A 230,686-nucleotide genomic window follows, 5' to 3' on the forward strand; every position below is an offset into this window, starting at 1 on the left:
AATTAAAAGCTCTTGACGTAACTGATTTAGCTCTCTCAAGCTATCGCCAACTCCAGGGGAATTTATCTGAGCAATTAGTTTAGTGTCTTTTTTGATGCGAGTATTTTGACGTTGCTTCGCTTTTGCTATCCATTTTTTTAATGCAGAGCTTTCTTTTCTAACATTGACAGCAGAAGCACGGTTGACTGAAATAGTTGTGGTTAAGAAAAAGGTTGCTGCCAGGGTGCTTAATAAACCCAAGCATACACTGCGCATATAATTTACTCTAGAATTACGGGAACTAGCAGTAGCATTAAGTTTTTTTTCTTTGTTCATTAGAAATATAAAAAGTATCAAAACCTTCAAAATTGACCCATTACATTAAAAACTCGTTAATAGATATATATTGAACGGCGTGTGCAAAATCTTACCATTGCCGTACATATAGATTATCTGTATTCTTAATTACTTAAAAGCTATAGAGATATTTTCTAATCATTAAGATTAATGGCTCAAAAGCTTTTAGAGTAAAAACCTTGCCTTTACAACATCAGCAAGTAAGATAAAGATAATTAACGAATTATACTGAAAATAAGCTATATACAAGCTAAATTAGCCACAATTTCTACTCTGTGGATATAAGGTAGGTAATAAACTTTTAAAACTATTTTTAATGCTTGTCTTCCGTATTTATACGTAAGAATTATAAAAATAAATTTAGTTTCCGATAGATTCTGAAAATTTTGTATAATAAAATACTAAAAAACAACTTGCCACAGTTTACCGATTCATTAAAATGACTGTGGTTACTGTATTGCAGAGATTATGTAGCATAGGCGATCGCTTACTGCCCTATTTGTATTGGTAAGTGGCATTGAAATATTGAAAACAAGTCTTTAAAAAAGTTGATAAATCTTAAGAAAATGTAATAATTTCCTATATATAATGGATAACAAATTCCATAAAACCAGGTCAAACTTCAGTCACAGTCAAGCTAATAGTAAACGAGATATAACTATGGGTAACATTAAATTCGTTAAAGAGAATAAAGAAGTTGTAGCTGCTGATGGTGCCAATTTGAGACTCAAAGCTTTAGAAAATGGGATTGACATCTATAAAATCTGGGGAAAGATGATGAATTGTGGTGGCTACGGTCAATGTGGCACTTGCATTGTCGAAATAATTGAAGGTAGAGAAAATCTTTCGCCCCCCACAGAGGTAGAAAACCGTTTATTGAAAAAAAAGCCCGCTAATTATCGCCTTGCTTGCCAAACCTTAGTCAATGGTACTATAAGCGTAGTTACAAAGCCTTAGAGTTGATGATTTTGATATTTCCAATTCCTCTACTTACAACTTTCAACTTTATACTCATTACAAATGATTCAGTCAGAGCGCAATGATGCTATCCTAAGATTGTTGACTGGTATTTAAGAGAGGCTTTTCTGCTATGCAGGTTAATGACCTGGGGTTTGTAGCCAGCATCTTATTCGTGCTGGTTCCCGCTGTTTTTTTAATCATCCTTTACATCCAGACAGCTAGCCGCGAAGGTAAAAAAGATACTTAGGATTTTTTTGATAAAATAAAACCCTTACACTTAGTAGTAAGGGTTTTTATTTTTCAAACTACTTTTGTTTTGCGCTGAAAGATTATCGTTTAAGCAAGATAATTTGGCAGTTGGCAGTCAGACTTAAAAGATTTTAACCGTTACAGTGCCGAATCATTGAAAATTGGTTAAGGCAACAATACTATTTACGTCAGTTCAAAACTTACCCGAAAACCAAATGCTGGAAACTAAACTGTTTCTAAAATGGGTAGAGGCACTGCGCGATCGCACAAGTATTTTGTGAAACTTTGTACCTGAATCAATTTCTACGCTCGTGGCTATACCCTTTACGAATCGCCATTATTATAGAAATTCAGCTTTTGTTGTAAAATTAACCAGAAAAAAGGTAGGTCTTCTATCAAGTATCTTTTCCATAGTCTCTTTGGTTCAGATACCATTCTGTACAACCATTCTAAACCCAAATCGCTAATAAACTTAGGAGATCTCTTAATGTTACCTGCTTCAAAATCGATAGTAGCACCTATCGCCAAAAAGATTTTAACATTAGGCAGCAAATCTTTGTACTTATAGATCCACTTTTCTTGTTTGGGCGCACCTAAACCAACTGCCAATACTGTTGCTCCTGATCGCCTAATGATATCAATGATTTCCTGACACTCTTTTTCGTTTTTTTCAAATCCAAATGAAGGTGAGTGCGAGCCTACAACAATATTTCTACCTACTTTAGCATTAATTCTCTGTTGAGCTTTGTAAGCAACACCTTTACCTGCTCCTAGTAAGAAAATTTTGATTTGCTCGTTCTTTTTATGAAAGTTATAAAAAGCAGGGAAAAAATCTGAACCGGAAATTTTCTCTTTAATGGGCTTACCTAAGAATCGAGATGCATAAAGCAGAATTTGACTATCACACAGTTTGTATTCAGCACGATTATAAACGTGGAGAAAATCCACATCGTTCTGTAATTTCATCAAATGATCGACGTTAGGCGTAAACACAACGCCGCTTTTAAGGTTCTCTAAGACTTCCGCCTTAGATAAGTTGTCTATCTCTACATTTAAGAGCTTCACTTTTTCTTTGTCATTTAAATCCTGATAGACGGAACCAGTTTGGCGATCAAATAACTGTGTTCGTAATGTCTTGCTTACTTTGTCCGAGGACGCACGATCAAAAAAGGTGTTGAGAAACCTAACTCGGTCTGCCATATAATTTGAACCTCATCATCCAAAATTCGGCGATAGCAGAATTCAGAACACAGGTAGCGCCAAGCTACCGCCGAATCATACATACAGTCCTGTGCTTGACTAGAGATATCAAGCCAGTTCAATTGCTTGTACAACAATCATTAGTCTGCAACCGGAATGAAATTCTTAATATATGGGGACTTTTGACATACTCGCATTACATCCTCACATTTAACCACATATAAAAAACTTGGACTTTGATTTACAAAATCCTCTTACAGTCTCTACCTTAGGGGGTCATGAAAAATACTATCTGATGGTTATTTAGAGCCTAAGGTGTACAGTATCCTTATGGAGAGACAAAATTATCCATCTAACTATCCGCTTGGCTCTAGTGTGGAGAAAATTCAAGCTTCATACTAGACTGTATTCAATTCAAAGATTAATGCTTGGTTATGATTCAGTTTAACGCGACAGTATGGTAGTACTGCATCTACTACCTAACGTTGTTAACAGACTCTTGAGTATAACGAGGCTACTTATGTTAGACAATTCCGAGAGAAATTGCACCATTTGTTAGCACTCATTATTTCTTTTTGTTATCAAGATATTCTTGTCTTTTGAAATTTAAGAAGTTGTATTTCAAAATCTCTGGCTTGAACAAGAGTTCAAGGTTGAAAAACTTGTCAAGTAACAGAGCCATATTATTCTTGAAATTCTTTTGTGTATCTTACGAAAATCTTGCACGCACGTTATGTCCAATTAATTTGTAGTTGCGATGGAAAAGCTGCCATGGAGAGGCATCGAATTATGGTGATTGGTAGCAACGTTAGCACCGTGCAGCGCGTCAGCAGCTACTGTTTGAAAAAGAGTTTAGAAGTGTTCCCCTATTACGGTATTCCAAACAATGAAGAGGTTACTCTATTCGCCCCTCACGTTTTTGTTTTATGTCTACCAATACTCGGAGATTTCCAGATATTTCAGCCCTATATTTTGTGGTCAGAGCAACCTATGGATGAGGGTTTATCATCAGTTACCACACCTACAGAACTATATACCCGTCTAGAGGAATTTCTTTCTTACTAGTCTAAATGAACTTAAATTAAACCTTCACGCACAGCCAATGCTGCTGCTTGTACGCGATCATCAACACTAAGTTTGTTGAGAACCATACGCACATAAGATTTGATTGTCCCTAGTGAAAGGTAGAGTTCCTCAGCGATTTCCTGATTTGAGTATCCTTTGGCAATTAATTTAAGAATCTCACGCTCGCGGTTGCTGAGAATAGATTGTTGCAGTGTCTCAGAAGTAGGAGCTTGATGGTTAGAGTTCATGGCAGGCTTGAGCATCCGGGCAACTTTCTGAGCGATATGAGGATCTAGATAAGCGCCACCCTGGAGGATTAATTGAATCACAGCAACAAGCTGTTCCCATTCAATCGTCTTGAGGCAGTAACCATCTGCTCCCGCCGCAAGCATCCCAATCACCTGCGTGTCGTCATCAAAAGCACTCAAGGCAAGAATACGGGTGGCAGTGCGATCGCTTTTAATCCGCTGTGTAGCTGTAATTCCATTCATGGCTGGCAGATCGATATCCATCAAAACTACATCCGGCTGAAGCTCGGTAGCCAATTCAATAGCTTGTGGCCCGTCACCAGCCTCACCAACTACACTAAAGCCAGGCTCCAAGGCAAATTGTCCTTTCATACCCCGGCGTATCAAAGTGTGATCATCAACAAGTAGAATCCGCACTGTTTTCTGTTCTTGCTTCTCAAGCATCACTCCTCCTCCCGTATCTGCTTTTCGTACTTAGATGCAGCCTGAATTTTAGCGATTGGTAGGGTAAACCAGAAGGTACTACCTTCTTTGAGGGTACTTTCGACACCAATCTTACCTCCGTGAGCTTCCACGATTTGACGACATAAGTACAAACCAAGTCCAGATTTGCCACGCCGCCCTCGTCCCTGAATGAAGCGGTGAAATAGGCGTTCTTTATCTTGTGGTGCAATTCCTGAACCATAATCTCGTACAGAAATCTTGACTTGGGTTTTTCCGAAAGATGCTACTTGAAGAAAAATTTCCTTACTCGGTTCACTCACTCTGACAGCATTATCTAGTAGATTTTGTACAACCCTTCTAATTTCTAATTCATCACCATAGACAATCGGCAATGACTGAGAAATTTTATAAACAAGGGTGGGTTCCCGTTTAGAAGTGGCTTGTATCTGGGCAATTGCTTTGACAAAAATCCTTTCCCAATTTAGAGGTTCATAGTTCAAGCGAGCGCCGTAACCAGCTTCATATCGAGAAACATCCAACAGAGCTTCCACAAGCTTGAGCAAATCCTCGTTAGCCTGGCGAAATTCTTGAAACACTTCTTTCCAAACACAACTGACAGGGCCAAAAGCTCCTTTAAGCATACCGTCTAAGGTAGCGCGGGTAGCAAGTAAGGGAGTGCGCAAATCATGGGAAAGGGCAGAGATCATGTCCTCAAGCTGTTGATTACGAACCTCAATGCGTTGTTGGCGCTCTCTAGCCTGAGCTACCATTTCGTTGAGAACTTCTGTCAGTTGACCGATTTCATCCGGAGAGGAATAGTCAAACCGAATATCCATTTGTCCTTTGCGCCAAACTTCTCCCACTTTTATCAACTGTCGTAAAGGAACCTCAACTCGTTGGTGTAAAAGCCGAATATTTAAAGTAATTCCTGCCACAATCACTACTGTGCAAACAATGTTCACAGCTGTATTGATGTAATAAAGTTGCTGCAAACGATGTTTGCGTTCGCCCATCAGTAGCTCTTCGTGCATAAGCAAAATCCGAATCTGAGCGCGCAGAGAATCAAATAAATTCTTTTCTATCAAACTATTAGTGCTGGTAGAGTCAGAGAGTGTTCCTTGAGTGAGCTGGCTTTGCCAGCGATTATAAATATTTTTAATCCTGTCGAGTTGTTTAATTTGGGTTGAGTTATTTTGCAGGAGCCAATGTAGACGATTGAGACTGCCACGGACGGCTATTTCTTCTTTTTTGTAGGTACCTTGTGAGGCTCTTTGCTCATCTATGACGGCGTTAAGCAGACGTTCTGCCTCACGCTCAACCAATAGGGTACGAGTTACTCGGTCGGCTGCATCTTGACTGAGCAATGCTATCCATAAATTTAAACATTGTTGTCCCACTATTAAAGATACCAGTATCAAAAAGCTGGTACATAATGGCGCGAATAAATGTTTTTTTGGAGTTGATGAAGCCAGGCAACGCAGTAACTTAATAGTGAACACTATCTGACAGGTTTCTGAGCTTAATTAAATGAATAACAGATAGCTTACTGACGTATTGATTGTTACAAATACCTCAGCAAATATCAGGTTTTTCACAGCAGTCATCATATTTACTAATTGATCATCCAGGGTTGCGCATTGGTACATAATACTACACGCAGCCATGTTTCTGCTCCAATCATAGCCTCATTTATAAGAAGGCTGCTTGAGATGAGAATCTACAAGCAAAATTTATGAAAAAATTCATAGTGCTAATCATGTAAACAATAGGGAACATTATTACAAAGCTACGTATTTAAGTAAACGTTTACATGACTAAATATTTTTTGGCTATATATCTAAAGTAATAAACTCTAGGCTTTGTTTATACATTTTCGATAACTGAATTCAAGTAAAATCTAACACTTAAATTATTAAGTTGATTTTTGTAAGTTATTTTGTAAATTCCTATCATAATTACAATTGATTCAGTTATCTAGAGCAATTATTTCAGTACTTATAACAGTAATGATGGTAAATAAAATTATAATAATTGAAATAAATAATATCCACTTATGTATTAATAATACATGGTTTGAATAAGTAAATTTTCAATATTTATTTGGCTCTCTGCGATCCTACGTAATTACTTTTGTAAAGATTTGATTTTGCTACCTCAAAACTATAGTGATTTTGTAAAGATTTGATGTTGTTAATACAGCCCGATTAGCTTCACAATTAAATAAAAATCACTATTTATTAAAAGTACAAAGGTTCAAAATCAACGCGATCGCACTAAGGTTTAGAAAGAGGATCTACTGAGCTAGCCACGAATCGTACATTAGTACTGTTTACAAATTTGTTTTTGATGTGCAAAGGCTGTGGCAGTTAGTGAAGCAATTACATCAATGAGAAATAGACACGGCAGTCGCTATTTAGTTTGCTAAAAGTGTAGCGATCGCAAACGAAGCAAAACTATAAGCATTTTTAAGAGCAAAGCCTCTCAACCATAAACTACCGTTCTAGGAAAGGAGCAACAGTTTCCACATTGCACTGTTACTTTTGCCCAAATTAATTAGTTCGGATGTAAATGTCGCCATAGGAATATTCCTCATGTCCCTGGAAACCGTTGGGGAAAAATCTTAAAAATTTTTCCAAAGACATCCACTTTTGATACGTAAATGAGTTTAATCGAGATGATGGCGTTATGTTTATGCTTAGGTCTCCAAATTGTGACAGATAATCCAGGCAAGCAAGAGCATTGTCAATATCATGCTTCTGATTAAGATGATATTCAAAGGACAATAAGGGGATTGGCTGCGTCAGCCCTTTCAAAACTTCAAGTTCCCATCCCTCAACATCTATCTTGCAATAGCTTGGTTTTCCAAACTCAGTGATAGCATGATCAAGAGTTATGACAGGGACTTGAAGACTTTGTGTGAGCGTGCCTTCCCCCCAATTCTCATGCAAGCTTGCTTGTCCACGAAATTCATGGACATTCAATACCGCTTCTCCAGCTTCTGCACCAAGAGCCTTCTTACATACATACAATTTGTTGCGGTCATTGTAGCATCGAGCTTCAAGTTTTCTCATACAGTCAAGCTGTGGTTCAAACGCAACTACCCTTGCACCAGATCTAAAAAGTACTTCCGTTTTTTCACCAATATTTGCACCAACATCAAAGCAAAGACAGTCAGGCTCTAATAGCTTTGAGAAGAAGGCCACTTCCTGACGGTAATGCATTAGCTGTGATCGATTTAACAAACGATACGGAGATCTAGCCGGTCTGTAAATCCCAGCTGATAGTCAAAACTGTTTTACAACGGTAAATTTTGACATCTAGACTATCTTCCTTCAAATCTAGCCATATTCCACAACTTTATTAAAACTGCACTAATTTGTTGAAACTGCACTAGACTGATCTTGTAAAATTCGACGCTTTTGATTTGCCCCCGTACTTTTTAAAGCAATAGACTCAATGGAGTGATAAAAAGACTCAGGCAATAGTACAAGAAGATATGCCGCAGCTAAAGTTAAAAGAGTACGGCGTGGCTCCTCAATTAAAATACGCCAATTAGTTGCCAGAGCTTGGTTCATCATTTTTACAGCCATAGAACCATCTTGCAAACGCACTGCTCTGCGAGCCAAATAACGCAGTATATAAGCTCTAGCTAGTGGTTCCCATTTATCAACTATTTCTGGGGCATAAGAGCGTGTCTTTTCCATGACTTTTTCCCAAAAATCGAACTGCTTGAGCATATTCGATGATAGTCCGCCCGAATTTACCCGATATAAAGTTAAAGCTTCAGGAATACCCTCCATCTGCCAATTTGTCTGAATTCCGATGCGAATCCAACATTCGATATCTTCACATTGGCGAAAGCTTTCATCAAAATAAAAATCTTCTAAACTACCATAGATATTATCCTGGTATTTTATATCTTCAAAAACTTCCTTTCTAATCACCGGAGCAGAGCCATTACCAATAGGATTGCGGCAAAGTAAGTGGGGTACGGTAATGCCTTTAAGCTTAGGCATTTGATATGTTCCCAGAGGTTCTCCTGCCTCATTGACAAAGGCAGAACGGCTAAAGCTAATACCGACATTTGGCAGTTTTTCTAAGTGAGCAACGTGTTTTTCTAGCTTTTCTGGCACCCACAAATCATCTCCGTCCAAAAAGGCTAAATATTCCCCTTGAGCGTGACGAATCCCAGTATTTCTAGCTCCGGCTAGTCCTCGATTTTCCTGACGAATAATTTTAATTCTCGGATCTGTAAATTGCTCACAAATCTCTACACTTCTGTCAGGAGAGGCGTCATCAATAATGAGAAGCTCGAAATTTTTATAGGTCTGATCGAGAACAGATTGGACTGTAGCTGCTATGTACTTCTCGACTCCATAAACTGGAACAATTACAGAAACTTTTTTCATTAGTTTAACGACTAAGCTTTAATTGAGGCTGACTTTAATTTTTAGTCACAACTTTAGCTGTACTATAAGTAGGGTAATTATTAATATATTGATGGAGATACTACCTGTAGGCTATGATCGCAACTTTTACTGATAGCATCCAAGAGAGTAGAAAATTATCCACCTGGCTATCCGCTAAGTAGTGGTGTACAGAGAGCGCCAACAATGCGAAGCAGTTACAAAAACGGCCTCTACTGGCAAACTGTACAAAAAGTTTTGCAGTAGATATTTGGCAGCAATAAAATTTCAAACTCTAAAATAACCGAAGACTGACTGCTCAATCAATTGTTTAAAGCCGCCACATCAAAACTGTTTTACCAGCAGATTTTGGAGCGCAATTTTTTGTAACACAGCTTACTAAGTTAAGTAGGATTATCGCTATGCTCAAAAAACAACTAAAAAAAATTAAAGTGCTCAGAGAGTTAAATCGCGTACTTTACAGAATGGGTATTAAAGCTAAACTTCGTAAACCTTTAATAGATATTTTATTAAAATCAAAAAAACTAAAAGAATTGAATCGTAGAGATTTAATAACAAGAGCAGATAATTGTTATGAGTATCATTCTCCAGAAGATTTAAACTTAGTGAAGGCGTATTACTTAGAAGATACACCTTCTGATGTCAAAGAAGAGTTAAAACCTCAAAAAGATAAGATATCAAATTCTTATGTTTTTGAAGTTAGTAACATTTATTTGATAGGAAAATATGCTGTTGGTCTAACAGATGAAGGAGAGTTTATCAGAGAAACTAGTGTTCCTTATTATAGTAACAATATATACTGGCATACAGCAGATAGTCTTTCTTTAAGAGCATTAACATCATTTTATCTATCAAGATCATCTAAAGAATTACCCATTGCTTGTTCTTTAATAAACAGTTGGAATCATAATAACTACTATCAGTGGATTATAAATACACTAACTAAATTAGAAGGAGTAAAATACTATGAAAATAAGACAGGTTTTAAGGTTCCTCTAATTATTCATAATCAACCAAATAAATGGCAGATAGAATCACTTAAATATTTGGGATATCGAGAAGAAGATTTTATATTTTGGAGAAATCGAAAGACATTGGTAAGAAATCTCATCGTACCTAGCTTCCGAAACCTATATCAAGATGAGAATATATACAGTGGATATACTTCTCCTCAAGGTTTGACATGGTTAGCAGAAGAACTAAAACAATATGTTCGTAAAAATTGTACTTCAATTAAAGATGTACATCCCTATGTTTATGTTTCTCGAAGAAAAGCAGTAGGCAGACGGATATTAAATGAATCTGAAGTATACGAGTGTCTAAAATTCTATAATTTTAGAAGTTATATACTGGAAGAGTTAAATTTAGCTGAACAAATAAATTTATTTTCTCAGGCAAAATTTATCATTGCGCCACACGGAGCAGGATTAAGCAATATTATATTTAGTACAAATGCTAAAGTAATCGAGATATGTGGTGAAACTCCACCAACTCTTAACTTTGCAGGAATAGCTAGAACTTTAGGATTTCAGTACGGCTGTTTAACAAATCCTAATAATAGTAATTTGAGTAAAAACGACGGAAACATCCAAGTTGATATCAAAAGGTTGAGCGCTATGATAGATATGTTAATTTAAAAGTTGATATAGGAGATAGATTTACAATTATCCTTATCTAGAAAATAATTTTCTATTATTACAGAAAATTATTTTCTAGATATAGAATTATATAGTAAATTTCTTGATCACAATTACCTATGACTTTACTCTTGTTAATGAAAGGCTAGAATTTTTTCTGAAGATATTTCTAATAGCCCAGACACTAAAAATAGAATTAACTAATAACTGACAAATTAGTACAGATGCAGCTACCCATATTATTCCAAATTTAACCGCTATTAACAAAGCTATAGTAAATAATTCCGTATAAATAAAGCTGTAGTAAAGATTTACTTGTGTTTTACCCACAGCATTTAGTAACTGACTGGCAGTATTGTAAAGGGGAAGTGCCAGAGCAGAAAGACAAATGAGTATCAAAATCGGCACAGCCGATACCCATTTTTGACCGAAAACAATTGGTACATAAAAGGGAGCTAAACTTGACTGCAAAAGAATTAATGGAACTACAACACTAGCAGTGGATTTAAGACTACTAAAATATCTCTGTTTGAGCTGCTCAAAGTTTCCACGAACTTCGCAAAGATGAGGGAACAAAGCAGCAGTGCATGCGTTTACCACATTTTGACTAATTCCTAATCCAGCATTGAAAGCAAAATAATAAATTCCTAGTGCATCAAGTCCTAGAAAACGACCAATGATTAAGTAGTCTATATTAGATCTGAGTCTACCTAGTAATTCAACACCAAGTATATCTTTACCGAAATCAATAATTTCACGCCACTTATCAAGCTTAAAATACTTTGGAGGCCGCCAAGAATTATTTTTAAGCATAACTACTATCCATACTGGAGTGCTTAAAACAATTGGTATAACTACAGCCCACATTCCTAATCCCATTACAGCTAGAGCAATTGTCAAAATGTTACCAATTAACGACTGAATGACATTGCATAATGCTGCTATCTTGAGTCGATTCTCTCGTTCAATTAGTGCGCTTTGAACCAGAAAAACTGGTAACATCAAGTAAAATAAAGCGCTAAAACAAATAGGCAAAATAATTTGTTGATCATTATAAAACCAAGCAACTGGAAAGGCAGCAATACATTGAATAACAAAAAGAGAACCGCACAAAATCCAATTCAGCCAATATGATGTATCACAAATTGCTGGTAAATCTTTTTGATTAGCTTGAATTATCTTAGGCCCAATTCCAGAACGAAGAGCAAAAACTTTTGCAAATTCATTGGAAGTCATGATGATGGCTACTAATCCATAATCATGGGGGCTAAATGTACGAGCTAAAGTAAAAGTTGTCCCCAAGCGAAAAATACGGTTGGCTAGCTCTGCTCCACCCAACCAACCAACGTTGCGAATAAATTGATTACTTAATTTTTGCCTTAACTTATTGATTAGCATTCGATTACCTGATAAAAGATAAATCTAACAATTACTCCAGTTACTCAAATATGAATAATTTTAATGAACGAAAAAAATTGTAAAATACATTTAGTTCATTAAGCCTTTAATAATGAAATATTTTGAATTGGAAATAATTATTAAGTTCGACATATAAAATCAAAATAATCAATATATTTAACTTGATAAGATTACGTTTTTTTTAAAGATAAACACACCTTGTACAGTCTATCATTAAAATTGCTTGATTTAACTAAAATATTTTTTGAAACTACAAAGATGCGTTAAAGACATTTTAAATTTAATCAAAATAGTTCAAATTAATTAATATGGCTTTTCCTAATTACCCTGCCTATGACAAAGGTTTTGTGAGACTTGACTGAAAAACAATTACTAGTAGATTTATCCGAATTTTAGGAACGAATTAAAGGTTTAAGACCAAGAGCATGCATAATTTCTTGATCGCGCAAATTTAAGCGAAACCATTGATTCCAACCAATATTATAAGATTCTAATATCTGTCTAACGTCTTTTAAATAGCGAAGCATCGAATCTCTGGGAACATTTGCCGACTGTATTACTCCAAATTCATTACATATAACAGGAACACCATTAGATTTTGCCCATTTTGCCACTAATGACAATTCATTGACTAACTTAAATTTATTCCATTGCTCTTTACCATAATTTTCTACTCCCCATCTAGCTTGAGGATCTCGAATCTTATTTAATAAAGGTGCAACTGCTTGTGGATTAGAAGGGTAAGGCACTCCCTTCATATATTTTAAAGCTTCCCATCCCCAGGTAGCTCCTTGATGTGTAAAAACAAACGGATCATAAAAGTGAAAGTTATATACTACATTTCTATCTTTTACAATTTCAGTTTTTAGAAGAGCTCGAAGGTTATTCCAATGACTTTTAGTCACTCTTAAGTTAGAACTTGCAATAATTGTGTGGTTTGGTGCGTATGAACGGATTGTTGAAATCAGCCGAGGTTGAATTTGATTCCAAACATGAGGTGTTTCTGCTGAAGGTTCGTTTAAGACTTCCAGAAATACTTTTTCTGGATTGGTGTGATTAAAGTGAGTAGCAAAAGCTTTGAAGAAGGCTAAATACTTTGTAACAGCAGCAGGATTTGAATACAATTCTTCTGGAGCGTCAAAAGGACATATAGTAATTCCTAGTCCTATTCTCATGTGCATTTGAACAATCGTATCCAAAGCCGCAAGATAGTCTTGCTTTAATACATTAGGATTTTTATCATTAAAAAAATTAGACAAAACAATCGGTAGCCTAGTGTAAGTCAAACCTAAACGTTTGTATTGCAATAAAGTTGCATATAGATTATCTTGTTTCTGTGCAAATTCAATCACCCGTCGGCGTCCAAGATTGAAACCTTTAGATAGCGTCCTTAGGCGGTTAGGTTGAACTATAGATTTAGGATGATTCGTTGCTTTTACAAGCGTGCACTTGGGAGCTGTAAGTCCACAACAGAGGGATAGAAGTCCCAATCGCAGAAACTTAGAGCGCGATAAAGTACTCATAGAAGTATTTTTATGATTTCAGTATACAAGTCATGTACTTATTTTTTTGAGAAAAGTTAAAAGCCTATTGTAATTATTAACTTATTTCTTTATTTCTTAAATGTGTTAAATTTACCACTTAATAATATGCAATTTAGTTAAAATAATAATAAATCAAACTCTTTCTTTCAACGCAATACCTATTAAAACTAAACCAGGCCAATAAATATATGATAAACCTTCTATCTTTTCACCAAACGTAAATATAAATATAACTAATAATATACTTAATCCTGTTTTAGCAACATCATTTTTATAGGTTTTGCTGAGTAAATCAAAAAAGCTCCATAATAATGGAAATGCTAGAGCAATCAAACCTACTAGACCTTTTTCAAAAAGAATACCGAACCAGGTATGGTGAGTCCCTATAGGCATGAATGCTACAACTCTCGGCCCTCTCGGCTCTATAATTCCATGACCCCAAACAGGTGCCTCACTCCAGCGATCAAGGGCTATACGAGCCAATGTTTCCCTCACTCTTGAAGAACTGGCTCTAGCTTTAGAAAATTGCTCTCTAAAAGTATCAAGAACACTTATTATTAAAGGAGCAAATATACCTGCACATAAACTTAATATCCCTGCTGTAAATTGTACGCCAGGTTTGGCAAGGTTCACAAGTAACCAAGTAACTAATGGAACGATAACTATAGAAAGTAAAGATAATCGTGAAAAAGAGCCTAAAATCATAGCAATTGAGGCAACCATGCCAATCAACCGCCATTTCTTATGAGATTCTTGACAAGCAAGTAAAAAATAAATATTGGCTACCATCCCCAAGCCAGGAGCCCAAGGCGCAAATAATGATAAACGAACTTGATTGGTTTCTTGCTCAAAACCGTAAAGCCTTACTTGGTAGAAGAGTTCGCCATTACCTCCGATCAAGCGTAAAGGAGAATCATACAAAAGATCCGGCAGACGCAACATGTATGCCAAATAGCAAATGGGAATGAGTATCAGACTTTGTAGGCAGATGATACAGACAGCCCGATAAATCAATTTTGGTCGGATATTAAGGCATCCTATCAAAGGATATAAAGCCATTAAAGCCCACGATCTTGCCCAATTAATAGATGACGTAATTATTTTTGCTAATCCTAAATTAAAATCTATATGACCAATAATTAAGGCCACTTCCATAACGAGCATAGAAACGATCCACACCCATACTGTAAAAGGAATTGTTACTTTCTCGTCAGGTGGTGTATTTTCCGTTTGACTCCAAAGCTTTTTGCCAAGATAGAATACGAGGAACCAGGCAATTAAAGGCATGAAAACATACTGTCCTCCCAGGAAATAAAAAACGTAAATTCCTACAAGGGAGTACCAAACTACTTTTTCTTCTAAGTTTTGAGGTTTCATCCGAATCAGGATTTAGAAGTTTTCAGTCTTGCTAAAAACAATAATGTTTTCTAAGCCTTGCTCAAATCAAGCTAATCATTTATTGGTTGCAGTCACAATCATGTCATTTTTCAACACGGGTGTAATATAACTCATCATGGAAGGTTCTGCGTTTGCGATCGCGTAACCAGAGCAATACTATACCTGTGGTTACAAAGAGGGAACCCATAGCCGCACCCAGAAAAGTATATGATTTCTTTGGCTGACTAGGGCTATCAGGTAAGCTTGGTTCTTGCAGTATTTGAATAAGTGGATAAGAACCAAAAGCATTCGACTTACCAATATCGAGTCTGGTTAAAGTTGAAGAAAAAACGGCTTCGGCTACTTGCAGATCTCGTTTTAGAGCATCCAAAGTAGTTTGTTGCTGTGCCAGATTTTTAAGCCTATTCTCAAGTTCAGCAATCTGCTGATCTATTGTCTGAGCTTGTGCTATGAGTCCTTTTTGCTCTGACTGAACTGTAACCAACTCTTGATAGAGAGCTTCGCGAGGCGTACCATTGGAACTGTTACTACTTACATTTAATTGCTTGATTAAATTTTCCAAGTTAACAGGACGTCCTACAAGAGTTTGACCTCTAGCCAGTAACGCTTGCTCAGCTGCATCTCGTTTGGCTCGCTCTGCAACAACTGTAGGATGATCAGGCAGAAATTTGGACTCTAGAACAACTAAAGCAGCACTAGCATCACTATAATTTTTTAGATTCTGCTGAAATATCTGATCTGTCTGAAGACTAAAAGCATCTGACGCTTGTTCAGAAGAAACTTTCAAATTAGCCGATAATTGTCTAAAGCGAGCAGTGGTTTGTTGCTGTTGAGCTACTATTTCAGCTCGTTGTCTCCTGAGCTGCTCTATGTTGCTTGTTAAATCGCTAATTTGGGCCTCAGAATTTAAACCTGAGCGTGCTTTATAGTTAGAAAGACGCTGCTGTGATACTTGCAGTTTCTGCTGTGCTGAATTTAGAGCTCTTTGAAAACCTACCTCTTTTTTCAAAACTTCTTGTTGTCTAAATTCATTTAGCCTATCTTCAAAGGCTTTGTAAAAAGCTACGGATTTCTGTTGAGCTTCCTGAGGACTTGCACCTCTAAACTCAATAGTCATAACAGTAGTGTTATCTACTACTTTGACACGTGGTTCTCCAAACTCTTGTGCGGACATATTGAGTTGAGCAGCCGCAGACTTTAGCACAGGCTCACTCAGAGCAATGAATTTATAGTTTTCTCTGGGATCTTGAGTCGCACTAAATGTGTACGGAGACGAGTTTTCATAGGAAGCTTGACCAATACCTGGTAGGTTAACACTGGCATTAGAGCCTCCTCCAGGGAGGTTAATAGTCGAAGAACTACTGTAAGTTGGAGGAGTAAGCTTGATATACAGTAAAGCTAGTACCCAAAGGGCTAGATTTGTTGCTATGCCTAGAAGTAAGTAGTTTTGCCAACGCCCTTGGTTCGCTGTTGATTTGCCAGGGTATGCAGAGACCTCTATATACTTAGTCATTCAAAATCCTTCTAATTTCGGGAACTGGCGGAGTTCTAGAGCCTAAGTGCTGTTGTGCTATTGCCTCTATATACTATACTTCCAAACTTACGCTTTGGTAGTTTAAGACGTTGATTCAGCAAGTCTTCATGAAATTATTAAGCTTCAACAACAACAGAAAATACTATCTGATGGTCACGATCACGTCAGTGCAGACATCATCCTTTGGATAGGTAAAACTATCCACCAGGCTATCCATATGGATATACTTTATCCCTAGTTTTTACTTCCTGGTAGTTATCAAATTTATTTCATACCCTTAACAAGGCAAAATACTTAAGCATAAATACTCTATCTATAGAGCAAAGCTTATAAAGACTGAAATTAATTGGTTATTAAAATGGTAATAAAAGATACTTACATAGCTAAATAATTGGGCATTGAGAACTGAGTTCTCAGCTTCACAGTTATTGGAACAGGGATCAAAAACTATCTCATTTGTCAAGTGTATTAATTTGTTTACTTGGTTTAGTTTCTGAATGATTAACGATCACAAGTTTTCAGTGCAGTGTCAGAGAAACTACATTGAGTGCTTATTCTTATAATTAAAGGACAGACTTTACCTTATCTTTATAAAATATTTATTAAGAAAAAGCTTAAGCCAAAGTGGCAGTTTGTTTGAAAAGACCTTTCACCCGCTTGATTAACAAAATCCAAGTTTCTCAAATATGGACTCTGATAGATTCAAAATTAGTTAAATTAGCTCATTGATATTAAAGATTAATTAAAGTACTTTTCACGAAATAGCCAATTATGACAGGATTTACTGTTATATGTTTATTTGGATATACCTTAATCGATTAATTTTTATTGTTTTACTTTATGTTTTACGAAATTCGTACTAAAATACAAAACCTGCTTTCTGAGTGTATTTACAGATTTTCTCTACTTGTACACAGTAGAACATTGCCTCCGGTTTGTTCAAGCGATCGCCTCATTATCAATGAACTGAAAAAAGAAGGTGCGCACATTACATCATTGCAACAATTGGGTTTGTCCTCCACACCCAGTATGCTAAAAGCTTCCAAGAAGTATCTAGAAATGATGTCAGCGTCCATGAGTGAATCTTCAGAAAAAGCTGAACCACAGATCTGCACAGTCACAAATCTGGTAGAATTCTCTCAATGGGCTGTCGAAAAGAGACTGCTTCAAATTGCAGAAAACTATATCGGGTTGCCGACAAAATTTCAAGGTGTTCATCTGCGTAGGGACTTTCCTAGCATTGAACTGTGTGGCATCCAAAGATGGCATTGGGATATAGAAGATCGTCGTGTAGTAAAGATTATTGTCTACTTAAATGATGTAGACGAGAAAAAAGGTCCATTTGAGTACATTTCTAAGTCTTTAACTTCTCGTTGGTCTAGGCAGAGATGGAAAATCAACCGTACTGCAAAAAGATCCAGCGTATTTGGAATTGGAGATGAGGAATTGACATCAATAATTCCAAAATCAGCCTGGCGAAAGTGTTTAGGGGCAGCAGGCACAGTCATATTTGTAGATGCAGCCAATGTTCTCCATCACGGCACGCTGCGCTCAGAAGAACGTTCAGCTTTGTTCTTCGTATACACAGCCGCATCCCCCAAGCGACCAGCAGAGTGTACACAATACAGTGACAAGACCTACCCTAGTCCAGAAGAATTGGTTGCTAATTATATACCCAAACCTGTTTACGCAGATTTGTAAATGACAAGATTACTGACTTTAGTCTTAGTTTTACTTTAGGTATACAAGTCTAGAAGCCAATTCAGAAGTGCTAGCTGTAGACAAACCACCTGGTAAAAGATGCTTAAGCGCAACTTACTACAGGTGACGACTTTTCATGTTCCCATTCATCTAGCGCACAAGTAATCAGGAGAAGTGTATCCTATGCCTAAAGTTTCTGTGGTAATGACAGCCTATAATGCAATGGCCTATCTGCCACAAACAATGGAAACTTTGCTGTGGCAAAGTTTTACGGATTTTGAGTTAGTATTAGTTAACAATGGAAGTACAGATAATATTGTAGAGTGGGTAACCCAATTAAGCGAACCACGAATAAAACTGATTTCTCAAGAAAATCGAGGTATTCCTGGAGGGTTGAATAGGGGCATTGCTCATGCACAAGGCGAGTACATCACCTTTCTAGATGCTGATGATTTGTGGGATCCTACCAAATTGGAAAAACAAGTAAAAATTTTGGATGAAAATCCAGAGGTAGGTCTGGTTTATAACTGGGTGACTTTGATTGATGAGCACTCTCAGGATATGGGAGGATTGATCCACAGACACAGTATCGTCAAGTTTAACGTGGAAGGCGATGTGCGTAAAAAACTGCTAGAGCAAGATATTATTGGCTGCGGTAGTTCGGCAATGGTTCGTCGTGTGTGTTTTGAAGAAGTAGGAGTATTCGATCCAAGTTTCACGATCGCCGCAGACTGGGATATGTGGGTTCGGATTGGTTTACACTACCCCTTTAAGGTAATTAAAGAACCACTTACCTACTACCGCAAGCATTCTAGAAGTATGACTTCAAACTGGCAGGCTGCAATGCTAGATTGTGGTGTCGCGATCGAAAAAATTTTTTCCTATGTCTCGCCAGAATTACAATACTTGAAAAATCACAGCTATGGCCGACTCTATTTCTACCATGCTCAACAGCGAGTCAGAAGTGTACAAAGGGACTATTATGAGGCAAGTCGTTTATATAAGAAGGCAGTTAGTTACTATCCTCGACTAGCTTATTGTTGGTCGTCTGTGCGGTTAAACCTTACTATCAACTTACTGAAGTTACTTGGCGCACAGCGGTATGACAGATTAATTAAACTATTGCGTTTATTAGTATCCCATACCAAGAAAAAATTAATGAGAATAACTGTTTCGCTGAATGCGAATGGAGAAGCTTTGACCAATGAAATCGTCAATTAATTTCTCTGAGCGATCGCTGTTCTAAATTTCAGTGAGGTAAAATCAGTCCAATCAGTTCGCTGTTTGAACAGGTATTAGGTATAAATTTGTGTGCGCTCCATTCATCACTAGAAAGGCACCAGGACACTCTAAGCACGATTTATTACATTTGACAGGGTGTGATTCAAAATTCTCAATATTGATCGGGATCAATAAGGGTTGTTTGATCAGACCAAGCAATTATAAATACAAATATCAGACAATTTGTGATTTCAACCGTCTTATTCTCCTAAATTGAAGGAGAATGTAGTAGTAATAAAATTTTTCAACCTGGTCAAAAAACTGTAGAGATAAGTTCGCCCCTCTACACAAAGATGAATAGCTATTTATGCCTAGTACTAATTGGACTCGTCACCATATTCTTTCTTTAGCTGATTTCACCCCAGCGGAATATGATACTGTGTTGCAAACTGCCGGTAGTTTTCAGGAGGTACTATCACGGCGGACTAAAAAGGTGCCAACTTTACAGGGACAGGTAGTGGCGAACTTATTTTTTGAGCCATCAACTCGTACTCGCAGCAGCTTTGAACTTGCTGCCAAACGCCTGTCAGCAGATACGCTCAACTTTGCCAGCGCCACTTCTTCAATGACTAAAGGAGAAACGATCCTCGATACAGCCAAGACCTATTTAGCTATGGGAACTGATATCATGGTGGTTCGCCATAAGGAGGCAGGAGTACCTCATGTGATCGCTCAAGAAATGGATCGTCTTGGTGTAAAAGTCAGCGTCCTCAATGCTGGCGATGGTCAACACGAGCATCCTTCCCAAGCGCTGTTAGACTTATTTACTATTTGTACTCTTCTCGATCCAGATCATCCTCACCTTGAGCTTCTCAAAGATAAAAAAATTGCTATTGTCGGTGATATTCTACATTCGCGAGTAGCCAGGTCAAATATTTGGAGTTTCACTGCAACTGGTGCCGAATTACATTTAGCAGCACCACCTACATTACTACCCAAATTATTTGCAGATTACGGCAAAGATAGACCGGGTAAGCTATTTCTCCATTGGCAATTGGAGCCTGCTTTACAAGATGCTGACTTTGTTATGACTCTGCGTCTACAAAAAGAACGCATGAGCGCAAATTTACTGCCTTCTTTGCGAGAATACCATCAAATATTTGGAATTACACGTTCAAAACTACAACTTTGTAAGCCTAACGTTAAAGTTTTGCATCCAGGCCCTGTCAACCGTGGTGTCGAAATTAGCTCAGATTTAATGGATGATCCCGAATTTAGTCTCATTCAAACACAAGTTACTAGCGGTGTTGCAGTACGTATGGCACTGCTGTATTTAATTGGTAGCGGCAAGGTAACTTGAAACAAATAAAGACAACAGGGAATCTTCTCCCTTTCCTCTCCTAAGTTGGACACCCAGAAATGTGAGTGTTGACATTTCTATTATTTCTATTATTCTAGAAATATGGAAAATACAGAGACAGCTCGTTATGCAGACATTTTTGCTGCATTAGGATCGGAGCCAAGACTAGAAATTATGCGGTTGCTGTTTGCAGCTTATCCAGATGGGATGACTGTAGGCGAGATTCAGGAAAAGCTAAAAATTCCGAATTCAACTTTATCGCATCATTTGGAGAAGTTGCGAATTGAGAGGTTAGTTAATAGTCGAAAAGATAAGCAATTTCTGTGGTATTCAGCCAATACTAAGACGATGGAGGACTTGCTGTCCTTTCTTTACACTGGGAAATCTCGAAGCGATCGCGCCCCCACAGCAGTCAACAATATATCGACGCAGGAAGGGTTTATGTTTGAAAGATTTTTTGAGTCTATTTTTGAAAGAATATTTGGATTTGTCTCAGACAGGTTCCACCTGAAGGGATTTGAAAGATTTACCCAAAAAGCTGTTACTGTCATCGATATTGCCCAAGACGAATCCCGGCGCTTGGGACATGGGTATGTTGGCACTGAACAACTTTTGGTAGGACTACTTGGTGAAGGGAGTGGATTTGCATCACAGTTTCTCTCTTCTACAGGGTTGAACTTGGAAACAGTCAAGATAGAGGAAGAAAAAATTGTTGGCAGAGGAAGAGGATTAACGCCTGTGGATATGCCCTTCACACCCAGAGCCAAACGGGTGTTAGAGCTAGCAGTAGAAGAGTCACAACAACTAGGCGTCAATTATGTTGCCACAGAACATCTGCTGTTGGGAATTCTTAAAGAAGGAGCTAAAGGTACAGCAGGGGGAGCAGCAATTAAGATTTTGCAAAATTTAGGCGTAGATTTGGTTGCATTTGAACAACGTCTGCGAAGAGCATTAACTTGACTAAAAAAAAGTAGCAGTCTTAACCCACCGTTATTTTCACATATAGCAATCCTGTTTGAGTCGTGAAAATGAAGAAGCTCAGATCCCTAACTTCTCAATAAAGTCAGGGATCTCGTTGTTCGCGTGCTCTGATTATTTATCAAAAACGACTCTAAAGAAAGATTTTTAATAATTACTTCAGACAGATATTAATTTTAACGTTTTAATCTAAATATTATCTTTGAGCTAAGAGTTTTATTGAGGAACTGATAAATATTATTTACATCATCTAACTAAAGTAAGAATCAATAACTTAATCTCAGCTTCTAATTCTTACTATTTAATTCCTTCAATTGTTAGATGTCTGTTTTCTAAAAGTTGGACAATAATATTAAAGAATTTAAATCACAAAACTTACGTTTAGCTGATTGGGTTTAATTACAAACTTTAAAATCCATAAGTTAATGAGTAAAAGCTAAATCTAATTATAATCGCTTGATTCAAGAGCTTATAGATATGAGAGGAAAAACTATGAAAATTAGAATTTTGATTACAACGGCTTTATTAAGTACAATATCTCTCTTTGCCTCTACTCCTGTAAAAGCAGAAAATTCCGTTAATAATGTTCGGCGCTTGCTAGAAACTAGAGCATGTTACGGATGTAATTTAAAAGGTGCGAATCTCAGGGGTGCTCACTTAATTGGTGCAGACTTGCGAAATGCTAATTTAAAGGGTGCAAATTTGGAAGGTGCAAACCTAGAAGGTGCGGATTTAACTGGTGCCAATCTGGAATCTGCTAATTTATCACAAACTTTTGCCAGCGATACTACATTTGATAACGCTAATCTCAGTCATGCTGATTTAAGTAATGCTCACTTATATAATGCTCAAGTAGATGGAGCTGTTATGATTGACACAAATATCAGTGGTGCGAATGGTTTTAACATTATTCTTGGTGTGGGGGGTGAAGAATAAATTTTACAGGAGAATAGTTAGAAGTTATAAGATAAAATTTTAAATATTCTAATTTCTAACTTTTAATTTTCCTTTATTTATTAAACTAGATATTTAGACAGACTATTGCAGACATTTACTCAATCTCTTTTTTATGATTATAAAGGGTTTGAGTACTTTGAAGAGAATGGCAAGCAGATTTTGTTATTTATAAGATTAGATGTAATACTTTTGTGATTATACTACTAATATTTTTGGGTATTCTCATTGAAAAATCTTAGATTAAAATTAATGTGATTAGTATATTACGTAAGTAATAATACAGGAAGCATGAAATATTGAAGAGAGGAAAAATCAAAAGTACGCCTCAATTAAATGTGCTTAATGAAATTTAATATTTTTCAAAGGATGAAGGGACTTATCGGTTATCTGTTAATAAATAACCTTTAATAGCAGTGCGATCGCATAGATGTTTATATCTCTACAGAACTTATCATAAGTACTTTTTAGCGATCATCTGAGATAATTTAATTTGTATAATTGCCCATTCCCATCAGTCACTAGACTTTGTTGATGCGATCGCAATATCTCTTTGTTGCATTTAAGCTAATTAAAAAATACAGTGTGATTTACTGTTGACATCACTATCAGCCTGACTTAACTTGTAGTGGCATATGTATGTCCAGTTCATGAATCAAAAGTGTTATTTTCTAGTCATATTCTGTTGGCAATACTGTCAGCATTGGCTTAACTTATAGTTGACATATGTATGCTCATTTAGTGCATTAAAAAATTTATTTGTCGGTTAACTAATTTTTTGTACATTATTTTATGCACGTTATAAAATAGGTTTTTAGAGATAGGCGTAACTAATCAAAACTGCATTACGCTTGCAAGTGAGCTTAAATTCTATTATCAAAACTTCAATTAAGTGTGCAAAAAATAAAAATCTTCAGAAATCATTGTTTGATAACTGAAGTCACAATAAAGGATAACAAAAAATTAGGTTAATGATTTGATGAGTGCAAACACTACAAATAAGCAACCTATTAACTTTTGGCTCTATAGCTCATTCAATAAAAATTTCAGTGCTTTGATTTCTGTGATTACAATCTTAAGCACGAAAAATAGGTGCGATTAAGTTTTGAACGAGAACGTAAAAAATACCGTGAACATGAATTATTAGGTATCTAGAGGACAAACGTTGTGAGTCATTTTCAACAAAATAGATCAAAATTTATTACTACCAACCGCTATTGTCTCTTAAGCTTGTGCTTATTCATAGCGACTATATGCACTCCAATAATTGTCCCACATCTGTTTCCACCAAGTGCTACCGCGTCTGAAGCCACTTACTCTACGCCTTTGTTTTATGGCCCGTTTTCAAGTTGGACTAATGTGAAGACTGCATATGGAGCCAAAGGTGATGGCACTACCGATGACACTGCCGCATTACAGCAAGCACTTGACGATTTAGGGCAGACAGATAAAGGAAAGGGAAGTGTATTGTATCTTCCGGCAGGTACTTATCGTATTACTAAACAACTGAGACTCTACAAGGTACGCAATGTTGCAATTATCGGAGAATCTCCAGAAAGTGTGACGCTGCGTTGGGGTGGAACAAATCAAGGAGTAATGCTCCTATTTGAGAATGTTGCCTACAGTCGGCTTAGTCGCCTTACTTTTGATGGAGCAGGTAAAGCGGGTAAAGGACTTTGGATTCGTTGGGGTGGCTATGCTACAGGCGAGCATTTCCCGACAACTTTTGATATCTCTGATAATGTCTTTAAAGATTTAGAGGTAGGTATCCAAGGTGGTGAAGACCCCAATGTAGCAGGACACCAAGACACGGCAGCAGAAGTGGCAATTATGCGATGCAAATTCTTACGTCACTCCTATGCAGGCATAGTATTGCAAGATTGGAACACGGTTGACTGGTGGATTCGCAGTTCTCTGTTTGAAGATAATAATTACGGTGTTGCCGGTTTAATTGGAGTTTTTCACGTCACAAATTCGGTTTTTCGTCGCTCCACCGAGGCTGATGTGTACGCGCAAAATAATTCTTTTATCGGACTTCGGAATAATTATTCAACAGCATCTAAACGTTTTTATTCAACTCATGGTCCGACAGGAGACGGACTAAACGCCATACTACAAGGCAATACTATTTTGGATACCACTGACGTTCCAGTAAGCCTTAAAAATGCTGGTCCAGTTACTCTGTTGGACAATATTATTCGTAGTTCTGCGGGTGTGACGACTCCAGCAGTAGTTATGGGAGCAGGATCGCCAGGAAACCTAATCGCTATAGGCAATAATTTTACAGTTTCTAATCCGATTGATATTGACCGAGACTATAATCGTTTTTACTCGCAAGATAACAAAGTAGTAAATCGAAACACGATTAATGTTGAGGTACCAAAATTACCAGACACTCCAGAGCGATCAACAGCTCCAGTAATTGAAGTTACTCAAAAGACTGGAGCAGCAATTCAGACCGCAGTCAAAAAAGCCTCCTCTATCTATGCTGGTCAACGTTCTGTGGTACATCTACCCGCTGGTGACTACTCTACCAATACCACTATTACAATTCCAGCAGAAAGCGATGTGCGAATCGTAGGAGATATGGGATATTTATGCTTTAAGGGCTGCTCCCGTATAGTTTGGAATTCATCTGGTTCTGGTCCGGTGTTGCGTGTAAAAGGGCCAAGCAAAGCACTTATCCAAGATATTGACATTCTTGGTAACCGTAGTGCCGATGGGATTGTAGTTGAAGGAGTTGATCAACAACAGGGACATATCCTTCTTGACCAGACCATAACGAATATGCTTACCACTACTGGTACAGCCATGACAGTTGATGGGCTTGATTATACGGTAATTAACGGTATCAATCACCGTTTCTTTGGTATTTTAAAAGGAGTAACAGTGATTGGTGGTGCTCTAACTGCAGACGGTGAATCGACTACTGCACGAGTAAATTTGTTTGGGGGTTCTAGTGGTGCATTTAAAGAAGGACCAAGTTTTCATGTAGACAATGGTGGGCGTCTGATGATTCAGGACTCTTGGTACGAGAACGGTTCCAATAGATCTCCTATGCTACACCTCACTGGGTCAGGAACAATAACTTTAGATAATATGAAGCAACAGTTTTACGGGAGTGCTGCTGGAAGCTCCCCAACCATCATAGTAGATGAATTTTCAGGGAAAGTAACGCTAGGAAACATTCACTTTATGGGTGGTACCGTATCTATACAAGGCAATAATACCAACACTAACTTTCTACTATTTGGATCTGCATTGCGCGCACAAGACAATATTGTTGCTAGTTTCTCGAATAGCTCAACCGCTGGTCGGATAGTAACGTTGAATAATAATGTTGGTCCAAACTCTGGTACTGGAAGCGTTCGACATATGTCAAATACAGGTACTATTAATGCCGAATGGATGCGGTCTATGCTTTCCCAATTGCGTCAAGACAAACTTGCTGACCCTAAAGAATCCATACCCTCAGACGTCACTGATTTGATATTGCTACGGGTTGGAGTTGAAAATGTTACTAACGGAATTACAGTGAAGCGGTAACTTATTACACAGATAGTTGAATAAAAAGTTCAATTAGAGACAGTAAATTATACTGTATAGTTGGTACTAATTTAAATTATGGCAATAGTTTTAATATTTACTCTTGATGTTAAGGAGGAGAATTAAATTAACAGACTAAGAGTTAGGAATTACAAACTAAATGTGACATTTCCTAACTCCTAGCTCCCAATTATTAAATTTTACTCTCCAGTAATCGACAGTTCATTAACCCAGATTTTTGGACATACTCCAGCAGGAGTTAACTCAGCTTCTTTATCCACCAAAATAATTGACTTTAAAAGTTGTAGGAAATCACCGGCAACTGTTGCTGACTCAATACTTGTCTTAACACCTTTGTTGATAATCCAACCATCAAAGGGCAAAGAAAAAGAACCTTGTAAGGATTTCACTCCAGCATGGAGAGCCTGTAAATCATCGATAAAAACTACATTTTCAGCTGTTTCCAGACTTAGTTCTTGTTCAGCAGGTGTGCTTGCAAAAACATGATAAAAATTTGGGCTGACGGTGACTTTTGCACCTATATTAGCATTTCCAGTTGGTTGAGCATTCAGTCTTTTCGCAGTGCCTGCACTATGGAGAAAGCCTGTTAAAATACCACTTTCAATGAGCGATACTCGACGAGTGGGAGTTCCTTCTCCATCAAAAGTTTCTGCACCCACATTAGCTGAATGCAATGCATCATCGCACACTGAAAGTAGAGGAGAAGCGATTTGCTTTCCTAAATCATCAGGGGTAGATAGGCTTTGTTTATCCAAAATATTTTGAGCATTGAACAAGTTTGAAAAAGCACCCAATAGACTTAAGAAAGCATCTGGTGAGAAAACAACTGTATATTTACCAGACTTGATTTTTTCATAATTTAAGTGACTAATAGTTTTCTCAGCAGTTTCTTGAATGCAACCATTTATATCCAGAGAGTCTAAACTGTGATTAATTCTAAAAGCGCCAGCACTACGAGGTTTTTTCCCTTCGTCTTCTGTTTTGCTGTAAAGATAAATTGATGCTAAAGAGTGAGACTCAATTCTCATCGCACCCTCACTGTTGAGATAGAACCTATCAATATCTCTTTGCGCCAAGTTGTTGTAAGGCACTCCTTTGATAGCCGGATGAATTGAAAGTATTTCTTTCTCCGCTGCCAGCAAATTCTCTATGAGTTGAGCAACAGGAGCCTGTGGATATTTTTGATCCGATTGATAAGTAATAGGGATAGTTGCTTCTGGGCTAAAATCTGGTACATTTTCTTTCACACCAAAGAAACTAGCTTCGTAGGCAGTCTCTAAAGCTAATTTTAGTCCTCTAGGGTCTACATCTGTCGTACTGGTGACACCCATTGTCCGATCTTCATTCCAAACACGTACGGTAACACCAGAAAGATTTGAGGATTTAACTTGCTTAGGTTCACCTTGATCTACTTGGACACTTGTTGAATCTACTATTGATCCATAGATATCGAATTTTTTAATGCCAAGTTTATTAGCACTATCCTTGGCATAATTCGCAATTTCGTTAATATTCGGCATAAAAATCTAAAATCCAAATTATTTAGCGTCCACCAACAGTAATCGAATCAACTTTGATATGTGGTTGTCCTACAGTGGTGTAAATACTGCCACTAATAGAGCCACAGAAACCTGGCGCTAAAGATAAATCTTGAGAGCACATGGAAATTTTATTCATTATTTCCTTGGCTTCACCGATGAGAATTGCCCCTTTGAGTGGTTTGGTAATTTTACCGTTTTCAATCAAATAAGCTTCGTCTACACCAAAATTAAATTGTCCAGTAGCGCCAACACTACCGCCCCCCATTTTTTTGCAATAAATACCTTTATCCACAGAGGCAAATAAATCTTCTATTGTGTATTCTCCAGGAGCAATGTAAGTGTTACGCATCCGGCTTGCAGCCGCAAATGTAAAACTCTGACGCCGCCCACTACCGGTTCTGGGGTGTCCGGTGCGCCAAGAACCAGCTCTATCTGCCAAAAAGTTCTTGAGAACGCCTTTTTCAATCAACAAAGTTCTCTGGGCAGGCATACCTTCGTCGTCCATATCAATTGTACCGAAGGCATTTTCTGTCCGTCCTTCATCCCAAGCAGTTAGGCTTTCGTGAGCAATTTTTTCACCTTTTTTGTCAGCAAAAGGAGTAGTTTTGCGTTCAATTTGTGTGGTTTCCAGCAAGTGTCCGCAGGCTTCGTGGAAAATTACTCCACCAAAGTGATTTGCCATGATGATCGGGTAAGTGCCTGATTCCACATAATCTGCGTAGAGCATTTTACCTGTTGATTCGGCAAGTTGCTCCGCTGCTTCTTGGTAATCCCAAGTTTTTAGGAAATTTGGATCGCTAGTGTTACCACCCCGTTCACCCATAGAAGCGCGATCGCTACCGTCAGCGCACAGCAAGCTTAATCCTACTGACTGGGTAAGGCGAATGTCACGGGCAAAAGTACCATCACTAGCGGCGACTAAAACTTCTTGCCAGTCACGGAAATAGGTACCACGACGTGATTGGATGTGGTTGGCTTTTTGCTGTAATTGGGCAGTACTTTCAAGGAGAATTTCTCCCATTTCGCGGATAGAGCTACACAGAGGTAACCAGCTATCTTTGCCTCTTTTGGCAGCATAATCTCTGAGCAATTCCAAGTTAATTTCTGGAATAAAAGCGTTTGGTGCAGGTAGCTGTAAACCCAGAATAGAAAGACCTTTTTCTAGGGCTGCTTTCAAACCAGCAAACGAAAGGTCATTTGTACTAACATAGCAGTCGCCGTGTCCTTTAAATACTCTTACTCCTGCACCAGTGGAAAGACGCGGTGTAATACTGGTGATTGTGTCTTCTTCTGCAAGGCAGCTAATGTAATTGACACGCTCTAAAAAAAATTCGATGAAGTCAGCGCCAGCGGCACGCCCTAATCCTAAAAGGGTTGCCAAAGGAGCTTCCCAGGTTTCATCAAATCTTTCTGGAGTGGAAGAGTATTGCAAGGTGGGGAGTTGTTTGGACAGAAGTAGGGTATTTTTGAGCATGAGTGGCCTCTTGGTGCTGGCGTTTCCGGAAACTTTGACTGAAATATCCTGGTGTGATCAGTCTAACAAATCCGTGGAAGCCGCAGATAGAAGCAAGGCGATCGCCTTTTGAGAACTCATCAGGATTGATACCCAATTCTCACAGTTTTGCTGCTAGGCATTCAGCACGTTCTTGTAATCGTTGTTTGCAAGAAAAATTTAGTAAATAAATACTATTTTTTTATTCTTAAGTACTGTAACAAAGATAATCTGTATCTTGCTATTAAACGAATTGGGCGAGTTAGATAATATAGAAAATAGAGAAATTTAGGTAAACGAAGAAATTCTAAATCGTGTTCTGTGGGTGTAAACCAGCCATGAGTATTCAACAAACTAACCAAGATTTGCAATCTGTCCTTGAAACGTTCTCTTGTACTCATGTGAAATAAATCTTTTGGCACCCCTTCAATTTTCTCTTCAGTAGTCTCACAAAAAAGTTGTTTGCTCACCTGCTCGACTACTAACTTAACTGCTGGATCAGACTCTACTTCTTTTAAGACTTCTTCTGGAAGAGACGCTTCTAGTAGATTTTTGGTTAACAAAAGTGTGACAGATAGTATCCGTTTGCATCCGCATCTGTTCGCTTGATCCATAATCTGCATCCAGTCCATTTCTGGATAGGTGCGAATTACTTCCGCAACATCGCAAATCCGATGTAACATATGCCAACAGTCTTTAGTCCCTTGGAGGCAGAGCATGAAAAAACAGGCTTCTGGTGATAAATTAAGCACCTTTTCTCCGGATAGCTCAAAATGCTCCAAGTTTTGCCACCAGTAATTGTCACTAATAGAACGTGAGTAATCCTTTGGTACGATTTCACAATGAAGGTCAATACAAAGCGTGCGATCGCAAAGTAGAAAATGGCACTCTGAGGGCAAGTCAAGACAGATTTCACCTCCAGCGGCAATCAGTAAATCTACAGCTTTTTGATAGTGATGTTTGGGAACGAGGATATCCAGATCTCGTGTTTGGCGCAGGGAAAAGTTACCATAGGCTGAAGCCCCTAGAATAGATCCTTTGAATGGAAGCGCAGGAATTTGATTGCTTTCAAATAAGCTTAAAAACTTCAATAAATTTTGAGTAATAAAAATGCTACGAAAAAGATTTGCTTGAAAATCCTGACGGAGCTGATTTAACTTGGTAGGGGGAATAGATTCTGGAGAAATACTTTGGAGGCTGTGATACAAAAGCGGCATAACTCTATGCCTTTGTGCTATTTGCATTAAATACTCCCAGTCAATATCTTCTAGCAGCAGCTTTTGAATGCGTGCCGCTGTTGTGGGAGTAATGTGAGTTCTGGCACAGCATAACAGCAACTCTACTTCTTTACCAGTAGATTGTGGTAGCTGTTGAGTAGATATTTTGGGTATGACAATCATCAAACTGCTACCTATAATTTTGAGCTTGGGTTTCAAATAAATGGGCGTAGGTACCCTCTAGCTGCATTAACTCCTCGTGAGTACCACTTTCTAAAATGGAGCCATTTGCCATTACATAGATGCGATCGGCCATTTTAACAGTGGATAAGCGATGACTGATGAGAATGGCAGCTTGATTTTTGATCAGTTGGCGGAACTTTTCAAACACTTCATACTCAGCTTTAGGATCCATTGCGCTAGTAGGCTCATCAAGGACAATTACCTGGGAATCCCGCAAAAATGCCCGCGCTAGTGCAATTTTCTGCCACTGTCCGATACTGAGTTCTTCTCCTTGTTCAAATAACTTACCCAAAATAGTGTCATAACCTTGAGGTAATTTTGTGATGACATCATCAGCACCAGAACGGCGAGCAGCAGCAATTATACTTTCCTGATGAGGTGGCAGTTCTATGTTGGCTAACCAAATATTTTCCTGTGCTGTCAGGTGGTATTTGGCATAGTCCTGAAAAATTACGCTGATTTCGCGCCGTAATTCGGCGGTTTTAAATTCCCGTAGATCAATCCCATCGATAGTAATGTTGCCTGCTGTGGGATCGTACAATCGACATAAAAGCTTAATTAAAGTTGTTTTCCCGGAGCCGTTTTCTCCAACTAATGCTACTACTTCCCCTGGTCGAATAGTAAGATTGATATCTCGAAGTGCCTGACGGGTAGTGGTAGTGTATTGAAAACTAACATTATTAAATACAATTCCACTTTGCATCGGTCGCGGAATCGTTACCGGATATAAAGGATCGACTAGCTTGGGTTTCAAGTCAAGGAATTCGTAGAGGTTAGCAAGAAATAAATTGTCCTCATACAGAGCAGATAAACTACTCAATAAACCTTTAATATCATTCTGTCCGCGCTGTAATGCTTGATGATAGAGAACCAGATCCCCCAAACGCAAAATGCCGTAGATAGCTTGATAAACAATGAAAGCATAGATAACAAATATTAAAACTCCAGCAATAGCTTCTGCTGCAAAATTAGCCAGAGAGCGTTTAGTAAAAATTTTTAAGCTTTCCCTATATATCTGCCGTCGGATACGGAGGTACCATTGACTAAAAAAGTTACCTAAATCAAACAAACGAATTTCTTTGGCAAACTGATCTGATGTCAGCATCCAACTTAAATACATCGCTTTTCGATGCGGTGGAGTCCATTTTCGCTGCCAATCATACATGACTCGACTGAATTTTATCCGCACTAACATAGCGGGAAGAGCAGCAACAAATAAAATACCGATAATTCCCCAATGCAATGATAGCAACAAGCCAATCATTGCCAGTAAAGAAACACTATTTTGAGCAACTTGTGCCAAACGATTTAAGATTTGGGGAGGTCGGTGAGGAGCTTCTTGTTGAGCACGTTGTAGGGCATCGTAGTATTTAGCATTCTCGTAATACTCTAGATCGGCTGCAATAGATTTAGCATTAATAATGCCCTGCATATGGTCAGTCACTCGCTGAGAATGAGCAGTAGTGACTAGTTCCGTTAAAGAACTGCAAAGAGCAGTTACAAGAGTTACTGCACCAGCTATAGCAATTAAAAGTATTGCACGATGAAAAGCAGCAGTTTTATCAGCATTAGAGAGGTTAACAGCTACTGTATCTATGATCAATTTGGTAATATAAATTGATACTACGGGCAGTATTCCTTGGATAACTAGCAGCACTACACGAGCGCTCGTCCAACCAGGACTACTTTGCCAAACTAAGCGTAATGCAGGCACAAGACGTAAAGTTTGCTGGAGTTTTTGTTTAATGATTTTGCCTGCTTGCATATTTATAATTTTTAAAGAATTTTTAGTAAGTTTAAAATATTTTATAAATGACCTAATATAAATCTAGTTAAAATCTAACTAATCGTCAGCGTTAATACTTTCAATTTTCAAAAATCCTTCTTGGATAAATTTAGTAACTAACTTAATTTTGCCTTCATTATTTATTAAGCCACCAATATCTTTCACAGCAAAGCGATCGCTATATAATATAGTACTTAATGAAGGAGCAAAAAAAATAGGAAAAGTTAAAGTTTTGTTGTAAAAATTTATATATATATTGCTTTTATCCTTATCTATTGAAAAAAGAATACTTTTTCTTCGTGATAGAATAGAGTTTAAATTAATTTGACTAATGAGTAACCAGTCCTTAAATCTGCTTTCATCTTGGGAACGTTTGTTGACAATAAACTGGTGAGATTTTGTTTCAAGTAAAGTATCTACATCTAAATTAGTAACTAAATCTTGGCAGATTTGGCGAAAATTTTCTTTAAAAAAGCTTTTCTGATCATCATTCATGAATTCGTTAGGAATGGCTCTTCTAAAAGCCGGGTTCTCCTTAGCGAGTTCAACTAAGTCTTGTAGTAGTTCAAACCAATAGGTGGGATATAACCCCAATGCAATATGTATAGAATTTGTATCTGTTGTGAAAGCTTGATGAATGAGACCCCTGGGAATATATAGTAAATCTCCCGGCTTTAATTCAACTTCAAACTCCGGTTTTTCTAATGAGTGTAGTCCTATACCCTGGTCTTTTTGTTGAGAAGGTAGTTGTATTGGTGAGTGATATAAATTCCAAATTTTAGTACCATGTATTTGTAAAATACAAACATCATGCTCGTCATAATGTGGCAATAATCCTTGTGCTGTAGGAGGTGTTATATAAATATTGGCTCTGATTCTAAACTTGAGTTCGCTTTCTAGTAGATTACAAAAATTTATAAGTTTAGGAATTGATTTATGTACACCGTTGATAACTAGTGTAAAGCCTTGATGTAAAAATTCAAATAGCTTATTATTGTCAACAATATATTGATGAGATTTGGATTCTTGTTTAGACCAATTCTTGAAATCTAAACTATTACCATCCTTGACTAAGAAAAAATTATCACATTCTGCTTGTAATTTTTGATTTTGCAAAAAATTATCAATATCGTTATTATCTAAAATATTGTTATAAAAGGAGTTATTGTTACGATTAATATAAAGATACTTTTTCTCCCAATAGGATTGAAAAAAATCTGTAATTTTATATGGATAAACAAGTTGAGAAAAGTTAGGTTCAGTATTCATGAATTGATAAATTATCTCTAATTAAAAAATTAGATAATTAATTTTAAACAAAATTAGCTGTACTAATTTGACGTTCAAGATGTTGTTCTACTAACTGGCAAACGTTAGGTAAAAGTTGCAGAGAGCTAGGTCGTAAAAGGCGAGATATAGAAACTAAGTTGGCAAGTTTGGTAAGTTTAAGGAAGTGAGACGCTCCATTAGGTTGCAGCAGTTCATTCCCAAATCTCGTTATGTAAGAGTTGCGGAATAAATATGTTAAAATTTTCTGGGGCTGGAGAGGTTGAATTTCTACATTCGCATCTATACCTAGAACATAAATTTGCTGGAGTGGAATAGTTTTTTCTGTAAAACCGTGAGTAATTCTGCGATCGCGTTTTTCTAAGTGAGAAACTAGTCGTGGCAATTCTTCAGGATTACCTCCCAAACCAGCAACTGCATCTGGCCAAAGTTTCAGTTGTGGAAAAGCTGGTATCACCAATACTTGGTTGCTATTGTTCAAGTCTACAGCGATAACGTCATCACCAATTAGACTATGTCCCCGTGCGTGGAGAGCAGCAACCATCGTAGATTTACCCCATCCTTTATCTCCGATGAAGGCAACACCATTATCATGTATGGTCACAGCACTTGCATGCAGTACCAAGTATCCTCGTTGATGTAGCAGCACACCTATAGCTGCCCCCAATATAAATAAGCGTAGTCTGTCCTCATCAGCCTCTGGAACTGGGTCGATAATAATTCTTTTTCCATCTTGGATCAGAAAAGTTCCCACTCCTTGCCAATATAAGTACATACCCTCAGAAGTTAACTGGAAACAATGTGCAGCAGAATTAGTTTTTAAGGGAGAATGCTCTAGTTTTTGCAATTGGATAATCACATCTGCATCTACTTCACAAGAGGTGATTAACTCTGGCAGTGGGAATGGGGAGTAGACAACTAAACCATAAGCTCTGTAGGAATACATATTTTTTATTCTTTACTGAACACTTTAGTTAAGTAAAGGCTGATTACTTAGAATTCAGCCTCGACTAGTGATGTCAAACGCTCAAGAGAAATTGAGCAGACAATCATTATTATCAAAATTTGTTCATAAATAACTTCGGTTTTCTTGCTGAGCTCAAGCAAAAAAACACAAAGTTATTTTGAATTATTTCGGTGGCTGTTAACGATTAGCTAGCAACATCACCAATTCCGTTTGGACCTACAGAAGTACCCTGAGGAACGTCAGTACTGCTAGCTCCACCTTGTTGGGTTAGAGTTTCGATGTCACCATAAACGGTTACTTCGGGTTTGGTGTAGGTTTTCTTTTGCAAGTTCATGGATTTGTCCCTTGTTGTTAGTTTATTAAAGTGAACCTAATAAAGGCTCGAAAATACAGCTTTCTAGAGGTTTCTCTGTAAATAGAGTTGACCACCAAAATAGCTGTGTTGTTGGATGTATTAATATCAACCAACAAGACAACCATTTGATATGCAACACTTAGATTACTTTTAGTCGCGTACTTGTGGGGCATCAGATGGTGAAAATTCACTACACTTCAGCCATAGAGCTAAGTTCAAAGCTTTCCAGAGATTGAAAGAATCATCTTCTTCGTATTCTTGAGAAATAAATCTGTGATATGCCTCATGCAAACTAATTGTGTTTGTGTACTCCTTAATGAGTTCAGAGTTCTTGACAAGAACCTCTTTTAGGCGCTCTTGCTCAAAAGTTAATAGTCCATGGTTAAAGCCAGGAGTCAGATTAGATTTGCCACCACGCCATTGCACTTCTTGAGGCAGAATCCCAGCCATTCCCCGACGCATCACCATCCGCGTCCAGCCTTGGTGTATCTTTTGCTCACCAGGAACAGATAGGCAAAATTCCACTAACCGCTTATCCCAAAATGGAAAACGTAGTTCAATGCCAAACTCGGTAGCAGCTTTGTCTAATACCTCTAAAGTATAAGGCATAACACCCCTCGCCAAACTGTAGTAGTGTTGTGCTCTTTGGTTCTCTTGTGAGTCTAAGAAAAGTTTGTTTAAAGATTTACGCCGTTCTTTTAAGCCAATGCGTTCAACAAAATCAGGGTTAAGGATTGTACTCCATGTAGGTTGATTACCAGAGTCAGTTGTTCGCATTACTCGCCTTTGCAATGCTTGCCAAACTCGTTGTCCTATTCTCAAAAGCTTATATTTGCGTACTGTTGGCTCAAATTCATACTTCCACAAATATTGCCAGAGTAGCTGCCAGAAAGAATAATTGAAGTTTTTAGCAAATCCTTTCAGCTGTTGAATTAAGCTGAACCATCGTTTGTTAATTGCCAATTCATTTAAATAGCTTACGCCATGTGAAACAGTACTATCTCCATCAAATCCATCAAGAATTATGCGCACCCCCTGCTGTTGAGCAACCTTGTAAATACTCCTGTTTAAATACAAGTTGAAGGCAAACAGAGGTTCATCCAGATGCTTGAAGAGACTATCTATGAGGGGACTGATTTGATCCGCACAAACGTAGTGTGGCTCCATGCCACCTTGAGCAAGAACAGGGTTGATATAAGCACGTTCATCACACTCACTCACTTTGTCAAAAATTGCTGAAAATGTCGGTAATACAGATCCTCCTTCTTCTTCTAGTATTTTCCTTGCTGTGCAAGTAATTGAGGAAGAGTCTAGCCCACCACTGAGCATTGTACCGAGAGAGTAAGCACTACGCATACGGCATCGCACAGCTTCGGTAAAAATTTCACGAAACTTATCTGCATATTCCTCATCAGAACCTAAACGCAATTCACAGTTAGGATTTAAAGACCAATATGACTCTAACTTCATTCCTTCACAGCTTACTATCATCCGATGAGCAGGAGGGAGTCGGAGGATATCTTGGTAAAAAGTAATGGTAGTATCCTCAAACATCGATACCAGATAATCACCAATCCTCACTTCATTTATCTGGCGTGGCACATCTGGCAAGCAAAAGATAGCTTTAATCTCGCTGGCAAAAACAAAAGCTTGTGCAGACGAATAGTAATAGAAAGGTTTTACACCAAAATGATCTCTGGCACAGAATAATATTTGCTTTCGCCGATCCCAAATAGCAAAGGCAAAATCACCCAATAAATGCTCTGGGCATTGCTCACCCCATTTTTCGTAAGCAGCTAATATCAGTTGACTATCAGTGACTTTCTCTGCCGGATAGTCATTTAATTCTAATGCACAGATCAGCTCCTCTCGATTATCAATTCGAGCATCTGCCGTAATTGTCAAATTACCAGTATGGTGAGGCAACTTCTCCAAAAGAGATTCGGGTGTTGTCCACAGCATTCGATGCCCCAAGCCAACATACCCATCAATCCAGATGTCTGCATTATCTGGCCCCCTGTGGGCAATAATATCTACCATCTGTCCAAGCCTTTGATGATCAACTGATTGACCATCAAGATAGTAAACACCGACAATGCCGCTCATAGTTGTCTAATTGTATAAAGATGGCAGTGGGGTAAACCGTGAAAGATCTGTAAGATTGCCAATGACAATTTGTCCTTGATTCTCAATCCACGCATGAGCTTCTAGTTTCCCTTTTTCACTCTTGGTGACTCCTATACGCAGTTGCGGTGAGTAACCGTATCGATTCATCAGTGTCTGGCAAGTCAAAGCACGGGCTAGACACTTCGCACCACCAGGCATATAGCGAGTACTTGCATTAACAGCCCAGATAATTTGGTTGAGAGAGATTTGATCTCGTTGAGGACTTTGCTGACTGATGATTGCTAGTCGTTGCTGTAATTTTTGAAATGGCAGCAAACATAATCCTAATCTGACTAATCCTAACAAAATAAATGTATTAATTAAAAGATTACGTTCTCTATCATTAAGACGTAATAGTTTGCATACTTGCTTCATCTCTAATTTCTATCATTCCTTTCTCTGCTAAATCTTCTATTAATGCTAATAAGTCTTTTTTGCACTCTTCTGGCTCTGCTTCATACTCATCCAACAGTACACCCAAAATGTACTCCACAGTTTTTGGTTCTTGAATTAAATTCCAGATGAAAGTACCTGTTTCATTTAAACCGTAGTAAATTCCTGAGGTTATATTAAGAATAACAGTCTCGCCTAAAACTTCAGAAGAAACTTGATTTTTATTTGCTACTATCCAGTTATTAAAGCTATTTATCATCGTGTTTAGTACATTAAAGCAGACTTTCTAATAGATTTACTATAAATGTTGAATAAAAAACTAACTTTATATTCCCTTGTTTGAGAGTTCACCATATCTTTACAATTATAAAACTATAAAATAAGCAATTATTAAAAATTAATTGATTTAAGTTTTAATTTGAACCTTAATGCATTAAGATAGTATATAATATATTAGTGACATAAGTGATTAAAATTCTTATACTAGTATGGTTTTAATAATTGTAAGTTAATAAATAACCTATAAGCAAAGTTAAATTATTAAAACTATAGAAATAAATTTTTAATGTTTTGATACTAAAGTTTAGATGCATATTAAATTGTTAAGAGCTTGATGTTTAATTAATGCCGATGCGATCGCAAAGCCGACAAAATATAATTATTAATCTTGACATTTGCCTAAAACAGTTTTCTTTGCTTAATAGGTTGAGCTGGATTACCCGCATAAATTGTCATTGGTTCTAAAGAGCGTCCAGTGACTCCACCCAAGGTTAGCACTGCTCCCTGCCCGACGATAACTCCAGGGCCAATTACAGCTTTGCTAGCAATCCAACTACTCTGTTGAATGTGGATTGGGGCAGTAATTAGTTTAAAATCGGGATGGCTCCAGTCGTGATTGCCAGTGCAGAGATAGACACCTTGAGATAGGCAAACATGACTTTCAATAATGACAGGAGCCAGGTTATCAATCCAAGCATCTTCTCCAATCCATACATGATCGCCGACTGTCAACCGCCAGGGAAACTTGACCCGCACTCCTGGTTTAATACGGACATTTTTACCAATTTGCGCCCCGAAAGTGCGAAGTAGCCAAACCTTAAAGGCGGAAAATACAAGTATATGGCTTTGTAGCAAAGATGATCCTAGAAAGTACCACAAAAGTTGTTTCCAGTAGGGTGCGCCAGGCGTATAGGTGCCAAGAGTATAATTGTCTAAATGCATAGTATGGCAAGCAGGATAATTTTTGAATTTGTTCCCGTATTGTAATAGTTAAAAATTTTTATTATTCAGATATTAAAAGTTTGCAACTAGAAGGCGACTTTAGGTCGTTTTGCATATTATAGTCAGCTGTAGCAAATTCTATTTGCAGTATTAAACGGTCTTGAGCAGTGGGAGTGGTACCTTTATGAAAACATGATGTATCTTCAACAAAACCAAATCCAGCTTTCCCGCAAATAATCACTAATTTTTCTCTGCCATAGTAGTCTATAATATCTTGATCTGTTTCCTTTTTATGAAATAACAGATGTGTAAATTTCTTTTTCTTATGACTTCCACGAATACAGACATGAGCTCCACTAGTTTCATCTACATCAGTCAAATAAAAGAAAAATTTTAAAAATTTATAATCATCTATATCGTAGTGAAACATTTGAAACGCTCTCTTTTTTTCGCTATTGCTTATCTCACCAGCAAAGCTCCACCACAGCTCATTTCCTTGAATCACTGGCTGTGTATTCAAATATTTTGTAGATATTGCTAATAAAATGGGATCATTTCTTAATTTTTGAATTGCAGGGCAATGCAAATATGTATTAAAGTAACTAGCCAGTGCAAATCTTTTTTCTAGCTTGATATTTATTTGTTCCTTCTGATAATAATAGAATCCAAGCCACGGTTTTCTATTACCATGGCAAGGATGAGAATAGGCAAATTCAATTATTTCTGTGACTATATCTTGAGGCAAGTTTATACCCAAGTAAAAACCATTTTCTTTTAGCTGTTTAACTACTTCATCTATATCAAGCTCTTTAAATAAAGAATCACTTTGATCACTTACTGGCTCTTTAGAATTTTTAAATTTGTGTTTTGAAAAATAATTATTGATATTTCTTACCAAATTAAATCTAGCGAGTTTACGCATCAACAACCATCTAGGATTTTTGAGTAAACCTCTAATATTCTCATATAAAATCTCGTATATGTATGAAGAATTCAATAGCTTATGTACGTATATGATAAATTTATTTAAATTAATTAATATGCTTTGAATAAAAAATATCATTTTCAGCCCTATTTTACAGATTAAAAACAATTCTATATCTTAGAATCACATAGAAAAATTTATAAATCTGTTTCCAATACAGGATATTATCTACTGCCGCAAATATTCTTGTTTCTATTAAAATTAATTTATTCATATAAAAAACAAAATACCTGAATTTATGAAAATAAGTTTTTGTAAAACACAGATTTTCCTCTTAACCTTTTAATTACTCTTGAAAGTTTAAATTTAATATAATTATGTACAAAAAGTATAAAATTAGTATAATTTAAACTAATAAATAATTTAATTTTTTCGTAATTCATATATTTTAGCATCTATTAGAAATCTATACCAAAAACCTTGTAAAACATGAAAAATTAACCCTTCCTTACCATCTAAAAAACCTAAACCAACAATATAGCGTAAAAGAAAGTAGAGAAAAGCACGTAAAAAAAGAGGCGAGCGTGCATAAAGGTTTTTCTTCACCCATCTTCGCTGACTAGCTTGAGAAAACTGACCTTTTTTTAAAAGAAAATCATCTTGTTCGACACTAATATTGAGTATGTCTTTCACCTCTCGTTCCGCATAGCGATTATGTTTATCAGTCCAAAAACTTAAACCTTTTTGATTTTCATCTATAATATCGTGCTGAAGATTAGCAATTTTGCCTTTAGAAAGAATCATATGCTCATCCATCCACCTCTGTTCGCAAGTACCCGTTCCATTACGCCAAATTCGTAATAGCCAGGTAGGATAGTAGCCACCATGACGCATCCAACGTCCCATAAAAAACACGCGGCGTTTAACTTGATATCCTGTAATACCGTTTGATGTCTTAGGTAAGATTGATTCTAACTCTTCAACCAATTCAGGAGTAAGCCGTTCATCAGCATCAAGGCGCATAATCCAGTTTGTAGTGATTGGTAAGTTCTCAATAGCCCAGTTAAGTTGTTTTGCTTGGTTCTCAAAAGGATGATTAAACACTTGACAACCAGCTTTTTGAGCTATTTCCACTGTTCGATCCGTACTACCAGAATCGACAATAAAAATTTTTGCATTTAGCTTTTGTAAACTACCTAAACACGTTGGGAGATTGAGTTCTTCATTTTTAGTTAAGATGATTACCGATAGTAAATCTATTTTCATAATCAATTCAGAAAATCAGTAAAAAACAGTGATTTATAAAGATTGGGAGTTTTTTTAGGAAATTTAAAGGTGAGATTTGTAAACCTTTTTGAGTAGTTTGATAAATAATCTATTATTGCCAACTAAACTTTTATATAAGACTAGTATTTGATTTTTAAATACATACGTAAGGTTATGTTAGCGTAGCATAACGCACCAAGACCTGGAGATGGTGCGTTACGGACTTCGTCCTAACACATCCTACAAATACTCAAATACTTTAGATTTTTTCAATAATCAAATCGGAGTTATATAGATAAACTAATATTTAACCAGGATATTAATTATAATTTTTTTAATTGTTTTAAATAAAATTAATCAAAGTGAGGAAGATTTTTTCTTTCGATAATTGCTGTATATATTTCTATAAGATTTGAGGCAATATGGTTCCAAGTGTATTTATCATGAATTATTTGACGAGCACGATCGCCCATTTGTTTAGCTAATTGAGGAGAGTTGAGACAATCATCAAGGGCATTCGCGATCGCTGAGATATTTTGTGGGATGACGTAGCCAAGTTTGTGTTGCTCAACCACAGAAGCGAGTGCAACACCAGGAGTAATGATCACAGGAAGACCTGCTGCTAAGGCTTCTAAAACTGCCAGGCCAAAGTTTTCAGAGTGAGATGTCAGAGCAAATAAATCTGAGCCTTGCATCAATAAATTTTTGCTCTCGCCTTCAACAAATCCAGCAAAATTGGTGTGATCGCGAATGCCAATTGAATCCACAAGAGACTGAAGTTCATTTGTGTATTCTGGAGAGCCATTACCTGCTAAAACGAAGGTAAAACGATGGTGCTTAAGTTTGCCTAACGCTGGAATTAGATACTCTAACCCTTTTTTGGGATGTAAGCGGGATAAAAATAGGATCACAGTTTCATCTGGAGGAACGTTGAGTTGTTGCCGGAGACGACAACGAGCATCTGGGATAACAGGAGGAATGGAGAGTGCATGAGGTAGGACAAAGCTAGGAACCCGAAGATTTAAGCGAGAAACTTCTTGCTGTTCTTGTTTAGAGGTGAGGTGAAGCACCCGACTGTGGTTAAGGTTAGCCCTTTCAATCAAATCGAGGTAAATTTGTTTTTTACGGGCCCTTTGTTGGAGTGACCATTCACAAAGTTGACCTAAAGGGCGAACAATATAGGGAATGTTTTGCAGACGAGCGATCGCCATTGCTGCTGTAGAAGCATAGGAAAAAATAGCGTGGACGTGCAGCAAGTCATATTTGTGAGCGTTTTGCCACAACCATGCAGTGAGTTGGCTAGAAAAGGCGAATTCTCGGATAGAGTTAATTTTAGGGGAAAAGCGCGGAAAAAACTGAATCGGGACTTGTTTGTACTCTACAAGCTTGGATAGAGGCACATCTAATACATCATCACCATTATCATTTGTTGTGATAATTTCGGCATCAACACCTAAACTTTGCAGTGCTTTAACAGTTTGCAGTATTGCTTGACTAGGCCCACCCCGTACAGAGGCAACTGATGGTATCACATGAAGAATTTTCATGTTGTTATTTGTATCCATTCATACTCGTAAAAAGAACTGGGGACTGGTGATTAGGTATTGGGGATTGGGTAAGAAAAGGAAAAATTATGGAAGTAGCTGTAAGTTATTAAATCTTAAATTTTTATTGATTAATTTGCTCCCACCAGTGATCTAGAATTGCCAAACTCCAATGACGGTACCAGAGTTGAAGATTAATTTTTTTATCTAATTTATGAATCGGAAAATACGCTTTCCATTCTTTGTCTATCCATTTCTGAAAAGGAAAAAGGAATCCTCGCTTGGGAAGATTTACTAACCAATTTGGTAACTCAGGAATTGATTGAATTAACAACTGTTTCTTTGGTGCTAGGCGTATATTGCTAGGAATAGCAGCGATTGTTTCTAATAAAACTTGATCAACAAAAGGAACTCTTAATTCTAATCCCCACGCCATACTCATAACATCACTATCTCGCAATAACTGGTTACGCATATAGCAGCTTAGTTCTAACCAGCTTACTTCATCTTCTAAAGAAGGAAGATTTGTCGGTAGGCCTATATTCTGGAAAACATCGCTTTTATGATCTACAGGAGGAATTGAGGAGTAAGCCAAAGAATCTTTTAAGTAATGTTGAAGAATTTTAATAGCTTCGCTATGAGAGAAAATTCCTCTATAACTACTATAAGCTGATGCCGTTGTCGGTTTTTGCTGCAAAAAGTCTCCTAAACGTTTTAATTGTGGCGAACCTCCCCAAAATGCTAATTCTTTACCTAAGATGCTAGTGATGAATTTAATTTTCTGGAATTGCTGTCCCCAATGAACCATTTTTGGTACTTGTTGAAATGTTTTATAGCCACCGAACAGTTCATCTCCTCCTAATCCAGATAAGACTACTTTTGTCTGATCTTGGTGTGCTACATGAGAAACACAAAAAGTATTGAAACCGTCTATACTGGGTTGATCAATACTTAATAAAAATTGAGGTAATAAATCTCGTCCCAAAGAAGCTGTAATTTTGTATTCTGTATGCTCTGTGTTATATAAATCAGCAACTTTTTGGGCAACTTCTCCTTCACTCCATTCGTTTTCTTCAAAAGCTATTGAGTAAGTTCTTAATTTGCCTTTTTGAGTTTGACGTGATAAGGCAACTATGGAGGCTGAATCAATACCACCACTGAGAAATATACCTACAGGAACATCACTGACAAAGTGATGTTCAATTGAGTCATTTAGAGCCTTAAGGACTTTTTCTGTTGCTTCTGGTAAAGAAATGGCTTCGGCAGCAAATTTAATCTGCCAATACTGCTGTTTGGAGATTTTGCCTGCTTGCCAATATAAGTAATGACCAGCTTCTAAACAGTTAATACCTTTAATCAAAGTGTAAGGCTCTGGTACACTTCCACCTGTAAGATAGCCATATAAACCTTCTGGACTTAAGCAAATGCTAGGTAGTCCAGAAGCAACAATAGCTCTAATTTCTGAGGCAAATACTAAAGTTGAGCCAGAATGCCAATAATATAGTGGTTTGATTCCCAAAGGATCGCGAGCAATAAAGCAGGTATTTTCTTGATTGTCCCAAATCGCAAAGGCAAACATCCCTCGCAATTGTTTGACACAATCTGCTCCCATGCGTTGATAGAGCTTGAGAATAACTTCAGTATCACTGCGAGAATAAAATTGTTCACCTTGAGTCTCTAGTTGCGATCGCAAATACTGAAAGTTGTAAATTTCTCCATTGAAGGTAATCCAATATCTACTATCCTGCGTAGACATAGGTTGATGTCCCGCAGGAGTTAGATCTAAGATGGACAAACGAGTGTGAGCAAAAAAAGCTTGACGATTGGGAGCAATATAAACCCCTTGGTCGTCTGGGCCTCTATGCTGTAAAGTATTTTGCATTAATTGGATTGAGGAATCCAAGCGATCTTGGTAAGGCGCTGTTGTTAGAATTCCTGCTATACCACACATTTATTTAATTAAATAGAAATGAAGTACTCCTCTAAATAATTACCTATAGTTTGTCGAAAGTGTTCAAATCCGAATTGATCAATCACTTTCTGTCGCAGCACCTCCGGTTGATAAATTAAAGGATTAGGATAAGTACCCTGTAGGATTTGAATCAGGGTTTGGGCGATCGCACTCATATCATCCGGATCAACCAATGCTCCCAATTCACCCTGGCAAAGCGCGTCAACTGCCCCATCTTGATTTCCAGCAAGAGTGGGTTTACCACAGGCTAGGGCTTCAAGATAGACAATCCCAAAACCTTCTCTTTTACTAGGCATAGCAAACACGTCACACAAGTTATAGTGAGCAACGAGTTCTTCATCTGGAACAAATCCTGCCAGAGTGACGTGCTCTTGCAAATTAAGACTTTGCACTAGTTGCTCAATTCGAGGACGGTCTTCACCTTTACCAACTAAAAGATAGTGAATATTGGGGATCTGTTGTCGAATTTGCGGCAATGCCCGAATCACCTGATCATAACCTTTATAGCGATCGCTACAAGCGAGTCGGGCTACAGTTAAGATTACTAGCTGCTCTGGAGCTAGATTGTATCGTTCTAGTAAGTTTTTTGGTTTAGGAGTAATTTCAAATCGATTTACATCGAAGGTGACAGGTAACAACGAAATTTTGTCAGGATTGAGATTTTGTTCTTCGAGGAGGCGATCGCGTGTGTAACTACTCACTGCAAAGATGCGATCGGCATGGTGAAGGGCTTTTTGTAGTGTAGGGTTTGTGAGGTTCCAAGCTTCTATGCCGTGAGCAACAGTCCAGTAAGGTATACCTTTTAAGTACTTTAACAAATATGCAATAATCGTAAAATTTAGATGGGTACTAATAATCAGACTCGGGGATTGCCAAAGACCAAATTTGAAAAGTTGAGTAGCAAAAGCAAGCGTCCTTAACTTTATATGCCATTTCCCTGCAAAGTGAAATCGTGTTTTTTTTAGAAACGAAACGTTTGACAAACAGCGAGTATCGTGTTTTAAAAAAACATCATATTCACAATGAGGATATAAGCTTTGTAATGCTTGCAATAAAAAAGCTGAGTAAACCTGGATTCCACCTTTAAACTCAAAAATATTAGGGAACCATACGTGGAAACATTGAGAATTTGTGGATTTTTGTTTGTTTTTTATCGTTTCTATATTTAAACAATTAATTTGATCATTTTTTTTGATAACCATATGAAAGTAAATTATATTTGGTTTGCAAACATTCATTATAGTTAAATTTTTGCTCTCAAAAATCAATATTCTAGCTAAATAATCAGGTTTTCCTATAACTTTTATTAAAAGCTTTATTTTGTATTTACAAAATAATCACAAAACATATCTAGATTAAATTAATTATCTAAATTTGAAAATCCTAAGAGACTATTGATAAAATAGATCTTAAATTGTAGGAGAGCCAGTGCGCCCTTGCGGGTACCCCGCGTTGTAGCAACTGGCGTTGCATTACGGCTAGTTCTTATTCTCTATATACTCTCAAATCCTTGCATAGCCGTAACACACCCTACTTAACTATGACAACAACTAAGCTGTCCTTTGCCTACTTAAAATAAATTTAAAAAATATATAGTTGGCTACAACAAAAGGAAGAACATTTCCTAATAATAGAGAAGCACTACTTTCTTGGTAAGCTAATTGAAATATAGTTGAAGCACCTATGACAAATTCTAATTCATTCATGTCTGGATGATTTAATTTTCTATCAACGAAAGCAAGTAAAAAACCTAATAATGGCATTCCTGTAATTACACCCCAACTCCCAAAATTCACATACATCTCCACAATCATCGGAAGATTAACAGAGGTAACAAAATCATTTACATCTATAATTTTATAACGACGACCAAATTCATTACCTGTGTTTAGGACTGGTTTCTCCGGCCAAACTGCACGCGGAATATAACTTGTAAGCAAGGGTAAGTAGGTTTCACCATTCCAGTAAGGTACTATTTCTGGACTACTTTTCATTACATCTGAGAACAAGACGATTTGCGCGGATCTTTCAATCGCTTGATCCGTAACGGAGATTTCAGGAGCACTCTGCACAGATGAGTTGTTAAAGGTATATTGCTGATGATGTTCAACTGCAAGATTAATAAATAATTCTAGCCTTTCTATCAAATTAAGTTGCCCTTGAGGTTTATTATCACCCCAAGTTAAAGCTCTGTAGTCTGACTTAACTGGATTGAAAGCAAGATATAAGACAATTAATATGGCTATCAAAACTATTGGTATCTTTTTACGTTCATACCAAATCATATGAAACATAAATAAACACAAAAGCATAAATTCAGCTAAAAGACCACTAGCTAGGCGTGGGACTATCTCAAGTGGGATAAATATAAGTACTAGCAGCCAAGTTTGAATTCTTGGCAATTTCCGACGATCCCAGAGAATATAAAACATTCCATAAGCAATATATAAACCTTTACTAGTGAACATGCTTATAGATGGAGCGTCTGGGAAAACGTATCTGATTATGGTATTAGACAAAAGTAATATCCATATTCCAATTAATAATCTATTGATTGAATAAGTTTGAGTTAAACGAAAGGGTGAAACTTTCTTCCACAAAGTAAAATAAGAGGCAAAGAAAGCAATATTCATTCCAGCTAATCCGATGAAGGTTAGTATTAGCGCCTCGTTACTTACATCGGCTAAACCTGAAAGTTCTTCTTTAGTAGCAAAAATAGGTAACCCAAAGCTTGTAGCATAAAAAATCCCTACTAGAGGGAAAAAAGGCATGGGAGGACGATTGCGGTCTAATAGAAACTGTATAGTAGGCAAAAACCCTAGCCATGTCACACCCAAAGCCAAATATGCTTTGTCCAGTGACACTACTTCCGCTCTTGTATGTAATAAGTAAATGCTATATACTGCCAGTCCAAACAGTAAAAACCAGGCTAATCTTTTTATGTAATGTTCTTTTGCTTGTTGAATTTTAAAATATTTTTGTATTTGATTCGAGTAATCTTGAGTCTCATTCAATCTATACATTATTATTAACTATTATCTTAACCACTTGTAAAATTATCTTGGAGCTTGAACAAGTTCTTTGATAGTTGAAAGCAAAGGCGAAAAAGTAGACTCGTAATTATATTTTTCTTCAAAAGCTTTTCTAGCTGCTAAACACATAGCCTGATATTTCTCAAAATCACTTAAAATATCCTCAACAGCAGATGCAATCGAGTGAGGCTCGTCAGGATCAGCAAAACGCACCCAAGTCTCGTTAGCAAGATATTCTTGATAAGTTGGAAAATTACTGACAATTGTAGGTAAACCACAAGCAGCATATTCATATATCTTATTACAAGCACTTGCACAAGCTACTCGATCAAAGCTGGTGTTTTTATAGAGGCCAAAGCCTACAGTTGCTAATAATGTGGGAGCTTGTAAATCTTTATAAGGTAGGGTTCCTAAATAGGAAAAATTGGTTGACATCTTAAGTTGTTCTACCCAAGTTCTCAGCTTTTCCGCATTGGATGTAGTCAGAAATCCTACAAATTTAATATTAACACTCTTATTTAAAAGGGAAGCAGCAGTTACAATTTCTTGCATAGCACTGGTATCAGAAATTGAACCTCTGTAAAACAATGTAATTTCTTCCCAACGTTTTTTTATTAATGAAGACCAGTCTTTTGATGGTTCAAAAAAAGATTTTAAAGGAAAATTAGGAACTATTAATGGCTTTTTTTGTAAATTTGTTCTTTTCTGAACAAACTCGGCTCTATCTTTATCGGGAAATACGTTAAGTACAGCTTTATCTATCCACTTTCGCTCTGCTCTGTCAACCCATCCTGATAAAGAAGATAGAGGAGCTAGCTGCTCGCTAATTTCATGACTATGGTAAATTATAGGGACTGCTTGAGGTAAAAATGCTCGGCAAACATAAGCCACTGTGTAGCCAAAGGTATCATATGCATAAATGAGAGACACATCTTTTAAAAGTTGAGATGCTTTAACAATAAAGTTTATATACTCCCAAAGCTTTGCTCTAGCCGATAATTGCGCTCGTTCTCTTAGCGTAGTATATTTTCCTAGTCTATATACTTTGACATTAGGAGGATATTCATGAGTGCAAGGATCTTGATTGCGACCAATTAAAATAATATCAAAATGTTTTGATAATAAATGAATCGCATTGACTGTTGGAGGATAGTAATCAGGGTTTGCATAAATAAGCATCCCGATACTTTTTTTACTCATTTCTGTACCTTTTCAAATTAGGCTAGTGATTGCATTATGAGGTTGTTTGTAAAGTAAATATTAAGTAGGGTGTGTTACGGCTATGTAATGATTTGAGAGTTTAAGAGAGTACGAGCTAGCCGTAACGCACCATAATTATGCGGTGCGTTAAAGCAGCGTGTAACGCACCCTACAATTTAAGGTTTACTTTATAAATCATCTCTATAAGCCAAGAGGTAAGCAAAGATATTCGTCGTACTCTAATATTTCTATACAACAGCTTTGACGGTTAAGAATTTTATAACCTGCATTCTTTAAAATGCGGACAATTTCTTGACTATCTTCCGGCGTAGCCTGCCAAAAAGGATGGACAGCCAAAATTATAATAGGAGGTTTGTCACTGCTGAGGAGCCGAGTTGCTCCTTTGAGTACCTTGAGTTCAGCTCCTTCAACATCTATTTTGACTAACTTAGGCGATCGCTCTTGTTTAGTTAACAGACTGTCTAAGCTAATTGCTGGTACCTCAATTTGTTGACTTACTGAGGGAGATTGCTCATTTGTAGAACCAGAAAACATCAGAGAGTTGCTAGGAGAGTTGCCATTATCAAGTAGGCTCAAACTTACTAAACCGCTATCCAATTCGCAGACAGCTGCCTTGATTGTAGTTATAATGTTTTCACATTGGTTCAAGACAGTATGTCGTTTTAACCAAGCAAGATTAGCTGGGCTCGGTTCAATTGCAAGCACTTGTCCGCTCATACCAACTATTCGAGCTGCTGGTAGTGAAATCAAGCCCCAATTGGCTCCAATATCCCAAAAAGTATCCCCTGAACTCAAGTATTCTTTCAACCAAGACATGAGATGAGGCTCGTATTCATCCGCAGATAAGGCTAAACTTGGAACTAATTTATAAATTTCTCCATTTATACGCTTACGGATAAAATTATGACCTGTATCCTTTAAAAATACAGAGTAGTAAAAATTACGACCAAACTTAATTAAACTATCAGCATCTAATCTCTGTAAAAAAGCTTTGATAGAACGAGCTGTGGTGATAAGTGGTGTATCAAACATACGAACCCTCGAAAGCTAATTTGATATTATGAGTTAGCAATTCTGGCATTTGCATATATTCAGGATCAAAGCCACCTTCAAATATGCTCTTACTTAAGTTATTAGGAAAAATACACGTATGGAAATGTGCTGGTGTCATATGGTAGTGCATTTTCCCAAATAAGCAAATCAACTACTAAGTATACTGTCAGAAGCTATGTAGTACAAGTCTAATTACTGACCTATATAAGCTTGTAAATCGCGATTTTATTTGTTCCCGACTAAATCATGATTTTAGTTATGAATCTCGACTTGAAATAAAAAAGTTATTAAGATTATTTTGCAAACAACAATATTAACCAATATTAATATATTGGTTGGAATGATACTGATTAATTGTTTCATGAATGGTCAAAATTTCTTTGACTCTATTAATAATTGTGTCCTCTAAAGCTTTTTTGTAACCTGCCTGAGCAATAGATTCAATTAATACATGATTTTGTAATAGGTATTCTACTTTTTGTCTTAATTCATCAGGACTAGAAAAATACACAGCTTCTTTGTCTTCTACAAACAGATTCATTAACTCTCTACTCCGTTCACTGAGCATGAGTGTCCCTGTTGCAGGAATTTCATACGTTCTAATATTATGTCCTTCTTCATTTTGAGGACGCAGAATATTAAGTCCCATTTTGGCAGAGCCTAAAATTTCAGGAATTTCTTGATAACTGCACATTCCTTGACACAAATTTTTTAATGTCGGCTCTTTACAATGAGTATTCCAGTAACTTGATCCCCAAAGTCCTAATCGATAATCAGCGATCGCCTTTAAATACTGCTCTCGTTTGCGGCTAGCATCCCAGTTGCCAATAAATGCTACGTCATATACTGGGTTAACCTGTCGTTTGGGAAAATGATATTCAACATCACTACAAAACGGATGAAAGAAAGCTTTTTTGACGCCATTTTCCATGAGACGTTCAACTAATTCTTGGCTCCAAATAAAAGCTGCATCCCATAAGGGAAATCCCCGTTGAACCCAGGAATTGCTATGGGTATGATGAGCATCTACAGGATTGTCAGTAAAAAAGACAAAGACTAGACCATGTTGTTTCAGAGTCAAAATGCTGTCAGGATGAAACAAAAGAGGAGAAATCACCAAAGTCAAATCAGGCTTAAACTGATTTGCCATCTCCACCAACTTCTGATTTGCTGACTTTGCCAGCAGTTTCCACGCTAGCCGCCAAGCCACTCTATCGGGCAACGAACGAGAAACTAAACTGGGTGCAGCTTCTTTCCAAGTAAAATGTTGCACCTTACAGCCCAGTGCCGAAAATCCTCGTCCATAAACTTCTTCGGTACGCCCCAATTCTAGGGCTTGTCCAACAATCAAAACTTTGTTCATTTAAACTATTCTCACCTGCAATAATTTAAAGCTTGTTTGAGTCCCTGTAAATCTTCCTGATAACTCCACTTTTGAATCTGTTTAAGGCTTATATCTCCTGCTGAAGCACGATTGGCGATCGCCCAACGAATTGCCTCTGCTAAAGCTGCAACATTTCCTACAGGATAAATCTGTCCATTTTGCCCCTGGATCACCAAGTCAGGGGCGCAACCCACCTGATCAGTCACAACTACTGCTCTACCAGCATTCATCACTTCATTTACAGCCAATCCCCAAGGTTCAAAACTAGAGGGTAAGACAAATACATCACACAAATCATACATCGCAGGCATTTCGGACTGATTCCGAAAACCTAAAAAGCGAATCGACTGCCAGCCTGTTTCCTTGGCTTGAGCTTCTAGAGTTGGGCGCAACACTCCATCTCCCACAAATAGTAGGTAAGGCTCTGGTTCTTGGACACCATCACATGAAAGTAACCTATAAGCTGAGAGCAAATCTTGAGGACGCTTCACCTCAATTAGCTTGGCAGCATAGAGAATTATCGGCCTAGTGGGATCTAAGCCGAGCGATCGCCGTAGTTCCTCACGATTAGTGTGAGCTAGTAGTGCTTGCTTTTGGAAGTAATCATTATCAACGGCATAAGGGACACAAAATAGACGTTTTTCTTCAACTCCATAGCTTTGATAAAATTGACGGTTGTAAGTCCCTATACAGAGAAAACCAGCTATTTTCTCAAAAAGCCAATCAACAAAAACCTTTTTTACTCTTTTCTTAACAGAATTAGTTGCTTCGCTGATGCCGTTAGACTCTCCCCTCAGCAAAACTGGAATACCCAATTGATTTGCTGCTAAGATTGCTTGAATACTACAGAACCAAGACCATCCATGCACCCATACAGCATCAAATTTCTCTTTTTTTAACTGGCTAACAATATCTTTTGCTATAGGTTGTTGTAACCAACTTTGCCGCTGCTTATTACCCCAACAGTCTAAAAAATGGTAATTGTAACCCTCCGTTAGTGGTACATCCCATTCAATTAATCGTCCAAATCCTGTGTCCTTATAAGCTTTTAAAGAAAAATCACTGTAGAAAAAAACTTTTAAGTCAATTTCTGGATCGGCAGCAATAAGTCGCAATAAAGGAGCCTGATACTGAATGGGATGAGAGACAAAGTAGGCTAAACTTAGCATCTGTGAAGATATAATTTAAGATGATTGAGCAGACTAATTTTGAATTGAAAACAAGAATCTTTAGTGTAGCTGTTTCAACAATTAAATCGGATTCCTATAGTAGAAAGTATTTTTCAAGTTTTATACTGCCAGTTTTATTGTTCCTAGTTCAACTCAGGTTAATTAACTTTAAAATTTCCTTGACTCGACTTTCCCAACTCAATTGAGTGAGTAGTTTTTCTCTAGTAGTCAAGGCGGCTTGAAAATATAAGTGTCGGTTTTCCCAAAGTTCATCCCAAATGTTTTTTAAATCATCTTGACTAATTGTATAGTCAATGGAAATGACAAAATCAGAACCAAATATCTTTTCAAATATAGGATCTTTAGGAGGTTGACCAAGAATAACTGTGCCACTAGCAGCGGCTTCAAACCATCTACAAGTCATAGGACTAAATGTTAAAACCCTTTTGGGATTAGTTAATTCTACAGGCCAACAGAAGGTAAAAAAACTGTGGGCTAGATGCCACGCATATTGTCTATAGACATCCTGAGAATCTAACTGCAACTGCATACTTGTAGCTGTTGTATATTCATAATACTTACCTGTTTGTATACAATATTCTTTAATACTTTGATGAACTTTCTCTAAACGACGACCATAAGCAGAAAAACTAATTAATTTTTCTTCCTTAATAACTGGTTGAAATCTATCAAGCTTTACACCTTGAGCTACAGCGTGCCACTTTCTCTGCGTCTGCTCTTCTAAAAATGGTACTGCTCCATGAAATGAAGTAATAGCAAGATCCCAATTTGTAGATGCTAAAACCCGGCGAATAGAAGGAAGTTGTCTCTCAAAAGTATCGAATATATAAAGAATTTTAACTCCTACATTCCGATCCCAATTTTTGAACAGATCAAGCAGAAAATTTTCTGGCCCCATGAGTACAACCCAAAGTACGTCAGCTTCCAGGTTGTGTTCTATTCTGGGAAGAAATTCTCGCAATTTACCATATCGAGTGCCATGTCCAATACGTTTGTCAATAAACTTTGGCAATTTTCGCTTTGGCATCGCTACTTTATGTCCACCTGTGATGCGAACTATTTCATCTTCAAAATCTCTAAGTACTCCGTATTCAAAACCGCTCAGATTCGTGTTAGTAAGTACAATATGTTTTAAGTTCATCATGCTTGTTGTTGAAAAAGCACTGCTCGGCGTTGATACAGTAGCAGACATAAAAAACGATCGCCCTCTACAAAAAAAGCGATCGCATTATTCAAACGTTGAAACTTCTATCTCTATGCGGGGGTTGTCCTGATTCGCCGTCGCCGTTCTTTTATTCGGGACTTGCAATTACAGCCATTTTCAGATGAATAGACCACACAATACTGTAAGGGCGGGTTTTGTTTCAATCTCTAGCTAAACCCGCCCCTACAAAAAAATGTGGTTCAAATAAATGAATTTGCTGTAAAAAATCTTCTATTTGCCAATTTGTAGGATGCGTGCTTGACAACAGTCCGTAACGCATCATCAACCCTCGAATAGTGATGAGTTACGCGATCGCCGTTGTTTAAGTAGCTCAACAAACGCTTAATGAGCTTCTGTAATCATACTCTTTTGGACTTGTGCTAACACTGTTGCCAAATCTCCAGCTAGCAAAGCCGCAATCGGTAAATCAAGCCCAGGAAAAATGCGACTGCGAGTTAAATTAGATTCATCTGGCTGTAAAGGAATATACTCGCCTCCCTGCAAACTGAACCAGTCTAATTTCTGTTCAGCCAATTGCCAAACAATGTATTCTTGTACACCATTGCGGCGATAAACTTTTAATTTGTCGTGCAAATCATAGGACGCGCTACTAGAAGCAATTTCTACTATCAGTTCTGGCGCACCTTCAACATAGTCATCTTCACTAATACGCGATCGCCCTCCACAAGCTTCTTCAATTCGTAATAAGGCATCGGGTTGTGGTTCATTGTCCAAATCCAATCGCACAGTTGCATTATCAGCAAACTCAACTCCAGGAGTAGCACTACTATACAGTCCTAACCAAGCCATAATGTGTGCGTGAGGTCTGCCATGTCTGTAATATCTAAGTGGTGATGGCACGTAGACAACTCCCTCAATCAGTTCAGCTTTTTTAAGATCAGGCATGGCGTGGTAACGGCGTTCAAATTCATCACGCGTCAGGCGATCGCCATTTTCTAGCAGTGGCAAAGATTTTGCCAAATTAGCTGCAACAGTCATGACCAAATCTCTCTCAAGCTGATACTCCTCATTTTATCAGGGGGTTCACGGTAAATCGGGGTCAATGCCTAAAGCTCGCAGTCGTGCCGCCAATTGTTCAGCCCGTTGACGTTCCTGTTCGGCTCTTTGATGTTCTTGTTCAGCTCGTTGACGTTCTTGTTCGGCTCGTTGACGCTCCATCTCAGCCCGTTGGCGTTCCTGTTCTATTTGCTGTTGAGCCAATTGTTTTTGTTGACTTTCTTGTTCAGCTAATTCTGCTGGAGTAGCTATCCAATCGCCTGCAACAGAGTACCAACGTAGCCATAACCGCTCAATACCCTGGTAATAACCCTGCCAGAGTCCCAAACTTAGCTCTAATTCAGGTAGCACAATTGGAGATTCAGTTAAATTTAACTCCTGATAGCGTCCGGCAATATTCTGAAAGATACGTAATCGGTTCGTATAGCGATCAAAAACGATGTAATAAGGAATACGCAGAATTCGTTCATAGACTTCCCACTTTGGAGGAGGTTGGCTCACCTCTCGCAGAGTTTGTCCTAAATCCTCTTTTTCAGTTCCCGGAGAGAGTAATTCCACCACTACCGAAGGGGCAATTCCTTCTTGCCAGATCACGTAACTCAAACGCAAATCTCTTTGCTCATATAAACGCGAAACACCCAAAACAGCGAACCAGTCAGGACGCTTATACCATTGGGGATGATGAACATCATAATAAAGATTTAAGTCAGTGGCGACAAATATCTGATCCGGTGGATAACCAGGTGGGCAGAAAGTTTCGCGCAGGAGTTGGGGTTGTAAATCGTGAAATTCGTCAGGCAAGCCAGGTTCTTCAGGATCTTCACTCGGAAGATCATACATAGTTGGTAGGTATTCTTTGGGAGGGCGAGGAGGATCTGTTTGATACATGGCCGAATTTTTTGACCAACTAACTTTAGGTTAGCGAATGAGAATAGGTTTGGAGTTTATTCAAGTAAACGATTAATATATCTTGTGGTCAATTTATGCTCTCAGCTAAAAAAGCGATCACCCTACTTAATCCTTTACTATTTATATTTTTATTTTTACTGTTTACGGCAAATCGGGATCGATGCCCAAAGCTCGCAGTCGTGCTGCCAATTGTTCAGCCCGTTGACGCTCCTGTTCGGCTCGTTGGCGCTCCTGTTCAGCTCGTTGACTTTCTTGTTCAGCTAACTCTGCTGGGGTAGGTATCCAAGCACCTGTTGCATCATACCAACGTAGCCACAGCCGTTCTATACCTTGGTAACTCCCTCGCCAAAATCCTAACCCTAGCTGCACTTCTTCTAGCCACAATCCCTGAGCTTCGATAGGTAAAGCTTGGTAGCGGCTAGTTATTAGTCCAAATGCTTGTAATTCATCCGTATAGCGGTTAAACACGAAGTAATAAGGCACTCGTAAGATTTGTTCGTATACTTCCCACTTTGTTGGCGGTTGATTAACTTCTCGTAGAGTTTGTCCTAAATCTTCTTTTTCAGTACCAGGAGAAAGTAGTTCGACTACTACAAAAGGATTGACTCCTTCTTGCCAAGTAACATAACTTAAGCGCAAGTCCTGCTGTTCATATAATCGGGAAACTCCTAGCACAGTGAACCAATCAGGTCGTTTGTACCATTGAGGATGGCGCGGATCGTAGTAGAGATTTAAGTCACTGGCAACAAAGATTTGATCAGCTGGATAATTGGCGGGGCGGAAAGTAAGACGCAGGAGTTCAGGCTGTAAGTCGTGAAATTCGTCAGGCAACCCTGGCTCCTTTGGATCTTCACTTTTGAGATCGTACATTGTGGGCAGTACTTCTTTTGGGGAGCGAGGAGGATCTGTTTGATACATGACAGAGAAAATTTGACCGACTAGCTTTAGCTTAACAATTCACAAGCAAGCGATCGCTGCAATCTTTTATATTTTTCAACCAACACAGTTATTGTTAGGGACTTACAATTCAAAAATTTCCAATTTGTAGGGAGGCAGTTTGCGGTGTAGATTTTCTTTCCGCAAAACTGCCGTTGTGTGCCTGACAATAGTCTTCACACACCATCAACCCCAGAACAATAGTGGGTTACGCGATCACTAACACGCCACTACATTCTCATTTTTGCTGATAAAGCTCTTTGCTACTCCAACAACGACGAATAGGCTCAAATTCATCTAGAATTGAGCAAATACCTTTAACGTAATCTATTGCTCTCCATTTGGTTGCTCGCTTCAAGCCACGTTGTATAAGCTCTTGACGCAGAGTAGAGTCATCCCAAAGAGATTTTATCGCTAAAGCAATTTGTTCCACATCCTTTGGATCAACTAACAAAGCTGCGTCCCCTAACTGCTCTTTTGCGCCTGACACGTTTGATGCAATTACAGGACATTGTAGTGCCATAGCTTCTAAAGGTGGTAAATTATCAGGGCCAAAGAACGATACAAAGGTAAGAGCAAATGCATCCCGGTATAGGTGCATTAGGTCTTCTTGAGGTACAAAGCCCAAGAAATGAACTTGTTTAGACAATTCTAGTTCAGCCACCATTTGTCTGACATATAATTCATTACCTCTATCAGAACCAATAAATACTAATGGAAATATGAGATTATACTTCTCACGTAATAATTTAATAGCTAATAACAGACCAACATGATTTTTATGCGACCAGAATTGAGCGGGATACAATAAATAGTTATTAGGAATATTATATTTTTCAAGTAAGCTTAAATCAGGACAAACAGGTGCATCTAGAGCAAATTGAGGCGTAGGTAAAGGTAGAATTCTAATACGTTGTGTTGGTACTTGATAAAATCTCTCTATTTCAGCTTTGCCAGCTTCAGTTCCTGTAATAATTGTAGAAGCACGTCTTAACTTAACCGCATATAATTTTTCTCGACGCTCCCACTCGTCATTTGCACTAACTTCTGGGAAATAAGGTTGGAGTTGGTGTTGTAAATCCCAAAGAACAGTTACGTAAGGCAAATCAAGTAAAGATTTATAAAAATAGAAAGGGTTAATATATAAAATAAAATTTATACCATTTTCTACAACATATTTAAGAATAAAATCATCATACCAGCCCTCTATTTTAAACTTACTTCTGGGATGCCGTAGCTTGATTGAAAGAAACTTTCTAACTCTAGCAAGCTGATAACGCCAACGTTCTTGAAAACTAAGGTGGAACGATAAAAAATCTATATTTTTAACAGAAGATATTTGTTGGGGTGTTTCTTTTTCTTGACTACAGATTACAAAAGAATGAGCACTATATGGTGCAAGTTCTGTTAGTGCGTCAAATAGTTCACTCTCAAATGTAAATCCACCGCCACGTTCTGGAAGTTTAGCGCTTAAAAACACACCAACTTTCATTCAGCTTGTCTCCTAGCGATAAAGTAAACTCCCCAGGTGTTAAATCCCGGTTCACTATTGCTCATCCACTCACGGCACTCAATTAGCTCTAGAGAAAACTGGTTAAACAAAAGTTCTAGCTCCGGCTTAAACAGATAGCGCATTCGGTGAGTTTCCTGAAGTTCTTCCACTGAACCATTATCTTTATCCTTGATAAAAACTTGATAATTGACATCAACCAGATTATCGTTAGGATACATTGCTGGTTCAGCAATTCGAGTCACGCTAATTTCTTCATCTTCCAGACGTTTAACGCGGATGGTAGGGCGATCGCTCAAAACTGCGGGCCCGTACCAAACATCAAAGATAAAAATTCCACCGGGCTTTAAGTGTTCTTTGACAGTGGCGAAAGCTGCAAGCAAATCTTCATTTGTTGTCTGATAGCTGATGACATGAAATAGCGATAGGACAACATCAAAAGTTTGATTCAGACGAATTTGGCAGATATCTCCGTGAGAAAATTTGAGTCTAGAAGTTAATTCAGGAGGTAGTTGTGAGAGACGAGAGTTGGCTTTTTTCAACATCTCTTCACTCAAATCTACTCCATGAACTTTGTATCCTTCCTTCGCCAAAAGAACTGCATGATTTCCAGTTCCACAACCTAACTCTAAAATATCTTGCGCTTCTGATGCGTGATTTTGAATTAACCGACGAATAAATAGAGCTTCTCCTACATAGTCCTTATCACGGTACAGCAAATCGTAGTAACGGGCATAGTTGCCAAATACACTCATAACCATTAAAACCTTAGCTGAAAGTAAAGTCCAGAATAAGCAGGTACTAAGCTTTCTGGATGAAAAGAAATTATACAATAGCCAATTAGCAACATATTCTTTTGCCGAGTGCTCGACCAATTCAATTAAGTTATAATCTGGGCTATATTATGGGAGGAACTCTAAATAAATATTCGGCACTTCTGCTTCAGATTAATGCGTGCCATAGACAAATGTAGGAACTTTGTGCGATCGCACTTTCTCCTTAAAAATTTGCTTTCACTGAAAAATTCATCCTCCAAGCATCAACACTCCTGAAGGCATATCCACCACTAACCGCAGAGTTTTTAACCACTGACGACCTAGTAAAACTTCTGGCAGTCCTTGTCCCACATGAACGGGAATATCAAACTCTTGCCCATCTATTTTCACTTGACCAGCATATATATCAAAATCAAAATCTCCCCGTGCTGTCAAAAGTGTTTGTCGTTCCAAACTAATCCAATCAAGTGGCTCAACATCCTGGTTATCAATCGCTAGCCAGTAAGAGAAACCTGTATCAAGCATGGCATCAACTGGTAGTTCTAACCCATCAGCAGCAATCAGTTCAATCTCGAATAATAATTCATCCTCATCACCAAATGTACCTGAGATCATATGGTGCCGCACATCCCTGTTTCATTAATCCGAAAAACATGGGGTATTTTACCTGGATGCTTTTCGCGGCATTGAAGTGAAGCCACTTGTGGATCTTGAGCGACAAAATACTCGCCACTATCAGGTTCAACAGCAATGTACCAGTTATAGTGCGTTTGCATTAACTCTGGCTTAACACTGTCAAAAATTACCTGACAGCGTTGACGAAATGCTTGACGTTCAGCTTTCCATTGGGTTTGTTGTTCTTGTGTCCACTGAATTTCAGGGAATATTCTGCCTCGACGTATCGTGCGATTAGACTTGGCTTCAGTCATTAATGGTTATTTTTTGGATATGGGACTATCCATATTTTACTTGCGTGTTATTTACACCCCATCTTCCCCATCTACTTGTTCTTCTACTCCATGAACTTTGTATCCTTCCTTCGCCAAAAGAACTGCATGATTTCCAGTTCCACAACCTAACTCTAAAATATCTTGCGCCTCTGGTGCGTGATTTTGAATTAACCGACGAATAAATAGAGCTTCTCCTACATAGTCCTTATCACGGTACAGCAAATCGTAGTAACGGGCATAGTTGCCAAATACACTCATAACCATTAAAACCTTAGCTGAAAGTAAAGTCCAGAATAAGCAGGTACTGAGCTTTCTGGATGAAAAGGAATCATACAAGAGTCAACATTATCTTCCCAGATATCTATTAATTCATAACCGATACTAGTAATTGCTTCAATAAATTCAGTTTTGTTGAAGACATACTGGGGATAAAAAACTTTACCACCATTTTGTAAAGTAACAAATAGTCTACCATTGTAGATTGGTAAGCGATTGATTAATAAATGTTTAGGTTTTCTGATCTTAGAAATTTGTGTGGCAAGATTTTCTACATATTGGATAGAACCTGATGCAATAAATATATCTTTATTATTAGCGTCCTCGAAATTGCTAGTAAAGAATAAACTATTGATGTGGCGTTTTTCGGCTATTTGCTTTCCAACTCTTATTATTTCCGGTAAATCACAAACAGTCCATTTTAAAGTTTCTGGATACTTTATATATTTAGAATAGGTATAAAAATGAATTCCTACATTGCCTCCAAAGTCAAAAATATTTGTATTTTCATGATTAATAATTGATTTGAGCCAGAATAAAACTGGATAATCATAGGAGGCAATCATGCGACCACTACTTTCCCAATTTCCATGCTCCAACATTTCTTGGTATTCTTGTGCCAATTCCGTATTATCGTATCCAATACTTTTAGTTTGAGGGGCTGCTTGTCGAGCTTCTTCAAATGTTTCAAAAATTCCCCAAAAGCAGCCATAACAATTAGTAGCGAATTTACGTTTATACTCTTGTTCCTTAATATACCTGTGAAATTGCCTAGCGAATGGAATTTGCTTAATAATACTCTTCATTGAAGGATCTCCCTAAGCGCTACGCACACTCGTTCGGCTTGCTTATCTGTTAATGCCATGCCACTGGGTATGTAGAAACCACGACGGGCTATTCTTTCTGCTATAGGGCAAGACTCCCCATCAAAAAACCTCATTTTTTTGAATACAGGCTGCTCATGCATACACCAGAAAAAAGGACGAGTACCTATTTTATATTTGCCTAAACGTTGCATTGCCTCTTCTGCATCAAAAGGCACTTCATCTTTGAGAACTAAGCCATATACCCAGTAAATATTCTCAGCATAATCAGTTTGAGGAATAGGCAACTGTAAACACGAAATATCTGATAAAAGTTCTGTATATTTTTGCCCAATATGGCGTTTGCGAGCGATAAATTCGTCAAGTCGTTCTAACTGTGCTACCCCCAAAGCTGCTTGTAAATTAGTCATCCTCAAGTTCCAACCTAACTCTTCATGAACAAAACGCTTTTGCGGCTGAAAGCATAAATTACGTAAAGAACGGCAACGCTCCGCCAGCTTTTCATCATTGGTGAGTAACATTCCTCCCTCACCAGTAGTAATGTGTTTATTGGGGTAAAAGCTAAAGGTACTGATAGCACCAAAGCTACCACAGGGAAGACCTTTATATGTTTGACCGTGCATTTCGGCTGCATCTTCTATAATATGCAGTCCATACTTATCAGCTAAAGCAACGACTGGCTCCATATCTACAGGTAAACCATAGATGTGAACAACCATAATGGCTTTGGTTTTAGATGTAATTTTTGCCTCAATTTGGTTGACATCTATATTCCAGGTTTGCGGATCGCAATCTACGACTACTGGTATGGCTCCAGCGCGGACAATAGCTGCTGCACAAGAAATTATTGTGAATGTGGGTAGAATTACCTCGTCTCCAGAGCCAATTTCTAAAGCGGCAATTGCTGCATCAAGAGCAACAGAGCCATTACTAACAGCAATGCCATACTTGCGTCCTACGCGTGCAGCAAATTGTTCTTCAAATTGTTTGACAAACGGCCCTTCTGAAGAAATCCAACCAGTTTCTATGCATTCAAACAAATATTTCTTTTCATTGCCATTTAGTAATGGCTCGTTAACTGGAATTGATATCATAAATTACTTAACTGAGGTACCTTAGCTTGTTCTCCAGTAATACCACTAAATCTAGTTTTGTCTTGATCTCCTACATAAGGCCCTTGTTTAACTTCAATCATTTCGATTTCTTCGATTACCTCAAAGCCATGCCCACCTGTCACCAGCAAAATGACATCACCAACTCCTAAAATCCGACTTTCTAAGTACTTTTGTTGATTGTTGTAAAAATCTACACGCAATTTACCTTTTTTGATAAAAAGTACTTCTTGAGTATATTGGACTTCACGAGGTACGGGATTATGCACATGAGGTTGAATGATTTTCCCTGTTGGATGACGCATATAGGCTAGCTGCTGAGATAGCTCGTTAGGAGTAAGAAAATGAATTCCGGATTTCTCGAAATTATGGTATATGATTAGGGCAAGTAGCTGATTTTGATAGACAATATTTTCAAACATTCTAACAACCTTTATTTGTAATCTACAAAGCGAAGAAATAAACTGAATTATTTAGTACATTTACTACTATTTTTAAACAAATTCCAACGGAAAATCTATACACCCAAAACCCCAAGATTGAGATAAAACTTGTGTAGCATCATCATGAGGCGGGCGAGCAACTTCAAAGAAAAGACAACTTTCAACACGATCCAAATATTCAACCCAAGGCAAGCTTAAATCTAAGCTAATAAAGTATGAGCCTAGAGCAAGTTGGTTGATTGGGAGGTGAAAGGAAACTGTGTTCAAGCCTGGACTTAATTCTACTAACTGGTTAGGTTGAGATTCTCCGAACTCACCATAACCAACCGGGATAAGCATGGCATCATATAATCTCAAGCTTAAGGCTACATTACAATTTAATTCTGTAAAAATCTCTAAATCAATCTGAATCTTTGTATGTTCAAATTTAGCGGCAGATATTAACTTACCTGATATAATTGTAGGCTTCCCATTCTTTTGGGGAGAACGGACAAAACTGTTTGAAACAGAGGCATCTTGTAGGTAATGCTGAATCACCAAATCTGATTGGTCATCTGTAGATATTTGTCCTTTTTTGAGCAAAATACAACGTGAACACAGCGATTGAATCGTACTCATGTTGTGACTGACAAATAACACAGTTCGCCCTTCTCTTCCTACATCCTCCATTTTGCCTAAACATTTCTTCTGAAATTGTGCATCTCCAACAGCTAAGACTTCATCTACAATCAAAATCTCTGGTTCTAAATGAGCAGCTACTGCAAATGCCAACCGCACATACATACCTGATGAATATCGCTTTACAGGTGTATCTAAAAATTTTTCAACCTCTGCAAAAGCAACTATTTCATCAAACTTTCTCTGAATCTCCGTTTTACTCATGCCTAAAATGGCACCATTGAGAAAAATATTTTCTCTTCCTGTTAACTCTGGGTGAAAACCTGTTCCAACTTCCAATAAACTGGCAACTCGTCCCTTGATTTGGATTTTTCCTTTTGTTGGTTCGGTAATTCTGCTGAGAATCTTTAATAAAGTTGATTTTCCTGCTCCATTCCGCCCAATAATGCCAACTTTATCACCCTGCTTAATCTCAAAAGAAACATCTTTCAATGCCCAAAACTCTTCACTAGTTTGGTTTACTTCCCTCTGATTATGGAGATTGAATGCACTACCAACAAATTTGGTTGCATTTGCTATTGCCCCACGCAATGTTTTATAACGAAATTTTCCCTCTTGTTTATGGCTCAGAAGGTACTTTTTACTTAAGTCCTCTACTTGAATTACAGTATCTGACATCTGGTAAACTCCTACCTCAACCACACTCTTAAATCACATCTGCAAAAGTACGTTCCATTTTGCGGAAATACCAGATGCCACTCCACAGAAGTAAAATTACTAGCGTTAGAGAAAGAGCAAAGCCAGGTAGATATATCCGTGAATCACCACCCAAAATTGCCCAACGGAAACCGTCTATTACTCCTACCATAGGATTAAGTGAATATAGTAACCGCCACTTTTCAGGAACAATGCTGCTACTAAAACCAACTGGAGAAATATATAGACCAAACTGTACGAAAAACGGTACTACATAGCGGAAGTCTCGATACTCCACATTTAGAGCTGCTAGCCACAGCCCCGCACCCATCGATGCCGCAAAGGCAATCAATATAAATAGGGGTAGTGTCAAAATGCGCCAGTCAGGTACAAAGTTGTACCAAGCCATAAGTCCCAGCAGAATCATACCGGAAACCATAAAATCCACAAAACTAACAATTACTGCACTAGTAGGGACAATTAACCTGGGAAAGTAAACTTTGGATATCAGGTTGGCATTGGTAATCAAGCTGTTACTACACTCACTCAAAGCATTAGCAAAAAACTGCCAAGGTAGCATGGCAGCAAATACTAAAATCGGATATGGCGCTCCCTGTGAAGGCAATTTTGCTAAATTCCCGAACACTACAGTAAATACCACCATTGTCAAAAATGGTCGAATCAACGCCCAGGCAATACCGATCGCTGTTTGTTTGTAACGCACCAGAATATCACGCCAGGCAAGAAAGTAGAAAAGTTCTCGATAACGCCACAAGTCTTTCCAATACTGCCGTTCAGTGCGTCCAGCTTCTATGACTAATTCCTGCTGGGAGGCAATATTTTGACTACTCATAATATGACTGATAATTGTTGCAACTAAAACTTATCCCACAAACTGAAAATCCTTGAGTCCGTTATAGCCAACTAGCCGGGCATGTCTGCGAGTAAATTCTCCAACGGAAGGATTCCCTTTAGGATCTATGACTCCTGTAACTTGCTGCCAAATCTCTGGTGGTGGTACTAAAACTTCATAAGTACGGTCTTTTAGCTTGCGAATATGATACCAACTTGTCTGCTGACATTGTTCGCACCAAAATGCTTCTATCCATTCTCCCTCTAGAGGAACTGCTGTTTGATTTGCTAGTAAAATTAGTGCAATGCGTCTATTTATCCCCCTTTGTTGTAATTGCCCTGGACGATCTGCATATAGCTGATATTTCTGGCTCATGCTATTGAGATAACATCCATGTATTGGACAATATATAGCTCGTCGCTTAGATCGCTTCCGATTTCGGTCACACCTTCTGTGCAATTCGGCCCCCTATATAAAATGTAGAAGGTTACGTTGGAGAGACTGAGATCAAAAAGACCATCGAAGCCCACTCCCAAGTTAATAAAAAATATTCAATTTAATTTAAGTAATTTTTGGCTTCCGAAATGCTTTATCTAACTTTGTATAAAAGCACCAAAGCGCCATAGCTCTGCAATATTTGTCTAAATCATCTGCTACATACCTAAAGATTTTTGTAATACATCCAGATATTGTTGAGAAATAATCTGAGGTGTAAAGTGCGATCGCATATACTTACGACCTGCTTTTCCCATCCGCTTGGCTAATTCCTTATCCTGGCTAAGTAGGCGAATAAAATTAGCCAAGCCATAACTGTCTCTATTCTCAAAGGTAGCGCCACAGTTGGCTTCAGCAATAAGTTGCGTCAGATACGAATACTGGGAACAAATTACTGCCACTGGTCTTGCGGTTGCTAACATTGGATAAAGCTTACTAGGCGCAACCAGACTTTCCATCCCTGCATCTACACTCACAAGAGATAAATCACCTGCTGTTAAAGAGTAAGGCAGAACATTTTTGTCCTGGTACGGTATGAATACAAAGTTGCTTAATCCCAATTGATGAGCCCGATTACTTAACTCTTCCCGTTTTGCCCCTCCGCCAACAAATACAAACTTAATCGGCTCATCTTTCAGTATTTTCGCTGTTTCCAAGATTGTATCCATATCATGGCAGCGACCCATATTGCCTGAATAGACAACGGTAAACTTATTTACGAGATCGTATTTCCAAGCAAACCAATTTTCCTGTTTAGCAATGGGTACAATTACGTCAGGATCTCCCCAACTGTGGATCACAAAAACTTTGTCAGCAACCTGTGGACAAATTGCAGTTACCCGCTGTTTCATAGCAGGGCTAAGAACCACAAGCGCTTGAGATTTCTGCCACACCAACTTATTGATCTTCTGCCAAAGTCTTGCTAGCCAGTGGTTGCGTGAAATTACATTCAGGGCGATCGCAATATCCGGATAAAGGTCGTATAGTATGCAGACATAGGGACGTCGGAACAAGATATGAGCAAGGTAACCGACAATCGGCAAAAATGGAGGCGCTGTAGTCAGCAACAACAAATTGCAGTCACGACTATTTCTAATTACATGAAGTATAGCACGTAAGGTGAAGAGAACTCCATTTACGGCTTTGCCACGAATTCGCCCCGGCCATAGTTGAGCGGTGCGCGATCTTTTAACCAACACTCTATCAAATTTCTCAATAGCTGGGGCATTAGAAGACTTAAATGCGTATCCTGGTTGACCTGTAAAAACCTCAATGTCTACACCTTGTTGCCCTAATTGACTTACAAGCTCTTCTATAAGTTGTCCAGTAGCAGCGTAATCTGGAGGAAAAAATTGAGTAATTACAGACAAACTAATAGATTTTTTAGCTTTGTTAAAACGTTGATTATCAACATTTGAACTACTAGAGCTAGGTAGAAAAATTTTTTGATTAATCCATTCACTTAGTGTCATCTGCTCATCCTAATCCAAGAATCTTCATTAGACACTTCTGTAAATAACTAAAGTTATTACAGACAATGTAAATCTGTTATTCTAGCTACTGCTCATTAGCTCCTAAAAGCTAGAATCTTCGTATAAATAAATCTTAAATGGATGTTTTTATCATCTTACTCACTTGGCGTGTGTCCTTATCTTCCTAACTATGAAAAAACAACTTTTAAAGCACCAGTGTCACCATTCAAAAATTTAGTAAGAACTTGCGCTTTAAACCTCACAGTTTGCAAACAAACTTAAAACTGATAAATATGAAAGAATAAATTGCAGATTCAAAAGCATTAATTTTTTTTATTCTTTATACATTTTATCAGTAAGCCAATATTTAGCTTTGTAATTGCAATTTAAACTTAAAAATTTGTAAATAAGAGTATTTTTGATTACTCTAGTTTTACCTCTAGAATCCTACCTTGCTACTTCGATAAATATACATAAAGTTTTTGTAAAAAATATAATTTTTCCAAAAAAACTTCATAACAACTTTAAATTATCCTGACATATTCTTTCCTCTGAAGATTTTTTGGTTAGAAGTTTTGACTGTAAACTTAACTCCAAGACTAGTATCTGTTAGTTAAATGAAACAGAATTCACAATCTAGTGTTCTAGTGGCATCAAAAGATCAAAATGTTGTAATATATTCTTTTGGTGAGAGAGAAAAGTAGGCGTGCGCGGTTCCCCCGTCCTTAGAAACTTAGGAGTTTGTATACTGGATCCTATGAGCATCAGACCGCTACATCACATAAGACCAATAGTTAAAGTTGCAATGGGTTCAATTTTCACCTGTTGTAAGTGCAGCTTTCCAGCAGGGTAGACTACCGCAATCTTCTTGAGCACGGTGAAGATTATACTCACGCAATTTACTTACTAGTCAGGTAGTTCTTGCCCTAGCTTCCGAGCACTGAATTCCATAAGCATAGGATAGGTTGGGGTATATTTGTTAGAAATTAAGATTCTTTTCCGAATCTTTGAGCCGCGACGAATGAAAGGAGCTAAATAATTTATGGTTTATTAAAATGGTTTCAGTTGTTTTTACTTTATGCAAAAGTGATCATTGAAATTTAATTCAGCACTGAAGTTCTGCAACTTGGAACTCAAAATTTAAGTAAGCCACATTATTTGACATATTAATTTGTACCTTATTTGTACTAGGGGGTATATTATCATGTCTAAAAATAATTTGATACTGGATTCATCTACTGAATTTTTATGAAAATTATGTTTATTTTGAAACACGCATATTAAGTTACAGGTAAAATATTTTATACAGTTACATCAACCATACAGGTTGTAATATACACTAAATGCAAGCTTCAAATATTGATAAAAACATAGAAATTACTTTTTGCAAGTTATATAAGTTACTTAAGTGCTGCAAGTTAATTATAATACTTTAAATTAAATAGACTCAATGTCTCTTTGTTAATAACAAAATGAAAATGCATATTACAAGGTTAATAGCTTGATTAGTAAGTTACACTGTTTAATTTTTATATAACTCTGGGTGGATCTAGTGACAAAGTACTGCAACTAGTCTATCTCCGAATATTCAAGCTTTTAGTTAATCATTAGCTGGTTTAGCTAAAAGTCAATTTAGAGATAATTCCGCTGAAGTGAAGTAGCAAATGAATTCAAAGAGCAATGATATACTTTTGTCAAATGAGATAGATGTACAGATATTGTTAGTCTTTCCAGAGGAACTATACAACTTTGAGCAGTTAATAAACATATTCTACCAATTTTACTGCATATACTGCCTTATGCTCACGTTTACAGTTGGGTTCTGATGATATCAAACTGTTCTCAGTATTTAATCGAGTTTTAATACAATCATGGATAATTCTTCTCAATCCTCGAATCTTAATCAGATTCAGAATCAGAACCTCTTATCACAGCAAGTTAGTTATCCCCAATCTTTACCGCGGTTGGAAGAGCAAGGAGACGATTGGAGTTTACGAGATTTCTTGAGTTTGCTGCGGCGTCGATCACTCGTCATTGCTGGGGTAGCCACTGTTGTTATCGGCAGTGTTGTATATTTAACTTTTAAACAAGAAAAATTATATGAAAGTAGTTTTCGGTTGCTAGTAGAGCCTCTCAATGTTGACAGCAGGCAGTTAGTTCTAAACTCTGGTCAAAGTTCTAACCAAGAACCTCGAACTGGACTGGATTACGATAGCCAAATACAAGTTCTTAGAAGCCCAGAGTTAATGACAAAAATAGTTCGGCGCTTGCAGAGCTTGTACCCAGAGATGACTTATAACTCTTTAATCAAATCTCTGGCTATTACTCGGCTACGTGAAACAAAGATTTTAGAAATCCGGTATTTAAGTCAAGATCCCGAACAAGCTAAAGTCGTACTCGACCAAATTGCTAATGGTTATTTAGAATACAGCCTAGAACAGCGGCAAACTAGTTTGCGTCAGGGGCTAAATTTTGTTGAAGAGCAACTGCGATCTATGCAAAAGCGAGTTGATCAGCTTCAAAGAGAGCAGCAAATTTTTCAACAAAAGTATGGCTTTGTAGATCCAAACACCCAGGCAGAGCAAATTACTGCTCAAAGTGCTAATTTGTCTGCACAAAGACAAGCAATTAATCAGCAGTTAGCTGCCGCTCGCGCTAATTTAACCGCCTTAAGACAACAACAGGGTGAACAGGCAGCACTAATTGATGCTCCTTTATATCAGCAGTTACTTAGTCAACTGCGGCAAGTGGAAATCCAAATAGCTGGTGAGTTAACTCGCTTACAAGAGGACAATCCCACAATTCAAACATTAAAGGCAAGACGTAAAGGTCTGTTGCCTTTGATACAGCAAGAAGCACGACGCTACATGGATACAAAACTTGCACAGGCAACTACTCAAGTTCAAGCATTAGAAGTGCAGAGTCAAGAACTTGCTAAAGGGGAGCAGAAACTTGAAGAAAAACGTAAGCAGCTGCCAATCTTAACACGAGAATACACTGAATTGCAGCGGAAATTACAGGTGGCAACAGACAGTTTGAGTCGTTTTCTCAATACCCGTGAAACTCTGCAAGTTCAAGTAGCACAATCAGAGCTGCCTTGGCAGTTAATTCAACCACCTGTTCAACCCAAAATTCCTGTTTCTCCAAATATTCGACGTAATTTAATGACAGGATTCTTGGTGAGTTTAGTCTTAGGAGTTGGTGTTGCCTTACTACTTGAAAAATTAGATAACACTTACCATAGTGCTAATTCTCTGAAGAAGAAACTTAAAGAGCCTTTACTAGGAGTTCTACCTTTTGAAAATCAACTGCAAGTAAGTCAATTTTACACTTCCATACAAAGGGTTTTTACAGGGAGTGTACCAGATTCCTTGCCAAAAAATATTTCTGTGTCTGGTGTAGGCGATCGCACCTCCAGCATCTATGGCTCAAAATTTGTAGAGGCTGTACGTGTACTTTACACAAATATTCAACTACTTAGTAGCGATCGCCCAATTCGCTCCATAGTTATTAGTTCAGCTATGAGTGGAGATGGCAAATCAACGGTGGCATTTCATTTAGCTCAGATAGCTTGTGCAATGGGGCAAAAAGTACTACTTGTGGATGCCGATTTGCGTCAACCTGTAATTCATAATCTCTCGAATTTAAAAAATAATTGGGGATTAAGTAATTTAATTTCTACAAACGTGCCAGTCACAGAGGCGATTCAACAAGCGCCTTTTATGAAACAATTATCAGTACTAACTGCTGGCCCCATACCACCAGATCCGACAAAATTGCTTTCTTCTGAAAAGATGAAGCGAATGATAGAAGAATTCCACAATAACTATGACTTAGTAATTTATGACACTCCTCTCGTAGTAGGATTAGCTGATGCAAGCTTGTTGGCACCCCATACTGATGGCATTTTGATGGTTGTCAGGATGGAAAAAACAAACTCCTCTGTACTCAAACAAGCTTTAGATAGCCTGAAAATGGCCAGAATGAATGTTTTAGGAGTAGTTGGTAATGGTCAAAGAAGTAACTTTGGTAGCGAATACGATTATTAACTTCCACTGATCAAAAGTTGTGTAACCTATAAGATAGGAACGATTCTAAATCTATCTGCTTTTGTGGCGAGAATGACTGAGCAACGTAATGCTGACTCATCATCAGTTGATTCTCAGCAGCCCGGAGAACCAACTGATGCTAAGACTAAATCGGCTGATGAGTCGAAAAACCCCATTGCTGCTGCCTGGGATAAGACAACGGCACGCTTGCTGCAACTTCTTCCTGTAGAGCAACTAGCACAGACAGTAATTAAAATGTTTAGTGTCAGCGAAGCTCAAATTGCAGAGATATTAGAAACCGTTCGCTCAGAACTGCCAACTACAGAAGCGCTGTTGATTGGGAAACCGCAAGCTGGAAAAAGTTCAATTGTGCGGGGATTAACGGGCGTTTCTGCCGAGATTGTTGGTCAGGGATATCGCCCTCATACGCAACACACTGAGCGTTACGCCTATCCTTCTAAGGATCTACCACTACTAATTTTTACAGATACAGTAGGGTTAGGTGATGTCAAGCAGGATACTGAAACAATTATTCAAGAACTGATTGGTGACCTGCAACAAGCAAGCCTTGGCGCTAGAATACTCGTTCTCACTGTCAAAATCAATGATTTCGCAACTGATGCACTTCGGCAAATTGCCCAGCAGCTGCGTCAGCAGTATCCAAACATTCCTTGTCTTTTGGCTGTCACCTGCTTGCATGAAGTCTATCCTCCTGATGTTACCGATCATCCTACCTACCCACCCGACTATGAGGAGGTAGATCGAGCCTTTGATGCAATACAGCAAGCCTTTGCTAATTTGTACGATCGCGTTATTCTGATTGACTTCACTTTGGAAGAAGATGGTTACACACCAGTATTTTATGGCTTAGAAGCATTCAGAGATACCTTGGCAGAACTTCTTCCGGAAGCCGAAGCTGGTGCAATTTATCAGTTATTGGATAAGAAAGCTGGTGAGAAAATTGGCAATCTCTACAGAGATGTTGGACGACGTTATATGTTGGCGTTTGCGATCGCAGCCGCGACAATTGCATCTGTACCTTTGCCATTTGCCACTATGCCTGTATTAACTGCATTGCAGGTATCTATGGTAGGTTTATTAGGAAATTTATATGGACAAAGTTTAACGCCATCACAGGCAGGAGGTTTGGTAAGTACAATCGCTGGTGGCTTTTTAGCAAAAGCGATCGGGCGAGAGTTAGTCAAATTCCTACCTGGTTTTGGTAGCGTAATTGCTGCATATTGGGCAGCTGCCTACACTTGGTCACTTGGTGAAGCAGCCTGTGTTTACTTTGGTGAGTTAATGGGTGGAAAGAAACCAGATCCAAAGAAAATTCAGTCTGTGATGCAGGAAGCTTTTCAGGAAGCGAAAGAAAGATTTAAGGGAATTAGAGGAAAGTCTGAAGGATAAAGGTTAAAGGATAAAAGATTTTATTAATTCATCCTTCATACTTAATACTTCATTCTTCATCCTTTAGCTAACTTTCTCCCACTTTCATCGCCGACAACATAGCTTTCTGACTCACATCTTTATAGAGCGTATCTAAATACTTCATTACCACATCAGATGCAGTCAGGCTAGCGAGATTTTCCTCTTCCTTTGCTAGAGGAATTGCTCCCAATACATCTAAAACTGTCTCACTACTTGATGGTGTAATTACAACTAGAGAAGGTTCTAGTGATTCATGATATTGCCAAAAAATATCAATATTAGTATATTGATTTGGAGAAGTTGGCTCTTTTAACTCAGGTGCTTCTAGCTCAGAAACTTCGACATTGGCATTGCGTAATTGCCGCAAATCGCTGATGACTTGCTCCTTTGTACGTCCTCTTAACTGAAATAGTACAAACGGATCTTCACTAAAGCGATCGCCTAGTTGGTAGTAAACTGCGGCAATATGTTTGCAAGGATTTGCTTTATCAGGACAAGAACATCTACTATGAACATCAGCTAAGGTAAAGGGAAATAGTGAAAGACCATTATTAGTAAAAACTTCTTCTATATTTTGCGGCATTTCTCCTGCCAATAACTTAGCAGCAAAAATTGCCTTTTGAGACATAGTTTCAACTATATAATTCCATTGTTCCTCACTAAAGGAGTCAAGGAAAAGAGAAACTTTATATGGTTCGGCTTCACTACCTTGAACTCTAGCTAAAACTTTTGCACCTTGAAAATCAATACTAAGCACATTACCTTGACGGGCATAGTTTCTACCGCGTTCTAAACGCTTTTTAAAACGATAGGAATCTAGTAATTCTAACCAACGTTGTGACCACCATTCTCGGCTAGCTTGTAGTGTCTCATTAGTCATATTTTTCTCCTAAATAGAAGTCAGAAAGCAGGAGGCAGAAGGAAAGACATTTTCCCTGTTCCCTTTTAATCTTCATCTTCATCTGCGATAACTGCACTACGGTCAAGTAATAATAAGTTGCGAAGTTGGTCTGTATCTAGTTCAGTTAACCATTCTTCCCCTGCATCTACAACTTGTTCAGCTAGTTGTTTCTTACTTTCAATCATGTCATGAATTTTTTCTTCTAATGTACCAGTACAAACAAATTTATGTACTTGCACATTGCGGGTTTGCCCAATCCGAAATACTCGGTCTGTAGCTTGATTTTCTACTGCTGGGTTCCACCAACGGTCGAAGTGAAAAACATGATTTGCACGTGTTAAATTTAGTCCTACACCACCTGCTTTTAACGACAAAAGCATGATTGGCGGGCCTTGAGGATCGTGTTGGAAACGGTCTATCATTTCCTCACGTTGTTTTTTGCTGGTACTGCCATATAAAAATAATGTTTCTCGTCCTAAGTTTTGTTCTAAATAAGGTCTCAGGAGCTTGCCCCATTCAGCAAATTGAGTGAAAATTAAAGCGCGATCACCTTCCGATAAAACTTCTTCTAGCATTTCCTGCAATCGCAATAATTTTCCAGATAGACGAGGTTCCGTCAGACTATCTTTTTTCAAATATTGGGCTGGATGATTGCAGATTTGTTTTAGCTTCACAAGTAAAGCCAAAATCTTGCCCCGGCGCTGTATTCCTTCAGTATCTTCAATTTCTGCTAAAGATTCTTCAACTACTTGTTGATACAGTTTTGCTTGTTCGGGACTCAAACCGCAAAATACTGTCATTTCTTGCTTCTCTGGCAAGTCTTGAATAATCTCGCGATCGGTCTTTAAACGACGCAGAATAAATGGTTGAACTAAAGAGCGCAATTGATTTAAAGAAGCAGTATCACCATACTTTTCAATTGGCATGGCAAATCGGCGTTGGAAAAACTGCTTATTTCCTAGATATCCTGGATTGAGAAAATCTAAAATTGACCATAATTCTTGCAGTCTATTTTCTACAGGTGTTCCCGTTAGAGCAATACGAAACATCGATTCTAACTGTCGCACTGCCTGTGATTGTTTTGCATCTGCATTTTTAATATTTTGGGCTTCATCTAAAACAATCATCTGCCAAGAGATACTCTGTAAAGACTTTAAATCACGCGGAACAAGGGAGTAACTGGTAATAACTAAATCATGCTTCTTCACTACTTGTTCAAAAGCCTTTCCTTTAGCGCGTTTATCACCGTGATACTGTAAAACTTTCAATGATGGGCCAAATTTTTTGACTTCTCTTTCCCAATTACCTAAAACAGAAGTTGGACAAACTAACAGCGTTGGATTTTCTAAAGCATTTTGTTCTTTGAGATGTAGTAAAAATGCAATAAATTGGATGGTGTTATGACAGATAATATTGTTGGCAACAAAATTATGGTGTTCGCTAACTTCAAAATCGTAAACCCATCCTTCATACTCAATATTTTCAATACTTTCAATCTTGCAGTAAAAAACTTCTTGGTTAATCAGATGTTGTAAGGATTGTTTAGTTAAATTCAACTGCTGTACATCTAAGCGAGCATAAGCATCAAGGGTTTGAGATGTCCATTTTGAAGGTTTTAGTAACTGGTATTTCTGTTGCGTCTCTCCACTGAGAATGCCGTTTATACCAACTAATACTCGTTCCAAACTATTCCTGGAAAATTGCTGTGAACCATTAATGTAAACGGTATTGTGCATTCCCAAATGCCGCAGCGGTAGACTTGTTGCTGCTACTGTTTGGGCAACAAGATCAGCAGCAGGAATTCCCTCAACATTAGTGTTGCTTACGCTCTGACAAATTTTTTCTAACTTCTGCTGTTTTTCTAGATTGCCAAATCCGATTTCTTGCAAAAATCTACGAGCAGAATTTCCTCCAATTACACCGATATAATAAGTGCGTAAAGTCCGATTTCCATTGGTTGCACATTTCTGTTTGGGTGATATTCGCAACCAAATTTCAAAGCGTCGCAGCAGTACAGAAAGTTGCTGAATTAGTAGCGGGGAAGCTGTCACAATTTCGATACTCCGCATACTTGATACAACGGCAGACTCAGCATCGAAATAGTTTTGTAAAAATATACGCACGCTTTGTAAGTCTGCCTGCATAATGAAAGACGGAATAGACTTTTCTGCCGACAATTTGCCCCAAATGTAACCCTTTGCCTCTAAAAAGCGCCAATATGCTTGGCTATGAACTCGGAGATTTGGAACTTTACCAGGAAAAGTTTGGATACTCGGACTGTTAATTTTAATCTCATAGCGTTGAGAAAGGCGCTGCAAAGTCTGGAGTAGATATTCTAGCTGCCTGGTATCTTTTTGAGATATGGTAACGCAACCTAAGTTAGGAATCTCATGACCTTCCGCAATCTGCCAAGCAACAAACTTGACTAAATCAGGATCTTCGGATTTTCCTTGCCAAAGCATTTTGGCTGGTACGCACACGTAATCACCCACTTTTAGCTCATTCGTCCAGCCTTTATTAGTAAGTAACTTATGACGACGGGTAATGGTGACACTGCTGCCATCTTGCAGCGTCACTTTTCTTAGCTTTTCGCGAACTTGCTGCCGATACAACTGTTTGATAGAAGCCTGCACAATTTTGCCAGTTTTTTCATCTATGGAATTCACCAGTAATTCCTGGGTTGGTTTTGCCCAAAATCCCTCACCGTCAAACTCTGTTTCTTCAGCAGCGTAGTTTTGCCAGATTTCTTCTGCTGTGATTAATCCTCCATTGACGTAGATTTGTGTATCTTTAGATACGCATTTCCCCAATCCCATATCGTCTGCCAGACACGCCCCCAAGCCCCATCGTTCTAAAAATGTTAACCAAGCCATACCACGCTGTTGATACGGGCGCAATTGTCCCTGAAAACTAGCGGGTGTAGGTAGGGGTTCGAGCGCTTTATTATTTGTCAGGGTAGTTACCAACTCCTGCAATGCACCTGAAGCCTCAAAGCTAACTACTGGTAATTTTTCAATTGTTTGGGTGTCCCCGGTACTCAGGCGCAAAGCATCCTCTAACGACAGCGCCATCTGCTCTTTTCGAGAAGCAAAAAATGCTTGGGCTGTTTTAATATCTTGCGATCGCAACTCTACCCATTCCCCATTAATTTCCACCAGTGGGCTATTTAGGGCTACAAGTTTGTCAAACTCTTGCTTAGAAAGAGTCTGTCCGCCAATTGCCAATTGCCATTGAAAATTTAACAGACTTTGCAAACCCAGACGCCCTTGCTTTTTCTTTGGTGTTTCGGCGCTAATCTTCAAACCTAAACGATTTGCCCATCCTTCCCGATTTGCTAAACTAGGAGGTAAAACTACGCCCAAACCACTATCTTCAAATCGCCACTTTACCGATTTGATAAACTCGTAGGCTTGCATGGGGTTGAGATGACAAGACAGGGGATATGGGGTATCCAAACTAGGTGTTAATACTGGATGCAATCGTGAAGCTAACCCCAAACCCCGCAGAAATGTTTCTTGTGGTTGCTTAATAGTTCGATTTTGATAAACAAAGCTTTCCACGGGATGCCGCCAAATTGTCTCTGCATCTATCAAAAATTCTGCATCGTCAGGCGCTTGAAGAAAATATGCCAAAGTCCAATCAGCCTCATTTGACTTGGGCGGGTGTAGAACAAAACAGGTGCGAAATATATTTTTTCCACCCAACTGGTACTGTAGCGGCATCGTCCAAGCCTTCAAAGCCGCTTCCAATCGTTCCAAGGCAATTGTTTCGCCAGCTATTGTGGCTGATGGAGTTGTTAAAGAATGCAACCACTGTCGCACTACTGGTGGTAGAGACGCCATTGCTCGTGTGTCGAGTAGAGTTTGGGAAGCTACCATACTTCTGATTTGGACATCGATTGTACTGTTGAGAAATCCCAACAACAGTTCTTGTGGTTCGATTGGTAAGTTTATATAAATTGGCGAGTTGTGAACCAAAGACGAGGGGTAATCATCAAAATTCCCCGCGTCTCCCCGTCTCCGTGTCCCCATGTCCTCTTTACTCTCCGCGTCTCCCCGTCTCCGTGTCTCCGTGTCCTCTTTACTCCCCGCGTCTCCCCGTCTCCGTGTCCCCGTGTCCTCTTTACTCTCCGTGTCCCCGTGTCCTTCTTTTAACTCCTGATACGTCCGACACGCCAATGGCATCAGTTGAGAAAATTTGTCTAAACGAGTTCCATCCAAAGCACTGTCGAGGAGTGCTTGCCATTTTGCGGCAATAGAACCATCTGTGAATCGCTCAAGTGTGGGTAAAAATTTACATCTTGCTATTAAATCTAAACTCCACCGGGCAATGTGTGACCAAAAGCGTAAATCTCCACCGACAAAATCATCTTCTTGGTTGGCGATGCTCAAGGGTAGAGAAGCCAAAAATGCGATCGCATCTTGTGGTTCTAAACAAAAACCCTCAACTTGCCAAGGTTGTAGATATTGGGAAAAAGATTTTTCTGAACCCAATATTGCTGAATGTACGGGAGAAATAAATACTGCACCCTGTTGTTCGCTTTCTGAAAAATAAGTGGGCAAAGCAAGAATTTGCGATCGTGTTGGCATTACATTGGCAGCACTTGCAGCTTTGTGCTTTAACTTAGTTCCTGCTTTGGAGGTTCGTCTTGTTTGTGGAGACTCTAAATTTGGCGTTTCTACAGTCTTTTGGCTCGAATTAGAAAGTTTTATTTGACGTGAATGCAGCCACTCATTTAATTCATCTGCTGTCATTGCATACGGATGAGATGGTACTTGTGTTAATGTACCTGGATCTATTTTCGTTTCCAGAGAACGCCAAGTCTCTCCCCAAATAAATAAACTGCTACCTCGATCTTGTAATAACCAACTGCCGTGTAAAATTGCCATTTGCTAACTACTCAAATATTCACAAAAATAAAGTATTGAATTTGTTTATTCTCTAATTGAGACAAGTCTTTAAATTGATTATTAATTATTGTTAAATACTAGTAAAATATTGTAATAAAGTTTAAGAAAAATGCATTTACCTCTTTAGAAAATTTTCAAAAATGGCATAAAAGCTAAACTAGATTGTATTCATTTAAAGAATCAGAGGAGGTAAGGAAATTACTGAATCTTGTCATTATAGAAGGTAAAACTTATCCCCAAAATTAACTCCTCTCTCAGTCAGAATTTGTAGATTACTGGTTGAGTCAGGATGCTTATTTTGTCAAGGTGGAGAGTGAATGTACTACACAATTCGTAGAGACGCAATTAATCGCGTCTCTACATTTGGGTCGGTGTAGTCTTATTTGCAACGCTGGTTTCATTGTACAACTTCATATGCGTAGTCAGGGCATTGACCGGTTTATGGGAGAGGCAATGTTAGAAATTGCTGCGAGTCAAGAAGACACGGTGACACGGAAAATTGATCAGCACGTTCTTTCCCCTTGTCTCCCCGTTCCCTTGTCCTAATTCCCTACCTAAGCTCTTGCGCGTAGCGACTTCTGTAAGTAGCCCAAACAGCTGTAACTAAAGTTGTCAATCATTATGCATACTACTCCAGCCAGATTAGTTCATAAATGTTAGGATTGCCACAGAGAGAGAATAACGAAGAGAAGGAAAAAAAACTGAATGGGAGAATTTGAGAAGTCAATATCCTTTGACGGACGGGATATTCGACTGAAGGTGGGTCTACTAGCACCCCAGGCTGGTGGATCAGTGTTGATACAATCTGGGGATACGGCAGTTCTAGTTACAGCTACGCGATCAGCAGCCAGAGAAGGCGTTGATTTTCTGCCCCTCACTGTAGATTACGAAGAAAGACTTTACGCCGCAGGCAGAATTCCAGGAGGATTGTTGCGGCGAGAAGGTCGGCCGCCAGAGAGAGCAATTCTTACCAGCCGATTAATTGACCGCCCCTTACGTCCTTTGTTCCCATCATGGTTGCGGGATGATCTACAAGTTGTGGCACTAACTCTTTCGATGGATGAATTAGTGCCACCAGATGTGCTAGCTGTGACCGGTGCTTCTATAGCTACCTTATTGGCAAAAATTCCGTTTAATGGGCCAATGGCGGCAGTACGTGTTGGATTAGTAGGTGATGATTTTATCATTAATCCTACTTATGCTGAAATTGAAGCCGGAGATCTGGATCTTGTGGTTGCAGGTTCACCAGAGGGCGTCATTATGGTGGAAGCGGGAGCCAATCAATTGCCTGAACGAGATATTATTGAGGCGATTGAATTTGGTTATGAAGCTGTACAGGACTTAATTCAAGCCCAACGAGATTTAATCAGCGAATTGGGTTTGGAAATTGTCCAGGAACCAGAACCAGAAGTAGACTCGACGCTGGAAAACTTCATCCGCGATCGCGCTACAGATGAAATAAAGAAAATCCTCTCGCAATTTGATTTGGAGAAAACTGAGCGAGATACTGCTTTGGATGCAGTCAAAGAATCAGTTACAAATACGATCGCTGAACTACCAGAAGAAGATCCGATCCGAGTGGCTGCCACTGCAAATAAAAAAGCTCTAGACAATACTTTCAAAGACATCACTAAAAAGCTGATGCGCCGTCAAATCATCGAAGATAATGTTCGAGTGGACGGTCGCAAGCTAGATGAAGTGCGTCCCGTTTCTTGTCAAGTTAGTTTACTGCCTAAGCGCGTTCATGGCAGTGGTTTGTTTAACCGGGGATTAACCCAGGTACTATCAAATTGTACTCTCGGTACACCAGGAGATGTACAAACCTTAACTGATGACTTGCAACAAGATCAGCAAAAGCGCTATATGCACCATTACAACTTCCCACCGTTCTCAGTAGGGGAAACCAAGCCTATGCGTGCGCCAGGACGCCGGGAAATCGGGCATGGAGCTTTGGCTGAAAGAGCAATATTGCCTATATTACCACCGAGAGACCAATTCCCCTACGTAATTAGGGTAGTATCAGAAGTCCTGTCTTCCAACGGTTCCACTTCAATGGGTTCAGTTTGCGGCTCAATCCTAGCCTTGATGGATGCTGGCGTACCTATTGCTAAACCCGTTAGTGGTGCTGCGATGGGTTTGATTAAAGAAGGCGATGAAGTGCGAGTCTTGACAGACATTCAGGGCATCGAAGACTTTTTGGGTGACATGGACTTCAAAGTTGCCGGGACAGATACGGGAATTACAGCCTTACAAATGGATATGAAAATTCCGGGTTTGTCTTTGAAGATTATCGAGCAAGCTGTTAACCAAGCTAAAGCAGCACGGTTACACATTCTGGAGAAAATGCTTCAAGTTATTGACAAACCACGCAGCGAGATGTCGTCTTTCGCTCCACGTTTGTTGACAATTAAGATTGATCCAGACATGATTGGTCTAGTGATTGGGCCAGGAGGCAAAACAATCAAGGGCATTACCGAAGATACGGGTGCCAAGATTGATATTGAAGATGATGGTACTGTCACTATCTCGGCTGTAGATGAAAATAAAGCCAAAAAAGCTCGAAATATCATCCAAGGCATGACGCGCAAGCTGAATGAAGGTGATGTTTACGTAGGGCGTGTCACTCGGATCATACCAATCGGTGCATTTGTGGAATTTTTGCCTGGAAAAGAAGGCATGATCCACATTTCCCAGCTGGCTGACTACCGTGTAGGCAAAGTAGAAGATGAAGTTGCAGTCGGTGACGAAGTAATTGTCAAAGTTCGTGAAATAGACAATAAAGGTAGAATTAATCTCACCCGCTTGGGTATTCACCCAGATCAGGCAGCCGCAGCGCGGGAACAAGCAACAGTAAATCGATAAATTACTGATGGATTGGGAATTTCATCCCAAATCCATAGTTTAAGAATTTGAGCCAAAAAGCGATCGCCGAGGTGAAGTAAGAACGATCGCTTTGTATTATGGCAGGAAACGGGGAATAGGGAACAGCGCAGAGAATGTGTAATTTCTCGTTACCAGGTTGAACCTGGTAACGAGAGTTTGTGGGCTGCTGCCTGGTGGTAGGAGTTTTGATGTGAGTTTACTGAGTAGAAAAACTCATTTTATGTTTTGACCTTACGTTTTTGTCAAAATTTCATGTGTAACAGTTGAAAGGATGGGATGTAAGTTTTACCATACTCCCAGGACTAATACCAATTTTAGATTTTAGATTTTGGATTAAAACCATTGATTAATAGGCTATCCCAGAATTTTGAAACAAGACTTCCCCGTGCCAATTTGGTATTACACACTAAAAATTAGTCCTGTGATGTATCCTCAAAATTATTCTTAATCCATGCCTAAATCAGTTTCATCTCCAAACGCAAGCCTAACAACATCACTAGCTCTTTCATCTCTCCATATTCGTTTGCAAGAGCTAGAAAAAGAACACCAATGGCTACTGAAACAAATTAAGAGAAAACGCACAGAACTGAAGAATTTTGTTGAGCAGATGCGTGCTTTAGCTACAGAGATATTTCATCGAGGCTCTCCTAGCTTTACCAAAATGTCAGAAATTGACCAAGAAATTCATACTCTTTTTGATGAAATTTTAACGAACAGAAAATTTGGCAAACAAACCAAAAAAAATATTGAAAAAATTTATTTTAATCTGCAAATTGCAGGACTGATTAGTCCAAAATCAACTCAAAATGAGCTAGAAGAAGAATTAGATGAACTTTTTGAAAATAAGGATTCAGAGAATGAGTTCTTTAATTTTTCTGGAGAAGAAAGTCATCAAAATCAACAAACACAAAAGCAGCTAGAATCTCCTGCCGCAAGTAGAACTGATGAATCGCGAAAAGTGCGCCAGACATTTTTGAGATTAGCCGAAATTTTTCACCCCGATAAGGTTACAGACAGCGAGACACAGATGCGCCATACAGAAATTATGAAGGAACTAAATAAAGCCTATCAAGATGGAGATCTAGCTCGACTGTTAGAAATTGAACAGCAACATCAGGCAGGAAAATCGGTTATAAGTGATGGTGAGGACGATTTAACTAGAATATCTATTAATTTAGAACAGGAAAATGAATTCCTCAAAACTCAATATGAAAATTTAAAACGGGAGCTTCGCTTGGTGAAAAATACTCCTGAAGGAGTGATGGTTTCTGATTGTCGCAAAGCTAATCGAGAAGGGATTGATCCCGTTGCTCAGATGTTAGAACAAGTGGAATCTGAAATTCAAGTAATTTCTGAGATCCGCGATTTTGTCATGGATTTTCGAGAGCAGAACATCACGATCAAAGAATTTCTTGATGGGCCAAAAGTTCTGCACCAAAGAAATCAAGATATTATGGAAGACTTGCTGGAACAGATGTTTGGAGATTTAGATGTGATGATTATGTTTTAAGTGTAATTAGTTATTTGAAATTAAATTTATCCAGAAAAATTCTTATAACTGAGACAATTACTATGCTTCATATTCAGCTATTATTACACGCATATAAGTCTTTAGGTTTAACTTGAAGTGAGTAGAATCAGAATATTCAATTACTACCATTGGTGTATTTGATGTATTTTGAGTAAATGTAAAGTTATTACTATTCGGTTTTTATTCCAACTTGATTCTAAGCATCGTGAGTGCTAAACGTTTACCACAAACTACTGCTCATGTCAGGATTACCCGTCAATCTTGGCAACACGGCTTACTTGAAGGAGAAGTAAGAGCAGGTGACTTTGAGTGGCAATTCCAGTGGCATTTTCGTCGGGGAGAACTATCTGTCAAGCCTTCCCAAGGTCGTGCCTTGATAAAAGAACCGCTCGGTCGCTTTTTAGAGCAGAAAGATTACCAGCTCGAGCCAGGGGGAGATTATGCTTTTACCATTCGAGCCGAACTTTAGTCAATAGTCATTGGCTATGAGGGGAGCCAGTGCGATAGGAATGCAGCGCGGTGAAGCAGCCCCCGTCTTGGACGCCACGCCACGTGCTACCCTCCGGGTAGACACGTAGGTAGAGTAGTGGCTTCTGCAAGTAGCCGCCCTGACGGGCGTCTACAAGTGCGGCACAGCCGCAAGGGCGCAGTGGCTGTGCTTTCCGGCGTAGACGCGGTAGACGCGGAGCGGATAGAAGTAGGTACGGCTTGCCGTCAGGTGGCGTCGGCTCCGCCGACTTGTAGCACAGCCGCGTGCGGGTTTTGTTGATAATCTTGCCTTTCAAACTGAAAATTTATCTTCTCAACCCGCCGTACAGTTGTTAGGCGCTCAAAAGAATCCTCCGTTTGCTTGCAAAGGATCATGAATCTGCCCAGATAGTCTAAAAAACCAGTCATAAAAGATAGGTAATAGACAAATAGAGCAAAATTACCAACACTCAGTACACCGAGTCCAGATTGTAGCGATCGTGCCATCAACTGATAGTACCTGAGTCACTAGGACGGTAGCGATAAACACCACAGCCATAAGCAGCAAGAGTTGCTCTGAGCCTCCACCTATTGCTGTATCAATGAAGTAACGTAGAATTAACGGATTAATGGCTTGCAGGATCATGCTGCCCAGTAAGGCGATCGCGAGCCAACCCACTTGACGCTTTTGAGGTGCAAGGTAATTTGCGAGTAAATTCCAGTATTGCCGAAGCGGAATTTTCATCACAGTGATCGCTACTCTCCGTATTTCTGGTGGCGGAATTTGGGCGAAAATAGCAGGCTGCAATATTTCAGGAATTTGTTTCCAAACTACAGCCCCTTTAGAACTCTTGATATATAGTTGCATAAATTCTAGTAAGGCTGTTGAGCTTTCTTCGGGTATAAGATTAACAAACAAATAAGTGGGTTTATCGTGGCTTGATACAGCGACAACACAATCAAGGGGTCTTTTTTCCCACAGATATTCGGCTTCAAAGGTGAGATTTGTATTCTTACCGATATCCCAAGTTAATACGGGGGCAATGAAGAAGCGATCGCTCTCAGAAAAGTCTCGAAAGCTTCCCGCGCTTTCATAAACTGAATTCAACTTTCAAACAACTCAACTGTTGGTAATCCCGCCTCACCGATGACTGTCACCCGGCTCGTATTAGCATCCAAATTTGTAACAGTTATCTCAGTAATACCTGCAATAGGTTTTTCTGAACGAAATGTGAACGCATCGCCACTGGGTAAACGCAATTGAGCATTTTTTCTCTTTCCCATGCTGGAGCCTGGGAAGGCATTGATTGAGGCTCTGCTTCATGAAGAAGAGGCAGAGCCTTAAAGTTTTCATTACCATGCAGAGCATAGTAATGAGAAAAATTTCATAATTCATTTACGGATTCTGTCAGTCGATTTAGATATCTTTCGATCAAGAGAATGGCAACAATGTCATCTATAGGTCGTGGTGGTGTGCGCATACCTTTTGGTAAGAGCTTTGTCAGTCCTTGTGGTGGGTACATTTGCCAATAGCGATCGCGTCCTTCTAAACTGGTATAGCGTTCGTCTACTAAAACTATCTTCACTTGCTCTGACAATTTCTGTTGCAGTTGCTGTTTCCAGCTTTTAGCTGTGGTTTGATCACCCATTACTATTAACGAGATTGGATATTTTTGTCGTAATTTATCAATGGTGGCAATTGCGTTATCTGAAGGTACGACTTGGTGATAGTGAAGTTGTCGATCTAGTCCCATTACCGCTAAACCACACTTATCTTTACCTGGATCAAAGCCCAAAACTACTGGTTGTGTTGGTATAAATTCATTAGAATTCATATTAAATACTATTAAATGCTTTTAATATTGAGAGTGGATAGTGGTTAGTAGGTAGAGGTAAGCAACTACCTATGAACTACTAACTTTTGTACTGGCAGATTTCGTTGATTATCTTATTGTTCTTCTAAACCAGCTCCTAGTAACTACTAACTACTATACGGGCGGGTTTTGCTGATGAACTTTCGCTTCAAACCGAGCAATTATCTTCTAAACCCGCACGGCAGTCGCTACAACCGAGGGAACCCCGACGCCAGGTGACGCCAGGTGCTACAACGCGGGAAACCCGCAAGGGCGCACTGGCTCCGCAACGCGCTGCCTCCCCTACTAACTACTAACAAAATCATTCATCTATTTTCAATTTTAGGTACTAAAAATAACTTGCCCATTTTTGATTGCCACTAATTTAACTTTTAGTGGCCCGGCTGTGTAAGTATCTTCTGCTGCAATAGCTTTAATATCTAATGGCTGATCGTATTGCCGCAATTGAGCTACAAAGCGAATAAAAGTACCATCTATTTGAATATTTTCTAAAATTCCAGCATTGCGAGCGCGAAATTGAGAAGCAGAAATCAAAAGTTCTAAACGCTGCCTCAATTGATAGGATGTCATGGTTTTAGGATCGGCACTAGTTGTGGCTAATACCTCGCCTCCTGAAAAAACGACTTGATTTATTGCTGCATCAGCAAAAAATTCTACCGGTTTTTCTCCCCTAACATAGTTACCTGCCGAGAAAACTCGCACCACGTATTCTCGTCCATCTTGAATTTGCTTGCTTAATTGCTCAACTTGTTCCTCAGTAACGCGCAAAATCTGGACGTTTGGGGCAGGATTTAGATTAGGCTCGGTTAATTCAATGCTGGCATTGCGATTAGCTTCTTGTAATAGTTGAATTACTGCTTGACGTACTGCCGAAGGTTGCTGAACACGAACTACCCCAGCAGCAAGAACTTGCCCGCGAAATAAAGCTAGTTTTCCTAAACGAAGGTCGCGATAAGACTGATAATATTTCTCTAGCCTTGCTACTTCCTGTTCGAGATCTTGCTGCTGCGCTTCCAAATCTTTCAAACGAGCTTCCCTTTGAGCAATAATCTTTTCCCGTGCCGTAATTTCTAGATTGCGCTTTTGAATTATGTTATCCAAACTAGCAATTTTGCGATCACGTGCTTCAATCTCTTCTTGCCGCTTGGCTAGTTCGCGATCGCGTTTATCAATTGCCGCTTGGGCTTCGGCGATTGCCTGTTTGGCTTCTTCGTATAATCTTTGACGCTCTGCCTTTAGTAATTTAATTTCTGCTAGTTGTTTGTTTCTCTCTGCATAAACACTTTGCAATTGGGTTTTAGCTTGTTGATACTGAGTTGCAACTTGACCTAATTGTTTTTGGGTACGTTGGAGTTCCTCTTGGGTTTGTGCTTGTTGCTTGATAGTGCGGTTGAGTTGAGCTTGTGTTTGCTGCTGCTTGGCATTTGCTGACTGTAAGGATTTATTTATTTCTTGTAAGTCTTCTTGTGCCTTTGATTGCTCAATTCTTGCTTGCTCTAGCTCTGTTCTGGTAGTGTCTAGCTGTTTAGTAGTGTTTTCTAGCTGTACGCGTTTGCGCCTGAGATCTTTTTGAATATCTTCAAGTTCAAAAACTCCCTTACGCAATCCTTCATCAGCTAAAAATAAAATTCCCAGGGTTGATGCGGAAATGCCCAACCCTGTGAGAATTGTCACTAAAACAGCTGTATTTTTGGGTCTAAGATTAAACAGTGAAAGCCGCTTCTTGCCAACCCGCGTGCCAATACGATCGCCCACGGTGGCAATTACGCCTCCCAAAATTAAAATTGCAATAATGAGGATGTACCCGGTGGCCATCAGTTAATGATTTAGCGAAGAAATCCCTCCAGATACAGCCTACTACTTCCAGCCATTGTCTGTGGGAGATTGGAAATGAGCAATAGCTGACATTACTTGATGAATTAACCTGCTCACTCCAGTCTCCAAGCGCTTTTAGGTGAATTGCCGACTTAAGGTAACAGGCTTATGGACAGTAATTTTTTTCTTGTGTATGGAAATCATTTTCTTTTCGCGCAAGTCACCCAGCAATCTAGTGACAGTTACGCGGGTAGAACCAATTGCTTCAGCGATCGCCTGATGAGATAACTTCAAATCAATCGTGATTCCATCGGCACAAGGAATGCCAAAATCGCGACAAAGAATCAATAAAAAACTGATCAATCTTGAACCCATATCTCGGTGAGCAAGTGTTTCAATCATCATTTCTGTCTGAAGAATGCGTGATGAAAGGCCTCGCAGCATTAACATCGATAATTCAGGATTTTCCTTTAGTGCTTGTTCCACCTGTTCAATTGGTGCTGAGAGCAATTCGGCAGGTGTAAAAGCAACTGCATGATAAAAGCGATCAGACTTGTTTCCAGTCAGTAGGGACAAAACTCCAAAAACACTATTTTCCCGCAGCAGCGCAACTGTGATTTCTTCTCCTGCTTCGTACACCCTGGAGAGTTTTACTGCGCCTTTTAAAAGAAAATAAACTCGTTCAGCAGGATCGCCGGGGAAAAAGATCGTTTTATTGCGCTCAAACGATTCCACAACTGGTGGAAACGCTCCAGTCGCCATCTGACGAAAAACATTTGCTAGGGCTTTATCTTGTGTCACGATCATCTACCTTCCCCTATCCCAATGCCGGAAAAAAACTAAGATGGATTTCCTAAGAATACACCCGAAAAATCAAGAAAACATTGTTAACCTTTTTGTTCTTTCCTATACTTATCCTTTTTATCTCATAAATATTGTTCAAATCATACAAAATTTCTACTATTAGTAGCTAGTACTTTTTGAACTACATTTACTCTAATTGTAAAAAGTAGGTTTTTTTAATAAAAAAATAATATACATTGAAAATCTCTTAAGGATGAAGCTGTGTTTTTGTGGTATTAAACACTAGCTATAATCTCAGCGGAAAAAGTAAGCACGAGTGATTTTCCGGAGTGTCTAGATGATGCTTGGTACAAACACTAAGCATCTTAATCTCTTAAAATCCCACTTTCTTCAAGTGCTGAGAGTTATAAATAAAGCAAATTTTATCTACAACAAATACCAAGCAGGCTCAGATTCTTGTATGCTCCTAATGAAACATCGTGCTAAAGAATTCATATGTTGGATCTAACTGGAAAAAATGCCTTGGTGACGGGCATTGCTAATAACCGCTCGATTGCCTGGGGTATTGCTCAACAACTACACAAAGCGGGAGCAAACCTCGGCATTACTTATTTGCCGGATGACAAGGGAAAAATGGAGAAAAAGGTAGCAGAACTAATAGAACCTCTCAACCCTAGTCTTTTTCTACCCTGTAATGTCCAAAATGACGAGCAAGTCAAGTCTACTTTTGAAACGATTCATCAGAAATGGGGCAACCTAGATATTTTGATCCATTGCTTGGCATTTGCTAACAAAGACGATTTGAGCGGAGGCTTTAGCCAAACCTCTCGTACAGGCTTCCAAACAGCTTTAGATGTTAGTACTTATTCTCTAGTACAACTAGCTGGGGCGGCGAAACCTTTAATGGTACAAGGAGGAAGCATTGTGACTCTCTCCTATTTGGGTGCGATCAGAGCAATTCCAAACTATAACGTTATGGGAGTTGCAAAAGCTGGTTTAGAAGCTAGCGTACGTTATCTAGCCGCGGAATTAGGCCCTGCTCAAATTCGGGTTAATGCTATTTCTGCTGGGCCAATTCGCACATTGGCTTCCAGTGCGGTTGGCGGTATTTTAGATATGATTCATCATGTAGAAAAGGTGGCTCCATTACGACGCACTGTCACTCAAATCGAAGTGGGTAACACAGCAGCGTTTTTATGTAGTGACTTAGCTAGTGGAATTACTGGACAAGTCCTGTATGTGGATGCAGGATATGAAATTATGGGGATGTAATGAATTGTTAGTAGTTAGTAGGGGAGGCAGCGCGTTGCGGAGCCAGTGCGGTGGTGAGCCAGCGCTCTTGGTAGGGTTTCCAACGCCACTTGACGCCAGTGCGCCCTTGCGGGTTCCCCGCGTTGTAGCACCTGGCGTCGGATTCTCTCGGTTGTAGCGACTGCCATGCGGGTTTTATTAATGCTCTTTGGGATAAAATCAAGAATTTATCTTTTAAACCCACCCGTACAGTAGGTTGTTTACCACTATCCACTAACCACTATCACTAAATAGCAACTACTAACTCAATATTTATGCAAATCAGCGATCGCCAAATTCTCTCCTCAAATATACAATCTCCGCGTATTGCCTCTTTACGCCGCACTACGGGGGAAACTGATGTGCAAGTTACGATTAATCTCGATGGCACTGGAGTTTGCAATGCTGCTACCGGTGTTCCGTTTTTGGATCATATGTTGCACCAAATTGCCTCCCACGGTTTAATTGATTTGGATATCCAAGCTACGGGTGATTTACACATCGATGACCACCATACTAACGAAGATGTGGGGATTACTCTGGGGCAAGCAATTAGTAAAGCATTAGGCGATCGCAAGGGCATAGTCCGTTTTGGTCATTTTCTCGCACCTTTGGACGAAGCATTAATTCAAGTAGCGCTAGACTTTTCCGGACGTCCTCATCTCAGCTATGGTTTAGAAATTCCCACTCAGCGAGTAGGAACCTATGACACCCAGCTAGTGCGGGAATTTTTCGTAGCAATCGTGAACAATAGCCAAATGACGCTGCACATTCGCCAGTTAGATGGCATTAATTCTCATCACATTATTGAAGCAACTTTTAAGGCTTTTGCCAGGGCTACACGGATGGCTGTAGAAATCGATCCCCGCCGTGCCGGAACAATACCCAGTTCTAAGGGTGTATTGTAACTGTGTACACACAATGCCCAAATTGGGAGAGCAGATGAATATGAAAAACCGCCTCTGGTTGGGAGGCGGTTTGTCTAACTTAATAGGTAGAGAGTTTTTAGTAACCAAAATCACCACCCATGCCAGCGCCAGGTGTAACGGGAGCTTTAGTCTTTGGTTCTGGTTGATCAACCACAATGCACTCGGTAGTTAATACCATACCTGCAATAGAAGCCGCATTTTGCAAAGCAGAACGAGTAACTTTGGCAGGATCGACAATTCCAGCTTCAAACAGATCGATGAACTGATTGGTTATTGCATCGAAGCCAACATTGAATGGTTTTTCCTTCACTCGTTCAGCAATCACAGCGCCATTTTGTCCGGCATTTTCAGCAATCCGCCGCAGAGGAGCATAAAGAGCACGAGCAACAATCATTGCACCAATGAATTCATCACCAGTTAGGTGTTCGGTTGCCCAATCTTCCAGTTGGGGAGCTAAATGTAATAGGGTAGTACCACCACCAGGAACAATACCTTCTTCTACTGCTGCCTTAGTTGCGTTGATTGCGTCTTCTAGGCGCAGTTTTTTGTCCTTCATTTCCGTTTCAGTCGCAGCACCCACCTTAATTACTGCTACACCGCCAGCCAATTTAGCCAAGCGTTCTTGCAGTTTCTCTTTGTCGTAGGAAGACTCGGTTTCTTCCATCTGACGGCGAATTTGTTCGCAACGAGCCTTGACAGCTTTTTCGTTTCCTTGTGCGACGATTGTGGTGTGCTCTTTTGTGATGGTGATCCGTCTTGCTCTGCCTAACATATCTAAGTGGGCATTCTCTAGCTTCAAGCCAGCCTCTTCGGTGATTACTTGCCCTCCTGTCAAAACAGCAATATCTTCTAACATGGCTTTGCGGCGATCGCCAAAACCAGGAGCCTTGACAGCAGCAACATTCAGCACACCCCGCAGGAGATTGACTACCAAGGTTGCTAAAGCTTCTTTCTCGATATCTTCAGCAATAATTAGCAGAGGTTTACTAGAACAAGCTACTTGCTCAAGTATTGCATTGACTGGCGTGAACCGTCTTCATTCCACTTGCCAGCACCAACAGCCACAACTTCTCCAACTAGGGGTTTTTCTTTGGCAGTATCCGGAAGAAGAATTCCACCTGGAGTCTTCTCCTCTGATTCACCTACTTTAATTAAGACGCGATCGCTCAGTGGTTTGACAGTAGAAACGCTTAGAGATATCTGTGCCATATCTAACTCCTCCAAGCATTATTTATTAAAACAGCATAAGTCTTGTGCAACTGGGTGATGAGTTAATTCGCACTCTCACCTTTCGATTGCTAATTTAGTTAAGCAGACATAAATACAGCAACTCAATTGGAGTGTGGTTTCCCGAACTAGAAGAGTGTAGAAAACTGAATTTTTTAAAGACGCACTTTTGTCAAACCACGCCCTGGCATTGTCGTTCTGCGAGAACTTCTGTGAGCGGACGGTTTTTTGGAGTCTCAACTAGTACTGAAAGTAGAAGTGTACAGAATCCAATAAATTGAAAGACAAAGCGTGCGGCATGTGAGTATTCCCATTGATCGCGCCAACGCATCCAGTCTGCTGGAATCGTATCAACTGTCCATTGTCTAAGTTGGGTATTCACAGGCTCAGTGAATGCAAAGAAGATGACGGGAAAAGCTATTACCAAACAAATCGTTCCCACCAGTGTCAGGAGAAAGGCTAGACTACGCTTGCGAACGAGGAATGTCAGTATGATCGCCGCCAGCACGGCACCAATCTCAACAAATGCACCAATATTAGGCGGGCCAAAAGCTACATACAGAGTTTGTTAAAGCGTTATCCAGAGGGAACTATCATAACCCATCTTGGCTGGTAACTCCAATGCATGACACCATGCCATTCCCATACTCAAGGCAACGAGAGTAATAGTTATAAAGCGCCAAGTTCTCACCAGCATAAGCATCTCCTTATTGTTTGAAAAGCACGAACAGCACGGTAGAGAGCGGCACTCAAGAACTAAAAATCTTTTAATTACTATCAAATATACCAACAATCAGTCAGAGCAGGGCAAAATAAAGACAGTTATAAGTCATCAGTTCATTTGATTAATCCCATAACAAAGGATGAAAATACCTCTTCCTCCAACCCTATTTTCAGGTGAGTTCTCAATATGAGTTATTGCCTTAATCCCAGCTGCCCCAAGCCTCAAAATAACAGTAGTAGTAACTTTTGCTTAACTTGTGGTGCCAAGTTATTTCTCAAGGAACGCTACCGCCCGATGAAACCCATAGGACAAGGTGGTTTTGGCAGGACTTTTTTAGCGCTAGATGAAGATAAACCCTCTAAACCACGGTGTGTGATTAAGCAATTTTACCCGCAAGCACAAGGCACTAGCACTGTGCAAAAAGCAGTGGAGTTATTTAACCAAGAAGCAATGCGGCTGGATGAATTGGGTAAGCATCCCCAAATCCCGGAACTGTTGGCATATTTTACCCAAGATGACAGGCAGTATCTCGTGCAAGAATTTATCGATGGGCAAAACTTGGCACAGGAATTAGCAGAAAAGGGAACTTATAACGAAAAGCAGATCCGGCAACTGCTGAATGATTTATTGCCAGTGTTGCAATTTTGTCATGCTAGGCAAGTTATTCATCGCGATATCAAGCCAGAAAATATTATTCGTCGTGAAAGCGATCGCAAACCAGTGTTGGTAGACTTTGGTGCTTCTAAAGTTCTCACTAATACAGCCCTCAATCGCACGGGTACAAGTATCGGTAGCCCAGAGTATGTTGCACCTGAACAAATTCGCGGACAGGCAATCTTTGCCAGCGATATTTACAGCTTGGGTGCTACTTGTCTGCGTTTATTAACAGGGCGATCGCCTTTTGACTTATATGATGTTAACAACGATGCATGGCTTTGGCGGCAATACGTAAAATCTCCACTCAGCGATGAGTTAAGTCGGATTTTAGACAAAATGCTAGAAAGCATTCCGGCTAGACGCTATCAATCAGCTGAACAAGTCTTTAGAGATTTGAACCAAAACTCACAAGCGATCGCTAAATCTGTAGTACCAGATCAGTCAGCCACAACATCACCGCCCGCTTCTACATCAACCTCAGTAGGAAATCCAGTAGAGAAAGATTTAGAAGAGCTAAAAACTATATTTCTTGGTGGTAATAAGCCCCAAAATCAGAAGACTAAGCCATCAGTGCAACCGACAAATCAGTCTACTGGTAATAGCAAAATAGATGAAGAATTAGAAGAATTGAGAGCTAAATACTTGGGCGAGCGGTAAGTTTATTATTCTGTATTTATGGGAAGTAGATTAATCGACCATTTGTTGTTCATCTTGTGTTTGTACGGATAATCCTCTAATTAGTTCCCGAATTACATCTGTTGCTGGTCTACCTGTTTGCTGACAATACTTTTCAAGTTTTTCGGCTTCACTAGATGCCAGATTTACGGTAATTCGTTTCGTTGCCCATTTTTTGTTCATCTTTAAAGAAAAGTTATAAGTATTTTGGCGCAGTTTAGTCTACACATCTTTAATCACTATTGGTAGAAATAACTACTCTGAATAGAGATTTAGTTTTTTGTCAAAGAAAAATACATTTCCAAGATAATCACATAATTATTCCATTTTCAGGAGATTTTGACTAGAAAATAACTTAATTCAAGTATAAATTACAAAAATTTTGTGTGTAGGCAGATAAAATATTCTAATACTAAAATTTCCGGAATTTTCTAAATTCAAAATTCATATTTCACAGAAATAAAGCACTGTCAATTTATATGCAATTTTCTTGCAATATCATGTAAAAACTATTGACATCTTTAAAAATGCCATTGGACATGGTGATTAGAGAATGCTAAAGGCAAGCTTTTGGCAAAATTAGCAGTTTGTACTCATCAATAAGCCTGCCAAGAGGTAAAGCTGGCTATAAATGAAGGGAAAAAAATAAAAATAAAAAACGCCAGGGCAGTTTTACCACTGGCGAAAGGTAGCATACCAATTAGGTTCATCTAGCACAAGGAACTATATATAAGAGTTACAGAAAATCATTTTTTTATAAAGTTACATACAATTTTCATGCAACATTTCATAAATTTTAGTGCGTTTAAGTAGAAGGCAGGAGGCAGGAGGCAGGAGGTGAGGCAGCCCCCGTCTTGGCGGTTTCCGGCGTTCGCGTAGCGTCTCCGAAGGAGTTTGGGGGACTGCCGTACGCCGGAGGCGTTCCCACAGGGTACCCGAAGGGCAGAAGGTAAAAAGCTTCTCCTATTTAGTTTTTGGCAATCAGCATTTTACGTTTAATTATATCTACCTACTTATCGAATTGCTAAACGTAGAAAAAAGCCAGTGTGAAAAACTCCACTGGCAAGAGATAGTGCAAAACTACAACTAAGAATTCCAGAAAATCTTGATTTTATAAAGTCAAATACAACTTTTGCGCAACATCTGATTGTTCATCTATAAGTTAATAAAGAAAGCGACTCTGAAAACTCAGAATCACTTTCTTATCCTCTTATTCAGGAATTATACGAAAATTTACTTTGATTTTTCAGTCACAGGTACCCACTCGGTGTGGAAAGTTCCTGGTTTGTCGAGCCGTTCGTAGGTATGTGCTCCAAAATAATCGCGTTGTGCTTGGGTGAGATTTTGAGGCAAGCGATCGCGGCGATAGCTATCAAAGTAATCTAAAGATGCACTAAATGCTGGCACGGGAATTCCCAATTTTGCTGCGGTTGCCAACACTTCGCGCCAAGCTGTTTGTCTGTCGAGAATTGTTTGCTTAAATTCAGGGGCTAATAAAAGGTTAGGCAGGGCTGGATCTTCATTAAAAGCTTTCTTAATTTTGTTCAAGAATCCAGCACGAATAATACAGCCACCCTTCCAAATCCTTGCCAATTCACTTAGCTTCAAATTCCAGTTATAGGCTTGTGAAGCTTTAGACAGCAGCGCCATGCCCTGGGCGTAAGAACAAATTTTAGAGCAATATAGGGCATCACGCACCATATTGACAAAGTCCTTAGATGAGCCGCTATACTTACCGCTAGGGCCTGTCAATACCTTGGATGCTGCTACCCGTTCTTGTTTGTAAGAAGAAATAATTCGGGCATTTACTGCTGCGGTGATTGTTGGGATCGAAACTCCCAATTCCAAAGCAGTTTGTACTGTCCAGCGTCCGGTTCCCTTCTGTCCTGCTGAGTCTACAATCAATTCAACCAAAGGTAAACTCGTGTCTGGATCAATGTAAGGGAAGATATTGGCAGTAATCTCAATCAAAAATGAATTGAGTTCGTCGGTGGTGTTCCACTCTGCAAATACTTCGTGTAATTGCTTGTGATCCAGCCCGGCGGCATTTTTCAGCAAATCGTAGGCTTCGGCAATTAGTTGCATATCGCCGTACTCAATGCCATTGTGTACCATTTTCACATAGTGACCGGAACCACCAGGGCCAATATAAGTTACACAAGGGCCGTCATCAACTTGAGCAGCAATTTTATTGAAAATTGGCGACAGATACTGGTAAGAGCTTTCTGTTCCTCCAGGCATTAGGGATGGGCCGTTTAGTGCTCCTTCTTCACCGCCACTGACGCCCATACCAATGAACCGAAATCCGGCAGGTTCTAATTCTTGGGTGCGGCGATCGGTATCTTCAAACCAAGAGTTCCCACCGTCGATAATGATATCGCCTTCATCAAGCAAAGGTCTAAGTTGAGCGATCACTGCATCTACTGGCTTACCAGCTTGCACCATGATCAGGATTCTTCTTGGACGTTCTAGAGAGGCGACAAAATCTTCCAGGGTATAAGCAGCTTTAACGTTCCTACCCTCGGCGCGCTCCGCCATAAATTTATCGGTTTTGTCGCGGGAGCGATTATAAACTGCGATTGGGAAGCCGTTACGCTCTACGTTCAGAGCGATATTTTCTCCCATCACGGCCAAGCCAATCACACCGAAGCTTTGTAGTGTCATAAATGATTTTGGCTAACTCTTCCAGTTATCTTTAGGGTAGTCCGAGATTTTCGCTTCTCCCCTAAAGAAGACATTAAGAGTTAATTCACAGACTATAAATGCACATCCGACACAGATAATAAATTTTAATTTGTATTGAAATCAACAATTTTGTTGCAAAATTTGCAAAATTAGTTAGTGATTACGTAGAAGGAGTAACCAGAAAATGCTGGCATATATCCTGGCGCTAGTAGTTGGACTTGGTAGTATAGCGATTTACATGGCTGCTTTCTTTTTTCCAGAAGTACATCGCAAAAATGATTTTATCTGGAGCGGTGTAGGGTTGTTCTACGCTTTAATGCTATGGGTGTTTGCGCCACGCTTATCAGGATGGCTTTTATTAGGACATGTGGCTAGTGTTGCACTTTTGGTTTGGTTTGGTTGGCAAACGCTTTCACTACGCCGTCAGTTGACGCCCAAGGTACAACAAACTCCAGTACCCACTACTCAGGAGGTACAGACAACCATTCAAGAGCAGGTTAGTAATTTGTCCTCGTTGCAGGAACGACTTGGCCAAGTACAAAATAGCCTCAGTGGCATTCTTTCTGGTTTACAAGGTCGATTCCAAAAGACTACAACTAAAAAGGCTCCTGAAACTCCGACAATTAAAGAAGCGATCGCCCAAACTACAGAAACACCCTCTGTTGAGGTGATTGACAATCGAACTTCGACGACAGAACAAACAGCAGAGGCGATCGCACTTACCGAAACAGAAGCCACAACCGAGACTGTACCTGAGGCAATTCCACCCCATCCCCCATCTCCTGAGTTGGTAGAGGCTGCCCAAGAAGCTGCTGCTGAGGCACAGGCAGTGGCAGAAAATTTAGAGAAAATTCCGGTTGAAGAAATTGCTCCTGATGCTGAACTAGCTCCGCCAGCAGAAGCTCCTCCCGAACAAATACCGCCGAGTGATCGGGCTGGTTAAATTAAGTAGAAGACGGAGGGCTTTAGATTAGATCCCCGACTTTTTAGAAAAGTCGGGGATCTGTGTTTTTAGTTCTTTGAGTCACGAGTATTTCCCCCATTGCTAGTCATAATTTTCTCAATCGATTGCTTATGCTGACACGTATCGTAAAGTGGGCAATTACAGCTTGTTGGTTTCGATGATGACTTTGGACGTGGCACAAACAGCAGCACGAAACCAATGAGAAGAGCAACCACGATTATTGATTCCATAATCGCAACAATTAGGTATGAGTGACTTAATTGTTAGTCTACCGAAAAAAAGATACTTGGATGTATGGCTGTGAAATTCGTATACTCGGTATTTTGGGAGTAAAGTTCAAAAATTTATATTTCACACAGTAAAAATACGCATTATATCAAATGAATGCAGGTACAATAAGAATGGCGAGCGATCGCATTGGCGATTATGACTAGCAACATCAGCAAATAGTGTTTTGATAATGCGCTATTGTATTAATCCCCATTGTCCAAATCCACTCGATCCAGCTAATGCAAATACTTCTAAGTGTTGTAACTGTGGCTTCGAGCTATTACTGCAAAACCGTTATTGGGTAGTAGAACGGCTAGGAAAAGGAGGTTTTGGTAACACTTGGGTAGTAGACGATCGTGGCACACGTAAAGTTTTAAAAGTTCTGACAGACAATAATTCAAAAGCCATTGAGCTTTTTAAGCAGGAAGCACAGGTTTTAAGCCACCTCAAACATCCTGGGATTCCCAAAATAGACTCTGATGGTTATTTTACAGTTCACCCCCAAGGTAGCTCTGCGCCATTGCACTGTCTGGTAATGGAAAAAATTGAGGGAGTTGATTTAGAAAAATGGATGCAATCACGTCATAATCAACCAATTTCTCAAACTCAAGCTCTCGATTGGCTTAAACAACTGGTTGAAATTCTATCTCTAATACATTCCCAACAGTATTTTCATAGAGATATTAAGCCTCAAAATATTATGCTCCGACCTAATGGACAGCTTGTTGTAATTGATTTTGGGGCAGTAAGGCAAGTTACTACAACCATATTAGCTGGAGTTTGCCACACTAGAATTGTTTCTAAAGGGTATTCTCCACCAGAGCAACAAAACGGTTATTCAGTACAACAGTCTGATTTTTTTGCTTTAGGACGCACTTTTGTTTTTCTGCTCACAGGTAAGGAGCCTCAAGATGCAGATATTTATGATCCTTTCAATAACAAGTTAAACTGGCATGATTATGCATTGCATATTTCATCACTTTTCGCGGATTTGATAGATTATTTGATGGCTCCTACCGCAAGTCAGCGTCCTCAAAATACAGAGGTAATTTTGCAATGCTTGCAGAAGATTGAGCAAGATTTAAGTCAGCCAAATACACTCTTACAAAGATTTCAAAAATCAGCTTTACCTTTGGCAACGACAGCTATCTCTCATTCAAATCTGAGTAATAAAAGATTATGGCAAGTTCTTATTGGCTCAGGAGTAGGATTATTTGCTGTTTCAGGATTAATTATTAACCTCAATAGTGTCAAAAAACAAGTTTCTACAACTACACCAGATCCTGCTATTACTTCCATTGCAACTCCTGCATCAATTCCCTTAGCAACTAAACAATATCAGCAGCAGAAGCTTCAAAACATAAAACCATTGTCTATTTCAAATTCTAAAAAAATAACATTAAAACAGAAAAGAATAGTAATTAACAAAGAAAAACCAAAAAAATATCTAGTTAATGTCAAGGCAAATACACCATCATCCTCTTACAATCAAAAGAAAAAGCAACAGGCGAAATTTCTAGTCAAACCAAAAAGATTAAATACCCTAACTGCAAGAAAGAATAACCGGAATTCTAAATTAGGAACCAGAAGTATTATTAAACTTAGGATAGGACAAGAAATCAAGACAAGCCTTAACCAAGGTAAGTCTATCAAGCACTTATTTAATCAGAAAAAAATACCAAAACTAAATATCAATCTGCAAAAGCCAATCAAAACATTAATTAAACAAAAAATATATAGTCAAAATTCAAAATATAAATTCAATAGCAGGATAAGAGTAAAGCTCAAAACGCATCACAAAAAAATTAAGAAGTAAGCGAAACATTTTATAGTCAATCAAGTTATGCCCTCAGAGTGATCGCCTGTAGGCTAAAGTAACACAATTAAGCTTCCTGGCTGGTTAAACCAGGATTAATATCTTTACAATCGTTGTAGAAGACTTAAGCCATGAGTATCAGTTCCACAGGAATTGTAAAGCCCATGTTTAGTAGCTAATTGTTGTACTTGTTGTGATTCTATAGCACTCGGTCTCCAAGGGTTGGGGTTATTGTAGGCGTAAAAAGTTTCTACACCATTAATACCAATGTCGGCAGCGGCAGGAATTAAGTCTAAAAGCGATCGCCTGTAACGTGCAGGATGAGCAAGTACCGCTAAACCACCAGCTTTGTGAATAGAAGCAATCACATTTGCTGCTTGATATTCTTCGCCTGTAACAATTCTCCTTTGAAGATATGGTTTGATGCTTGGGTGTTCTAAGTCGAAAGCATAACCCAAAATGTGAACTTCCACACCTAAAAGATTGGCATTAATTTCTACACCAGTCCAAAGCTGAGGAACTTTAACATCTGGATTGTGATGCTGCAAATCTTTCAGCCAGCTTTGTGCTGCTTGGTATCCACCTACAGTGTGGTGATCGGTAATGGCAAGCCCTTCTAAGCCAATAGCGATCGCTTGCTCCATCAATATATGTGGCTGCAATTTTCCATCAGAGTAGATGGTGTGCATATGAAAGTTAAAATACCTTGGACAACTTTGGGCATTAATGTTTTGAAATACCTTTGCCAAGGATTCTTTAGTCGCAGAATAAGTCGGAGCAAAATTGACAGCCATAACCCCCTCATTTCTAACTTAGGTAATATTTACCACTCCAACACGACAAACACATAGCTTGGTCAATTCCAGCACTTTAATGTAGTGTTAGCAGGCTTTTTTTAAGCTTAGTTAGCTAAATTTTTCAATATGTTAAGACTACGTTAGCAAATTCAAACGCTCGTAGTCATGAGTATTTCCGATTAGCGATATCAAGAAAGTCAAAAGTATTGCCAGTTAAGGCATTTCTAGTTGTATTAAGAACCCAAGACTTAGAATCTAATTATTAAGAGATTTAAAAGCTACACTAAATCTTCACATTTACTCGATCAATATTTTTTTGCCATATTTTGAATTTTGACTCCTGAGTAATTTTACTCAGGAATTCCTACTAATTCACCTGAGCCAACAATTACCTCACCGATTGCAAAAGCCGCAATGTTTTGTGACTCAAAATGGGAAATTACTTGTTGTGCTTGGTGGGGAGGCACAAGCAGTACAAAACCAATTCCCATATTAAACGTGTTATACATTGCTTTGTGACTCACAGAACCAGCCTCCGCCAGCCATTGGAATACTGGTGGAATTTCCCAACTATTAGTATCAATTTGAATTGCTTGCTCTTGTCCTAAGCATCTAGGTAAATTTTCTGGCAATCCACCACCTGTGATATGAGCCATACCGTGAATTTCTAGCCCTGCTTGCCGTGCAGCCAGAACGGGTTTAACGTAAATGCGGGTGGGGGTAAGGAAAGTTTCTCCTAAAGTTTTGCCACCAAGTAATTCTGGGCGATCGCTCCAAGCAAAACCCTGATCGCTAATAATTTTTCTTACCAAACTGTAGCCATTACTGTGAACACCAGCACTAGCGAGGGCGATCACTACATCTCCTACTTGTACCTGAGAACCGTCCAATAGCTGGCTCTTTTCCACAATTCCGACACAAAATCCAGCCAAATCATACTCACCCACCTGATAAAAACCAGGCATTTCTGCTGTTTCTCCTCCCAACAAAGCACAACCAGCTTGTTTACATCCAGAGGCGATACCCGCAACTACCTGAGTTAACTGCTCTTTGTCTAGCTTGCCTGTAGCCAAATAATCTAAAAAAAACAATGGTTCTGCGCCAGATGTCAATACATCATTTACGCACATTCCTACTAAATCAATACCAACGGTGTCATGACAGTTGAGAGCTTGAGCAATTTTGAGTTTTGTACCCACCCCATCAGTTCCGGAAACTAAAACTGGTTCTTTAAAGCCTGTTGGTAGTTGAAAGCAACCACTAAAACCACCCAAACCGCCAAGCACTTCCGATCTAAATGTGCTGTTCACCAAATTGCGAATTTGAGTTATAAACGCTCGACCAGCCTCAACATCAACTCCTGCGTCCTTATAGTCCATTACTCAAAACACCGTTATCAATCCACCAACCACTTAGGCTATCATCACATATTTTGTCATTAGTCATCTGTCATTAATCAATTGTGAAAGACCAATAACAAATGACCCATGACAAATTACGATTGACTATTAACTAATTAAAACACTTGATCTTCGATACCATGCCACCACTCACCCAGATTCATTAAATCCTCGTGAATGTCTGCTAGTGCTTCGGCATACTCATTTTCGGACAGTTTATCTCGATGCTCTTGGAGCTTCTTTAAGCGTAGCTGTACTAACAACCACGGTTTAGCGAAGCTGTTAGTAGCTTCCAGATATTGTGCTAATTGTGTGCTATCCATATACTGAGTTTTGAATTTGGTATTTTTAGATTAGTCATTGGCTCTCACACCCTTATTCATAAGTAGAAACCTTTTCATGCCTCTACTCAAAATATAGATTGACTTCGTTAATACAAATCGCACCTGTGCAAAAACAAATCAAAAACAGTCACGAAACTAGTCGTGACTGCTTTTAACTATTTGAGCTAGAAAACATCAAAGACTTAAATAGTCGGTTAAATTTTTGACTAATTAAGCTTTGCTATATTGTTCAGCAGCAAAATCCCAGTTCACCAAATTGTCTAAGAAATTCTTGATGAATGCAGGACGAGCATTTCTAAAGTCTATGTAGTAGGCATGTTCCCAAACATCCAGTGTCAGGAGTGGTTTTTGCCCATGAACAATAGGATTTTCTGCATTGGGGGTTTTGGTAACTTTTAAAGTTCCATTATCGTCTACCAACCAAGCCCAACCACTGCCAAACTGAGTAGCGGCGGCATTGGAGAACTCTTCCTTAAATTTGTCAAAACTACCAAAATCTTTTTCAATGTTGGAACCTAGATCACCTGTAGGCTGTCCGCCACCTGAGGGACTCAAGCAATTCCAGAAGAATGTGTGGTTCCAAACTTGGGCAGCGTTATTAAAAATGCCCGTTTTTGAGGAGTCTTTAAAGGAGATTTGGATTACCTCTTCTAGAGGCTTATTGGCAAGTTCTGTCCCTTCAGTCAGCTTGTTGAGATTATCTACATAAGCTTTATGATGTTTACCATAGTGATACTCGAAAGTTTCAGCTTTCATCCCATGTGATTCCAAAGCATCCATAGGAAAAGGAAGGGGGGGCTGTGTAAATGCCATATGAAATCCTCTCTTGACCGTTTTTTTAGTTTTCAGCTTCTTGTTAAGGAAGCTGACAAATTTACAAGCTCAGTATTCAGCAGTTTGAGATGCTTCAAACTGGCACATAAAACTTAACACTTTGATCTTACTAGCAAATGTGGCACTGAGAGCGTTAACCAGTACTAGTACAAGGATGAAATTACTACCAAACTAAAAGCTCATCAAGCATTAACACCAAAAATCTATCGCAGGATTGATTAAAAGCCTAGAATCAGCATTACTAAAAATCGGCGATCGCAAAAATCCTATGAGTTAAGCTTCAGCATCAGTCTAATTATTAGTTCTATTGATCACAAAAAACTTGAACTATTTATAGGCATGAGGGCGTTAGCTAGTTGTATCAAATATGAATAGTAAAATAATGACGATACAAAAAAATAAATTATGAATACATCCAAGACAGTACAACAGTTGCAGGCACAATGGGTGACACCAGAGAATTTTCGCCGTTATGGACAGGTAATTTTTCCTAGTCAAGATGGCAAAGTCTTTGATGCAGAAGATGCCAATTTAGTTCTAGACAAAGGCACACCTCGTTTTTACATCATGCAATTGGAGCGTCGAGGGCGAAAGTTTCATAAAATCACTCGTCATAGGCAATGCACTCAATGCCTGGGATCATTAGAAGGAAAAGACTGGTTGATTGCAGTTTGTCCCCCTCATCATGATGTGGATGAACCAGATTTAGCAAATATTGCTGCTTTCCAAATTCCAGGGAATTGTTTTATTAAATTAGAGGTGGGAACTTGGCACGCGGGGCCATATTTTGAGCATGAAGTTGTAAATTTTTATAATTTAGAATTGAGTGATACGAATGTGGTGGATCATTTTACTCATGATTTTTTGCAGAGTCAGCAAATAGAGTTTGAAATTGTTTAGGTAATTATGATTCCGCATTAAAGATCCTAACCATACTAAGCCCAAGCGCGGTAGAATGTACTATCCTGCCAAATTTCAGCCGTGCGTTTCTCAATCTCTACTAATTGTGGATTACTCAGTTGCTTAAAAGTACTGGCTACCTTGACATTTTCTTCTAATTGCTTTGGATCATCTGCCGCTATTACGCAACAATGTACTCCAGGTTGGGATAGTGTGTAACCCATTGCTTGCTGCATTCCCCTCAAAGCACCTGCTTGAAATAACTTCCCATAAGCAGGTACTTTCATCGCTATGACACCTACATTTTTTTTCTGAGCTTCTGATAAAACTTCAGGAAAGAACGGTTGCGGATGATTTTTTTCTACTGCATTGACGGGAATTAGGGTGGTGTGGAAGGGATAGCGACGCAACCCTTCAATAATTACTGTTGGATCATGATGTCCTGTAATACCAGCAAAGCGCACGAGTTTTTGCTGTATTGCTTCTTCTAAAGCTTGAATTGCTCCTGATTTGCCAAAGATAGTGTCAAGTTGTTCGGGATAGGCAACTGCATGCATTTGCCATAAATCTAGATAATCTGTATTCAGACGTTTGAGCGATCGCTCTAATTCTTGCCATGCCCCATCCCGATCTCTTTTGCTTGTTTTAGAAGCTAAAAATATCTGAGAACGATAAGATGGCAGCACTTTACCGAAGTGATCTTCACTAGAACCATAATTGGCAGCAGTATCAAAGTAACGAACTCCTATCTCTAGTGCTCTTTCAATAATAGACACAGCATCACGTTCTCTGTCTTCTTTGTCTAGTGGTGTTTTTGCACTTGCCCCTCCCAACCCAAAGATTGGAACTTTTACACCTGTACGTCCTAGCAATCGTTCTGGTATCGTTGCAGTACTAACGGAATTTTGTTGCAAGCTGTTTGCTCCTACAATGCCACCAGCAGCAGCCATGCTGGTAATCAAGAAGTTTCGCCGTGTCGTTTTTTCCGTCATCGCTTCTCAAAATTATGTACAAACAGAACTTGTACAATTTGAAACTATTTATATAGTTATCATTTATTACTCAAGATAGATATTTTTAGAGGCTATTTATATTGTAAAGTTAATATTAAGAGTAGGGCGTGTTACGGCTATGTAGGAATTTGAGTGTATAAGAGAGTTCAGATTAGCCGTAACGCACCGCATTTATTGGTGCGTTACGCGCTGCTTTAACGCACCCTACAATTTAAGGTTTATTTTATAAGTAATCTCGTACTTCTAGAAATAAACAATTTAGAATCTGACTCAAAACGTGAGCTAAGATTTAAACATTATATTGTATTGATTACTAAATTTTATCAAATACAATCAGCAAACCAAGTCTTCTTCCTTGGCTGCAATAGTTTGTAGTATTCTTGCATCTAGCATATCTAAAATTTTACTATCGACAGACATATCAAATTTCCTAGCAAAATGAATTTCGTCTGAAATTAAGTGTGAATAATGATTAACTGTAAGTATGCGAGGATGTCCTTGGCGACTATTAGTAAAATCTATATAACGCTTATTGTCATTACAAATATTAAATAATTTACTATTAACTAAAATACTTTGTATAAAAGATTCATCAGGAAGACATGTCTTTTTATAGTACGTAATTAGCTCAGGGTTTAGATTACAAAAATGATATAGGTATTGAATGCATTTTAATGAAAGAGTATGAAAATAGGAGCCTCCATAACAGGCAAAATATTCATTAAATGGAGTTAAATTAGCACGAATTCCCGCTGTTATTCCATAGGAGGTATTGACACGAATGTAAGGCTGAATGTTATTGATAATTCTTCGTGAAAATTTAATTAATCCTTCTTGCCAGGGTGGTAGTGATTCAGCTAATTTCCTGTATTGGTAAAGATAGCGATCGCGTCCTGCCTTACTGCCCCAACAATTTTTTTCACAGTCAGAAAATGCATTAAAATGAAATAAGAATGCATCATATTCAGTTTCAGCAAGAAATTTCTCAATTTTAGGTAATGGTTGGGTGGGATAATCTTGACCAGTGAGATTAATCAGCCAATCAAATTTAATATTGTGGCTAAATAGCCAGTGAACAGCATCCAGATAGCCTTTAATAAGGGAAAAATCTCCTCGTCCCCCTTGATTATTAATAATCTCAAAATTGGTTAAATTACTGAAGTTTTCTTTGTCTAACTTACAAAAATTGGGGTTATGGCTAATTAATATATAGGACTTGGGACTTGATTTTTTAATGGTTTTGACTAGTCTATAAATTTGCTCTGGATTTTTATGAGTTTGAATTAGATAAACAACTTTCATAAATTTACCCACGATTTTATAAACAGCAAAAAACTAGGTTTCCAAATGCTTTCAGAAATAGCTAAGTTTGAAATTTTTCCTACTTTTTATTCTATTCGCTAGTTAAAATTTAACATTTAACTGAACAGTAATTAACCACTTGGCGAGCGCCTCATTTACTAAATCAGAATATTCTATCATCACTAGATGTCCTGCTTTATTAATGTGTAAATGAATACTGTTGGAAAAATAACTTGCTAACTTCTTTCCCATGCTGTGTGTAAAGATTTTATCTTCACCGCCAGTAATCACTAAAGCAGGAACTTGTAAATTTTTGGGTGAAGGGTGACGGGCAAAAAAATCATAATTCCAAAAAATTTCCAAGGCTCTGTAGGCAGATAAACCTGTCGATACAGAATTTTCACTAATAAACTGTTTTACCAACTTGTGATGGTATGAGGTTGAAAAAAAGTTTGTCAGTGTTTGTACAGCAGATACTTTGTCAAGAGAACTTCCTCCCAAAGCCATCAACTTCATCAAAAGAATTTCCCATCGGGGTATTAAATTATGGGTACCGCCAGCAATAGCGATGATGCCACTAATTGGGCGATACTGAGCAAACTCTAAACCAATAGGAACTCCGAAGTCGTGACAGCATAAAATAGGTGAGGAAATGCCAAAATGATCCAACAACCGCCCTAAATCACGACAATGTCGCCCAATGGAATAACGCTTGTAATGGCTAGATTGTCCGCTTCCTGCTAAGTCGTATGCTAAAGTCTGCCAGCCTAAACTTTGGCTAAATTCATATTGAGAACGAAAGTCGAAGCGGTTTCCCATTAGTCCGTGGATAAACACCACAGCAGGATTTGTACCTCGACTGTGACAGACTTGTAAGTTTACTCCATGCCGCAGATGAATGCTGGAACCGAAGGCGTCTTTGATCATAGTTACTTAGCTAGTAGTTGGCGATCTAGAAATCGAGTAATTAAGTAATTGCTCTTGGAGTAGTCACCCTCGGTATAACTATTGGTAGCTTTGACATTACGCCAACTATTTTTGACCAATATTACTTAAACATTAGATTATACGTGCATTATGTTTCAATATTGTGTCAATATTGTGTCAAAGTAATGAAATTTTCACGATTACTTGCAATACGTTAAAGATAGCTATGCATGAAGCAGTCCGACATCAAATTTATACCATAGCTATTTAAGGGCAATTATTATCTCATTGAGTAGTTTATTACTTTCTTTCTAGAAGAATCACAGCAAATTTACTAGTTATGTATAAATTTACCCTGGCATTAGAATCTCATCAAAAAAATGTAAAATTCATTATCGGTGTGTGATCTGATTCTGATAAGTTAATTAAACTAATATACTGGCAATCTTTTCTAGACTTCTTTATTCAGCGCGGGTGTTGATAAAGCAAGCACAATCCATCTAGTTAAACTTATGGCGCTCATAGTTCAGAAATTTGGTGGTACATCTGTCGGTTCAGTCGAACGCATTCAGGCTGTGGCACAGCGCGTTTACAAAACAGTAAAAGCAGGAAACTCTATTGTGGTGGTGGTTTCCGCAATGGGTAAAACCACCGATGGACTCGTGAAACTGGCGGCAGAAATCTCCAAAAATCCTTGCCGCCGGGAAATGGATATGTTACTTTCCACTGGTGAGCAAGTATCCATTGCCTTGTTGAGCATGGCTTTGCAGGAACTTGGACAACCTGCAATTTCTCTAACTGGTGCTCAAGTAGGAATAGTGACTGAAGCTGAACACACCCGCGCTCGCATTTTACATATACAAACAGAGCGGGTTGAAAAACACATTCAAGAAGGTAAAGTTGTTGTTGTCGCAGGTTTTCAAGGTATTAGCAGTACAGAAAAATTGGAAATTACAACCTTGGGACGTGGCGGATCGGACACTTCAGCAGTTGCCATCGCCGCAGCATTACGAGCGAATTTTTGTGAAATTTATACTGATGTGCCAGGCATATTAACTACCGATCCTCGCTTAGTGCCTGAAGCACAGTTAATGGACGAGATCACTTGTGATGAAATGCTGGAACTCGCCAGCTTGGGAGCCAAGGTGCTACATCCCCGTGCGGTAGAAATTGCCCGCAACTATGGCGTTCCCCTGGTAGTGCGCTCTAGTTGGACAGAGGAACCCGGTACTTGGGTAACATCGCCTCCCGTCAAAGAACGATCGCTCATCAACCTAGAAATTGCTCGTTCAGTAAATGATGTACAATTCGACACCAATCAAGCGAGAGTTTCACTGCTGCGGGTTCCAGATAAACCGGGTGTTGCTGCACGCCTATTTGGAGAAATTGCCCGTCAAGAAGTAGACGTAGATTTAATTATTCAGTCAATTCACGAAGGTAATACAAATGACATTGCCTTCACAGTAATGACACCAATTTTAAAGAAAGCTGAAGCCGTAGCAGCAGCGATCGCCCCAGTTTTGCGTACTCACAAAGGTACAGAAACCACAGAAGCAGAGGTAATGGTTCAGCAAAACATTGCCAAAGTCAGCATCGCAGGTGCAGGAATGATTGGACGTCCTGGAGTTGCAGCCAAAATGTTTGCTACCCTAGCAAAAGCGGGCGTGAATATCCAGATGATTTCCACCAGTGAAATCAAAGTTAGTTGCGTAATTGATGCCACAGAATGCGATCGCGCCGTTGCTGCCCTGCGAGAAGCATTTGAAATAGACAACACAAAGACAGAAAATTTCTCCGCGTCTCCAAGCCCCCGCGTCTTTGTGTCCTCTTCCCACACTCCTCCCGTACGCGGCGTTGCCCTCGACATGAATCAAGCTCGTCTTGCCATTCGCCAAGTGCCAGATCGCCCAGGGCTAGCAGCGAATTTATTTGGACTGTTGGCAGAAAAAAATATTAGCGTAGACATGATTATTCAGTCACAGCGCTGTCATCTTATTAATGGAGTACCAAGGCGAGATATTGCCTTTACTGTAGCCCGCATAGATGCCGAAGAAGCCCAAAAAATGTTGCAACAAGTAGCAGCAGAGTATGGTTGGGGTGAAGTAGCATTAGATCAGGCGATCGCCAAAGTGAGTATCGTTGGTGCTGGCATGGTAGGGCAACCAGGAGTCGCAGCAAAAATGTTTTCTGCACTCGCGCAGCATCAAATTAACATTCAAATGATTACTACCTCGGAAATAAAAATTAGCTGTGTAGTAGCACAAGAAGAAGGTGCAAAAGCTTTGCAAGCAATTCATGCGGCATTTGGACTAGCAGGTAGCGAGAAATTCGTAGTACCAGCGTAGAAAATTTTGCTCCCACCTTTCAAACTCAGGGTTAAAATCGTCAAAGATTTGCTGTGCGATCACAGATAGTACTCAAATCAAAGTTGAAAAGCAATCTGCTTTAACTATAATGATTCACATTGATGGTTCCTATGGTGAGGGTGGAGGGCAGGTTCTTCGCACTTCCTTAAGTTTAGCTGCTATCACCAGTAACCCCATAAGTATTCATAACATCCGTGCTCAACGCAAAAAGCCAGGGTTAGCAGCTCAACACTTAACAGCAGTTCGCGCCGCTGCCGCCATTTGTCATGCCGAAGTGCAGGGCGATACTTTGGGTTCTACAATGCTGGAATTTATTCCTGGTGGTACTATCAACGCCGGAAACTATACCTTTGATATCAGTGAAGCTCAAGCAGGCGGTTCCGCAGGTGCGATTACTTTAGTATTACAAACAGTCCTCTTGCCTCTATCATTAGCAAGTAGTGAATCCCAAGTAACACTAAAAGGAGGAACTCACGTTCCTTTTAGCCCATCAACGACTTACATTGAGCGAGTATATCTACCCTTACTCAAGCGGATGGGCATACAAGTGGAGATACAACAGGATGCTTGGGGGTGGTATCCCCAAGGCGGTGGCAGGGTGGAACTGCGGGTGAAAGGTGGTAGAAAACTTAGCGGGATAAACTTAGAGGAACGCGGCGATTTCCAACAAGTACGGGGATTAGCAGTAGTCACCGAACTACCTTCCCACATTCCTCAAAGAATGGCTAGCCGTGCCGAGAATTTATTGCGCGAAGCAGGATTGAAGGCTGTTGTGCAACCGTTACGAAATAAAGGCATAGCACCTGGAGCAGGTTTATTTCTTACTGCTGAGTATGAGAATAGTTTAGCTGGATTTAGCGCCTTGGGACGTGTGGGTTTACCTGCCGAGAAAGTGGCTCAAATAGCTTGCGAGGAACTACTAGGGTTTCATCAAAGTGGTGCAGTAGTGGATGAACATTTAGCAGATCAGTTGTTGTTACCAGCTGCTTTGGCTGCAAATCAAAGTAAGTATCGAGTAGCCAAGGTGAGTATGCACTTGATGACAAATGCCTGGGTAATTGAAAAATTTGGGTTAGCAAAGATAACAGTAGATGCAGTAGAAAAGATGGTGACAGTACAACCTTCTCTACTCTTGCCAAGCTAAGAGAAAAATTTTATGGCTAACAAGCGTCTTGGCGAACTATTATTTGGTAATTTTACTTGGAAAAGATTGATTAGCTCGCTTGTATTTATCTATATATTTTTTGCTGTTTATGTTTTTTTTGGGGCAGATAGCATGATTTTTCTACCTCAACCATCTAGCTATGAAGATACAAATGAGATTATAAAGTTGACTAGTGCAGATGGAACAAAACTTTCTGCCATTTATTTATTCAATCCTACAGCTACAAACACTATTCTTTATGTTCACGGTAATGCTGAGGATTTGGGAGATATTAAAATTGTACTCGAAAAATTACGCAATTTGGGTTTTAGTGTCTTTGCATACGATTACCGGGGTTATGGCACAAGTGAAGGAAAACCTACAGAAAAAAATGCTTATCAAGATATCGATACTGCTTACAATTATTTGACACAAAAGTTAAAGATTTCGCCACAGCAAATAATTGTTTTTGGACGTTCGGTTGGAGGTGGTTCTGCTGTTGATTTAGCTGCCCGGAAACCCGTTGGGGGTTTGATTCTGGAAAGCACTTTTATTTCAGCATTTCGGGTGATTGTACCTTTGAGAATTTTGCCTTTTGATAAGTTTGCCAATCTGGATAAAATCAAAAGAGTAAATTGTCCAGTTTTAGTTATACATGGTAAGGCAGATAGAATTATTCCTGTTGCTCATGGAAAAACACTATTTGCTGCTGCACCATCACCGAAACTTTCTTTATGGGTAGACAGGGCAGATCATAATGATTTAGTTCGGGTAGCAGGGGAAAAGTATGACAAAATTTTACGGGAGTTCGAGCTGCTAGTAAACAAGAATAGAAATCACGTTTGATGTAAATTAAAATGACAAGCAAAAATTTTACTTCAGAATCTACCACAGATAAACCACGAGACACACAAAGATGATTTATCTGTGTCCATCTGTGTTAGTTATGATCCTAAACTTGGGTTTTTCAATCAATCTATCATATACATATATATTTGCCGCAAACAAAAGTGATATCAATTTAAAAAATGATATAGGAATCATATTTGATTTTTGAAAAACACGTAGGGTGTGTTGTCGCGAAGCCCAACGCACCGTTTTCGACGGTTGGGTGCGTTAGACTTAATTTTTCAGTCATCAAACCGGATTCCTATAGACAGTAATAGATGGATTCACCAAACCCAGGTGCAGAAGACGAGTTTAAATCCAAAATCGAAAATCTCAAATCCAAAATAGTATGAGTTTGGCTAATTCGCATTAGACACAAAATTGATAGTTGCAAACACTCAACAAATTTTAATAATCATCCCTTTTTTATCAATAGTGATACAATAATTAGATTGCATGAATAAAGGGGGTGAACATACTATGCTACCCAAAGTTGTACCTAACCTCAAAAGTGTAGTCGAAGACTTTGGTATTCCTGGTATTGTGGCGATAGTGATTCTGCCTTTAGCTATTCCAGTTATAGCTGGTTTTGGTAAATCCTTAACCAAGACAGCCATTAAGGGTGGAATAATCCTCTATGATCAGAGTAAAGGAGCGATCGCAGCAGTTGGTGAAAACTTCGCAGATATAGTTGCTGAAGCCAAGGCGGAACTTGCCGTAGATGATAGTACGCGCCTCCGAAGAATTAGGTAAGATAGTTGGTATTTAGCTGCACAAAAAGCATAACGCTATCATCCTAAAATATAACTTCTACAAAAGAGCATAATATTCCTATCGGTAGCATCCAAAACCGATCGCAACCTCATTAAAAAATTGAAACAAGTTGCAATTCAAGGAGAAATTTGATGCAAACAAGGCAAGACACGGCAATGTGGATAAAAATCAAATACATTCACCGTGTTGACCGAAGTTTGTATCTTAGTATTAGTCCCCACAACTGAGTGCAATTTGGCAGGCATTAAACATAATTTGCGAATAACATCACATAGGGAAAATCGTAAATTAACAACGATTTAAACTCAGCGATTTTGTTGTCGATTTGCGATTTCTTTTCAGTTCGGAATGGGTGTGCCGCAAATTGATGTGCCTTTATTTGGTGTGCTTGCCACACTTGCTTTCATCATTGCAACTATCAAGGGCAACGGATGAGTAATCTGTAAACTTCACAGAGCAAACATCCGCTTGCTTTTGTTCTGTTCACTTCTATATCTACCGATCCCATCACAGTTGAGGAGGCGCAACATGAGCAATTGGCACAAACTCGACGCCCAAAAAGTTTTGCAACAACTTGGCAGCGATGCTACTTCTGGACTAAGTACAACTGAAGCCAGTCGCCGTCTGGAAAAGTACAGTTTCAATGAATTAATTGAGCAAGGACTAAAAAATCCCTGGCAAATTCTGTGGGAACAAGTCACTGCTAGTTTGGTGATTATTCTAATCGTGGCGGCATTGATCTCAAGCTTGTTGGGTGATTATAAAGATGCAGTAGGTATTATCGCTATTGTTGTCCTAATTGCTTTTTTAGGCTTCAGTCAAGAGTACCAAGCACAAAAAGCGATCGCTACACTCAAACGACTATCTTTACCTAATGTTAAGGTACTCCGTAACAGTCGTTGGGAAGAAATTTCAGCCCGCTATCTTGTGCCGGGAGATATTGTGCAGTTAGAAGCAGAAGATATTGTTCCGGCTGATTGTCGTGTGCTAGAAAGCTTTGGTTTGCGTATCCAAGAATCAACTCTGACTGGTATATCCGAACCCGTAGACAAAGATCCGCAAGCACTTGCTCAAGCAGATTTACAAATAGGCGAACGCCACAATATGGCTTACATGGATACCATCGTCACCTATGGGCGGGGGTTGGCAGTGGTAACAGAAACTGGCATGAACACCGAGATGGGGTGCGTTGCCTCCAGGATACAAGCGGTAGAGGTACAACCAACACTGCTCCAAAAGCGCTTAGATCATTTAGGACGAGGATTAGCATTTGCTTCTCTGGCTTTGGTGGCAGTAATTCTGATTTTGGGAATCCTGCGAGGAGAAGACTTGAGGTTAATGCTCTTGACTGCCATCACTTTAGTAGTAGCAGCTTTACCGGAAGGCTTGCCAGCAGTGGTAACAATTGCCTTAGCTTTAGGGGCGCGACAGATGTTGAAACGGCGGGCGCTAATTCGCAACTTACCTGCGGTGGAGACTTTGGGATCGGTAACGGTGATTTGTTCTGGTAAGACAGGCACTCTCACAGAAAACCGCATGACAGTCAGCGTTCTCGATGTGGCTGGACAACGTATAGATTTGACTACGCGGATGCGTACTCCTGTAGGAGAAAAAAACCGAGAAAGACCATTTTTACTGTGCCAGCCGCCAAGTGTAGCCCTACTTTTAGCTGGTAGTACTCTCTGCAACAATGCTTTGCTAGAACCAGATCAAGACGAACCACTCTACTTTCGTGCCGTCGGTGATCCCACTGAAGGTGCTTTAGTGATGGCTTCAGCTCAACAAGGACTGTGGAAAGCTGACTTAGAATATCTGCTCCCCCGCATAGCTGAAGTTCCCTATACATCTCAGCGCCAGCGGATGACTACCATCCATAAATTCCCAAGTAATGCATCGAGAATTCCCTGTGTTCTAGAAACAGTCTGGCATTGGAGCGAAAAAATCGGGAGAATATCTCACATTGCCTTTACTAAAGGTACGGTGAATAGTCTTTTGGATGTTTGCAGTCACATTTGGATCAACGGACAGGCAAAGCCGCTAACTGAAATTTGGCACAGACACATTTCTGTTACCTATAGCCAACTAGCTCAAAACGGTTTGCGAGTGATGGGTGTAGCATTCCGACCTTTACAATCTGCCCAAGAATGGGAAGATGTAGAGCAAGACTTCATTTTCATCGGTATGGTTGGTATGAATGATCCAGCCCGCCCGGAAGTCAGAGATGCCGTACTCACCTGTAAAGGTGCAGGCATCCGTCCGGTGATGATTACAGGCGATCACCCCCTCACAGCCCAATTTATAGCCCGTGAAGTAAGTATTGCTACTAATGGCCGCATCCTCACCAGCGACGAACTTTCGCAATTACCAACTGAAGAATTAGTGGCAATTCTAGAAGATGTATCTGTTTATGCACGAGTTTCTTCTGAACATAAGCTTGAGATTGTGCAGACTTTGCAAAGACGGGGACATATTGTTGCCATGACAGGTGACGGTATTAATGACGCACCCGCTCTTAAGGCAGCTAATATCGGTGTGGCAATGGGCATTAGAGGTACAGATGTAGCCAAAGAGGCAGCAGATATGGTGTTGCTAGATGATAACTTCGCGACTTTGGTTGCTGCTGTCAAAGAGGGACGTGTCATTTACGACAATATCCGCAAATTTATTAAGTATCTGTTGAGCAGTAATGTCGGCGAAATTTGGGTAATGCTGGTAGCTCCTTTTTTGGGAATGCCGTTGCCGTTGTTGCCATTACAAATTCTTTGGATTAATTTAACTACCGATGGTTTACCAGCTTTAGCCTTAGGTGTGGAACCAGCAGAACAAGACACCATGAATCGTCCCCCTTACCCTCCCAACGAGAATATTTTTGGTCGGGGTATGGGCAGAGATATTATCTGGATAGGAATACTGATGGGAATAGTATCTCTTGGTACAGGCTATGTGTACTGGAGAATTGGTAATCCTAATTGGCAAACGATGCTGTTTACCACCCTTACCCTTGCACAGATGGGTAATGCTTTAGCAATCCGCTCGGAACGAGACTCGCTGTTTCAAATCGGTTTGCTGTCTAATAAGCCACTTTTGGGAGCAGTAACTTTGACGCTGGGATTACAGCTGATGGTAACTTATGCTCCCTTCTTCCAAAAACTTTTTACAACTTTGCCTCTATCAGCAGTTGATTTAGCTGTTTGTTTAGTCGTAAGTAGTATAGTTTTCTGGTGTGTAGAACTGGAAAAATGGCTGCTGCGTCGCCGTCAGCCTCGTACCAGCAAATTGCATTTAGTTCCAAAAGTTGATAAAGAGAACCACATTCAACCGATCGGTGTCACTGCATCTTCCTTAGCTTCACCACGGTTGCACGTATGTAATGCCTCGAAGTCACGCGATCGCGCTGCTTCTTTACGTCTGCATTTAAGGTTAAAAGCGAGTGGGTATAAACGAAAGTAATAAGACAGCTCTTGCATCCAGATGTAGAAGGTATGATTGCTGCTGTTGAAAAAGATGCTGTAGGGTTCGAGCAGTACTTTTCCCAGATAGCCACGCCGGAGGGATTGTGGCAGTTAATTATAGGGATGAGTGGGGAGTGCGATCGCCTATTGTATGAGAGTGACACATTTAGCAAAGCATATCAGCGAGCCTTGCAGGAGGGTTTCGCGCAGGGTGCTCAGGGATACGCACGAGATCTAGTCAATTCGCTCCGTATATGGACTGTGAAGCCTGAGGAAATTAACGTTCCTGTGGATCTGTGGTATGGCGGTTTGGATACCAGTACAGTTCACTCCCCTGATTTTGGTGCAACCTTGGCTTCGCGCCTGCCGAATGCCTCACATACCATTGATCCAGAAGCAGGGGGATCAATTCTTTGGACGAGAGCTTGGGATATTTTGGCAAAACTCAAGTCTCATGTGTCCGGTATATAGATCTTCTCAACACTCATTTGCGCCAAAAGGCTTGCTACAGCTAACTGTCTCTTCGTGAGATGTCTGCTTGCTTCTAATCTGTCCATATCCTTGACTAACTGCCATTTCTCGCCAATTGACCCAGACGCTTCAACACACGCAAAACTGTATACAATTCATTCCCTGGATTAAAGATATAGAACAAGCGAGATAATGCATATTTTGGCGTTTGTTGTTTAATCAATTTAACAAAAATAAAACTATTGCCATTCGAGATCAGTCCGTATATTGGTTTATTCGGGTTAGAAAATGCCAGCATATAAGCCAAGAGCTGTGGTTTACCCACTTCTACAGAAAAAGCTGCTTGTTTGGACTCTATAACTACTACTACTAGCTGTTCAAATAAAACTAAAATATCAATCTGCCCTTTGACGGTTACACCTTCATCTTCAGCAGAAACTTCTACAGATTTTTCAGATTTGATATGAAACGGCGATAGATAAAAGTCTGCTAAATCTAACAAGGGAGACAACACCACCATCTTGACGGTGTTTTCCAGCAGGGGAGGGTACTTGAGTAAATTGGCATAACCTGCCTTAACTCGGTCGAGTTGTTGTTTTTGGGAGTTGGTAATTTCTGGTAAGTTATCTTGCCACTCTCTAAAAAATTGCTCATCTTCAACCAATTGCAGTCCAAAGCTAGTTTCTAAGTCAAGCAGAGTAATTTCTTTAGCCTGTAATGTTTGAACCATATCCGCCTCTCACTGCCTCCATTTTAAGCTACAGACTTCCCGTTGCCTCAGACACTAAGTTTAAATTGCAGCACCAATTTACTCAATCAATAAACAGATCAAGTCTCATGTTTCCGGCAAATAAGATTCTGCAGCTCCTAGATTATTGTGCGATCGCATAAAGCACAACATTCTGATTGAGCAGATGAAAGTATTATTTGCTACAAAAATTACTAACTTTGCCATTTCTCTCCATAAAAAGATAATGTAAAAAGCTAAAAGAATAAAATCTAAAAAATGAAAGAATTCAAAACTTTAGAACCAGTAAATTTTATTAGAGAGAAAGAAGCAGGCTATAAACGTATTTTTAGGCGCTTGCCTCTTGTTTCTAGTGTATCTGTTGGCTGGGATGATCTTTGTATCGCTTACGATCAATATCCTCCAGGAGAACTCCCCAAGATTTTGGTTAAACAACATTGTATAGGAATTTTTACTGACATACCATCAGCCGTTCAAGCAGAAAGAAAAATTGATGGACGTTTGGTGCAAGAACAAAATGTTCAAGGAGATTTTGTCATTGTCCCTGCCAACACGAGTCATCAAGTAGTATGGAACAAGCTAGGTGGCGCGCTCTCAATCGCGATCGATCCTACGTTTTTTGCTCAGACTATTTACGAAATAGTCAATCCAGATCGAATTGAACTTTTACCGCAGTTTGCAACTTCCGATCCACTTATTTACCAAATTGGACTGGCACTTAAATCGGTTTTAGTCAAACATGGTACTACTAGTCGTCTTTATGCCGAGACTTTAATTAATACACTTATCGTCCATTTACTAGAGAAGAATTCGGTTCTTTGCCGCAATTCGTCTGAATATGTAGGAGGGAAACTACCTCAATATAAATTACGACAGGTAATCGATTATATTTACGCTCATATTGATCGCGACTTAAGCTTAAAGGAATTAGGAACTGTTGTGCAAATGAGTCCCCATTATTTTTCACAACTTTTTAAGGAAACTACAGGCATTACACCCCATCAATATGTCATTCGTTGTCGGATCGAACGAGCCAAGGACTTATTGCAACAGGGGAAAGTATCCATTGCCGAGATAGCAGAGCAAGTAGGTTTTGTAGATCAAAGTCATCTTCATCGTTATTTCAAACGTCTAGTCGGTATTACTCCTAAAACTTTTTTACAACAGTTTCAGAAATAGGAAGAATATCCAAAAATAGGAAGAATTTACAAGCTAGTTACTCAGCAAGCTTTTAATAATTGTCATTAGAGCAGTTACAAGTTAGAGAGTAGCAGCGTTAATGAAAGTTGCAAGTAAAACACAAATGTATGAGGGTGCTCCTTGGTGTTTGGGCAGAACTGACCGTTTTGAAATTAATAAACCCCGATTAATTACTCTTCTTGAGCGTGATTATGTAATTTGGAAGGATGAAGAAGGTAATTTAAATGCTTTAGATAATATCTGTCCTCATGCTGGAGCCAATCTTGCTAAAGGTGGTTATATTTTAGACTTTCAAGGAAAGAGTTGTTTGGCTTGTCCTTATCATGGTAATAAAGTTCAATTTTTAGGAGATGGCAAAGTAATTATAGAAGGAAAGATTTCTAGTCAAGCGATACAACAACTCTTACCTTTACAAGTTATTGATGGGTTAGTTTGGACTTATGGTCTTCATTGGAAAGAACATGAAGGAAAATTAGTTTCTGAACCCATTCAACCAAAACTACCTATTCCCGATTATAGTAATATTCCTTTTCTATCTAAATCTCATTCCCAATTGCATTTGAGCGAAATTCGTCATATTTATTCTCACTCTGAATCAGTAAATTGTAATATTCTCCAAGTTATATGGAATATTCACGATGGCGAACATTTTGCTGGTACTCATCGTAATACCATGCTTACCAAAGAAATCAAAATTGATAATCTAAGCCAGAATGAGAATAGCCTTTCCTGGCAACTTATCCAGTATAAACGGGATGATAAAGATGCAAAAAGAAATAAGATAAATTCATTAGTTGATGAGGTAATGGTTCAATCTTTCAATACATTCTTACCAGGTTTGGCAGTTATCACTTTAGATTACAAAGGACAACTTACTGTAGGAGTTATAACTATTTACCCAGAGTCACCTAAAAATACTAAAGTTTGTCTAGATAGTTATTTAGATCCTGAATTTACTTGGTGGCAGAAACTTCTGAAATTTCCCCAAATAGCAAACAAATTTCGCGCTCAGTTAATTTTTGAGGACATATCTATATTAAATAATCTTTATATGACTTTCAATAAAAAGATTACACTCAAAAATGATACACCTGCTGAATTAGCTATGAATTATCTCGAACATTGGGATGATTAATCTAATTCTATTTGCTTAAACTATTTTCCACTACTCCTCAAACGACACCAAAAGCTTACGAAGCAGCTGAGTGAAAGTTTCACGTTCCGACTCTGCTAGGGCGCTCAGAATACGATGTTCATTAACCACATGAGCTTCAACCGCTTTTTCAATCAAATCAAAACTGACTCATACTGTTTGCGATCGCTAATCATGAATAATCCAACTCACTAGGTGTTGCAGCATGAGCGATTGCTTCATTGATATAGTCAAGAGTAAACCACACAACTTTATCAATTCCTCTAATAGGCTCGTTATTGCTCTTGATTATTTATTGTGAGCAGCCTCAGTATTTGTTATGTTGTTATGCAGTATTTTTCTATTAAAACTCGTCTAGCTTGAAACGTAACTACCGAGATAAATTCGGTTCGGTAACTGCTGGAAAACTCTTAAAATTGCGCCGCACCCAATCCATTCCTACTTCATTATTCAACTTGATTTGTTGTATTGTATCGCCATAAATCTTACCTAAAATCTTTGCGTCTTGATCTACGACTACATCAATCAACTTCAGCAGATTACCTTTAAGCAAGTGTGCAATCGGAGAAGATGTCTTCATATACATCAACACAAACACACGAGATTGACGATCTGCTTCTGGAAGATAGAAGTGGCATTCCTTCAAGCTCAACAACTTATTCTCGGCGTGCAGCAATCCCATGAATGGGAAAAAGTTTTCTAGATGTGCCTCCAGCACCTTTGGCATCGCAAGTAAACCAGGATTTTTCAGAATGTCGCGAAATTTCGGTTTTTTTCTAGGTTGCGATAAGTAAGCGTGAGAATGTAACCCCTCATCAACAAACCGCTTCACTACCACTTGTTCAATCTCAAATAATTCTCGATGAGTGCCATTTTGATGATTGTAGTCATGCATATTCAGCAGCAAGCTCAGAATATCGGTTGGAATAGTACGTTCTCCTGTGACTCCGACAAACTCGTACTCTGCCGCAATCTCATTCATGAGTGTTGGAATTGGGATCTGCGGTTCATACCCGCCATAAGACCAGATAAAATCTCCTTGGATAATTAACTCTAAAGGTTGGATAAGCGATTTGGTTAGTTTGTTGGAACCTGGTAAAAATGTACAGCCTAAATGGTCGAATTCCAATGCATGAAAGGGGCAAGCGATCGCACTACTGCCATCTGATTTAGTCACACACCATCCCTCTGATAACATTGCGCCCATGTGAGGACAAGCATTAGGCAAGGCGCTAATTTTGCTATGACTGTCTTGCCAAAGCACGTAATCATAACCCAACAGAGAAATCTTCATTGGCTGATTGGGCTTTAGCATAGAACGATGCGCCAAAAGCCACGGTGCGCCTTGCAATTGCTTCATAGTGAGTGGAATTAACTTACTAATTAATTAGTAAGTTTACCAATTGCTTGCTATTCAGTCAATTCCAAGATTGAATAACCCCAGCCTAGCTACCTATTTGGTACGATAGAAAAACAAATGATTAATTTAAGATCCAGTGGTTCGATCCAGTAAAAGAGCTGCGAAATCTGTCCGCCCAGTTCGAGATGCCCAGATGACACAACGGCGAATTTTGGATGCGGCAGAACATGAATTTTCACGACATGGCTTAAACGGTGCGCGGATGAGTGCGATCGCTAATCGTGCCAAGGTGACAACAGCAACACTTCATTACTATTTTGAGAGTAAGGAGAGCTTGTATAAAGCAGTCTTACAACGTCCGGTTGATGAAGTTCAAACTCTGCTTGGGCAATTTAACTTTGATGCTTTATCCCCCGAAGAAGCCCTCAAACAGATTATCCGGATTGCGATTACCAATGAAGCTCAAAATCCCCAGCGTCAAATGCTGTGGTTTCAGGAAGCAAGTCAAAATCAAGGAGCTTATTTCAAGGAATGCAATGTTCTCAGCCTCCATGAACATCTACTCAAAATTTTAGAGCGAGGCATCGCAGAAGAGTATTTTCGCCCCCTCCAACCTTTTTTGGCACTTACCCATATCTTGAGTGTTTGTCTGTTTTATTTCACAGTGCATGAAAACTGGAAACATCTAACGCCAAAGATTGAGCGGCTGAGTCAAGAAATGATTGAGGAACATACCCAAGAAGCGATCGCTTTTATTTTGGCAGGTGTGAGGCGATCGCATCCATAAATGGAAAGGCTTACCTGAGTTATAAATACCAACAGACTTTCTTGAAATAGAGGCGGTGACACGGGGACTTAAATTTTCATGCCTGGTAGTGAAACTTGGTTTATTGTGTCTGCCTTTGCTCGATCCTAAAGAATTTAATTTTACCGAAGTCGCCTCAGCACATCGATACGCTGAATCTGGGAACGCAGTCGGCAAAGTGACATTAACCGTGTAGAGGTGAACCACACAACTTTATAAAATAAATTCCTCCACTGGGTTCGTTACTGCTCTTGATTATTTATTGTTTGCTAAAGTAGAGTCTTCGTATCCTGTCACTACAACGATATAAACCGACAACTCGACCTTCTTGATCTCGCACAAATTCAAACTTATCTGCATATATATCTGTACATATAAGATATATAAGAAAGAGGTCTTGCCCAGCAACTCTGAGATGAGATGGTGAATAGCCTTTGCTCTTAAAATATAATTTATTATTTGCTAAAGTTATTTTAAAGTCAGACTCTAATTCAGCAGAATAATAAGTACCAAGATAATCTGTCAATAAATCTTTTGGAGAATCTAGCATTTTTTCAAGAGTGGAGGTTTTAATTTCATTGCCAATATCTACTTTGACTATCATTCGAGTAAAATCTTCAGAAAACTCAATGTCATAGTCAATCTCATTATCAACAGATTGAAAATGGTTGGTGTCAATTGGAATAAGTTGAAAATACATCCATGCTAATTTAGCCATTAATTTTCCATCTTTTATCTCTAACTTCCATATGCTTCCAGTCGTGGGATTATAATAAAATCCAGTTTTTAGTTGTAGCTCATCTACGGGTAAAATAATAGAGTTAATAGAACACGAAATAGGTTTAATGATATCTTCAATATAATCATTTTCTAAATATATATCAGCAACTTGAAAAGCTAATTTCGTTGGGTTAATCGTACTTAAATTAGCCAGACAGATAACAGAAAATTGGCAATCAGGAAATCGAATAAAGTCACTCCGATAACCTGTCCAAGAGCCTCCATGACTAACTGTTTTCAAGCCGCCGCGATTGCCAATCTGCAACCCAAATGAACCTAATATAACTTTGCCATTATTGAGTTTGCGCAAAGTAGTGACCTCTTCAATTAAATCTTGTCCATAGCCACCTAAGATATTGTGGTAGAAGTTTCGATCCCAAAGTAGTAAATCTTCAATCGTCGTGTAAAGCTGCCCATCTCCACAGAAATCGTGAAAAGACATATCGAGCTGGAAACCACCTCCATCTTTTGGAGCGTATCCATTGGCTCTATTTTCCACGATTTCCTTGAAGTTATCGTGAAAATGGGTATTTTGCATTCCTAGCGGGGCAAAAATATATTCTTGAGCGAATACACGTAAAGATTTGCCAGAGACGCGTCTCACAATTTCTGCTAGTAAAATATAGCCAGAATTGCAATATAATTGCTCAGTTCCAGGTTCAAAATTTAAGTTTTGTTGTCGAGAAATTAAGGCAATAATTTCTTCGTTTGAATACTTATTTTCAAACATCATTCCAGCAAAGAACATCAAAGCCAAATAGTCACGCAAACCACTGGTGTGTTCGAGCAAATGACGAATAGTAATAAGCTGACTATATTGAGGGATTTCTGGAATATATTTTTGCAATTCGTCATCTAAATTAATAAACTTTTGTCTGGCTAGTAAAACGATACATATTGCTGTAAATTGCTTGGAGTTAGAAGCGATATCAAAGACAGAATTAAAGGAAATAGGAATTTTATATTCCAAGTTAGCCATACCATAACCGCGCTGGTAAATTGTCTCCCCATTCTGAATAACAGCAAGAGCACATCCGGGAGAATCAGGTTTATCCCACTGGATGAATAATTCATCGACTTTAGTAATGAGTGACATTATTTATTTACTTGTGACATATTTCCATCTGCCCCTACCCCTCTGTCTTCACCTACCCCGATCGCTTTCTAATTCATCAATCACTTTTTCCATATACCATTCTTCAGACATACCAGGATAGTATCTCTTTGCCTGCTCAATCAGTCGTTGGGCTATTTCCCAATATCCTCCTACCAACCTCAATAGGCGCTGCCGCAGTATATTATGCCTTGCGTGTTTGAGTTCAGAACTAGGAGACTGAATTTTTTTCAAACTATCCAGTACTTGTTGGTAATTTCCCCAATCTTCTTTTTCACAAAAAATACTTGCTGCTCGCTGATAATCTGCAATAGCATCTTGCATTTCTTCTAAGTGAGCGTAGGCAATACCGCGATTATAGTAAGCTTGGGCATCATCGGGATTAATTTGCAGTACTTGGGTATAATCTTGAATGGCTGCCAAATAATGGCCCATTGCTCGATAGGTATTTCCTCTGGCAATATAAAGCAGTGCATCCTGGGGTTCAATTTGGAGTGCTCGGTTAAAATCAGCGATCGCTCCTTGATGATCTCCTAAATGAAAACGCGCTCTACCTCGATTGCGATAAACAATTGGATCTTGGAAATTCAATAGCAGTGCTTGGTTAAAGTCAGCGATCGCTTCCCGATAATTTTCTTGTTTGCAACGCACAACTCCGCGACAGCAATAAGCTTGGGCATCCTGCGGATCGACTTGCAACGCCCAGTTTAAATCTTCTAATGCTTGGCGAATATCTCCCTTTTCTGCCTTCTCCAACAATTGGGTTAAATATGCCTGTGGTGATTGAATTGATGAAGCTTGAGAACTTACCTGCCGTACCAGAATAGGTTTTTCTTTTGGTTGTAGCTCCTTAATCTTTTCCAAACAAAGGCGGCAGTTTTCTTTATCTTTTTGCTGTAGATATAATTCTGCAGCTTTTTTAAAGTTAGCGATCGCATCTTGGATATACCCCTGTTTGCGGTGTATTATTGCCCGTAAATTATAAGCTGAAGCATAATTAGAGTTCAAAAAAATAGCTTGATTTATGTCTGTCAGCGCTCCTGGAAAATTTTTCAGTCCTACTCGTGCTAAAGCACGACAATAACAAGCCTCTATACTTTTGGGATTTAGCTTTAAGGCTTCCGTATAATCAGAAACAGCTTGGAGAATATCTCCTAAATCATAGTATGCTAAACCTCTTTGCAAGTGAGCTTCAGCAAAGTAAGGATTTAGCTGTATGGCACTGTTAAATTCCTCAATCGCTCCAGCCCAGTCTTTTTGTCTAGCTTTTTCTAATCCCCGATTATAAAAATCATCATTCATAGCGCTTATTAAACTCAGCTAGTTGATGTTTAAGATGTATTGCGATAGTCTGTCTTAATTACTCATCTCTAATTTGCATATATTCATTCCGACTCAAACCTATTTCCTATTTTCGACAAAACATCATTAATTTGCCAAAAATTAAGAGGGTGTAGGGGAGATCAGGAGACACCCAGACGGGGGGAGGGGGAGAATCACTACTATCCACTAACTACTAACCACTAACATAATGACTACTGACTATCTTTATCTCTACCCACCTTTATATTCTGGTATCCTATTAAGACGCTACAAACGCTTTTTTGCTGATGTTCAACTTGCTTCTGGAGAGATTGTAACAGCACACTGTCCGAATACTGGCCCCATGACAGGAGTTTGCATTCCTGGTAATACGGTGCAGCTTTCCAAAAGTGACAGCCCAAACCGTAAATTAGCCTACACTTGGGAAATGATCCAAGTGTATGATAACGAACCGACTTGGGTTGGTGTCAATACTGCTTTACCTAATCGAATTATTAAGTTAGCTTTAGAAAAGTTTCTTTTCCCAGAATTGGGTAAGTATAGTCAAATTCGTGGTGAAGTTGTTTACGGACAAGATAAAAAAAGTCGAGTAGATTTTTTTCTCTCTTCCACTCCACCAGAAATTCAAAACTTAAATCAGCTGCAACTGAACTCAGAAAATAAAAATTTGCCTGAAGAATCAGCAGTAGAAGATATTAATTTGGTAATAATTGATAAAAATCGACCAATTTATTTAGAAATTAAAAACACTACTTGGGTAGAAAGCAAATTAGCACTCTTTCCTGATACAGAAACAACACGGGGACAAAAACACCTGCGAGAATTGATGGCACTGTTACCTCAATGTCGTGCGGTGATGCTGTACTTTATCAACCGGGGTGATTGTGATGAGTTTGCTCCTGGCGATCGCGCCGATCCTGTATATGGGAAGTTGCTGAGAGAAGCATTAGCTTTGGGTTTAGAAGTTTTACCCTGTCGCTTTGAAGTTTCGCCAACTGGTGTTCGCTACTTAGGCTTGGCAAAACTCAAAATTTAATAAAAATGCATACTCTCTAGAAAGCTATATTCTCCGATAATCCGAGTGAGATTTAGTGATGTGTACAGACGCTTCAAACAGCGCGTCTGTTCATTCGCTGCATCTTTCTGAAGTGTTGGAATATTTAGAATAAATAATTCTACGTAATGAGTTCTTCTTATCTAGATAACTTTCTGAAAAATTGTGTCAGTATAGATTTATGAGATATGAAGATTAAACTCTATATTATGCAACATCATGCAACAGCTATTATAGCAAAAAATAACTGAATTATCGGATATTTTTACATATGAAAATTAGAACTATTACTACAGGTATAGTACTACAATCTCCTCAAGAGATAGACACAATTAAACAAGCTGTTGAATTTAATCAGCAAGCAAAGTATTTGTTTGAAAAATTTGGATATGAAGTTCAAACAACGAGAATAGCTACAAATTCTTGGGAAGAATATCTGAGAGACTTATCTACAAACCAAATTATCAGTAAAATTCAAACTCTAGAAAATACTTGTCAAGAATTAAATATCAGTTTTTTCAATATTGGTTATGCTAATCAACCACAAACAATTGCAATCATTCCAGATATAAACAAAAATACATCAGTTATTTACGCTTCTAGTAAAATCGGAGATAGCAAAACAGGCATCAACTTTGAAAATGCGTGGGAATCAGCAAAAGCGATTAAACGCATTTCTCAAGAAAGTGAAAATGGTTATGGTAACTTTCGTTTTTGTGCTTGGGCGAATTGTAAGTCAGGTACACCATTTTTTCCTACTGCTTATCATAAAGGTGAAACATCTTTTGCTATTGGCATAGAATGTAGTGATTTAGTGATGAAAGCTTTCTCACAAGCTGATAAAAATCCCGAAATCGCGGGAAAAAACCTTCAACTGCTTTTAGCTGAAGAATTAAAGCAAATAGAAGAGATTGCTGAGAAAATATCCAAAAAGTTTGCTCTTAAATATAAAGGTATTGATACATCCCTGACATCACCATTAGATAAAAAAGAAAGTATTGCTTTCGCTTATGAAAAACTCATAGATGGCAAGTTTGGACATCAAGGCACACTTTTCATTTCTAGTATGTTAACTCGTGTTTTGAAAAATGTACCAGTCAAAATTTGTGGTTACTCTGGTTTGATGCTTCCTGTTTGTGAAGATGTGGGATTAGCAGTCAGGGCTAACGAGCAAACCTTCGATATTACTAATTTATTGTTGTATTCCGCAGTCTGTGGTTGTGGACTTGATACGGTACCGATACCAGGTGATATCACAATCGAAAAAATTGCAGCCATATTAATTGATATGGCAACTTTAGCCATTAAGCTAGATAAACCTCTTTCAGCAAGATTATTTCCAATTCCTGGTAAAAAAGCTGGGGAAATGACAACTTTTAATTCTCCATATCTTGTAGACTGCAAAATATTTGCTGTTAATTAAGTAGGAATAATTTTACCTAATAAATTGCTTATGCTAGAAGAATAATTTGATTTAACCTGCCCACACAACAGTTAGTTATTTATTACTAAAAACACAGATCCCTGACTTCTTAAAGAAGTCAGGGATCTTACAGGAGGCATTTTACATTTTATTTAGTTTTTCTACTTTTTATCCACTACTTAATCTGAAAGCAGGCTTGGGGAAGTTAGTACAAAAACATCTCTTGTACCTGAACCTTCAGCAATTGGTTTAACTGGAGTGGTAAAGTGGAAAAACTCGTGATCATTGATGAGAAGAAGTTCACCTGGATTCAAAATTTTGCTAAATACAGGCTTCTCTTTTTTAGCAGTATATAAATGCGTTTCTCCACCTTGAATATTGTGTCTATCAACAGAGAAAATACCGATAAAATCAGTGCCATCTCTATGAATACCTTCAGGCGCTGGATTACCAAAATTATCCGATGAACAAGTAGTTCTAATTTGATGTACTCCTATTTCTGCCTCTGGATGTAGTTTACAAGAATCACTAAATGCTAGGATCAAGTTTCTAAATATATCCTGTTCTATAAGCACATCATCTAATTCTGTAAACTCTCTTTTGATATCACCCACTAAAGGATTATAGTCTTTACTTTGAAAGAGATATCCATGAGGCAATTTGACTATACTATCTCCGGAAACTATAAAACGCGATAATCTTCTATAGCGATATTTACCTTGAATGTAAGGATCGACAGGTAGATTGTCAAAAAATGGTTTGAAACCTTCTGGATTGATAGAATTTACTTTTCTTAAAGTAAAAAGAAAAGCATATTCCAATTCTGTTGATCCCAGGACTTTTTGCATAGGATTTACCTCCTCGCATATTCAAGCTCTTCCTATTTTTGAATAGGAGGCTTATTACTTATACTCCTAGTCTAGGCTATTTTTTATTAAATTGTCGTCAAGAAAACTACAGAAATTGTCATTTTATGATATATGAGCTCTCACCATCTCTCAATCTTATATTATTTTCGGCACTGCTGCTGTCTTCGGGCTACGGTATACACACAAGTCTATTTTTTCTCGTTAGTTGCTCTGCATGGGTAATGAAAACTGACAAGCTCCACCTCCACTCATGAGTCGGAGCCTCGATCAATTATTTCTCAGACTCCGGCTAGAGAAGAAATAAATTAATATCTTTTAAGTATTAATAAGAGGACAAAAATATATTGGACATACTTAACTAGCTTTGTCTACTGTGGTACATAAGGAGATTCAAAATAAATATTCCTATTTCCAAAATTGTGTGGAGAACAGCACTTCAAGTAGATTACTCAACGGGTTATTTGATGCTAGTCAGATGGCTGTTAGGTATTGGCTGGAGGCGTTCTCACAAATTAGCCCTTCTCTTGGAGGAGAGGTAAAAAGCAGCCCCTTTCATAGCTACTAAAGCTTGGCGGTGGGTAATTCACTTTTTTGATACCATCTTAAAGATGCTACGGCTAAAAACGAATTCCAATATGAGCAAAGGTACACTTTTTGATAAAGTTTGGGACTTACATACAGTTGGTACACTTCCTTCAGGGCAGACGCAACTATTGATTGGGCTACACCTGATTCACGAAGTTACTAGTCCCCAAGCCTTTGCTATGTTACGAGAAAGAGGCTTAAAAGTACTTTTTCCAGAGCGGACGATCGCCACAGTAGATCATATTGTGCCAACAACCAATCAAGCACGTCCGTTTGTTGATACTCTAGCGGAGGAAATGATGCAAGCGCTAGAGCGTAACTGTCAAGAAAACGGCATTACCTTTTATAATATTGGCTCCGGCAGTCAAGGAATTGTGCATGTGATTGCACCAGAGCAAGGACTTACTCAACCGGGGATGACGATCGCCTGTGGAGATAGCCATACTTCAACTCATGGAGCATTTGGGGCGATCGCATTTGGCATCGGTACAAGTCAAGTCAGGGATGTTCTCGCTTCCCAAACCCTTGCCCTCTCTAAGCTCAAAGTTCGCAAAATAGAAGTTAACGGCACTCTCAAACCTGGTGTCTACGCGAAAGATGTCATCCTGCATATTATCCGTACTCTTGGCGTCAAAGGTGGTGTGGGATACGCCTACGAATATGCAGGCACTACCTTTGAGCAAATGAATATGGAAGAGCGGATGACTGTCTGCAATATGTCCATTGAAGGCGGTGCTCGTTGCGGTTATATCAATCCCGATCGCATTACCTACGAATACCTCAAAGGTAGAGACTTTGCCCCTAAAGGTGAAGATTGGGAGCAAGCAGTTGCTTGGTGGGAGTCGATCAAGAGTGATGCTGATGCCGAGTACGATGATGTAGTGGTTTTCGACGCGGCTGATATTCCTCCTACCGTCACTTGGGGCATCACCCCTGGACAAGGTATTGGTATTAACCAGTCTATACCTGTTCCCGAACAACTACCTCCAGACGATCGCCAACTTGCTGAAGAAGCTTACAGCTACATGGCTCTTGCCCCTGGTAAACCAATCTGTGGTACTAAAGTCGATGTCTGCTTCATTGGCAGTTGCACCAACGGACGAATTAGCGATTTGCGCGAAGCTGCCAAAGTTGCCAAAGGACGTCACGTTGCCCAAGGAGTAAAAGCATTTGTAGTACCTGGCTCCGAACGAGTGAAACAGCAAGCAGAAGCCGAAGGACTAGACAAAATCTTCACCGCCGCAGGATTTGAGTGGCGCGAACCGGGATGCTCAATGTGTCTGGCTATGAACCCCGACAAATTAGAGGGACGTCAACTGAGTGCTTCTTCCTCTAATCGTAATTTTAAAGGTAGACAAGGTTCAGCCTCCGGTCGCACCTTACTGATGAGTCCGGCAATGGTAGCAGCGGCGGCAGTTAAAGGTGAAGTAATAGATGTGCGTGAGTTGTTGTAAAGGTGATTGGGGATTGGGAAGAAGAGGACAAAGTGACACGGTGACACGGTGAAAGAATTTCCCCTTGCCTCCCTCTCGCCCTCTTCAAACATCCCTAATCCCTAGTCCCTAGTCCCTAGTCCCTAAAAGAATCTTATGGTAAGTGAAGTTAAAACAATTTCCGGGCGCGGTATTCCCTTAGTCGGCAATGACATTGATACTGATCGCATTATTCCTGCTCGTTTTTTGCGCTGTGTCACTTTTGATGGCTTGGGTGAACACGCTTTTGCTGACGATCGCGCTGCACTAAGTGGGAAACATCCCTTCGAGCAAGTGCAGTATCAAGGGGCAAAGATTTTGGTTGTCAATCGTAACTTTGGCTGTGGTTCTTCGCGCGAACACGCACCCCAAGCGATCGCTAAATGGGGAATTCAAGCGCTTGTCGGTGAAAGCTTTGCAGAAATCTTTTTTGGTAACTGTGTGGCAATGGGGATTCCCTGCGTCACTGCGGATGCAAATACTGTTAAACAACTGCAAGAAATTTTGGCTACTCAACCTCAAGCACCCGTAACAGTTAATTTAGAAGCTATGCAGGTGCACTGTGGTGAGTTTTCTGCCCCTATTTTTCTAGGCGAAGGTGCCAAAAATATGTTTGTTTCCGGTACTTGGGATGCTTGCGGACAGTTGGTAGCTCACGCGGATCAAATTCGAGCAACAGCAGCAAAGTTGCCGTATTTACAATGGAGTAAGGTAGCAGCAAGTTAACTGTCAATAACTGAGAGTAGGCTGTTATCTCCTCTTCGCTATTATTGCATCAATATTTAGTGTGGCGATCGCATATTTTGTGTTTCGTGATTTTACTTAAATTACGAGTGATATCAGTTACTCTAAAGCTTGATGGTTTCGCAAAATAGCGATCGCAACTCATCGATGTAGGTGATGTGTCGTAGAAGTTTTTTACTCATGCTGACAGTTCTCCAAAGACAATATCTCACATATCAGCTTAAATAGATGTTGGGATACACAAGCCTAGCAAGCTATAAAATTTGCGATCGCACAAATTAGCAATGATAATTTTAGTCATGGGTGTTGCCGGTTCTGGGAAATCCACCATTGGGAAGTTATTAGCAGATACTTTGCAATGGGATTTTTACGATGCTGATAATTTCCATTCCCCCAAAAATATCGAAAAAATGCAGCGTGGTATTCCCCTAGATGATGCCGATCGCTTGCCTTGGCTGCAAGACATACAAACAGCTATCAAACAATGGTTAGAAGAAAATCAAAATGTTGTATTAGCTTGTTCGGCACTCAAAGCTAGCTATCGTCAGTATTTTTTAATTGGCGATGAACGCATCAAGCTCGTATACCTTAAGGGTACTTTTGAGTTGATTCAAAAACGTCTGCAAGAGCGTACAAATCACTTTATGCCCGCAAATCTCCTTAGAAGTCAGCTAGATATTCTTGAAGAGCCTGCTGAGAGCTTATATATAGATATTTCCGCACCGCCAGATGCGATCGTGCAAAATATCAGAGTTGGCTTGGGGATTTAGGCAGCGAATAGAAATCTGCCATTATGGCAACATATTCCATTAAAAACAGGTAATTTAGTTAATATATGCCGTCCTTTAGCGAATTGCGAAAACCTCCTCCCCCGGTAGATTGCTATCGGGGTCTTTTATTGCTATCTACAAATGGTATAATTTGAAACAGCTAAATAAAGAAATTTGGCGTTGCTAATTTTATGTATGGAAATAATTTACGTAATGTCAAAACTCTTGTAAATACTCGATATATTGCGTCTCTACAACCGGATTCTTTACCTACGAATTTGAGCTAAATTTTTTTACGTAGTTATAAAAAATTACTTTTTAAACTAAATTGGCGTAAGTGGTATTTTGCCGATTCATAAAATAGCCTGGCGATCGCATTCCAATCCAAAATCTAAAATCTAAAATCCAAAATTGTATTACCCCGCCTCACGTCTTTGTGGAACTCCCAGAAATTGTAAATCTCTAACCTTGATCGGTGTGGATGGGTATGATGCTTCTGGAATAAGCAATTTATTTGCAGATTCTCGACTAAAGGTGTTGCCTAATCGCTTGTTGTAAACAGATTTTTTTATATTTGGCATACCCTCGACTACTACAGGAGTCGTTTTACTTTCAAATAGAAAGTTAGTGTGCGGCTGAACACCAGGCTTTAAAGTTGGTGCTGATATCAAAGTTGTGTTGACAAGGGCAATGCCGAAGAAAGTAGATAATAACTGAGCTTTTGGACTTCACGTTGAGAACCCTCCCTGAAAAAATGGTGTAACTTGTACTGGAGGTAGTGGACAATTTGCAGAATAAAAAACAATCGGGGAGAACTAGAGGAGATAATGAAAAAACTTTTTCGTTTCTGTAAGGCAAATAGTTGAGATAAACTCAAGCTAAAATCTCTATATTTAGTTGCCAGTTTTGACGCAAACAAAATATTGCAATGCCCAGTCAGTCAGTTAGCACACCCAGAGCAGATATCTTGGTGATTGATGATACCCCAGAAAATTTGAACCTCTTATCTGCAATGTTGACGGAACAGGGGTACAAAGTTCGCAGTGTAACTAAAGGTTCAACAGGATTGCGGGGAGCGACAGCAGCACCTCCGGATTTGATTTTGCTCGACATCAATATGCCGGGAATGAATGGTTATGAAGTCTGCGAACACTTGAAAGCAAATGAACGTACCCGTGAAATCCCCGTCATTTTTATTAGCGCTTTAGGGGATGTGCTGGATAAGGTGAAAGGCTTTGGCGTTGGTGGAGTAGATTATGTCACCAAACCATTTCAAGTGGAAGAAGTTTTAGCTAGAATCGAAAATCATTTGACGATTCGGAGATTGCAGAAACAACTCCAAACACAAAATGAGCAACTGCAACAGGAAATTCGCTCTCGTCAATTAGCAGAAGAGCGGTTTGCCAAAGCCTTTCGTTCTAGCCCCAATCCAATCGCGATCGCCACACTAGAGGAAGGACGCTTTATTGATGTCAATCCCAGTTTTTTAAGATTTTGCGGCTATTCTCTAGAAGAAGTAATTGGGCATACTGCTACAGAACTAGACTTGCCATCTTCCTCCCAAACCCTGGCTGATACCATTAAAAAATTCCAGGAAACGGGATCTTTACACAACCAAGAAGTTGAATTCCGTACCAAGACAGGAGAGTTAAAAACTATACTGCTATCTATAGAATTTATTGATATAGCTAATGTGCAGTGTACTTTATTGATTGCTAATGACATTACCGAACGCAAACGCTTGGAAAACGAGTTTATTTCTTTGGTTAGTCATGAATTGCGTACACCTTTAACATCAATTATGGGAGCATTGGATATCTTGGGCGCAGGAAAGCTAGGAACAATGAGCGAACAAGCACAAAAAGTTCTTAGCATTGCCACTAGCAATACCGAACGCCTGATCCGTCTAGTCAACGATATTCTCGACTTAGAACGGATGAAATCTAGCAAAATCGTTATGCATAAAATGAAGTGTAATGCCGCAGATATAATGGTTGACGCAACTGAAGCCATGCAGGCATTGGCAGACAACTCGCAAGTACAGCTTGTTGTCAATTCCCTCAATGTAGAACTTTGGGCAGATAGTGATCGCTTGCTGCAAACTCTGACAAACTTAATCAGCAACGCCATCAAGTTTTCTGAAATGGGCGATACGGTTTGGATTAGTGCAGAAGTTATAGAGGACACGGGGACGCACGGATACGGAGAAACCGGGAATCCTCTCTCCACATCTAACTCTCTACTCATTACTGTGCGTGATCAAGGACGAGGAATTCCTGAAGATAAACTCCAAACCATCTTCGAGCGGTTTCAACAGGTAGATGCATCTGACTCTCGTAAAAAAGGTGGAACTGGCTTAGGATTGGCAATTTGCCGCAATATTGTCCAACAGCACAATGGTAGAATCTGGGCTGAGAGTACCATAGGAGAAGGTAGTACTTTTTATGTTCTCCTGCCTTTGCCATCTTCTTAGCTAAATTATACCAATGCGTAATTCGCGATAGAGCCTCCAGCACGCTACGCTAACACAATTTGCCATGAATAAAGCTAGATATAGCAAGACTTCCGTAATTTGCAAATGATGACTCTTCGTTACATTAAGCTATTGTAATAATTTTTACTATTTCTGTTGCTAAGTCTGTAGGTTCTACGGGCTTACTTAGATAAGATTGAAAACCAGATTTGAGAGCAAAGTTGCGATCTTCTTCTGTACACATCGCCGTGATGGCAATAGCTGGAATTGTCCCCAGAGGAGGATTAAGAGTTCTGACTCTACGAATGAACGAGCAGCCATCAACTTCTGGCATCGCAATATCAGAAATCAAAAGATTTGGTTCAAATTGTTTGATTAGCTCTAAAGCTTCTATCGCTGATGCTGATGTCATGACTTGAACACCATAGCTTTCAAGAATAAAAGCAAATAAGATACAGTTATCAACATCATCATCTACTACGAGTATCCGCAAACCATCCAAAGACTGAAAATATTCTCTGTCGTCCTTAAGATGATTATTATCAAGATCACTTGACATGATCATACTGTCTCCTATTTGCGTACTCAATTAGGGGGAAGTCTGCTAGATAGCTAGCTGCGAACTAGCTACCTAGCGGGCGCTTTAGTTTAATTAGTTATTAAATCAAATTTCTCTTGCTTTAGTCTTATTCCCTGCGAAACAGCTACATATACCAAAAGACATATTCCACTTGGAGTTGCGAGCTATCTGCTCCAAAATATTTTTCCCCTAGTTCTCCCCGATCGCATTTTAAAATTGCAGACAAATCATAAATATTGACGAATTATCAGGCGAAACTACTACTATGAGCAAAAATATTTTAATCGTAGATGATGAAGAAGATGTACGGGCGATCGCCAAACTAGGGTTAGAAATGGCTGCGGGTTGGAATGTTGTAACTGCTAGCTCCGGCAAGGAAGCGTTAAACCAAGCTGTTAAATATCAACCTGATGCAATTTTATTAGATATGATGATGCCTGATATGGATGGGCGTACTACGCTGCAACAACTAAAGGCAAATCCAATAACTGAGGCAATCCCCGTCATTTTAGTCACAGCCAAAGTTCAGAATTCGGATCAAGAGAACTTTAGTGAATTACAAGTTGCTGCTGTTTTTGCCAAACCATTCCGCCCATTACAACTACCAGAGCAAATTAGTGAAGCACTGGGGTGGGGGTAAGGTGCAGAAAATATTAAATATTTAGATATGGTGATCGCTGTTGTAACTTCATCAAGCAGCTATCTTAAAAGCCAGCGATGGTGATTTGATCGCCGATATGAGTACAACGATCAAATCACAACCCAAAATCTATTTTTAAAGTACGATCAGAACTAATAGTACAATACGAAATTTCATGACTACACGCTTCATTCTGAGCGACTATGTTGAACAAGCGATCGCGCAGGCAGTTTATGACAAACTAGAAGATGGCACATTTGTAGGTAGAGTTCCTGTTTGTCAAGGAGTAATTGCTTTTGCTATGACTTTGCGCGAATGCGAGAATGAGTTCGCTCAACATTGGAAGACTGGATTTTGCTTGGCTTGAAACTCGGACATTCTTTACAAACTGTAGCACCAGAAAGAGATGGTAAACCAAACTAGCCGCTTGAAGTATCCATCCTGGTTTGGGAATTCCTGGAACCAGAAGAAACAAAGGAGACTCCTAACCAATAATTAACACTTACCACAAACTAAGTTGGTTGGGAGGGTTATTTAAGTTATTCCAAGGCAGGGGTGGAACTGCCACGTCATTCTGTTCTAATAATCGTTGGAAGTAACGGGCTGTACTAGGCGATCGCTCTTCTATTGGACAATGAACAAAGAAATAAATACGCGTACCCTGTTGCAACCACTGCTTAATCTGGGTTACCCACTCCTCCATAAAAGGTTGATTAATTGTTAAGTCGGGATGGGAAATAAATCGAATCAAACTAAAAGGTGCTGTAACGCTAAACTGCACTGGTAACTTCGGTTTACGTCGTTCAGATTGCAATTGTGGATCGTCGTCTCCTGTATAAATAGGGCGGGAATCCAGCAATACTCTTCCCACACCTAACTTTTCTAATAGGATTGTCAATTGACTGACATAAGGTTCTTTAAACCAGTCTCGATGGCGAACTTCTAGTGCCAATGGTATTTCTGTACGAGGCCAAGCTTCCACAAAGGCGGTAAGATCATCTATTAACTTCGGTGCATAACTAGGGGGTAACTGTGCAAAAATCGGCCCCAGATGCTTACCCAAAGGATGCATCACTTCTATAAATTTCAAAGCATCAGGAATATGCGGTTGTAGCAGCCCTTGATGGGTGATGTCTCGCGGTAATTTTAAACAAAATTCAAAACCAGCAGGTGTTTCAGTTGCCCAACGAGTTACAGTTTCCTGATTAGGCACAGCGTAGAAAGTAGTGTTGCCTTCAACTGTAGTAAAACATCTACCATAAAACTTGAGAAAATTAGCTGGACGAGTACCTTGAGGATAAAGCTCACCCATCCAACCTTTATATGCCCAAACAGCGCAACCAATAAAAAAATTCACAGCTATATACTTACTACCGTTGACTGGCGATTTTCCTTTCTAAAACAGCAATCCGCTCTTGCGTGTTGGGGTGAGTACTCAAAAATGCCGGTGTAGAAGAACGACTAACCAATTTTCTCAAGAAGGCAGGCATAGCATTAGGATCGTAACCAGCTGCTGTTAAATATTGCAATCCTTTGGCATCAGCTCTAAATTCAGCTTCACGGCTATTTGGTAAATCTACAGCAACCTTATAAGCCACAGCAGCTAATTGGCTACGATTTAAGCCAGCAAGCGAGGCTGCACCCTGAACCAATTGTGTTTGTCTAAGTCTATTGACTACATCGTCATTACAAATATGTGCTATTTCGTGAGCTATCACTGATGCGAGCTGATCTTCATTATCTGCTGCTCTTATCAATCCAGTATGGACATAAACATAGCCGCCTGTAGTAGCAAAGGCATTAATACTTGAGTCTTGAACTACATAAAATCTAAAAGGAATTTGAGAACAATCACTGCTTCTGACTAGTCGTTGTCCAATTCTAGTAACAGTCTCGTTAGTAGTGAGCCTATAATTCCTTTCTACCTGCTTATGTATATCGCTACCCAAGGCAACTTTATCCCTCGTTGACAAATTGGAAAGTTGAAAATAGCGAATTCCAGGAACAATTAACTCCTGAAATGGGATTGCACTGGCTGGCGCAGGAGCGGATAATCCTACACTTACAGCAGTTCCTAATCCAAGTGCCAAAGAAAGAGGTTTTTTTAATGTCTTACGGAAATGAGAATTCATAATAGTCAAAATCATAATTTTTACAAGTCATTCAACAAAACTTATTTCAGGTTGAAAGTCAGTGTTTAATTTGTTTTTTAGTGAAGACAAGCATCAAAACATGTTAATTATTCGTTAGGTTATTCTTCATTTTTAGGAAATATGTTTTTATTTGTTAATCTTACAAACTTATTAGCTTTTAACAACTATATAAATTACATAAATTCTTATAATTTATCTGTTAAAAAATTATCAGTCCAGAAAAAATTAATTCATCTTCTTAAACATCTTGATCTGAAATCACCTCAGTTAATTTTACTTAATTATATATTCCTTATATTATCCTTTGTTTGAGTTTTAGGGGAAATAGTTGAGGTAGTAAAATCCCCTCTTTCTATGGGTTGAAATTGCTTGAATTAAAGTAAAAAATTATACGTAATTTTTTTGTCATTGCAATCTAGAATTATCTCTACTGCTCCTCTATCTATAGTAGACATAGAGTAGGCGATCGCTTGTTCCCAAATTTTTACTTCCAGCCCTCTGCCAAAGAATCAATTAAATGGGGTTAAAGCGGTGTTACCCAATAGCTCACTCCCCTCACAATCTTATTTTGCAATCCCAACTCAGTCAATTTCTCCTGTGGTTGACCGAGATAAGTCCAATGGGGTATATCATTTTCAACAGTTTGAAACCAGCCATTTTGATATAAAACCTGTTTTTGGATTGGCGTTGATACTCGTAAATCAATTGCCAGTCCCCAAAGGTGTTGGGATGCACCGGGAGGAGCCACAGTAGAAAGGATTTTGGTGTCCTTACCTTGGCGAACTCTATCTAAAGTTAGGTTGTTAGCATATTTTCTCCAAAATTTTAGATTTGTGGCAAAAGTACGAGTACAATCACCAGCGCCATAACCAGATTTTAAAGGAATGACCACTTGTGCTTTTGCCCTATTAAAAGCATCTGCTGCTACCTTTTGTAAATAACAGTTGTTAGTGTTGTCAACTTTCCCCAAGGTTAGGGTAGATTGAAAGGCTTTTGTTTCATCTTCATTAGTAAAAAATACTTTCTCTGGTAATTTTACTTCCGGATTTTGATTAACAAATATTGCTCCATAAGCACGCAGCAAAATATATTCATAGCTTCTCGATTGTGGAAGTGTAAGCAGCTTATTCTTGACTGCATTTACAAAACGCTCACTTTCCGATAAATCCAAGTTGGAAGTAGGTGTAATACCTGATGTAGAGAAATTAGTACAAAATCTGCTGATCTGTCTGTTATTAACTACAGAGCCAGCCATCAAGCAATCTTGTAATTGTTGGTCATTTCTACTCAAAAGTTGGCGAGTATTTCCAGTACTTGCTACTAAAGTAAAAACAATCAAGGCAATGAGAGTATAAAAAATAGTTTTTTTCAAAATTAGTTTCACAACTACCTACAATCATAATTTTATTTTAATTTCAACACTTACTAAATAGGAGCTATTAATAGCAGTAGGGGTGTTACGGCTATGTCAAGGATTTGAGAGTTTAAGAGAGTGAGAACCAGCCGTAACACACCATAATCATGCGATGCGTTACGCGTTGCTTTAACACACCCTACATTCACCCTCGTTACCAGGTTGAAATTCTGTAACGAGAACTAGAGTCTCTGACTCCTCAATCGAAGCTTTAATATCTATTAATAATTTAGTACTTATATCATTTTTAACATACACAAAGAAAATAAGAGAACGATTGGATCGGTTAAAATTGACAATATCTATAAGCTTGTCGTTCCCCACTTATGACCATGCACAATTCCGTTGAATTCCAAGACACCTTTGATATCATCGTTGTTGGTGCAGGTCACTCTGGTTGTGAAGCAGCACTGGCTAGCGCACGTCTTGGTTGCCGGACGTTGCTATTGACACTTAACTTAGATAAAATTGCATGGCAACCTTGTAACCCAGCAGTAGGTGGCCCCGCTAAATCTCAGTTAACCCATGAAGTAGATGCCTTGGGTGGAGAAATAGGTAAAATGGCAGACCGCACCTATCTGCAAAAGCGGATTCTCAATTCTTCGCGAGGCCCTGCGGTTTGGGCATTACGCGCCCAGACTGATAAGCGGGAATACGCAGCAGTAATGAAGAATATCATTGAGAATCAAGAAAATTTGCTTGTTCGTGAAGGCATGGTTACAGATTTAGTCTTGGGTGCTAACGATGAAATTGTTGGTGTTCAGACTTACTTTGGTGTGACGTTCCAGTGCAAAGCCGTAATTCTGACAACTGGTACATTTTTAGGAGGACGGATTTGGGTTGGTAACAAATCGATGTCTGCGGGACGTGCTGGGGAATTTGCTGCTGAGGGCTTAACTCAAACTCTCAATCGTTTGGGCTTTGAAACAGGGCGGCTAAAAACAGGAACTCCGGCACGAGTAGACAAGCGATCTGTAGACTACAGCAAAATGGAGCTTCAGCCAGGAGATACAAAAGTCCGTTGGTTTAGCTTTGACCCCCAAGTTTGGGTAGAGCGGGAACAAATGCCCTGCTACATGACGCGCACTACAGCTGAAACCCATCGTCTGATTCGGGACAACCTACACCTATCTCCTGTGTATGGTGGTTGGGTAGAAGCCAAAGGCCCCCGTTACTGCCCTAGTATTGAAGATAAGATTGTGCGCTTTGCCGATAAAGAAAGCCACCAAATTTTTATTGAACCGGAAGGCAGAGATATACCAGAACTTTACATTCAAGGTTTTTCTACAGGGTTGCCAGAAAACCTACAACTACAAATGTTGCGGAGTCTGCCTGGTTTAGAAAATTGTGTAATGCTACGTCCGGCATACGCAGTTGAGTATGATTATTTGCCAGCAACTCAGTGTTATCCCACACTGATGACTAAGAAAATAGAAGGACTTTTCTGTGCAGGACAAATTAACGGTACAACTGGTTACGAAGAAGCTGCCGCTCAAGGCATTGTCGCGGGAGTTAATGCTGTACGGTTTGTGCGTGGACAATCCCCGATTGTGTTTGCGCGTGAGGAAAGCTACATTGGCACGCTGGTGGATGATTTGTGTACGAAAGATTTGCGGGAGCCTTACCGAATGCTCACCAGCAGATCGGAATATCGTTTAATTCTGCGTTCTGATAATGCCGATCAGCGCCTCACACCCTTAGGACGGGAAATTGGCTTGATAGATGATCGCCGTTGGGAGTTGTTTGTCCGTAAGCAGGCGAATATAGCAGCCGAAAAAGAACGGCTACACGGAACGCGGATCAAAGAACATGATGAAATTGGTAAAGCGATCGCTCAAGCCACAGGACAAGCCATTAAAGGCTCGATTACTCTTGCCGATTTATTACGGCGTCCAGGATTCCATTACATCAACTTAGAAACGCACGGATTAGGAAATGCCAATCTCGAACGTGCTGAAAAAGAAGGTGCAGAAATAGACATTAAGTATTCTGGCTATCTTGCCAGACAGCAAAATCAAATTGAACAAATTGCTCGTCAGGCAAACCGCCACTTGCCCGCAGATTTAGATTATGCATCAATTGATACCTTATCTAAAGAAGCAAGGGAAAAACTCAACAAGGTAAAACCGCTTACTATCGGTCAAGCAGCACGTATAGGTGGTGTTAACCCTGCCGACGTCAATGCTCTGCTAATATATTTAGAATTGCGTAAAACCAAGTCAGATACTGAGTTTACAGCCTTAGCCGTCAAACAATCTTTATAAACCAAGAGTATAGTAGTAAGGGGTATCTGGGTTAGCCAGGTACTATTGATTACATAAGTACATACTTAGACATGATCAAGACTGACCAGATACTTATATCATGTTCGGTTAAAGAGTTATCATTAGGGCTGACGCAAAGACGCGGAGATTTTCAAATGATAAGTGATTAGACAGACTTGATATTAGTCAAAATTTAAATACTGAATAAATTATCAACTCGTCTCGCTGGGACGGGTTTATGGATTTTTTTATTCAAAATCTGCATAAACAGGGGTAATAAATCTCCCCAAAAAGCTAAAACTGGAAATCGCTATGTCTTCAGAAATCAGCACCAACTTGATTATTCCAGAACCATCTGAGGAATTAATCGCCAGCGAACCTTGGTCGATGGAAACCTATGCTGATGGATTAATTGACGATCTCTTTGCTGAGATAGATACTATCCTAGATGGTAGCAAGAAATTACCTTTGCAAAAAGTAAATCCATCTAAGAAGCTTCCTCCATATACTCATGCACAAACAGTGAGTGTGCCGCAAATTGCCTTACCAGAATCATCTACCCAAACGGCACAGAAAGCTCCCCAATCTCAAAACAATCAATTAAGTACGTTTGTGGTAAGTACTTCTGGTGTCGGTAAATTAGTCAAGCAACAACCTCAACAATCACAGCACTGGAGTAGATTGCTGCAACTGTTAGCAACCTTAGGATTAGCGATCGCTGGCATTGTCTGGATATCTAACTCCAATCTACTTAACCGTCTACGATCAAAATCCTTCCGACAAGCTTTAGAGATATCTCAGCCACCATTGCAGCCACTGGTGTATACAAAAGAAGATGTGGCAGCCGATTTTGCTAATTACATATTGGAAGCATTAGCTGCAATAGATAGGCAAGATGGAAGCAACTATCTTTCATCTGCCAATACACTCATTTCAAGAATGACAAGCAATCATACAACCCTCCCATACGTTAGAAATGAGAAACAAACTGGCAATCTGCCACCCGTCTTGACTGGTAACAATACACCTCCCATTCCTAACCGTTCGACAAGCGTTGTGGAGCGAATATACATTCCTGTTTATCAAGCACCCTTGCCGATGCGCTACGTACCTTCAGCGACTTCTGGCATTGCCACAACCTTACCACAACTACCCTCTACTGCCAGCACAGCTGAATCAACCACATCTTCCTCTCAGAATACTGGGGATAAACCAGTTAAACCTGCGGATCTTTTAGCAAGTATACAGTCAAAACTGAAACCCGTAGATGTCAACCCAGCAGCAATACCTGTGCAGCAAGCATCCCAACCAGCAATACCATCTCTACCAAAATTGTTAGTACCTCCAAAGCTACCCACAGCTACAGCACCAGAGGCAGCATCTGTGATTTCTTCTCCTGCTGGTTCATCACATACTTTAGAGGGATTGTTGGAACTAGGAAATAAATCTGCTGCTTTATTTAAAGTGAACGGTATTACTCGCCGAGTTGAGATAGGTGAAAGCATCGGCTCTAGTGGTTGGACACTAGTTGATGTCGCTAACGGAGAAGCTATCATCCGCCGCAACGGCGAGGTGCGATCAATTTTTGCAGGACAGAATTTTTAACAAAGAAGGTAAAAGGCAGGAGGCAGAAGGGGAAACTTCCTTTCTAAGCAGATTTAATTTTGATTATGTCCACTTAACTTAATAGCTAGTGGCTACCCACAGATCTATCGAGTGACGCGGAGAATTTTGTCTCCCCCCTGAGGACAACTTCCTCTACCGTCGCAGTTACTGGTAGTAACGTACAATTCACCATCTAGCCCCATTACTACATCTCGGAGCCTTCCGAATTGATTTTGAAAGTACACCTCATGTAGTTGCACGCGATCAGGGTTTGCTGAATCGAAAACAACCCGATGCAGGTGTCTGGAACCAAGAGTACCAATAATTAAGTTTCCTTTCCACTCAGGGATGCTATTCCCAGTATAAATTGCCGCTCCACCCGGAGGTACGGCTTGTTGCCAAGTGAGGGAGGGAACAACCATACCTTGTTGTGATTTACAACCGTATATAGTAGGCCAACCAAGATTATCGCCTGCTTTGGCGACACTCACTTCATCGTGACCAGTTCTTCCTAAATCGCCACTAGGCCCGTGATCCGTCACCCATAGTGTAGAATTATTAGGCCAATCAAATCCTTGAGTGTTGCGAATTCCTGTAATGAAAGCAGGATTATTTGGAAATGGATTATCTTTAGGAACTTGTCCGTCTGGTGTCAAGCGCAAAATCTTGCCAGCTAAACTATTAACATTTTGAGAGGATTTTGGCTCTCGCCCATCACCAGTACCAATATATAGCATTCCATCCGGGCCAAAGCGCAGACGACCACCATTATGGTAAATAGCAGCGGGTATATCATCGATAATAATTCGGTCTCGTGATGCCTTAACTCCATCAGTAGATAATCGCCACCGCTCAACACGATTGACTGGAGATCCATTTTTATCAACTGTATAGTACAGGTAAAAAAATCGATTATTGGCAAAGTCGGGATGAGCTGCAATCCCTAACAATCCACCTTCTCCAGAGTCTGTAACTTTGACAGTATTTACAGGAGCTTGTTGCAGCTTTCCATTCCTTACTAATCGCACCCTACCAGGGCGTTCTGTAACTAGCATATCCCCCCCTGGCAGAAAAGCTATTCCCCAAGGAACTTCCAAACCTGTAACTACCTCCTCAACCCGTACTTTTACCTGTCCTTGGGAACCAAAGCCATCTTGAATATATTTACAGGCTTGAGTTTGGGCAGCTGTTGTTGTATTTACTGCGGGTGATGCTGCTTGATTTTCATTATTAGAGTTGTTCTGTGTTGCTGGTGTAGTGTTACAGGCAACAAGTCCCGTTAAACTTAGACAGACAACCAAATTGATTTTAGAGTTTCTTGAATACTTCATGCTTAGATTGGGCAAAATCCTGTAACGATTCTCCGACTGAATACATATTTAATATTTAATTTAGTATTCGTCTACGGCTGTAAAAATCCTCTCTAGGTTTGACAATTATGGGCAGGAAGTTTTGATTAGTTAATGGCTATTGTTCGTTAGTTAGACTAAGTTCTAAGGCGTATTGTTCCACAATCGTTTTGTGATTTTTTTATTTTTCGGTGGCAATAAATAGGACTTGGTTGCTAACGATTAGGCGGCAAAGCATCGAGTGCCAAATTGAGTTTGAGAACGTTAACTCCAGGTTCGCCAAAAATTCCCAGGAATCTGTTATCAGTATTTTTAGTTATTAAAGATTGAATTTGAGTTGGATTAATACTGCGGACAGAGGCAACACGTTGTACTTGTACTTGGGCTGCATTAATACTGATGTGGAGATCTAACCCAGAACCAGATGTATAAACTAAATCAGCAGTGGGTTGAATATTAGCTTTTTGTAGCCGTGTGATTTCCTTTTGAATACGTTCGATCAGTTCGGGATTGCTGGGTGCAAGGTTGCTAGCTCCTGACGTACCTGTGGTAGCGACTTCTGGGCTAGTGCTATAGTCAACAGTGCTAGGGCGACTCCAGAAATAGCGATCGCTATTAAAGGGTTGACCAATTAATGCTGAACCGATGACTGTGCCTTGATTGTTGGTGATTAGGCTGCCGTTAGCCTGAAAAGGTAATACGATCTGTCCGCAAATTAACATAAACAAAGGATAAATTAATGCTGTTAATAACCACAGAGCCAAGGTGGAACGAACAGCTTTATTGAGTTGGCGTATCTGACTCATCAAAATTTCTCCGGTTGAAAAATGACCACAAATAAATAGATGCAGACATTTACAGTTACTAGTCCTAAAAGAGCAATGGCATAAGACGTAGTGCGTGATATTTCCTCAGGGGTGGCTGCATATACGGCTTGTGCTAAAAATACGTTGAGGATAAGTGTGAGGAAGAGAGAAATCGATAAGTTTTTCATGATTGAAACGCAGAGGGGCGCTAAGGTAAACGCAGAGGGGCGCGGAGTATTTGATTATGCTAGTCCTATGGCTGCAATGAAAACGTCAATAACTTTGATGGCAATAAAGGGAGCAATGACACCACCCAATCCATAGATAAAAATATTGCGTTGCAAAAGTTGATCTGCTGTCAGTGGGCGAAACTTGACGCCAGTTAGTGCTAAGGGAATGAGTGCGGGAATAATCAAGGCGTTGTATATTAAGGCTGATAAAACAGCAGATTGGGCGCTGGCTAAACCCATAATATTGAGGCTACCAACACCAATACCAGCAAAGATGGCAGGAATAATGGCGAAATACTTAGCGACATCGTTGGCGATGGAAAAGGTAGTCAGTGCGCCACGGGTAATCAGTAGTTGTTTACCAATGGTGACAATATCAATTAACTTGGTGGGATCGGAATCCAGATCTACCATATTAGCTGCTTCCTTCGCCGCTTGTGTACCAGAATTCATCGCTACGCCGACATTTGCCTGTGCCAATGCCGGAGCATCGTTAGTCCCATCTCCAGTCATTGCTACTAACTTTCCTTGGGCTTGTTCTTTTTGAATTACCTCAATTTTGTCTTCTGGTGTGGCTTCAGCTCTAAAATCATCAACTCCTGCTTCTTGAGCAATCACTGATGCAGTAATGCGGTTATCTCCTGTTAACATGATGGTTTGAATTCCCATCCGCCGCATTTGATCAAACCGTTCTCGAATTCCCGGTTTAATAATGTCTTTGAGATAAATGACACCGTAAATAATTTCGTTTTGACACAGTGCCAGGGGAGTACCACCTAATCTCGAAACTCTCTCAAAAGCGGCATCAAGTTCAGGTGTTAATTGTCCATTACGCGAACGCACAAATCCTTTGATCGCATCTACTGCACCTTTACGAATTTGCACGCCGTCGGGTAAATCAGTGCCACTCATGCGCGTTTTGGCAGAAAATTCGATACCTTCTGCTTGGTTGGGGTCAAAATCTAATTTTGCTCCTAATTTTTCTGCTAGTTTGACGATGGATTTTCCTTCTGGTGTTTCGTCAAATACACTCGATGCTAGAGCAACTCTTGCCACCTTTTCCACAGAATGACCGTTAACAGGGATGAATTCCTCTGCCATACGGTTGCCCAAAGTAATTGTCCCTGTTTTATCTAATACAAGGGTGTTTACATCTCCGCAGGCTTCCACAGCACGTCCGGAAGTGGCAATGACGTTAAACTGAGCAACTCTATCCATCCCAGCAATACCGATCGCACTTAATAATCCGCCAATGGTAGTGGGTATAAGTGCGACTAGTAGGGCGATTAATACAGCAATACTGACAGGTGAGTTTACGTAGACTGATACTGTCGGTAAAGTTGCGATCACAACCAAAAATACCTGAGTCAGAACTGCCAATAAAACCGTCAGAGCAATTTCATTGGGAGTTTTACTGCGGGAAGCTCCTTCTACTAAGCTAATCATCCGGTCGAGAAAGCCTTGTCCTGGATCAGTTGTCACGCGAATAGTGAGTTCATCGGAGATGATTCGTGTTCCTCCTGTCACGGAACTAGCAATATCTGTCCCCGGTTCTTTCAAGACTGGTGCAGATTCTCCTGTGATTGCAGATTCATCTACAGAGGCAATACCTTTAATCACTTCACCATCAGCGGGGATAATATCACCAGCAATTACTTTAATTTGATCGCCACGTCTTAATGCTGTAGAGCTAACTTCTTGAATGGAACCATCAGCAAGGAGTTTTTTGGCTTTGGCTTCGGATTTTGCCGATCGCAAAGCATCTGCTTGAGCTTTACCTCGTCCTTCGGCTACAGCTTCGGCAAAGTTAGCAAATAGAACGGTTAAGAACAGAATTAAGGTAATTAGACCATTGAATAGTCTCAGATTATCACCCGGAGCTGGGCCAAATAGATCTGGTGCGATCGTCACTAATGCTGTAATGATTGTGCCTAACCAGACGACAAACATTACCGGATTTTTGAGCATATGACGCGGGTGCAATTTGATGAATGCTTGTTGAAACGCACGCCTGTAGAGTCCAGATTGTTTGACTTTTGGTGTATGTTTGCGTTCTTGACGTGGTTTGGTAGATCGTGTCATTGGTTGTTACTTCAACAAAATTAATTACACATTCTTTAAGCTGTTCCCTGATATCCACCCGTAACTTCAATTTTGCCTAACCACTTATCCACCTCTGGCAATCAGAAAAGCTTCTGCCAAAGGCCCCAAAACAAGTACAGGGAAGAATGTGAGCGCACCAAGAATCAAAATCACGCCACTTGTCACTCCTGTGAACAGTCTGGTATCAGTTCTTAATGTGCCTGAAGTGACAGGAACAGGTTGCTTGCGGGACATACTATCTGCTAGCAGTAGTAGGGCAATAATGGGGATATAACGCCCTGCCAAAATGCTGACACTGGTGCTGAGGTTCCACCACAGGGTGTTATCACTTAATCCTTCAAAACCAGAACCATTGTTGGCAGCGGCGGAAGCGTATTCGTAAACTACCTGCGAAACTCCATGAAAACCAGGGTTAGTAATGCCTGAGAGGCGATCGGGAAAGCCAAAGACTATTGCCCAGGGGATAAGAATAGCGAAGGGGTGAACTAATAAGATGACGCTGGCTAAGATGATTTCTTTTTTCTCGATTTTGCGTCCTAAAAATTCTGGAGTTCTCCCTACCATTAAGCCGGTGAGAAATATTGCCAAAATTAAGTAGATGAACAGATAAGCTGTACCAGTTCCTTGACCTCCCCAAATTATTTGTAAGAACATATTAAACAGAGTGGCAAATCCCCCAGTCGGCATTAAGGAATCGTGCATTCCATTCACAGCACCACACATGGTTGCTGTAGTCATAACTGCCCATAGTGCTGTTTGCGCCCAGCCAAATCGCACTTCTTTGCCTTCTAGGTTGGGTTGCTGTCCCCCTAAAAGAGAATTAACAAGGGGATTGCCTTGAAATTCACCTACCGCAGTAATACCTACTAAAAAGACAAAAATGATAAAAATCATCCAAAACACTAACCATGCTTGTTTATGGTTGTTAGCAAACACGCCATAGGTATAAATAAATGCCGAGGGAATGGACATCATTGCCCACATTTCTAATAAGTTAGAGAAGCCGTTGGGATTTTCGTAAGGATGGGCTGAGTTAATCCCAAAAAAGCCACCGCCGTTTTCTCCTAATTCTTTGATCATCTCAAAGTGGGCAACTGGCCCACGCGCTATTGCTTGAGTTGTACCCTCTAAAGTAGTAGCTGTTGCTGGGCCTGATAATGTTTCTGGTACACCTGCCAAAATCAACAATAATCCCCCAATCACAGATATAGGTAGCAAAATTCGCGTGATTGACCTAATCAAATCGTTGTAAAAGTTACCTAATGGTCTACCCGTTAAACCACGAATAAAAGCAATACCCACTGCTAAACCAGTTGCTGCCGAGGTAAACATTAAAAAACCCAAGGCGAAGGTTTGACTGGCATAGCTAAAGGTTGTCTCCCCAGAGTAGTGTTGTTGGTTAGTGTTGGTGACAAAAGAAATAGTGGTATGTAGTGCCAGATCCCAACTAGGAGCACTTAAATTAGTAGGATTAAATGGTAGCTCTCCCTGAAACATCAAGATTAAATAAACTAAAATCCCCATAACTAGGTTGCTATACATCACTGCTTTGGTATACTGCCAACCTGTCATTTGTTCTTGAGGACGAATACCACTAAAAGCATAAATAACTTTATCTATGGGATTAATTATGAAATCAAGGAATGTTTTTTCTCCGAGAAAAACATGAGCGATATATTTGCCTAGTAAGGGGGTTGTTGCTATGAAGATGAGTAGTGTGATAGCAATTTGTATCCATCCTTGTAGCATGAATTAGAAAAGCTCCTGAACTAGTATTGTTCAACTTTGGGTGAAATAATCTTGTGAGAAGAAGTGACTTGAATACCTTTTATTTAAGGCAACTTTGAGCATAGGAACTAAGGCTGGATTTAAAGCAACAGCCAATATATAATCGCCATTGCAAATAATAGGCTCTGCATTTACTAAGATGACTTGGGTATCTCTAACAACGCCGATAATTACACATTCATTCGGTAAATTTAAGCTTGTTAATGCTTTGCCACAATGGCAGCTATTACCCCAAATTTTTACACTTATTAAACCTAATGCCATAAACGCATTTTTTTGTTGAGTAGAAGAAATCAATACCTTCTAGTTTGTAACAATTTATATTGTTAATGATTGGATAAACTAAGACAAGCAGTAGAAGGATATAAAACAGCGTTTATTTATTTATATCAAGTGTTTAGTATGTTTAAGTGAGATATATGCAAGCGTTTATTTTTAGATAAACACGTTTTGGAAAATTACTAATCAGGTAAAATACATAAGATATATATGCATTTTTTATTTAAAAGAATGCTTGATAAGCATTACATTCTAAATGGTTAATTTCAAAGCTAGATTACCTAATAAAGAATCTCCTTTAGGCAAATTTTGGCTCATTGCTGGTTTATTTATAGTTGTGATCACACTAGAGTTCTCTACGCCAACTGAGTACGTGTTTGGATATCTATACACGGGGCCTATTTTGTTGGCAAACTCTTGGTTGGGGAGGCGTGCAACTTTTCAAGCCACCCTTGCAGCCGTGTTTTTAACCATGTTGAATCTTGTAATACCAGTAGGCGAAGTGATGAAGGCTTCCACAATTGCCAGTAGAGCGATCGCAGCGATGGCGTTGATTGTTACTGGTGTGTTGAGCGATCGCCTGCAACGTTCCCAAGACGCGATCGCCCTCACCCGTGCTAAATTGGCAGCCCAAGAGGAATTATCCAGAGTTCGCGAAGACTTTGCTTCTACTCTCACCCATGATTTGAAAACTCCTCTGCTAGGAGCAATTGAAACTCTCAAAGCCTTTGAGGAAGAAAAATTTGGTGCTGTTTCACCAACACAACAAAAAGTTTTAGCCACAATGGTACGCAGTCATCAAACTTCCCTACAATTACTAGAAACTTTGCTAGATATCTATCGCAATGATACTGAAGGCTTAAAACTCAACTTAGCACCTGTAGATTTAACTATCGTGGCAGAGGAAGCAGCAGCTACTCTCAGCGATTTAGCAGCTAACCGTCGCGTTTATCTTTCAGTTAACTATGGTGAGTCTAATTGGCGGCGATCACTTTGGGTTCAGGGTGATGCACTACAACTTCAACGAGTTTTTAGCAATCTCCTAGTTAATGCTATCAACCATTCCCGGCGTGGTGAGCGTGTTGAAGTGGTGTTAGAACCGCAAGATTCCTATCAAGTGGTGAAAATTTTGGATACAGGTGCAGGTATTCAGCCCGAACAATTTCGCCATTTATTTGAACGATTTTATCAAGGACATAGCGATCGCCAAGCCAAAGGTTCTGGATTAGGACTTTACCTGTCTCGGCAAATTCTGGAAGCCCACGGCGGTATAATGTGGGCAGAGAATAGAGTGCCTGTCGGTGCAATGTTTGCTTTCAAGCTTCCGGCTTACCCATGTCAATCCTCTCTTACCGTGTGAGATGCCATCTACCCCCATCAAAATTCTCTTAGTTGAGGATGATGAACTCTTCCGCTTAGGCTTACGCGTGCGATTACAACAAGAAACAGAGTTAGAAATTATTGCTGAAGCCGAAGATGGTGAAACAGCTATTGAGTTAGTTAATCAAAATCCTTTCGATGTAGTGCTGTTAGATGTAGGATTACCAGGAATTGGGGGTATTGAGGCTTGTAAACAAATTAAGCAGCAAAATCCCCACTTACCAGTTCTAGTCTTGACTTCCCATTCCCAAAAACCTTTAATTAAAAGGTTAATTGCAGTAGGCGCTCAAGGTTATTGTCTCAAAGGAGTAGCGGCAGAAAAATTGGTGTTAGCACTCCGTTCTGTTGCTGCTGGAGCATCTTGGTGGGATGAGACTGCAACCAAAGAAATTCGTTCTACTTTTGGATCTGATTCTGCACAACTTGACTCAGAAAATATCTTAAATTCCTCCAATCCACTCACCCAACGCGAACAAGAAATTTTGTCATTGTTGGTAGCAGGAAAAACTAACCGAGAAATTGCCCTCGCACTTTACATTACACCTGGAACAGTTCGAGTGCATGTGCATGCGATTTTGCATAAATTGGGAGTAGGCGATCGCCACAGCGCTGTTGTTGTTGCTTTACAAAAACGTTTCATCAAAAGTGATTCTCTTTTAGAAGAGTAGTAATTTCAAAGTTTTTTTGATGTTGTTTCGCAAAGGTTGAAGTAAGCTCAGACTCAAGTTATCATCAAAAGTCTTTGCTGGATAGTGTGCTAGTTAATTTTCATACCTTAGATAGAGACAATAAATCAAAATTTCCGCGTAAACTGCACTTGCTAATCTTGCTAGTATTATTAATAGTTAAACGTAAACATAACTGTACTATCACAAATAAAATCTGCTAACTTATAATCAAAGTGTACTTATGGATAACTCCTCAGCGCGGCAATATTTTTACCAAGAAATCCAGCAGCCTGATGAGTATATTGATTTAGCAAAGGCAGCTTTATATATTGCTCAAGAAGAATACCCCAACCTTGATGTCGAAGAATATCTCAATGCTCTTGATACAATGGCAGCAGAGTTAGAAGAACGATTGCCACCACAACGCTATCCGCTGCGAATAATTCAAAGTATTAATCAGTATATCTACCAAGACTTGAGATTTGCTGGTAATAAAACAGATTACTACGATACCCGTAATAGCTTTTTAAATGATGTGATTGATCGGCGCTTAGGGATTCCTATTTCTCTGGCATTGTTATACATAGAAGTTGCTCGAAGAATTGATTTCCCGATGGTAGGAATAGGGATGCCCGGACATTTTCTCATCCGTCCTGACATTCCCGAAATGGAGATTTTTGTAGATGCCTTCAATGATGGGGAAATTATGTTTCCCCAAGACTGTCAGGAAAAACTGGCTCAAATGTATCAGTATCCTGTGTCAATCCAACCAGAGTTTCTAGCAGCAGTGACAAAAAGGCAATTTTTAGCCAGAATGCTGACTAATCTCAAATATATTTATTTAAGCCAACAAGAATTGGAAAAAGCTTTAGCAATAGTGGAGAGGATTTTACTACTGTTTCCTGACTTGGCTTTAGAATTACGCGATCGCGGACTTTTGTGCTACCAACTCGGACGATTTTCTCAAGCAGCGAACGACTTAGAAAGCTACCTAGATATAACTCCAGAAGCCCAAGACGCTTATATTATTAAAAGGCTGCTGACTAAACTTGGTAGGTATTGAAGAAAGGCAAATGGCAGAGGGCAGGAGGCAGAAGGTAATTAGGACAAGCATTTGAGGGAGTTAAGGTAGGTGAGGGAGATGAGGAAGTAATAAGAGTAAATTCTTCCCCATCTTCCCTATCTCCCTCATCTCTTCCTCTCGCCCTGCTCCCTCATAACCCCTGTTGTATCTCTTCTGCTACACGTTTGAGGCGGCGTAGTTGAGCTTGCATATCTTGTTTTGTCCAGTGTTCGGCAAAGGTTTTAAAACCCCAGCTTACGATCGGATTGGGAATCTCAAATTCAAAACGGTTCAGTAAACGTGTTTTCTTGTCTATTGGTTGACATTCCCAGCGATCACGTCCATGAAAAAAACCCTCAAATTCCCAAACTACCAATCCAGGTTGTCTTTCTGCAACTGTACTATTCAAAGTAGGTTGAATGACGGGTACTTGAATTATAAAGCGACTTTTACTGCCAACATCAGTATTCCATTCGCCCACAGGTTCACAACGCAATGCTGGATTCAACCAACGGTGCATCAGAACGCGATCAGTTATACAGTCTTCCACTACTGTTGCTGGAGCATTAATATCAATTGATTGCTCAAAAACTTGCATAGCAGATAATTTGCATATTTTGCTCTTATATCTGCACTTTAGACTAACCCAAAATAAGCTTTGTGAAAAAGTCTAGGCAAAAATAAATTTTAATTTATCAGTGTAGCATTTCTAACGTTCATAAAAGTAAAAATTTATATTGTAATAAAAAGATATTTTGAGCATTTCTCAGAAAAATGAACTGATAAATAAAAATAAAGAAAAAAACAAGCCTCAATATCATTCGTTGTTAAATTTACTGGTAAATTATAAAGGCAAAACACTAGTATTTTAACTGTGTGTAGCCTTATACTCCAAAAACATTACAGTGTTTTTTTGCGAGACAACTGAACTTTAATACCAAAAACCATGAATATAAATTGGCAAAGTATAACCCAAGTGATGGGATCTGGTTTGTGGATTAGGGGAGAGACTTTTTTAGCACAAGTACCAACATTACCACCACAGCAAGATGCCAGAATAAACGCTTATGTGCAGAACACTTTCCAACAAGTGACTGCATTTCTGCCTCGTTTGTTGGGGGCGGTATTAATTTTATTAATTGGTTGGTTAATTGCGGCGATCGCAGCTGCGGTAACACGAAGTCTTCTCAATCGCACACGGCTAGACAACCGAATTGCGGCTGGGATCATGGGGCGTGAAGATGGCAGAGAACTTCCCAAAGTGGAAGGTGTAATCTCCAGTGTTGTATTTTGGGGTATTCTGCTCTTAACAATTGTTGCTGTTTTAGACACACTGGAGTTGAGAGTAGCATCTCAGCCGCTCAATGCTTTCCTCAACCAAATTGGCGATTTCTTGCCAAGGTTGGTAGGTGCAGCAATCTTTTTGGCAGTTGCTTGGTTAATAGCTAGTTTAGTCAAGCTAATCACAATACGTGGATTGCGGGCATTAAGAGTAGATGAACGTTTAAATCCACCACCGCAGGATGCTGATGCAACAGTCAGGCAGAATCAATTGCCTCTTTCTGACACACTTGGTAATGCCCTGTATTGGTTCATATTTTTACTATTTCTGATCCCAATTCTAGATACTTTGGGATTGCAACAAGCATTACGTCCAGTAGAAGCACTAGTAACAGAGATTATTGCAATTTTACCAAACATCCTGGGAGCGGTACTAATTGCAGTAGCCGGCTGGTTTGTGGCGAATATAGTACGGCGCATTGTGACAAATTTGCTGGCAACAACAGGAATCGACAATTTAGGAAGTCGATTTGGACTTTCGCGCACTGCTACAGGGCAATCTCTTTCCTCAATTATTGGTACGATTGTCTATGTCTTGATTTTGATTCCTGTAGCGATCGCGGCATTGAATACCTTACGCATTGAAGCGATTTCGGTACCAGCGATCGCAATGTTGCAGCAGATTCTCAACGCACTTCCTGCCATCTTTACAGCCATAGCAATTTTAATTATTGCTTATTTTGTGGGGCGGTTTTTGGCGGATCTTGTCACCAGTATTCTGACAAGTATAGGCTTTAATAACATTTTCTCGATTTTGGGTTTCCCATCACCCACCAGAAGAGTTGTTATTTCAGCAGAAGAACCAACAGCACCGACTGCAACTACTCGTACTCCTTCAGAAATTGCGGGTATTGTCGTCTTAGTTGGTATTATGCTGTTTGCAACTGTGGCAGCGGTGAATATTCTCAATATTCCAGCGCTGACTGTACTGGTGACAGGTATTGTCGTTGTTCTGGGGCGGATTTTGGCTGGATTGATAGTATTTGCGATTGGTTTGTTCCTCGCGAATCTTGCGTTTAGCATTATTACCAGCTCCGGTAATGCCCAAGCCAGAATTTTAGGACAAATCACGCGAGTTGCCATTATTATCTTGGTTTCGGCAATGGCATTACAACAAATCGGTGTCGCTCCCGATATTGTCAATTTAGCCTTTGGATTGCTACTAGGTGCGATCGCTATTGCTATTGCTCTTTCTTTTGGTTTGGGTACTCGCGATATCGCCAACCAGCAGGTTAGAGAATGGCTGGATTCTTTCAAAAACAGAAGCTAAACTTCTAATTCTCAAATAACTTCAACACTATAACCTCAGTAGGGACGCAAGAGCAGTGCGCCCCTATTTTTATTTTCAACGCCGATCGCGCTCTAAATCGTGAATAACTTTTTCGAGATACCAATCAAGTACCTATGCATAAATATTTAGCCGTTTTTCAACCAGACTGAAATGGCTGTATTCCTTTACTTTTCCCTGTTAAGAGTTTCCCGTTCCCTATTTCCTTGCCTAAATAGATAATTTATTTTGCACAACTAAATTAAAAGAACTGGTCAAAGTGCTAAAAAATGACTAGAGTGAAAGACGAAATTCAATCACCAGCAGGTAATAGGCAATAGGTAACTCAACTCTCTATTGCCACAAAGGAATTACTATTATGAATCAAATCAATCGAGTGGCGATCGTTGGTGGAACCCACGGAAATGAATTAACAGGGGTATATTTGATTAAGAAATTTGAGGAATATCCCCAGCTAATTCAGCGCTCCAGTTTTGAAACTTTAACTTTATTAGCCAATCCCCAAGCCTTTGAGAAAAATAGACGTTACATAGATAAAGATTTGAACCGTTGTTTTCTCAATCAAGATTTGCAAAATTCAAGTCTTTCCAGCTATGAGGATATTCGAGCAAAAACTATCAACCAAATACTAGGGCCGAAAGGTCAATCTCAGGTAGATATAATTGTGGATTTGCACTCTACAACTGCAAATATGGGGTTGAGTATAATTCTGGATACTCAGCATCCATTCATGATGCAATTAGCAGCTTATCTTTGTTCTATAAACCCCCTAGTTAAGATTTGTTGTCCACAACTTGATCAAGAGAGTTCTTTTCTTAGGTCTTTGTGCAAATTTGGCTTTGTAATTGAAGTTGGCCCTGTAGCTCAGGGAGTACTAAATGCAGATTTGTTTCAGAAAACAGAGCAACTTATTTATATAATTTTAGATTATTTGGAAGCATATAATCAAGGTTTAATTCTACTCAATAACAGCACATTTACCCTTTTTGAATATGTCGAAACTATCGACTACCCCAGAAATCAAAAGGGAGAGATTCAGGCAATGATTCACCCCCAGCTTCATTTTCGAGATTACGAATCTCTTAATCCTGGTGAGCCGGTGTTTCTAACTTTTGACGAGAAAGAAATTTTTTATCAAGGAAAATCTACATATTATCCAATTTTTATTAATGAAGCAGCTTACTATGAAAAAGGCATTGCTATGTGTTTAACTAAAAAGCAACTAATAAAAGTCTAGCTCACACCAATGCGTGGATTTTGGATTAAAACCATTGATTAATAGGCTAGTCCAGAATTTTGAAACAAGACTCCCTATGCCAATTTGGTCTAAGTTAGAAAAACTTACGCACGAGTTATGGAATAGTAAACCACAGAGTACGCTGTGAACACGGAGTCAAGAGGATTTTAGAGGGATTTTGCGTAAGTCCTATTTAATACAGATTTTATCAATATCAAACCCTACAATAAAACATCTAAATTCTCTTGATTTTTGTTCGTAATTCATCTTTAATTCGGTTAAGAATCGAATTTTCATCTAATGTCGCCAATATTTTATTAATAACTGCTTTTGGCCCTTCTGGCCCCCAAGTTGCTCCATTAGCTAAATAGGCTTTGGTTACTTGTCCAATTCCATAACAAGAAACACCACTTACTGCCGCTTGTGTTAGCGCCACCGACAGATAGGGAGCAAGTGAGGCACCTCCAGTTGCTGGTGCAGAGATGCCAAGTAAAGTTTTCAGAGAACTTAAACCCAAATTTGCTAAAAGTTCGCTGGCACTAATACCGCCCATACCGAGAGCGATTTTTTGAAGCAATTTGACAGCACCTGTTTCTGTCATGGGAATACCGTAGAGTTTAGATAAACCCAGAATTAAAACAACATCAATTACTGCACCACTGAGAATATCGACGACAGTGAGCGGATTGAGAGCGATCGCACAAGCTTTAGTCATTACTGCCTTCCAAATCAACTGATTGGCAGCATTCTCCCGAATTGCCAACTTGCGCTGCACCAATTGCTCATTCACGTTGTCAGCATAGAGCATGGTGTTCAAAGCGACTAGGGCTTTTCCTTCACGGTGGAGAATCTCCAAAATTTTCAGCTTCAGTTCCTCCATTTGGGCTTTACCCTGACGCATTTGCAAGCCTCTAGTACCATCAGCACGATAAACTACTGTCTTGACTAGCGGTGATGCTGCTGCCATCACAATTTCATCAGGAGAAAGTAACTCTCGCACCCGCTCATCCCGAATTTTTTGATAAATTGCCATGCGATCGGCTTCTGGATACTGATCGACTTTGTTAAACACGAGCAATATTGGTTTACCCGCTTCCCGTAGTTGAGAAAGGGCTTCGTGTTCGACTTTTGTCATATCGCCGGCAATAACAAACAAAATTAAATCTGCTTGTTTTGCTACTTGCTCTGCCAAAGCAGCACGAGTTTCACCATCAACTTCGTCTAACCCCGGAGTATCAATCAATTCTACTTGCGAGTGACCAACTCCAGGTAAAGTAACTCTTAAGGCGCGTTCTGTTTCGCCAACGGCTTCCTCAGTGATAGTCCAATTCACTCGCTGGGCAGTGCGGGTAACACCGTGCAATGGCCCCGTTTCAAACACTGTTTGCCCTACTAAAGCATTCAACAGAGAAGACTTGCCCCGCCCTACCATACCAAAAGCAGCAATTTGTACTACCATGCGGTCTAACTTGCCCAACATGGTTTCTAAATCGCCGATTTCTATCTCTAGCCCTGCTTCTTCTTCAGGAGTGAGGTCAAAACTTGCTACCAAATTTCGCAGTGCTGTTTGTGCCTGTTTGTAGTTCAGTTCCGCCTGAATGTCTTCAAAGCTGAAAATGGCATTATCCAATTCCTTCTCCCAATTTAGGGAATTTACATCCGTTTTGGATGCAGCACTTTGATCGGGATCTGGTAGGGGCAATGTCGAAGTCATAACAAATTTGAATTTAAGATTTTGGTTGTTAAAGTTTGAGATTAATGTCCTTTTCAATCCTAGTAATTTTTAGCAACAAATTGGGAGAGGGGAGAGGGGATAAGGGGACACCGAGACGCAAAGACGCGGGGACAAGGAGACAGAGATGGGGAAAACAACTAATAACTAATGACAAATGACCAATGACCAATTATAAACAGGTGTCCAAAATGATCTAGAGTGAAAAATGCATTAAGTATAGTACTGACTTGACAAAATCACCTGTGCGAAAAATAGTAATTGCTGGAAACTGGAAAATGTTCAAAACCCAGGCAGAATCCCAAGAATTTTTAACGGGATTTCTGCCTACTTTAGAAGAAACCCCACAAGAGCGAGAAGTTGTGTTGTGTGTTCCTTTCACTGATTTAAACATTTTGTCCAAAAGTTTGCACGGTAGCCGCGTACAACTAGGGGCGCAAAATGTCCATTGGGAAGATAGTGGAGCCTACACGGGTGAGATTTCCGGACTGATGTTGCAAGAAATTGGCGTGCGTTATGTAGTTGTCGGTCATAGCGAAAGGCGACAATATTTTGGAGAAACGGATCAAACCGTTAACTGGCGTTTGAAAGCAGCTCAAAGGAATGGTTTAATCCCGATTCTGTGTGTAGGTGAAACTAAACAACAACGAGATGCTGGAGAAACGGAAGCACTGATTACTAGCCAGTTGGAAAAAGATTTAGTAGATGTGGATCAAAGTAATTTGGTAATTGCCTATGAACCAATTTGGGCGATCGGCACCGGTGAAACTTGTGAAACCACCGAAGCCAATCGAGTCATCGGTTTAATTCGCAGCCAATTAAAAAACCCCGCGGTAACAATTCAATATGGCGGTTCAGTAAAGCCAAATAATATTGATGAAATCATGGCTCAACCAGAAATTGATGGCGTTTTGGTGGGAGGAGCAAGCCTTGAGCCTGATAGTTTCGCCCGGATTGTGAATTATCAGTAGATTGCCAAAAATTGTAACCATTAAGGCACAAAGGCAAAAAGGCTCAACATCATTGATGTTTCCTTTGAGTCTTAGTGGTTTTTCTAATCCTAAAAATTTTGCCATGCCAAAACCAAGCTATTTAAAAATTCGCGATCGCACCTTTGAATGGGGACAGCGAACTTATTTGATGGGTGTTTTGAATATTACACCTGATAGTTTCAGTGATGGTGGCGAATTTAACTCTACTGCTGCTGCTCTAGCCCAAGCACAAGCACTGCAAGCTGCTGGAGCGGATATTATTGATGTAGGCGGTCAATCGACACGACCAGGGGCAAAGCAGATTACTGTTACTGAAGAACTAGAGCGCGTTTTACCAGTATTACAACTACTGCGTCAAAAAATCACTTTACCAATTTCTGTAGACACAACGCGATCTGAGGTAGCACAAGCTGCTATCCAAGCGGGAGCAGATATAGTTAATGATATATCTGGAGGCACATTTGATGCCGAAATGTTACCAACTGTAGCACATTTAAAAGTGCCAATTATTATTATGCATATCCGTGGTAACCCGCAGTCAATGCAAAAGATGACAGACTATCAAAATTTGATGGAGGAAATTTCTAATTTTTTGGCTCGACAAATTGCAACAGCTACTGCTGCGGGTATTGATTCAGAGAAAATCATTATCGATCCAGGCATCGGCTTTGCCAAGAACTACGAGCAGAATTTAGAAATTTTTCGCCGCTTGCCAGAATTGCGAAAACTCAACTGTCCGATTTTAGTAGGGCCATCCCGTAAAAGTTTTATTGGTCGCATTTTAGATCAACCAGATCCAAAAGCACGAGTATGGGGGACGGCAGCGGCGTGTTGTGCTGCTATCTTTACAGGGGCGGATATTCTCCGAGTTCATGATGTTCAAGAAATGCGAGATGTCTGCTTGGTTGCAGATGCAATTTTCCGACAGTCCTCACCACTTTAGTTGTCGGATTAAGTAGAACCATGCTCAGATGGCTTGCCGTTGCCATTCTCTTTAGTTGCTGCCTCAGCAATCACCTCTTTCATCAAATCACCACTTTTGCCTGGATCTACAAAGACAACTTTGGCGTTTTCGCTTTCACCTAATCTGTAGCTAGCATTAATATAGTCTTGAGCAACGAGATAGCGCAGAATTTCCTTGCTTTCAGGGCTAGTGCGCAATGCTTCAGCAATAATCTGCATGGAAGTCTTAGTTCCTTCAGCTTTTTTTATTGCGGCTTGTCGTTCTCCTTCTGCTTCTAAAATAGCAGCACGGCTTTTAATTTCTGCTGCTCGTTGTTCTTCCATAGATTTGCGCACACTTTCGGGCGGAGTAATCCGCTGAATGTCTACTCGCAGAACATTAATTCCCCATGTTGTTGTAGTCTGATTCAATTCATCCAATAAGGCTTTATTCATCTCTGCCCTAGAGGCATTAGTTTCTTCCAAAGTATTCTGGGCGATAACTTCCCGGAGTGTGGTTGTAGCCAGATTGTTCAGCCCTTGTTGTAAATCATCAATTTGATAAAAGCTTCTCTCTATATCAACAATGCGCCAGTACACCACTGCATCTACTTCCAAATAGATATTATCTTTAGTGATTACATTTTGCGGTTTGATATCTAAAACTTGCTCCCGCGTAGTATCTTCCATCACAATTTGATCTACCAAAGGCACAATAAAATTTAGCCCTGGTCTAAGTTTGCGATGATACCGTCCCAAACGTTCCACAAGAGCTTCATTTCCTTGATTAACAAGTTTTGCAGATCCTAAGGCATAACCTATAAGCACTAAGACTATAGCAATGATTGGCTCCATGTATGCTCCTAATTAAGCTTTTGGGAAATTTACTTTACGGACTCAATTCTACTTTGTTCTACCTTTCAGTCTAGTGGGTGGAATGTGTAATGTTCTTATCACAAGCTGCGCACTTAGGCAAGACTGTTTAGCGAATACCGAAGATGCGGAGATTGTGTTAAGAAATATCGATATTAAAGCACTATTTTAATAATTTACTTTACTCTAAAGCACCTAATTATACTTATAATCTCGTAGAATCTCGGAGTGAGTTATCATTACTTAACTGATGTGAGTGCGGCGAAACTAAAAAATAGCAGGAGGTAGAGCAAGTAAGTCTTTGGGGGAAATATACAGCGAACATACAGAGTCTTTTCGCTGCTATGAAGTTGTTGTACCGTGAAGACCACTGGCTACCTTAGTATTTATCAAATAAAAATGGCTCGCCCTCAAGATACAGATGGATGTGTTCTTTAACGATATACGGCACGCTTTCCGAAATCCACTTATGCTCAAGTGGATTATGAACATGAAAAGAAAGCACTTCAATCAGCGCCATGATAAAGAAACCTTCTGTAATCTGTAAGTAGTTTTCAGGGAGCTTACGGATAGCTTGATAGCCTTCAAAAAAGGAAGGTCTGACAGTGGGAAGTAAATATTGAAGCGTACTTGCAATATCGTAAAGATAGTATCCAAAGCCACAACGAGCGAAATCGATTGGACAGAATTCATCGTTGTACAATAGATAGTTGCCTTCATGAAGGTCAGCGTGAATCAGCCCCCAGATATTTTGCTCCTGAGCTAGTGTTTCTATCATCCCTTGAACTTGGCAAACCGCTACTGAGAGAGTTTTGTAATTTTCTGCTGAAATCAATTCTTGTAATACTGCTGGATAAAGTGCCGAGAGTGCTGCTTGCAGTCGATTCCGATCGTAGGCTGGGCGAACAAAGTTTTGTGGCAGTTGCCACTGACTACTATGCTGATGCAATCGAGCTAGTAACAAACCAAGTTGGTAAGCCTGTTGTGGAGTTAGTTGTGCGTTAAGAATGTTGCCATCAATCCAATGCAGCAGTGAACAATAAAACACTTCTGCGGTCTCATCTGCCAAAACCTGAGTGAGCCATCTACCCTGTAGATTTTTTACTGGCTCCTGTACAACAATCTCTGTGTCATTACGCAAAGCAGCCAGCCACAGAAGTTCTGACTCAATCACCTGTGGTCTTTGCCATACATCGCCTTGGAGCGTAGATACTGGTCGATGAATACGCAGAAGAAATTTTTCCGCTTGTGTCTTTATGCAGAAGGTTACGCTTTCACTATGACCTAAAAAACAACGCTGTCCTTGAGCCATACCATATTGGGTAAGGGCAGCTTTCGCGATGTCGTCATAGATGTTATACTGCATTTTTCCATAACACCCTGGTATACATACTCTAACCTTAACTTTCACCGATTAGCTTGCGACTGTGCCGTCAACGGCATGGTTGAGCGGCAGCAGATAACACGAACTCAATATTAACTGATATCTTGTAGAGGCTCTACCTTATTCCGTGGCACGAGGGTATTTGGAGGTTGAACAGTTCTAGAGCAAATAGACCGTCTATTTAATACTTTAGTGGTGAAAGACCGTTGGCAACGTCCGGTGTTGCTGTTTAGGTGGATCGAGTCCTTACAGAGCATCTAGAACTGGAGTTAAGTACGATCGCTCTACCCTCACAAACGAAAATTTTTAAGCAGATTGCTATTTTCAAAAAGGAGGAATATATGCTCACCAAATCTGTTATTCTCTCTCATCGCAGCGAATGGGTTGAGTGGCATCTTACTCCCACAGGCTGGGAACGAGGAACCGAAAAATGCGACAATCTCGCTCACCTTATAAAAGTAGAACCTCCCGAAGACAGGGTTTTAACGTGCAGATATCATCAGAATATAGCTGTTAATTCTATCTGGTTGCAGACACATATTAGCGAGATTTGGAAATCTGCAAACCAAGAAATAGTTAATGAACTGTTGGAAAAGTTTGGTTCTTGTCCGCAAATTTTATAAATTAGGCGTTGCTGATTTCATGGCGTGAAAATAATTTTGTGTAATGCCAAACCCCTTTGCTTGTAGAGACGCGATATATAGCGTCTCTACATTCAGTAACGCTATTTTGTTTAACCCAGACAATCCTTAAAGAAAGTTAGCACCTGCTCTGGGTAATCTACTACATATTGATAAGCACCAAAACGATGATTTGTCTCAGGATAAAGGGGTTCTACAGCGTTGGGCGTGGCTGCTACCATACTGGCTACATCAGCAACACTACCCCATTTATCACCTGTTCCTTGGACATAAAGTACAGGAGTATTGCGCGCTCCAAAAGCGGCGTAGACGGGTTGGAGATAAGCGGTTTTGGGAGCGCCGAAGAAACGATAAAGAATTTCAGTGGGAATGTTAATTAGTTTACCTATAGCACCATATTTATCGGTACGATAGCGTTCTCCGAACAGTGATGAGGTATTGGGCTGAACAGCGACAGCAGCTTTAATCTCTGTGGTTTCGGGCAGTGTATATACTACGGTGTTTCCTCCCATCGAAAACCCGACAGTGACGATCCGATTCGGATCTACTTCAGGACGGCTTTTGACATAGCGGATCGCTCCCAACAAGTCGCGTTTTTCAAATAAGCCATAGGTAACAGGAATCCTAGCTGCACTCTCACCAAAATTGCTTAAGTCAAACATCAGCACGTTATAGTTTTGCTCGTGTAATGCTTTGGTTAGGGGAAACAGGTTAACTGGCTTACTTCCTGGTAAGTCTCCGAGTAAATCGTTAGCTTTAGTACCGATACGATTCCAAGGCCAACCATGTAAAATTATCGCCACGGCGGATGGAGTTGACGCTGCGGGAACAAACCAACCTTTGAGACGTATCCCATCAAGAGCTGGGAACTCCACATCTTCATAACTTAACCCTAATTCTTGCTTAGGATTCGTCCACAGTTGTTGCCGCTTTGGTGCAATTACCAACCGCGCTGAGTAAGCGATCGCTAACACTAATACCAACAAAACTATAACAATCAGCCAGATAAATATATTCATTGTAAGTAAAGATAGTTAAATGTTATGACTGACTATTCAGACTTCGCGTGATTTTTACTACCATTTTTCTCGGTATAAATCTCACAGCTTCAGCAAGTAACTTGTTTTTCAAGCCCGGAATCACGACAGTTTTATTAGACATCAAGCCGTGATAGCCAATCTTGGCTACAGTTTCCGCATCCATACTTTTCTGGCTAGCAACCAGCTTAATTTGTCCCATTGCAGCCCTTTGTTGAAAACTAGATTCTGTCGGCCCCGGACACAATGCAGTTACGGTTACACCCGTACCTTCTAATTCGTTAGCGATCGCTTCTGAAAAGGACAAAACATAGGCTTTGGTTGCATAATATACCGCCATGATTGGCCCTGGTTGAAAGGCAGCTCCAGAAGAAACATTCAAGACTTTGCCATAGCCTTGCTGTACCATATCCTTGAGAAATAACTTAGTTAAATGGGTGAGGCTAACCACATTTACTTGCAGCAATTCTAGTTCTGATTTGAGGTCAGTTTCGTGAAAGAAACCATAGGAACCAAAGCCAGCATTATTTACTAGCACATCAACTTTGATTCCAGCTTGCTGTAGTTCTGTAAAAATCTCTGTTGGAGTTGTTGGTACAGACAAATCCTTAACAATAATTTCAACTTTTATATCCGATTTTTCTGTGAATTCCTTAGCAATTTTCTTTAACTTTTCTTCACTTCTAGCAACTAATACTAAATTATAGCCATCGAGTGCAAATAACTTAGCTAATTCATATCCAATCCCTCCAGATGCGCCGGTAATGAGTGCAGTTTTTCCCATGCATAAATGGTTTGTTTTGTTCATAAAACAGAATCTTCTTTTTTATTGAAATTATGGGATTGATGAACCTCGTTATAACCTAAAAAATATTAATTACATAATTTGTAAAGTAAATATAATAATATTCAATTTCGGTAAGATTATAGACTGCGCCCTATCTGAACTGCTGTAAAAGTTGACAGTTTGCTAATCATTTCTACCTGAGGACAAAATCACATCATTCAAACTCCAGCGCCGCCCCCAATGCCATGAGTGTCGCCTTCTCAGCCTCAGTTAAGCCAGTAACGCCTGTGATATTCATACCCTCATATGGTCTGGGGATTATCAGTGTTTTCAAGCACTCACCTGTGTTTGCATCCCAAAGCTTAATCGTTTCATCTTCACTACCACTTGCCAAAACTTGTCCACTTTGACACCGATTTTCGTGTTGAGTAGCGATCGCATCACCGTGCGGAGCAAAAACAACTGTCAGCACTGTGGCAGTGTGTCCTTGTAAAGTTTTAACGCACTGACCAGTTTCGGTATCCCACAGTCTCACTGTTTGGTCTTCACTGCCACTCGCGAGCAGGTAGGCATGATTGCTATTTCCTGTCTCCTTCAAAGAGGCTACGTTCTGGGGTATAGCAACGCTTGCACCAACGGAAGACTTTACTACGTATTCTCGTGGAGCAAAGGCAACAGACCAAATTCGGCTTGCGTGTCCAGTCAGCGTTTGCAAACACTGACCTGTTTTGACATTCCATAGTCTCAAAACCCCATCTTCACTGCCGCTAGCGAGAATGTGACCATCTGGACTAAAAGCGACGGAAAGTACAAATCCAATATCTCCACCGAATGTTTGCAGGCATTCACCGCTACGAAAATTCCATAGCTTCACAGTCTGATCTACACTACCAGTAGCAAGCATTTGAGCATCTGGACTAAAAGCAATGGAAAATATCCAATTGAGATGACCTTGCAAAGTTTTGATGCATTGACCCGTGTTCATATCCCATAGCGTCACGGTTTGATTGCAACCACTACTAGCAAGGATGCGACCATCTGGACTAATGGCAACAGAGCGTACCTGACTACTTTCCTTTTGAAATGTTTTCAAACCTCGACTAGTGCTAATATCCCACAACTTCGCAGTATAGTCATCGCCGCCACTAGCAAGAATGCAACCATCCTGGCTAAAAGTCACGGCTCGTACCTGGCTAGTATGTCCCTGCCAAGCTTTGAGCAATTGCCCTTCACAACCGTTCCATAGCCTTATTGCTGCGTCTTCACTACCACTGGCAAGGGTATTACCATCCGGACTGAAAGCAACAGAAAATATTGAATTGGTGTATCCTTGTATCGTTTTTAGGCATTGACCTGTACTAACGTCCCACAACTTAATAGCACGGTCATCGCCGCAACTGGCAAGAATTTGGCCATCGGGACTGAAAGTGACTGAGTATACCCGACTAGTATGCCCTTGCAAAGTTTGAATGCATTGACCACTGCCAAAATGCCATAACTTAATAGATTGATCTAAACTAGCACTAGCAAGGATTTGGCCATCTGGACTGAAATTTACAGATACTACCCAGTTACCGTGCTCTTGCAATGTCTGAATACATTCACCAGTGCTAACATCCCACAAATTAATGGTACAGGCATCGTCGCTACTAGCAAGGATTTGACCATCTGGACTGAAGGCTATAGACCAGATCTGACCTATCTGCTGTTGTAGAGTTCTCAAGCTTTGACCCGTGTTAGCATCCCACAATCTAACTGAACTGTCAAGACTGCTACTGGCAAGAATTTGACCATCAGGGCTGAAGACCACAGTCCCCACCCAGTTGCTGTGTCCCTGCAATGTTCGACAACATAGACCTGTATTAACATCCCATAGTTTTACTGTTTGGTCTGCACCACTGCTAGCAAGCATTTGTCCATTTGGACTAAAAGCGACAGACCAGACACTATCGGTATGTCCATGAAACACCCTCAAGCATTCACCCGTGTTGACATCCCATAGCTTTACTGTCTGGTCGAGACTAGTACTAGCAAGGGTTTGACCATCTGGACTAAAGCAAACAGTCCAGATCCAACGGCTGTGCCCTTTAAAGGTCAAAAGTTGTTTAGTATCTGCAACTCGCCACAAGTGAATCTCTCCATCGGCAAAACCCGCTGCCAAAAGTTTGCCATCTGGGCTAAAATTCACCGACAAAACACTACTGAAGGTTTGAGCAAAAACAGATTTGCTCAGATCGGCGTGGGCAAAATTCACTTGGTGTAAATTTACATCTTGCAGATATGCCTGCCAAACTGTGAGGTGAGAAAAGTCATAACCAGTTAAATTGAACTTCAATTGATGCAATAAGTTAATGATATTTCCACATTCATATTTTGGTGAGTAAGTTTCATTTTCACTACTGCATAAACGCAGTTTCATTAAAATTTGCTTCAGCTTATTTTCTAGGTTTTCTCTAGTTCCAAATTGAGTACTAAGTTTAGTGGCAAGAGGTTCTAAAATCAGGCGAATTTGACACTGTCTAAGATAGTCTGTTGCCTGAGCTTTCAGTAGTGCGTGCTTCCTGAGTAATTCAAAATTTCCTGTAATAATCTCTTCATAAGCCTGCTCGATTAATCGTTCTGTCATGTACTCCATGACAACTGGTTGTTGTGTAAAGCCAATGGAGTTTTTTTCAATTAGCGATCGCCTCTGTAAAGACACTAATGCCTCTAAAATTTCACTCGTGCGAACGTTAGAGACTATATCTGCCTGCAATTGCAAGAATGAAACTGGCTCTCTATTGATTGCCAACCAGTACATTACCTCTTTTTCTAACTCTGATAGACGGTTAAATTGCCGTTCTAAGAGGTTGCGAATATCATCAAAAACCAACGTCCCTTGCTTCAACAATTCCAAGAATTCAGAAACCCTGCCATCAAAAAAATCTCGAATTGCCGCAGCCACCATTTTCAAAGCCAAGGGATTACCAGCGTAATGCTCAATTAGGTAACTCCACTCAGATTCTGATGCCCTAAAGTTACCTTTTGCTTGAAAAATTTTCTGTCCTTCTGGGATCTCTAAACCAGCCAGTGGTAACGAGCGAACAGGAAGTGTTTCACCCTCCTTTGCTGCTAAACTTTTAGGTTTTTCTCGACTAGTTAGTATTAAACAACTGCGATGGGGTGTTTCTGCCACAAATTCAAAAAATTGACCATAGCCTTCATATCCTTGTCGGTAAGAACCTGTATGCTCACACTCACGTAGAATCGTTTCAGCATTATCCAGCAGCAGCAAGCAACGTGAGGAGCGTAAGTGCTCAATCACTCGCACCACTCTACCGTCTATATTTTCTGGTAAATCAGTTTCCTTTCCCTTAGAAAAAAATTTAATTAGCTGTGCTAGCAAATCTTCAATCGGTGGAGCATTGCGGAGACTGCGCCAGATTAAGTACTCAAATTTACTCTGAATCTCTTGTGCTAATTTTACAGACAAACCAGTTTTACTAATGCCGCCCATGCCAAATAGCGTCACCAGTCGGCAGCGATCCTTTAATATCCATTGCTTGACAAGAGCTAGTTCTTCAGTGCGGTTATAGAAAATAGAGACATCAATCGCCTCGCCCCAATCTTGGTGTGGACGAGTAGTAATAGACATGGTGATATTTCGCTTCGCGAATGTCTCATCTTCAAACTCTTGTATATCTTTTAACCCGTTAATCTCAGGGTTATGACCGTTCATTACGGAGATCGTCGGCGCTGTGGCTGATACTTGAGTTTGGTGGGCGTATCGCTTCAAAATCGACTGAAAATTATTTTTAGTTACCTTCTTATTCAATGCTTTTGAGAGCGACTGCCATAACTGAAAGCCAACTTGCTTAATGTACTCAGGCTCATAGCCAGCGCTTGCAGCCATCTCTGAATAAGATTGTCCTTCCCAAGATAGGCGCAATACTATTTCTTGCACTTTGTTTAGGCGATCGTAGTTTAAAACTTTCTCTACGAGTTCTAGTGCTTCTTCAACATTCATGAGCAAGGATTTTAAAGGAATCTTTTTTAAGTTTTTTCTAATAGTCAGGTTAAAATATGCAGTTAAGATTTTATCAACTGCATATTAGCCTTTAAAGTAATCGCTTTTCTATCGAATTATCAAAATTTTGTAATCCTTTTTCCAGAAAAATCAAGGTTTTGACTACTAGTTAAGTTTACAGATTCTTCCATTCAACTATTTTCTTTAGTAATACATCTTTATAAGTTTTATAGTAGTTTCTCATTTGAGTGAAATACACTTTCATCTGTTTTTTGCCTTTTGCAGGATATCTTAAAGTCTTAAATAGTATTTATTTCGAGTGAAAACAGCGATAAATGACTTTTTGGTGACTTTTGCTTACTGTTAAGCTGAGAAATGAAAGACATGGTGTGTTAACAATAAACAAAAAATTGCAATCTCTGTTTTAAGGTAAAATTGAGCAAAATTGAGTAGATTTGTTCAAAATAGTAATCAAGAAATTAAAAATCACAAATAAACGCAGATATAGTGTTAGAAATGCATTTTAAGTTGCAGATATTCATAGGCTAGTTATAACTAGTTACAGGTTAAAATTATTGCCAGTAATCTGGCTTATTCCTAAAGATATACTCCATAACTACATAGTGGCGATCAGAACAAACAACCTACTTGCATTTACGAGTCTTATCTGAAAGTTATTTACCTGCACTTTCATAATTAAGTGGAGATTATTTTATCCACTAGCCTTATTAATGCCAACTTCCAAGACAATAGTTTCTGCGGTTTCTCGCCTTATGCCAGAGAAGAAACCTCAAAAGTTTCAGCACGAGCTTAAAAGAGTTATGGTTTTGAGATTAAGTTAGTAAAAAATAGATATTTATAACTATTTTGTGACTTTACAATAACTATTCTGTGACTTTTTCTAACTGTGTAACCCGGTAAATTGCAGCTAATCTTTTTCTAAAAGCAGTTAATATGTGAAATCTATTTCTATTACATAGAATCTTCTAAGCTCAAACAGCTTTGGAAAAGGTTGATTTTAATACTGCTTTATCCTTTAGTCATTAGTCAGGATTAACACAATATGAATAAGGCAGGGAAGATAGGAGCTTTATTAATAGGAGGACTTGTTTTTAGTGCTGCTCCTGCTATGGCAGCATTTCCTACTTTTTCCGACCGTTGGCTGGTTACATATTGGCAAGATGATACTCGTAATCAGACATTACAAGCTTGTCTTAATTTCACAAACAATGGTGGTTCATTTGGTGCAACTATCGGTGGAACATTTAACTCTCCCACCTTTGCTAATTGGACTGGCAGCTGGGTACAACAAGGTGATCGAGTCCGATGGTGGGGGATATATTCTCCTACAAATACTGCAACAAGTTACGAGGGAACGCTAATAAACTCGAATCTTGCGACTGGGTATTATTTACACTATCCAACAGCAGCTGGGGTAGCTGGAGGAACTAGTATTGGTACTTGGTCAGCTCAAAAAGGTGGCTGTTAATTCAAGCCAAACGCATCAAGTCACTAAGAAGTAGAGGGGCAAAGGTGATGGGGAGAAGAAACCCCACACATTTATGTATAATATGTGTTCAGAACCCCGACTTTTTCAAAAAGTAGGGGTTCTATAAACTTTCATAACTTGCGTGGCGGACTATTAGCTGCCAAATACTCATACAATTTCCAACGCGCATCAACTTCAGCTTGCGCTGCTTCCAATAAGTGCTTGCAGCGATCGCATATATCCTTGCACTTGTAACATATAGAGTAAATCATCCTGCCTCTAGGTTAGGTTGAGCAAAAAGCGATCACTCAACTTAGTTTTTGCGTGCCACAAAGAACCAGCTAGAGGCATTCACGTGTACTTGTGGGGATAGCTTCCGGATTGCTCTAGTTCTCGTTACCAGGTTGAAGCTGGTAACAAGAGTTTCGAGGCTGCCTCCAGGTTGTTGCTAGAAGTCTTGATATGAGTAAATAAACTGTTTGATAGAGGTAAAAATCTTTCTAATTAGGTATGATGTGAGTCCAAAATCAGTTATGAAAAACTAAAAAACTCAAAAAATCCCTAATTTTACAAATTTATGAGAAGTTTATTACAAATTGAAACATCCAATGACCTTCACTCACGCTCTAGAGAAAAAAGTCGAGACTATGAAGATATTCTAGTTGTCGGTCAACCACTGCAAGTCTCCCTAAAAAATCTTGCGCCTGCTGAGGACGCAATTGTTAGTTTTAAAGCACGGGGAGAAATCGAAATTTACTCTAGTGCAAACCAACCTATCGCTGCACAAACACCGATTCCTCTTAGGCAACTTCCAGAGATTACCCTTATAGCAAGAACATTTAGCGATCGCCTAAAAGACCGTTCTTTACAAATAACCTTTGAAGATGATAATGGTCGTGAGTTGAGTCAATTTCAAATCCAACTAACTTGTCTGCGGATTTGTTTAGATGTGGATGCAAATCGAGATGGGATTATTGAAGAAAATAATCCTCATAAAGGGGATTGGCAATGGGGAATTAATGGTCATGGTGCAGTCTTATTAGTAAATAGCGATCGCGATTTTGTTCATTCTGCTGATGAATACGATGGCGAAGATAACTATATTAAAGGACTGCTGGATCTAAAAGATTTTAGCTTTATGATTGTTCGCAAAGTTGGTTTAAGAGATTTACCTTCTGGATGCGAACTTTACTTGTCAGTTAACCAAGACACCGCTAAACGCATTCGCATTTATGACGAATTAGATAGAAGTGGCTATGAGTTAATTAGCCCTGAAAACACAAAAGCAAAAATTAGAAATACTGATCAAGATATTATCTTGGCTATTGAGGGACTAGCTTATCCTGATTTTGACTTCGATGGCATAGTTGAAATTATTTTAAGTCTGGAGAAAGAAGGAAAAACTGTCTACAGCGATCGCGTAGTTTTTCGAGTTGCTCCTTGGATGATGACTCCTAATACTTTATCTCCAACCACGGTTTTTGTTTCTCGTTTATCTAATGGACGTAACGAAGAATTTATAGAAGAACTGAGAAAAGTTGTTGGGAAAGCCAACGCACAACTAGAGCCTGTTCCTTTTGAGTTTCATCAGGACGATCCTTGGATGCGAGACGAAATTGAAATTGGTTACACTCAAGCTCCAGGACACTTGATGCATGTAGTACTTGATTCGCCCCGCGATCGCGGATTAATTCACTTCGCCAAACGCAAACTATTAGGGATCGACTTTGGTTATGTAACCCGTAAAAGTCGCCATGAAGCCACAAAATTAGACTCTTTTGGAAATCTAGAAGTTTCTCCGCCAGTAACTGTAAAAGGTGTTAATTATCCCTTCGGACGTCTGATATTTGGGGGAACGCGTCAAGAAATTATTCAAGAGCCGCGTCGAATGTTAAGAGTCTTGCGAGACTTTTTCTATGCCCAAAAAATTCAAGCCCCCTTTGAAATTTTTTCTGACTGGCTTAGTGTAGGTCACATAGATGAATTTATGACCTTCGTTCCTGCTCCTAATCCTAAGGGTTTTAAACTACTTCTCGCCAGCACCGCCAAGTGTTATGAGCTTCTCCAAAGTTTACGAGATGAAGGACATTCTCAGGTATTATTGCGGCAAGGAAAACGACTTTATGGCAAACCTGCTGATATTAGTGTGGCAGATATTCTCGACGATCAAGACTTAGCTGATCAAAACCAACGCTTTCAAGAACATATTAATTGGAATCGAGAGGTTTTGAAACAGGAATTAAACTTAGGTGAAGAAGATATTATTGATATCCCTGCTTTATTTCAAGATGATGGTAAAGGTGATGGGCGAGCAGAAACTTTTTTCCCCAATATGGTAAATATGATTGTTCTCAATCAGCATCTTGCTATTCCTAAACCATTTGGCCCCAAGGTTAACGAGCAATGTCAATTAGAAGCCTATGTTCAAGAAATTTTAGAACCTTTGGATTTAGTTTGTCACTTTATTGATGATTGGGAGCCTTATTTTCGAGGAGGAGGAGAAATTCATTGCGGTACTAATGCATCTCGACAACCTTTTGCCAAAAAATGGTGGGAAGTTGAGCCGACATTCTTTTAGAAAGAGCTAATACCAATTGAAATGGCGAATTTACTCGCTATTCTCTAAAATTATAAATTTCCATTTTCTCCAATTTTCCTAGCTGCCAAATATTCATACAACTGCCAACGCGCATCAACTTCAGCTTGCGCTGCTTGCAATAGGTGTTTGGCAAGTTCAGGTTTGCTCTTAGCTAGCATTTTGAAGCGATTTTCTTGATACATTGACTCTCGAACTGGTTGCTTGGGTGATCGCATATCTAATTGCAAAGGATTTTTACCCTGTTTTTGCAACTCAGGATGATATCGATACAGCAACCACCGTCCTGATTCTACCAATGCCTTTTGGTTGCTCATTGCCGTTGTCATGTTGACGCCGTGGGCGATGCAATGGCTGTAGGCAATAATTAACGATGGGCCGTTGTAAGCTTCGGCTTCTAAAAATGCTTTCAAAGTCTGGTCATCTCGTGCGCCTAATGCTACACTCGCCACGTAAATATTACCGTAGCTCATCGCGATTAATCCTAAATCTTTTTTGGCAGCAGGCTTACCACTAGAGGCAAATTTGGCAACTGCTGCCCGTGGAGTAGATTTAGAAGCTTGACCACCAGTATTAGAATAAACTTCGGTATCCATCACCAAAACGTTGACATTACGACCACTAGCAAGCACGTGATCTAATCCGCCGAAGTCAATATCATACGCCCAACCGTCACCGCCGACAATCCAAACACTTTTTTTAACCAGATAATCAGCTAAAGATTTTAAAGATTTTAGTTTTCTTATTTTCTCCGCGTCTTCTTCTACTATAAGTTCATCTACACGTTGTTTAAGAAGAGCAATTCGTTCGCGTTGTGCATAGATATCTGCTTCAGTTTTTTGTGCAGCACTAAGAATAGACTGAACTAAGTTATTGCCAACCTCACTACTCAATTCCTGCAAAAGTTCAGCAGCATATTCAGCTTGTTTGTCCAAAGAGAGGCGAAAACCAAAACCAAATTCAGCATTGTCTTCAAATAAACTATTAGACCATGCCGGGCCTCTACCTTGAGCATTTTTTGTCCACGGAGTTGTAGGCAAGTTTCCACCATAAATCGAAGAACAACCCGTGGCATTGGCAATTACTGCGCGATCGCCAAATAGTTGTGTCAGCAATTTTAAATAAGGTGTTTCACCACAACCAGCACAAGCACCGGAAAATTCAAATAATGGTTCTTGCAGTTGTTGTTGACGAATTTGGTTGAGTTTTAGCTTAGGTCGGTCAGGATTTGCTAAATTCAAAAAGAAATTCCAGTTTTCCCGCTCTTGCTCCCGCAATGGCAACTGAGGTTTCATATTAATCGCTTTTTTTTCTATATCCCAAATCCCCTGTTCCCTGTTCTTTTTAACTGGACAAATATCAACACAGACACCGCATCCGGTACAGTCTTCTGATGCTACCTGAATGGTAAATTTCTGTCCGACAAAGTCTTTATCTTTGGCGTTAGTTGACTTGAAATTTACGGGAGCATTCGCTAACCAATCTGGTGGATAAACTTTAGAGCGAATCGCACCGTGGGGACAAACCATCACACACTTGCTGCACTGTACGCAGATATCTGGTTCCCAAACAGGTATTTCCTGTGCGACATTGCGTTTTTCCCAGCGAGAAGTTCCAGTTGGATAAGTACCATCAGCGGGGAAAGCACTTACAGGTAATTCATCCCCCTGCCACGCCATGATTTTACCTAGAACTTCGCGGATGAATTGTGGAGCCGAAGAGGAGGTGGGAAAAGAGGACACGGGGACAAGGGGACGCGGGGACAAGGGGAATGGTTTTGATAGATTCTCCGCGTCTTCTCTCCATTTCCTCCTTTCCTCTTCTGTGATATCTACTTTCTGTAAATTAGCGAGGGTGTTGTCTACCGCTTGCAAGTTCATGCGGACGATTTCTGTGCCTTTTTTACCGTAAGTTTTTTCAATAGTTTGCTTAATTTTAGCGATCGCTTCTTCTTCTGGCAGCACTCCCGCAAGAGTAAAGAAGCAGACTTGCATAATTGTATTAATTCGTCTGCCCATGCCACTTTCACGGGCAACTTTGTTAGCATCAATAACGTAAAATTTTAATTTCTTTTCAATAATCTGCTGCTGTACTTCGGCTGGTAGACACTTCCAAACGGTATCGGCATCGTAGGGACTATTTAACAGGAATATTGCTCCAGGCACGGCTGCCTTAAGAACATCAACGCGTTCTATAAATGTCCACTGATGACAACCGATGAAGTTTGCTTGTTCAATTAAATAGGTGGAACGAATTGGCTGAGAGCCGAAGCGGAGGTGAGAAACAGTCATCGAGCCAGATTTCTTGGAATCGTAGACAAAGTAACCTTGGGCGTAATTGTCCGTTTCTTCTCCGATAATCTTGATGGAATTTTTATTTGCGCTGACGGTGCCATCGGAACCCAACCCGTAGAACATGGCTCGAACGACGCTATCGGGTTCCGTTGAGAAGTTCAAGTCGAAGCTTAAGGAAGTATTGCTTAAGTCGTCATTAATACCAATAGTAAAGTGGTTTTTCGGTTTTTCTTGTGCTAGATTATCGAAAATAGCCCGTACCATTGCTGGCGTAAATTCTTTAGAAGAAAGACCATAACGACCACCGATAATTATAGGAGAGGTTCTTCTGCCACTGCCTCGCTCTGCACGGATCTCGCTCCACACTTCATGAATAGCTGTCACCACATCCAGGTATAATGGTTCTCCAGTGCTACCGGGTTCTTTAGTGCGATCCAAAACAGTGATCGCCTTGGTGGTATCGGGTAAGGCTTCTACAAATTTTTTGGTATCAAAGGGGCGATAAAGTCGAACTTTGAGAACACCTACTTTCTCACCGCGGGCATTGAGGTAATCCACGGTTTCATGTACCGTTTCGCAGCCCGAACCCATGAGCACAATTACGCGATCGGCGTCCTTTGCCCCATGATATTCATAGATTTGGTAATGCCGTCCGGTGGATTTTCCAAATTGATTCATAACCTGCTGGACAATTTCCGGGCAGGCATCATAAAAAGGGTTAACTCGTTCCCGCCCTTGGAAGTAAACATCAGGGTTTTGAGCAGTTCCCCGCAACACAGGGCGATCGGGGGTTAAAGCACGGGAACGGTGGGCAAGTACTAATTCTTCATCAATGAGCGATCGCATCTCGCTATCTCTTAGTAATTGGACTTTCTGAATTTCGTGGGAGGTGCGAAAACCATCAAAAAAGTGCATAAATGGCACTCGTGCTTTGAGAGTCGCGGCTTGAGCAATCAGGGCAAAATCGTGAGCTTCTTGTACTGAAGCAGAACACAGCAGAGCAAAGCCAGTGGCACGGGCTGCCATAACATCACTGTGATCGCCGAAAATTGATAAAGCGTGAGTAGCCAAGGAGCGCGCCGCAACATGAAGAACGAAGCTAGTCAACTCGCCAGCAATTTTATACAGATTCGGAATCATCAACAATAATCCCTGAGATGAGGTGAAGGTTGTTGTCAGAGAACCTGTTTGCAATGCTCCATGCACGGCAGCAGCGGCTCCACCTTCACTCTGCATTTCGATTACGCTCGGAACTGTACCCCATAAATTGAGATCTTCTTCTGCCGCCCAAGTATCTGTCCATTCGCCCATTGCAGAAGAAGGGGTGATCGGATAAATGGCTACAACTTCATTTACGCGATAAGCAACACGGGCTACAGCTTCATTTCCATCGATAGTTGCAAAGGTTCTGTTCATACATTAATTCTCCTGACAGCTTGCCCCAAATACCGCGATCGCTACATTACTAATTAGTAATTAAAGGCATAAATAATTAGAACCCCCTAGTGCTGAGACGCTTTTTATTTTTCTAGCTTTGCTTTTTGTTTGTATTAAGCCACTTAGTATCAAAGGCAGAATTAAAAAGGTAGAATCAAGAACATAGTGACTAAAAAGCTCAACTCTGAATAGGCTATTATTTATTCAATAGTCCTTAATTCAAAGTTATATTTGTACATCACGGTATGTTTTAACTACCCTATTTAATAGGATTATTAGCAATAACTAGAAATAATAAATGTGGGATGTAGCGTCTTAACCATAAGTATAAGTAGAAATTAATATTGAGAAATTGTAATTGTTTTGGTACAATTACAATTTACAGGTTATTTGGGTCTAAAGAAGATTATCTCATCTTCCAACTTGCTTTAATTAATAACTATTAACGATGTACTCAAGCTATAAAAGCACTGCTAACTAAAGATTTCAGAATTTTTAATATTTTTTTGGGGTATAGGTGCGGGATATGCTAATTGCTGTACATTTTCCAGTTCTCTAGATACTAAGACATTTTATCTAGTGCAAATCTAAGAATTACAACGACTGGGACATATATTGAAAATAAATCTTAAGTTTGTAGATTATATAAAAGTAGTTTAACACACTGTTTAAATGCAATTTTTTTCAATGTAAGTAACATTTGAACATTAGTTAAGTAATATATAGAACTAATTAAAAACAATGTCCTCGAAGTTGGAGTTATGTGTGTTTTAAAAGTGCTGTTACTTTTATCATTGCTCAGTGTTTTCTCAAGATTATTAATGTTTAACTGTGCTGGATATTAAGTAGGGGAGCCAGTATTTACTTAGGTTGTGTTACAGCTATGCAAAAATTTGAGAGTTGACAGCAAATTTCATTTATTTGAGCCAAAAATTTTTTCGGGGCGGGTTTTGTTTCAATCTCTAGCTAAAAGCAAAAGGATATCTACTAAACCCGCCCTTACAGTATTGTCTGGTCTATTCATCTGAAAATGGCTGTAAGAGTATGAGAACTAGCCGCCACGTACCCTACAGTTTAGTATTTAAGAAGTCAAATATTCTCTTTTGAGATTAGCTAAAGTTTATGATGGAATGATAGCTAACTATACTTTAGAAAATGAAAATATTCTCTTTAGCAGCTTAGTGTTATTTAATCCACAGCTACCAATGAAAAATAACGACGAAATAAATCCTCAATTAGATGTAAACAATTTAGACAAAATAAAAGTTCCACCAGTTTCTCAGAAGACAGGAGTTATACCAAGGTCAATTGGTAGGACTATTAATAGAATCACTGCTGACTTTTCTCCACAAGCAGAAGAGGAATTTATCAAAAATTTTCAATTTTCTAGAAATCGCAGCAGAATTGCTTTAAGATTTATACTCATGCTTATAATTGTACCGCTGTTAACACAGGAATATTCTAAGCAATTTTTGTTTAGTCCTGTCGTGGAGCGGATAAGAAGTGAAAATACACAGGAAATTTTTCTGAATTCTGAGATGGAAGAAGAAGCTCTGCGAGAGTTGAAGCGTTTTGAAGAACAACTGAATTTTGAACAGTTAATCCGTAAATCTCCCCCTCTGTCTCCAAAAGCTATAGAAGAAAAACTTAAAGAAAAAGCGAATGAAATAGCACAAGTATATAAGCGAAAAAGTAATATTGCCATCAGTAATATTTTTGCTGATATTCTCTCATTACTTGCTTTTGCATTAGTAGTAGTTACTAACAAACAAGCCATTGAAGTTGTTCAATCATTTATAGATGAAGTTATCTATGGCCTAAGCGATAGTGCTAAAGCTTTCTTAATTATTTTATTTACAGATATATTTGTAGGATTCCACTCACCTCATGGTTGGGAAATTCTTTTAGAAGGATTGGCAGAACATCTTGGATTACCAGCAAATAGGGGAGCAATATCTTTATTTATCGCTACATTTCCTGTGATTTTAGACACTATATTTAAATACTGGATTTTCCGCTATCTCAGTCGGCTATCACCTTCTGCATTAGCTACATTAAAAGAAATGGACGAGTAATAATTGCTTATGCGTGCCATGCTTTTAGAAGCACCGCGTCAACCCCTGCGGCTAGTCGATTTACCTTTACCAAAACCCAATCCGGAGCAGGTGTTGATTCGCATTCATGCTTGTGCTGTGTGTCGTACAGATTTGCATATTGTAGACGGAGAACTGACACACCCAAAACTACCTCTAATACCTGGACATCAAATTGTGGGTACTGTGGAAGCAGTAGGGGAACAAGTAAAAAATTTTAACGTGGGAAAACGCGTTGGTGTTCCTTGGTTAGGTCATACTTGCGATCACTGCCGCTATTGTCTTTCTCATCGTGAGAACCTTTGCGACTATGCCGAGTTTACAGGTTATCACCTCGATGGCGGCTATGCTGAGTATACCGTTGCTGACTATCGTTATTGCTTTGAAATTCCAGCAGGTTATCCTGATATGCAAGCTGCACCATTGTTGTGTGGTGGGTTGATTGGCTATCGCGCCTACAGAATGACTGACGATGCTGAAAAAATTGGCTTTTATGGCTTTGGTTCTTCTGCGCACATTTTAATTCAACTGGCGCGTTATCAAGGGCGTCAAGTCTTTGCCTTTACCCGTTCTGGGGATACTCAAGGACAAGAATTTGCTCGTCAATTAGGTGCAAATTGGGCAGGTGATTCTGACAAACTTCCTCCAGAACCATTAGATGCGGCGATTATTTTTGCGCCAGTTGGAAAATTAGTACCTACGGCGTTGCGTGCGGTTGCTAAAGGTGGGGTGGTGGTTTGTGCTGGCATTCACATGAGCGATATTCCCTCTTTTCCCTATGAAATTTTATGGGAAGAAAGGGTGTTGCGCTCTGTTGCTAACTTGACTCGCCAAGATGGAGAAGAATTTTTAACATTAGCACCTCAAGTTCCCATTCGTACAGAGGTAAATCTCTTTGGGTTAAGTGAAGCTAATGAGGCTTTAGATGCTCTGCGTAGTGGCAAAATTGAGGGTTCGGCAGTGTTGTTTACTTAGGATTTAAGAAGGCAGATGGCAAGAGGCAGGAAGGAAGTTAAGTAGTAGCGTGGCAAGACTAAAATGATGCAATAAATTGTTTTGTGGTGCGGACAAGATGTCCGCACGGGCGGGCTAGAAGCCCACCCCACAAGATTTTTCTAATGTACCAATTTAGCTGTATCAGCCCACTACCTGGCTACCTGGGGTGACGGCCTTAAAATCTTAAAATAGTGTCGTAACCATTCTTCACACTAGCGTTATTTGTCCTGTTTTCAAATAGGCATAATATCTTCAAGTTTAAGCTGTAAATTTGGCAAAAGATAAGAGTGAATAGTATCCTTTAAACGATATTGTTGCTGCTGGTACTGTCCGTTAACTAACTGACAGATAGTAATGGTAGGTTGTTTTGGATTGCCAATAAATTGCAAACCACCCAAACCCCGAAAGTCTACAATCCAATATTCTGGAATGTTAAGAAAAGCGTATTCTTCCACCTTTCTTGCGTAATCATCTTGCCAATTTGTACTCACAACTTCAGCAACAAGCTTGATTGTACTGCCGTTACATATAATAGGTTCTTTTTGCCAGAGTGGTTCTTTACTAAGTTCTGCTTGATCTAAAACAATGACATCAGGGCGCAACGCTGTGGCTTCCGCAGCCGGCGGTTTGATCAGGCAAGTTTTTGGAATTAGCCAATTGAAATTAGAACTAAAAATTTCGACATAGATTCTACCTGCAATACTACCAGCTACAGCTTCATGAGGGCCTGTAGGTTCCATGTCTCTGAGTTCTCCATCAATTAGTTCATAACGTGTATTGTCACCATATTGGGCAATAAATTCTTGGAAAGTTAGTATTTTGGGTGGAGTGTAAGTCATGTGTATTTGAGTGTAGTAAATAGAATATATTTCAATCCTTAATAGGGATCAAGAGAAATTTCAACTACAGTTGGGAAGTTGTTGGAAAAATTTGGCTGTTGTTTTAATCCCTAATAGGGAGTAAGAGAAATTTCAACAGGGCAATTTCTAGGCGCTCGCTACTCCTCAAGTTTCAATTCCTAATAGGGAGTAAGAGAAATTTCAACAACCGGATTGGATTTGTTCCGGAGCGTGGCTAATGTTTCAATCCCTAATAGGGAGTAAGAGAAATTTCAACCTCTGACGGAAGAAGCAATCATATTCACTGTAGGTGGTTTCAATCCCTAATAGGGAGTAAGAGAAATTTCAACCTCTGACGGAAGAAGCAATCATATTCACTGTAGGTGGTTTCAATCCCTAATAGGGAGTAAGAGAAATTTCAACGCAAACGAGCGGATTAATGAGGCAAAGGCACGAGTTTCAATCCCTAATAGGGAGTAAGAGAAATTTCAACGATACATACTCAACTGCAACAGAATCAAGCAATCTGTTTCAATCCCTAATAGGGAGTAAGAGAAATTTCAACTTCGTATCAAGGCCATCAATACTTACAATTCCCGTTGTTTCAATCCCTAATAGGGAGTAAGAGAAATTTCAACAAGCTATCAATAGGAGTGCTTTTGAAATATTTATTGTTTCAATCCCTAATAGGGAGTAAGAGAAATTTCAACCTCTTTTTGCGTAGCTTGTCGGAGCAAAAAGGGAACGTTTCAAACCCTAATAGGGAGTAAGAGAAATTTCAACTTTGCTTACTCATTTCAGTATGAGGGGGGTTTGTTGTTTCAATCCCTAATAGGGATTAAGAGAAATTTCAACCACTACTAATCTTGCCCAGGCATCCCTGGATCGCCTGTTTCAATCCCTAATAGGGATTAAGAGAAATTTCAACGACTGATTTTACTATCTAGTTTACAATCGGTGTTTCAATCCCTAATAGGGATTAAGAGAAATTTCAACGTCTCCTAGTCCTTCTCCCAGTCCCTCACCATCTCCTGTTTCAATCCCTAATAGGGATTAAGAGAAATTTCAACGTTAGATGAAGATATTAATACTGTCGTTGGTCTAGTTTCAATCCCTAATAGGGATTAAGAGAAATTTCAACACAAGAGGGTACAAAGTACAATTCAAGAACTAAGTGTTTCAATCCCTAATAGGGATTAAGAGAAATTTCAACTGGCTATTAAGATTTATAAACTTCTTCCTTTTAAGGCGTTTCAATCCCTAATAGGGATTAAGAGAAATTTCAACTAGTGATATCGTTACCTGTAAGTGTTTGTTTTGTCGTTTCAATCCCTAATAGGGATTAAGAGAAATTTCAACATACCATTATATCCTTTTGAATTAGATTAATAGCCAAGTTTCAATCCCTAATAGGGATTAAGAGAAATTTCAACTGCGGAAGCCCGAAAGTCAATCAATATTAGGTTTTCAAGGTTCATTTGCGCGGATGCGGCAATCATAGCATAAGAATTTTGGATTGAGTAGGGTGTAAATGGCTGAAACCTAGACTAGGCAAGGAGCGCGGATGGTTTGTCAGTAAATATTTCTCTAAAACCTTGTGCAGTAGGAAATTCAGCCATTTTTCCCTAAACTGATTTTCCAACACCTACCCATCCGCGCATTCAGCAAAGAAAATACTTTCATCGCGGGGTTGTTCACCACCGATACGTTCGACTTTACCAAAACAGCAGGCGCACATAAAGTAAAAGCGAATACTATCAGTATCAGGTTTAATTAACTTGTTGAGGCGCGATCGCAATTTTGCATATTGAGTATCGGTAAGCTGACACTCAAACACGCTGTACTGCACCCACTGCCCATACGACTTGAGAACTTTGTGGATTTTTGTGCGGCGCTTGTTTTCAGAAATATCATAAGACACAACAACATTCATTAATATTTTTCACCTTCACTACATCACTGTGGAAATAACTTGATTGGGTATCGGGTGTCAGTTACCAGTTATCAGTTTCCCTTCTCTGTTCCCTGTCACCTGTCCCCCTAATCCCTATTTATCCCTTCTGCCTCCTGCCTTCTATTTCAAAACCAAGGGCGGATATTTCTCGGTTTCGCCCATCAAATATTTTGCTAATAATCGTGCTTGCAGTTCAAACGCTTCTTGGTAAGTACATTTACGCCCCATTACCGGATGCTTGAACTCGGATTGCTTTTTCTGTGCGTATAAGCGCAAAAATGTTTTTCGTCCCTCTGGAGTGAGGGAAACGGCATCACTTAATGGTTCTGTGACAAAATCTGTAGGTGTCAAAAACCCTTTATTTAATGCAGATAAAACCACCGTATCTACTACTAACGGGCGAAACTCTTCCATTACATCCAATGCCAGTGATGGTCTACCGTAGCGATCGCAGTGCAAGTATCCTAAATATGGATCAAAGCCGACAATATTAATAGCACCTTGAACATCATGCCGCAATAAGGAATAGCCAAAGCTGAGTAAGGAATTGACTGGATCGGTTGGTGGGCGACGGATACGGGTGTTAAAAGTAAATTCTTTAGCCCGAATCAGTTGGTTGAAGCAGCCAAAATAAGCTGCACTACCCGCACCTTCTAAACCGCGAAGTGAATTAATACTTTGAGTTGTGTCAATGAGTACAATTGCTTGTTCTATGCGCTTGAGATTTTCTGATAAATTTAAATCTGGACATTCACGCTGACGACGGATGAGGCTGTTTCGATAGTTTTTCAGTTTACCGCGTACAAATGCTTGAACTACATGAATGGCTTGGGCTGACTCACCTGCTGCTTGCCATTGTGCCTTACGTACAAAAATGTTTTTGGTTACTTCTGGTTCTAATCGCCCCAAATAACGACCATTTTCTGTGAGAAAAGTCAGGGGAATGTGGCGCTCAAGTAGTTCAGAAATTGTCGCAGGTGAAATTGTAGCACGTCCTAAAACTACAACACCATCTACTTTTATTAACGGCACGTCTAAAATTATCTTTTTATCAAATTTGACGTTGAGACGTTCATCAATTTTGCCGATAAAAGCATCTTCTTGAGTAATGTAAACTGTGCCCATAATTGCATCAAAAATCAGTTATCAGTTATCAAAAATTTCAAATTAGCTGGCTTCTTGATAGCGCCCTAGTTTCTCAGCAGCTTGGGGCAAACATGATGAGTGAAGACTGCACCCATCACAGCGTTTGGTTTTGGCAGGTTTTGGCATCGCGCCTGTAAATAACAATGTTTGAACGGCTGCGATGGTAGCGATCGCGCTTTGACGCAGTTCATCAGTAATTTCGACTAACTGGCGTTGGTGCGAGTGTGCGTAGTAGATATAGCCACTGCTAACACTTTGCCCTGTCATTTCTTCCAAACACAACGCTTGAGCTTTGCCCTGTCATTTCTTCCAAACACAACGCTTGAGCGCAGACTTGTAGTTCATCGTTATCCCATTCGCCTTTTCGTCCCCGTTTATATTCAACTGGATACCATTCGCCCTTTTCGGCTTCGATTAAATCAGCTTTACCGATGAGTTTATATTGTTCAGATTTCAGCCAAATAGCCCTGATTTGCCAAGTTTCTGCTCGATTTCCTTCTCCAACTGTATGGACGCGATCGTGTAAACTTGTACCTTCAATTGTGTATTGGTTATCAATAAATTCTCCTGCACAAAACATTCGCCAGCAGCGGTGCGGGCAATAGGCATATTGGTTTAATGCTGCAATGGGAATGTAGTCAGCTAAGGTTACAGGGAACAGGTGACAGGGGACAGAAGAGATTGAATTTATTGGGTTTTGATTTTTCATTGTGTACCTAAGATTTTATTACGGAGTGAAGTAAGCATTTTGCTGATTTGTGTGATGAGAGATAAAGTTAATTCTGCTTGTGGTTGAGTTACATAATTTAATCTCACAGCCAGCATTAAAAAAGTTTCTGTCTCCATAAGTGAACCTTTCGCTATAGCCAAAAAGTAGGCATAGTCCTTATTTGTTCCTCGTGCGTGTCCTTCTGCAATATTTGCTGGTACTGATGCTGCTGCTTTCGTAATTTGTGAAGTTAATCGATAAGTTTATGTGTGTGGAAATAAGGTAGTTATTTGATAGATTTGAACTACCATATCCATTGCTTTTTGCCACACAATTAAATCTCGATGTGATTCGATTTTCATAGATAAATAGGTGAGAATTTGAGCCTGTTCACAAATAATTTAGGATTCCTCTATAAGTAGTATTCCCACCCATTTATTACCTTTAACCTATCCCCTATCCCCTACACCCTCCTCACCATCCCCATACCCATTGTTGTTTTCCGTCCCACTCCTGCATACAAAGCAAAGTTAGCTAAGGCATTAATTTGCTTAATTACTATCGGTTCAACATCACCTAAAATTCGATAGCTAATTTCACCCACACAACCAATGAATTTGCTGTCATAGTTGCTAACAATTTCTGTATTAATGTTAAAAAAACTGGGAAAAATTGATTCAAAAGAAATGTTGGTAAATTCAATACCACTATATTTGTTCCAACGACTAAGAAGACTGTTGAAAACACATTCTTTGCTGGGAAGAGCAGTATCGTATCCACCTTGACGAAAGGCTACTGGTGTCGCAAAAGAGAAGTTAAGAGTGCGATCGCTCTGGGATGCTTGCTCATATAATTGAGCGTAAGTACAAGCATTTGCCCAAGGTTGCGTTGATTGCGGCGTACCTTGAATGCTAGTGATGTATAAATCTGCCGAACCCAAATGCCAAGGGTGCTTAGGGTTGAGATTTAGCCACAATGAAGTTAGCTTGCTAAACAAAGTGTCATCGAGTAGGGAGATGCGCCACCAGCAGGAAGTACCTGCGAGGATAGGTTTTTGATGTTCCCATTGCAATGTCTGAAATTTTTTCCTACCCTGTTCCCTCAATACTTGCAAAGGCGAAAGAGTAAATGCTTTATCGGCTTTTGAAGAGTGCAGGTAATCTCCCAAAGTTGGATCGACGGAACTGACGAGGGTGAGAAAAAGGGCGTGGAAATGTCTGCCGCTGAGAAATTCAGGGTAAATGGGAGATTGGGGAATGAGGTTGAGGATGAGGCTATGGGGCATATTTTAAAAGTCAAAAGTTAAAAGTCAAAAGTTAAAAACTTATACCAATTCTCTAAAATTCGGCAACAGATTCAAATCTTGAAACCTAGATACAATCTGAATTTCTTAATTGCGAATTGCGAATTGGTATTACTTGCGTTTTTTTGTTGCATACTGAGCAACTCTTGATTCGACAGTAAATTCTGGTATTTCCGCAAGTTCAGTTTCGCTCAAACTATACTGTTCACAAACCAAGCTCAGACGATTTCCTGGGGTTTTGACAGCGTTGACAGAATGGGTTAAATCACCCTGAAAGTACAGTAATGTATTCACTTGAGGCTTAATTTGCCCTAGTTGACGTTTGGGCGATCGCAGTACTAGTTCTCCCCCTTCCATATCTGGTGGTACGCGAACATAGAGAACACTGACTACAGCAGGCGGCTCAATGGTTTTGCAGTAGGATCGCAAAGAGCGATCGATGTGCGGATCGACGCGGGAGCCTTCTTTGAGCAGTAAAGGATTGAGGTAAAAAGCATTACAATTTGCCTGGAGAGCCAAGTCTAGATAAGGCTTAAAGTAGGGAAACTGCTGTGCTACTTGTGGAAGATGCGATCGCACAAACACTACAGAAAATCCCTTAGTACCGACAAAATCGCGGTTGAGGTTGTTGATAGTAAAGTAAGGACAAGCCTGGATTTCTCCCCATAAGTCGTTGAGGTAATTACTGGGGAAGGCGTTGGGTTGTAGTTGGTATTGTTTCACGGGGGTGTGGGAGGAGCGATCGCCTAATAGTGATTAACTGCGAAAACGATATTCCATTTGCGTTGGAATTCTCAAGTCTTTAATACTATCAAATTGGTAGTATTTTCCTTGCATTTTTACATTTTGAATGAGGCTGACTGGAGGCATATTTACCACGTCGTAACTTATAACTCGATTGGTAAACATAACATCCAAAGGATTTAAGGGATGATGACAAGTGAATACATCTGCTTGGATGTTAGGCGATGGTAATTGTTCAACCGTCACTTCAGCTTTGCTCATCCATTTTCCCAAGCGAATCCATTTTGGTAGTTTAAGTTGCTTTTGAGCAATCACAAAAAATTCAAATTGACTTTCCGGCGCAATTTCTTTTGCTCTGCCAAAGCTAGGAATATTCTTTTGGGTTTTCTCCATCTCAACGTGATAGTTGTTGTTGGCATATTTCCAGGTATTGAGAATGGCAGAATGATTAAGCGATCGCGCTGGAGTAACGTAAATAGCCTGTTGATTGAGTGGCGTTAAATGCTCCTCATATTTTGGCACTTGTTCGGGGCAAAAGTAGCGATAGGAATGTTCTTCAGAGACAGTTGTGGAATATTTTTCACTATCAACTAATCCTAGTGCATAACAGAGGGCATAATTGTGAATTATTGGTTCTGTTTCATACAATCGCCCTATTTCACGAGTTGCGTAATAGAGGCTGTCATGTAGTTCTAATTGACAGCGGTAAATAATTGCCATTACTATTACCCCGCTTTGGCAGCAGTTTTCTTCTTACTGATATGTTTATTGGCATAAGCCTTAGCTTCTGCATCAGCTTTTTGCAAAATAGCCTGAATTTCTTTCTCGCTTCCTGTGAGACTTTTAACTTCATTTAGCAGAGGTGTAAAAGCATCACTAATGAAGTCAGTATGAACAATAAATTCATCAGCCATCAATACCTTAATCGCATTTTTAGCAGCAGTAATTACATCATCTTCATCCAGAGGTTCGGGTGGATTTAAAGTATTATTAGCCTTCATCTGATCGTGTATTGCTTGAGTCCATCGCAGATTACTTGTAATTTCTCCATCTGCAAATACAACACCAATTAACTCATTTCTAACACGACCTGTGCGAGTTGTTTGTGCTCCGTAATGGCGAGTTCGTAAGATATTATTAAAAACGTAAAGAAAACTAGCTTCAGTAGGGTCTTTTAACGTGACAATACTAGGGAAGAAAACTTGAGGTCTGATGTGGTCTTGCTGATTAATTCTACTGGTTACTTCACCTGGTTTAGAACCGTTTTCACCCTTAGAAGCCATTGTACCATTTTCAAAAGGTGCGTTGAGAGTAAAAGTTTCGTGAGACTCATCAAACGCTGTAATTGAAAATGCTGTGTCTACTACTACTTTTGATTTTTCAGAACCAGAGTCACCAATAGCAAATCCGTAAATAATACAATCAGGATTATCCATTGCAAAATTTACATTGTATTCGCATTCTTCAGCAGTCATTAAACCATAATTACGTAGTAATTCGCGCCCAACTAAACGCTCTGGTGTAGACTGTTTGCGCTTGAACATTGACAGGCGGCTAATAGTAGTTTTGTCTTTTACTCCGGCTCTTACCCGTGCTTTATTAAGTTCTCCATCTGTCTGAAATAAAGGATAAGATTCGGTAATGCGAATGGTTAAAAAATGGACATATTTACCCATCGGCTTGTAGGGAATTTCAGCTTGAAAGAATTTGGAATCAATTGTTTTTAGAAATGACATAGTTAAATCTCCAAAGAATAATTTGCTAATTGTTGACGTTTCTAAATAAAATCTGCAAGGATTTATATCTACTCATTATCATTGTCTGGTTCAGTAGATTTGTCATCTTTGACTGCGTTTTCTTTGTCATCTTCCAGGCGATATAAGAACTCACAAGTATCTCGAATTAAGTTGAGTTGACGCCCTGCCAAACGAGCGCGATCGCCTGCAAATGACTTCTCAAATACCTCCACTACAAAATATCGTGCAAAATCGAGAACTGCTTGTCGTTCTTCCTCCCGTTTACTCATTACCCAGCGCCCTTCAGCAGTAGAAGAATGAACGCGATCCATGAGTTTAAAAACTTCTGCTGCAACAGCCGCAACTAATGTTTCTCCATTAAATACGCTTAACTCAGCTTTGAGTATAGTTTCCGCTGCAATATCAATCGGTTTCAAAACTGCATTAGATTTGGGATTATAACGCTTATTCGCTCTATAAAAGCGGCGATAAAGCTCTGTTAATTTCTTCGGATGATTGAGACTTGATTCTTCTCCCACAATTAATTCCCCATTGGTATGGTCAAATTTTGCATAAGGGTCAAAACAAGGATAAAAATGATAGGTATAAAGCCGAATTTTTTCAATTCTGGCTGTTTCTACTCCCTGGTTACGTACCCAACGATTGAGATAAGAAAAGACGTAAAGCGGACTAGTTTCAAAGTCCTTTGCTAGTTCCGTAAATCTTCCCCAGTTGGTATCGTAACCAGACTTTCCTTGTCGCGCATTCACATCTAAATGAATGGCGTAAGCAGCAGTTAAGACATTTAAGGGTGCTGGATATTGAGTACCGTTTTCATTCCAACCTTCAAGGATGTAGTCTAAACGAAACCTGTCTCTTCTTACCAAAGCGCGAAAGGCATGAGGCGCACTGTCAAGAAAAACACTTTCTTCAAACTCCGCACCATCATTAAATGGTGGGATTGGCGACTCAGAAACCACTGTTTTAACATCTAAAATCATCGGAAAAGCAAACGCTAACCAGCTAGGCATTACCCAAGATTCTGTATCAGTGCTGTCTCGCCCTGGTGGTAGCGCCATGAAGTAAAATGTTAAAGGCTGGTCTTCAGGATAAGAAAGCTTAAATGTACGGTCTTTTTCAGTATCTAGATTTTCATCTATTAAGAAAGTATCCACACTTTGATAATTTTCCTTATCTAAATGTGCTTGTAAGTCTTTAGTGATGAAATGATTGCGGACGCTAGTATCAAAGCGAGTTTGAGCAATTCCACTGTAAGCTTTCTGCAAAAACTTATTAGTTTCTGGTGTGAAGTAATAAGTCGGATAAAAGTAGAGATAGCGATATTTACCGTCTTCAAATCTTTTACCTACTGCTTGAGTTTGATTCATCAAAATTTGCCTGAGCATCATTTCTACACCTGCAATGCTAGAAATATTGCGCTTGGCATTAGAACCACCCAACATTTGTTTGTTGGTATAAACTTGCGGTGTAAACAAAACTGCTGATTCCATCTGCTCAGTTACTGTGTAAGCAGAGTGAGAAATTGAACAAATTAATTGTCTGCCCCTTCCTGGTTTTTTAGCAGCATTGTAGTTACCTAACTCATTGAGAAAATTATCAGTTTGATTTTGAGATGATGGTTGTTGATTTGTAGTTGGTAACATGACAACTCTTGATACCCATTGTCTTAAATCGTCCCATCCATCAGGTAATTTATATTGTGCTAGTATTGGAGAAATTAAACTTGTCAAAAAGTCAATAACTTGCTTGCAAATTTCCCGTACATCTTCAATACCTGGATGTTCTTCGAGATACTTAGCTGCGAGATAATACCATTCATAAGGTACTCCGCCAGTATTACCTTTTAACTTGTTTTCTTTCAAGCTTTCATTGATGCGCTGAATGTGGCGAATCTGAGGGAGATATTTTGCTAAATTCCAGAATTCAGCTACCTTATGAGTTAAATCAAGAGCAGGTATTTCTGGTAATTTTTTATCTTTTTTGCGAATTGCTTCAATACCATTAACGGTTTCATCCCAAATCTTGCGACTTACTAAATCACCAAATTCTGCTATTTGATCAATACGGATATCATCAGCAAAATTAAAATCAAATTCAGCAGGTAAAACTCCTTGTTTTTGAAACTTGACTAAATTTTCACTGCGGCTTTTGGCAACAGATGCTTTATTAGAACTTAAAATGCGTAATGTTGCATCTAAAGCCACTGGCATTAAGCCTGGAGAATCAAAAAATAAGTTGTAATATTCGGCATATTTCATGCCTTTACCATCTCTACCAAATCCTGTTTGCCTTAGTTTTAACTGTCCTGCACAAAGGGATTTAATATTATTAACTACAAGGTCTGGTAAATCTTTTGCTGAGATAGGAGGAGCATTACGTGCAGCTAAGTAAATCACGCCTGTTGGCAGATATAGTAAAGGTTCATAGTATGTATCCTCATCAGTATTGAGGCTAGTATAAGCTTGAATTACAGCATTGTTCACAACATTAGTTAAAACACCCCGATTCTCAGCAATGCGATGATAGGTAAATTTCAATTGCCCATCACTAAGATTATGAATAATTTCTTGCAGTCTGGGATTTTCTGCATCCTGGGGATGTTTAACAATTGAGGCGAGAGAATCAGCCAAACAAGTTAAATCTGATAAACTACGAATTGTACGGTCTTTGAGAACGGGATTTAACCCAAATTCAGAAAAATTCCAATTAGTATCCCAGCGACGTTGTGCATTGTAAGCCATGCACAACAAGTCATCGATATACTCTTTGTAATCTTCTGGATTATCTGGATTGATAAAGCTATCAAGTCCTAACTGTCTGATTTTTTTATCAATAATTTGGCGATGTTCTGCTAACGGTAACTTGCGGCAATTTTCTGGTACATCAGGAAATTTTTCAAAGTCATGTAAAATGAAACCAGCAATTACTAAGCGTCGTTCTCGTTCTCGTATTACCCGCCGGATAGTTGTATCTAGATTTTCTAACCGCTTTTCAATTAAATTTGTAGGAAATAAACCATTAAGTAAGTGTGTATTTAGTGATTGATCGGCAGCGTTATCTCGCCTAACTTTAGTTTTACCTTCCGCTTCTCGTTTTTGGTCAATTTCATCAAAGAATTTACCACCTTTAGCAGTCACACCAATCGCTATCCCCAAAAGATTGGGTAAAACATACTCGGCAAAATCTGCCATGACTTGATCGCCTGGATTTTGTGCCTGAATAGCTTCACGCAATAGCTTAAGTGTGAGTAATTGTCCTTGTGCTTCGATAGTGCGATCGCTATCACTATCAAAACCAAAATCATCCGATAACCAATCTTCATCTACTGTTTCAGGATTTGAATCATTTCCTGTTTCTAAAATTGATAATTGTTGATATTCATCTGAAGTTTTACTTTTTTTAGCCATTTTATTCACTTAATTAATTAAATAGGAATTCACTTGTCTGACATAAAGTGGATATTGCTGTAGTTTTGTGAATAATCGTCAACATTCATTTGCTCACTTTAGAATTTTATTCAAATCCTTCCAGTAATTTAGCAACTTGCTCTGGAGATGGAAGCTGATTTTCTAGTTCTTGAGGTAGTGCGGAAACTATTTGATAAGTTCCTACACCAATTGGTTTGTTAGATTCCTTCAAGGCATATTCAACAATAGTTCTCTGTTTAGACTTGCAAAGAATAATCCCAATGGAAGGATTTTCATCAGGCAGCTTTACCTTGTCATCTAAAACAGCTAAATAAAATTGCATCTTGCCGATATATTCAGGTAAAAACTTACCAATTTTCAGTTCTATTGCTACGAGGCATTTTAAACGACGATGATATAATAAAATATCTATAAAATATTCTTCATCATCAATTTCTAATCGATATTGACTACTGATAAACGCAAATAGACCGCCCATTTCTTGTAAAAATGGTTCAACTCTGGTTAAAATTGCCTCTTCTAGCTGTCGTTCACTATGTTCATCTGCTAATTCCAAAAAATCAAAAGTATATTCATCTTTAACAGCTAGTTTTAATTGGTTACGAATTTCGGCTGGTACAGTCTGGTCAAAGTTAGTCTGATTAAGCAGAGTTTTTTCATAAGTTTTATTTTCAATTTGGTGAACTAAAACATTTTTTGTCCAACCAAATTTGCGAGTCATTCTGATATAAAACTCTCGTTCTATGTCATCTTTGCACTTCTCTAAAATGACTATATTGTGAGTCCATCCAATTTCTGCCACCAATGGTGGCAGAATTTCTTTAGAGTAGTAAGCCAGGTAAAAATCTCGCATTCTCCAAATGTTACGAGCAGAAAATCCACTAATTCCAGGAAACTCTGCTTGCAAATCTTTTGCTAACTGTTCAACTACCGATTTACCCCAGCCTACTTCCTGCTGTCGGGTAAAAATCATCTGTCCAATATCCCAGTAGAGGTTTATCAGTTCCCGATTAACTGCTTTTAGTGCTTCATACTGGGCTGAACGAATCCGCTGTTTTATTTCCATTAGTAAATCTGTGTAATTATCTGAAATGGGGTTACTCATAACGGAAAAGGTTCAACTCGCTCATGGCTAACTAACTGACGCGCATAAACTAAACAAGCTTGTACATCTTCTCGTTCTAACCAGGGATAGCCCTCTAGCAAGGTTTCGATAGTGTCTCCCGCCGCGAGCATTTCTAAAACGTGTTCAACCGCTAGGCGGCGATCTCGAATAATTGGTTTACCGCCAAATATTTTGGGGTTGACTGTGATTCTTTCCAAAAGTTGTTGTTCGTTCATAACTAACCTCCAAAGATTTTGAAGTTTTTTGACTACTCCTTCTGAGTAGGAGGGAAGAGGGAAGCTTGATTAAAACTTACTGTTTTAAGATGTAGCGTTCTAAGTGACTTACTCAACCATCAGCCAAGCTGTTGGGGATTAAGACTGCTTACGCCTGAGCTTAATACCGCAAGCTGGTGCTTCCCTCTTGCAAGGGAATTCTCTAATTTAGCTAGAGAATTCCCCAGCAGATAACCTATCGAATCGGTTATGCTGCTAACAAACGATACTCAAATTGATTGTGAGCAACTTGCCTTTTCTCAACAAGGAAGCCTTTCTTACGAGCTTCAAACACAGTGTGTCCAAATCGAAAACTAACATTTGCTGCTAGTTCATCGCTTGAATGCCAATTACCGTCCTTGAGGATTGCAATCAATTTCTCAAGGTTTGTTGATTTGACAAGCATAGTATTCTCCTAATTTATAAGTTTTGACATACAACCATAGCAGCCAAAACGCTTGTTATATAAGGACTTCAGCGATTTGTATAATCTGACGCTACTCAATGCGATAGCTCTTGTCAAGCATTTAAATAAGATCTGACTTATTCAACCCCTTATAAGCGTTGACTTATTCAACCTCTTATGAAATCCTTTTATATATGGAGTCTTACGCGCACAAAAAACAATCCTTTAAAATCCCTATTAGGGATTGAAACGAATAAGTCTGTGCTTAAAACCGTAAGCTTTTTCTCCGTTGCATTGACCAAAATCCCTATGAGGGATTGAAACCTCACGCAACCCATATCTCATCTCCTTTGCTTTTAAACGTATAAGCAAGCGTATCTAGCAGCAGTGCAGAGTGACCAAAAGCGATCGCATACGGTGCGTTAGCATCATGAAAGCTGTAGCGATCGCTAATTGGATAAATCTGAAAGTGCATTGGCAAACTTAACCGCATTCGCACTTGGGCAACTGGACGACGAATCACATAACAAACCAAACCTTCTTTTTTCAGGCGTTTGTTAATTTCCCCAATCCAGTAGTTTTCAGGTTGCCAAATTTCTACACCCTTTAAAACCTGAACCTTCCAAGCATCGGCAATTGCCTGTAAATCCCCAGAATAGGTAAATTTCCAGTTCAGCCGTTCCTCGCGGTAAGAACGCAACTTCATAAATGCTAGACAGTGAGCAAATCTACCTTTGGCAATGGGTTGTCCGATGCGTTGTGCGGTTTCTTTCAGTGTCCGCATAAACGCCGCTTCTGTCCACATTTCAATTTCTAAATTACTTAAAATTCCAGGTAAATCGTAGGTTTTAAACCTGTCTGCTTCGTTTACTTCCATTAAATCGTATAAACCACATTGCAGAGAGGTAGTACCCCGAAAACTAGCAGCATCCTCAGCAATGGGATTTCCTGATTTACCTGAAAGCGCTTGCCAGTCTTTTGTCCATGCTTGAATACGTCCGGCTATAGATTTCAAACTAGTCTCAAATACTTCTTCACAAGCTGCTTGAAACTGCTCTCGACTTTGGGCATACTGTTGTTTAATTGTGCGATCGCTCAATTGATAACACAACCAAAACGACTGCACTGCACCCCAACGGCGATAGTAGCCATGAAAATCATTAATTTGGCGATATTGCTCTTTAATCGTGTTTTGCATAAACAGGCGATCGCAAATACAATTAACTGTTAAAGGTGGAGACTCTATCTGAAATAAACGCTCTACTAAAAAATTAGGAACAAGAGCATAAGCTGTGAAGTTTTCAAATTTGATTTGTTGACCATTTTTTTCATATCCATCATGTCTGCCTAACCTTCCTAAGCGTTGGATAAAGTTACCTGCATCTGATGATTCAAAAATCAAAAAATTAATTTTAAAGTCAACACCAACATCAATTGTACTAGTGCCAATAACTAAATCAGCAGCAAGGCTTTGCTCTTTTTCACCTTTACCAGATAAACCTGTATTTTCTCCTACTCTTAAGCCATGAGGCTGTAAAATTTCTTGAAAAAATGGAGTGAGTCGCTTGACTGCTGCAATGGAATTGAGAATAATTGCGCCTTTACTCCCTGGATATTGCTTAAATTGACTCAAAATCAGATTACTATTTTCTTTTAACCAAGTTTCAAAAGCTTTAAAAGTAGGTTCTAAGGGAATAAAATTTAGTGAAATTGCTCGCGCTACTTGCCGCCATCCCTGCGATCGCAGCTGCTGTTCTTGTTGTGGAGTATCAGGAAACTGATATTTATTTTGTTCTTGTGGATTGATTTCTCGACAACGAAACCCTGCTGTTTCTAATTTAGAAATTAAATTTTTATCAGGTGTAGCAGAAAGAAACAAGAATTTCTTGCGGCGATTTGTACAGCGAATTAATAGCATTGTATTAATAACACTAGCTATCTGGGGAGCCGCAAAAACATGAAATTCATCAAATATAAATAAGTCAAAGTCTTTATCAATTCTTCCCCATAATTTATCTGGGCTATCACCGTGAATAATATAAGCACCGCGATGTAAGTAATGGAAAATATCAGGGTTGGTTAATAATGCTTCTCGTTGACTTGTGAGAGTTGCGATCGCTGCACTTTTTTTCAAGCCTTCATTTTCTGCATAAATTTCTAAATCAGCCCCACTTAGTCGCACTACACGCGGTTTATCTCTAGGCTGGAATTCTTCAACATAACCTTTAATCTGCGTTTCTTGATCGCGAGCAAGTTCATTAGTTGGGTAAAGTCCGATAGCAGAAAATTCACCTTGAAAAACTTCTAAATAAGCAGCCAAACTTTTACCATCGCCTGTCATGGCAGTGTTGAACACTACATCAATATTTGGATCGCGTAACGCCTTTAATGTTGCTGCTTGATGCCAAGAAAGTGACCAATCTTTAGGTAATTTCACCCCGTCGGGTGCGGGGACGGTTTGAGAATAAACGGGTTTGAGAGTAATTTTGTAACTTTCGGACATACACTTAAATAGTGTCCGTAATTAGTTGTTAAAAACTATATTGGCACGCAAAATAGGGGTTGACAAGATATATCAATATAAAAGTGTATATATCAATATAAAAGTGTCCGTATAAAAATGAGTCGAAAAGGTCAATCAATTACACTCTCGATATCAGAACGCGACAAAGCCGAACTAGAAGCGATCGCTCTTGAATTCGGTATGATGTGGGGTGATCGCCCGAATATCTCCAAGCTGATAGAAGCGATCGCTCGTCGTCAGCTCATACTCGGTCATAATAATAATTGGTCAGAGGCAAGGATAAGAGCATTACATCGTTGTATCTCTGCTTTGACGGACATTGGACAAATTGAACAAGCTCAAGTTATTGCAAACTTGCTTCTGGAACGCAGCGAATTATCATTACCACTGCGAAATGAAACAGAACGTTTTTTGGAGAACTCACCCCCTCCTTGGCGTTTGGATATTGATCGTTATATCAAACGAGAGCAACCTTTTCAGCTTTCCTATCAAGATGCGACAGGGCGTGTATGGAATTTTACGGTTCGCTATGCCAAAGTATCACCGCACGAAAAGCGTCAATACCTTGATTGCTGGTGTGAAGAGACAGAAGGAAATTTCGATGTGGAAGAACTCCATCATAATTGGAGTTTGCGTTTAGATCGGATACAGGATGCGGCTGTGATGCCTATTTCTGGCAAGTGGCGATCGCAATTAGATGAAATGGATGTAGAAATGCACTTATTAGGTAACTTAGCTTTTGCTTACCAAGCTAAACCAGAAGACAAGACAAGTGAATGGATAACAGAAACACAACGTGTGCGGCGAGTAGTTAGAGGCGTGTCGAATACCTTTTGGTTTATCCGCGAAGTTATGCAGTATACGCCAGACTGTGCAGTAGTGTCACCTGATTCGGTGCGATCGCTTGTCCGTGAAAAACTCAAAACCCTTTGCCAGCTTTATGATTTGGAGGTTTTTTCCTGAGAGCGTGCGTTCTTAACGTAGAGGTAAGAGGGCAATAGTGTCAAAAATTATTTAAGTTCTCGCAGCAACACAGACAACTCGAAAACCGATGTCAAAGTTTGGATTGTCGGTAGCGTACCAGTAGCGACAAGCTGAACGGCAGACTTTCTGAGGGTTGAGCCACGAATGACCAGGTAGTCTTTTCCTGTTGAGTTTGATAGTCTTTCACAAAATTCTACCGCTTCATCCCACGACATTGACTCGACTGGTAAATCATCTCCTTTAAAATTAAGATGGATCGGGGTTGAGTTTGCGGTTAACTTGCTCTAAAGTCGCTACGGCTCGCTACTGTGCTTGGGTGATAGGGTAAGTGCTAAGAATAGCCTCACACAATTTCTTTTGATCGCATTCAATTACTGTAGCAGCGACGAAAACTCGTGTCTACATCTTTGCGGCAATTCTCCCCGTTCTACCTTCACTAGGTTATCCCTTGCAGCAATGGGTAACGAGGGTACAAATGTTTTGCCTCAGCAGTTTTGTTCGCAAGCCCCAATACTTACCCAACTACTAGAACCATCTTGCCAATGCTCTTTTTTCCATATGGGTGCATTGTGCTTTAAGGTATCAATTGCATAGCGACAAGCTGCAAACGCTTCGGAACGATGGGGACAACCTACCGCTACTAAAACACTGATTTCGCCAATTTGCAAATGTCCAATTCGATGGTGAATTACCACGCGACTCACATCTGCCCATTTTTGTCGAATTTCCTCAGCAATTTGGTAAAATATGCGCAGCGCCATCGGTTCGTAAGCTTGATACTCTAGGGCAACTACAGATCTACCATCAGTTTGATTGCGAACCATTCCACTCATGAGCACCACTGCACCATTTGCTGGATCGTCGGCTAATTTATAGACTTCTTCAATAGACAATGGAGCAAAGCAAATTGCAAAGCTATCTTCATTTCTGGGTTTCACAATAGAAGTAAGTGTAGTTATCATAAGCAATCAAAATGAAGAAAATGCTCAGTTTAATCAATAGTTCACAATAGTATTGACTTGATTTATACAATCAAGAGTCTGTACAAACTAGCTCTAGGAAAGCTTTATATTTATATTTTGCTAATTAAGAGCTTAAAAACAAGTTACTAATAATTACGCTAGATAAGTTTTTTTGCGTAAATGTACTTGAGTTAGACAGTTACTTTGTCATCTTCCTTCAGGCATATTACTATAAGTAAGTGACAAAGTTATCTAAATTATTTTTTGAAATAATTATTTAAGTAAATTGACTCAGTTAATCAAGTGTAGTAAACGCCTAGTAAAGGAGCATACTAGTAACCTTTTTAGCTTAAATCGCTAAGTAGATTATTCATGAGAGCAAAGCACACAAGATTATAACTTTACCAACCTAACATCTTTGGCTACATGAAATTTGATTTTTTGAGTTTAACTGAACTGTGGTGAGATGAAAAGTGCAGTCAACGCTTAGTTAATTAAGAAGTAAAATTCTTGATTTAGTTAACAAAAGGGTCAATGTATATGGCAGTCGTAAGGAAATTAATCACTGTTATCTTTTTCTTACCCCATTAATTGCCCGACTCCCAGGATTTAGATCATCGTGAGTTACAAGCACAACAGCGGTAATTCATCAGTAACGAGAATAGCCTATGAAAACTTTAGTACAAAATCATCATGAAGTGAAGAGGATAAAGGTTCTTCGTCAATATCAAATTCTAGACACGTTACCAGAACAGGCATTTGATGATTTAGCATTTTTAGCTGCCCAGATTTGCCAAACACCGATCGCTTTGATTAACCTCATTGATGTCAATCGTCAGTGGTTCAAAGCCAAAGTGGGCATTAATGTACAGGAAATGCCGATTAATATGGGCTTTGCCCCCATTTGTATGCATTTGGGTGATGTTTTGATTATTCCCGATACCTTAGCTGATGAACGCTTCGCCACAAATCCTGTAGTCACGTCTGACCCATATGTAAGATTTTACACTGGAATACCATTAATATCTCCGGAGGGAGTAGCGATCGGAGCACTGTGTGTAGCAGATCGTATTCCACGAGAAATTACCCCAGAGCAAGTAGAAGCACTAAAGGCTATTAGCCGTTTGGTAATTAGACAATTAGAACTGCGGCGTAATCTTGGTGAACTAATTGAAATCAAAACAGAGTACCAACAGGCACAAACAGCACTCCAGCAAAGCGAATGTACTCTGCGCAGTTTTTTTGACAGTACACCGATGATGATGGGAGTTGTAGAACTCCAAGACAATGACATCCTGCATATTTCTGATAATGTTACAAGTGCAAAATTTTTTGGTCAAACACCAGAAGCAATGCGAAATCGCCTAGAAAGCGAAATCGGGATGCCACAACAGCAGGTGTGGGAGTGGATTGAATACTATCGTGAGGCAGAACGCACTAAATTACCTGTTAGCTTTGAATATCCTCACGATACTCACCAAGGAAAGAAATGGCTGAGAACAACAGTTTCATCGATCGGCGCGTGTAGCAAATGTGTTAAGCAATTTGCCTATGTAGTAGAAGATATTACCGAACGCAAGCAAGCCGAAGATAATTTACGCTGGCAAGAAGCGCTCTTACGTTCCATGACTAGCGTTTCGCCACTAGCTTTTTATGTTGTAGACAACCGTACAGATAATATCTTGTATTTCAATGATCGCTTCTGCGAAATTTGGGGCATCCAACACCTAAAAGAGCAGATGGTATCCGGCAAATTGAAAAATCAGGATATTATTCCCGATTGTCTGGAGTTGGTTTTGGATATTCCTGTCTTTGCCGAGTCATGCAAACCTTTGCAAAGCGAAGAGAATCGTTCAGTTGTAGAAGATGAGATTTTGTTTACTAACGGGCGTGTGATCCGGCGTTTCTCCACTCAAGTTCGAGATGCTAGCGATCAGTATTTTGGCCGTTTGTATATCTTTGAAGATATTACTGCCCGCAAACAAGCAGAACAGCAAGTACGTGAGCAAGCCGCATTACTGGATGTCACCACAGATGCAATTATTGTCAGAGATTTATCCAACAAAATTTTATTGTGGAACAAAAGCGCTGAGAACCTTTACGGCTGGTGCGCCCAAGAAGCAATAGGCAAGTATGCCAATGAACTTTCAGATCACGAACCCTCACCACTACAAGAAATTCATCAAACCGTTTTAGAACACGGCTCTTGGCAAGGTGAGTTGCTTAAAACTACAAAATTTGGCAAAGAAATTATTGTTGAAAGTTGCTGGACATTAGTATGCGATGAAAATCTACAACCAAAATCAATTCTTGTGGTTGATACAGATATTACGCAAAAGAAACTACTAGAAAAGCAATTTTTACGCAATCAGCGCATGGAGAGTATTGGTACCCTTGCCAGTGGTATCGCTCACGATCTCAACAATGTGCTGTCACCAATTTTGATGTCAGTACAACTTTTACAAACTAGCTGTCGCGAACAACGCGATCGCCAAATTTTATCGATCATAGAAACCAATGTCAAACGTGGTGCAAATTTAGTTAAGCAAGTACTGGCTTTTGCACGCGGCATCGAAGGCGATCGCACCGTGTTGCAGGTTAAACACCTGATTTTAGAAATACAGCAAATAGTCGAACAAACATTTCCCAAATCAATTACCCTCGAAACAGAAATTAAACCTGAGTTATGGAATGTTTGTGGTGACACTACCCAATTGCATCAGGTATTGATTAATTTGTGTCTCAATGCTCGTGATGCTATGCCTAGTGGCGGTACTTTGAAAATTTCTGCTCAAAATATTTTCATTGACGAAAATTATACCAGAGTCCATTTAGATGCCGAGGTTGGCTACTATATCGTTTTGAGTGTTGCAGATACAGGAATAGGCATACCTAGCGAATTACTGGATAGAATTTTTGAGCCATTCTTTACAACAAAAGAGCTTGGGAAAGGTACCGGACTAGGACTCTCAACAGTAATGGGTATTATTAAAGGACATGGTGGTTTTGTCACTGTGTCTAGTTGCCCTGGTAAAGGTACAAAATTTAAAGTGTATTTGCCAGCAATTCAAACAGATACAATCCAACTACCAGAAGACTTGGAAGTACCAACCGGAAACGGACAATATATTTTGGTTGTAGATGATGAATCTGCGGTAAGGGAAATTACGGCAACTTCTTTGCAAGAACATAATTATAAAGCACTTGTTGCCAGTGACGGGATTGAGGCAGTAGCGCTCTACGCTCAATATAAAGACAAAATTAGTGGAGCAATTATAGATATGATGATGCCAAACATGGATGGAACAACCACTATCAATACATTACAAAAAATGAATCCACTGCTACCGATTGTTGCTGTCAGCGGTTTGGCAACCAGTGAACAAATACCACAACTCAACAACAGTAAACGTCCTGTCTTTTTATCAAAGCCTTACACAGCACAGGAATTATTAAAAACATTGCATTCAGTTATTAGTTAATTAGTGGCGTTGTGTTAGCTAGCGTCTTCTCGCAGAGTAACCCTTCTTGCAGGGTAGGTAGACAGAAGGAAAGTTTTGTTATCTATTCTGTTATACGTATTTCAGTCAAGGCTACTGAGTAACTAATGACTAATGACTAAATAACACATGACTAATCTAATTTTGATCGTTGATGACGATCATTTGATGCAGACGCAACTGCGCGAATTATTGGAAGCAGCAGAGTATAGAGTAGTACAAGCAAGTAACGCACAGGCAGCACTAACTACCTATGCCCAACTGCAACCAGATTTAGTACTATTAGATGCGATCATGCCGGGCATGGATGGGTTTGCTTGTTGTCAGCAACTACAAAGACTTCCTGGAGGCGATCGCACTCCTGTTTTGATGATTACAGCTCTTTATGATGAAGCATCGGTAGAACGGGCTTTTGCAGCAGGTGCAACAGATTTTATTACCAAACCGATTCACTGGCCAATATTACGTCAGCGAGTGCGTCGTCTGTTGGCAGCAAGTCAAGTGATGCAAACCTTGCGAGAGCAAACCGAACAGGCGCAAATGCAAGAAATGCAACTACGCATGGCATTAGAAGCTGCCCAGATGGGTACTTGGAAATGGGATATCCTCACTAATAAAGTTAGTTTTTCAGAAAATTTGAAAACTTTGTTTGGTTTAGAAGCAGCCACAACTGAAAACAGTTATGAAACTTTCCTTAGCTACGTTCATCTTGAAGATCGCGATCGCGTTCACAACTCACTCCACAAAGCAATTCAAACCGGAGCAGAATGTGAACTAGAGTTTCGTGTTGTTTTGCCTGACAATAGCATTCGCTGGCTGGTGAATAAGGGAGTCGTCTTTCGTGATACTTCTGGCAAAGCAGTGCAGATGTTAGGCGTAGACATGGATATTACCAAGCGCAAGCACTCAGAAGAAAATTTACATCAGAGTGAAGAGCGTTTCCAAATCCTTGCCCGTGCTACTAACGATGTTGTTTGGGACTGGAATTTAGTCACACATCAACTTTGGTGGAATAATAATGTACATACACTGTATGGTTACTTACCACAGCAAGTTAGCCCCGATCCGGCTTGGTGGCACGAACGCATACACCCAGAAGATAGAGCCAGAATTCTTGCTGACATTCGTAATCTAATTCAAAGTGGGCAACATTTTTGGTCAAATGAATACCGTTTTCGTCGTGCTGATGGTTCCTATACCTATATCTTTGATCGCGCTTATGCGGTTCGGGATAGTATGGGCAAACCAGTGCGGATGATTGGGGCAATGATGGATATTAGCGATCGCAAGCGTACCCAAGAAGAATTAGAACGCCAAAATATGCGATCGCGCTTATTTGCTGATGTCACTCTCAAAATTCGTCAGTCTTTGCAAATTGATGAAATTCTCCAAACCAGTGTGACAGAGGTGCAAAAGCTATTGCAGGCTGACCGAGTATTAATATTTAAAATGCTATCTGATGGTTCAGGAACTGTAGTGAAAGAAGAAGTTGTTCCCGGTTTTCCTGTGACTCTAGGACAAAACATCATCGATCCTTGTTTTAACGAAGGATATATTGAAAAATATCGCAAGGGCAGAGTTGGTACGATCAACAATACCCAAGAAGATAAAGTTGAGCCTTGCTATGCAGAATTTCTAGAAAAAATAGCTGTTAAGGCTAACCTGGTTGTGCCAATTCTCCAACACACCAAACTGTGGGGGCTATTAATTGCCCATCAGTGCGCCCACCCTCGCGACTGGAACGAATCGGAAACTGAACTGTTGTTACAATTAGCAAATCAAATTGGCATTGCCCTAGCCCAAGCCAAACTTTTAGAACAAGAAACTCGCCAGCGACAAGAACTTGCTCGCTCCAACGACGAACTCCAAGAGTTTGCCTTTGTCGCCTCCCACGATTTGCAAGAACCACTCCGTAAAATTAAAACATTTGGCGATCGCCTCAAATTAATTGCTAGCGATTCCTTATCTGCTCAGGCGCTTGACTACCTCGAACGTATGCAGAACGCTACTCGGCGGATGCAAACTTTAATTGAAGATTTGCTGACTCTTTCGCGAGTCACCACCAGAGCACAGCCTTTTGTCCCGGTAAATCTCTTCCAAATTACTCAAGAAGTATTGTCTGATTTAGAAATAACTATCCAGCAAGAACAAGCCAAGGTGGAAGTAGGTGAATTACCTATCCTCAAAGCCGATCCCTTGCAAATGCGGCAACTGTTACAAAATCTGATTATCAATGCCTTGAAGTTTCATAGCCCCGAAGAACCACCAGTTGTCAAAATTTACAGTCAGATTTTACCCACTCCTTTAGATCCAATCGCGATCGGCACAGAACAGTGCCAAATTATTGTCGAGGACAATGGTATCGGTTTTGACGAAAAGTATCTAGATCGCATCTTTAATGTTTTTCAACGGCTGCACGGACGTAGTGAATATGAAGGCACTGGCATCGGTTTAGCCATCTGTCGCAAAATCGTTGAACGTCACCAGGGTAGTATTACAGCCGAGAGCATACGTGGGCAAGGAGCAAAATTTATTGTTACCTTGCCGATGAATCCTTCTTTTTAAATCAGAGCTTGCACTGTTGTTGTTCAGCGTCAGGAAAGCAGTCTTCACAAATTACAAACAAGCCTGTAGGGAAAGTTAGGCACTGCCCACCCGAAAAAATTACTTTCTTCCACTTCTATAATTTATGGTAACAATAGGATCGGTTAATTATCTACAACTATAATCAGGGATTTGTTGCAATTTAAGAATAAATTAATTATATGAATAGTAAAAAGGAGAAAATTCAGAGTGAAAGGTCGGCAAATAACTGTCACTATTTTGATGGCCGATGATGATGAGGATGACTGTATGTTAGCTCGCGAAGCTTTGACCGAAAGTCGTCTAGCAAATGACTTACACACCGTCAGAGATGGAGAAGAGTTAATGGATTATTTGCATCGACGCGGTCAATATGCTAATTCCCATATATCACCCCGTCCTGCTTTAATTTTGCTAGATTTAAATATGCCTAAAAAAGATGGTCGTGAAGCACTTAGAGAAATTAAAGATGATCCGGAACTAAGGCAAATCCCTGTTGTGGTACTCACAACCTCAAAAGCAGAGGAAGATATTTATCGTACCTATGATTTGGGAGCAAACTCGTTTATTATTAAACCCGTCACGTTTGCAGCTTTAGTTGAGGTAATGAAAACTATAGGAAAGTACTGGTTTGAAATCGTAGAACTGCCGCTATGAGCGGTGGGAGGCAGATATGACAAACAGCCCCATCCGAGTTCTTCTAATTGATGATGATGAAGATGACTATATTTTAACTCGCGATTGGTTTAGAGAATTCCAAGTAGTGGAGTGCGAGTTAGAATGGGTGGGTAGCTATCAAGCTGCAAGAAATAAAATTGCTTCTCGACAACATGATGTCTATCTTGTTGATTACCGCTTAGGTGAAGGTAATGGGTTGGAATTATTGCGCGAAGCTGTTGCGAATGGCTGTAGTACTCCCCTGATTTTACTCACAGGTAAAGGAGACAGAGAAATAGACGTTGAGGCAATGAAAGCAGGAGCAGCAGATTATTTAGAAAAAAGTCAGTTGACTGCCCCTTTGCTAGAACGTTCTATCCGCTATGCTTTAGAACGCAAACAAACAGAACATAAAATCCGCGAACAAGCAGCTTTGTTGGATGTTGCAACTGACGCGATTTTTGTTCAAGATTTAGATAATACAATTTTATATTGGAATAAGGCTGCCGAACGCCTTTATAGTTGGAAAAAAGAAGAAGCGATCGGTAAAAAAGTATCAGAAATTTGGCAAGAAAAAAATTTATCGCAATTGCAAGAAGCACTCTCCACAATGATGAAAAATGGCTCTTGGGAGGGTGAACTACAACAAATAACAAAATCTAGAAAAGAAGTTACTGTCGAAAGTCGTTGGACTCTAGTTAAAGAATTTGAGCGCAAAACACAATCTATATTAATTGTAAATACCGACATTACGCAAAAAAAACAACTGGAAGCACAATTCTTGCGCGCCCAGCGACTAGAGAGTATCGGTACACTAGCAAGCGGCATCGCTCACGATCTCAACAACGTCCTTGCTCCCATTCTGATGACAGCGCAGCTCTTAGAATCGCAACTAAACGATGAGCGTAGCCAGCGGCTTTTACCCATATTAATTAACAATGCAAAAAGGGGAGCAAACTTAGTCAAACAGGTGCTTTCTTTCACTCGTGGCATGGAAGGCGATCGCACTTTATTGCAATTAAAGCACTTGATTAGAGAAATTCAACAAATCATTAAAGAAACATTTCCCAAATCGATCGAAGTTTCCACCCAAATATCGCCAAACCTTTGGACAGTTTTTGGTGATCCAACCCAACTGCATCAGGTACTAATGAATTTGTGTGTTAATGCCCGTGATGCCATGCCTAATGGTGGCAAGTTGAAAGTAACAGCCGAAAATTTTTTAGTTGATGCAAATTATGCCAAAATGCATATAGATGCAAGAAAAGGTGCATATGTGGTGATCGCTGTTACCGATACGGGAGTTGGCATTGCACCAGAAATATTGGATCGCATTTTTGAACCATTTTTTACTACTAAAGAGCTAGGCAAAGGCACCGGACTCGGTCTTTCTACGGTGTTGGGAATTATCAAAAGTCACGGTGGTTTTATCAGTGTCTACAGCGAACTAGGTAAAGGCAGCGAATTTAAAGTGTTTCTGCCAGCACAACAAACAACAGAAACAAAAGAAGAACAAGAGGCAGAATTACCTTCTGGAAACGGCGAGTTGATTTTGGTGGTTGACGATGAGGATTCAATTCGCGACATTACCAAAACTTCCCTAGAAACCTATAACTATAAAGCAATTACAGCTAGTGATGGCATTGAAGCCATCGCCCTTTACGCGGAACATCAAGATAAGATATCTGTAGTCTTAACAGATATGCTTATGCCCTCAATGGATGGGTTAACTACAATCCGTACCTTACAAAAAATCAATCCTAATGTCAAAGTAATTGCTGTCAGCGGACTTGCCTCTGCTGATAAAGTTAATGCAGCAACCGATATTGGTGTCAAAGCCTTTTTATCTAAACCCTACACCGCCAAGCAATTATTGCAAACAATCGGCGCAGTAAAAAATGGAAAATAAGGCAGGAGGCAGAGGAGCCACTGCGCCCTTGGAGGTTAAGAGGAGGCGGAGCGTCTCCGGCTCCGCTCCATTGTAGCAAGTGGCGTGGCAGAGGGCAGAAGGAGAGGGAACAGGGAACAAGGGGAAATAATAAATGACCGATGACAAATGACAAATGACCAATGACTAATATATCTGAAGTTTTAACCGTTAACGATGCTTTTTACCGAGCATTTGAAAAAAAAGATATTGAAGCTATGAGTGTAGTATGGTCTCAAGGTACTGCTAGTCTTTGCGTTCACCCTGGTTGGAATATACTCAGGGGTTGGAAAGAAATTCGTACCTCCTGGGAAAAGATATTTAAAAATACCCCATACATAGAAATTAATAGGGACATAATTGCTACAGAAGTACGCGAAAATGTTGCTTATATAGTGTTGCTCGAAAACGTCATGCAAGTTATTAATGGCAGAAAAATGGAAGCGCGATCGCTAGCTACAAATATATTCGAGCTGCTCGGTGGCAAGTGGTATTTAGTCCATCATCACGCTAGCCCGATTGTGCGGTAAATTTTCTTGTCGGGTGGGCATCTTGCCTGCCCCAAATATACGCTAATCCCCAATCAACTCTACCGCATCTCGTCCATCCGTATCTTGGAAGTAAACCTTGATAATCTCTTCTTTGGCAGTGGGTAGTTGCTTGCCAATAAAATCTGGATGAATAGGTAATTCCCGATGTCCCCTATCTACTAATACCGCTAACCGAATTACTTCTGGTCTACCATATTCATTTACAGCATTTAATGCAGCGCGAACAGTTCGTCCTTTATATATAACGTCATCGACAAGCACAACAGTTTTGTCAGTTAAATCAAAAGGGATATCGGTTTTAGCAGGGGTACGCAAGCCAATTTGATCGAGATCGTCTCGATAGAATGTAATATCCAACGCTCCTACTGCCACAGATACACCTTCTAATGACTCAATTTGACGTGCTAACAATTGTGCCAATGGCACTCCCCTGGTATATATACCGATTAATACCAATTGTGATAAATCACGTGTCCTTTCTACAATTTGCGAAGCCAGCCGATTGACTGTACGACGGAGTTCTTCAGAAGAGAGAATCTCAACCACTTTAGCGTTGGTAGAAATAGTCATATACCGATATATCCCTGATTAACTTAACTGAGTATTGGGTATCAGCGATCAGTTGTCAGTTCTCAGTTACCTTTTTCTTTCACTGTTCCCTGTCCCCTGTCCCCTATCTCCATAATTACCTTTTTAAAAAGATTAGCAATAGAGCGCTCACCCCTAACCACAGCAAAAAACAATATCTAGTTAGTTGTAAAGCTTTATTTATAAAAATTGGCGCGATCGCATGAATATTATCTCCCAATAATGGTTTTTGCTTGGCTACGCCGCCATACCAATTTGTACCTCCTACTTGTACATCCAAAATTGCAGCGTAAACACACTCACTCCAACCAGAATTAGGGCTAGGATCTTGAGGTGCATCACGGCGACAAATTCTGATTACGTGCAAAGGTTTACCCGATAGCAGCGCTAAAGTTATCACTGCTAGCCGACAGGGAAGCCAAGTCAAGCCATCTTCCAAGCGCGCACTAAACCAACCCAAATAAGTATAGGGTGCTTGACGATAACCCACCATTGAATCCAGGGTGCTGCTGGCTTTATATGCCAAGGCTAAAGGTACTGAACCCACAACTGGCAAAAATGCACCAATAATTGCATAAAAAAGAGGAGCCATCACTCCATCAATCGCATTTTCTGTAACTGTTTCTAAAATAGCTCGCAATATTTCTGATTCTGTCAGATTTTTTGTATCTCTACCAACATAATTACTTAAAGTCGAGCGAGCATCTTGAATTTTACCTAATGTTAAAGGTTGCAAAACTGTTTGGGCTGCTACCCTTAAACTTTTTAGAGCAAAACAGCTGGCTAAAAGAATACTTTCTATTGCTATACCTAAGAATGGATGCAGCCATCTGGTAATTTGAATTATTGAGTAGCCAGCAATGCCACTACCTATTATTAAGACGATGCCTAACACAATTCCAGCTAAACGTTGTGTTAGAGAATTTTGACAATAGCTCAGAGCTAATTTGCTAAAGCGAGAAATTATCCACCCCATCACTCTTACAGGATGAGGCCATCCCCATGGATCGCCAATTAAGTAATCTAAACCAGCAGCAAGGATTAGAACAATATATGTCATCTAACATTTATACAAGCAAATGACTAATGACCAATAACCAATGATTAATGACTAATACTAAACAATAAAACTAGCTTCTTCCCCAAGGGAAGCTTGCCAACTTCGAGCATCGTAATAAAGGTCTGCCAAAGTAATACTGTATAGTGCTTCTTTCAACTTTTGGTGCAACCTCTGCCAAAGAGTAAATGTTACCCAATCTTCTGCTTGTCCTCGTGAAGCTTGATGATGAGGTAGAGGTTCAATAGTTTCGCCAACTGCTTCTAGAATTTCCCCCAAAGAAATTTGTGCTGGTTCTCGTGCTAGTTTGTATCCGCCGATGCTGCCACGAATTGATTTTACCAATCCTGCACGACGCATTTCTATTAGTAGTTTTTCTAGGTAAGGAGCAGGAATATCTTGTCGCGAGGCGATCGCTCTCACCGAAACAGGGCCATACTCTGGCTGCAAGCTCAAATCTAATAAAGCTTTTACACTGTAGTGTCCTCTGGTAGTTAATTTCATTTTAGTTAGCTTTTTTGTTTATCCTTTGTCATTTGCCCTTAGCAACTAATGACCAATGACTGATGACTAATGACTAAGGATCAGTTTTACTTATCATTCTGTATGCCAATTATTAAGTCAATGCTAATATAGCAGTCCTAAATGAGTTACAAACAAATCTGAGCTGTTCCCTGTTCCCTGTTCCCTGCCACCACGATTAGTTTATAAATCAAATGAGATTGCTATAGACAACCTTCTACGCTTTAGGAAACTTAAACAAATACAGTGTAGCAGTTCTTCACAAACTACAGATAGTTATCAGCATGGGTAAAATTCTTTGAAGATTAGTTTATTAAGGGAAAATTGGTAAAGAGTACAAAATTTTTCTGCTGTTTGTGTAATATACTTGGCAGTAGCTGAAATAAAAAAATTAAAGAATTGTTTTCTTATTTCCTCAAGGTCAGCTAAAATAAAATCGACTAAACTTTGTAAATCGTTCGTTCATTTTTGATCTAAGTTGATGGCTAAAGCGAAAAAAATTGAACCCTTAACTGGTGAAGATCTGCTCAAAAAAGTCAAAGAGCTAGAAAACCTGAGTAAGGAAGAAAAAGCTAAACAGTGCGGCTACTATACCGTTACCAAAAATGGTATAGAGCGTGTCAATATGATGAAGTTCTTGAATGCTCTAATTGATGCCGAAGGTATTCAGTTAGATAGTGCTCCCAGTGCAAATGGTCGGGGAGGACGCAGCGCTAGCTATAGAATTAGTGTCCAGTCTAACGGTAACTTGTTAATAGGTTCCGCTTATACAAAACAGATGAATCTCAAACCTGGAGATGAGTTTATCATCACTTTGGGCAAAAAGCACATTCGTCTGAGACAGATAGACACAGAAGATAGAGAAGATGCCGAAGCTCTAGAAACAGTAGCTTAAAAGTCGGTTGTCATTTGTCATTTGTCATTGGTTCGGCAGTCCTAACCCAGGGCTGAGGGAGGGACTTTAGCTTATGAAGTCTATGTTATTTCTCCTTTGTCAAAGGACTAAAAAAAGGACACGATATTACTCGTGTCCTTACCTAAACTGATGACTACTGTACAGACGCGATGTTCCTCGCGTCTCTACTAATTAATAACTATTGACTGATGAAAACATCTGTTTTTGTTGTCACTGGTAGATAATGACAAAGAGTTCTGCGCATCGCTGCCACTTTGGATGTCAAAGCAATTTCTTCCCGTTCCAGTAAACCTAAAATTTGTTCTGGATTATCTCGTGCTATCACTGGTAACTGATGTAAACCTCGCACAGCCATGCGATCTAAAGCTTCCGATAAAGGTTCATCTCGCCAAGCATAAACAATATCAGTAGTACAAATGTCTTTAAGAATTTGATTGGATAAATTGCGTTTAATTTCGCCATTTGAATCTGGGTAATTTTGCCAAGCAGAAAGGACGCGATTAATATCTTCTAAAGACACAATCCCAACTAGTTGCCCTGCTTCATTCATAACTAAAGCACTGCGAGTCCGATCACGGATCATTTCCAAAGCAGCTTCTATAACTTGCATTGTTGCTAAGAGCTTTTGTGGGCAAGGATGCATAGCTTCTTCAACCATGATTTGTTGAACAATTTCTGCTTGCTCATCTTTCAATTCCGAAAGACCTATTTGTTGAAGATTGGAATTAGAGTTAGAAGTGGGTTTGAATCGCTCGACTAGCCATACACTTAAACCCACCGCTGCCATTAATGGTAAAACAATGCGGTAGTCTCGTGTTAATTCAAATAGCAATAAAATTGCCGTTAATGGTGCTCTGACACTTGCAGCCAGTACTGCTGCCATTCCCACCATTGCATAGGCTGGGGGAGCAGCCATAAAATCGCTAATCATCGGTGCTAAGGTAGCTAAAATTTTCGCATAAGCAGAACCCAAAGAAGCACCTAAAAACATCGCTGGTGCAAACAAACCACCAACAAAACCGCTACCAGCACTAATGGCTGTCATTGCCAGTTTTGTAAATAAAAGCACCACCAAAAGTTGCAGCGAAAACTCCACATCCTGAAGCATTGCCTCTACTGTTTCATAACCAATCCCTAAAATTTGTGGCAAGTACAAAGCCACAGCACCAACGATCGCACCGCCAATGATCGGATGAATCGGCTTCGGTATTTTTCCAAACCAAGCAAAACCCGGTACCTTCCCGGCAAAGGTAGCTTTGAGGAGTCGAATTGATTGGGTATAAGTCAAAGACACTAGACTTGCCCACAACCCCAAACCAAGATAAAGTGGCAATTCTAAAGGACTGCGGACTTGGTAAACAGGTAAAGTAAAAGCAGGTTGCGCTCCCAAACCAATTTGAGCAATTAATGCCGCCACCACTGCTGCCAAGAGCACCACACTCACTGCCGAAGTAGCAAAAGATGTCGCTCCCAATACTACCTCTAAAGCAAAAAACACACCTGCGATCGGGGCATTAAATCCAGCAGCCAAGCCAGCAGCAGCACCAGCACCCAACAGCAAACGTTGGCGTTCTCGCGATACTTGTAAAACTACAGACAGCAACATTCCAAAGCTAGCACCAATTTCTACACTAGGCCCTTCTGGCCCTAAAGAAGAACCGCTACCGAGAGAAACTGCTGCTGCAATCATCTTTGTGACTGGGCGCAATTGTCGTTTGATTTCTCCTTTCTGGGATGCTGCAATCAAAGATGAAAGTCCAGGGCCAAAATCTTGCGATCGCCAGCGCATCAAACCAACTATTAATCCTCCCAAGATGGGAATGCAGGCTAAAGTCCAAGCACCCCAACTGCCGATCGCACCCATCAAATTTTCTAGCATTAAGCGGTGAATCAGCTCGATTAAATAGTGAAATGTAACTACACCCATACCGCTGCCTCCACCGATGAGTACAGCTAGAAGTAGTACAACTGTTTCTTGAGATGGCTGAAAACGGTTAAATAAATAGGTTAAAACGACGGGAGAAGGAAAGGCAGCCTGTTCACTTACCTTCCTGAGTTCTGTGGGAGGCAGGAGAGTCATTGAATGAGGAGTAAATCTAATAAAAAATTTAAATTTTATGCCTTAGTTTTTATTGTGAGGCATCATTTAGCCAGCAGACAAGCAAAAACTTTGATATGTAGTATTTCTACTATATATATAATTCACTAAAAAAAATCATAATATCCTTTTAGAAGTTGGAGAAAATAAGCCGCAAACCAATAGCCAGAATCTAGAAGATTCTTGATTGTCTGGATGCTTAAAGATGATTGATTATAAAGTTTTGGTGAATCGACTGACTATTGCGCCAAACCTCATACCGTGATCAGTGTGCAGTCATAATGGCTTCACTGATGCTGAATTTTGTGTTTTGTATTCTTCTAAAAAAGTTTTAGTTAAAAATTTTCTAATGTTCAAATTTTGTGTAGTGGTAATGCTTAAATGAGAGAATTGATGGTCAATGCTCTATAACAGGATTAGCACACACTACAAATACTGATTTAGAATCATGAGTCTGTTTATACTAATATTAGAATAATAACATCATCTCAAGTGTGTAATTCCTGGCTAATTTTTAGCCACGCTGGGAAATCTACACGTGGGTTAAACAGAAAAAATATAGCTTTTTATAGAGCAAGTAAGTGTACTAAGTAAACAAAGTAGATGAATACACACACTTTTGACCACCACTATGTAACTTGCCCGATTTGCCAAAAGCATTCTACAACCAAATCTGTTCAAACATACATAGGGTTGTTTACCTGTCCTTATTGTCAGGAAAGATTAGTAGTTTGCAAGAGTGGTCATTACGTTCGCGATCCCTTTAATTTTAAACAAATAGCGATTTCATCAGCACTGCGTCGTCAAAGCCGCCCCTTAGCTAGAATTATACGAGATTTTGTCATCCCCAAACACCCCATAGTAGCTCTGATTGTGAGTAGCGCCGTTGTCTTTGGTATGATTGCCATAAACCAGCAAAGCACAAGCAATGATTCACTGCCACCAGCAATAGAAGAAATCACAGAAGCAGGAAAAAAATCCCAGTGAGTGCATCTCCTGGGATCTATATCCTCTTCCACAGTTTTCAGTGTCAGTATATCAAAAAATATACAAAGTGACTAGTTATTTATAATTAGGGGATAGCGGTTAGTGGGTAGTAGTTAAAGAGTAAAAATTAACTCCTCATAACAAACTACTACGTGACTTGAAAAAGCTTGGCGAACAGGGAAAGTTACGGAGGTTGGGGGAGAAATTATTTTTCATGGGTTTTAATGTACGCAATTCAGCAACGGCTATTACCTACTAATCATTTCCAATCTACTTGTATCCTTAGTAACAAGTTTCCATCCCTCAGCTTGGTCGATTAACCTCACACAGTCAAGTTGGAGAGTATTAAAAGCAGCTTCATCTAGTAAGAAGTAGAATTTTTGGTTGTATTGCCAATATTCTTCTAGTTCTGGAATAGAAGCAGAAACAATTGTGCGATCGCTATAAAAATTTAGTGATGGACGCTGTTCAGGATTAGAGGTGTAAATTTTTGTGCCTGAAGGAACTTGCTGTTGAATCATAGCAGCAACAGGTTTGACTGGATAGCGTTCTCCTAATTCCCAAACCCAGTAGTTAGATTTCATCAACAACAACAGTGAAATATAACTCCCCCACAATAAAACCTTCAAAAACTGCTTGTCACCTCGCTCTGTCAAAATAGCCGCTAAAGCCATTGTGATCGCAACACTAGCAAAAACGAGTTGTAAATCTGGAGTTGGCGAGCCTCCCCAACCGTAATAGATGCTACCACCAGTTGCCACCACCGCCAAAATTCCTAAACCTACTACCCATGTACGCGGATAGGATGATAGTAAAGACGTATTTTCAATTTCTCCTAACTTAGCTCCGATTGCTAAAGCCAGACTTGGATAAATTGGGAACACATACCAAGGAAGTTTAGTTCCCATTAAAGAAATAGCAACTAAATATACTCCCATCCACACCAGTACGAGTTTTGCCCAGCCGAGATTGCGATTTTCCCAGCATAACCGCCAGCTTGAGGGCAAAAATAGCAACCAGGGCCATGTATATTTCAAAATTTCTAATACATAGTACCAAGGAGGCCCCGAATTTTCTTCTACAGATGCCCAAATGCGGCTAAGTGATTGATTGAGCATCCCGACATTGGTAAAAGTTTGACCGTATTCCCACCATTGAAAACCATACCAAAAAGCTACAGGAATAATGCCAATCAGCGTTCCGATCCACATATAGCCACTAGTCAGCAGTCGCGGTGTATCCCAAACCAAAAATGCAACTGCTATGGCACCCAATAATATCCCTAGTATACCTTTAGTCAGACAAATCAACCCAAAACTAATACCTACACCCAGGCAATAGCGTAAGTCACGACGCGATCGCAACAAACACAACATCATCAGTATAAAAAAACATACCACAGCCCCATCTAGCATTGCCAAACGTCCATGACGAACTACTGGCAGCATCGTTAGGTAAACTAATGCGCTATAAACTGCACAAAAACGTCGGCGAAAAATTTCACGACCAGTGGAATACACTAAAGGCACAGAAATGGCTGTTAATATTGCTCCAGGCAAGCGTGTTGTCCACTCATGTACACCCCAAATAGAGTAAGCCCAAGCAATCAGCAAGTGAAGCAACGGCGGCTTATTATGATAAGGCTCTCCTCCCAATGTCGGGTAAAGCCAACGCATGGAACCCAATGGAGCACGCCAAATTTCGCGGGCAACCTGTGCTACAGTACCTTCATCCCAATCTCGTAGTGGCAATTGACCGAGATTTATGGTAAAAATTAATACTGCTGCTACAAGCAGTACTATTATCCATGTCCAATCAATCCATTTCTCAAGCGCCCGATAATTTTTTTCGAGACTGCCCCAAGTAAAGCTTCCTTCTTGCATAGTTTAGGATAATTATTTTGCTTGCTGGTTCGATTACAAACAGACGCCTACGAGCCTCCATTGTTGCTATGAATGTAAAACCATTGCCCTGTGCTAGTTTAAGTCTATCTTTATTCTAGTTTTGTTGACAAATTTTCTAATGCCGTTTTAATTTGCACATTTCTTCAGTTTTTGCTAATTAATCATAATATTTTTTGACATATTTATCGAAATATATTTTAAATTTATTTAACAACCTTTAATTGAATAAACTGATATGAATATTATCTATCACAACTTACTTTGTAGACGATTGTTGAGATAAGTAATGAACTTACCTTTTACTTTAGATGTAGCTATTGGTTTAATTTTTATCTATTTAATTTTAAGCTTATTAGCTTCAGAAATTCAGGAACTTATTGCTACTGTTTTTCAATGGCGTGCCGAACACTTAAAAAAATCAATTGAAATCCTTTTAGCTGGGGATGTAAAAAATGCAGAGGAAGCTAAAGTTATCCAACTAGCTAACCAAATTTATGCTAATCCTTTAATTAAAAATATTAATCAAGAAGCAAAAGGATTATTGGCAACCCTACCTCGCAAGATTACTTGGGCAATTGCTTCTACGTATCGTTCTTTAAGAAAACCTAGACCAGGGATGAGTCAGAGTGAAAGTATTTTTGGCAAAGACAAACATAGTGGCCCCTCTTATATTCCTGCCGATATTTTTGCTATTACTCTCGTTGAAACATTACAAATACATTTTTTAGTAGAAAAACTTACTGAATCAAGGTTAGAAAGGTTTAAAAATGAAAGGTTATCCGAAATCAAAAATATTATTTTGGTCTTGCAAGAGCAAACAAATACTGATGAAGATTTGACATATTTTTTTAATAATATTTGTCATGGATTTGCAGACCTTCAGGAAGAATGTGACAAATATATTCAGAATTTTAAGCAAAAAAAAGCTAGTTTGAATACAAGTTTAAATTGTATGGCAGAAAGCTTCGACAGATATTTAGAGACTTTTGAGATGCAGATGCCCGATCATGAGTTATGTGCCAAAACCTTACGAAGACTAAAGTTTTTACGAAAAGATATTTTTAATGATATTGAGCAAGCAATATCTTTAGGAGGATTACGACCTAATATTAATGAAGTTGTAGAAACAGTCAGAAGAGGTAGTGATATTTATCAAGAGATTGAAGCATCAATTAAAGATAAAGATAGCGAAACATTTAAAGGAATCCAACAAGTTATTCAAACTTTACCACCAGCAGTGATAGATAATCTTGAGGTTTTGGCAAAACGTGCTCAAGTAAGAGTAAAAACAACAGAAGAGGGAATAAATGCATTACGTATAGAAATTGAAAATACATTTAATAGCTCTATGGAGCGAGCTTCTGGTGTCTACAAACGCAATGCCAAGGGAGTTGCAATTTTAATTGGCCTGACTATTGCTACTGCTGCTAATGCAGATGCATTTCATATGGTAAATAGACTATCAAAAGACTCTGCTTTGCGAGATACGATTACCAATAGTGCTGGAGAAATAGTTGTAATAAATAACAATCAAAGTATTAATTTAGATGCATTGAAAAGTGATGCTGATCGAGTTTTAACGGATATTGCTCTGCCTATTGGTTGGACTGATGTAAATTTAAATCAGCAACTTCACTGGAAACGTGATTTAAAACAAGCATTCCCAATTATTAAAATCATAACTTTAATTCCTGGTTGGATAATTAGTGGTATTGCTATTGCTATGGGCGCGCCCTTTTGGTTCGATTTACTTAGTAAAGTCGTGAATGTACGTAATGCAGGTACACGCCCTGCTTCTAATAGCCGTAATTTGGTTAATCATGAGGAAAATTAAAGCAGTAGCTCTGGTAAAGAAAACTAGAGCACTCTGGCTCTCTCAATCGTAGGGCGTAGACTCCTCTAGGCTACTTGAAGGGAGAGTCGCCCTTACCACAGAGTATGGTAAGCCAGCGCGGTGGTGTGCGCTGCATCCTATACTTTGTATTTCTTGAGAGTTTTGCAACTAAAAATACTATTTCCATTTTTGACACTCCCCCGACTCCGCTTCGCGGTCATTAGGGGGATTCTTGGTTCAACCAGCCGACTTATCTATATTATTATGATTTTGGGGCTAGATACTTATTTATATTGCAAAATTCAATTTATATACACTAATTTCTCTTAAATACTTTTACTATTTACTCTAAGTCAGAAAATGACCAAAAAGAATATTTATAGGCTATTTTGAGAAAAAAAAGGACTTAATGTAGGCTTGAGTCTGTTTATCTTTGATTATCTACATATCTTATTTGCATCTTATTTGTATATAAAATTGCAGCTACTGTTAATAGCTTTACATTGTCAGCTTCATGAAATTTTCATAAAGTATCAAATAGCAAAGTATTAATTATTACTATAAATTCGTCGTTGTTAGTTATTTACGATACCACAAGCCATAAAATAGAGAGCTTATACGTAAAAATATAAAGTTTTAGTAAAGTTTGACCAGAAGTAAGTGAAATTTAATTTTCTAGAGACTAGGATTTGTGAAGATGTGATTAAGTTTTCAATGTAAAAATAATAAAAATTCTGTTTGTATATCTTTCTAAAGTAGAAAGCTTGCTTAGTGTCGGTACTAGAGCTATCTACTTTTGTAGCTATTTCTGGGTAATTTTAATAATTTTGAACAGTAGCTATGAATATCAACATCACATACTGAATACTACTATAGGAGGAATTCAGTAAATCCTTAATCTCTTTAGATTGATAGAAACATAATAAAAATTTCATAAGCAGGATATAGGAGTCCAAATGTTTGCACCTGTGGGGAATAGAAGTTTAAGTTCGCTTACAAGGAATTAAATCACAAGTCATAAGCCAGTTTTACAAATAACTGTTAGCTGCATACGTCTTCTGAGGGCTTCCCACCGAGTATTGAGATTCCTAAGTATAAATACTACAAAACCAAAAATATATAGTAAGCAAAGATTAATTAAATTTTTTTTGGAATAAAAACAACATCATAATTGCACAGTTATTGTGTCAGGTGCATATCATGCGTAAACCTGTTCTGACAATTTTTTACCAATTCAATCCTTGGAACACTACTATTGGAGGTATCCAAACACTAATCAAAAATTTTATTAAGTACGCTCCTAGTAATTTTGAGGTACGGCTTGTAGGAACAACATCCAGCTTTGCCCCCCTCACTCCCACTGGTGGCGATCGCAACCAGGTAATAGGTAAATGGCAAGAAGCAGAATTGGCGGGACGAGTAATAAATTTTTTGCCTTTATTTGCATTAGAAAACGATAATGTTAGACATTTCGTACCTACTACCTTGAAATATACAACAGCTCTTTTAGGGCGTTGCTTTGCTTCAGATTTCATGCATTTTCATAGGCTAGAACCAACATTAGCAGCTTTGAAGTGGCGTGGGGAGAAAACTCTGTTTGTTCACAATGATATTCGGACACAAATGCAGGCTGGAGGTGATAAGAAGGCAATACTGTGGAGAAGATTTCCCACTGCCTATTTTGCCTTAGAAAAATTTTTACTTGGACAATTCAATCAAATTCTCTCATGCAATACTGAAGCGATAGAACTATACCAACAACACTATCCAAAAATAGCAGAACGTGTAGCTTACATCAAAAATTCATTTGACGATAAGATTTTCTACCCGTTGAGTAGAGAGGAAAGAGAAGCTTCTAGATGGGAACTAGCATCTCGGTTGGGTTTGGCAAAGGATACACGTTTTGTGCTGTTCGCAGGAAGACTGCACCCGCAGAAAGATCCCATTTTATTGGTACGTGCATTTGCAGCATTGAATATTGCCAATGCTCATCTACTATTAGCAGGTGATGGGGAGCTAGCAACAGAATTACGTGCAGAAATCCATCGCTTAGGATTATCCAATCAAGCAACTATGCTTGGAGCAGTTGCCCAAACAGAAATAGCACAGTTGCATCGCATTAGTCATGTCTTTGTTCTCAGCAGTGCATACGAAGGTTTACCCTTAGTGGCACTTGAAGCACTTGCTAGTGGAACACCAGTAGTCACGACTAGATGTGGTGAAACGCCAAAACTTCTTACCACTAACACTGGAGTTGTTTGTGAACAACACACACCAAAGTGCATAGCAGACAGTTTACGCAAAGTATTGCTGCATCCAGAGAATTATCCAACTGAATTTTGCATACGGGCTGCGCAACCCTATGCTGCAAGTACTGTTGTCAATGAAGTTTATAGCCAAATGTGGCAACGCTGGGAACAGCAAAACCAATTAGCTTTTGTATAAAGATGCGAATCAGTAATTCTGCCTGCCCCTAGAAAGACTGTGACAAAAGATAGCCCAAATAACAAACGATCAAAAGCGATGTAGGTGTTTCAGTTCCAATAGTTTCTACATTTAGCACAAGTGTAACTGACATGAAGATAGCTGTAATTGGTGCAAAAGGATTGCCTCCTAAACAAGGTGGCATCGAACATTACTGTGCAGAATTGTATCCGCGTATGGTAGCACAAGGTCACACTGTGGATTTATTCGCCCGCTCTTCCTATACCGAGAGTTCCTGGCTTAACCAGTGTGACTTCCAAGGGGTGCGAGTCATCTCTTTACCCAGTTTGCAACTTAGAGGTGCAGACGCCTTGATTTCGTCGGCTGTTGGTGCGATCGCATCTGCTGGCAATAAATACGATATCATTCATTTCCACGCTCTGGGCCCATCTCTATTTACTGGTTTGGCTAAATTTACTACTCCTGCCAAGGTAGTAGTTACTTGTCAGGGTTTAGATTGGCAACGTGCCAAGTGGGGCAGTTTTTCTACTCGCTTAATTCACACTGGAGAGAAGGCAGCAGTACGTTTTGCTCATAGCATCATTGTTGTCTCGGATGCGCTCAAGTTCTACTTTCTACAAACCTATGGTAGGGATACAGTTTACATTCCCAATGCTCCAGCTAGCTACGGGAAATCAGATCCAAATTTTACCTACGGAACTCAGCTCGGCTTGGAGCAAGGACGCTATCTGCTGTTCTTGGGTAGATTGGTGCCAGAAAAACGTCCCGACTTACTTGTCGAAGCCTTTAGTTCTTTGAAACCAAAGGGGTGGAAACTAGTTCTAGCTGGAGGTGTTAGTGATACAAAATCTTTCACCACCAAGCTCTTAGAAAAGATAGCCAATGATCGCAATATTGTCTTTGCTGGCGAACTCAGAGGTGTTCGTCTTTGGGAGATAGTTCGAGGTGCCGGGTTGTTTGTACTTCCTTCAGATTTAGAAGGATTACCTCTGGCAATGTTAGAGGCAATGCAAGAGGGCATACCAGTCGCAGCAAGCGACATTCCACCCCATGAGCAATTAATTGGTAGAGAACGAGGAATGCTTTTTGAAACTGGAAACCTTAACTCTTGTATTCGTTCTCTAGATTGGGCAATTCATCATCCCACAGAAATGACGGCAATGGCTAAGAATGCACAAAAATACGTGCAACTTAACTACAGCTGGGATCGGATTACTTCTGAAACCTTGAAACTATATACAAATCTTTTGAACTCCCCTGAGCTAGTAGACATCCCACAACTAACCTAAATTGTCTGTCACATCAACTTTGTCGGGTGAATCAACTTAGGGTATACACAATGGAAAAAGGCTTTTCATCTTTACTCTTGATATTTAAGCGGCGTGCTTTTCCAGCCTTAGCTACGTTCACTGCTGTAATTGGTGGAGCGATCGCCTATCTCCACGTAGCTCCCTATCGCTACCAAACTTCAGCGCGGCTCATGCTTGACGACAAAAGGGTGAGCGTTTCTGACTTAGGACGCGATCTTACCCAGATGCCAACGAATATACCAGGTGGCCCTAGCCCGTTAGCTGATCAAGCAGAATTAATTAAGTCTCAACGTGTTCTGCGTAGAGCGATCGCCAGAGTTGTTCCTCAGTTAAACAGTAATTCGCTTTCAACTCCACTTACACCTGAGACAGTTCGTCAAGGCTTGAAAGTGAAAATTGTTCCAGCTACCAATATTTTAGAGGTGAGCTATCAAGACAAAGATCCTGCACTTGCTACCAAGCTAGTCAATGCTGTTTCTCAGGCAATGGTTGAGGATAATACGCAAATCATTCGCCAAGAAGCTGCCAACGTGCGGAAGTTTTTACAACAACAGGTACCAGAAGCCAGACAACGGTTGGAGAAAGCTGAACTCATTGAAAATAAATATAGACAAGACAGTGGTATTGTTTCCTTTGATGAGCAAACTAAGAGTTTAGTAAATAGCCTTGCCACTTTGGAAGAACAAGAAGGTACTCTGAGCGCTCAACTCCAAGAATTGCGCTCAAAAGAAGCTTCGCTGCGACAAGTCACCGACGCCAAAGCCCTCAATCAAGCCTATGCATCTGTACGTGGCGGACAAAACGAAGAACTCAAGATGTTGCGCGCTAAGTTGGCAGAGTTGGAGACAAAAGTAATTGAGACTGGCTTGTACTTTACAGACAACCACCCCACTGTCATTAAACTCGTACAACAAAGAGACGGATTGCGTGCTCTATATCAAAAAGAACTAGCGCGCGTCTCACCTCAAAATCAAGCCATCCCTGCAACCACTGTCGCCAGCGATCAAATCAGTCAAGATCTTACCTCCCAATTACTTATAAATGATGTTGAGCGCCTGGCAGTTGAAAATAAGCTCAAAGTTGTGCAAGCAAATCGCGCCAGTCTGCAAACTCGCTTGGCAGAACTACCAATTACACAGCAAAAGCTGACGCCACTAATCCGGCAACGGGAAGAAAGTGCAGCATCTTTGAAATTACTGCAAAGCAAACTGGAAGAAGCACGGATTGCAGAAGCCCAGCTAGTAGGAAATATTCAAATTATCGAAGCCGCTCAAATTCCACTGCAACCTACTTCACCCCATAGGAAAGCTGTATTGGCGATCGCTGCTGTATTCGGGGCTGCTTTAGCCACAGGAGTTGTCCTGCTATTGGAGCTAATGGATAATACGTTAAAGGATGCTTCCGAAGCAGAAGAACTGCTGAATCTGCCATTGCTAGGAGTGTTGCCGCGTTTGCCTGGTCAAACTCTTGTCCTTGAACCATCTGAACGATTCTTGGATAATAGTGCCTTGATTGAGCCTTACCGGATGCTCTTCAAAAACTTAGAGTTTCGCAGTACTGAGCCGTTACGACAGATTGTTGTTAGCAGCACCATATCGGGAGAAGGTAAATCTGTAGTTGCTTCACACCTAGCTGCTGTTTGTGCAATGTTGTCTCGGCGTACATTACTGATTGATGCAGATTTGCGCCGCCCTGTGCAACACACACTGTTTAACTTAGCTCCCCAGCCAGGAATTACAGATTTAATTTATGGAGAGAGATCCTTACAGCAAACGGTGCAGCCAACTCGGATTGAGAATTTATCTGTGTTGACTTGCGGTGAATTGCACGGACGCCCCTTGCAGTTGCTCGAGTCAAATGCGATGAAGTCTTTACTAGCAGAAGCAGCTCAACAATACGACTGCGTGATTTTAGATACTCCTCCTCTTAGTGCTTGCGCTGATGCCCATACATTGAGTCGGCAAAGTAACGGAGTTCTGCTAGTGACACGTCCTGGTTTTACAATTAAGGAGGTTTTGCAAAGAGCAGTATCAGAATTAACACACAACCAAATACCAATTATGGGAGTAGTTGTGAATGGAATCACAGATCAAACCGAACGATATTACCGCTATCCCGTGAATGGTTACCAACCGCGATCGCCCAGTCCTTTCAGACGTTTAGCCAATCTGGGAGGCGCTGATAGAAATTCTCCACACAATTCAAGGTTTAGATAAAGTATGCTGTCCGATCAAACCTCAAGTCATTCCTCTCGTCTGGCACTCTTGGTTGGGTTGGCAGGTGTGGGAATTGGTATAGTTGCAGGATTTATTGCAGGTGCTAAACCGCTATTACTGGTATTGGTTCTAACTGCGGTGCCGATACTTATCTTCTTCTTTGCCAGATTTGAGCAAGCTGTGCTGGGTTTGTTGATTCTGCGCGGTTCTCTTGATGTTTTCTCGGCTCAACAGATACCCGCTGCATTTGGTATAGGCTTCATTTTATTAACTTTGCTATATGTAACGGTAAGGTTACTAATAGGCAAAAGTGTACACACTGATGGCTTTTGGTGGTTCTTTGTGGGCTGGGTGATGTTACAAGGCTTATGGGTAATACTCTTACCTGTAGGAGGTTTGGGATTAGATGCTTCGTTTTTGCCAGAAGCTATCCGCGAGTGGGTACGTCTATTTTCTTGGGCTATGGCTTACTTACTGGTAATGCAACTTAAAGATAGACTCCCTCCCGAAAAAGTTATTTCTAGCTTGTTCCTGGCTTTATTTATACCAATTACAGTAGCATTGATGCAGATGTTTCTACCTTCGCTCCTACCTCCCTTCTTAGGAGCTGATGATGGTCGAATCAAAGGCACTATTGGTCACCCCAATGGCTTTATCAGCTTTTTATTGCTGTTTATTGGTTTAACGTGTTGGAAACTAAATCAGTCTAGGCAACGCTTATCCTGGCTTTTCTTATTAGGCTTGCTGGTACTCTGCTATGCAGGCACTAAATCTCTATTTGGCTTAGTAATGCTTTCTGTTTTTGTGCTTGTTTTGATTGCACCTAGATTAAACCCAGTCACCCTCATTGGTGGGGCGCTATTGATTGCCTTAGTAATAGGACTGTTTGCCAGTTCAGAGTATGGACAACATCGCATTAGCTCGATCACTAATACGCCACTACTCAATCCAGACATGGATATATCACGGGCAATTCTGCTGTCGCAAGGAGATATGAATAGCTTCAACTGGAGACTTTCTCAATGGAATTTAATACTTAACCGCTGGCAGCACTACCCAATTTTTGGTTACGGTTTGGGGTTGAGCATTCCAGTGGCTGGCAATGGAGCTTATCCTCACAATGATTACCTGAGAGCATTGATAGAAGGGGGAATTGTGGGTTTGGTGAGTTTTGCAATCTTTCTTGTTGCCCAGGGTGTGCGTCTTGTCCAGTTAATCTACTCAGCACCTCGTGGAAGTGCAAAGCGCAACCTGTGTTTCATTCTGTTAGCTATTTTTCTCTCTATACCAGTAGCAATGGTTACTGAAAATATCTGGAGCCAAACCCCTACCTTTTTCTACTGGTGGTCTATCTTTGCGGTAGCTGGTTGGAATTGGAATGAAACTCAGACTTTGGATAACTCAGTATCTGCTAGTAAACTTTTAAGGAGATAGTACGTATGTTACTTGCTGACAAAATCACTGGTTTTACTCAAGCATTAAAAATCTGCGAGTAATTACTCTCATATCGTATGAAATTGAATCTTTTGAAAACAAAATGATTGAATGCTAGCTCAGAGTTAGATTAATGGAGCCTAATCTAGATATGAGTACCTTCATAAATTATATTACGCAAGATTGGCAGGTAAATGACGACACTAGTACTAAGTCTCGTTTCATATTATTGATGTTTCGTTCAGCACAATTACTTGGTCGTTTACCTGCACCTTTTTCCTTATTTTCTACTTTTTCTAGAGTCTTTTATCAATTAATAGTAGATTGGATATTAAACGTTGAATTACCTTGGGATACACAAGTAGGTGCCAGTCTTAAACTAATTCATAGTGTGGCTTTGGTTGTCAATCATGAAACTATCATCGGAGCTAATTGTACTCTCAGGCATTCAACAACAATTGGCAACAAAAAACTACCCGATGGTTCCTATAGTAAATGTCCAAAAATTGGAAATAATGTAGATATTGGCTCCAACGTTGTCATTATTGGTTCAATAGTAATTGGTGATCATGCCGTAATTGGGGCTGGTTCTATCGTTGTCAAAGATGTTCCCGCAGGTGCTGTGGTTGCGGGTAATCCTGCAAGAGTTATTCGCATATTAAATATTAATTCGACTCCTATTTTAGATAAAGGATTAGATGCTTTAGAACATCTGTCAGTATCAATTAATTCTTAATTAAGAGTCTTTTTATTTTCACTCTAAAGGTTGAATTTATGCCAAAAGTTTCTGTGATTATTCCAGCTTACAATGCAATGAACTATTTGCCAGAAACGGTAGATAGTGTTTTGAGGCAGACTTTTACAGATTTTGAAGTCCTAATTATTGATGATGGTAGCTCAGATCAGATTGTGCAGTGGGTGTGTGAACTAAAAGATCCACAGGTGAAATTAATTTCGCAAGAAAATCAAGGTGTATCAATAGCACGCAACACAGGTATTGCCCACTCTCAAGGAGAATATGTGGCATTCTTAGATGCTGATGATTTATGGACACCGACAAAGTTAGAAAAACAAGTTATTTGTCTAGATCAAAATCCGTCAGTAGGCTTGGTACATACCTGGATGGTTTTAATTGATTGCAAGGGTAAGTCTAGCGGTAGAGTAATGACTTCCAATGCTGAAGGTAATGCTTGGAAGCAACTACTGGAGAAAAATATGGTAGCTTGTTCTTCTGTTATGGTTCGTCGTTGTTGTTTGCAAACTGTCGGGGGATTTGAACCAAATTTAAATTTTGCTGAAGATTGGGATATGTGGATTCGTTTCTCCTCTCATTATCCCTTTGCTGTTATCAAAGAACCTCTTTATTATTATCGGCAAGTTCCTAACAGCCTCTCTAAAAATATTCAAGTGCTAGAGCAAGCATTAAATTTGGTAATTGAAAAAGCATTTTGCTCTGTAACAAAGGAGCTAATGTACTTAAAAAATCACAGTTATGGATATGCTAACCTTTGTTTAGCTTGGAAAGCTTTGCAAAGTAACTGTAGAGATTACAACCTAGCATCTTATTATCGACAACAAGCTATTTCCTACTACCCTCAACTACGTTATTCTCGTGAGTATATGCGCTTGAGTGTGGCAATAACAGCGCTGCAATTATTTGGAACTAATAACTATAGCAAATTGCTAGAACTTACTTATACTCTGCGCCGACAGATTTTAAATTTTCCAAATTTAAGTTCCATAAATACTTTCACTATTGCGGATAAATCTACTAATTAACTGTAAACAATGGACTTTAAAAGTGAACAGGAGATAGGGAGGGAAAAGCAAAAGGTTTGGGATAGGAATTTAAACTCCCATAGTGGAATAGATAAAACTATGCTAGCGCCTGACGTTGTTAAACAAGAATCACGAATTCCAAATAAAAATAAAGAACCAGCGATCGCATTACTGCATTGCATGGATCTAATCGACGATTTTTTGGATCACATTAATATTTCATTCGAGACTTACTGTCATGAGTTTGTGGGTAGCTGGATGTTTGGCTACATCAATGCGCTAAAACTGGTTGGTGTACGAACAGTGCTATTCTGCATTTCTGCTCGTGTTGCTGAAGTTTCACGCTTTACCCATGTGCCTACTGGTGCCACCATCTGCGTGTTGCCGGCTCCTAAAAGCTATCTTGGCTACCGTATGGTGCGACATCAAGCACTCAGATTTTATGGTGCGAGTGAGGGAAAAACATTCACAGACATTCAAGACTTGAATGCCACCCGTCGTTCCCTACTTACAACACTTAAGAATCTGGCTCAGAGTATGGGAACTTACTTATCTACACCACTAGGCTTACTTATTCAGGAAATTAGAAACGAGGGTTGTGAAACAATTTTGTGTCAAGAGTATGAGTATGCCCGCTTTGATGCTTGCGTATTTCTAGGCAAGTTAATGAGTTTACCAGTATTTGCCACTTTTCAAGGAGGTGACAAGACACACAGTTTTCTGGAATACCCCCTGCGACAGATGGCATTAAGAGAATGTACAGGTGTAATTATTTCAACGCAAAAAGAGATTGAACGGGTTCGCGATCGCTATCAACTACCGCCTGCTAAAATAGCTCGCATTTTCACTCCAATGGATACAGGAACCTGGTATTCCATTGATCGGACTCAGGCACGTTCTGCACTTGGCATTCCACTGGATGCTCAGATAGTGGTGTGTCATGGGCGTATAGATTTTCATCGCAAAGGGCTAGACATTCTGTTAACCGCTTGGGAAAAGATTTGTCGCGATCGCCCTGATCGAAACTTACAGTTACTCCTAGTAGGAACAGGTTCAGACGCAAACAAATTGCGCGAATGTATTGCAAATATGAACTTACAAGGCGTGATTTGGCAAGACGAATTTGTCAACGATCGCTCTATACTTCGGCTTTATCTCTCGGCGGCAGATGTTTACACTCTGGCTTCTCGACAAGAAGGTTTTCCTGTCGCACCACTGGAAGCAATGGCTTGTGGTTTGCCCGTAGTTGCAGCTGATGCTCCTGGTATTCCCGACATCTTGGAAGGAGGAGAGATTTCTGGTGGTTTAGTTGTGCCAAGGGAAGATGCAACCGCACTAGCGCAAGCACTCAGTCGTGTTTTGGATGATGAAGCTTGGGGACGCGAGTTAGGTAAGCGCGCTCGTCGCCGCATAGAGGAATACTTTTCGCCTCAGGTAATAGGCAAGCAATTACGAGACTTTATGTTGAGGCAGAAAGTGGAGTCAAAAGAAGTCGGGGATCTAAATCACCCGTAAGTTTTACGAAAATAAACAAAATTATGTCTTGTTTTCTACTACTAATCACTGTACGAGCGGGTTTAAAAGATAAATAATCGGTTTGATCAGCAAGATTATCAGCAAAACCCGCCCCTACTAATACCAATAATCAACTTTTTTGGAGTCAAATATGCCAAAAGTTACTGTTGTCATTCCTGCTTACAATGCTATGGCTTTTTTGCCAGAAACTTTAGAAAGTGTTTTGCAGCAAACTTTCACTGATTTTGAAGTATTGATTGTTAATGATGGCAGTACAGATAACATTGTGGAATGGGTTGCTGGTATTGCGGATACACGCGTAAAATTGATTACGCAACCAAATCAACGTGTCTCGGCAGCACGTAATACAGGCATCACTAATGCTCAGGGAAAGTATATAGCTTTTCTAGATGCTGATGATTTGTGGGAGCCAACAAAGCTAGAAAAACAGGTACGTTGTTTAGATGAGCAATCAACAGTAGGTTTGGTATATACTTGGACGCTTTTAGTCGATCAAGAAAACAATCCCACAGGTAGAATTTTTGCTTCCTATCTTGAAGGTAATGTATGGAATAAATTGCTAGAAAATGACCCAATTTCTAGTGGAAGTTCACCGTTAGTTAGACGAAATTGCTTTGATAATATTGGGCTATTTGATCGGAATTTGGCTTATGCACCAGATTTAGATATGTGGGTTCGCATTGCTTATCGCTATCCGATTGCAGTCGTCAAAGAACCTTTAGTCCGCTATCGACAACTTCCTAATAGTTTCTCCAGAAACCGCCAAGGAATGATTAAGGAACTTCGCCAAGTTGTCGAGAAAACATTTGCATCTGTTCCCCTAGAGCAGTTGTATTTGAGAAATCGGTGTTACACCAGTATATTTTTTGGTTTAGCATGGCTGGCTGTAGATGAAGGAGACTACAAAAAGGCGATTCATTTCCGTCAACAAGCTTTTCTACACTATCCGCAAGTGTTCTTTTCTGAAAAATATCTGCGTTTGAGTTTAGCGATCGCCATGATCCGTTGGTTTGGTGCTGATGGCTACGATGGAGTGCGAAGTTTAACTCATATCTTACGCCAACGCATATTTGGTATCTCAGTCTAATTAGTGATTCAAATTAATAATGATGCACAAAAGTCAGCGGTATTTGAGACAAAATACAGTTCAAAAAGTAACTCCAAGAGATCACAGAATAGTGCATCGCCCTGAAAGTCTAATGAGGCATCCGCTTCAATTATTCAAAGAAATGGGGCGGGATTTATTAGCATCACGAGATTTAGCTTGGCGACTGATGATTCGGGATATCAGGGCTAAATATCGTCAGTCATTTTTAGGTATTTTCTGGGCAATTATACCTCCAATACTCATGGCAGTTGGCTTTACTCTTGCTCAAGGAGGTGGAGTTGTCAACATTGGTGCTACGGACTTGCCCTATCCTGCTTATGTCATGTTCAGCATGACATTGTGGCAAACCTTTGTCGAAGCGCTGAACGGGCCACCTCAAGCAGTAACAGCTGCTAAGATGATGCTCTCTAGAATTAATTTCCCCAGAGAAGCGCTAATCGTTGCCAAATTGGGTGAAGTTTTTTTCAATTTTGGCATCAAACTAATTCTGATTGTAGGCTTGTTCATCTGGTATCAAATCCCAATCACTTGGAGCGTTTTTTTAGCACCAGTCGCATTAATTCATTTAGTATTGCTAGGAACTTTTTTTGGTTTGCTGTTAGCTCCACTAAGCGCTCTTTATCAAGATTTTTCAATGGGGATAACCTTAATCACTGGATTTTGGCTATTTCTTACCCCAGTAGTTTATCCAGTTCCCAATCATGGAATATTCGGCTCTATTGTCAATCTAAATCCTGTTACACCTTTGCTAGTAACAACGCGGGAGTTGGCAACAACAGGTGTGATATCCGATCCACAAGGATTTTGGATAGCCAGCCTAATTGCAATGGTGGGATTACTGTTAGCTTGGATTATCTATCGTCTTGCAATGCCTTATGTAGTTGAAAGAATGAGTTCTTAATAATGATTAACATTGATCAGCAAGAAATTTCAGCAAATTCATACAAAGATGAAGTAGTTCTTTCGGTTAACGGAGTTGCTAAAAAGTTTTGTCGAGATTTAAAGCGATCGCTACTCTATGGTATTCAGGATATTGCTTCTGAAGTTCTTGGTTTGCGAGAGAAAAACGACATTCTTCGACTTAAAGAATTTTGGGCGTTAAAGGATGTTAATTTTCAATTACACCGAGGAGAAGCACTTGGTTTAGTTGGTAAAAATGGCAGTGGAAAATCTACCCTATTGCGGATTATTGCAGGGTTGATTAAACCCGATACTGGTTTTGTAGAAGTTAATGGTCGGATAGCACCTTTAATTGCCTTAGGGGCTGGATTTAATCCTATTTTGACTGGGCGAGAAAATATTTATGCCAATATGTCAATTTTAGGTTTATCTACAAAGGAAATAAATGAGCGATTTGATGAAGTTGTCAAGTTTGCAGAAATAGGAGATGCAATTGATGCACCAGTACAGAGTTATAGTTCTGGAATGGCAGCACGCTTAGGTTTTGCCAGTGCAATTCATACTGAGCCAGACGTTCTTTTAATTGATGAAGTTTTGGCTGTTGGAGATAGTCGATTTAGAGGAAAGTGTTTTCAGAAATTGCACGATCTGCGTCAAAAAGGTACATCTTTTATTTTAGTTAGCCATGATGCTCATTCAATTCTAACTGTATGCGAATCTGCTGTTTATCTCAAACAAGGTGAGTTTCTTGGATATGATGATGCAGGCTCAATTATTAATCAGTACGAAAGGGATTTATTTTTAAATGAATTAGAAGCTGAAACACAATTAATTCCCTTTTTGCGGAAAAGAGAAAGTTATGGTTTAGAAATTAAATCTCTATTTTTTAGAAATAGTCAAGGTGAAATAATTGAATCACCTATAAGTGGTGAACAAACTTTTTTATGTATTAAATGTAAAGTTCTTGCAAAACTTGAGGATGTTAGTATTACATTCGCTATCAAGGGATTAGGAGAAGGAGGCGACACAATTTTACTTATTAACAACCTAAAAGACAAAAATAATATATTCCTTTTGCCCGGTGAAAATGAAGTCCAATTAGAAATGCCTTACATGGGCTTAAAGCTAGGAATTTACATCATGGATGTATATGCGAAAAAGGAGAGGATGTATCATCTCGATGCAGTAGAATCCTTTCAATTTCGGGTAGAAGGAAGAGAAGAAAGCATCAGTAGATGTTTATTCTATCAACCTCGCAAGTGGAATATAATACATCCTTAAAATACTTCAATTTGTTTGTTAATGAAAGAAGACATAGTAAACACAAATCATATTTCTAAATAAGGAAAGATAAATACTATGAAATCTCTCAGTCAAGAACAAGTTAAGCAATCAATAGAGACAAACTTACCTAGTTTCTCGATTGTATTTGAAACCGAAAATCTTGCAAGTGTAGAACTAGATAATATCTATCGAAGTTTAGCTTCAATTGCTGCCCAAGATATCTCACCTGAGCAAGCCAATGAATTTTTAATCATTGATGGTGGCTATGCACCACAAGAAGTGATAGATAAAATATGCTCTAAATATCCTTGGATTAGTGTGCAAAAAGCACCTGGATTAGGCTACTATGAAGCAAAAATGCTTGGTGCTACCCTAGCCACAGGTGACATTATTGTTTATTGCGACTCAGATTGTGTCTATGTCTCAAATTGGCTGAGGAATATACTTACTACTTTCTTGCAAAGCTCAGACATTAATGTTGTTGCTGGAGAGACAAGTACACCTGTCAGAAATGCGTATGAACTCGCCATAGCAATACACTACTTCTTTCCTCGATTTTCAGATCAACAGGAACCATATATATCAGACTACTATTTTCTAAATGCTGTTGCCTTTCGTCGTGATTTTATCTTGCAATATCCTATCCCTACTAATTTACCGCTTTATCGGGGTAATTGCGACATACATTGTTACTATTTTCATTCCCTTCTGGGAAACAAAATCTGGAAACACCCAAAAGCTCAAGCGACTCACGAACCACCAACACTGTCTTTTTGTATTTGGCGTTATTTATTAATGGGACGAGATCGCGTGTTGAAGGAGCACATTAAGTATCTTTTGACAAAAAATTCGGATTGGACAGATTATGCTCAATTATCTACGGATTTAAATTGGACACTACCTCAGAAAATCAAAGGAATTATCTCCATAATCAAGCTAATAAAACCGTTT

At 39.6% G+C, this 230,686-nt stretch carries 182 protein-coding genes, 7 pseudogenes and 1 CRISPR repeat array (2 of these 190 running past the window's edge); of the genes and pseudogenes, 74 read left to right on the forward strand and 115 right to left on the reverse strand.

Annotated elements, in window-relative coordinates; translation table 11 throughout:
* A protein-coding gene (locus U2718_RS00950) for a hypothetical protein (protein ID WP_341999383.1) crosses the window boundary here: on the reverse strand, positions 1-315 show its 5' portion. The gene continues 705 nt to the left of window position 1, outside the view; the window shows 315 of its 1,020 coding nt (coding positions 1-315); its start codon is at positions 313-315; the stop codon falls past the left edge of the window.
* A 681-nt stretch (positions 316-996) separates the two neighbouring features.
* Here U2718_RS00950 and U2718_RS00955 point away from each other — a divergent pair.
* Both U2718_RS00955 and psbM read left to right on the forward strand, forming a co-directional pair.
* Positions 997-1,293, forward strand: a complete 297-nt coding sequence (locus U2718_RS00955; protein WP_341999385.1) for a 2Fe-2S iron-sulfur cluster-binding protein — start codon at positions 997-999, stop codon at positions 1,291-1,293.
* A gap of 133 nt (positions 1,294-1,426) precedes the next feature.
* The gene (gene psbM, locus U2718_RS00960; RefSeq protein WP_015136746.1) at positions 1,427-1,543 is read left to right on the forward strand and encodes a photosystem II reaction center protein PsbM; all 117 of its coding nucleotides are present in this window, start codon (positions 1,427-1,429) and stop codon (positions 1,541-1,543) included.
* Positions 1,544-1,869: 326 nt separating this feature from the next.
* On the opposite strand, the gene U2718_RS00965 is transcribed toward psbM, so the two are convergent.
* Positions 1,870-2,745, reverse strand: a complete 876-nt coding sequence (locus U2718_RS00965; RefSeq protein ID WP_341999393.1) for a WecB/TagA/CpsF family glycosyltransferase — start codon at positions 2,743-2,745, stop codon at positions 1,870-1,872.
* A gap of 771 nt (positions 2,746-3,516) precedes the next feature.
* On the opposite strand from U2718_RS00965, the gene U2718_RS00970 reads away from it, so the two are divergent.
* Entirely contained in the window at positions 3,517-3,810 is a 294-nt protein-coding gene (locus tag U2718_RS00970) for a hypothetical protein (RefSeq protein ID WP_341999396.1), read from the forward strand.
* Positions 3,811-3,821: 11 nt separating this feature from the next.
* Here U2718_RS00970 and U2718_RS00975 read toward each other — a convergent pair whose 3' ends face one another.
* The 4 genes from U2718_RS00975 to U2718_RS00990 form a co-directional block, all read right to left on the reverse strand.
* Complete coding sequence (locus U2718_RS00975; protein ID WP_341999398.1) at positions 3,822-4,502, reverse strand: response regulator transcription factor; 681 nt, start codon at positions 4,500-4,502, stop codon at positions 3,822-3,824.
* Positions 4,502-5,899 carry an ATP-binding protein gene (locus tag U2718_RS00980; protein ID WP_341999400.1) on the reverse strand — a complete coding sequence of 466 codons (1,398 nt, stop codon included), beginning with the start codon at positions 5,897-5,899 and terminating at the stop codon, positions 4,502-4,504. Before U2718_RS00980 ends, U2718_RS00975 begins: the two co-directional genes overlap by 1 nt.
* Positions 5,900-7,051: 1,152 nt before the next feature.
* Positions 7,052-7,723 carry an FkbM family methyltransferase gene (locus U2718_RS00985; protein ID WP_341999403.1) on the reverse strand — a complete coding sequence of 224 codons (672 nt, stop codon included), beginning with the start codon at positions 7,721-7,723 and terminating at the stop codon, positions 7,052-7,054.
* Positions 7,724-7,873: 150 nt separating this feature from the next.
* Complete coding sequence (locus tag U2718_RS00990; RefSeq protein ID WP_341999405.1) at positions 7,874-8,911, reverse strand: glycosyltransferase family 2 protein; 1,038 nt, start codon at positions 8,909-8,911, stop codon at positions 7,874-7,876.
* Between the two features lie 419 nt (positions 8,912-9,330).
* Here U2718_RS00990 and U2718_RS00995 point away from each other — a divergent pair, with 419 nt between their 5' ends.
* Positions 9,331-10,566 carry a glycosyltransferase family 61 protein gene (locus U2718_RS00995; RefSeq protein WP_341999407.1) on the forward strand — a complete coding sequence of 412 codons (1,236 nt, stop codon included), beginning with the start codon at positions 9,331-9,333 and terminating at the stop codon, positions 10,564-10,566.
* 117 nt (positions 10,567-10,683) lie between these two features.
* Here U2718_RS00995 and U2718_RS01000 read toward each other — a convergent pair whose 3' ends face one another.
* The 4 genes from U2718_RS01000 to U2718_RS01015 form a co-directional block, all read right to left on the reverse strand.
* Positions 10,684-11,964 (reverse strand): lipopolysaccharide biosynthesis protein, encoded by a 1,281-nt coding sequence (locus tag U2718_RS01000; protein ID WP_341999409.1) that lies wholly within the window; start codon positions 11,962-11,964, stop codon positions 10,684-10,686.
* A 413-nt stretch (positions 11,965-12,377) separates the two neighbouring features.
* Positions 12,378-13,337 (reverse strand): glycoside hydrolase family 5 protein, encoded by a 960-nt coding sequence (locus U2718_RS01005; protein WP_341999411.1) that lies wholly within the window; start codon positions 13,335-13,337, stop codon positions 12,378-12,380.
* A gap of 324 nt (positions 13,338-13,661) precedes the next feature.
* Entirely contained in the window at positions 13,662-14,906 is a 1,245-nt protein-coding gene (locus U2718_RS01010; protein WP_341999413.1) for an O-antigen ligase family protein, read from the reverse strand.
* 103 nt (positions 14,907-15,009) lie between these two features.
* On the reverse strand, positions 15,010-16,440 hold the full coding sequence (locus tag U2718_RS01015) for a hypothetical protein (RefSeq protein WP_341999415.1): 1,431 nt from the start codon (positions 16,438-16,440) through the stop codon (positions 15,010-15,012).
* 861 nt (positions 16,441-17,301) lie between these two features.
* Between U2718_RS01015 and U2718_RS01020 the strand changes: the two genes are divergently transcribed.
* The 6 genes from U2718_RS01020 to U2718_RS01045 all read left to right on the forward strand — a co-directional run bounded on the left by U2718_RS01020 (position 17,302) and on the right by U2718_RS01045 (position 26,221).
* A complete protein-coding gene (locus U2718_RS01020) occupies positions 17,302-18,162 on the forward strand; it encodes a phytanoyl-CoA dioxygenase (RefSeq protein ID WP_341999417.1) in 861 nt (286 codons plus the stop codon).
* A gap of 183 nt (positions 18,163-18,345) precedes the next feature.
* Complete coding sequence (locus U2718_RS01025) at positions 18,346-19,383, forward strand: glycosyltransferase family 2 protein (protein WP_341999419.1); 1,038 nt, start codon at positions 18,346-18,348, stop codon at positions 19,381-19,383.
* A 367-nt stretch (positions 19,384-19,750) separates the two neighbouring features.
* Positions 19,751-20,743: an aspartate carbamoyltransferase catalytic subunit gene (locus U2718_RS01030; protein WP_341999421.1), complete on the forward strand. Its 993-nt coding sequence runs from the start codon at positions 19,751-19,753 to the stop codon at positions 20,741-20,743.
* Between the two features lie 102 nt (positions 20,744-20,845).
* Positions 20,846-21,703 (forward strand): metalloregulator ArsR/SmtB family transcription factor, encoded by an 858-nt coding sequence (locus U2718_RS01035; protein ID WP_411813205.1) that lies wholly within the window; start codon positions 20,846-20,848, stop codon positions 21,701-21,703.
* A 510-nt stretch (positions 21,704-22,213) separates the two neighbouring features.
* The gene (locus U2718_RS01040) at positions 22,214-22,657 is read left to right on the forward strand and encodes a pentapeptide repeat-containing protein (protein WP_341999423.1); all 444 of its coding nucleotides are present in this window, start codon (positions 22,214-22,216) and stop codon (positions 22,655-22,657) included.
* A 1,377-nt stretch (positions 22,658-24,034) separates the two neighbouring features.
* Positions 24,035-26,221 carry a glycosyl hydrolase family 28-related protein gene (locus U2718_RS01045; RefSeq protein WP_341999425.1) on the forward strand — a complete coding sequence of 729 codons (2,187 nt, stop codon included), beginning with the start codon at positions 24,035-24,037 and terminating at the stop codon, positions 26,219-26,221.
* Positions 26,222-26,421: 200 nt separating this feature from the next.
* Here U2718_RS01045 and U2718_RS01050 read toward each other — a convergent pair whose 3' ends face one another.
* From U2718_RS01050 to U2718_RS01155, 22 genes are all read right to left on the reverse strand, one after another.
* The gene (locus U2718_RS01050; protein WP_341999427.1) at positions 26,422-27,762 is read right to left on the reverse strand and encodes a TldD/PmbA family protein; all 1,341 of its coding nucleotides are present in this window, start codon (positions 27,760-27,762) and stop codon (positions 26,422-26,424) included.
* Between the two features lie 22 nt (positions 27,763-27,784).
* Positions 27,785-29,257: a TldD/PmbA family protein gene (locus U2718_RS01055; protein ID WP_341999429.1), complete on the reverse strand. Its 1,473-nt coding sequence runs from the start codon at positions 29,255-29,257 to the stop codon at positions 27,785-27,787.
* A 212-nt stretch (positions 29,258-29,469) separates the two neighbouring features.
* The gene (locus tag U2718_RS01060; protein WP_341999431.1) at positions 29,470-30,675 is read right to left on the reverse strand and encodes a nucleotidyltransferase family protein; all 1,206 of its coding nucleotides are present in this window, start codon (positions 30,673-30,675) and stop codon (positions 29,470-29,472) included.
* 7 nt (positions 30,676-30,682) lie between these two features.
* A complete protein-coding gene (locus tag U2718_RS01065) occupies positions 30,683-32,500 on the reverse strand; it encodes an ABC transporter ATP-binding protein (protein WP_341999433.1) in 1,818 nt (605 codons plus the stop codon).
* Between the two features lie 78 nt (positions 32,501-32,578).
* Positions 32,579-33,790 carry a cupin domain-containing protein gene (locus tag U2718_RS01070; protein ID WP_341999435.1) on the reverse strand — a complete coding sequence of 404 codons (1,212 nt, stop codon included), beginning with the start codon at positions 33,788-33,790 and terminating at the stop codon, positions 32,579-32,581.
* 43 nt (positions 33,791-33,833) lie between these two features.
* Positions 33,834-34,754 carry a serine kinase gene (locus tag U2718_RS01075; RefSeq protein WP_341999437.1) on the reverse strand — a complete coding sequence of 307 codons (921 nt, stop codon included), beginning with the start codon at positions 34,752-34,754 and terminating at the stop codon, positions 33,834-33,836.
* A 205-nt stretch (positions 34,755-34,959) separates the two neighbouring features.
* On the reverse strand, positions 34,960-35,109 hold the full coding sequence (locus U2718_RS01080; RefSeq protein ID WP_276745770.1) for a hypothetical protein: 150 nt from the start codon (positions 35,107-35,109) through the stop codon (positions 34,960-34,962).
* Positions 35,110-35,280: 171 nt separating this feature from the next.
* Complete coding sequence (locus U2718_RS01085) at positions 35,281-37,236, reverse strand: lasso peptide isopeptide bond-forming cyclase (protein WP_341999441.1); 1,956 nt, start codon at positions 37,234-37,236, stop codon at positions 35,281-35,283.
* A 6-nt stretch (positions 37,237-37,242) separates the two neighbouring features.
* Positions 37,243-37,671 carry a lasso peptide biosynthesis B2 protein gene (locus U2718_RS01090; RefSeq protein WP_341999442.1) on the reverse strand — a complete coding sequence of 143 codons (429 nt, stop codon included), beginning with the start codon at positions 37,669-37,671 and terminating at the stop codon, positions 37,243-37,245.
* The gene (locus U2718_RS01095) at positions 37,640-37,948 is read right to left on the reverse strand and encodes a PqqD family protein (RefSeq protein ID WP_341999443.1); all 309 of its coding nucleotides are present in this window, start codon (positions 37,946-37,948) and stop codon (positions 37,640-37,642) included. Before U2718_RS01095 ends, U2718_RS01090 begins: the two co-directional genes overlap by 32 nt.
* Positions 37,949-38,367: 419 nt before the next feature.
* Complete coding sequence (locus tag U2718_RS01100; protein WP_341999445.1) at positions 38,368-38,910, reverse strand: WcaF family extracellular polysaccharide biosynthesis acetyltransferase; 543 nt, start codon at positions 38,908-38,910, stop codon at positions 38,368-38,370.
* Between the two features lie 61 nt (positions 38,911-38,971).
* Positions 38,972-39,832, reverse strand: a complete 861-nt coding sequence (locus U2718_RS01105; protein WP_341999447.1) for a phytanoyl-CoA dioxygenase family protein — start codon at positions 39,830-39,832, stop codon at positions 38,972-38,974.
* 426 nt (positions 39,833-40,258) lie between these two features.
* Complete coding sequence (locus tag U2718_RS01110) at positions 40,259-41,101, reverse strand: glycosyltransferase family 2 protein (protein ID WP_341999448.1); 843 nt, start codon at positions 41,099-41,101, stop codon at positions 40,259-40,261.
* Positions 41,102-41,454: 353 nt separating this feature from the next.
* Positions 41,455-42,648, reverse strand: coding sequence for a glycosyltransferase (locus U2718_RS01115; RefSeq protein ID WP_341999835.1), 1,194 nt, complete (start codon positions 42,646-42,648; stop codon positions 41,455-41,457).
* 121 nt (positions 42,649-42,769) lie between these two features.
* Positions 42,770-44,596 carry an asparagine synthase (glutamine-hydrolyzing) gene (asnB, locus tag U2718_RS01120; protein WP_341999449.1) on the reverse strand — a complete coding sequence of 609 codons (1,827 nt, stop codon included), beginning with the start codon at positions 44,594-44,596 and terminating at the stop codon, positions 42,770-42,772.
* An 8-nt stretch (positions 44,597-44,604) separates the two neighbouring features.
* The gene (locus U2718_RS01125; protein ID WP_411813206.1) at positions 44,605-45,819 is read right to left on the reverse strand and encodes a glycosyltransferase; all 1,215 of its coding nucleotides are present in this window, start codon (positions 45,817-45,819) and stop codon (positions 44,605-44,607) included.
* A gap of 348 nt (positions 45,820-46,167) precedes the next feature.
* Entirely contained in the window at positions 46,168-47,640 is a 1,473-nt protein-coding gene (locus U2718_RS01130) for a hypothetical protein (RefSeq protein ID WP_341999451.1), read from the reverse strand.
* A 33-nt stretch (positions 47,641-47,673) separates the two neighbouring features.
* Entirely contained in the window at positions 47,674-48,849 is a 1,176-nt protein-coding gene (locus U2718_RS01135) for a glycosyltransferase (RefSeq protein WP_341999452.1), read from the reverse strand.
* A gap of 201 nt (positions 48,850-49,050) precedes the next feature.
* Positions 49,051-49,902: an FkbM family methyltransferase gene (locus tag U2718_RS01140; RefSeq protein WP_341999454.1), complete on the reverse strand. Its 852-nt coding sequence runs from the start codon at positions 49,900-49,902 to the stop codon at positions 49,051-49,053.
* A 334-nt stretch (positions 49,903-50,236) separates the two neighbouring features.
* Complete coding sequence (locus U2718_RS01145; RefSeq protein ID WP_341999456.1) at positions 50,237-51,286, reverse strand: glycosyltransferase; 1,050 nt, start codon at positions 51,284-51,286, stop codon at positions 50,237-50,239.
* Between the two features lie 11 nt (positions 51,287-51,297).
* A complete protein-coding gene (locus tag U2718_RS01150; RefSeq protein WP_341999458.1) occupies positions 51,298-52,476 on the reverse strand; it encodes a glycosyltransferase family 4 protein in 1,179 nt (392 codons plus the stop codon).
* Positions 52,477-52,624: 148 nt separating this feature from the next.
* Positions 52,625-53,641 carry a glycosyltransferase gene (locus U2718_RS01155; protein ID WP_341999460.1) on the reverse strand — a complete coding sequence of 339 codons (1,017 nt, stop codon included), beginning with the start codon at positions 53,639-53,641 and terminating at the stop codon, positions 52,625-52,627.
* Between U2718_RS01155 and U2718_RS01160 the strand changes: the two genes are divergently transcribed.
* A complete protein-coding gene (locus U2718_RS01160; protein WP_341999462.1) occupies positions 53,640-53,771 on the forward strand; it encodes a hypothetical protein in 132 nt (43 codons plus the stop codon). The genes U2718_RS01155 and U2718_RS01160 overlap by 2 nt on opposite strands.
* Positions 53,772-54,043: 272 nt before the next feature.
* Here U2718_RS01160 and U2718_RS01165 read toward each other — a convergent pair whose 3' ends face one another.
* The 15 genes from U2718_RS01165 to U2718_RS01235 all read right to left on the reverse strand — a co-directional run bounded on the left by U2718_RS01165 (position 54,044) and on the right by U2718_RS01235 (position 66,588).
* Entirely contained in the window at positions 54,044-54,700 is a 657-nt protein-coding gene (locus U2718_RS01165) for a Uma2 family endonuclease (RefSeq protein ID WP_341999464.1), read from the reverse strand.
* A gap of 45 nt (positions 54,701-54,745) precedes the next feature.
* A complete protein-coding gene (locus tag U2718_RS01170) occupies positions 54,746-55,606 on the reverse strand; it encodes a Uma2 family endonuclease (RefSeq protein ID WP_341999466.1) in 861 nt (286 codons plus the stop codon).
* Between the two features lie 162 nt (positions 55,607-55,768).
* Entirely contained in the window at positions 55,769-56,545 is a 777-nt protein-coding gene (locus U2718_RS01175; RefSeq protein WP_341999468.1) for a Uma2 family endonuclease, read from the reverse strand.
* Positions 56,546-56,801: 256 nt separating this feature from the next.
* Positions 56,802-58,055 carry a glycosyltransferase family 1 protein gene (locus tag U2718_RS01180; RefSeq protein ID WP_341999470.1) on the reverse strand — a complete coding sequence of 418 codons (1,254 nt, stop codon included), beginning with the start codon at positions 58,053-58,055 and terminating at the stop codon, positions 56,802-56,804.
* Complete coding sequence (locus U2718_RS01185) at positions 58,052-58,828, reverse strand: class I SAM-dependent methyltransferase (RefSeq protein WP_341999472.1); 777 nt, start codon at positions 58,826-58,828, stop codon at positions 58,052-58,054. Before U2718_RS01185 ends, U2718_RS01180 begins: the two co-directional genes overlap by 4 nt.
* Positions 58,829-59,098: 270 nt before the next feature.
* The gene (locus tag U2718_RS01190; RefSeq protein ID WP_341999474.1) at positions 59,099-59,464 is read right to left on the reverse strand and encodes an aspartyl protease; all 366 of its coding nucleotides are present in this window, start codon (positions 59,462-59,464) and stop codon (positions 59,099-59,101) included.
* Positions 59,461-59,778 carry a hypothetical protein gene (locus U2718_RS01195; RefSeq protein ID WP_341999476.1) on the reverse strand — a complete coding sequence of 106 codons (318 nt, stop codon included), beginning with the start codon at positions 59,776-59,778 and terminating at the stop codon, positions 59,461-59,463. Before U2718_RS01195 ends, U2718_RS01190 begins: the two co-directional genes overlap by 4 nt.
* Before the next feature lie 51 nt (positions 59,779-59,829).
* Positions 59,830-60,057, reverse strand: a complete 228-nt coding sequence (locus tag U2718_RS01200) for a hypothetical protein (RefSeq protein ID WP_341999478.1) — start codon at positions 60,055-60,057, stop codon at positions 59,830-59,832.
* Positions 60,058-60,062: 5 nt separating this feature from the next.
* Positions 60,063-60,881, reverse strand: a complete 819-nt coding sequence (locus U2718_RS01205; RefSeq protein ID WP_341999480.1) for a TIGR04325 family methyltransferase — start codon at positions 60,879-60,881, stop codon at positions 60,063-60,065.
* Positions 60,878-61,993: a DegT/DnrJ/EryC1/StrS family aminotransferase gene (locus tag U2718_RS01210; RefSeq protein ID WP_341999482.1), complete on the reverse strand. Its 1,116-nt coding sequence runs from the start codon at positions 61,991-61,993 to the stop codon at positions 60,878-60,880. Before U2718_RS01210 ends, U2718_RS01205 begins: the two co-directional genes overlap by 4 nt.
* Positions 61,990-62,433: a hypothetical protein gene (locus U2718_RS01215; RefSeq protein ID WP_341999484.1), complete on the reverse strand. Its 444-nt coding sequence runs from the start codon at positions 62,431-62,433 to the stop codon at positions 61,990-61,992. The genes U2718_RS01210 and U2718_RS01215 overlap by 4 nt, the downstream gene beginning before the upstream one ends.
* Before the next feature lie 72 nt (positions 62,434-62,505).
* Positions 62,506-63,750: a polysaccharide ABC transporter ATP-binding protein gene (locus U2718_RS01220; RefSeq protein ID WP_341999486.1), complete on the reverse strand. Its 1,245-nt coding sequence runs from the start codon at positions 63,748-63,750 to the stop codon at positions 62,506-62,508.
* A gap of 28 nt (positions 63,751-63,778) precedes the next feature.
* Complete coding sequence (locus U2718_RS01225; protein WP_341999488.1) at positions 63,779-64,621, reverse strand: ABC transporter permease; 843 nt, start codon at positions 64,619-64,621, stop codon at positions 63,779-63,781.
* Between the two features lie 30 nt (positions 64,622-64,651).
* Positions 64,652-65,080, reverse strand: coding sequence for a hypothetical protein (locus U2718_RS01230; RefSeq protein WP_341999490.1), 429 nt, complete (start codon positions 65,078-65,080; stop codon positions 64,652-64,654).
* 194 nt (positions 65,081-65,274) lie between these two features.
* Positions 65,275-66,588 (reverse strand): glycosyltransferase family 4 protein, encoded by a 1,314-nt coding sequence (locus U2718_RS01235; RefSeq protein WP_341999492.1) that lies wholly within the window; start codon positions 66,586-66,588, stop codon positions 65,275-65,277.
* A gap of 1,871 nt (positions 66,589-68,459) precedes the next feature.
* Between U2718_RS01235 and U2718_RS01240 the strand changes: the two genes are divergently transcribed.
* Together U2718_RS01240 and U2718_RS01245 are read left to right on the forward strand one after the other, a co-directional pair.
* Entirely contained in the window at positions 68,460-70,637 is a 2,178-nt protein-coding gene (locus U2718_RS01240) for a polysaccharide biosynthesis tyrosine autokinase (protein ID WP_341999494.1), read from the forward strand.
* A 72-nt stretch (positions 70,638-70,709) separates the two neighbouring features.
* Positions 70,710-72,047, forward strand: coding sequence for a GTPase family protein (locus U2718_RS01245; RefSeq protein ID WP_341999496.1), 1,338 nt, complete (start codon positions 70,710-70,712; stop codon positions 72,045-72,047).
* Positions 72,048-72,114: 67 nt separating this feature from the next.
* Here the strand turns inward: U2718_RS01245 and U2718_RS01250 are convergent, their stop codons facing one another.
* Both U2718_RS01250 and U2718_RS01255 read right to left on the reverse strand, forming a co-directional pair.
* Positions 72,115-72,948, reverse strand: coding sequence for an SWIM zinc finger family protein (locus U2718_RS01250; protein ID WP_341999497.1), 834 nt, complete (start codon positions 72,946-72,948; stop codon positions 72,115-72,117).
* Positions 72,949-73,013: 65 nt separating this feature from the next.
* Positions 73,014-77,858 (reverse strand): SNF2-related protein, encoded by a 4,845-nt coding sequence (locus tag U2718_RS01255; RefSeq protein ID WP_341999499.1) that lies wholly within the window; start codon positions 77,856-77,858, stop codon positions 73,014-73,016.
* Positions 77,859-78,009: 151 nt separating this feature from the next.
* Between U2718_RS01255 and U2718_RS01260 the strand changes: the two are divergent.
* The 4 genes and pseudogenes from U2718_RS01260 to U2718_RS01275 all read left to right on the forward strand — a co-directional run.
* A pseudogene (locus U2718_RS01260) lies at positions 78,010-78,353 on the forward strand (GNAT family N-acetyltransferase); the annotation flags it as partial.
* Positions 78,354-78,584: 231 nt separating this feature from the next.
* Positions 78,585-80,741, forward strand: coding sequence for a polyribonucleotide nucleotidyltransferase (locus tag U2718_RS01265; RefSeq protein ID WP_341999501.1), 2,157 nt, complete (start codon positions 78,585-78,587; stop codon positions 80,739-80,741).
* 472 nt (positions 80,742-81,213) lie between these two features.
* Positions 81,214-82,272, forward strand: a complete 1,059-nt coding sequence (locus U2718_RS01270) for a J domain-containing protein (protein WP_341999503.1) — start codon at positions 81,214-81,216, stop codon at positions 82,270-82,272.
* Between the two features lie 226 nt (positions 82,273-82,498).
* Complete coding sequence (locus U2718_RS01275; protein WP_341999505.1) at positions 82,499-82,762, forward strand: DUF3146 family protein; 264 nt, start codon at positions 82,499-82,501, stop codon at positions 82,760-82,762.
* 245 nt (positions 82,763-83,007) lie between these two features.
* On the opposite strand, the gene U2718_RS01280 is transcribed toward U2718_RS01275, so the two are convergent.
* From U2718_RS01280 to ntcA, 6 genes and pseudogenes are all read right to left on the reverse strand, one after another.
* Positions 83,008-83,268, reverse strand: a complete 261-nt coding sequence (locus U2718_RS01280; protein WP_341999506.1) for a hypothetical protein — start codon at positions 83,266-83,268, stop codon at positions 83,008-83,010.
* A 268-nt stretch (positions 83,269-83,536) separates the two neighbouring features.
* Positions 83,537-83,719, reverse strand: a pseudogene (locus U2718_RS01285) (DUF1636 family protein); the annotation flags it as partial.
* Positions 83,720-83,868: 149 nt separating this feature from the next.
* A pseudogene (locus U2718_RS01290) lies at positions 83,869-84,030 on the reverse strand (AMIN domain-containing protein); the annotation flags it as partial.
* Positions 84,031-84,146: 116 nt separating this feature from the next.
* Positions 84,147-84,596 (reverse strand): pre-16S rRNA-processing nuclease YqgF, encoded by a 450-nt coding sequence (locus U2718_RS01295; protein ID WP_341999508.1) that lies wholly within the window; start codon positions 84,594-84,596, stop codon positions 84,147-84,149.
* 360 nt (positions 84,597-84,956) lie between these two features.
* The gene (locus U2718_RS01300; RefSeq protein ID WP_341999509.1) at positions 84,957-86,450 is read right to left on the reverse strand and encodes a DUF3084 domain-containing protein; all 1,494 of its coding nucleotides are present in this window, start codon (positions 86,448-86,450) and stop codon (positions 84,957-84,959) included.
* Between the two features lie 135 nt (positions 86,451-86,585).
* Positions 86,586-87,257, reverse strand: coding sequence for a global nitrogen regulator NtcA (gene ntcA, locus U2718_RS01305; RefSeq protein ID WP_341999511.1), 672 nt, complete (start codon positions 87,255-87,257; stop codon positions 86,586-86,588).
* Between the two features lie 492 nt (positions 87,258-87,749).
* Between ntcA and fabI the strand changes: the two genes are divergently transcribed.
* The gene (gene fabI, locus U2718_RS01310; RefSeq protein WP_341999513.1) at positions 87,750-88,526 is read left to right on the forward strand and encodes an enoyl-ACP reductase FabI; all 777 of its coding nucleotides are present in this window, start codon (positions 87,750-87,752) and stop codon (positions 88,524-88,526) included.
* Between the two features lie 7 nt (positions 88,527-88,533).
* On the opposite strand, the gene U2718_RS01315 is transcribed toward fabI, so the two are convergent.
* Positions 88,534-88,779, reverse strand: a complete 246-nt coding sequence (locus tag U2718_RS01315; RefSeq protein ID WP_341999515.1) for a hypothetical protein — start codon at positions 88,777-88,779, stop codon at positions 88,534-88,536.
* A 40-nt stretch (positions 88,780-88,819) separates the two neighbouring features.
* On the opposite strand from U2718_RS01315, the gene hisB reads away from it, so the two are divergent.
* Complete coding sequence (gene hisB, locus U2718_RS01320; RefSeq protein WP_341999517.1) at positions 88,820-89,452, forward strand: imidazoleglycerol-phosphate dehydratase HisB; 633 nt, start codon at positions 88,820-88,822, stop codon at positions 89,450-89,452.
* Positions 89,453-89,549: 97 nt separating this feature from the next.
* On the opposite strand, the pseudogene groEL reads toward hisB, so the two are convergent.
* From groEL to U2718_RS01340, 4 genes and pseudogenes are all read right to left on the reverse strand, one after another.
* Positions 89,550-90,485 (reverse strand): annotated as a pseudogene (gene groEL / locus U2718_RS01325) (chaperonin GroEL); the annotation flags it as partial.
* Between the two features lie 5 nt (positions 90,486-90,490).
* Positions 90,491-90,682, reverse strand: a pseudogene (locus U2718_RS01330) (co-chaperone GroES); the annotation flags it as partial.
* 190 nt (positions 90,683-90,872) lie between these two features.
* Positions 90,873-91,208, reverse strand: a complete 336-nt coding sequence (locus U2718_RS01335; RefSeq protein WP_341999519.1) for a hypothetical protein — start codon at positions 91,206-91,208, stop codon at positions 90,873-90,875.
* Between the two features lie 60 nt (positions 91,209-91,268).
* A complete protein-coding gene (locus U2718_RS01340) occupies positions 91,269-91,397 on the reverse strand; it encodes a hypothetical protein (RefSeq protein ID WP_341999521.1) in 129 nt (42 codons plus the stop codon).
* A gap of 213 nt (positions 91,398-91,610) precedes the next feature.
* Between U2718_RS01340 and U2718_RS01345 the strand changes: the two genes are divergently transcribed.
* On the forward strand, positions 91,611-92,738 hold the full coding sequence (locus U2718_RS01345; RefSeq protein ID WP_341999523.1) for a serine/threonine-protein kinase: 1,128 nt from the start codon (positions 91,611-91,613) through the stop codon (positions 92,736-92,738).
* 30 nt (positions 92,739-92,768) lie between these two features.
* Here U2718_RS01345 and U2718_RS01350 read toward each other — a convergent pair whose 3' ends face one another.
* Both U2718_RS01350 and gndA read right to left on the reverse strand, forming a co-directional pair.
* On the reverse strand, positions 92,769-92,939 hold the full coding sequence (locus U2718_RS01350) for a ribbon-helix-helix protein, CopG family (protein ID WP_341999525.1): 171 nt from the start codon (positions 92,937-92,939) through the stop codon (positions 92,769-92,771).
* 1,050 nt (positions 92,940-93,989) lie between these two features.
* On the reverse strand, positions 93,990-95,420 hold the full coding sequence (gndA, locus tag U2718_RS01355) for an NADP-dependent phosphogluconate dehydrogenase (RefSeq protein ID WP_341999527.1): 1,431 nt from the start codon (positions 95,418-95,420) through the stop codon (positions 93,990-93,992).
* Positions 95,421-95,625: 205 nt separating this feature from the next.
* Between gndA and U2718_RS01360 the strand changes: the two genes are divergently transcribed.
* A complete protein-coding gene (locus U2718_RS01360; RefSeq protein WP_341999529.1) occupies positions 95,626-96,384 on the forward strand; it encodes a Ycf66 family protein in 759 nt (252 codons plus the stop codon).
* A gap of 481 nt (positions 96,385-96,865) precedes the next feature.
* Positions 96,866-98,491, forward strand: a complete 1,626-nt coding sequence (locus U2718_RS01365) for a serine/threonine-protein kinase (protein ID WP_341999531.1) — start codon at positions 96,866-96,868, stop codon at positions 98,489-98,491.
* Between the two features lie 104 nt (positions 98,492-98,595).
* Here U2718_RS01365 and U2718_RS01370 read toward each other — a convergent pair whose 3' ends face one another.
* The 4 genes from U2718_RS01370 to U2718_RS01385 form a co-directional block, all read right to left on the reverse strand.
* Positions 98,596-99,285 carry a PHP domain-containing protein gene (locus tag U2718_RS01370; protein WP_341999533.1) on the reverse strand — a complete coding sequence of 230 codons (690 nt, stop codon included), beginning with the start codon at positions 99,283-99,285 and terminating at the stop codon, positions 98,596-98,598.
* Between the two features lie 353 nt (positions 99,286-99,638).
* Positions 99,639-100,667 (reverse strand): phosphoribosylformylglycinamidine cyclo-ligase, encoded by a 1,029-nt coding sequence (gene purM, locus U2718_RS01375; protein ID WP_341999534.1) that lies wholly within the window; start codon positions 100,665-100,667, stop codon positions 99,639-99,641.
* Between the two features lie 137 nt (positions 100,668-100,804).
* Positions 100,805-101,011, reverse strand: a complete 207-nt coding sequence (locus U2718_RS01380) for a hypothetical protein (protein WP_289790734.1) — start codon at positions 101,009-101,011, stop codon at positions 100,805-100,807.
* A gap of 231 nt (positions 101,012-101,242) precedes the next feature.
* Complete coding sequence (locus U2718_RS01385; protein ID WP_341999536.1) at positions 101,243-101,845, reverse strand: superoxide dismutase; 603 nt, start codon at positions 101,843-101,845, stop codon at positions 101,243-101,245.
* Positions 101,846-102,271: 426 nt separating this feature from the next.
* On the opposite strand from U2718_RS01385, the gene U2718_RS01390 reads away from it, so the two are divergent.
* On the forward strand, positions 102,272-102,766 hold the full coding sequence (locus U2718_RS01390) for an ureidoglycolate lyase (RefSeq protein ID WP_341999538.1): 495 nt from the start codon (positions 102,272-102,274) through the stop codon (positions 102,764-102,766).
* Positions 102,767-102,801: 35 nt separating this feature from the next.
* Here the strand turns inward: U2718_RS01390 and U2718_RS01395 are convergent, their stop codons facing one another.
* From U2718_RS01395 to U2718_RS01405, 3 genes are all read right to left on the reverse strand, one after another.
* Complete coding sequence (locus tag U2718_RS01395) at positions 102,802-103,758, reverse strand: aldo/keto reductase (protein ID WP_341999540.1); 957 nt, start codon at positions 103,756-103,758, stop codon at positions 102,802-102,804.
* Between the two features lie 354 nt (positions 103,759-104,112).
* The gene (locus U2718_RS01400; protein ID WP_341999543.1) at positions 104,113-105,081 is read right to left on the reverse strand and encodes a beta-1,6-N-acetylglucosaminyltransferase; all 969 of its coding nucleotides are present in this window, start codon (positions 105,079-105,081) and stop codon (positions 104,113-104,115) included.
* Positions 105,082-105,183: 102 nt separating this feature from the next.
* Positions 105,184-106,008, reverse strand: a complete 825-nt coding sequence (locus tag U2718_RS01405) for an alpha/beta hydrolase (protein ID WP_341999544.1) — start codon at positions 106,006-106,008, stop codon at positions 105,184-105,186.
* A 512-nt stretch (positions 106,009-106,520) separates the two neighbouring features.
* Here U2718_RS01405 and U2718_RS01410 point away from each other — a divergent pair.
* The 6 genes from U2718_RS01410 to U2718_RS01435 all read left to right on the forward strand — a co-directional run bounded on the left by U2718_RS01410 (position 106,521) and on the right by U2718_RS01435 (position 115,103).
* The gene (locus U2718_RS01410) at positions 106,521-108,353 is read left to right on the forward strand and encodes an aspartate kinase (RefSeq protein WP_341999546.1); all 1,833 of its coding nucleotides are present in this window, start codon (positions 106,521-106,523) and stop codon (positions 108,351-108,353) included.
* A gap of 109 nt (positions 108,354-108,462) precedes the next feature.
* Positions 108,463-109,518, forward strand: coding sequence for an RNA 3'-terminal phosphate cyclase (gene rtcA, locus U2718_RS01415; RefSeq protein WP_341999548.1), 1,056 nt, complete (start codon positions 108,463-108,465; stop codon positions 109,516-109,518).
* A 12-nt stretch (positions 109,519-109,530) separates the two neighbouring features.
* A complete protein-coding gene (locus U2718_RS01420) occupies positions 109,531-110,364 on the forward strand; it encodes an alpha/beta hydrolase (protein WP_341999550.1) in 834 nt (277 codons plus the stop codon).
* 522 nt (positions 110,365-110,886) lie between these two features.
* On the forward strand, positions 110,887-111,159 hold the full coding sequence (locus U2718_RS01425) for a DUF5132 domain-containing protein (protein ID WP_341999552.1): 273 nt from the start codon (positions 110,887-110,889) through the stop codon (positions 111,157-111,159).
* A 549-nt stretch (positions 111,160-111,708) separates the two neighbouring features.
* On the forward strand, positions 111,709-114,630 hold the full coding sequence (locus U2718_RS01430) for a cation-translocating P-type ATPase (RefSeq protein WP_341999553.1): 2,922 nt from the start codon (positions 111,709-111,711) through the stop codon (positions 114,628-114,630).
* 11 nt (positions 114,631-114,641) lie between these two features.
* Entirely contained in the window at positions 114,642-115,103 is a 462-nt protein-coding gene (locus tag U2718_RS01435) for a hypothetical protein (RefSeq protein ID WP_411813207.1), read from the forward strand.
* A 94-nt stretch (positions 115,104-115,197) separates the two neighbouring features.
* Here U2718_RS01435 and U2718_RS01440 read toward each other — a convergent pair whose 3' ends face one another.
* The gene (locus U2718_RS01440; RefSeq protein WP_341999557.1) at positions 115,198-115,833 is read right to left on the reverse strand and encodes a restriction endonuclease subunit R; all 636 of its coding nucleotides are present in this window, start codon (positions 115,831-115,833) and stop codon (positions 115,198-115,200) included.
* A gap of 276 nt (positions 115,834-116,109) precedes the next feature.
* On the opposite strand from U2718_RS01440, the gene U2718_RS01445 reads away from it, so the two are divergent.
* Complete coding sequence (locus U2718_RS01445) at positions 116,110-117,030, forward strand: AraC family transcriptional regulator (RefSeq protein ID WP_341999559.1); 921 nt, start codon at positions 116,110-116,112, stop codon at positions 117,028-117,030.
* Positions 117,031-117,130: 100 nt separating this feature from the next.
* Positions 117,131-118,186, forward strand: coding sequence for a Rieske 2Fe-2S domain-containing protein (locus U2718_RS01450; RefSeq protein ID WP_341999561.1), 1,056 nt, complete (start codon positions 117,131-117,133; stop codon positions 118,184-118,186).
* 388 nt (positions 118,187-118,574) lie between these two features.
* On the opposite strand, the gene U2718_RS01455 is transcribed toward U2718_RS01450, so the two are convergent.
* Positions 118,575-119,564: a Rieske 2Fe-2S domain-containing protein gene (locus U2718_RS01455; protein ID WP_341999564.1), complete on the reverse strand. Its 990-nt coding sequence runs from the start codon at positions 119,562-119,564 to the stop codon at positions 118,575-118,577.
* A 136-nt stretch (positions 119,565-119,700) separates the two neighbouring features.
* Here U2718_RS01455 and U2718_RS01460 point away from each other — a divergent pair, with 136 nt between their 5' ends.
* The gene (locus U2718_RS01460; protein WP_341999566.1) at positions 119,701-120,351 is read left to right on the forward strand and encodes a TetR/AcrR family transcriptional regulator; all 651 of its coding nucleotides are present in this window, start codon (positions 119,701-119,703) and stop codon (positions 120,349-120,351) included.
* Positions 120,352-120,628: 277 nt separating this feature from the next.
* Here the strand turns inward: U2718_RS01460 and U2718_RS01465 are convergent, their stop codons facing one another.
* Together U2718_RS01465 and U2718_RS01470 are read right to left on the reverse strand one after the other, a co-directional pair.
* Positions 120,629-122,245 (reverse strand): serine hydrolase domain-containing protein, encoded by a 1,617-nt coding sequence (locus tag U2718_RS01465; protein ID WP_341999568.1) that lies wholly within the window; start codon positions 122,243-122,245, stop codon positions 120,629-120,631.
* A gap of 48 nt (positions 122,246-122,293) precedes the next feature.
* A complete protein-coding gene (locus U2718_RS01470) occupies positions 122,294-123,565 on the reverse strand; it encodes a tetratricopeptide repeat protein (RefSeq protein WP_341999570.1) in 1,272 nt (423 codons plus the stop codon).
* A 229-nt stretch (positions 123,566-123,794) separates the two neighbouring features.
* Here U2718_RS01470 and sfsA point away from each other — a divergent pair, with 229 nt between their 5' ends.
* Both sfsA and U2718_RS01480 read left to right on the forward strand, forming a co-directional pair.
* Positions 123,795-124,622 (forward strand): DNA/RNA nuclease SfsA, encoded by an 828-nt coding sequence (sfsA, locus tag U2718_RS01475; protein ID WP_341999572.1) that lies wholly within the window; start codon positions 123,795-123,797, stop codon positions 124,620-124,622.
* Between the two features lie 289 nt (positions 124,623-124,911).
* Positions 124,912-126,063 (forward strand): DUF711 family protein, encoded by a 1,152-nt coding sequence (locus tag U2718_RS01480; RefSeq protein WP_341999574.1) that lies wholly within the window; start codon positions 124,912-124,914, stop codon positions 126,061-126,063.
* 179 nt (positions 126,064-126,242) lie between these two features.
* Here the strand turns inward: U2718_RS01480 and U2718_RS01485 are convergent, their stop codons facing one another.
* The gene (locus tag U2718_RS01485) at positions 126,243-126,911 is read right to left on the reverse strand and encodes a 2OG-Fe dioxygenase family protein (protein ID WP_341999575.1); all 669 of its coding nucleotides are present in this window, start codon (positions 126,909-126,911) and stop codon (positions 126,243-126,245) included.
* Positions 126,912-127,567: 656 nt separating this feature from the next.
* On the opposite strand from U2718_RS01485, the gene leuC reads away from it, so the two are divergent.
* From leuC to U2718_RS01500, 3 genes are all read left to right on the forward strand, one after another.
* Positions 127,568-128,971: a 3-isopropylmalate dehydratase large subunit gene (gene leuC / locus U2718_RS01490; protein WP_341999577.1), complete on the forward strand. Its 1,404-nt coding sequence runs from the start codon at positions 127,568-127,570 to the stop codon at positions 128,969-128,971.
* 135 nt (positions 128,972-129,106) lie between these two features.
* Complete coding sequence (gene leuD / locus U2718_RS01495) at positions 129,107-129,715, forward strand: 3-isopropylmalate dehydratase small subunit (protein ID WP_341999578.1); 609 nt, start codon at positions 129,107-129,109, stop codon at positions 129,713-129,715.
* A gap of 302 nt (positions 129,716-130,017) precedes the next feature.
* Positions 130,018-130,503: a gluconokinase gene (locus U2718_RS01500; protein ID WP_341999580.1), complete on the forward strand. Its 486-nt coding sequence runs from the start codon at positions 130,018-130,020 to the stop codon at positions 130,501-130,503.
* 416 nt (positions 130,504-130,919) lie between these two features.
* On the opposite strand, the gene U2718_RS01505 is transcribed toward U2718_RS01500, so the two are convergent.
* A complete protein-coding gene (locus U2718_RS01505; protein ID WP_341999582.1) occupies positions 130,920-131,174 on the reverse strand; it encodes a hypothetical protein in 255 nt (84 codons plus the stop codon).
* Positions 131,175-131,431: 257 nt separating this feature from the next.
* Between U2718_RS01505 and U2718_RS01510 the strand changes: the two genes are divergently transcribed.
* Positions 131,432-132,976 carry an ATP-binding protein gene (locus U2718_RS01510; RefSeq protein WP_341999584.1) on the forward strand — a complete coding sequence of 515 codons (1,545 nt, stop codon included), beginning with the start codon at positions 131,432-131,434 and terminating at the stop codon, positions 132,974-132,976.
* A 124-nt stretch (positions 132,977-133,100) separates the two neighbouring features.
* On the opposite strand, the gene U2718_RS01515 is transcribed toward U2718_RS01510, so the two are convergent.
* A complete protein-coding gene (locus U2718_RS01515; RefSeq protein WP_341999585.1) occupies positions 133,101-133,535 on the reverse strand; it encodes a response regulator in 435 nt (144 codons plus the stop codon).
* A gap of 286 nt (positions 133,536-133,821) precedes the next feature.
* Here U2718_RS01515 and U2718_RS01520 point away from each other — a divergent pair, with 286 nt between their 5' ends.
* Positions 133,822-134,196 carry a response regulator gene (locus U2718_RS01520; RefSeq protein WP_341999587.1) on the forward strand — a complete coding sequence of 125 codons (375 nt, stop codon included), beginning with the start codon at positions 133,822-133,824 and terminating at the stop codon, positions 134,194-134,196.
* 175 nt (positions 134,197-134,371) lie between these two features.
* Complete coding sequence (locus U2718_RS01525; protein ID WP_341999589.1) at positions 134,372-134,563, forward strand: hypothetical protein; 192 nt, start codon at positions 134,372-134,374, stop codon at positions 134,561-134,563.
* Positions 134,564-134,698: 135 nt separating this feature from the next.
* On the opposite strand, the gene U2718_RS01530 is transcribed toward U2718_RS01525, so the two are convergent.
* The 3 genes from U2718_RS01530 to U2718_RS01540 form a co-directional block, all read right to left on the reverse strand.
* Positions 134,699-135,553 (reverse strand): DUF72 domain-containing protein, encoded by an 855-nt coding sequence (locus U2718_RS01530; RefSeq protein ID WP_341999591.1) that lies wholly within the window; start codon positions 135,551-135,553, stop codon positions 134,699-134,701.
* A 13-nt stretch (positions 135,554-135,566) separates the two neighbouring features.
* On the reverse strand, positions 135,567-136,328 hold the full coding sequence (locus U2718_RS01535) for a M48 family metallopeptidase (protein WP_341999839.1): 762 nt from the start codon (positions 136,326-136,328) through the stop codon (positions 135,567-135,569).
* 544 nt (positions 136,329-136,872) lie between these two features.
* Positions 136,873-137,733: a D-alanyl-D-alanine carboxypeptidase family protein gene (locus U2718_RS01540; protein ID WP_341999592.1), complete on the reverse strand. Its 861-nt coding sequence runs from the start codon at positions 137,731-137,733 to the stop codon at positions 136,873-136,875.
* A 356-nt stretch (positions 137,734-138,089) separates the two neighbouring features.
* On the opposite strand from U2718_RS01540, the gene mnmG reads away from it, so the two are divergent.
* Positions 138,090-140,027, forward strand: coding sequence for a tRNA uridine-5-carboxymethylaminomethyl(34) synthesis enzyme MnmG (gene mnmG, locus U2718_RS01545; protein WP_341999593.1), 1,938 nt, complete (start codon positions 138,090-138,092; stop codon positions 140,025-140,027).
* Between the two features lie 312 nt (positions 140,028-140,339).
* Positions 140,340-141,632 carry a hypothetical protein gene (locus U2718_RS01550; RefSeq protein WP_341999594.1) on the forward strand — a complete coding sequence of 431 codons (1,293 nt, stop codon included), beginning with the start codon at positions 140,340-140,342 and terminating at the stop codon, positions 141,630-141,632.
* A 104-nt stretch (positions 141,633-141,736) separates the two neighbouring features.
* Here the strand turns inward: U2718_RS01550 and U2718_RS01555 are convergent, their stop codons facing one another.
* The 6 genes from U2718_RS01555 to U2718_RS01580 form a co-directional block, all read right to left on the reverse strand.
* Positions 141,737-142,963 carry a PQQ-dependent sugar dehydrogenase gene (locus tag U2718_RS01555; protein ID WP_341999595.1) on the reverse strand — a complete coding sequence of 409 codons (1,227 nt, stop codon included), beginning with the start codon at positions 142,961-142,963 and terminating at the stop codon, positions 141,737-141,739.
* 233 nt (positions 142,964-143,196) lie between these two features.
* Positions 143,197-143,787 (reverse strand): K(+)-transporting ATPase subunit C, encoded by a 591-nt coding sequence (kdpC, locus tag U2718_RS01560; RefSeq protein WP_341999596.1) that lies wholly within the window; start codon positions 143,785-143,787, stop codon positions 143,197-143,199.
* Entirely contained in the window at positions 143,787-143,975 is a 189-nt protein-coding gene (locus U2718_RS01565) for a potassium-transporting ATPase subunit F (RefSeq protein ID WP_341999598.1), read from the reverse strand. The genes kdpC and U2718_RS01565 overlap by 1 nt, the downstream gene beginning before the upstream one ends.
* Positions 143,976-144,029: 54 nt before the next feature.
* Positions 144,030-146,099, reverse strand: coding sequence for a potassium-transporting ATPase subunit KdpB (gene kdpB / locus U2718_RS01570; protein ID WP_341999600.1), 2,070 nt, complete (start codon positions 146,097-146,099; stop codon positions 144,030-144,032).
* A gap of 84 nt (positions 146,100-146,183) precedes the next feature.
* Positions 146,184-147,869, reverse strand: a complete 1,686-nt coding sequence (kdpA, locus tag U2718_RS01575; protein WP_341999602.1) for a potassium-transporting ATPase subunit KdpA — start codon at positions 147,867-147,869, stop codon at positions 146,184-146,186.
* A 30-nt stretch (positions 147,870-147,899) separates the two neighbouring features.
* Complete coding sequence (locus U2718_RS01580) at positions 147,900-148,205, reverse strand: hypothetical protein (protein WP_341999605.1); 306 nt, start codon at positions 148,203-148,205, stop codon at positions 147,900-147,902.
* Between the two features lie 238 nt (positions 148,206-148,443).
* On the opposite strand from U2718_RS01580, the gene U2718_RS01585 reads away from it, so the two are divergent.
* From U2718_RS01585 to U2718_RS01595, 3 genes are all read left to right on the forward strand, one after another.
* Positions 148,444-149,547 carry a HAMP domain-containing sensor histidine kinase gene (locus tag U2718_RS01585; protein ID WP_341999607.1) on the forward strand — a complete coding sequence of 368 codons (1,104 nt, stop codon included), beginning with the start codon at positions 148,444-148,446 and terminating at the stop codon, positions 149,545-149,547.
* 1 nt (position 149,548) lies between these two features.
* Positions 149,549-150,235, forward strand: a complete 687-nt coding sequence (locus tag U2718_RS01590) for a response regulator transcription factor (RefSeq protein WP_341999609.1) — start codon at positions 149,549-149,551, stop codon at positions 150,233-150,235.
* Between the two features lie 241 nt (positions 150,236-150,476).
* Entirely contained in the window at positions 150,477-151,298 is an 822-nt protein-coding gene (locus U2718_RS01595; protein ID WP_341999611.1) for a SirB1 family protein, read from the forward strand.
* A gap of 151 nt (positions 151,299-151,449) precedes the next feature.
* Here U2718_RS01595 and U2718_RS01600 read toward each other — a convergent pair whose 3' ends face one another.
* Positions 151,450-151,896, reverse strand: a complete 447-nt coding sequence (locus U2718_RS01600; RefSeq protein ID WP_341999613.1) for an SRPBCC family protein — start codon at positions 151,894-151,896, stop codon at positions 151,450-151,452.
* 348 nt (positions 151,897-152,244) lie between these two features.
* Here U2718_RS01600 and U2718_RS01605 point away from each other — a divergent pair, with 348 nt between their 5' ends.
* Together U2718_RS01605 and U2718_RS01610 are read left to right on the forward strand one after the other, a co-directional pair.
* A complete protein-coding gene (locus U2718_RS01605) occupies positions 152,245-153,909 on the forward strand; it encodes a mechanosensitive ion channel (RefSeq protein ID WP_341999616.1) in 1,665 nt (554 codons plus the stop codon).
* Positions 153,910-154,285: 376 nt separating this feature from the next.
* Positions 154,286-155,164, forward strand: coding sequence for an aspartoacylase (locus tag U2718_RS01610; RefSeq protein WP_341999618.1), 879 nt, complete (start codon positions 154,286-154,288; stop codon positions 155,162-155,164).
* Between the two features lie 235 nt (positions 155,165-155,399).
* Here U2718_RS01610 and U2718_RS01615 read toward each other — a convergent pair whose 3' ends face one another.
* Positions 155,400-156,878: a GTP-binding protein gene (locus U2718_RS01615; protein WP_341999620.1), complete on the reverse strand. Its 1,479-nt coding sequence runs from the start codon at positions 156,876-156,878 to the stop codon at positions 155,400-155,402.
* A 263-nt stretch (positions 156,879-157,141) separates the two neighbouring features.
* Between U2718_RS01615 and tpiA the strand changes: the two genes are divergently transcribed.
* Both tpiA and folP read left to right on the forward strand, forming a co-directional pair.
* Entirely contained in the window at positions 157,142-157,867 is a 726-nt protein-coding gene (gene tpiA / locus U2718_RS01620; RefSeq protein WP_341999841.1) for a triose-phosphate isomerase, read from the forward strand.
* 103 nt (positions 157,868-157,970) lie between these two features.
* Positions 157,971-158,831: a dihydropteroate synthase gene (gene folP, locus U2718_RS01625; protein WP_341999622.1), complete on the forward strand. Its 861-nt coding sequence runs from the start codon at positions 157,971-157,973 to the stop codon at positions 158,829-158,831.
* A gap of 8 nt (positions 158,832-158,839) precedes the next feature.
* Here the strand turns inward: folP and U2718_RS01630 are convergent, their stop codons facing one another.
* The gene (locus tag U2718_RS01630; RefSeq protein WP_341999624.1) at positions 158,840-159,685 is read right to left on the reverse strand and encodes an SPFH domain-containing protein; all 846 of its coding nucleotides are present in this window, start codon (positions 159,683-159,685) and stop codon (positions 158,840-158,842) included.
* 397 nt (positions 159,686-160,082) lie between these two features.
* A complete protein-coding gene (locus U2718_RS01635; protein WP_341999625.1) occupies positions 160,083-161,069 on the reverse strand; it encodes a phosphotransferase enzyme family protein in 987 nt (328 codons plus the stop codon).
* 251 nt (positions 161,070-161,320) lie between these two features.
* Between U2718_RS01635 and U2718_RS01640 the strand changes: the two genes are divergently transcribed.
* A complete protein-coding gene (locus U2718_RS01640; protein ID WP_341999626.1) occupies positions 161,321-161,710 on the forward strand; it encodes a hypothetical protein in 390 nt (129 codons plus the stop codon).
* A 110-nt stretch (positions 161,711-161,820) separates the two neighbouring features.
* Here U2718_RS01640 and U2718_RS01645 read toward each other — a convergent pair whose 3' ends face one another.
* The 3 genes from U2718_RS01645 to U2718_RS01655 form a co-directional block, all read right to left on the reverse strand.
* Complete coding sequence (locus U2718_RS01645) at positions 161,821-162,747, reverse strand: alpha/beta hydrolase (RefSeq protein WP_341999627.1); 927 nt, start codon at positions 162,745-162,747, stop codon at positions 161,821-161,823.
* A gap of 22 nt (positions 162,748-162,769) precedes the next feature.
* Positions 162,770-163,573: an SDR family oxidoreductase gene (locus U2718_RS01650; RefSeq protein WP_341999629.1), complete on the reverse strand. Its 804-nt coding sequence runs from the start codon at positions 163,571-163,573 to the stop codon at positions 162,770-162,772.
* Positions 163,574-163,766: 193 nt separating this feature from the next.
* On the reverse strand, positions 163,767-167,558 hold the full coding sequence (locus U2718_RS01655) for a WD40 repeat domain-containing protein (protein ID WP_341999631.1): 3,792 nt from the start codon (positions 167,556-167,558) through the stop codon (positions 163,767-163,769).
* Positions 167,559-168,621: 1,063 nt separating this feature from the next.
* On the opposite strand from U2718_RS01655, the gene U2718_RS01660 reads away from it, so the two are divergent.
* On the forward strand, positions 168,622-169,047 hold the full coding sequence (locus U2718_RS01660; RefSeq protein ID WP_341999633.1) for a hypothetical protein: 426 nt from the start codon (positions 168,622-168,624) through the stop codon (positions 169,045-169,047).
* A 131-nt stretch (positions 169,048-169,178) separates the two neighbouring features.
* Here the strand turns inward: U2718_RS01660 and U2718_RS01665 are convergent, their stop codons facing one another.
* A complete protein-coding gene (locus U2718_RS01665; protein WP_341999635.1) occupies positions 169,179-169,319 on the reverse strand; it encodes a hypothetical protein in 141 nt (46 codons plus the stop codon).
* A 305-nt stretch (positions 169,320-169,624) separates the two neighbouring features.
* On the opposite strand from U2718_RS01665, the gene U2718_RS01670 reads away from it, so the two are divergent.
* Entirely contained in the window at positions 169,625-171,625 is a 2,001-nt protein-coding gene (locus tag U2718_RS01670) for a protein-arginine deiminase family protein (RefSeq protein ID WP_341999637.1), read from the forward strand.
* Positions 171,626-171,675: 50 nt separating this feature from the next.
* On the opposite strand, the gene nifJ is transcribed toward U2718_RS01670, so the two are convergent.
* Positions 171,676-175,353 (reverse strand): pyruvate:ferredoxin (flavodoxin) oxidoreductase, encoded by a 3,678-nt coding sequence (nifJ, locus tag U2718_RS01675; RefSeq protein ID WP_341999639.1) that lies wholly within the window; start codon positions 175,351-175,353, stop codon positions 171,676-171,678.
* Positions 175,354-176,477: 1,124 nt separating this feature from the next.
* Here nifJ and U2718_RS01680 point away from each other — a divergent pair.
* Positions 176,478-177,449 (forward strand): CemA family protein, encoded by a 972-nt coding sequence (locus tag U2718_RS01680; RefSeq protein ID WP_341999641.1) that lies wholly within the window; start codon positions 176,478-176,480, stop codon positions 177,447-177,449.
* A 9-nt stretch (positions 177,450-177,458) separates the two neighbouring features.
* Positions 177,459-178,442 carry a zinc-dependent alcohol dehydrogenase family protein gene (locus tag U2718_RS01685; protein ID WP_341999643.1) on the forward strand — a complete coding sequence of 328 codons (984 nt, stop codon included), beginning with the start codon at positions 177,459-177,461 and terminating at the stop codon, positions 178,440-178,442.
* Between the two features lie 254 nt (positions 178,443-178,696).
* Here the strand turns inward: U2718_RS01685 and U2718_RS01690 are convergent, their stop codons facing one another.
* The 14 genes and pseudogenes from U2718_RS01690 to cas3 all read right to left on the reverse strand — a co-directional run bounded on the left by U2718_RS01690 (position 178,697) and on the right by cas3 (position 194,632).
* Positions 178,697-179,302: a Uma2 family endonuclease gene (locus U2718_RS01690; protein ID WP_341999645.1), complete on the reverse strand. Its 606-nt coding sequence runs from the start codon at positions 179,300-179,302 to the stop codon at positions 178,697-178,699.
* A 28-nt stretch (positions 179,303-179,330) separates the two neighbouring features.
* Positions 179,331-180,735: direct repeats of the CRISPR family, unit length 37 nt; unit sequence GTTTCAATCCCTAATAGGGATTAAGAGAAATTTCAAC.
* Between the two features lie 212 nt (positions 180,736-180,947).
* Positions 180,948-181,235, reverse strand: a complete 288-nt coding sequence (cas2, locus tag U2718_RS01695; protein ID WP_341999647.1) for a CRISPR-associated endonuclease Cas2 — start codon at positions 181,233-181,235, stop codon at positions 180,948-180,950.
* A 141-nt stretch (positions 181,236-181,376) separates the two neighbouring features.
* Positions 181,377-182,381: a type I-D CRISPR-associated endonuclease Cas1d gene (cas1d, locus tag U2718_RS01700; RefSeq protein ID WP_341999649.1), complete on the reverse strand. Its 1,005-nt coding sequence runs from the start codon at positions 182,379-182,381 to the stop codon at positions 181,377-181,379.
* 42 nt (positions 182,382-182,423) lie between these two features.
* Positions 182,424-183,111: pseudogene (gene cas4, locus U2718_RS01705) on the reverse strand (CRISPR-associated protein Cas4).
* Positions 183,108-183,473: pseudogene (locus U2718_RS01710) on the reverse strand (four helix bundle protein). Before U2718_RS01710 ends, cas4 begins: the two co-directional pseudogenes overlap by 4 nt.
* Before the next feature lie 101 nt (positions 183,474-183,574).
* Positions 183,575-184,396 carry a CRISPR-associated endoribonuclease Cas6 gene (gene cas6 / locus U2718_RS01715; protein WP_341999651.1) on the reverse strand — a complete coding sequence of 274 codons (822 nt, stop codon included), beginning with the start codon at positions 184,394-184,396 and terminating at the stop codon, positions 183,575-183,577.
* Positions 184,397-184,525: 129 nt separating this feature from the next.
* Positions 184,526-185,137, reverse strand: a complete 612-nt coding sequence (locus U2718_RS01720) for a 2OG-Fe(II) oxygenase (RefSeq protein WP_341999653.1) — start codon at positions 185,135-185,137, stop codon at positions 184,526-184,528.
* Between the two features lie 33 nt (positions 185,138-185,170).
* The gene (gene cas5d, locus U2718_RS01725; RefSeq protein WP_341999655.1) at positions 185,171-185,878 is read right to left on the reverse strand and encodes a type I-D CRISPR-associated protein Cas5/Csc1; all 708 of its coding nucleotides are present in this window, start codon (positions 185,876-185,878) and stop codon (positions 185,171-185,173) included.
* 5 nt (positions 185,879-185,883) lie between these two features.
* Positions 185,884-186,894 (reverse strand): type I-D CRISPR-associated protein Cas7/Csc2, encoded by a 1,011-nt coding sequence (gene cas7d / locus U2718_RS01730; RefSeq protein WP_341999657.1) that lies wholly within the window; start codon positions 186,892-186,894, stop codon positions 185,884-185,886.
* Between the two features lie 68 nt (positions 186,895-186,962).
* Positions 186,963-190,322 (reverse strand): type I-D CRISPR-associated protein Cas10d/Csc3, encoded by a 3,360-nt coding sequence (gene cas10d, locus U2718_RS01735; protein ID WP_341999659.1) that lies wholly within the window; start codon positions 190,320-190,322, stop codon positions 186,963-186,965.
* A gap of 106 nt (positions 190,323-190,428) precedes the next feature.
* Entirely contained in the window at positions 190,429-191,448 is a 1,020-nt protein-coding gene (locus tag U2718_RS01740) for a YhcG family protein (protein ID WP_341999661.1), read from the reverse strand.
* The gene (locus U2718_RS01745; RefSeq protein ID WP_341999663.1) at positions 191,445-191,684 is read right to left on the reverse strand and encodes a DUF433 domain-containing protein; all 240 of its coding nucleotides are present in this window, start codon (positions 191,682-191,684) and stop codon (positions 191,445-191,447) included. Before U2718_RS01745 ends, U2718_RS01740 begins: the two co-directional genes overlap by 4 nt.
* Before the next feature lie 247 nt (positions 191,685-191,931).
* Positions 191,932-192,129 carry a hypothetical protein gene (locus U2718_RS01750; RefSeq protein WP_341999666.1) on the reverse strand — a complete coding sequence of 66 codons (198 nt, stop codon included), beginning with the start codon at positions 192,127-192,129 and terminating at the stop codon, positions 191,932-191,934.
* Between the two features lie 325 nt (positions 192,130-192,454).
* Entirely contained in the window at positions 192,455-194,632 is a 2,178-nt protein-coding gene (gene cas3, locus U2718_RS01755; protein WP_341999668.1) for a type I-D CRISPR-associated helicase Cas3', read from the reverse strand.
* A gap of 117 nt (positions 194,633-194,749) precedes the next feature.
* On the opposite strand from cas3, the gene U2718_RS01760 reads away from it, so the two are divergent.
* On the forward strand, positions 194,750-195,616 hold the full coding sequence (locus tag U2718_RS01760; protein WP_341999670.1) for a WYL domain-containing protein: 867 nt from the start codon (positions 194,750-194,752) through the stop codon (positions 195,614-195,616).
* A gap of 47 nt (positions 195,617-195,663) precedes the next feature.
* Here U2718_RS01760 and U2718_RS01765 read toward each other — a convergent pair whose 3' ends face one another.
* Both U2718_RS01765 and U2718_RS01770 read right to left on the reverse strand, forming a co-directional pair.
* A complete protein-coding gene (locus tag U2718_RS01765) occupies positions 195,664-195,852 on the reverse strand; it encodes a hypothetical protein (RefSeq protein WP_341999672.1) in 189 nt (62 codons plus the stop codon).
* A 270-nt stretch (positions 195,853-196,122) separates the two neighbouring features.
* Positions 196,123-196,599, reverse strand: coding sequence for a molybdenum cofactor biosynthesis protein MoaE (locus U2718_RS01770; protein ID WP_341999674.1), 477 nt, complete (start codon positions 196,597-196,599; stop codon positions 196,123-196,125).
* A 668-nt stretch (positions 196,600-197,267) separates the two neighbouring features.
* Here U2718_RS01770 and U2718_RS01775 point away from each other — a divergent pair.
* The 5 genes from U2718_RS01775 (at position 197,268) to U2718_RS01795 (ending at position 205,796) form a co-directional block, all read left to right on the forward strand.
* On the forward strand, positions 197,268-200,081 hold the full coding sequence (locus U2718_RS01775; protein ID WP_341999676.1) for a PAS domain S-box protein: 2,814 nt from the start codon (positions 197,268-197,270) through the stop codon (positions 200,079-200,081).
* Positions 200,082-200,228: 147 nt separating this feature from the next.
* On the forward strand, positions 200,229-202,664 hold the full coding sequence (locus U2718_RS01780; RefSeq protein WP_341999678.1) for a PAS domain-containing protein: 2,436 nt from the start codon (positions 200,229-200,231) through the stop codon (positions 202,662-202,664).
* A gap of 228 nt (positions 202,665-202,892) precedes the next feature.
* Positions 202,893-203,339, forward strand: coding sequence for a response regulator (locus U2718_RS01785; RefSeq protein WP_341999681.1), 447 nt, complete (start codon positions 202,893-202,895; stop codon positions 203,337-203,339).
* Positions 203,340-203,355: 16 nt separating this feature from the next.
* Complete coding sequence (locus U2718_RS01790) at positions 203,356-205,248, forward strand: response regulator (protein ID WP_341999683.1); 1,893 nt, start codon at positions 203,356-203,358, stop codon at positions 205,246-205,248.
* Positions 205,249-205,409: 161 nt separating this feature from the next.
* On the forward strand, positions 205,410-205,796 hold the full coding sequence (locus U2718_RS01795) for a nuclear transport factor 2 family protein (RefSeq protein WP_341999685.1): 387 nt from the start codon (positions 205,410-205,412) through the stop codon (positions 205,794-205,796).
* Positions 205,797-205,838: 42 nt separating this feature from the next.
* Here the strand turns inward: U2718_RS01795 and pyrR are convergent, their stop codons facing one another.
* The 3 genes from pyrR to U2718_RS01810 form a co-directional block, all read right to left on the reverse strand.
* On the reverse strand, positions 205,839-206,381 hold the full coding sequence (gene pyrR / locus U2718_RS01800; protein WP_341999842.1) for a bifunctional pyr operon transcriptional regulator/uracil phosphoribosyltransferase PyrR: 543 nt from the start codon (positions 206,379-206,381) through the stop codon (positions 205,839-205,841).
* A gap of 121 nt (positions 206,382-206,502) precedes the next feature.
* A complete protein-coding gene (cbiB, locus tag U2718_RS01805) occupies positions 206,503-207,465 on the reverse strand; it encodes an adenosylcobinamide-phosphate synthase CbiB (RefSeq protein WP_341999686.1) in 963 nt (320 codons plus the stop codon).
* Between the two features lie 57 nt (positions 207,466-207,522).
* A complete protein-coding gene (locus U2718_RS01810; protein ID WP_341999688.1) occupies positions 207,523-207,966 on the reverse strand; it encodes an Rrf2 family transcriptional regulator in 444 nt (147 codons plus the stop codon).
* 499 nt (positions 207,967-208,465) lie between these two features.
* Between U2718_RS01810 and U2718_RS01815 the strand changes: the two genes are divergently transcribed.
* Complete coding sequence (locus U2718_RS01815) at positions 208,466-208,879, forward strand: AbrB family transcriptional regulator (protein ID WP_289789923.1); 414 nt, start codon at positions 208,466-208,468, stop codon at positions 208,877-208,879.
* 199 nt (positions 208,880-209,078) lie between these two features.
* On the opposite strand, the gene U2718_RS01820 is transcribed toward U2718_RS01815, so the two are convergent.
* Positions 209,079-210,980: a chloride channel protein gene (locus U2718_RS01820; RefSeq protein ID WP_341999689.1), complete on the reverse strand. Its 1,902-nt coding sequence runs from the start codon at positions 210,978-210,980 to the stop codon at positions 209,079-209,081.
* 621 nt (positions 210,981-211,601) lie between these two features.
* On the opposite strand from U2718_RS01820, the gene U2718_RS01825 reads away from it, so the two are divergent.
* Positions 211,602-211,985, forward strand: a complete 384-nt coding sequence (locus tag U2718_RS01825; protein ID WP_341999691.1) for a hypothetical protein — start codon at positions 211,602-211,604, stop codon at positions 211,983-211,985.
* A gap of 248 nt (positions 211,986-212,233) precedes the next feature.
* Here the strand turns inward: U2718_RS01825 and U2718_RS01830 are convergent, their stop codons facing one another.
* A complete protein-coding gene (locus U2718_RS01830) occupies positions 212,234-213,868 on the reverse strand; it encodes a glycosyltransferase family 39 protein (protein ID WP_341999693.1) in 1,635 nt (544 codons plus the stop codon).
* Positions 213,869-214,175: 307 nt separating this feature from the next.
* Between U2718_RS01830 and U2718_RS01835 the strand changes: the two genes are divergently transcribed.
* From U2718_RS01835 to U2718_RS01890, 12 genes are all read left to right on the forward strand, one after another.
* The gene (locus U2718_RS01835; protein WP_341999695.1) at positions 214,176-215,723 is read left to right on the forward strand and encodes a hypothetical protein; all 1,548 of its coding nucleotides are present in this window, start codon (positions 214,176-214,178) and stop codon (positions 215,721-215,723) included.
* Positions 215,724-216,923: 1,200 nt separating this feature from the next.
* Positions 216,924-218,168: a glycosyltransferase family 4 protein gene (locus U2718_RS01840; RefSeq protein WP_341999697.1), complete on the forward strand. Its 1,245-nt coding sequence runs from the start codon at positions 216,924-216,926 to the stop codon at positions 218,166-218,168.
* Positions 218,169-218,299: 131 nt separating this feature from the next.
* Positions 218,300-219,457, forward strand: coding sequence for a glycosyltransferase family 4 protein (locus U2718_RS01845; RefSeq protein ID WP_341999698.1), 1,158 nt, complete (start codon positions 218,300-218,302; stop codon positions 219,455-219,457).
* Positions 219,458-219,507: 50 nt separating this feature from the next.
* A complete protein-coding gene (locus tag U2718_RS01850) occupies positions 219,508-221,694 on the forward strand; it encodes a polysaccharide biosynthesis tyrosine autokinase (RefSeq protein WP_341999700.1) in 2,187 nt (728 codons plus the stop codon).
* A gap of 3 nt (positions 221,695-221,697) precedes the next feature.
* A complete protein-coding gene (locus tag U2718_RS01855; RefSeq protein ID WP_341999702.1) occupies positions 221,698-223,128 on the forward strand; it encodes an O-antigen ligase family protein in 1,431 nt (476 codons plus the stop codon).
* Between the two features lie 151 nt (positions 223,129-223,279).
* On the forward strand, positions 223,280-223,864 hold the full coding sequence (locus tag U2718_RS01860; RefSeq protein ID WP_411813209.1) for a serine acetyltransferase: 585 nt from the start codon (positions 223,280-223,282) through the stop codon (positions 223,862-223,864).
* 38 nt (positions 223,865-223,902) lie between these two features.
* The gene (locus U2718_RS01865; protein ID WP_341999706.1) at positions 223,903-224,907 is read left to right on the forward strand and encodes a glycosyltransferase family A protein; all 1,005 of its coding nucleotides are present in this window, start codon (positions 223,903-223,905) and stop codon (positions 224,905-224,907) included.
* A gap of 99 nt (positions 224,908-225,006) precedes the next feature.
* Positions 225,007-226,422: a glycosyltransferase family 4 protein gene (locus U2718_RS01870; protein ID WP_341999708.1), complete on the forward strand. Its 1,416-nt coding sequence runs from the start codon at positions 225,007-225,009 to the stop codon at positions 226,420-226,422.
* Positions 226,423-226,573: 151 nt separating this feature from the next.
* Positions 226,574-227,530 (forward strand): glycosyltransferase family 2 protein, encoded by a 957-nt coding sequence (locus tag U2718_RS01875; protein ID WP_341999710.1) that lies wholly within the window; start codon positions 226,574-226,576, stop codon positions 227,528-227,530.
* A gap of 142 nt (positions 227,531-227,672) precedes the next feature.
* Positions 227,673-228,452, forward strand: coding sequence for an ABC transporter permease (locus U2718_RS01880; RefSeq protein WP_341999844.1), 780 nt, complete (start codon positions 227,673-227,675; stop codon positions 228,450-228,452).
* A 2-nt stretch (positions 228,453-228,454) separates the two neighbouring features.
* Entirely contained in the window at positions 228,455-229,732 is a 1,278-nt protein-coding gene (locus tag U2718_RS01885; protein WP_341999712.1) for an ABC transporter ATP-binding protein, read from the forward strand.
* Positions 229,733-229,810: 78 nt separating this feature from the next.
* A protein-coding gene (locus U2718_RS01890) for a glycosyltransferase family A protein (protein WP_341999714.1) crosses the window boundary here: on the forward strand, positions 229,811-230,686 show its 5' portion. The gene runs 195 nt beyond the window's last position; the window shows 876 of its 1,071 coding nt (coding positions 1-876); it begins with the start codon at positions 229,811-229,813; its stop codon lies beyond the right edge, outside the window.

The organism is Chlorogloeopsis sp. ULAP02 (assembly GCF_038404745.2).
In the GTDB taxonomy this organism is placed as follows: domain Bacteria; phylum Cyanobacteriota; class Cyanobacteriia; order Cyanobacteriales; family Nostocaceae; genus Chlorogloeopsis.

Excerpts from the sequence above, each read along its gene's own strand:
- U2718_RS01265 (WP_341999501.1), top strand. The coding sequence starts at position 78,585 with ATGGGAGAATTTGAGAAGTCAATATCCTTTGACGGACGGGATATTCGA.
- U2718_RS00990 (WP_341999405.1), bottom strand. The coding sequence starts at position 8,911 with ATGAAAAAAGTTTCTGTAATTGTTCCAGTTTATGGAGTCGAGAAGTAC.
- U2718_RS01430 (WP_341999553.1), top strand. The coding sequence starts at position 111,709 with ATGAGCAATTGGCACAAACTCGACGCCCAAAAAGTTTTGCAACAACTT.
- U2718_RS01010 (WP_341999413.1), bottom strand. The coding sequence starts at position 14,906 with ATGAAACCTCAAAACTTAGAAGAAAAAGTAGTTTGGTACTCCCTTGTA.
- U2718_RS01150 (WP_341999458.1), bottom strand. The coding sequence starts at position 52,476 with ATGCTAAGTTTAGCCTACTTTGTCTCTCATCCCATTCAGTATCAGGCT.
- U2718_RS01135 (WP_341999452.1), bottom strand. The coding sequence starts at position 48,849 with ATGAGTAAAAAAAGTATCGGGATGCTTATTTATGCAAACCCTGATTAC.
- U2718_RS01115 (WP_341999835.1), bottom strand. The coding sequence starts at position 42,648 with ATGAAAATTCTTCATGTGATACCATCAGTTGCCTCTGTACGGGGTGGG.
- U2718_RS01220 (WP_341999486.1), bottom strand. The coding sequence starts at position 63,750 with ATGTCAGATACTGTAATTCAAGTAGAGGACTTAAGTAAAAAGTACCTT.
- U2718_RS01760 (WP_341999670.1), top strand. The coding sequence starts at position 194,750 with ATGAGTCGAAAAGGTCAATCAATTACACTCTCGATATCAGAACGCGAC.
- U2718_RS01645 (WP_341999627.1), bottom strand. The coding sequence starts at position 162,747 with ATGAATATATTTATCTGGCTGATTGTTATAGTTTTGTTGGTATTAGTG.
- U2718_RS01300 (WP_341999509.1), bottom strand. The coding sequence starts at position 86,450 with ATGGCCACCGGGTACATCCTCATTATTGCAATTTTAATTTTGGGAGGC.
- cas6 (WP_341999651.1), bottom strand. The coding sequence starts at position 184,396 with ATGCCCCATAGCCTCATCCTCAACCTCATTCCCCAATCTCCCATTTAC.
- U2718_RS01090 (WP_341999442.1), bottom strand. The coding sequence starts at position 37,671 with ATGAAGCAAGTATGCAAACTATTACGTCTTAATGATAGAGAACGTAAT.
- U2718_RS01870 (WP_341999708.1), top strand. The coding sequence starts at position 225,007 with ATGCTAGCGCCTGACGTTGTTAAACAAGAATCACGAATTCCAAATAAA.
- U2718_RS01790 (WP_341999683.1), top strand. The coding sequence starts at position 203,356 with ATGACAAACAGCCCCATCCGAGTTCTTCTAATTGATGATGATGAAGAT.
- U2718_RS01865 (WP_341999706.1), top strand. The coding sequence starts at position 223,903 with ATGCCAAAAGTTTCTGTGATTATTCCAGCTTACAATGCAATGAACTAT.
- U2718_RS01365 (WP_341999531.1), top strand. The coding sequence starts at position 96,866 with ATGCGCTATTGTATTAATCCCCATTGTCCAAATCCACTCGATCCAGCT.
- U2718_RS01370 (WP_341999533.1), bottom strand. The coding sequence starts at position 99,285 with ATGGCTGTCAATTTTGCTCCGACTTATTCTGCGACTAAAGAATCCTTG.
- kdpC (WP_341999596.1), bottom strand. The coding sequence starts at position 143,787 with ATGAGTCAGATACGCCAACTCAATAAAGCTGTTCGTTCCACCTTGGCT.
- U2718_RS01175 (WP_341999468.1), bottom strand. The coding sequence starts at position 56,545 with ATGTATCAAACAGATCCTCCTCGCTCCCCAAAAGAAGTACTGCCCACA.
- U2718_RS01215 (WP_341999484.1), bottom strand. The coding sequence starts at position 62,433 with ATGTTTGAAAATATTGTCTATCAAAATCAGCTACTTGCCCTAATCATA.
- U2718_RS00985 (WP_341999403.1), bottom strand. The coding sequence starts at position 7,723 with ATGCATTACCGTCAGGAAGTGGCCTTCTTCTCAAAGCTATTAGAGCCT.
- sfsA (WP_341999572.1), top strand. The coding sequence starts at position 123,795 with ATGACTACTGACTATCTTTATCTCTACCCACCTTTATATTCTGGTATC.
- nifJ (WP_341999639.1), bottom strand. The coding sequence starts at position 175,353 with ATGAACAGAACCTTTGCAACTATCGATGGAAATGAAGCTGTAGCCCGT.
- asnB (WP_341999449.1), bottom strand. The coding sequence starts at position 44,596 with ATGTGTGGTATAGCAGGAATTCTAACAACAGCGCCTTACCAAGATCGC.
- U2718_RS01125 (WP_411813206.1), bottom strand. The coding sequence starts at position 45,819 with ATGGTTATCAAAAAAAATGATCAAATTAATTGTTTAAATATAGAAACG.
- U2718_RS01500 (WP_341999580.1), top strand. The coding sequence starts at position 130,018 with ATGATAATTTTAGTCATGGGTGTTGCCGGTTCTGGGAAATCCACCATT.
- U2718_RS01095 (WP_341999443.1), bottom strand. The coding sequence starts at position 37,948 with ATGATAAATAGCTTTAATAACTGGATAGTAGCAAATAAAAATCAAGTT.
- U2718_RS01240 (WP_341999494.1), top strand. The coding sequence starts at position 68,460 with ATGGATAATTCTTCTCAATCCTCGAATCTTAATCAGATTCAGAATCAG.
- mnmG (WP_341999593.1), top strand. The coding sequence starts at position 138,090 with ATGACCATGCACAATTCCGTTGAATTCCAAGACACCTTTGATATCATC.
- U2718_RS01740 (WP_341999661.1), bottom strand. The coding sequence starts at position 191,448 with ATGAGTAACCCCATTTCAGATAATTACACAGATTTACTAATGGAAATA.
- U2718_RS01690 (WP_341999645.1), bottom strand. The coding sequence starts at position 179,302 with ATGACTTACACTCCACCCAAAATACTAACTTTCCAAGAATTTATTGCC.
- U2718_RS01445 (WP_341999559.1), top strand. The coding sequence starts at position 116,110 with ATGAAAGAATTCAAAACTTTAGAACCAGTAAATTTTATTAGAGAGAAA.
- U2718_RS01745 (WP_341999663.1), bottom strand. The coding sequence starts at position 191,684 with ATGAACGAACAACAACTTTTGGAAAGAATCACAGTCAACCCCAAAATA.
- gndA (WP_341999527.1), bottom strand. The coding sequence starts at position 95,420 with ATGACACTACAAAGCTTCGGTGTGATTGGCTTGGCCGTGATGGGAGAA.
- cas5d (WP_341999655.1), bottom strand. The coding sequence starts at position 185,878 with ATGGCAATTATTTACCGCTGTCAATTAGAACTACATGACAGCCTCTAT.
- U2718_RS01075 (WP_341999437.1), bottom strand. The coding sequence starts at position 34,754 with ATGTATTCCTACAGAGCTTATGGTTTAGTTGTCTACTCCCCATTCCCA.
- U2718_RS01070 (WP_341999435.1), bottom strand. The coding sequence starts at position 33,790 with ATGAATACTGAACCTAACTTTTCTCAACTTGTTTATCCATATAAAATT.
- folP (WP_341999622.1), top strand. The coding sequence starts at position 157,971 with ATGCCAAAACCAAGCTATTTAAAAATTCGCGATCGCACCTTTGAATGG.
- U2718_RS01850 (WP_341999700.1), top strand. The coding sequence starts at position 219,508 with ATGGAAAAAGGCTTTTCATCTTTACTCTTGATATTTAAGCGGCGTGCT.
- U2718_RS01820 (WP_341999689.1), bottom strand. The coding sequence starts at position 210,980 with ATGACTCTCCTGCCTCCCACAGAACTCAGGAAGGTAAGTGAACAGGCT.
- U2718_RS01845 (WP_341999698.1), top strand. The coding sequence starts at position 218,300 with ATGAAGATAGCTGTAATTGGTGCAAAAGGATTGCCTCCTAAACAAGGT.
- U2718_RS01815 (WP_289789923.1), top strand. The coding sequence starts at position 208,466 with ATGGCTAAAGCGAAAAAAATTGAACCCTTAACTGGTGAAGATCTGCTC.
- ntcA (WP_341999511.1), bottom strand. The coding sequence starts at position 87,257 with ATGATCGTGACACAAGATAAAGCCCTAGCAAATGTTTTTCGTCAGATG.
- U2718_RS01395 (WP_341999540.1), bottom strand. The coding sequence starts at position 103,758 with ATGACGGAAAAAACGACACGGCGAAACTTCTTGATTACCAGCATGGCT.
- U2718_RS01060 (WP_341999431.1), bottom strand. The coding sequence starts at position 30,675 with ATGATTGTCATACCCAAAATATCTACTCAACAGCTACCACAATCTACT.
- U2718_RS01795 (WP_341999685.1), top strand. The coding sequence starts at position 205,410 with ATGACTAATATATCTGAAGTTTTAACCGTTAACGATGCTTTTTACCGA.
- U2718_RS01825 (WP_341999691.1), top strand. The coding sequence starts at position 211,602 with ATGAATACACACACTTTTGACCACCACTATGTAACTTGCCCGATTTGC.
- U2718_RS01830 (WP_341999693.1), bottom strand. The coding sequence starts at position 213,868 with ATGCAAGAAGGAAGCTTTACTTGGGGCAGTCTCGAAAAAAATTATCGG.
- U2718_RS01655 (WP_341999631.1), bottom strand. The coding sequence starts at position 167,558 with ATGAATGTTGAAGAAGCACTAGAACTCGTAGAGAAAGTTTTAAACTAC.
- U2718_RS01405 (WP_341999544.1), bottom strand. The coding sequence starts at position 106,008 with ATGATCAAAGACGCCTTCGGTTCCAGCATTCATCTGCGGCATGGAGTA.
- U2718_RS01245 (WP_341999496.1), top strand. The coding sequence starts at position 70,710 with ATGACTGAGCAACGTAATGCTGACTCATCATCAGTTGATTCTCAGCAG.
- U2718_RS01610 (WP_341999618.1), top strand. The coding sequence starts at position 154,286 with ATGAATCAAATCAATCGAGTGGCGATCGTTGGTGGAACCCACGGAAAT.
- U2718_RS01165 (WP_341999464.1), bottom strand. The coding sequence starts at position 54,700 with ATGACTGTTGCAGCTAATTTGGCAAAATCTTTGCCACTGCTAGAAAAT.
- U2718_RS01040 (WP_341999423.1), top strand. The coding sequence starts at position 22,214 with ATGAAAATTAGAATTTTGATTACAACGGCTTTATTAAGTACAATATCT.
- U2718_RS01835 (WP_341999695.1), top strand. The coding sequence starts at position 214,176 with ATGAACTTACCTTTTACTTTAGATGTAGCTATTGGTTTAATTTTTATC.
- U2718_RS01470 (WP_341999570.1), bottom strand. The coding sequence starts at position 123,565 with ATGAATGATGATTTTTATAATCGGGGATTAGAAAAAGCTAGACAAAAA.
- U2718_RS01590 (WP_341999609.1), top strand. The coding sequence starts at position 149,549 with ATGCCATCTACCCCCATCAAAATTCTCTTAGTTGAGGATGATGAACTC.
- U2718_RS01860 (WP_411813209.1), top strand. The coding sequence starts at position 223,280 with ATGAGTACCTTCATAAATTATATTACGCAAGATTGGCAGGTAAATGAC.
- U2718_RS01035 (WP_411813205.1), top strand. The coding sequence starts at position 20,846 with ATGGAAAATACAGAGACAGCTCGTTATGCAGACATTTTTGCTGCATTA.
- U2718_RS01170 (WP_341999466.1), bottom strand. The coding sequence starts at position 55,606 with ATGTATCAAACAGATCCTCCTCGCCCTCCCAAAGAATACCTACCAACT.
- U2718_RS01210 (WP_341999482.1), bottom strand. The coding sequence starts at position 61,993 with ATGATATCAATTCCAGTTAACGAGCCATTACTAAATGGCAATGAAAAG.
- U2718_RS01520 (WP_341999587.1), top strand. The coding sequence starts at position 133,822 with ATGAGCAAAAATATTTTAATCGTAGATGATGAAGAAGATGTACGGGCG.
- U2718_RS01195 (WP_341999476.1), bottom strand. The coding sequence starts at position 59,778 with ATGACTGAAGCCAAGTCTAATCGCACGATACGTCGAGGCAGAATATTC.
- U2718_RS01615 (WP_341999620.1), bottom strand. The coding sequence starts at position 156,878 with ATGACTTCGACATTGCCCCTACCAGATCCCGATCAAAGTGCTGCATCC.
- U2718_RS01665 (WP_341999635.1), bottom strand. The coding sequence starts at position 169,319 with ATGATTTACTCTATATGTTACAAGTGCAAGGATATATGCGATCGCTGC.
- U2718_RS01885 (WP_341999712.1), top strand. The coding sequence starts at position 228,455 with ATGATTAACATTGATCAGCAAGAAATTTCAGCAAATTCATACAAAGAT.
- hisB (WP_341999517.1), top strand. The coding sequence starts at position 88,820 with ATGCAAATCAGCGATCGCCAAATTCTCTCCTCAAATATACAATCTCCG.
- U2718_RS01480 (WP_341999574.1), top strand. The coding sequence starts at position 124,912 with ATGAAAATTAGAACTATTACTACAGGTATAGTACTACAATCTCCTCAA.
- U2718_RS01775 (WP_341999676.1), top strand. The coding sequence starts at position 197,268 with ATGAAAACTTTAGTACAAAATCATCATGAAGTGAAGAGGATAAAGGTT.
- U2718_RS01585 (WP_341999607.1), top strand. The coding sequence starts at position 148,444 with ATGGTTAATTTCAAAGCTAGATTACCTAATAAAGAATCTCCTTTAGGC.
- U2718_RS00955 (WP_341999385.1), top strand. The coding sequence starts at position 997 with ATGGGTAACATTAAATTCGTTAAAGAGAATAAAGAAGTTGTAGCTGCT.
- U2718_RS01855 (WP_341999702.1), top strand. The coding sequence starts at position 221,698 with ATGCTGTCCGATCAAACCTCAAGTCATTCCTCTCGTCTGGCACTCTTG.
- U2718_RS01105 (WP_341999447.1), bottom strand. The coding sequence starts at position 39,832 with ATGCGTAAACTCGCTAGATTTAATTTGGTAAGAAATATCAATAATTAT.
- U2718_RS01000 (WP_341999409.1), bottom strand. The coding sequence starts at position 11,964 with ATGCTAATCAATAAGTTAAGGCAAAAATTAAGTAATCAATTTATTCGC.
- U2718_RS01555 (WP_341999595.1), bottom strand. The coding sequence starts at position 142,963 with ATGAAGTATTCAAGAAACTCTAAAATCAATTTGGTTGTCTGTCTAAGT.
- U2718_RS01400 (WP_341999543.1), bottom strand. The coding sequence starts at position 105,081 with ATGAAAGTTGTTTATCTAATTCAAACTCATAAAAATCCAGAGCAAATT.
- U2718_RS01750 (WP_341999666.1), bottom strand. The coding sequence starts at position 192,129 with ATGCTTGTCAAATCAACAAACCTTGAGAAATTGATTGCAATCCTCAAG.
- U2718_RS01085 (WP_341999441.1), bottom strand. The coding sequence starts at position 37,236 with ATGAGCGGCATTGTCGGTGTTTACTATCTTGATGGTCAATCAGTTGAT.
- rtcA (WP_341999548.1), top strand. The coding sequence starts at position 108,463 with ATGATTCACATTGATGGTTCCTATGGTGAGGGTGGAGGGCAGGTTCTT.
- U2718_RS01280 (WP_341999506.1), bottom strand. The coding sequence starts at position 83,268 with ATGGCACGATCGCTACAATCTGGACTCGGTGTACTGAGTGTTGGTAAT.
- U2718_RS01550 (WP_341999594.1), top strand. The coding sequence starts at position 140,340 with ATGTCTTCAGAAATCAGCACCAACTTGATTATTCCAGAACCATCTGAG.
- U2718_RS01485 (WP_341999575.1), bottom strand. The coding sequence starts at position 126,911 with ATGCAAAAAGTCCTGGGATCAACAGAATTGGAATATGCTTTTCTTTTT.
- kdpB (WP_341999600.1), bottom strand. The coding sequence starts at position 146,099 with ATGACACGATCTACCAAACCACGTCAAGAACGCAAACATACACCAAAA.
- U2718_RS01340 (WP_341999521.1), bottom strand. The coding sequence starts at position 91,397 with ATGCTGGTGAGAACTTGGCGCTTTATAACTATTACTCTCGTTGCCTTG.
- U2718_RS01630 (WP_341999624.1), bottom strand. The coding sequence starts at position 159,685 with ATGGAGCCAATCATTGCTATAGTCTTAGTGCTTATAGGTTATGCCTTA.
- cas10d (WP_341999659.1), bottom strand. The coding sequence starts at position 190,322 with ATGGCTAAAAAAAGTAAAACTTCAGATGAATATCAACAATTATCAATT.
- psbM (WP_015136746.1), top strand. The coding sequence starts at position 1,427 with ATGCAGGTTAATGACCTGGGGTTTGTAGCCAGCATCTTATTCGTGCTG.
- U2718_RS01065 (WP_341999433.1), bottom strand. The coding sequence starts at position 32,500 with ATGCAAGCAGGCAAAATCATTAAACAAAAACTCCAGCAAACTTTACGT.
- leuD (WP_341999578.1), top strand. The coding sequence starts at position 129,107 with ATGGTAAGTGAAGTTAAAACAATTTCCGGGCGCGGTATTCCCTTAGTC.
- U2718_RS01015 (WP_341999415.1), bottom strand. The coding sequence starts at position 16,440 with ATGACTAAGTATATAGAGGTCTCTGCATACCCTGGCAAATCAACAGCG.
- U2718_RS01390 (WP_341999538.1), top strand. The coding sequence starts at position 102,272 with ATGAATACATCCAAGACAGTACAACAGTTGCAGGCACAATGGGTGACA.
- U2718_RS01780 (WP_341999678.1), top strand. The coding sequence starts at position 200,229 with ATGACTAATCTAATTTTGATCGTTGATGACGATCATTTGATGCAGACG.
- cas1d (WP_341999649.1), bottom strand. The coding sequence starts at position 182,381 with ATGGGCACAGTTTACATTACTCAAGAAGATGCTTTTATCGGCAAAATT.
- U2718_RS01345 (WP_341999523.1), top strand. The coding sequence starts at position 91,611 with ATGAGTTATTGCCTTAATCCCAGCTGCCCCAAGCCTCAAAATAACAGT.
- U2718_RS00970 (WP_341999396.1), top strand. The coding sequence starts at position 3,517 with ATGGAGAGGCATCGAATTATGGTGATTGGTAGCAACGTTAGCACCGTG.
- U2718_RS01465 (WP_341999568.1), bottom strand. The coding sequence starts at position 122,245 with ATGTCACTCATTACTAAAGTCGATGAATTATTCATCCAGTGGGATAAA.
- kdpA (WP_341999602.1), bottom strand. The coding sequence starts at position 147,869 with ATGCTACAAGGATGGATACAAATTGCTATCACACTACTCATCTTCATA.
- U2718_RS01380 (WP_289790734.1), bottom strand. The coding sequence starts at position 101,011 with ATGGATAGCACACAATTAGCACAATATCTGGAAGCTACTAACAGCTTC.
- cas2 (WP_341999647.1), bottom strand. The coding sequence starts at position 181,235 with ATGAATGTTGTTGTGTCTTATGATATTTCTGAAAACAAGCGCCGCACA.
- U2718_RS01565 (WP_341999598.1), bottom strand. The coding sequence starts at position 143,975 with ATGAAAAACTTATCGATTTCTCTCTTCCTCACACTTATCCTCAACGTA.
- U2718_RS01350 (WP_341999525.1), bottom strand. The coding sequence starts at position 92,939 with ATGAACAAAAAATGGGCAACGAAACGAATTACCGTAAATCTGGCATCT.
- U2718_RS01660 (WP_341999633.1), top strand. The coding sequence starts at position 168,622 with ATGAATAAGGCAGGGAAGATAGGAGCTTTATTAATAGGAGGACTTGTT.
- U2718_RS01145 (WP_341999456.1), bottom strand. The coding sequence starts at position 51,286 with ATGAACAAAGTTTTGATTGTTGGACAAGCCCTAGAATTGGGGCGTACC.
- U2718_RS01225 (WP_341999488.1), bottom strand. The coding sequence starts at position 64,621 with ATGAGTAGTCAAAATATTGCCTCCCAGCAGGAATTAGTCATAGAAGCT.
- U2718_RS01535 (WP_341999839.1), bottom strand. The coding sequence starts at position 136,328 with ATGAATTCTCATTTCCGTAAGACATTAAAAAAACCTCTTTCTTTGGCA.
- U2718_RS01110 (WP_341999448.1), bottom strand. The coding sequence starts at position 41,101 with ATGAAAATAGATTTACTATCGGTAATCATCTTAACTAAAAATGAAGAA.
- U2718_RS01420 (WP_341999550.1), top strand. The coding sequence starts at position 109,531 with ATGGCTAACAAGCGTCTTGGCGAACTATTATTTGGTAATTTTACTTGG.
- U2718_RS01080 (WP_276745770.1), bottom strand. The coding sequence starts at position 35,109 with ATGAACTTGCAAAAGAAAACCTACACCAAACCCGAAGTAACCGTTTAT.
- U2718_RS01670 (WP_341999637.1), top strand. The coding sequence starts at position 169,625 with ATGAGAAGTTTATTACAAATTGAAACATCCAATGACCTTCACTCACGC.
- U2718_RS01685 (WP_341999643.1), top strand. The coding sequence starts at position 177,459 with ATGCGTGCCATGCTTTTAGAAGCACCGCGTCAACCCCTGCGGCTAGTC.
- U2718_RS00975 (WP_341999398.1), bottom strand. The coding sequence starts at position 4,502 with ATGCTTGAGAAGCAAGAACAGAAAACAGTGCGGATTCTACTTGTTGAT.
- U2718_RS00995 (WP_341999407.1), top strand. The coding sequence starts at position 9,331 with ATGCTCAAAAAACAACTAAAAAAAATTAAAGTGCTCAGAGAGTTAAAT.
- U2718_RS01635 (WP_341999625.1), bottom strand. The coding sequence starts at position 161,069 with ATGCAGTATAACATCTATGACGACATCGCGAAAGCTGCCCTTACCCAA.
- U2718_RS01385 (WP_341999536.1), bottom strand. The coding sequence starts at position 101,845 with ATGGCATTTACACAGCCCCCCCTTCCTTTTCCTATGGATGCTTTGGAA.
- U2718_RS01880 (WP_341999844.1), top strand. The coding sequence starts at position 227,673 with ATGGGGCGGGATTTATTAGCATCACGAGATTTAGCTTGGCGACTGATG.
- U2718_RS01270 (WP_341999503.1), top strand. The coding sequence starts at position 81,214 with ATGCCTAAATCAGTTTCATCTCCAAACGCAAGCCTAACAACATCACTA.
- U2718_RS01840 (WP_341999697.1), top strand. The coding sequence starts at position 216,924 with ATGCGTAAACCTGTTCTGACAATTTTTTACCAATTCAATCCTTGGAAC.
- U2718_RS01605 (WP_341999616.1), top strand. The coding sequence starts at position 152,245 with ATGAATATAAATTGGCAAAGTATAACCCAAGTGATGGGATCTGGTTTG.
- leuC (WP_341999577.1), top strand. The coding sequence starts at position 127,568 with ATGAGCAAAGGTACACTTTTTGATAAAGTTTGGGACTTACATACAGTT.
- cas7d (WP_341999657.1), bottom strand. The coding sequence starts at position 186,894 with ATGTCATTTCTAAAAACAATTGATTCCAAATTCTTTCAAGCTGAAATT.
- U2718_RS01020 (WP_341999417.1), top strand. The coding sequence starts at position 17,302 with ATGTTTTACGAAATTCGTACTAAAATACAAAACCTGCTTTCTGAGTGT.
- U2718_RS01025 (WP_341999419.1), top strand. The coding sequence starts at position 18,346 with ATGCCTAAAGTTTCTGTGGTAATGACAGCCTATAATGCAATGGCCTAT.
- U2718_RS01595 (WP_341999611.1), top strand. The coding sequence starts at position 150,477 with ATGGATAACTCCTCAGCGCGGCAATATTTTTACCAAGAAATCCAGCAG.
- U2718_RS01235 (WP_341999492.1), bottom strand. The coding sequence starts at position 66,588 with ATGACACTAAGTGAATGGATTAATCAAAAAATTTTTCTACCTAGCTCT.
- U2718_RS01455 (WP_341999564.1), bottom strand. The coding sequence starts at position 119,564 with ATGAAGCAATTGCAAGGCGCACCGTGGCTTTTGGCGCATCGTTCTATG.
- U2718_RS01450 (WP_341999561.1), top strand. The coding sequence starts at position 117,131 with ATGAAAGTTGCAAGTAAAACACAAATGTATGAGGGTGCTCCTTGGTGT.
- U2718_RS01600 (WP_341999613.1), bottom strand. The coding sequence starts at position 151,896 with ATGCAAGTTTTTGAGCAATCAATTGATATTAATGCTCCAGCAACAGTA.
- U2718_RS01140 (WP_341999454.1), bottom strand. The coding sequence starts at position 49,902 with ATGTTTGATACACCACTTATCACCACAGCTCGTTCTATCAAAGCTTTT.
- U2718_RS01770 (WP_341999674.1), bottom strand. The coding sequence starts at position 196,599 with ATGATAACTACACTTACTTCTATTGTGAAACCCAGAAATGAAGATAGC.
- U2718_RS01425 (WP_341999552.1), top strand. The coding sequence starts at position 110,887 with ATGCTACCCAAAGTTGTACCTAACCTCAAAAGTGTAGTCGAAGACTTT.
- U2718_RS01255 (WP_341999499.1), bottom strand. The coding sequence starts at position 77,858 with ATGGCAATTTTACACGGCAGTTGGTTATTACAAGATCGAGGTAGCAGT.
- U2718_RS01875 (WP_341999710.1), top strand. The coding sequence starts at position 226,574 with ATGCCAAAAGTTACTGTTGTCATTCCTGCTTACAATGCTATGGCTTTT.
- U2718_RS01440 (WP_341999557.1), bottom strand. The coding sequence starts at position 115,833 with ATGGTTCAAACATTACAGGCTAAAGAAATTACTCTGCTTGACTTAGAA.
- U2718_RS01295 (WP_341999508.1), bottom strand. The coding sequence starts at position 84,596 with ATGAATTCTAATGAATTTATACCAACACAACCAGTAGTTTTGGGCTTT.
- U2718_RS01180 (WP_341999470.1), bottom strand. The coding sequence starts at position 58,055 with ATGAAAGTTGGTGTGTTTTTAAGCGCTAAACTTCCAGAACGTGGCGGT.
- U2718_RS01160 (WP_341999462.1), top strand. The coding sequence starts at position 53,640 with ATGCTTGTTGTTGAAAAAGCACTGCTCGGCGTTGATACAGTAGCAGAC.
- U2718_RS01410 (WP_341999546.1), top strand. The coding sequence starts at position 106,521 with ATGGCGCTCATAGTTCAGAAATTTGGTGGTACATCTGTCGGTTCAGTC.
- U2718_RS01030 (WP_341999421.1), top strand. The coding sequence starts at position 19,751 with ATGCCTAGTACTAATTGGACTCGTCACCATATTCTTTCTTTAGCTGAT.
- U2718_RS01185 (WP_341999472.1), bottom strand. The coding sequence starts at position 58,828 with ATGAGTGTATTTGGCAACTATGCCCGTTACTACGATTTGCTGTACCGT.
- U2718_RS01190 (WP_341999474.1), bottom strand. The coding sequence starts at position 59,464 with ATGATCTCAGGTACATTTGGTGATGAGGATGAATTATTATTCGAGATT.
- U2718_RS01055 (WP_341999429.1), bottom strand. The coding sequence starts at position 29,257 with ATGCTCAAAAATACCCTACTTCTGTCCAAACAACTCCCCACCTTGCAA.
- U2718_RS01050 (WP_341999427.1), bottom strand. The coding sequence starts at position 27,762 with ATGCCGAATATTAACGAAATTGCGAATTATGCCAAGGATAGTGCTAAT.
- U2718_RS01765 (WP_341999672.1), bottom strand. The coding sequence starts at position 195,852 with ATGTCGTGGGATGAAGCGGTAGAATTTTGTGAAAGACTATCAAACTCA.
- U2718_RS01515 (WP_341999585.1), bottom strand. The coding sequence starts at position 133,535 with ATGTCAAGTGATCTTGATAATAATCATCTTAAGGACGACAGAGAATAT.
- U2718_RS01525 (WP_341999589.1), top strand. The coding sequence starts at position 134,372 with ATGACTACACGCTTCATTCTGAGCGACTATGTTGAACAAGCGATCGCG.
- purM (WP_341999534.1), bottom strand. The coding sequence starts at position 100,667 with ATGGACTATAAGGACGCAGGAGTTGATGTTGAGGCTGGTCGAGCGTTT.
- cbiB (WP_341999686.1), bottom strand. The coding sequence starts at position 207,465 with ATGACATATATTGTTCTAATCCTTGCTGCTGGTTTAGATTACTTAATT.
- U2718_RS01200 (WP_341999478.1), bottom strand. The coding sequence starts at position 60,057 with ATGAGTGTATTTGGCAACTATGCCCGTTACTACGATTTGCTGTACCGT.
- U2718_RS01155 (WP_341999460.1), bottom strand. The coding sequence starts at position 53,641 with ATGATGAACTTAAAACATATTGTACTTACTAACACGAATCTGAGCGGT.
- U2718_RS01650 (WP_341999629.1), bottom strand. The coding sequence starts at position 163,573 with ATGAACAAAACAAACCATTTATGCATGGGAAAAACTGCACTCATTACC.
- U2718_RS01250 (WP_341999497.1), bottom strand. The coding sequence starts at position 72,948 with ATGACTAATGAGACACTACAAGCTAGCCGAGAATGGTGGTCACAACGT.
- U2718_RS01100 (WP_341999445.1), bottom strand. The coding sequence starts at position 38,910 with ATGCATTTAGACAATTATACTCTTGGCACCTATACGCCTGGCGCACCC.
- fabI (WP_341999513.1), top strand. The coding sequence starts at position 87,750 with ATGTTGGATCTAACTGGAAAAAATGCCTTGGTGACGGGCATTGCTAAT.
- U2718_RS01205 (WP_341999480.1), bottom strand. The coding sequence starts at position 60,881 with ATGAAGAGTATTATTAAGCAAATTCCATTCGCTAGGCAATTTCACAGG.
- U2718_RS01360 (WP_341999529.1), top strand. The coding sequence starts at position 95,626 with ATGCTGGCATATATCCTGGCGCTAGTAGTTGGACTTGGTAGTATAGCG.
- U2718_RS01810 (WP_341999688.1), bottom strand. The coding sequence starts at position 207,966 with ATGAAATTAACTACCAGAGGACACTACAGTGTAAAAGCTTTATTAGAT.
- U2718_RS01130 (WP_341999451.1), bottom strand. The coding sequence starts at position 47,640 with ATGTATAGATTGAATGAGACTCAAGATTACTCGAATCAAATACAAAAA.
- cas3 (WP_341999668.1), bottom strand. The coding sequence starts at position 194,632 with ATGTCCGAAAGTTACAAAATTACTCTCAAACCCGTTTATTCTCAAACC.
- U2718_RS00965 (WP_341999393.1), bottom strand. The coding sequence starts at position 2,745 with ATGGCAGACCGAGTTAGGTTTCTCAACACCTTTTTTGATCGTGCGTCC.
- U2718_RS01510 (WP_341999584.1), top strand. The coding sequence starts at position 131,432 with ATGCCCAGTCAGTCAGTTAGCACACCCAGAGCAGATATCTTGGTGATT.